Raw genomic sequence first — 227,260 nt, 5'->3', positions numbered from 1 at the left:
GTCCACCGGTGGTCGAACAGCCCGTGCTGATCGGCAAGGTCGTCGAGCGCGTCGAGGTGATCGGCCAGCGAGAAGGCGTCACGAGTGGAGTCCATCGATCGCCCGAATCCCAACAGGTCGGGGACGACGAGCTGATGGGTTTCGGCCAGCGTGTCGAACGTTGAGCCGAAAATGTCACCGGTCGACACCAGCCCATGGAGGAGCACCATGGCACTGCCTCCTCCGCCAGACCGTGCATAGAGCGAGTGAGTCGAACTGGGACCGAGGGTCGGCGGTGCCCACGCCCTCACCGATTTCGAACGCAGATGTGCTTGAAACCAACCGGCAACGAACGCCCCGACGACGAGGCTGCCCGGTCCGACCGGACGCTGACCAAAGGTTGCCATGGGTCGGATACTACATTGTGTCGTTCAACTCTCGTTGGGATCATTGGAAGCGCTTGGGTCAAACGAACCAAAAGGCCTATCCGACCTATCAAGCTACGACATTCTGTAGTAATTTGAATCGAGCGGGCCAGGTGGTGCTGATGTCAAGTCATCGGCAGGCCTTCTCGAACTGTGACTACGGAGGTCAGTAAATGAAGACTGTGATCCTGGCGGGTGGCGTTGGAAGTCGCCTCGCGGAAGAGACCGCATCGAGGCCGAAGCCGATGGTGGAGATTGGTGATCGGCCGATCATGTGGCACATCATGAAGCACTTCGCTCACTACGGGCATCAGGACTTCGTGCTTGCGCTCGGCTACATGGGTCACTCCATCAAGCGCTACTTCTCGGAGTACTCCCACTTGGAATCCGATCTCACCGTCGACTTGGGTCGTGGTGAGGTGACGCGTCACGAGCCGTCGCTCGAAGAGGCCTGGCGGATTGCGATGATCGATACCGGTCTCGACACCCAAACCGGTGGACGTCTCAAACGGCTTGCTTCTCACATCGACGGCACGTTCATGGTCACCTACGGCGACGGGGTGAGCAATGTGGATCTGGATGCCTTGCTCGCCTTCCATCGGCAGAGTGGCCGTCTGGCAACGCTCACCGCTGTTCGGCCACCTGCTCGGTTCGGCCGGATCGAATTCGATGGCGACGTCGTCACTGCATTCAACGAGAAGCCCCAGATGGGGGAGGGGTGGATCAACGGTGGCTTCTTCGTCTTGGAGCCCAAGGTCCTCGATTACATCGATGGCGATGACATCGACTTCTCCCGTGAGCCGCTCCAGCGCCTCGCGGCGGAGGGCCAACTGTCGGCCTACCGGCATGGCGACTTCTGGCAGTGCATGGACACGCTCCGCGACAAGATCTTCCTCGAATCGCTCTGGGATGCCGGCAACGCACCGTGGATCCGATGTGATCCGACCCAACACGTGGATCGCACCGGCGAATACGTCATGGAGCAGTGCGCATGAGCGCAACCGCCAACCCCATCGCTCCACCCACGACCTCGGGTGGGTCCGACCGATCGACGGCGTCGAGTTCGCTGTCGGCGTTCACCTGCCGTTTTTGCAGCAGATCGCTGCGCCACAAGGTCGTTGACCTTGGTTCGGCTCCGCTCTCCCAGAGCTTCCTGTCGCCAGATCAACTCGACTCGATGGAGCCGTTCTATCCGCTCAACGTCTGGGTCTGCGACAGCTGCTATCTCGTGCAACTCAACGAGTATGTGAGCGCCAACGAGATCTTCGAGGAATACGCGTACTATTCGTCGTTCTCCGACGCCTGGCTGCGTCATGCTGCCGACTACGTCGCCATGATCACCGATCGGCTTCAGCTCGATTCGTCATCATCGGTGGTCGAGCTGGCGAGCAATGATGGTTACTTGCTCAAGAACTTCGTCGATGCCGGCATCCCGTGCCTCGGTATCGAACCGGCTGCGAACGTGGCCGTTGCAGCGGTCGAGCTCGGGGTTCCGACCGACGTGTCGTTCTTCGGCTCGGCCAAGGCAGCGGAGCTGCGCGAGGGCGGGCTGAGCGCCGACCTGGTTCTCGGCAACAACGTGCTGGCTCAAATTCCCGATCTCAACGACTTCGTTTCGGGGATCACCACGATCCTGGCGCCGCAGGGCACCATCACGATCGAATTCCCCCACGTGCTTCAGCTCATCGAGCAGAACCAGTTCGACACGATCTATCACGAACACTTCTGCTACTTCTCGCTCAAATCAGCGGAAGCGATCTTCGCCGCTCACGGCCTCACGATCTTCGACGTCGAAGAGCTGTGGACCCACGGGGGATCACTGCGCATCTACGCCCGTCACACCACCGGCGACGACCGGCCAGTAACTGGCGCTGTCCACCAACTGCGTGCGAGGGAGCAAGCAGCGGGTCTCGATGACCTCACCACGTACACGAGGTTCGAGAAACAGGTACGCGAAACCAAGCGCCAACTCCTCGAGGTCCTCATCGAGGCCAAACGCGAAGGAAAACGAATTGCTGCCTACGGGGCTCCCGCGAAAGGCAACACACTCCTCAACTACTGCGGCATCCGTGAGGACTTCATCGACTTCGCAGTGGACCGCAACCCGTACAAGATCGGCAGGTTCCTTCCGGGAACCAGGATCCCAGTCCACCATCCGCAGCGACTCGATGACGAGCAACCCGATCTCGTGCTGATCCTGCCGTGGAACCTGACTGACGAAATCGTCGAGCAGCTGTCTCATATTCGGGCCTGGGGCGGGCAATTCATCGTCCCCATCCCAGCAGCACAGGTGATCTGAGCATCATGGACAACGAAACGAGGACCGCGTGATCATCGTCGACACAGCATTGCGGCAGCGAGAAGCGACCGGAGACCCGATCGGCGTTGCGCTCAGTGGCGCCGGCTTTGCGGCTCAGGGTCTCGTCATGCAACTCCTCGGGCCTGCGAGCGTCGGGATGCGGCTTCGCATCATCGCCAACCGCACCATCGAGACCATCCACACGCTGCTGGACAACCTCGACGTCAACGACTTCGTCGAGGTCCGGACCATCGACGAACTCGAAGCGGCAATCGCCTCCGAGACGCTGGCGATCACCGACGACGTCGGTCTCGCTGCACTCGCACCAGACGCCGAAGTCTTCGTCGAGGCAACCGGGACGGTCGAATACGGTGCGTCGGCCGTGCTGCTGGCGATTGCTTCGAGGAAACACGTTGTGCTCCTCAACGCTGAACTCGACGCCACGCTCGGCCCGATCCTCAAGGTGCTGGCGGACCGCGCCGGGGTTGTCCTGACCGACGTCGACGGGGACCAGCCAGGGGTCCTCATGAACCTCAAACGGCAGGTCGAGAGCTGGGGATTCCGCCCGCTCCTGCTCGGCAACATCAAGTCGTTGCTCGACCACCAGCGCAACCCCGACACACAGGTGGAGTTCGCCCGACGAGTGTGGCAGCGACCTCAGACGGTTGCCGGCTTTGCCGATGGATCGAAGATCGCGTTCGAAATGGCGACGCTGGCGAACGGAACGGGCATGGGTGTCTTGCAGCGCGGGATGCTTGGCCCAGAGGTGCGAGCTGAGGTGGGGGAGGCGCATCGGGCGTTCGACGCCGAGCAGCTCATCGCAGGCGAGGGCTATGTGGACTACGTGCTCGGGGCGGAACCGAGCTTCGGCGTCTTCATCATCGGCCACTCGGAGGAACTCTGGCGGCGGCGGTACATGGAGGTCTACAAGATGGGCCCCGGCCCGCTCTACACCTTCTACGCGCCTTATCACCTCGGCCCGCTCGAAACGCCTCTGACGATCGCCCGAGTTGCGCTGTTCGGTGACGCAACACTGACGCCGGTCGGTGATCCGGTGGTGGGTGTCATCGCCGTTGCCAAGCGTGACCTCGAAGTCGGTGATGTCTTGGACGGAATCGGTGGATTCTGTGCCTACGGCCTCGCCGACAACGTGGCCGACTCGATCGGCCTTCTCCCAATGGGCTTGAGTTCTGACTGTCGTGTGCTCCAACGGGTTCCCAAGGGCGAACCGATCAGCTTCTCCGCTGTCCGCCGGCCCCGCCAATCAGTGGCCTGGGACCTCTGGGACGAACAACGCCAGATGGCCGAGGATCGCACTATTGGGTCACTCGACCCCTTCAACTACGACACGATGTCGGATATCATCGATTGATGCGAGCGACGCTCGCAGTCGAATCGAGGGTTGTAAGTGGTTGGAAGACTTGGAGCGGCACTCGCCGCCGTCATGATATTCGTGTTGCTCGGATCGGTCGCTCCGGCTGGCGCACACACAGGGTTCGAATCATCAGACCCGGCCGACGGTGACGTTGTCGAAGGTCCCCTGTCGGAACTGGTCATCTCTTTCACCGGTGACTCCGAGGAGACCGGTGATGGTTTCCAAGTACTCGACGGCGACGGAAACGTCAGGATCCCTGCGAGTGTGTCAACTGACGACACCCGCACATTCATCCTCATGTTCGATCCACCACTCGCGGCCGGGCAGATTGGTGTCCGCTGGTCAGTGAAAGCTCCGGATCTCCATCCGATCGAAGGGTCCTACGCCTTCGAACTCCTGCCATCCGCCGCCCCGGCCGTAGCCGAGCAACCCCCAGTCGACGATGGAAGTGAGACCGAGGCGGCAGCGCCGTCAACGCAAGACAGCGCTGTCGGTGACCTCGCATCGGCTTCAGAGGAAGCGGCCACCGCCCCGAATGCAGAGCGCGGCCAAGAACCAGCAAGCGAAGCGGCACTGGCGGCACCGCAAGCAGCGGTGGAGCTCGACGAGTTCCTGATCAGCGACGCCGCGTCCGAATCGGGAGCTGATCGCCTCATGACCCTCGGGCGTTCACTCAGCATCGGCGGAACAATCATCGGCGTCGGAGCGCTCGTGTTCGCCGTCGCTGTTCTGCGGGGCGCGAGGCGAGACATCTGGTACGTGCTGCGCTGGGTTCGGCGCAGCGGATGGGTCGTCGCCATCGGCGGACTGCTGGCGTTCGGTGGCCGAGTTCTCGTCAACAGCGGCGATGGCTGGGCATCACTCCTCTCATGGTCCGAGCTCTGGCCGGTTCTCACGAGCGTCGCCGGTGCAGCGCTCGCACTTCGCCTCGTTGGTGGCACGTTGCTCGCAACAGGCGTGCGCTCGTTCTTCGTCGAAGCGCACCGTGTCAGCGATCCGGTCGTGGCGCTGAAGGAGTTCGCGGGTGTCGGCGCCACCAGCGGGTCGATGCCATCAGCGGAGAACCGAGCGAGCGGCCCGCCAGCTGCTGGCAGCCATTCGGACTTCGTCCGAGATGGCGATGAAGCGTGGGATGTATCGAAGGAATCGGCGGGAGCGTTCGTCGGGGCCGCGTTGGTCAGCTTGTCGTTTCTCTTCGACGGCCACACCGTCTCGCGGGGCAACCGTTTCTTCACAGGGATCACCGACATGGTCCACCTCCTTGCCGGGTCGATTTGGGCTGGTGGTGCCATCATGTTAATGGTCGTCCTCTGGCGACGTCATCGTGGCGGTCACCCTCACCGAGCGCTCCAGTTGGGCCTGCGGTTCTCCGTCATCGCGTCGGTGTCGCTTGTGGCCGTCGGTGTCAGCGGTGTTGCTCTCGCTGTCATCGTGTTGGATTCGGTCAGCGAGCTGTGGACCACACCGTGGGGGCAGCTGCTCGTAGCCAAGCTCGCCATCGTCGCCGTCGCCGCTGCCTGTGGCGGCTACAACCACAGAGTGGTGATTCCTGCGCTCGACGCCGATCATTCGGATCGAAACGGGGCCCGGCTGCGAGCGATCGTCACGGTCGAGGCCATTGCGCTGGCAGCAGTGATCGTGGTCACTGCGATACTCGTTGGCGCTGCCTCATGAGGGCGTCCGGTGGACAGGCATGCGGTACGGTCCGACGAGGCCATGATCCGATCAGCCCACCGCGACCTGAAGTTGCTCACGACGCGACCGCAATGAGCCGGGTAGATTTTGACCTATGAGAACGGAGAAAAGCTGATGGCACCGAAGCGAGCCATGGGTGCACTCGAAGATCTGGTGATGGAGTTCGTTTGGGGTAGCGCCGAGCCGGTCACGCCGGCCGACGTGCACCAGGCGGTCGCACCCGAACTGGCGTACACCACCGTGATGACCATCCTCACCCGACTCTGGCAGAAGGACCTCCTCGATCGAGAACGCCAGGGCCGTGCCTACTGCTACTCGGCTGTTCAATCTGAAGCAGCGCACCGCGCCGCCCAGATGCAAGACACCCTCGAGGTTTCCGGCGATCGCATGGCCGTCCTGAGTTCGTTCGTCGAGACACTCGGATCGGCCGACGCCAAGGCACTGAAAAAGCTCCTGAAATGAGTCTTGTCGCAACCCTCGTCATGCTGCTGCCCGCGCTCGTCGGTATCTCCCTCGGTGTCATCGCTGGGCACGCACCCTTGACGATGCGACCAGCCTTCGCTCTGCGCGCCCTCACGGCTGTTGCTGCCGTTGCCGCCTTCAGCGCATTGAGTGCCGTCGGGATGCTGTCGGCCGGTCTGCTCGCTCGCACGGCCTTCATCGAACAGCTCGTGGCCTGGTGCCCAGCAATCCCACTTCATGACCAGATCAGCTACGCCATCGGCCTTCCCGCCGTTGCTGCACTCGGTGCTATCGCGTATCGCGTGTACCGGGTGTTCAGCCTCCGCCGCTGGGCGGTGGCTGGCACAAAGGGGCGCCGCTTGCTGGTGCTCGAGACGCCCGAACCCATCGCGTATGCAGCACCTGGGCGCCCGGGCTGTGTGGTGGTCTCAAAAGGCATTCTCCAACTGCTGAGGCCGGAAGAGCGTCGGGTGCTCTTCGCTCATGAGCGGGCCCACCTCGACCAGCACCACGACCGGCACCTTGCCGTCGCAGCGATTGCTGTCGCCGCGGTTCCTCTGCTCGCTCCGTTGGCGACCCAGATCCGTCTCGCAACCGAACGCTGCGCCGACGAGGCTGCCGTCAAGGCGGTCGGCGGCGACCGGGAACTCGTTGCAACTGCCATCGCCCGAGCGGCAGTCTCGCTGTCGGAATACTCCGACAGCCAGGATGATGTCGACCAGTTGGCCTCGACTGCTCACTTCAAGGGGGGAGCATCCGTCCAGCGGGTTGCAGCTCTCATCGGAGCACCTGCCTCGCCAGCGTCTCTCCTCTTCGGAGCTGCGGTTGCGGTGGCCATTCTCGGCATCGTCAGTACCGCTGCCTCAGTGCAGGTACTTCATCTCGCAGAGTTCGTCGGCCACATCTGCAACTTCTGATGGCTGAGCTCGAGCGCTGACCGTTCAGTCGTCGGCGGGCGGTGCAGCGTAGAGGGTGGTGAAGGGGCCGTCGGCATCGGGTGCAAAGACCACGATGCCGCCCTCCAGCGCAACCCACACGAGGTTCTCGCCAACAAGCAATGCTTCGGGCTTGCCGCTGACCACGGCACGATTTGTCCAGGGGCCGGCGGGTGACGACGCGGTCAGAAGGGTGCCCTCCGGTCGGATGCCTACGATGCCTGCTCCGGTCCATTGAAGGAGCGCAACGGGCGGAGCATCTTCCACAAGACTCCAGTTCGCTCCGCCATCGATGCTCTCCTGCAACTCATCAGCGTAGGTGGTGCCAAGGAGGTGAAGGGGCGTTGTCGGGTTCACGACCAGGTCTCGTAGCTCGAGTTCCGCGAGCGTGTCCCAATCGATCCCGTTCGGGCTCGACATGATCGAACCCGAGGACTCCGCAGCGATGTAGCCGCCTTCGGTCAGTGGGACGATCGCGTGGAAGTCCGCCTCGCCAACCAAGTTCGATTGCTGCCAATCGACGCCGCCGTCGACGCTGCGGGCCAAGCCCATGTGAGGCGGTTTGCCATCGCGCTGCCAGTCAGGATCTCTGAGGTCCGGATGGCCGCTAGCAACCAAACTCCCATCCGCTGCAACGGCAAGAGCCATGAGGTCATGGCGACCATCGCCAACAAGCACGGCGGTGTCGCTCTCTTCGATGTTGAACAACCCGCTGTGCGTCGCGATGAGTAACCCATCCTCACCTTCGACGAGTTCATGAACGTGGCCGACGTCGTTGCTCGTTGCGATGTACCCGGTTTCGGACGAACATCCAGCAACGACTATGAGAAGGGCCAACGTCGTCAGGGTCCGGCCGGCGGCGGTTCGAGGAAAGCGCATATACTACAGAGCGTAGTCTCTGTGCGCTTGCTCGACACCACCGCCGGGTTCAGGTCATGGACTCAGTTGCTGAGTTCGAGGGCTTCCATCTCGGCGATCTCGGCCTCCTGGGCTGCGATCACGCCCTCGGCGAGAGCGCGGACCTGGGGATCCGAACCCTCGTCGATCAGTGACTTTGCCATCGTGATGGCTCCGTCGTGATGTTGGATCATCAATGAGACGAACAGGGCGTCGAAGTCGGGGCCGCTCGCGTCGGTCAGGGCGGACATGTCGTCATCGGACATCATGCCGTTCATTGCCATGCCGTCCATCTCGTCGTCCATCTCGGGCATGTCCCATGTCGCGAGCCATCCTTGCATTTGTTCGATCTCGGGATCTTGCCCCTGTTGGATGCGGCTGGCGAGGTCGAGGATCTGCGGGTTCTCGCTCCGGTCGAGCGCCAGTGTGGCCATTTCGACTGCTTGGGAGTGGTGAGGAATCATTTCCTGAGCGAATGCGACATCAGCATCATTGAAGGAAGCGTCAGTGGCGGCCTGCGCTGCTGCGGTCGTGGTTGGCGAGTCCGCTGCGCTGTCACTGGAGCCGCAGGCGGCGAGGATGAGACCAGCTGCGGCAATCGCGGCGGAAACGGGAATGGATTTGTGCACGAGGTCCTCCAAGGGCGACCAAGAGTTGTTGAAGATCGTGACACTACGACGTTCTGTCGTAGGAAAAGGTTCAGGGCGACCGATTTCTCAGACTTCTTCCCGTTGCCGTTTACGACGCACTGTCGTAAATTTCGGCGGTGCCGCAAGAGTCAGTGAAATTGCGCAACGAGAGGCGGCGACGGTTCGTTGCGCCGGCGTCAGCGGCGCGAGCGGTCAGGTCCCATCCGCAGCTGACTGCGGGAGGCGCATCGATCGTGCTGGCCGTCGGTCTTTGGCTGCTGACTGATCTGTCGAGCGAGCTGTGGCGAGACAAATCCTATGGTCGAAAGGCCGATTCACTGGTCTGGCGATCGAGTGTCGCAAGCGGGACAACTGGACTGCTGTTTCTTGCCCTCACCCTGGTGATCGGACCACTTCGGCGGTTGGCCGGACGCCGGCGGCAGCTTCACGTTCGTTGGCGGCGGGCGACCGGTGTTTGGGCCTCTCTGTGGGCCGGCGTCCACGTGGGTTTCGCCATCACGATACACAACCCGGGATGGAAGCTCTGGCAACAGTTCAGCTACGTCCGGTCCTCCGGCTTGTTATTGGTCATGTCGTTGGCGTCGTGGGCTGGCCTTGCGGCTCTACTCCTGCTGGTTCCGGTCGCGGCGACCTCGAACACCACATCGATGCGACGGCTGGGTGCTCGCCGTTGGAAGCGCACCCAGCGGCTGAGCTATGGGGCCGGCCTACTTGTTGTCGTCCACGTCGTCGGATTCCAGTTCCAGGAACAACGCGCGCTCGTGCACGTCGTAGCGACGACTTCGGTACTCGGCGCCGTCGTCATCACTCGGCTGGTTGATGTTGCCAACGCGGCCCTCGCTCGAACTGGACGAGTCGCCGCCGTCGGTCGCAACAACTGACGACAGCGGGCTTCCGTGGGTGGCTAGCCGTTTGTGAGGTTCTCGAGCCGTTCGCGGTATTCCTCGGTCGACACCTCACCGCGTGCGTAGCGTTCGGCGAGCACCTGCTGTGCTCGATCCACGGGTGTCGTCGGAGTTGGTGGTAGGGGAGCGGTCGAGCTCGTCGACCGGGCGAGCCAGACGATCAGGGCGATCGTTCCGATCATCATCAAGGTGCCCCAGACCCACATCCAGCCGGCACCCCATCCGCCCATGTGTTCGAATCCTCGGCTGTCGCCGAGGAGCATCACGGTGGTGTTCATCTTGAGTGTTCCTTTCTGACGTCTTGTGGTTGTTTGCTGAGTCGCCCGTTCGAGTCGATCAGGTATCGATGGATCGCCACGGCGGTTGGCTGGCGTCGGCTGTTGCGTGTTGGGTCGAGTCGAATTCGGTTTGCGTCGACGTCGTCTCCGACCTGCTGACCAAGAACACGATTGCCGCGAGCATTGCACCGCACAGCAACGCGCCGGCTGCAAAACCAGCGCCGATGCCGAGACCGACTCCCGGGCCGAAGCTCATTGTTGCCACAGCAACAGCGATGACTCCGATCATCCACACATGCTTGCGATGGGTCTCCAGATAGCTCATGGTGCTTCCCTTTGTTTGGTGGTTGCTTCACCAACCACGCTAGATACCCCTAGGGGGTATGGGTAGGGACCTTCGTCACCTAGTTTCGTTAGTGCGCCGAGAACCGTGCAGGGGCGCGGCCAAGCGAGAGTCGAGCATCTGGGCCTAGTCAGCAGCTGGGGTGACCGTCATGACGGTCATCATTCCGGCCTCGGCGTGTTCTTGGATGTGGCAGTGCAGTACCCAGTCGCCGACGTCGAGGGGGACCATGCCGATTTCGACCTCGTCGAGCATGTTCAAGAGCACGGTGTCCCGGAAGTACGGTTCGTCGACGGGTTCGCCATTTCGTGACAGGACTTTGAAGAACTGTCCGTGGAGGTGGATTGGGTGCATCGGATGGGTTTGGTTGGTGAGCTTGATCTTGGTGAACTCACCCTCGGTGACCTCGACGGGGGTGTGCTCGCCGAAGACCTCGCCGTTGATGGTCCACACCCATTCGCCGTCTCGATTGCTGGTCTCGAAGATGAGCTCCTGGTCGATCTCTGCTTCGGCTGCGGCCGCCCAATCGGGCACATTGTCATTGGTCGTCGGTGCGAAGGATGAATCTGCAGCAGTTTCGCCCTGCACGACGATCGTGGCCAGCGGCTGGGGTGTGCCGACGAACGTGTCGTTGACGACGTAGGTTCCGGGGGTGGCCGGCAGGGTGATGTCGACATCGGCGCGGTTGCCGGGAGCAAGGACGAGCCCAGCGGCGTCACCCACCTCGCCAACGGTCAAGCCATCTACGGCGACGAGGTTGGCTTCGAGTTTGCCGAAGTCGAGGGTGTAGGCTCGTCCGTTCGATGCGTTGATCAGCCGGAGGCGAATCCGTTCCCCGGGTTGGGCTTCGAGGGTCTCGCCGAGTGTGGCGTTGACGGTGATCACGTTGCCCCAGCGTCCGTTGTGGGTCCGGTCGGCTGCGGTGTCGAAGTCGGGGTCGAGTTGTGCGTCTTCGGTGAGGAGCCAGTCGTCGATGACCCACACCACGTCCTGTGCGTAGGTGTCGGGGTTGGCGGTGGGTGGCTCGTCGATGACGATGCTGCCGTAGAGGCCGCGTTCGAGTTGTTCGCTGCCGTTGGTGTGTGAGTGGTACCAGAAGGTTCCGGCGTCGGGTGGGGTGAACTCGTAGACGAAGGTGTCGCCCGGTTCGATGTGGGTTTGGTTGACGCCGGGGACGCCGTCCATGTCGTTGGGGACGCGGATTCCGTGCCAGTGGATGGTGGTCGATGCGGGTAGGTCGTTGCGGACGGTGATGCGGACGGTGTCGCCGAGGGCGGCCCGGAGCGCGGGTCCCGGGACGGTGCCGTTGTAGGCCCACACGTCGGTTGGCTGGTCGATGATTTCGATCGTTGCTGGGGCAGCGACCAGCTCGATGTCGATGACCTCTCCGCCGCCGACAGGCTCAGCCGGGTAGGCGCCGGCGAACTCGTCCTCGAGTTCCGACTTGAGTGACGCACCGCTTCCGGTGACTCGAACCACGAAGAAAGCGGCAACGGCCACGACCGAGGCCAGAGCGACGGCGAGGGCAATGCGCACCAACGTCTTCGACGGCGATCGCTCGTGTTGCTCGTGGGTGCTGGCGGTTGCTGAGGTCACTGTTCGAAGCCTTGCCGTTCCTGCTCGGAACGAACGAAGGCGATGACCGCCACGACCTCGTCATCGGAGAGGCCAGTGACCGGCGCCATGTCGCCGAAGGTCCAGTGATGCTGTTGCGCTCCGTTGGCAATGGCCGAGCGGAACGAGTCATCACCGTGATGGTTGGGTTCGTAGACGATGGAGAGGTGTGATGGTCCCTTGTCGGTGCCCTTCAGGTCGGCTCCGTGACACGCTGCGCACGAATTCGCATAGACCTCGGCGCCGAGCTCGTTGCCGGCGCCGCCTCCAGCGGTTTCGAACGTTGCAGCGTCAGACCCGCACGCACCGACAATCAGTGTCAGGCCGACAGCGAGACCGGCCGGGGCGAGAACTCGAAGAAGTCGATCGAAGGTTTGTCGAGGTGCCATTGTGTAGCTCCCACATGGGCCGGGGACAAGCGCTCGTAGCGCGGACGAACCGACATACTACGACAGGGGATCGTAGATGAAACACCAGGCGCCAACGGATCGATCAGCGATCCAAGGGCCCGTCGCTACTTGGGGTCGAGGCCGTGGCGCACGGCGTTGGCATCAGGCATCGTGTTCGGCATGCTCGCCATGGTCAGATGCTTGGGCTTCGAACCAGTCGTGGATGGCTTTGACCAGTTCGGGGTCATCGGTGGTGTAGATCAGTGTCGAACCGTCGTCGCCGGTCACGAGTTCGACATCGATCTCGGCATATCGAGCTTCGAGTACAGCGAGGCCCGGCATCGAGCGGCCGTGGATTGCCTCGGGGTCGGAGAAGTCGCCCGCCTGGAACTTGCCGGCCTCCTCGGCAAGGTGTTGAGCGATCATCTCGACATTGGCTGTGTCGTTGGGGTCGTCAGCGACGACCTCTTGCACACCCCCAGTGTCAGTGTCGGTGAAGATGTGCGTCGTGGCGTCGAGATCGAAGGGCATCACTTCGGCACCTGCCACCGCAACGGCTTCTTGCCGCTCGGCGAGATCGCTCGACGAGCCACACGACATTGTCAGGATCGTGCCGGACGTAACGACGAGGATTCGGCTAGCGAAGTTCATCAGCAGCTTCTCTCAGAAGGTGGAGGGATTCGAATACCTGGACGTGCTTGGCGGGGTCGATCTTGTCGAGGAGGCGCTCGAACCGTGCAAAGCGGGCAGCAAGAACCGTCGTTGCAATGTCGTGTCCCCGTTCGGTGAGGCGGACGAGTCGGACTCGCTTGTCGACCTCGTCCGGGTCAGCTTCCCTGGCTGCCCACTCCTTGCGTTCGAGCTGATCGACCAGGCGGCTGACTGAACTCGTCGTGAGGCCGAGACGGTCGGCCAATTCGCTTTGTTGGAGCGGTCCGGTGGTCGCAAGCTCGCAGACTGCGTGGGCGGTCGACACCGACATGGGTTGCCCACACGGGGTGCTGTCGGTTCGCAGGACACCGAAGGCGTGGATGAGTCCGACGAACTCCTGTGCGTGGCTAGTTCCATTCGGTGGCATGGCGGCAGCGTACGGAAAGCAGTTGTAAGTTACAACTACATCGGACGATGTTGAGGGCCAAATCGACACCAACGAGGGCGACAGTTGCTGCCGTGGCAGGCGCCGGTCCTCGATGGTTACTCAGCGACTGATGTTCAGGATGCGCCGAGCACCGTTTGCGACAACGGCAAAGATGATGCCACCGGCGAGGAGGTCGGGGACCTGAGAGTCGGTGGCGATCACACCGATCGCGGCGGCGATGACGAGGGCGTTTACCTTGATGTCGTTGGCGGTGAAGATCCAGCTTGCTTGAAGGTGTGCCTCCCCGGAACGTACGTGCTGGAGGACGATGAGCGTGACGATGTTGCCTGCGAGCGCGAGGATCGACATCACGACCATCGAGGTTGGATTGGGGAGCTCGCTGTCGGTGAGGGAGCGCCGGACGACTTCGATCAGTCCGATCGTTGCGAGCCCGAGCTGGAGGTATCCGCTGATTCGTGCCAGTTGCTTCTTCCGCGTCGCTGCGGTCCCGACTGCGGCGAGGCTGAGCGCGTACACGCTTGCGTCAGCACCCATGTCGAGAGCATCGGCGATCAGTCCCATCGACCGACTGATGAGCCCGATGGTGAGCTCGCCAACGAAGAAACCGGCATTGATCACGAGAGCGACAAGGAGTGCGTTGTGCTCGCGTCGGGTGTCTGTGGTTGGTCCAATCTCACTGGTGTCGTCGACGTAGCTGACGCCGAGGTCGAGTCGTTCGAGCGCGGCGGCAATGGTGTTGGTGTTGGTGTCGTGCTCGATGATCACATCACGTTGTTCGAGGTTGAACTCGATTCGGCGGAGACCGTCGACGTCGGAGAGTGCCATTCGGACAAGTTGTTCTTCTGCCGCGCAGTCCATCGCTGCGACGTGGAATCGGGTGATCGTCACGAGGGTGTCACGAGCTGGCCGGTCGGTAGTTCGGGCACAGGTCGATGTGGTGGCCGGTGACAGCGAGTAGTTGTTCGGCGGAGCGCAGCAGGTCGAGGACCTCGTCGTGGGCGATGCGGTAGTAGACCTCGCGGCCGGATCGGCGGTCGGCAACGAGCCCGCAGTCCTTGAGACATCGCAGATGGCCCGAGATGTTGCCCTGAGAGCCGTCGAGTGACTCCACGACGTCGCTCACTCGTCGCTCACCACTGGCGAGTAGGACCAAGATGGCCAATCGTGTTCGATCACCAAAGCCACAGAACAGCTTTGCTGCCAGGTGGATGACGTCGCTTCGATCGATCACCTCGTTCACAGTCCAATCATATCGGTGCTGGCAGATGTATCCGGCAGCACCGATGTGTTCGGCGGGCGGTGACCCCGGATGGCTCAGTGCCGTTGCCAAGTCAAACAGGTCACCGGCATCTCTGCTACTACTGTCTGTGCGATATCGTTGCTCGCTTCCTCCGTCGTTTCCCTCGGTGATGCCAACGAAACTGGACCGTTCTGTCTCCGCTCGCAACAACCATCGACTGGTGCCTGTCATGATCCAACGTTCGCCCGTCGCGTGAGATCCATCGTGCATCGAGGGGCCGGGTTTCTGCTGCCCGCATCGGCCGATCCACGGTCGTTGCAGGCCGCTGGGTGGCCGATGTGGTTGGCGTTCGCTGGATGGTTGATTGCCGTCTTGCTCGCGAGTCTTGCGTCGGGGATCGCTGTCACTGCGGGTGCAGGGAGTGATGGAATCGCAGCGCTGTTGATGGGTCAGCTTGGACTCTGGATCGGTTTCGTCGGTGCGGCGCTCGTCGCCGGTCGATTCTTCGGGTTTGGCGACATTGGTGCTGGCTTCGAGCTGGGCCTCGCGGCGGGGGACGTCGCAAAATCTGTTCTGATCGGCGTCGCCGTCCAGCTACTCGTCGTGCCGGGAATCTACTTCCCTCTGTTGGCCGCAGGCGTTGACCTCGACGTGTCGGGGCCGGCAGTCTCGCTCTTCGGTCAGGTCTCTGGTCCCGAAAAAGCCGCGATTGCTCTCGGCGTGGTGGCTATCGCTCCGATCGCCGAAGAGCTGCTGTTCCGTGGTGTTCTCCTACGAGGACTGGCAAGGCGTCTGGGCGACGGTGGCGCCGTCTTCGTGAGTGCGCTGCTGTTCGCCGGTACCCACTTTCAGTTGGTGCAGTTCCCGGGCCTGTTGGCCGTCGGTTTGACGTTGGCGTGGCTGGCCCGTCGTACCGGGGGACTCGCGTCACCGATCTGGGCGCACATCGCCTTCAATGCCACGACTGTGGCATTGCTCTGGTGATTGCCGAGGTGGAGGATCGGCGGGGCCAAGCTCGTAGACCCTCTTGCGACAGACTGTACGATAAAGGTCATGAACTCGCCGTGGTCCTGTGCCGACCAACTATCAAGTCGCAGTCTGGACCGATGACGGGCCTGGAACTGGTCGCATTGGGCGTGGGCTCCACAGCCGGGTTGGCGTTGGGCATTCGGTCGTGGCGGAGCGAGGCGAGAGAGCGCGCGGCTCGGGGAACTCCCGTGTGTGAATCGCCTCCAGAGTTGATTGAGCACGGAGAAGGGGCCCTCATCGTCGAGGCGTTCGAGCGTCTTGTCAGAGAGGGTGCCGTCGCTGCAGCGACGCTCGGTCGGGCACGGCTCCTCCAAGATGTCGCAAGCTCTGCCGATTCGGTATCGGAACGCTCGGCTGCCGGTCGTCAGCTCGTGGCCATGTTCGAGGATCTGGATGCACCGGAGGCCACTGCCGACGGCAACGTTCGTGCGACCTCCACGGCGTCCGAGGTGTTCGCCGACTCGGTCATGCCTGGCGCAGGGGACCCGACGCCACGGTCGGAGCAGCCGGGATGATCGTCGCAAGGCGGCCAAACGGTCCCTAGGTTTCAGTGGATGGCGGCAATCGCTGCGGTGAGATCCCCAACGGTATGTGTTGCGGTGTAGGCGCCCGCGAAGAGTAAACCTGCAACGAATACTGTGATGGCGGCGAGATCTCGAGGTGACGAGCCGGTTTCGAGGTCACCGAGGGACGCCTCGGGCTCTTTGTCCGGCATGGCGTTGCAGGAGCCCAGCCGTGCTCGGGCTTGGAGAATTGCCTGCCGATCAACTTGCGGGACGTGAGTGGCATCCGCGTCTGCCCACTGCTCGATCGAACGTCGGTGAGTGCGAACTACCGCCGGTACTCCTGGGACCCATCCCCAGATGCGTTCGTAGGCCACAAGGACCAAGAGGTGACGATGGTGGCCGAGGCGCAGATGTGCCCCCTCGTGAGCGAGCACAGCCCGGCGTTCGGGATCGGGCAGTCGAGTGACCGCTTCGGAGACGACGACGTGACGATCCCGTCCGGGCACAGCAAAAGCCAGCGGCTCGAGAGACGGCGCTACACGCACTTCGACGCCTGCACCATCGTCGTGAAGGACCGAAACCGCAGCCCACACCGGGAGCGATGCTCGGCGTCGAGCGGCCACGCTCTGGCGCGCAACACCGATAATCCAGCTCACACCGAGCCCGCAGATCAGTCCACTCGCCGTCCAAGCCAGCGGCCCGCCGGGCGACAGGTGCCTCAGACCCAGACGTGACACCTCTCCCTCGTCGTGCCACCACAGCAACAACGGACTGGCAGTCAGTAGCGTGCCGAACCCGAGCAGCCCCATGCCACCCACGGCGGTAAGGCAAGCTGTTCGAACCCGCGCCGTTGGCCCCATCGAGCTACGGGCAGCGAGGGCGGGCACCGTCAGCAAGGCGATAGCGACGGCGACGACGAACAAACTCATCGACGACGACCAAGGAGCCGTTGCAACGCAGAGGTTTGCTCGGCGGAGAGCTGTTCGACGAAGTGCCCAAGGGCGGCAGCGGGATCCGTGGCACCGGAAAATGCGTCGGACATGGCTTGAGCTACTTGTTGCTCGCGGGATCGAGTGGGCCGATACCGGTAGGCCTTGCCATCCTTCGAGCGAGTCACCAGGTTCTTCTTCCACAACCGACGAAGGATCGTGAGTACCGTCGAGTAGGAAACCACCGGCTCGATCTCGAGTCGATCGAGGACGTCACCGGGCTTGAGTGCATCGGGGCTGTCCCAGAGCACCTCGAGGATAGCGGCTTCCAGGCTGCCCATCGGCCGACGACTCATTGCTCCACCCATCCATTCACGTTCGGAGTCTACGCGAGAGGTTTGTGCCGACTCGACGAGCTGACCGCTCAACTGATTGCCGATCGGCTTGGGCTCAACCCGCTCGGCTCCTCGGCCACAAGAGAGAAGTAGTCTGCGACAGTGTGTAACGGTTCGGTGCTGATGGACAGGTCGTCTTGGGGGCGCCACCCATGCCGGTGGCGCGGTGCCGACTGGCTCACGCGAGCCGTCTCGGCACTTGTCGGGCTCGTTCTCCTGGCCCTCACCTCGGGTTGTGGATCGTCGTCACGCGCTCTCAACAGTGCATCACCCGAAGTGAAGGATCTAGTTGCCCAGATCGCCGCATCGGACGTTCCGGCTTCCTACCGCTTCACCTACACCGCCATCGGTCCACTGTTCATGGGGTGTTTGTCGGGTGTCGAAGACATTGACGGGGCGGTCGACGCCGAGCGCCGAGCCATGGTCGTCAGCTCACGCCAACGCGCTGGCAAGGTCTACTCCCTTGATGGCGAGCTGCTTATCGAACGTGAACTCCTTGGCTTGCCTGACCGCGGCCACCCGTATGTGAGGATTCCCGTCGACGCTACGACCGACGCCGAAACGCTGAACCGGATCGACGGGGCACTCGGCACCTCCTTGTCGGCAACGATCGCGGGAGAAGCCTGGCCCACCCATCCCAACGACCTCGTCGAGTCGACGCTTTCCATTGCGTCGTCGATCACCGCGATCGCACCCGATGGTCAATCCCTGCCGGGCATCCGCATCGTTCTCGACCCTGCCGGCTATCTCGAGCAATTCGAGGAGACCGCCACGCTCGAGCGAGACGTGCCGCCGATCATCGATGTCTATGTCGCAGCGGAAGGAACGGTCCAGCGACTGGTCGTGCGACGCCCTGATTCTGCCAACACGACGACACCCACCGACCACAGCGATGGTTACGCAATCGATTTTCGGTACGACGAGGGGGTCGAGGTCGTTGCGCCGGAAGCGGACGAGATCGTCGACATGGCGGCAACCGAGCTTCCATTGGAACCGACCGCAATGCCTTGCGTCGTGGAGCAGTGATCGTCGTCGTGCCGTCAGGAGCGGTGGGATGGTTGGCGTCGGTTCAGGTCAGGGACGTTGCCGGTCCGACTCAGGAGTCGGACCGGTAGTTCAACAGCAGGAGGGCATTGGCTACCACGACGAGTGTGCTGCCCTCGTGTGCGATGACTGCGACACTGATCCCGACTCCGAGAATGGTCATGGGGATCAGGACGGCGACGACGGCGAGACTGAAGAAGAGGTTCTGTTTGATCGTTCGGCTGGCCCGTCGGGCCAAGCCGACGGCGACGGGTAGGTGTTCGAGCCGGTCGGCCATCAGCGCGATGTCGGCGGTCTCGAGCGCCACGTCGCTCCCGGCTGCGCCCATTGCGATCCCGACGCTCGCTGCGGCGAGTGCTGGTGCGTCGTTGACGCCATCGCCGATCATGGCTACCCCGCCGTGGTTGGCGAGGTCTTGGACGGCATCGACTTTGTCGGCTGGCAACAGGCCGCCTCGAGCGTCGGTGATCCCCACTTCGCCGGCCACGGCTGAGGCGACACGCTGGTTGTCGCCGGACAACATGACAACGGTGTCGATCCCGAGGCTTCGGAGGACCTCGATCGCAGATTTGGCGTCGCTGCGAGGCGTGTCCATGACACCGAGGACACCAAGGAATTTCTCGCCGTGACTCACGATCATGGTGGTTCGGCCCCGACCTTGGAGCACGTCACTGGTGTTCTGGACAGCGGCAGGGATTTCGGTGAGTTCGAACAGCGCTGCGTTGCCGATCATGACTGTGGTCCCGTTGACTTCGCCGGTGACACCCTTGCCGTTCACCGCGGTCACGCCGGTTGCCTCGATGCGGACGGAGTCGCCGATTCGTTCGGCGACACCGACTGTGATGGCTCGAGCGATCGGATGGTCACTCGATTGTTCGACAGCGAACGTGACCCGAAGTAGGTCCGCCTCGTCGACGCCAACTGCAGGCACGATGTCGGTGAGGACGGGCTTGCCCTCGGTGAGGGTACCGGTCTTGTCGAAAGCGATCGTCGACACGCTGCCGAGTGCTTCGAGCGGGCCGCCACCCTTCACTAGGATCCCGGATCGGGCAGCCCGGGCGATCGCCGCGAGGACCGCGCTGGGGGTCGCGATGGCCAGGGCGCAGGGGCTGGCTGCGACCAGGACAGCCATCGCACGGGCGAACGAATCGGTGAACGCCTCACCCGCAAGCGGCGGCACGACGAGCAGGAAGGCGACGAGTGCGAGCACCGACGGTACGAAAATCCTGACGATCCGCTTGGTGAGCCGCTGAGTCGGGGAGATCTGGGTTTCCGCCTCGGCGACGAGCTGGACGACACGAGCCAGGGTGGAGTCGGCTGCGACCCGGAGCACCATCACGTCGATCGCATTGGGGCCGTTCAACGTGCCTGCGAACACCCGGTGTCGCGAGTCGATGGCGTCGATCCCTTGCAGCGCTGCCGATGGGTCCCCGATCGCTGATTTGTCAACAGGAACGCTCTCGCCGGTCACTGCGGACTCATCGATCGCGGTCTCGCCGGCCACGACGACACCGTCTGCGGGCAGCCGTTCGTTCGGACGTACCGCAACCACGTCGCCGACCACGAGGTCACCGACCGGAACCTCGACGGTGGGGTCTTCCTTGCGGCGCGCCGTTGCGGGAGCCAACTCACCGAGCGCCTCGATCGCGTTGCGAGCCCGATTCATTGCGTACCCCTCAAGGGCGTGGCCGAGTGAGAACAACACCAGCAGCAGTGCTGCGTCGGACCAGTGGCCGATGAACGCGGCCCCGATCGCGGCGATCAGCATCAGTTGGTCGATGTCGAACACCCTTGCGCGCACCGACATCCAGGCATCGCGAGCGACGAAGACACCAGTCAGGACGGCTGCTGCGATGTAGAGGCCGGTGACCGGCGAGTCGATGTCGGTGAACCAATCGAGGCCCCGTGCCACGAGATAGATGCCGAGCGACACCAACGCAGCGCCGAGTTCGATCCGGCTCGAACCATGCCCGTGGTCATGTCCATGGCCATCGCCGGGCTCGTGGTCGTGGTCACCGCCTGGCAGAGGGCGAGGGGTCGCGATGTCGAGACCGAGCATTGAGTTCAAGGTGGCTCGCAGAGTCGTCTCGTCGGTTGCGTCCTTGTCGTATTCGACTCGAACGAGCCCTTCGACGGTGACCGCTCCATCGACCACACCGGGGATCGAGCGCAAACGTTCGGTCATCGCCGCCGCCCGGCTGGTGTTGCCGACGCCGTCGGTCTTAACGATGAGGTGACCGTACCGGTCTTCGATCGAGGCGCCGGTGGCCCTGACCCGATCGGTGAGCCGCTTGATCGACACGGCACCCGACGCCAGATGCAGGCACACCTGGGCATGCGGGCCGTGATCGGGGGTGGCGGCGTCATCGCTGCGGATCACATGAACAGATTCAATCCCGTCCATACCGCCGAGTGCGGCGACGAGGTCGGCGACGCAGCGATCATCGGCGCCGTGAGCCCCGGGTAGTACGACATCGAGGTCGAGTTGCAAGGTGTTGCTCACTGTGTGCTGTCTCTTTCTGCTGCGCTCGCCGAGGCCGCAATCTGGCGACCGAAGATGGTTCGGGTTGGGTCGAGTTGGTGATGGTCGAATGCGATCGCGATGCCGTACTCGGCGAGGTCGGCAATGGTCGCTGGATCGAGGGCGAGATGCCGGTACAAACGATGGTGGCCAGGGGTGATGCCGCCCCCGGCGAGCAGACGTGCTGCAAGGCGGGTGACCACCGCAGTGCCGTAGGCCTGGCCGGTTCCTGTGGCCCAGACCCGGCGACGGGCTGTTCCGGCGGTGATCAACCATGGGCCCGTGCCAGTGGGTTCCGGAATCAGCGACGTGACCCGCTCGAGCGCTCTGCGCGCACGCCGGATGCGTGTGAGGACAGCCAAAGCGGCGGTGATGACCTCGTTGGTGAACCCGTAGTGGGTGGTCACCGGCACGCCAAGATCGGATCCGAGGGTGTACTGGTCGGGGAAGTCAACCCGGCCAAGCAGACAACGCCCGAACCCGGCGGGCAAGCGCGGACGCGTCAGCCCGCTGTAGTTCCGCACGCGTTCCCCGGTCGCGGGATCGGCGAACTCGGTGCCCACCTTGCCGAGGGTGAAGGCAGTTGATCCGGGGCCGTACTCGTCGCGGGTGTCGAGCACCCCCTGCACGAGAATCGACTCGGGATGCTCGGACCGATGAACGGTGTTGGCGAGAACGCTGGATAGCCCCGGCGCCAAGCCGACGCTCGACAACAGGCGACAGCCGCTGCTCGCAAACGCCTGGTCGAGTTCTTCGAGTGACGCGATGTGGCCACTCGATGCCGTCGTGTCGATGAGGTCTGCGCCGGCTGCGGCCGCAGCTTGTGCCACCTCGAGCCGACCGCTCCCGGTGCAGTCGATCACGAGCCCGGCATCATCAGGGAGACTCCAGCGGGGATCGTCGGTGTCCACGACGACTGGTTCCGCGCCCTCGATGCTTCGAGCCGCCGCCGCAGCCGTAGTGAGTCTGCGGCTCGACACCAACACTCTGTGCCCATCCTGGGCGAGCAGCCGGGCCACGTGGCCCCCGACGACGCCGGCTCCGCCGATCACGACGGTTGCGTGCTCAGCCACGCCCGAGCCCTGGGACCAATCGTCCGACCTGGGATGCGTACCCGGTGTAGGCATCGCCATGCAGCTCACGCAGGTGCGGCTCTTCAACGCAGCGGACCTGTAACTCGATGGCCACGACCAGCACAACAATCCCGATCGCCGAGATGCTGTTGGGCACCATCAACGCCAGGCCGACACCGGTGAGGATGACGCAGCTGAAGATCGGGTTGCGGACCACCCTGAACGCACCTTGCGTCACCAACTCCGTCGTCTCGGCCCGATCGACCCCGATCCGCCACTCGTCGCCCATCGAAAGCTGCGACGCGAACGTCAGCACGATCCCGACCACAGCGAACCCAACCCCGAAACCTCGAACCCAGACCGATTCGTACCACGGGTCCAACCCAGCCAACTCAGCCACCGGAGCAGCAGCGGCTGCGACCAGCGCAACCACCAGCAACCATCCGGCGAACCATTCGGCCGATCCGAGCGCTGAGCGCAATGACCCGGCCCGGATTCCGCTGTCACCCGTGCGCCGCTTCTGGACCAGGGTTCTGGCAACGAACACCACCGTGAACATCACGGCGAACAACATCAACGCGAATGCCGCCATCACGACCGTCCCATGTGGTCATGGTCCTCGACGCTCAGCTCGACCGTGGTCAAATCGGTCAACGCGTGCGCCAGCCCTTCCGATGCCAGCTCGTAGCGAACACGCCTTCCCTCACGCTCGCTGCGCACCAGACCGCACCCGCGAAGACAGGCCAAATGGTTCGACAGATTCGGCTGGCTCGTGTCGATCCGCTCCAACAAATCGTTGGGATACCACGGCCCTTCGACAAGAAGCAGCAGAACTTGTCGTCGAATCGGATCAGCCAACGCCGTCCCAAACCGTTCGAGGGTCGCAAGCGCGTGTTGAGACATCATCCGTCAATGATATTCACATTGGCTGATGTAATGCAAGCCTTCTCCAGCCTGACACGACGTTTCATGTGCGACTCACTGTCGTAGCATGCATGGATGAAGAGATCGGCAACAATCCCTGCTCTGGCACTGGTAGTCGCGGTCGCCGCCGGCTGCGGCGGTTCCTCGCAACCACAGGCCGGCATCGCCGGCAGTGACGCAATCGTGCAGCCCTCAAGCCAAGCGACCGACCTGACCGGCATCACCTTCGAGGTGTTTCGCGATCCCGGTTGAGGCTGCTGCACCGGGTGGGTCGTGTACCTACAAGAAAACGGAGCCGCCGCAACAGTCGTCGACGATCCAGGACGTCTCCAGACCGCCGCCGATCTCGGCGTGCCCCGAAACGCCATGTCGTGCCACACAGCGATCGTCAGCGGATACGCGATCGAAGGACACGTGCCGGTCGAAGCGATCCTCACGCTGCTGGCCGAACGCCCAGACGCAGCCGGGCTCGCACTCCCAGGAATGCCCGCCGACTCACCCGGCATGGGCGGCGACCAACAATCATGGCAAACCCAACCCGTCATGCTCATCGGAACCGACGGCACGCTGACGCCGTTCGTGTACTGACCCCATTCTGAGCCGACTGGCCCGAAACGCTTTCGATTGCAGCGCGCAGCGCCCTCGTGGATCTGCAGCAGATGCCTTTCGACTGTCTCAATCGACGGGTTCGAGCGAGGGATCAGTGACGGCGCCAGCCAGCGGTTCAGCGGCGTCCGGTGTTGACGAATCCCGCTCCGCATTCGCCCAAGTCACGAACATCCAGAGAATGAATGCCCACAGAATGGTGCCGCCACCGAGCTTCATGATGATGCCTGCGAGCTGAAGATCCTCGACCGCCGAGATGCCCCACAATCGCGGTGCGTCAGCATAGGAGTCGTAGAGGGCCCTATCGGTCCAGGTCAAAAAACCCGCCGGGACCGTGGGAATCACGGTGGCTCCGATGAGGTAGACCACCTTGAGCGGAGGACGAAGCGGACGGACCATGGGTTCTGATCCCAGCAACGGCAACCAGAACAAACATCCGCTCAGCACCCAGAGCGCGTGAAGCGTGAAATGGACGACCGAGTTCGAGGTGTACAACGCCACAACGGTCGGAAGGTGCGTCACGACCAGAACCACCTGAAACAGACCGAGAGCGGCAGGGCCCCGACCAAGGAATCCGAGAATCCCCCGGATCGGCTGCGTCAGCTCGACCTGGAGCCAGGTCGGAGTCCCTGCAACCAACAGCGGTGCCGAGATCAGCGTGATCATCAGGAACTGGACCATGTGAGCGCTGAAGAGATAGTCGTCGCCGAGCCGGTCCATCGGCCAATCGACGGCGATCCACAACACAACGACCCCGGACGCGAACCGGAATCGGCTCGCACGCCCAGGCATGGGAGGCGGGCCGGGGAGTTTGGGACGAAGCCTGGTCAGTGACCACCAATACCCCACTGCAATCGATAGTACGAGTAGCCACACATCGGGGCGGGCTTCCCACGCCCAAGGTGATTCGGTGCCTGCAGCGGCCAACATCATGACGCTCCTTGGGGTGGTGTCGCTCGCGGCCGCCGTCGAATCGCCGTGACGGCAACACAGCCTCCCCAGCCGGCAACCAGTCCGAATCCAGCGAGAAGCGGGACCCGACTTCCAGCCGACGCGCCGTCCGCTGGCACGGCAAAAGGCGGCTGGCTGGCTGTTGTCGTTGTTGTTGGTTCCCGGGCGCTGCTGTTCGATGTGAGGGCGAGGCTGGCGAACATGAAGCCAACGGCAACCACGAACACCACGATCGCCACCCGGTGGATTGGGACTGCGAGAACTCTATGTCGCACACTCTGTCGCACTTGACCAGTATGGCCCGGGCGAGGGCGGATGAACCACTCCCGCAGCAGCCCGCATGTCAAAGCCCTGACGCTCTCGTCCGTTGCCGAAGTTGGTGGAGCATGTCTGTTTGCCAACGAGTTGGTGAACACCGTTGTGTGGTCATGGTCGGCGCATGCATCGATGCGTCCGCGGATGCGTGGTGACGTTGTGGCCAAACACCAACTTCGTCGCTGGGTGGGGCGAGGCGGCCTCGCTGCGTTCTGTCGCTGGTGCTCGAAGCCGAGACGCATGACCGTGTTCGGTCCGATTCCGGCGCAGCACAGGAATACCGATGAGACGAGATTCGGCCCCTGCCAGCTGCGGGTCAGCAGCAAAGGGGCATGTGCACCACCTCGCCTCTCGACCCGAAGGCGATGCAGATGTCGGCGGCTGCGGTGCCAGACTGGCGAAATGACAACCTCGGCCCAGGCACGCGAACGCGGCATCCGCCAGAATGGTCAGTGGGTGTTCAGCCTCAACCAGCTTGCTGTGGCCGCCGTGATCGTCGTCATCGCCATCCTGCTGACTATCGCCGCATTGATGGCCGCTCCCGCCCAACAGGCGGCACCGCTCGGATCGGCGCCCAACGACACCACAGCGGCACAAGAACACGCCGAGACCTACACCAATAGCAATGCCAGCAAGCAGGCACTTGCCGGATTCAGTCTCTTCAGCCTCTGGCTCATCGCTGGTTCCGTGTCGATCGCTCGATCGCGAAGCACGCGCGAATTTCGCTTTGGATCCCCCGATCAGCCAGTAGCGAACAGCGTGCCGCCCGCGGGCGACACCTGACGCGGGTCGTTGCGACCCTTGTCTGTGTTTGCACCGACGAAGCAGTTCGCGGCATCACCGCCGTCGGTCGGCGAGCACGCTGGCTCTACCATCGCTACCCACAGTGGCGCGAAGCCGGCTTGCCCTTCGCGATCGGTTGAACGATGACCGCCGACAAGCGATGCCGGGAGTGATCATGGGCATAGAACAGCATTGGGACAACATCTATCGAACGAAGAACAGCGAGGATCTGGGTTGGTATGAACCGCGCCCGTCCACCCTCGCTCTCGTACAGCGATTCTCGTCTCCGTCCGATCCCGTGATCGACATTGGTGGAGGTGACAGCCGTATGGTCGACGAGCTCACAGAAGCTGGCTACAGCGACCTGACCGTCCTCGATGTGTCGGATTCGGCTCTGACGCGAGCTCGAAGCCGGCTTGGATCAGCGGGCCGGTCCGTGAGCTGGGTTCGTGCCGACGTCACCCGCTGGGAACCGGCCAGAACGTGGGCGTTGTGGCATGACCGGGCGGTCTTCCACTTCCTGGCAGAGGAGGAGGATCGCCGCGCCTACGTCGACATCGCGAGGTGGGCGGTTGCGCCAGGGGGCCACCTGGTCGTGGCGACCTTCGCACTCGACGGCCCCGACCAATGCGCGGGACTGCCGGTTGAACGCTACGACGCCGAAGGTCTCGCGTCAGCGTTCGGCGCGAGCTTCCGGTTCGTTGAGCACACAACCGAGCACCGCCAGGACGCGGGCGTCGGCGACAGTCGTCCCTACGTTGCGGTCGTGATGCAACGGCAGTGAGCAGTCCTCGAGGAACAATGGTTCGGCAGGACTGGCTGGCCTTACGACTCCAGTCGGTCCGCAGGATTTGGCCTTCGCCACAGTCGACGGGATCTTATGTGTCTGCGCTCCACGAAGGCTTCGAGTTCCGGCCGATATGGCCACATCTAGAGCATCGAGCCGAGACCGGAGGTGTCGGTGGGTATGCGGTGGTTCGACCGATAGTGCTTGGTTACCTCAAGGGGTCAGTTGCGTTCTCGGAGATGCGACAGAGTCCCGTGGAGTGGTGGGGTTCCGAGTGTGTTGCTCGGTGTGTCAGGCCTCGAGTTGGGCCCGTGATCGCTCAGTGTCGCGCACAGTGTTGAGGTCTGCCATCGACCCCTCGGTCATGTAGCGGCGAGCGACCGCCCATTCCGCGTGCTGATCAGCGAGCACGGCCCCGATGAGCCGGATCGCTGCGGCGTCGTTGGGGAAGATCCCGACCACGTTCGTGCGCCGTTTCACTTCCTTGTTCAGTCGTTCCAACGGATTGTTCGACCAGATCTTGCGCCAATGCGACGACGGGAACGCCCCGAACGCCAACACATCGGTCTTGGCGTCACGCATCGACAACGACGCTTTCGGGAACTTGGCCTCGAGCATGTCGGCGACCTCGTCCCAACGGGTGTTGATCTCCCCGGTGGTGCCGAGCGCGAAGATCGACCGGAACGCGGCCGCCACCATTTCTTGCTGCCCTTTCGGGACCTTGGACAACAGATTCCGGGCGTAGTGCACGCGACACCGCTGCCAGCTCGCCCCGCTGATCCCTTTGCGGATGGCGGCCTTCAGCCCTTCGTGGGCGTCGGAGATGACGAGGCGGACACCACCGAGACCACGTTTACGCATCGAGCGGAGGAACCGGAGCCAGAACGTTTCGTCCTCCGAATCACCGATATCGACACCCAGCACTTCGCGGTCACCAGCAGCGGTGATCCCGGTCGCGATGACCACCGCTCGGGACACGACCTGGCCGAGGGCGTCGTCACGGACGTTGATGTAGGTGGCGTCGAGATACACGTACGGAAACGAAGTGTGACCCAGGGTGCGTGTCCGGAACGCTTCGACTCGTTCGTCCAGACCGGCGCAGATCCGCGACACCTCTGATTTGGAGATGCCGGTGTCGATCCCCATCGCCACCACCAGATCATCGACCGCTCGGGTGGAGACGCCGTTGACATAGGCCTCCATCACCACCGCATACAGAGCCTGATCGATCCGTCGGCGGGGTTCGAGGATGCTGGGGAAGAACGAACCCTTGCGAAGTTTCGGGATCCCGAGTTCCAGATCGCCGGCCTTGGTCGACAAGGTCCGTGGCCGGGTCCCGTTGCGATGCGTGGTCCGGTCGATGCTGCGCTCGTAGGGGCCGGCGCCGATCTTTTCGGCCGCTTCGGCCTCGATCAACTGTTGCAGCGCCCATTGGGCGAGCTGGCGGACCAGATCGGTTCCTTCTCCGATCGAGATCGCGTCGAGCAGGCGGTCGATGTCAGACTGTTCAAGAGTCATCGGTGTGGTTCTCCATGGTGTGCACTTGGTCGTACACACCGAGCATCACGCCGGTGACTCACCCACAGGTGGACCCGCCCCGAAATCCCACCACGCCAAGGGACTCATACGGAGATCGGAGATGCCGCTCGTAGTCGCGAATTAGTCGCGAACGTGGCCGGATTGCCTCGGATGGGGCTGGACGGGCTCGGATTGGTGCAGCGCTGTGAGCTGGATGTTCTCGGAGTCAGCGGACGGGTTGTACCAGTCGGCATGGCTGGTGTTGGGCTTAACCCCTCGGGAGTGCAACCTTCGTACGGGTTCAAGTCCCGTCCCGGGCGCCGCTGAACTGGGAGTTACGTCGATTCTGGGTTGCCTTCCGGTATCCACACAACGGTTGTCGGTGGCGTCGATGGCTGGAGAACGAAGCCTCGGGCAGTCGCCCGTGCAGTCTCGACCGTGACGGTAGCTTCTGGTTGGAAGTCGTAGTTGTCGTGTCCGTCCGGGCTGGAAAAGGTGATCGGTCCTGCCGGGGTGAGATTGGGGTCGCCTTCGGCGTGCCATGGGTTGTTGTCGGTATCGAGGTGCAGTGCGACCGACAGGTCGTCTCGGCCAAGTCCGATGCTGAGGCTCGCCTGGTTGGTTTCGAGGCGTACGAGGACTGGTTCGTTTGCTGTGTGATGGATCGTGTCGAGGAGGTTCTCGATCAGTTCCGGTGTCGAGAGCGTTCGGACGGTTTGCTCGTGGTGGATGGCGATCTCGGAGAGTGGGTCGCCGTGGTGGGTGAGGGGTGGAGGTAGGTGGCTGTTTCGGAGTTGCCGAAGTGGTCGGCCCATCCCCAGGGTGTGGCACCGATATGGGTGTCGACGAGGTTGGGGTCTGCACCGTGGTCGATGAGCATGCGGGCTCGGTCGGTGTCGTTCGTTTCTGCGGCGCGGTGGAGCGCGGTCTTGGTACCGGATCGGTCATCGAGGTCGAAGCCGAGCTCGATCAGCAGGTCGAGCATGGATGCGTGTTCGGCGGTGACGTTCTTGCAGAGGCCGGGGTAGCTGGTGTGGAGGTGGGGGAGGAGGTCGGGGTGATCGGCGAGGAGTTGCCGTAGCTGATCGGTTCGGTTGGTTCTCGTCAGTCGAAGCGCGGCTTCGGGCGGCGTGAGCTCGGTGTCGATTCCGGCTTCGGCGAGGACGGCAAGTACCGAGTCGTGGCCTTCGGCGGCGGCGATTCTGGCGGGCGTGGATTGTGAGCGTCCGATGGGTCGGTCGAGTTCGAGACCGAGCGTGGCGAGGTAGCTGAGGATGGCCGGTCGGTTGCGTTTGGCTGCGGCTTCGAGTTCGTCGTAGAGGAGTTCGGCGGGGTCGCGTAGCTGGTCGCCGAGACGCCGGTACCAGGGGCCGTTTTGATGGGAGCCGAGCCCGTATTCGACGAGAAGTTCGAGGTGGGCAGGGTCGTCGTGGTTCTGACCGCCGATGTCGTTGTTGTAAAGCAGCTGGCCGTCATTCGGGTCGGCCCCGGCGTCGAGGAGGAGTCGGGCGAGCTCGAGACGTTCGGTGTGCCATGTCTGGTGGGTTTCGCCGCCTCCGAAGGCTCCGGTGAGGGCAGTGAAGGGCGGGGCGAGGCCACGCCAAAGGAACCCGGCGTTGGGGTCAGCTCCTCGGTCCAGCAGGACCTTGACGGTTTCGATGGCTGACCAGTCGGGATTGTCGGTGGAGACACGGGAGTAGACCGCGTACAGCAGCGGCGGCCAGTCGTTTGGGCCACATGGCGCATCGACGGCGTCGGGATTGCTGTCGAGTTCGGCGTCGAGGGCCCGGTGGTCGCCGACGGTGGCCAGCGCCTCGATCGAACCCGAGGCGAGCATCGGGTCGGCGTCGAGCATCCGGTGGGCTGCGGCGATCCGGTCAGCGGGGCTGGGTCCGTCTTCGGCGTAGTCGAGGCACGCATCTTCGACGAACGAGGCTGTTCGGGTCGGGCCGGAGTCTCGTTCGGCGTGCGGGGTGAAGCTGTGGGCGGAGACGACGGCAACGTGTTCCCGCAGTCGACTCCAAGAAGCGAACCGGTACATGCGGGCAACGATCAGTCGAGCGTCCGCGGTCTTGAAGCCTGGTCGCTGGCTGTCGTCGAGGTCGGCTGCGCCGAGGCGTGGGTGGAACTCGTCCACCATCGAGAGCCCGCCGGGGTCCCCCGTGCGGATGAGGTCTCGGACGAGTCTGGCCTGGCCCTTGAGTTCTTCGAGCGATGGATGCTCGGGCAATGAGGTGGTTGGCACGAGTGCGCCTCTTTTCGTGTCTTGCCCGGTGGGGTTGCCTTCGTCTGCGGATGCTCTTGCAGCCGCAACCTGTCAGGGCTGGTCACTTGGCGTGAATATGTGGCAGATCTCGCCGGCGGTGCAGTTTGCTGGGTCGAGGTGTCTGCTGCGTTCCAGGAGTTCGGAGAGATCGGATTCGAGCGTGGCGAGTTGCCGTCGTCGTTCTCGGACTTCAGCGAGTTTGGTTTCGAGGAGTGCGTCGACATGGCTGCATGGGACGGTGCCGTCGTCGCGCACGTGGATGACGCTGGCGATCTCGGCCAGGGTGAGTCCGGCGGCTTGTGCGGTGCGGATGAATCGGAGCCGGTTGAGCGTGGCGTCGTCGTAGACGCGGTAGCCGTTGTCGGCGCGTTCGGGGTCTGGCAGGAGGCCTTTGCGCTCGTAGAACCGGACGGTTCTGGTGGGGATGCCGAGGGCGTCTGCGAGTTGTCCGATCAACATGTTTCCGATTCTACCGCTTGACCTTCTTCTGTGGGAGAAGGTTTATGGTCGGGTTCATGGACGAGAACCCCGATGAGTAGTTGTTGCAGCAACGCCGACGCTGACGCCGAGCCGTGCCCGAAGTGTGGTCACGTCGGCCCGATCATCGGCGCCGCCCCGGTGCGTCCCCATTTGGCCGAGGCGGTCGATGGTGATTGGCAGCACTGCGCCAACGAACAGTGTCCGGTCATCTACCACTTGGGCGAAGGCATTGTTGACGCCGACTCGGTGGTCACCCAAGTCGGTTTGAAGGCCACGGACCAACCGACGCCGGTGTGTTTCTGCTTCGCCCACACCGCAGCCGCACTCGGTCGAGACCTCGCCGAGCATGACGGTGTCAGCGTGATCAAAGCCGAGATCAAGACAGCGGTCGCTGACAGCCTGTGCGCTTGCGAGCATCTGAATCCGAGCGGCGACTGCTGCCTCGCCGACGTGCATCGGACACTCACGAGCTTCGCCCAACCGTCCCCGGCACGACCACCACATCCAATTGCCACAACGAACCACCGACCCGCAGAGGAACCCCGCAGTGAGTAACGACAACACCGCCTATGACCTGATCGTCATCGGTGCCGGAATGGCCGGCAACGCAGCAGCGAACAAGTGCGCCTCGTCAGGCTGGCGCGTCGCGATCGTCGATGAACTTCCCTACGGCGGCACCTGCGCGCTGCGGGGGTTGTGACCCGAAGAAGATCCTGCGGCGCGGTGCGGAGATCATCGACAGTGCCCGCCTCCTGAGTGGCAAGGGGATCGATGCCGAGGGTTTGCACATCAACCGGGCCGATCTGATGCAACACAAACTCGGATTCACCGAGCCAGTCCCTGCGAACATGGAACGCGGCCTCGCCAGGAGCGGGGTCGACACACTGCACGGCACCGCCCGATTCACCCGGACGAACAGCCTCGACATCGACGGCGTCGGCTACATCGCCGATCACTTTCTCATCGCGACCGGCGCCCGCCCCCGACCACTCGATGTTCCAGGCGCCGAGAGCCTCGTCGATAGCACTGCATTCCTGGATCTCGTGGAGCTTCCCGAACGGATCCTGTTCGTCGGAGGCGGTTTCGTTTCCTTCGAGTTCGCCCACATCGCAGCCCGAGCCGGAGCCCGACCCACGATCATCGATCATGGTGCACGCCCGCTGAAGGGGTTCGACCCGGACCTTGTCGAGCTTCTGGTCGATCGCGGCATCCAAGCCGGCGTCGAGACGCACACCGGTACCTCGGTCGTGTCGGTCGAGGCCGACGGCGCCGTCTATCGAGTGACGATGGAGCGAGATGGTGAGCGAAGTGTCATCGAGACGGACCTCGTCGTGCACGGCGCCGGACGCGTCGCCGAACTGTCCCGGCTCGGCCTCGAGAACGCGAACGTCGAATACGGTCCGAGCGGTGTGAGGGTTGCCGGACACCTGCAGAGCACCACCAACCCGAGGGTGTACGCTGCGGGAGATTCTGCGGACACGCCAGGCATGCCGCTCACCCCGATTGCGGTGTTCGAGGGCAAGGTCGCGGCGTCGAACATGTTGAAGTCGGCGACCATCGTCCCGGACTATGCCGGTGTTCCGACAGCGGTGTTCACCATCCCCGAACTAGCCCGTGTCGGCATGCTCGAATCCGAAGCTGTCGCCGCCGGCATCGACCTCGACGTCCGGTACACCGACACCAGCGGCTGGTATTCGAACTACCGGATCGGGGAGACGGCAGCGGCAGTCAAGATTCTGGTCGACAGAGCGACAGACCTCATCGTCGGTGCACACATGCTTGGGCCCGAGTACGGCGAACTCATCAACTTCTGTGCGCTCGCCATCAAACTCGACCTCACCACCCGGCAACTCAAGTCCATGACTGCCGCCTACCCGACTGTCACCTCCGACCTCGGCTCCATGCTCTAGGACCATGCGTGGCACGGAGGGGTAGACTCCTAGTGTGGGTCGATGACCTCGACGCTCCGATCGATCCTGTTGTTCGCTCTCGCCGCGGTCGCCGAAATCGGTGGCGCCTGGTTGATCTGGCAAGGGGTTCGCGAACATCGGGGTGTGATCTGGGTCGGCGCAGGCATCGCGGCGCTCGCGGCTTACGGGTTCGTGGCGACCTTGCAGCCCGACGCCAACTTCGGTCGGATCTTGGCCGCCTACGGCGGAATCTTCGTGACTGGATCCTTGGCGTGGGGTCGCCTGGTCGATGGATTCAAGCCAGACCGCTTCGATCTCGCCGGAGCCGGGATCTGCCTCATCGGTGTCGCTGTGATCATGTACGCCCCACGCTGACAGGGACTCGTATCCTCAAACGTCGAGGCATGGTGGTAGGCGTGCGGCAAGCGGTGGAGATCCCGGGTCAGTGTTGCGACAAAGGTCCCCTGCCTGTCGAGCAAACGCAACGGTGCCTTGCACACGATGGATCGGTGTCGGCCGAGAGGGTTTGAACAGACTCAGGTGAAGCCCGAAAATAGTCGCGAATTAGTCGCGAACGTGGCCGGATTGCCTCGGATGGGGCTGGACGGCGTCGGATTGGTGCAGTGCTCTGAGCTGGATGTTCTCGGACTCAGCCGGATGGGTTCGGACTGGCCAGCATGGCTGGTGTTGGGCTTAAACCCCTCGATCCTTCAGGATGTACGGGTTCAAATCCCGTCCCGGGCACGCATCGATCCGACGAACGTGTGAGACGCGACTAGCGGCGACGGCCGGCTCGCTCCAACCGCTTGCCGTCGAGCGTGATCAGTGCTTCCCGCGCCCGGTCGGGGAGACGTGCGATGACGCCGGCGCCCTTGGCATCGGGTCCTACGAGATAGCGAGCCTTGGGTCGCGATGCTGTGAGCGCGTGCTCGACGGCTGACGCGACTCGGTCGGGATCGATCCCCTTCGACTTGCCCTCTTCGACGAAGCCGCGCTGGCTGTCGAGCAGAAAGCCGTAGCGGTCCTGCGTGTTCGTCGAGGCCAGGCGGGCCTCGAACTCGGCGATCGTCGCTTCCGCCTTGTCCCAGATCGATGTCTTGATCTCACCTGGCTCGATGACCGACGACGTCATCTTGGTGTTGCGGGCGAGTTCCGCTCGGAGCGCCCAATTGAAGGCGGACACGGCGTGCTTGGAGGCGGCGTACGGTCCGAGTCCGGGCATCGCGATCCGACCGGCCACCGACCCGATGTGAACGAAGCGGCCATCGGCCTTGCTGACGAGTGGGAACGCCTCTCGTGTCAGCGTCACCAGGCTGAAGAAGTTGACGTCGAACTGCCAACGCCACTCATCGTCGGTCAACAACTCCACTGCGCCGCCGACCCCCACGCCGGCATTGTTGACGAGCCCGTCGAGCTGCCCCACTTCGGCGTCGATCCGCGACAGCACACGGTCGATGTCCTCCTGTTTGGTGACGTCGAGGATGACGGGAATCACCTCACCCCCCGGGTGGGACAGCCGCTCGCCATCAGCGTCGTTGCGCACCCCGGTGTAGACGCGCCATCCCGCCTCGGCCTGACGGGCGACACAGGCGGCGCCGATGCCCGACGACGTTCCGGTGATCAGTACGGTCTTCGGCGCCATGATTCCCCCACGTGCACGCTTCGATCGAGGCCCACCGGAGAGTCAACCACATGGGCGGTGTCGGCGCCCCGTCGCCGTTGGCCTGGGCGGTCAGGAGCGCGATGGCGGAGCGGGCGGGGTTGCCAGCACGAAGAAGGTGAGGCCGGCCCCGGCCATCAGGGCCAGGATCGTGAAGCCCGTGCGGTAGCTGCCGGTGCTGTCGGCGAGGATCCCGGCCACCAACGGTCCACCGACGGTGCCGAACATCACGATGAGCGACGAGAAGCCCATGATCTGGCCGAACGACGTGGACCCGAAGTAGTCGGCTCGCAGTGCCTGCATCAATGGGCCTCGCACGCCCCAGGCCAGACCGTGGATGGGCACGAACAGCCAGATCATCCAGCGGTGGGTGGCGAAGGCGAGCAAGAGCAAGCCGACCATGTGGCCGAGCATGGCGATGGAGGCGAGGATGCGCTTGTTCATCCGGTCGCCCAGCACGCCGCCCAGGAGGTTCCCCACGATCTGCACCAGAGGGAGCGAACCGGCCACGAAACTGGCGCGCTGGAGGGAGTAGCCCTGCTCCGATGTGAGATAGAGGGAGAGGTGGGCGATCACGGCACCGACCACCAGCAACGCCGACGCGTGGCCGAGCGAGATCATCCAGAACGCTCGGGTTCGAAGGGCTTGCGATGCGGTGAAGTGCACGTCGGACACGCCTTCGGCCCGAAAGCTTCGTTGTGTCGCCTCGCTCGGTTGGACGCCGTCGACGAACTCGCCCCTCGACGCCGGCGTGCCGTCGAACGTCGACATCAACGCCATGCCGAGGACGAAGAAGATCAGTCCCGACCCCGCAGCCGTCCACCGCCAGCCCGCCCGTTCGAGGCTGAAGACCAGGAGGGGGACGAAGCCACCGCCGATGGCAAATCCCATGCCCGACAGCGACAGCGCACGGGCGCGCTTTCGTTCGAACCATTTGACGGTTGCGGTGGTCACGCTCAGGAATCCCGAGAGGCTCGCCCCGACGGCGGTCAGCAAGAGCGCGGCCAGGAACTGGACCTTGTTCTGGATCTGACTGAGAGCCAGGAGCCCGCTCGACATCATCACGACGCCGGCTCGCATCACGGCCACCGTGCCGTACCGTCCGAGGAGCCAGCCCTGGAGCGGTCCGAGAAGGCCGCTCTCCGCACGGTTCATCGCATAGCCCGCCGAGATGAAGGTCTTGCTCCATCCGAACTGGCGCTCAAGTACGACGGCGTACTGCCCGTATCCCTGGATGAAGAACACGGCCTGGAGCGCCTGCACGATGGCACCCGCGCCGACGACCCGCCAGCCATGAAACAGCCGACCGGTGGTCGCAGTCGATGGTGATGTGGTGACTGCTGCTCCCGAGTCCATGCGTCTGCCATCTTTCACCGAGTGAAGTGTCTCCGACAAGCGGGCTCGTGAACCTGCTACGAGATCTCGCTCATGGCCCGCCGTAGCCGTTCGACGCCTTCGACGATGTCCGGCAACGTCGCCGATGCGTTGCTCAGCCGGATGTGGTCGGTCCGCTGGTCGCTCGGGTGCCACTGGTTGCCGGCGACGACCGAGACGCCCCGACGGAGCGCAGCATCACGAACGGTCACAGCGTCGAGGCCGGACGGCAGACGGAGCCACACGTGCATCGGCCCGCCCCGGAGGATGGCGTCGGGGTGGGCCAGATCGGCGAGGGCTGCCCGCAGCGACGACTGCCTCGACGCCAACTCGGTTCGGAGCGCTCGCAGGTGTCGCGGCCAGCCCGTGCTGGTGACGACGTTCAACGCCGTCTCCTGCAGGACCGGCGACACGAAGAAGTCCTCAACCGCCCGCATCGCCTTCAGCCGTTCGGCGATCATGCCGGTGGACGCCACGCCGGCCAGGCGCATGGCGGGAGCGACCGACTTGGTGAGCGAGCGCACATGCACGACGTGACCGTTGGGGTCGTCGGCGGCGAGCGGCCGCTGGCGCGCCATGGGATCGTCGAGGTCGTACAACCAGTCGTCCTCGATGACGATCAGTCCCCGCTCCTCGGCCAGCGCCATCAGCGCCGGCCTGCGATCCGCGGCCAGGCTGGTGCCGGTGGGATTGTGGAACCGTGGCTGCAGGTACACGATGCGAGCCCCGGTCGCCTCGACGACGGCGGTGAGATCATCCAGCCGAACGCCGCCCGCATCGGTCGGGACCGCCGCCGGTGTCAGTCCGCTGGCACGACAGGCGGCGATGGCGCCGATGTACGTCGGCGTCTCCATGGCGACGATGTCGCCTGGCAAGGCGAGCGAGCGGAAGATCAACGACAGTGCCGTCTGGCCGCCCGAGGTGACGAGAACGTCGTGAACCCGTCGACGATCGAGTTCGCTCGCAAACCACGACCGAAGCGGCTCGATGCCTTCGCTCGGCGCACGGCCATAGGTGCCGGGGCGTCGAGCGGCATCACGCATCGCCTTGGCCAACAGCGCAATCGGCTGCAGTGCGGCGTCGGGGTAGCCGCTCGCCAGGTCGATGGTGTCGGGGGTCGGCGTCGATCGGAGCGGGCCCGGAAAGTCGACCTCGAGGCGGTGGGGTGCAAGGGCCGAGACTTGCCAGCCGCGGTCGCCGTCATCTTGCTGCGGTCGGGGCGGCGAGAGGATGAAGGTGCCGCTGCCAGAGATGGTTTCGATGCGCTCGGCGCGCACGAGTTCGCTCACTGCGGCGCGGACGGTGGCCGGGCTGACACCCAGGTCGGACATGAGCGTTCGTACCGACGGCAGCCGGTCGCCGGGCTTGCCTTGGTCGACGAGTGCCGTGAGGTGCGCAACCACACGATCAGAAGCGCTATCGTGAACCATGAGACAACAGAGTAGCGCTATCCACCGCAGTGGCGAATCGATCGGGATGGCCCTCGGCTTCGTCGGGGTGGCCATCTTCTCACTGAGTCTGCCCGCCACCCGCGAGGCGGTCGAAGCCTTCGGGGCGTGGACCGTCGGGTTCGGACGGGCGGTGCTTGCTGCCATCTGCGCTGTCGCCGTGCTCATCGCCACCCGCACGGCTCGGCCCGAGGCAAGCCAGCTCAAACGCCTCATGATCGTGGGAGCCGGCGTCGTGGTGGGCTTTCCGCTCTTCACCGGATTGGCGCTCGAGACGTCGACGGCGTCGAGAGGGGCGATCGTGATCGGCGTGTTGCCGTCGGCGACCGCGCTCGTGGCAACGCTGCGGCACGGCGAGCGTCCCAGCCGCTGGTTCTGGCTCGCGGCCGGCGGCGGCCTCCTCACCGTTGTGGTGTTCGCCGTGGCCACCGGAGCGAATGGACGACCGGAGCTCGCCGATGTCTTCTTCCTCCTCGCGGTGCTCGCTGCTGCCATCGGCTATGCCGAGGGAGCGGCCCTCACACACGAGCTCGGCGGGTGGCAGACCATCTCGTGGGCCCTCGTGATCGGCCTTCCCATCACCGTGCCGGTCGCGACCATCTCGCTCGTGCACCACGGCATCGACCATCCGCAGCTCTCCCACTGGGTGGCGCTCGGCTACGTCTCGCTGTTCAGCATGTACCTCGGCTTCTTCGCGTGGTACGCCGGGTTGCATCTTGGTGGCGTGGCTCGAGTCAGCCAGATCCAGCTGCTCCAGCCGACGCTGACGCTGTTGTGGTCGGCGTTGCTGCTGGGGGAGACGGTCACGAGCTCGAGCATCGCCACGGCTGCGCTCGTTCTCGGGTTCGTCGCCGCATCGAAGCGAGCCGGCGTACAACGGCGGCCATCACATTCGGCGCAAGCGCTACTCGATCACTGATGTCGGCGTCGTTCCTCAGCGGCCCGTCGGGCGAACAGTGAGAACTCCTCGGCTTCGGCTCGATGCTGCTCAGGGTCGATGACGAATCGATCGATGAAGTAGGCAGCCTCGGCCGCAACGCGCCGCAGCACCGAGGGAATCGCGACGAACTCATGGTCGTGGCCGTGGAACAGGTGGAGGTCGACCGAGGCCCCGGCCTCACGGAGTGCCTCGAACATCACCTCGCTGTGCCGATGGCTGACGATGTGGTCGTCGGTGCCGTGGAGGAGCAACGTGGGCGGGAAGTCGGGGCCGACGTGGCTGATCGGACTGGCTCGATGGGCAGCTGGTGCGTCGTACCCCTCGCCGAGCAACGTGTTGCCCGATGCGAGGTAGCGCTCGGTCGGCTCGCCGTGATGGAAGCCGGTCGGCGGGAAGAGCGCGATGACGGCGGCTACGTCGTCCGACGCTGCGTCGGGATCATTTGAATCGTCGCCGAATGCGTCACTGGGCGTGCCGGCAGCAAGCAGGCTCAGATGGGCGCCGGCGGACGCGCCCCACAACACGATGCGCTCGGGGTCGATCCCGAGTTGGTCGGCGTTGGTTCGTGCCCAGCGGATGAACCGCTTGACGTCGTGGATCTGGGCCGGCCACGGCGCTTCGCCGAGTAGCCGGTAGTCCGCCGCCAGGCCGACGAACCCAAGCTCGGCCATCGGTTGGGCGTAGACGTGCATGACCTCTCTCGAGAGCGCACGCCATCCACCGCCGTGGAAGAAGATGATGCCGCATCGGTTGCCCGTCGACGTGGGTCGGAAGACGTCGACGAGCAGCTCGCCCGTCGGGCTCGGAACGACACAGGTTTCCACGACGGACACGGCGAACTCAGCGCACTGGAGTGATGTGGAACGAGACGAATCGCCACTCGCCGCCGTAGCGGTGCACGACCTGCGTCACGAAGGTCTCCAACACTCGCACGCCACCGTCGTCGGTGGACAGATGGTTGATCAGCGGACCGTGGATGACAGCAGTGTCGCCGAACGGCTGGATCCGAAGCGGGCCACGTTCGTGTCGGCGTGCCAAGTCGCCGATCCACTCGATGTACTGATCACGGTTCATGGTGCGGCCGCGGCCGGTCACGTGGGTATAGCTGGCATCCAACAGACGTCCGAGTGCCTCGCCGTCGCCGGCTGCGATTGCGGCACAGCGGGCCTCCTCGAGCGAACGGATGGCTACCTCGTCAGCCGCACTGTCGGCGGGGACGTCCGGCGGGCGAATCGTCGTCATCTGGAAGGATCGGAAGACCCATCCGTGGCCGTTCCGCTCAGCAACTTGATGGCAGAAGCCGCGTAGCTCCCGGTGGGCACCCTCGGCGGTCGGCATCAGGTTCGTTGCCTCGCCGGTGATGATGGCCACGGTGCCGACGAGGCGGACCGTCAGCTCGCCTCGAGTGGTCGTGCGGGGTCGAGTAGCCACGGCCGCCAGGTGTCCGGCCCGGTCGTCGACCTTGCCGGTCGAGTGCACGTGGACGTAGTCGTCGCTCAGCATCGAGCGCAGCGAGTCGATGTCACCCGCCGCGATGGCGTCGCACCGTCGCACCTCGAGTGCCAGCACGTCGTCGATCGGTGTCGTGGTCACGATGACTCCTCCGTGGCCGGCGTGAGCCCGTGAACCTGTTCGTAGTGCTGGCGGAGCAGATCCTTGCCGTAGTCGTTGCCGTTGGGCGTGCGGACGACGGTGTGGATGTGACACTTCGCCGGTTTGGTGTTGGTGAGGAACACGCCCGAGTGATGGTCGAACTCGCACATGATCACCGGGCTCTGGATGCGGTAGTAGAACGGGTCGTCGTCGCCGTAGTGACCGATCCAGGAGAACCAGGTGTCGTCGATGTGCGCTTCGAGTTCACGTCGCCGAGCCTCGAGCACCGGCGCTGGAAGATACTCGACGAACGTCAGCGCCAACTCCACGAGTGCGGTGCGCTGTGCTCCGGTCAGCTCGGCGCCATTCACCCCCTCGAAGGGGATGATCCGATTGTCGTGGTAGGCGCCGCCGAGGTGTCGCTGATCGGCGAAGTGGAAGCGGCCGGGCGGCATCGACGGGTCGTACATCTGCTCGTAGATCTGGGCTCGGCGTCGTTGATCCTCGGGCAGCGAACGCATCAGCGCCAGGCCATCCAATTCTTCGGCGTTGAAGATCGTCAGGCCGGCATAAGGACCCTCGTCGATGATGTTCGGCTCGGCTCCCATGAAGCTCGGCGAGATGATCAGTTGATCGCCGATGACCACCGCGTTGAGGGCGAGGTGGTGGCCGTGGAGCTGCCAGCCCCACGGCTCGGTGAGCGACGGCTCGCCGAACAGCGAGAAGTTGTAGCTGTACTCGTTCATGACCCGGGTCCCGCCCACGAGGCTGCCGAGGAAGCCGTTCATGATCATGCAGGCTCGGGCTTTGTCGAACCCGGGGGCGGACAGTGTGGCGCGCACGACGTCGAGGACATCGTGACGAGCCGACGCGCCGAGTTCGTCGAGGCGCAGTCCGTGCCGGTTCACATAGAGCTCGGGGTTGGCCCACCGTCGCCATTCCGTCGCATCGATCGGGTGCATGACCCGAGCCAGGTCGTCGCTGCCGAGCCCATTGAGCAGGCGACGTGCGGACGCCACCATTGACCCGGTGGGCGCTCCGTTGCCGGCCGTCTCGAAGAGCGACGGCACGACGTTGCCGTCGGTCGTGATGCCGGTGAACGGCTGCGCCACTCGTGCGTCGATGTCGGCGAGCCAGGCTCGACCTCGCTCGGACTGGGTCAGACGGTCGCCGTGGGTGTAGGCGTCGCGTTCGCCGATCCCGGCAACCGATGGGTGATCGGGTGGAGGCAGGATGTCGCGGAAGCTGTTGTCGGCCGGGCTCGTACCCGTGCCCTGCTGGGTGCTGTGCCAGTGCTCGTTCACACCGGCTCCGGTGTGTGCATGGACTGAAGGGCCGGCATCACCTCGGAGATGAACAGCCCGAGCGACTGGCTGGCCTCGGAGTACGACAGATCGCCCCACTGGAACGACGGCGCAAAATAGTTGTGGTTCGGGCCGAGCTGGTCGAGGAGGTCGACCAGCGCCGTGCGGACCGTGTCGGGCGAGCCATAGACGACGCCACCGTCGGCCGCAGGAACCCCCTTGTAGCCGGGCGGTCCCGGTTTGCCGCCAATGCGCAAGGAGGTGGCGACGAAGTTCTCGTGATGCATCGCCCAGGCACGCTCGGCGATGACGCGTGCCGCGTCGTCGGTCGGGGCGATGAACACCCGACGGGTCGAGCCGGCGAGCGGTTCCTCACCTTGATAGGCGGGATCTCCTGCGGCCTGTCGCTGCGCCCACACCGCGGCGTAGTGGTCGAATGCCTCTCGTGGGCCGAACCCGATGACGTTCATGCCACGCTCCAACGCCGACTCGACGTTGCCGGCGTACCAGAAGCGCATCGGCTTCTGGATCGTGGTGTAGTTCGTCGGCTCGTCGTCGTAGTGGAAGTACGCGCCGTGGAAGTCGAGCCGGTCGGTGGCGAGCGCAGATTGCAGGATGGCGAGACACTCGTCGAACCGGTCTCGGGACTCCGATTGGTCGTGTCCGAACCACTCGTGCTCGACGTCTCGCACACCTTTGCCGACGCCGGGCATGAGGCGCCCGTGGCTCAGGTGGTCGAGCATGTACAGCTCCTGCAGCAACCGCACCGGGTGGTAGAGCGGCAGCACGAGGACGAGCGTGCCGAGCCGAATCTGCTCGGTCACGCGGGCCGCCGCCGTCAGGAACATGAGCGGTGACGGCGCCATGTCGAGCGGCGTGAGGTGATGTTCGGCGATGTGGTAGCCGTGGAACCCGGCGGCGTCGGCGATCTGCAGCAGCTGCAGGCGTTCGTCGTACTGCTGCGCGAGTGGAACGCCACGCAGCTGTTCGAAATGATCCCACCAACCGATCTTCATGATGCTTCCCCTTGTTTGGTCCCCGTTGTGAATGTCGACAGCAGTGAGCGACCACAGGCGCTGACGACGGCATTCGACACCTGTGCGTGTTGGCGTCCCGCCATGCAGTCGCGAAAGGCGCGCTGGAGCGGACCGTCTCGGAGGGCGATGCCGCCGCCCGACTTGTAGGCCATCTCGGCGACCTCGGTGCTGGCCCAAGCCATGTGGTACATCGCCAGTTGGAGCGAGCTCAGCTGGCGTGGTCCGATTGGACGATCCGGCGAGCGTTCCAGCTCGCCCTCGACCTCGCGCCAGCGCTCGAAGACCAGGGCCCGGGCCGCTCGGTACAGTGCCTCGCCCTGTCCGTAGCGTTCGAGAAACGCATCTCCGCCGAGTGGTGTGCCGGGTCGGTCGGCGGCCGTGACGGCGATCGCCGCCAGTTCATCGAGGATGCGACGCCCGATCCCGATGAAGAAGCCGGTGTGCGCGATGCACACGAGGCCGAACATGCCGACTTGGTAGAGCGAGCCGCCTCGCTGGATCGTGGGGTTGCGAATCGGGTGCTCATAGCCCGTCGGGATAAAGGCGCCATCGATCGTGTAGTCGACGCTTCCGCTGCCCCGCAGCCCGATCACGTCCCACTCGTCGTCGAGCGTGGCCGCCTCGATCGGGGCGACGAAGATGTGGTGGCCGAGGTCGTCTCGTACCGTTCCTTGCTCATCGATGATGAAGCCACCGTTGTGGAGGTGGGTGGCGTGGTGAATGCCGCTCCCGTATCCCCAGTGTCCGGCCAGTCGGAGGCCGCCGTCGACCGGCGTGGCCCGGCCACGCGGTGCGCCACCGCCGGCGATGATCGGCATGCGTGGGCCGAAGATCTCGTCGACGGCGTCGTCGGAGAGGAACGCCCCGGCGAGGGCGTTGGCGAACGAACAGGTCGTGAGCACCCAGCCTGCGGCGCCATCGGCACGCGAGACTTCGGCGAACGTGTCGAGTGCCTCGGTGGGTGACGCCTCGAACCCGCCCAGCGTCTCGGGAACGAGCACGCCGAACAGGTTCGCGTCGACGAGTGCGCCGAGGGCGGCGTCGGACAGGCGCCCCGTGCGATCGTGAGTTTCTGACTGCGACTCGAGCAAGGGGCCGAGTTCGACGGCGAGGTCCAGCGGCGATCGCCGAGCGGGCGGGAGGAGTCGATGGTCAGCCAAGGATCGACCTCGCCCGTTCCACACCGTCGCCGAGCATGTCGACGAGCATGGCCTCGCGCTCGACGAACCGAGACGAGGGCACCGGGAAGGCCAGCGCGACCGGGAGCCCGGTGCTGTTCAGCACGGCGGCGGCCACGGCACTGATCCCGATCGTGTGCTCGTCGCGGTCGTACGCGATACCGGTGGCCCGCACGGTGTCGAGGTCGCGGAGAAGGTCGTCGATCGTCGTGATCGTGTTCTCGGTGAAGCGCTCGAGTTCGTCGCGCACGATGCTGCGGACGTCGTCGTTGCCGAACTGGGCAAGGAGTGCCTTGCCACTGGCGCAACAGTGCAGAGGGAACGATCCGCCGATCTGAGAGACCGCCTGGAGTCGCCCGGCCGCGACGACCTGATCGATGAACAACGCACGATCCCCGGTCTGGATCGAAACATCGACGGTCTCGGACGCAGTCAGCGACATCTCGGTGACGAGCGGACGCAGGCGGTCGGCCAGCCAGGCCTGCGTCGTGACGCCGAGGCGGATCAGGGTCGGGCCTAGTCGGTACCGGCGTCCGTCGACCACCTGGACGACGAGGTCCTCGGCAACCAGGTTCTGGAGGAGGCGGTGGGCCGTCGACCTGGGCAGGCCGACATCGAGGGCGACATCGGCGGCCATGCGTCCCTCGGGATGGTCCTCGAGCGCCCGCAAGATGGAAGCAGCCCGGCCCAACTGACTCATCGTGTGCGGTCCGCTTCCGTTGGAGATCCCATCTGATGGGACAACTGGATCGGTGGGCTGCTCATTCGCGTCACGCTACGGAATCCACTGCCGAGCGGTCAACACCCGCACCTGCCCTCGCTGCCTCGACCTTGGAGCGTGACGAACGTCACGGCATGAGAAGTGGCAGGTCAGCAGCGGTCGTGGCCAACCGGCGAACACGAGAAATTTTCTCACTGACTCGTTGGCGTGGCAGTCGTTTGTCCGCCGTGCCCGGTCGTCGACCGGCGTTAGCCTGACGGCCAGCACACGACGGGAAGTGGACCATGCGCTCTCAGCCGGTGGGAATCAAGGACGTGGCGCAGGCCGCGGGTGTCTCGCTCGGCACCGTGTCGAATGTGTTGAACCGGCCGGAGCTGGTCTCCGACGCCATGCGAGCGAGAGTGCAGGTGGCGATCGACGAGCTCGGTTTCGTCAGGAACGGCTCGGCCAGCCGGCTTCGTTCCACTCGGAGCAAGACCATTGGTCTGGTCGTGTTGGACGTCGGCAACCCCTACTTCACCGAGATCGCCCGAGGTGCCGAGTCGGCGGCCGAAGAGCGTGGCTATGCCGTGATGCTCTGCAACTCCGACGAATCGGGTCGTCGCGAGGAGCGGCACCTGTCGTTTCTCGCCGAGCAGCGTGTCGGCGGCATCCTGCTCACACCGACGAGCCCTGCCGTGCCCGAGACCCACCTCGCGGCGCTGCGATCCCACGGCGTCGAGGTCGTGCTGGTCGACGAGGCGTCGCCTGCGCTCGACGTCTGTTCGGTGTCGGTCGACGATGTGCAGGGAGGCCATCTCGCGGGTCAGCACCTACTGGCCGGTGGTCGACGGCGACTGGTCTATCTGTCGGGCTCCCCGACGATCCGCCAATGCGCCGACCGGTTGACCGGACTGCGCGACGCGATCGCCGAGTTCGCCGCGACTTCCGATGATCCGGTCGAACTCGACCTCGTCGACGTCACCTCGATGACCGGCCGGGCCGGCTACGCCGCCACCGACACTGTCCTAGCACTCGAACCCGACGCCATCTTTGCGGCCAACGATCTCCTGGCCCTGGGAGTGTTGCGCGGCCTGCTGGAACGTGAGGTCAAGGTACCTGGCGACATTGCGCTGATCGGGTACGACGACATCGAGTTCGCCGGGCTGGCCGTCATCCCGATCTCGAGCGTACGCCAGCCTGCCTTCGAGATCGGCCAGAGCGCCGTCCAGTTGTTGCTCGAAGAGTGCGGGGACGGTGCCCACGCGCACCAGCAGGTGGTGTTTCGGCCTGAACTCGTGGTGCGACGATCCAGCGACGCCACGCGCTGAAGCGGTCGAGGTGCTGAATCGTTTCACGGTGGAGGGCGCCACCGTTAGGCTGGCGAGCACCGAACAACGAGGAGCCGGGAATGCCCCATCCGATCACCACCACCGCCAGCACGCTCGACCCGATTCGGCTGTTCGACGGCCCGGCGCCGGGCAGCGAGACGTGGACCCACGACGAGATGTCCTACTTCGCCTCGTTCTTCGAGACCGACGTGATCACCAACGTGGTGGTACCCACGCTCACCCCGGTGCTTCCTGCGAGCGGCAACGGTGCGGCGGTGATCGTGGCGCCCGGTGGCGGGTATCACGCCCTGTCGATCAATCGGGAAGGTTTCGAGGTCGCGCAGTGGCTGGCTGAGCGCGGTGTTGCCGCGTTCGTGCTGAAGTACCGATTGGTGCCGAGTGGCGACGATGCGGTCGCCGAGCTCATCGAGAAGATGACCAAGGGTCGAGCCGAGGCCGAGATGGCCGAGATCGCCAAGCTCGCACTGCTCGACGCCGAGGCCGCCGTCCGTCTCGTCCGTGACCGGGCCGAGTCCTTCGCCATCGATCCCACACGTGTCGGCTTCATCGGGTTCTCCGCCGGCGGCAACCTCACCCTCCGGGTTGCCTTCACCGACGATGCCGCCGCTCGTCCCGATTTCGTGGCCCCGATCTACGCCGCCGCCCACGATCTCGACGTCAGTACACCGCCGCAGGGGAGCGGCCCGATGTTCCTGGCAGCCGCCACCAACGATCAGCTCGGACTCGCCTCCCACTCGCTCGACATCTACCGCCACTGGCATGCCGCCGGGATGCCCGTCGAGCTCCACCTCTACGCCGAGGGCGGCCACGGGTTCGGCATGGGCACGCAGGGGTTGCCGTCGGACACCTGGATCGAGCGTTTCGGTGATTGGCTCGCCGCTTCCGGTCTGACGATGGCGGGCTGAGCCGATGCTGCAACCCCGCGTCATCGTCACGACCGATCCCGAGCTCGATGATCTCAACTCAATGCTGCGGTTGCTGCTCTACAGCAACGAGATCGACCTCGTCGGCCTCGTCTACTGCTCGAGCGAACACCACTACCGGGGCGACCCCGCAAGCGGTGTGACGCCGAAGCGCTGGCCGGCCGAGAGCGACACGCTGCCCATCGACCAGGCCATTGCCGCCTATGCCGAGGTCCACCACAATCTCGTTGCGCACGACCATCGCTATCCCAGTCCGGCTCACCTCGCGTCACTCGTCCGGATGGGAAATGTTGCGAACGTCGGCGACATGGAGCATCCGACCCCCGGATCCGACCTCATCGCCGAGGTGCTGCTCGACGACAATCCGCGGCCGGTCTTCGTGCAGGCGTGGGGTGGCATGAACACGATCGCTCGGGCGCTGCGGTCGATCGAGGACACCCACATCGATCGACCCGAGTGGCCCGACATCTACGAGCGGGTGACCAACAAGACGGTCATGACGGGCTTCGGGTTCCAGGACTCGACCTACGAGGACTACATCGAGGGCCACTGGCCCGAGATCGAGCACCGTCAGGTGGCGACGATGGTGTGGGGCTACTTCGCCTGGAACGTCGTGCCCGATGCCGATGCGTATCGACTGTCGGCGGCGTGGACCCGCGAGCATGTCTCGAACGTCGGGCCGATGGGTGCCGCCTACCGAGTCTGGGGCGATGGCGGGCAGATGGCTGCCGGGTTCGACGACGAGGACTACTTCGGGATCGCCGGTCGAACACGTGAGGAGCTCGAGGCCGAGGGCTATCGAGTCTGGTGTCCACTCCACGAACAGGGTTCGTGGATCTCCGAAGGCGACTCGTCGAACTTCGCACTCCACATCGACAACGGTCTGCGGAGTTGGGAACACGCCAACCACGGTGGCTGGGGCGGTCGCCAGGCGGCGGTCCCCGGGAGCGGAACCCGTTTCGACAGCTCGCTCGCGAAGGATCGGGCGCCCGACGGCTCGACGCCCGATGACTATCACGCCGCCCGCTGGTTCGGCGCGTTCCAGGACGACTTCGCCGCCCGATTGCAGTGGAGTGTCACGTCCGATGTGACGTCGGTGAATCACCATCCCCGGCTCGAGATCACCCAAGGCCTCGACCTCATCGCTGCTCCCGGAGCATCGATCGTGCTGACTGCTGTCACATCCGACCCCGACGGTGACGACGTGAACGTCACCTGGTGGTGGTATCCCGAGGCCGGTTCATGCCCAGGCCACGTCGAGATGGTGAGCGATGGCAACCGCTGCACCGTGACACTTCCCACTCACGCCGGCAAAGGGCAGACCATCCATGTGATCGCCGAGGCCACCGACACCGGTTCGCCGCCGTTGACCTGCTATCGGCGAGTGATCATCATGTCGGCTGATCACGAGGCACCGGCGCTCGCAGCACCGTCGCGTGAGCCGAGGGTGGAGGCACGTGCAACGAGTTCGGGTTGGAACATGACGTGGCGATGCTGGTGTGGTTCGTCGGAGCACTCCTCGATGAGCAACCGCGCCGAAGCGGCACCAACCAGACGTGCAGGCTGGCGAACCGAACTCAGCGGCGGAGTCACCACCGCGGCGAACTCGGCATCGTCGTAGCCAATCAACGCCACGTCGTCGGGAATCGATATGCCGCGCTCGTTCAGGTTGCGCAAGACAGCGAGCGCCATCGGGTCGTTGGCGCACGCGATCGCATCGACGCCTGCGGCAAGCAGTTCGTCGACGGCATCGCCGACCTCTTCCAAGTCGGTGCCCGGGACGCGAGCCTCGACGACACGTGCCGACGCGTGGCCGGCGACCGCTCGGGTGATGCCGGTGAGGCGGTCGTCGAACGGGCGGAAAGCGATACCAGCCTGAAGAAATCCGATCCGACGCCGACCCAACTCGAGGAGGTGGGTTCCGACGAGTTCCCCGCCATGGATGTCGTCGACGCCGGCGGCACAGTGCGAACGATCCTGGAAGGTCTCGTCGGCTCGAACGATGGCGATGCCCCGATCTCGCAGCGATTCGAGCCGTTGGGGTATCCCCTCGATCGACGAGCCCGTCACGAGGATGCCGGCGACACGTTGCTCGACCAGGAAGTCGAGGTTGCGGGCGAGACGTTCGGAGGAACGGTCGGCGTCGGAAAGCAACACCGAGTAGCCCGCCTCCTCGGCGGCATCCTGTGCGCCTCGGGCCAGCTCACACAGGAACGAGTTGCGTACGTCGATCATCAGTAGCCCGATGGCGTTGTTGCGAAGGCGGCGGAGCTGGCTGGCCGATCCATTGCGGACATACCCCACCTCGTTGATCGCAGCGAGGACTCGTTCGCGAGTTGCCTCGGCGACGCGTTGAGGGTGGTTCAAGACGTTCGACACCGTGCCCGGTGACACCTGGGCCCGTTCGGCGACAACCTTGATGTTCACTGGCTCGTCGCTGGCTGCGTGCGTCACAGTCTGCCTACGGTTCTTCGATGCCGACGGGGTCGCCGTCGACTCCGAACTCGACGACCGCGTGGTCGGCATCGGGATCGATGCCCTCCGCCGGGTCGATCGCAAGATCGGCATTGCCGGGGGCGAGCGCAAGATCGAGGCGATTCGTGCGGCAGCTGCGGGTGGTTGGATCGACGTATTGATCACGGATCTGCCGACAGCGACCGCGCTCGTGGTTGGATGATGGGCATGTCGCAGAACGGTTCGCAACGAGTGCAGGTCCTTGCCCCTGGGCGGGTCAACCTGATCGGAGACCACACCGACTACACCGGCGGCCTCGTGTTCCCGATGGCGATCGACCGCTGGACCGAGATCACCGGTGTCGTATCGGACCGGATCCGCCTTCGTTCCGATGTCGAGACCGAACCGGTCGATCTCGCTCCCGATGCAGGCGGCGAGATCGACTCGCTGCCGGCGTGGGGCCGTTTCGTCGCAGCGGTGGCTGCCGAGGTCGATGGCGCCGTCGGCATCGACGGTGAGGTGACCACGACGATTCCGGTGGGAGCCGGGTTGTCGTCATCGGCGGCGCTCGAGATCGCCGTCGCGCTGGCCGTCGGCTTCGACGGCACACCGCTCGAGCTGGCCCAGTTGGCCCAGCGCGCCGAGCATCGAGCGACCGGAGTGCCGAGCGGGATCATGGACCAGCTCTGCATCGCAGCGGCGACCAAAGGCCATGCCACGATGATCGACTGCCACACCTGCGACGTCACCCAGGTCCCGGTTCCCGACGAGGTCGCGATCGCCGTGCGATTCGTCGCCCACCGGACGCTGGAGGGCTCCGGCTACGCAGATCGGGTCCACGAGTGCGCGCGAGCCGAAGAGCTCGTCGGCCCGCTCCGCCTCGCCAGCCTCGACGGCGTCGCCACGATCGGAGATCCGACGATCGAGCGGCGGGCGCGACACGTGGTCACCGAGAACCAGCGGGTGCGCGACTTCGCCGTGGCCTTGGCGAACGGCGATTACGCCGTTGCCGGAGCGCTGATGGCCGCGAGTCACCGGAGCCTGCGCGACGACTATGCCGTCTCGACCACGGCGATGGATGCCGCCGTCGATGAGCTGCTCGCCAATCCCGACGTCTTCGGTGCTCGGATGACCGGTGGCGGATTCGGCGGTTGCGTGGTCGCGCTCTGCCGCCCTGAGGCGAAGATCGACGGCTGGCGGGTGGTGCCGGTGAACGGGGCCGAACGACGCCCGGCGGCGGGCTGAGTCATCGAAAGGGTGTTCGGGCCTCACTCGTGAGTGAGACACTGGTCCGATGGCTGCTGATCGAGAGCACGAGCTCGGAGAACAGTGGCAGACCTCGGTTCACCGGAGCGGCAGCACGGTGCTGCGTGCGGCGGGCCCGCAGAGTGCCACCGTCATTCGGCTGCTCGCACACCTCGACGCACACGGATTCGGTGCCGCGCCGCGGCCTGTCGGCGACGGCTTCGCAGCTGACGGACGGGAGAAGCTCGAATACGTCGAGGGGCGCAGTCCCCAGCCAGCACCGTGGACCAGAGAAGCGATCGGGCAGATCGGCCACACCCTTCGCCGACTCCACGACATCGCCGCCAGCTTCGATCCGGGGCCGGACCCGCGGTGGCGAGCCTCGTTCGCTCGCGACCTGCCCGGGGCGCGGCCAGTGCTGGGCCACGGCGACCTCGGTCCGTGGAACATCATCGCCCGAGAGGGAATGACGGTGGCGTTCATCGATTGGGACAACGCAGGCCCGGTCGACGCCTTGTGGGAACTGGCCCAAGCGGGTTGGCTCAATGCCCAACTCCACGACGACGACGTCGCGGAACGCAACAACCTCGGCAGCCCGGCCGAGCGGATCGCTCAGCTCGTCACCTTCCTCGACGGCTACGGACTGGAGCGTGCAGCGCGTCCGGCCCTCGTCGACATGATGATCGAGTTCGCCATACGCAGTGCGCGCGAGGAGGCCGTCGTCGGGCGGATCGGCCCCGACACGCCGAGCCCGGACCTCGAAGGATTCCCTGTGCTGTGGGCGATCACGTGGCGCACTCGGGCTGCGGCATGGATGCTCGATCACCGGTCGCAGCTGCTCGCAGCACTCGGTGCCTGATCACGCTTCTCGGGGAAGTGCCGCGCCCTCTTCACCTCACCTGGCGGAGCGATGAACTAAAACGAGAGCACTGCTCTTGACAATCGACGGAAGGAGGCGCATGCTCTCTTGCGAGATCACTGCTCTCGTAACGGAAACTCTCGCCACCTGGAGTCATGATGAACGCCAACTCGCACGCCGATCGCTATCTCGCCCCCGACCTCTTCACTCGCAAGGTGTTCAACCCGCTCGTTCGCTGGCTCACTCGCCGGGGCATCTCGGTGTGGGGTTCGCGTGAGCTTCGGGTCGTGGGCCGAACCTCGGGTGAGATTCGCTCGGTGCCGGTCAATCCGATCCAGATCGACGGCACCTGGTACCTGGTCGCCCCGCGCGGGACCACGCAGTGGGTCCGCAACCTTCGTGCCGCCGGCGCCGGCGAGCTCGTTGTCGGTCGGCGCACCCAGAAGTTCGAAGCGTCGGAGCTCGTCGACCCGAGCGAGAAGGCCCGGGTGCTCCGGCCCTATCTCACCAAGTGGAAGTTCGAGGTGGGTAGATTCTTCGAGGGTGTCGGGCCCGACGCGACCGATGCTGAGCTCGAGGCGATCGCCGACAACCACCCGATCTTCGTGCTCGACCTCCGTTGACCGGCGGTATCGCCAGCGCTCACGCTCCCTGGTCCTCGACGAAGTACTGGCCACATTGGGTCTGGACCATCTCCTGACCGGGCTCGAAGGCGACGTTGATCGGATCGCCGCCGTTGGTGATCACTTCGATCTGCGATCGGAACAGGCGTCGGAGCATGCGGATGCCTCGGTCGGAGCTGGCGAGGTGCTCCTCGGAGTGGAGCGTGATCTCGCCCTGGCTGCCCTGGGCCTCCCAGTCACCCGGATAGCGCTGGGCGCCCTCGAGTGTCGGCTCGGCTCGTCGCATGGACGCGACCCGCTCGAAGAACGTGCGGTCGGCGCCCCGCAGGATCGTGAAGATCTTGAAGTGGGTGTCGTCGACGGGAACCACGAAACCGAGTGAATCCGTGGGCCCCGGATCGCCGAACGGGTTCGACACGCCGCGAACGCCGGGAAGGATCGTCTCGGTGGTCGTGTGCAGGTGACGACCGTCGGGGATCGTCATCGTGCGCGAGGTGGCCACGCCGGTGTCGGTGACCTCGAAGGAGCTGGCCGCCAGTCGCTCCCACGGTTGGAAGTCGAGGTTGTCGAACTCGCCGTAGCGAGAGCCGAACTGTGAACCCGAGTGGAACACGTGGAGCCACAGGAAGTGTGCGGTGTCGAGAATGTTCTCGAAGTGCTGGAACCAGTTGAACGGCACCTCGCCGTCGAAGTAGCGGCCGCTGCCGATGTTGTGGTCGTCGGTGAAGAGTTGTTCGCCCTCGGCCAGGTTCTCGAACGGGCTGTAGCGCTGGAGGAGCGGCTTGCGTTCGGGTGGTCCCATGTAGGCCCACACCAACCCGTAGCGCTCCTCGGTCGGGTACCAGGGCTGGCGGAACTTGTCGCGGCTCGGGCCGTTGTTGGGTTCGCACGGCTGGTCGGTGCAGCGGCCTTCGGTGTCGAACGCCCAGCCGTGGTAGCAACAGCGGATGCCGTGTTCGTCGACCCGGCCGTAGAGGAGCGACGTTCCCCGGTGGGTGCAGCGGGGGTGCATCAGGCCGGTGCGCCCCTCGGTGTCACGGTAGAGGATCAGGTCCTCGCCGAGGATCCGTACCAGCTTCGGAAGGTCGGTGGCCTGTTCGGACAACGCGATCGGATGCCAGTAGCGCCGAAGGAGTTCGCCCATCGGGGTGCCAGGCCCGACCTCGGTGAGGTCGGCATCGTGGGTGCCGGGCTGCATGCCGTACGCCGTGCCGGTGTCGGGAGTGCCCTCGATGCGGACGCTGGTCTCGATCTGGCCGTCGTCGATGGTGGTCATCGGTTGCTCCTGCGTGTCATGGTCCCGAGCAGAGTATCTAACACGTTAGATAGGTTGGCAAGGGCTACCGTGAAGCCGTGCATGCCGATGTCGCAGCGTCAGGACTCCCACCACTTCCGGAGTCGCTCCCCATCTCGTTGGCGCGAGCTCGAGACGGTGTACTGCGATTGTTCGTCCCCGTCCTTCGTCCGCTCGATCTGACCGAGCAGCAGTGGCGAGTGTTGCGAGCACTGGTCGGCTCGCCGTCGTCGATGTCGGTCGGCGAGCTGGCAACATCGACCGCACTGCTCGGTCCGAGCATCGCCCGCATGCTGCCCGTGCTCGACGAGCGTGGTTTGATCAGTCGGACGATCGACCCTGCCGATGCCCGCCGGGTCGAGTGTTCGGCCACCGACCTCGGGCGAAAGACGGTGGCGAGTGTTGCCGACGAACTGCGCCGTCAGTACGAACGGATCGAGGAAACGCTCGGGGCGGATGGGCTGGCCACGCTGACCGAACTGCTCGGTCGGCTCGCCATGCTCGAGCCGTGAGACCTCAGCGCCGACCTCGGGCGTCGCTCAGGAGCTTGTCGATGAGTTCGTCGCCGCGCCGGCGGGCCTCGGCGGAGTAGATGCGGTGCGAGTTCATCCGGTTGGTGCGGGCCGAGGACAGGTAGTTGCGTTCGTACAGTTCGTTGCGGCCGCCGAGCGATGAGCCGGCGAAGTCCCATGCCGTGCGGAAGATGTTCGATCGGTCCTCGGCGGTGATGTCGTCGGCACCGGGCATGAACTCGCCGATGAGGGCGTTGATGCGGGCGTCGGCGATCTGCCCTTGGCTGGAGACCTGCAGCAGATTGTGACTTCCGATGATCTTGATGATGTCGTTGACTCGGGTGAACCATTCGGGCAGCAGCGCTCGGAGTGGATGCATCGCCCGCGCCTCGAGCGAGACCATGCCGCTCTCCCAGGTGGTGTAGCGGGCTTCGCCGGCGATCAGCGCGCTGCGTGTCATCTCGACGTAGCCCAGGATCTCGCCGAGGAATTCGAGGGTGCGTTCCGAGGCGTCGCCGATCGTGTCGGCCATCCGAGACGCCAACCCGTAGGCGAACTCGAGCTTGGTGAGGGCGCGCACGGTGGTCTGCTGCATGATGTTCGGCCACCACGAGCTCATGCCCATCACCGAGTTGTAGACCTCGACGTTGCCGTCGATCCACACGTTGGCCTTCGGCACCTCGACATCATCGAAGATGCAGAACGCATCCTGTTCGTCGAAGCGGCTGGAGAACGGGGCGTCGACCGGGTCGACATCGGGTCGCATCCCCGAATCGCGGCAGAGGAACACGAGACCGGGCGTGTCCATTGGCAGGGTGAACGAGAGCGCGTATTCCGATGGCGAGCCTGGGGGGAGCGGGCCGCCGGGGTAGACGGTCTGTTCGTCGGCGTAGGGGGCGAGCGTGGCCAGCAACCGCGCGCCGCGCACGATGATCGAGTCGGGCGTTTCGCCGACCTTGTGGAGCGGCACCGGGTTGTCGACGAAGTTCTTGTCGGTCGCCTTGTTGACGGTGGGGTGGACGATCGTGTGGGTGAGTGACAGGTCGTCGCGTCGCAGTCGGCGCTGGAAGTCGACCAGGCGCTGATAGCCCGCCTCGTTGGATCCGTCCTCGCCCGCCCAGCGAGTGCGATCCTCGGCGAAACCGGCGAAGGTGACGTTCATGTAGTCGGGGGTGCGCCCCATCACGCCCATGCTGAGTTCGGCGATGGCTCGCAGGCCGTCGCCGCGATGGCGGAGTTCCTCGACCGTGCGCGGTGCTCGATGGCTTACGTTGATCGGTTCACCGGACTCCGGGTCGTCGACGAGCAGGAGGTCGGGGCGCTCCATCTGGAGGTCGTAGTAGGCAGCGATTGCCTTGGCCCCGCCGGCGAACATCGGATGCTCGACGACGTCGTCCACCCGTTCGCCGCCGAGCCAGATCTCCCGGCTCGTTGCCCGCAGTCCCTTGAGGTAGGCCTCGCCGTCACGTGCTGCCATGGTGTTCCCCCGAATCGGTCAATGGTCCCGGGCGAAGCATGTCACCTCCAGAGGCGATACGCCAAGCACTTGCTTGGTCAGGCGAAACGTTGCACGCTGATGCGGTTCCATCGCCAGCAGACAGAAAGGTGCGGCATGACCGACACGGGAGTGGGGGACGTTTCGCGGCCATCGGTGAGCGAGGCCATCGAGCGTACGTTCAAACCGCTGCAGCAGTTCACCCGAGGGTGGATGATGGCCCCGGCGACCGCCGACTACGGCGTGGCGGTCGGCATGCGGAGCGGCAACGACTTCTGGATCGTGGGTCGAGCCGGCGTCATGGGTGACTGCACTGCGGAGACGGCGACAGCGGTCCTCGGCTTCAAGGAACCGAGCTCGGTCGCTGCGGCATGGGCGGCGATACCGGAACACCTGAGCCCGTCGATGGTCGCCGCCGAGTACGCAGGCCGGGTACTCGCCTGGGGCGACGCCGAGCTCGCCCGCTTCGACCCGGAGCGGATGGAACGGTTGCACCTGCTCGGGCGACGGATCATCGATGCCGCTCCGGCGAGCCTCGGCGCGATCTTCGAGGGATGGCGCCGGATGCCTCAGGGCGAGACCTACGGACAGCGGGTGGCGATGACCACGCAGACGCTGCGGGAGATGCGCGGTGCCGCCCATCTCGTGGCCATTCTCTCCGTCGGACTCACCCCGCTCGACGCGATTCTTGCCTCCACCAACGCCCCGCCTCGTACCGGGCCGGGGTACGCCGAGCAGATGGGGTTCGTGGGCCCGTTCCGTGATCCGGCTGAGGTGCGAGAGCAGCGGCTCGAGGCCGAGGTGATCACTGCGCGCATGCTCGAACCGTTCTACGGCGTCCTGTCCGACACCGAACTTGCCGACTTCGCCGAACTGGTCGAGACCACACGGAACGCCATCGACATGTAGCCGGGTCTCAGTCGCAGCGAGGGCAACTCGTCCGATCGCCGAGGCGGAGCACGAGGGTGCCGTCGGGCCGGAAGGCGCTGTGCACGAACGGTCGATGTTCGACCACTGCGCTGCGGTGCCATCGAGCAGCGCCACGAGTGCGGTGGTCGGGACGCCGATGCCCTCGACGAGGTCGGCGTCGAGTCGACGGGCCTCGGCGGCCAGTGCGAGCCAACGGCGGTCGACCACGAGGCACACGCGCCGCTGCTCGAATTCGACCTCGACGAGTGTCAGCGATCGAGTTGCCTCGATGGTCTGACCGGCGCTGAGGAGTCGCATCCGCAGTTCGGCGACCAGTGAACGGTCGCGGACTCGGTCGAGATGACGGGCGCAGTGCACGGTCGGCGTGCAGCTGGGCGACGGTCGTACCATTGGAGTCTGTCGCCGTCGTGGTCGGAGGTTGGGTGCCGAGGACGGCGGCGATCGCCTCGGCACCCGAGATGCTCATGATGACGTCAGGCGCCAACGCAGGGCATCCCCAAATTTGGTGAAATCGTTTGCACGAGGGGCATGCCCGGGCCTGGATACTGTCGTAGGCTCGACGCCGTATGGAACCGGCCGCTCCCGTCCGCATCGTGGTGATCGACGATCACGCAGTGCTCTTGGAGTCGCTTGCCAGCAGTCTCGGCGGTCGCGACGGGATCGAGGTCGTCGCCACGATGCACTCGCTGGCGGAGTTCCTCGAGTGCTCGGGCGACGCCGCCCCCTTCGATGTGGTGGTGGCCGACTGCGACCTCGGCGACGGGCTCGGCACCGACATCGTCCCGCAGGCCGCCGCCGCAGGTGCGGTGGTGCTCGTCCTCAGCGGATGGAGCCAGGCGCTGGTGGCCGCAACCGCTGCCCAAACCGGGTGCGCCGGCTTCGTGCACAAGGGCTCACCGTTGGCGGAGCTCGAGCGAGCGATTCGCACCGTGTTCGACGGCGGGACGGTCTTTGCGGCCGATGCGATCGCCGCGCTCACATCGGTCACCGACCAAGCTCGACCCGAACTCACCGAGCGCGAGTTCGACATCCTCCGGCTGCTCGCGGGTGGTCGTGCGGCGAAGGAGATCAGCGAGACACTGTTCACGTCGATTCATACGACGCGTTCGCACATACGGTCGATCCTGACCAAGCTCGAGGCGACCTCGCAGCTCGAGACAGTGGTCAAGGCGGTGCAACTTGGCCTGATCGAGATTCCCGAACGTCGGACCCTCAGCTGATCGGGACGAGCGCCGTGACGACGACGCCACCACTCGGGCCGGCTTCGATCTCCAGCGAACCGCCGAGGGCAGTGGCCCGCTGACGCATGAGTTCCACGCCGAGATGGCGGCGGTCTGATCCATCGACCGGCTGCAACCCGCGCCCGTCGTTCTCGATTCGCAAGATCGCTTCACGGTCACTGGTGGCAAGGTCGATCGTGACTCGACTCGCGTCCGCGTGGAGCGCGACGTTCGTCAACGCCTCTCTGCCGATGAGGTACAGCGTCGACGCCGTTTGGCCGGTGACGTGAGGCGAGGACTGGTCGTGTGAGGCCAGCGCAACATCGGGCGACGAGAGGAACTGGTGTCCGAATTGGACGAGCGTATCGACCAGGCCGCCGGCCTCGACATCGGGCGGAACGAGTTGGTCGGACACGGATCGTAGTTGTCCGATGGCCTCTGCGATCATCGATTCGGCGTCGTCCAGGTCGTTCGAGTCACGCCGTGAACGTTCCTCGCCGATCCGCAGCAGCGCAGCGGTCAGGAGTTGGACCGGTGCGTTGTGCAGTCGCTTGCCGAGTCGAGCCTGCTCGTCGGCGATCGCCGCCGTGAGCTGCTCACGTCGAGCGCAAAGCTGTCGCCGTCGCTCCTCCTCCTCGCTGATGTCGCGGAAGAGGTGCAAGGTTCGCCCGTCGACCATGGCGGCGGTCCGCTGTTCGAGCGTACGACCGTCAAGTGTGAGGTGGATCGTGGGTTCGACGGAACCGGCGTCGATTGTGTCGAGCGGATGGTTCGACCGAGGTGTGGCGCTGAGGAGGTTCACCGACGCATCGCTCATGGCCTGTGGGATCCAGGCATTCAGCAGCTGGCCGCTGCGATTCTTGATCAGCGTGGCGTCGGGCATGGCCGCCACCATCGCGCCGAGGTGCTGCTGGTCGTCCCAGGCCCGCACCGCCAGCGCGCCGCCGACGAGCGAGCACAGCCCGACCGCCAGGTTGAAACCCTGCACGTGGAGCACCGGGTGGTCGCCGGTGAGGAACGGGCCGTGGCCGTCGCCGGTGAGGATGGTGCCGGCGACGACCGTGAAGAGTGCACACGGTGCCGCAACTCGAGGGCCGAAGCGGATCGCCAGCCACAGGATCCCTGGCGCAATCACGTACACGGCCGAGTTCGACATGTTGAACGTGATCGCCACGGCAATCACGAGCAAGGCGACGCTGAGCACGCTCTCGCGAACGACCGATGCCTCTCGGGGAATGACGAGTGGCACGCGCGGTGCGAGGACCAGAGGAAGCACGACCAGCAGGCCGACCAGATCGCCCAGGGCCCACGAGACCCACGAGTCGAATCGATCACCGACGACGGGGGAGAGGGTTTCGGCGACCGCGATCGTGGCACCGACCGCCGATGTCACGACGGCCACACCGAGCACCTCGATCGAACGCCGGGTCCGTCGGATGGCGACATCGTGGCCGAGTACTCGGCGGAGCAGCGCGACAGCGAGCACGGTCTGCACGAAAACTGCCAATCCCGGTGTGACCAGCGAACGGGCGGTTTCGTCGAACAGCCACAAGCCCGATGCCACGTTGCCGACCACTGCGCCGCCGGCGACGACCGCCCAGCGCAGATCCTTCGTGGGTGCAACGACGGCCGTGGCAACACAGGCCGCGGTCGCCAGCCACAGTGGGATCGGACGCAGGTCGCCGCTCCAGCCGATGGCGGCCGCCGAGAGACCGACGTAGAGCGCAGCCGACAGCACCGCTGCAGCCACCAACTCTGCCGCCGCGCGTTGGTCGATCTTCCTCACGCGACGGAGCGTAGTCTCGGCGCCCAGCTTGTCGAGTGACGACGGCCGTGTTTGAGTACCTGTCACGTAGCACGTCGCCCAGGGGACCGGCCTCGGCTACGGAGGAAGGATCACGAGATGGGTGGAGTCATCGAGAGCGAGTACGTCATCGACGACCGCGACACGCCGAGATTCCGGGTGCGGCGATTGACCATGGTCGACCCGGACATCCTCGAACGAGAACGCCGGCTGATCTTCGATCGGTCGTGGCTGTTCGTAGGGCACGAGAGCGAGCTGTCCGAGCCCCACGAGTTCCGCACCCGCAAGGTGGGCGGGAGGCCGATCATCTTCACCCGGCACACCGACGGCAGCGTCAACGTGTTCCTCAACACCTGTCCGCACCGCGGCATGCAGATCGAGACCAGGCCGGAAGGAAAGGGGCGCTTCCTCAAGTGCTTCTACCACGGGTGGAGTTTCAACACCGAGGGCACCCTCGTGGCCCTGCCCGACGAGGACTCCTATGGCGAGACGTTCGACCGTCACAACCTGTGCCTCGCCCGACCGCCGAAGGTCGACTCTTACCGGGGCTTCGTTTTCCTGTCGTGGACCGACGAGATCGAGTCGCTCGATGCCTATCTCGGCGGCGCCACCGACATCCTCGACCTGTTCGCCGATCAGTCCGATGAGGGGATGCGGATCATCGGCGGCACCCACCTCTATGCCGCCAAAGCGAACTGGAAGCTACTCAGCGAGAACAGCTACGACGGCTATCACGCGCTGACCACACACCATCGCTACCTCGCCATGCTCAAGGAGTCGGGCAAGGACCTGTCGAAGGTGTTCGGCGCAGCCGGCGGGGGACCCTCGCTCGGCTGGGACCTCGGCAACGGGCACGCCGTCATCGGCGGGACGGATGGAACCGGCGGGCAGAACACCGGGCTCGGTCGAGACCTGGCAACCAAGGAGGCGCTCGACGCTCAGGTCGCTCGTCGGAACCACTTCGCCGACAAGTACGGCGAGGCGTGGGCCAACCGGATGTTCTCGGGCCGCAATCTCGTGCTGTTCCCGAACCTGGCGATCATCGATCTCATCATGGGCATCACGCTCCGCACCTACTACCCGGTGAGCCCCGACTACATGGAGATCACGGCGTGGAGCCTGCAACCCTCAGACGACGTGCCGGCGCTGCAGAACATGCGCCAGGAGAACTTCCTGACCTTCTGGGGACCCGCCGGTCTGGCGACCCCCGACGACATCGAGGCTCTGGAACGCTGTCAAAAAGGCTTCGCCGCCCACGAACACGCTCCCTGGAACGACATCTCCCGGGGGATGATCCGGAACAGTCCCACCGGGTTCGACGAGTTGCAGATGCGGGCGTTCTGGCGGGAGTGGGACAAGCGGATGACCGGCACCGAGCATCCACCCGAGGTGCCGATCATGGAACGGGCCGGTCGCGTCGACCTGCCGTATCACACCCGCATCCTGGGCAACCGGACCGATGGGGTCGAGGTATCGTCGTGATCTCCACCCACCTGCGAAGCGAGGTCGAGGAGTTCCTTTACCTCGACGCCGAGCTGCTCGACACGTGGCAGTTGCGGGACTGGTTCGCCAACTTCACGCCCGCCGCTCACTACCGCATCCCCACCACCGACCGGCCGGGTGGAGACGCCCGCACCGATCTGTTCTTCGTCAACGACGACTGGTTCCTGCTGTCGCAGCGGGTCGACGCCTTGATGGATGGAACGGCGTGGACCGAATCGCCCCAGTCGACCACGCACCGGATGATCTCGAACGTTCGGGCCGTCGAGAACGACGACGGCTCGATCGCCGTGAAGGCCAACGTGCTCGCCCATCGAGCCAGGGCCGACCGGCTCGACGCGTACCCCGCCCAACTGTCGCTGATCCTCCAGCGCGGCGGCGCCAATGGGTTCGAGATCTCCGATCGGCTCGCCGTGCTCGCCATGGAACAACTCCGCCCGCACGGGCGCCTCAGCATCCTCCTCTGAAAGGCACACGCACGTGGCAGCGATCCAACTCCTTGGCATGACCCACTACCCGCCGTTCGGATGGAACGACGCCAGCATGTCCGGTCTGATGCAGATGATCCTTTCCGATCCCGACATCCCTGCCGACGCCAAGGACCCGGCCAACTGGCCCGACGAGATGCAGGCCGAGTGGTCCGACGACAAGGGGCTCGCTGCTGCACCGCTGCATCGAGCGAAACTGATCGACGGTCTCGACCGGGTCCGTGCCGATCTCGAAGCGTTCGACCCTGACGTCATCCTCGTCTGGGGTGACGATCAGTACGAGAACTTCAAAGAAGACATCGTGCCGCCATTCTCGGTGCTGGCCTACGGCGACCGAACGGTGCATCCGTATGCGACCAAGGTTGGTCAGCGGTTCCCCACCTACTGGGAGGGCGACGAAACCGACTACGCCGTCGAGGTCAAGGGGCGACCCGATATCGCCAGAGAACTCATCGCCTCACTGATCACCGACGAGTTCGACGTCGCCTACGCCTATGAGCCGCTGCACGACGACCAGCTCCCGCACGCCTTCCTGAACACGATTCTCTTCCTCGACCACGATCGGCGCGGGTTCCCGTGGCCGATCATCGCCATGCCGATCAACTGCTACGGCAACAAGGTCATCGCCGCCGAGGGCGGGTGGAAGCCGTTCGGTGTCGAGCTCGTGCTCGACCCGCCGGCGCCATCGCCGAAACGGTTGATGCACATGGGCGCTGCCGTCGCCCGCTTCTTCCAGGCCAGTCCGTACCGGGTGTCGATCATCGCCTCGTCGTCGTGGTCGCACGCGTTTCTCACCGACCACACCTGGCGGCTGCGTCCAGATACTCCGGCCGACCGAGCGCTGTACGACGCGATGGTGGAAGGCGACTTCACCACCTGGGAGCAGACCACCACCGACGCGGTCGTGCATGCCGGCCAGCAGGAGGTGTTGAACTGGTTTGCCCTGCTCGGTGCTGCTCGAGAGCTGGACGCCACGTTGTCGTACAGCACCTTCGTCGAGACCCAGATCTTCAATTCCAACAAGGTCTTCGCCAGTTGGAACGTCGTCGACGGGACGGACGCCGAGTGAGCGCCGACCCCGGCGCCCTCCATGGCAAGGTCGCCATCGTCACCGGTACGAGTCCCAACATCGGCGGCGTCCTGGCCTCGGGTCTCGCTGCTGCCGGAGCAACGGTGGTGTGCAACGACATCGTCGCCGCCACCGCCGAGGCGCGAGCCGCCACCATCACGGCGGCGGCTGGCAAGGCGCTCGCCGCACCATTCGACGTCACCGACCCCGGGGCGGTGTCGGACGCCGTCGACGATGTGATCGACCGCTTCGGCCGGATCGACATCCTCGTCAACAACGCGGTTGCATTCGACCAAGCCGGCGTGCTCGACATGCCGATCGAGCGGTTCCGCCGCCAGGTCGACATCGTGCTGGGCGGATCGTTCCTCATGACCCAAGCCGTCACCCGATCGATGGTCGAGCGAGGTGTTCGGGGTTCGGTCATCAACATCTTGTCGACCGCGGCATGGCAGGGGCAGGCCGGCAACGTCGGCTACTGCACAGCGAAGTCAGGCATGATCAACTTCACCCGATCGGTCGCCATGGAGCTCGCGCCGCACGGCATACGGGTCAACAGTCTCACCCCGACCGCCACCATGCCCGATGATCCGGAACTCGCTCGCCGGTTCGATCGAGCCATCTCGGCTGCAGCCGATGCTGGGCTGGTCGACTTCGCCGGACTGAATCCGTGGGAGCGTCTGCCGACGCCGTCAGACTACGTGGGGCCGCTCGTCTTCCTCGCCTCGGACGCCGCCGCCATGATGACAGGCACCGATGTTCGGGTCGATGGGGGAGCGCTGGCGAAGTACTGGCCGCAGCTTCCTGCACGCGTCCCCGGCGGGTCGGCGGAAGGTGAGCGACGATGACGGGTCCCGTGGTCGTCGACTTCCATGCTCACCACTTCCCGGAAGGCCTTCCCGATCTTGCCGCAACGACGGGTGATCAGCGCTGGCCCAGCCTCGTCGTCGACGACTCGCCTCGGCTGATGCAGGGCGCCACGGTGTTCCGCCAGGTTCGCCCTCCTTGCTTCGACGTCACGAGTCGGGTGGCAGAGCTCGATGCCTCCGGCGTGGAACGACAGGTCATCTCGCCCGTCCCGGTCACCCTCGTCGACTGGGCGCCGCCGAAGGAAGCAGCTGCCTTCCTCGCAGCGCAGAACGACGGCCTGATCGATGCCAGCCGTCGGTCAGACGGTCGGCTGCTGGCACTCGGTGCTGTACCACTCCAGGACCCCGACCTCGCCATCGCCGAGATGGCCCGCATCATGTCGGCGGGCATGGTCGGCATCGAGATCACGGCGATGGTCGACGGCTGCGAACTCGACGACCCGAGGTTCGAGCCGTTCTGGGCTGCGGCGGCTCAGGAGCAGGTGCCGGTGTTCATCCATCCGGCGCACCAGCGCATCGCCACGCGGCGAAGCGGCATGCCGTATGAGTTCGGGATCGGGATGCTCACCGACACGGCGCTTGCTGCAGCGGCACTGGTGTATGGCGGGGTGCTCGATCGCCACGCCGATCTCCGCATCGCTCTGTCGCACGGTTGCGGCACCTTCGGATGGACCCACCCCCGACTGCGGCTCATGGCGGCGCGCAATGCGTCGGCTGCGGCTCACCTCGACGACCTCGTTCGCAGCCTGTGGGTCGACACCCTCGTGTTCGACACTGCGCTGCTACCGATCCTGGTCGACCGGTTCGGTGCCGACCACATCATGTTCGGGACCGACCATCCGTTCTTCCCTGGTGCCCTCGACGAGCAGCAAGCGATGCTCCGTGATACGAAGTCGGTCGCGTCCGGACTTCACGACGGTTGCCTCGGCGCCAATGCCCTCGACTTCCTCGGCCTGCGGCCCGAGGCCTGACACCAGAAGGAACCCATGCCCATCGCAACCGTCAATGGCATCGACATCTGCTACGAGACCTCGGGCGATCCCGACGCCGAACCGGTGCTTCTGGTCATGGGCTTCACCGCCCAGTTGATCACGTGGCCCGACGAGTTCGTGCAAGCGCTCGTCGACCGAGGCTTCTACGTCATCCGCCACGACAACCGCGACAGCGGGTTGTCGCACAAGACCCCGGCCGAACCGCCCGATGCCGCCGCCATCCTCGCCCGAACGATGGAAGGCGAGGACGTGACCCCCGATGTTCCCTACACGCTGTCGGCCATGTCCGATGACGCCGTCGGCTTGATCGAACACCTCGGCTACGAGTCGGCGCACGTCGTCGGGGTGTCGATGGGCGGCATGATCGTGCAGGTGATGGCCATCGAGCATCCCGAGCGCCTCCGTTCGGTGACCTCGATCATGTCGACCACCGGCGACCGCTCCGTCGGCAAGCCCACCCGCGAGGCGTTGACGGCGCTCCTCGCTCCGCCGGCCGACGGCCGAGAGGCGGTGATCGCCCAAACCGTCGAACGCAACCGGATCCTCGCCGGCCCGCTGTGGGATCGCGAGGAGTCCGAGATCCGGTGCGCCGCCACCTACGACCGCAGTTTCTATCCGGCTGGTGCGGCCTTCCAGCAGGCGGCGATCTATGCGACCGGCGATCGAACCGAGGGACTTCGTTCGGTCGAGGTGCCGTTTCTCGTGGTGCACGGACGAGAGGACTCGATCATCTCCTGGACCGGTGGGATCGCGACGGCTGAGGCGGTGGCGGGCGCCGACCTGTTGGTCCTCGCCGAGATGGGCCACGAGCTGTCGTCGAAGGTCATCCCACAGGTGGCCGACGCCATCCACGCCATCGCCCATCGGTGACCACCTCCTCACTCCGGCTTGGCTTGGTCGGGTCCGGCATCGCACGGTCCATGGCGCCGGCCTTCCACATCCGAGCGGGTCAGCTGTCCGGGATCGACATCACCTATGAACTGCTCGAGCACGACGCTGGCGAGGTCGACCAGATTCCGGCGCTGATCGAGCACTACCGCTCACAAGGGTTCGACGGGCTGAATGTGACCTTTTCCTTCAAGGAACGAGTCGCCGCCATCACTCGGGTCGATGATCCGAGTGTTCGAGTGATCGGCGCGGTGAACACGGTGCTCCTCGGTGGCGACCAACCCCAGCCGGTGGCTCACAACACCGACTTCAGCGGCTTCCAGCGGCGTTGGCACCACCGCTGGCCGTACCGGTCACCGGGAGTCGTGGCGCTCGTCGGCACGGGTGGTGTGGGACGAGCGCTTGCATTCGCGCTCGGTGAGCTCGGCGCCATCGAGCTCCGCCTCTTCGACCTCGACTCCGACAAGTCGCGACTGCTCGCAGCAGCGCTCGAGTCTCGGTTCGACCACCTGACAGTCGTCATGGCATCGACCGCCGAGGCAGCAGCGGACGGCGCCGACGGTGTCGTGAACGGGACACCGATCGGCATGTACTTCGCTCCCGGCGCACCCGTCGACCTCGACGTCATCGGCAGCCAGGCCTGGTTGTTCGATGCGGTGTATTCGCCGATCGGGACCCCTCTCCTCGTCCGCGCACGGGAGCGGGGCGTCGACGTGCTCAGCGGGTTCGAACTGTTCCTCGGGCAGGGCCTCGACGCGTACGCCCACTTCACCGGCGGCGAACTCGACCCATCGATCGCAACCCAGCTCGAGGCCGAGCTGTGGCAAGCGGTCGATACGGCCCCGGGCACGAAGCCGCAACGCTGACCCACTCTCGCAGGAGCCCCAACTGTTGACGCTGAAGCCCAAACCGGCGAACTGTCCGTACTGAAGCTCAGAAGCGGGCTCCAGTGTTGACAGTTCGCCGAGATGGGCTCGAGTGGGGACAGTTCAGAGCGATGAGTGGCCCGTGGGTGGTCGGCGGTGGGCCGGAAAGTGCTCGTGAGGGGTGGTGTGCCTAGACTCCTGCGAACTGCGACCGCAGCGGGTGATCCGCGGCGGCCCCGAGTGAAGGATTCCGCCTGAGCGTGAACGATGCAGCTTCTCGATCCATGACGTCTCGACGTTCCGAGCTGTTGTCGATCGCGATGCGCCTGTTCGCCGAGCAGGGCGTTGCCAACACCTCCGTGCGCCAGATAGCGGAAGAGGCGGGCATCCTCTCTGGCAGCCTCTACCACCACTTTGACTCGAAGGAGCAGATGGTGGCCGAGGCGGTCGGCACCGGGATGGCTCACCGGATGGCGATGTCGCGATCGGTGATCGACGAGTCGGCCAACTCGGCCGTCGCCCTCTACGAACTCATCACTCGCTTTGTTCATTGGGTTGGACAGGAACCCGATGCGGCGAAGATCCTGAGCGTCGACAAGGCCTACATCCGCGATACACCGGCATTGGCCGACACCGAGGCCGCTCGTCAGCGTGGTCGCCTCACGTGGATCGATCTGGTGGAGCGAGGGGTCGACGAAGGCGTCTTTCGCCAAGGGATCGATGCCGACATCGTCGTGCGTTCGATCTTCGACGGGATGTACGGATCGGTGCGATGGATGTACGGCGACGATGCCGCCCCCGACACCGTGGCCCATCAGCTCGCCGCCTTCTATGTTCGTGGCCTGCTCGCCGATGGCTACGAGTTCGACGGGGATCGACTCGAGCTGGTCGGGCCATCCTGAACGGAGTTCGCCAGCGTCACGAGCCGAAGGCCGGATGCACCGTCTCGTGCCAGCGCAGCATGAGGTCCACGCGGTCACGGGGCGTCTGATCGGCGACGTACCCCGGAGCCACCTTCAGGTGGGTGGCACCGAGCTCGCGGTAGGCGCCGGCCAACTCGAGCCACTGATCGGAGGAATCACCCGGGGATGCGGTGACGACGCATTCCATATCGATGTCCTCGAACCGCCGCCCTGCCGTCTCTGCCGATCGGCGCACGCTCTCGATCGCGGGCGCGAGGACATCGGGCGGATACTGCGGCATCCAACCATCGGCCAGCCGTCCGATTCGTTCGAGCACTCGCTCGGAGACACTGTTGACATAGGCACCGAGCCAGATCGGGATGGACTCGCGCAATGGCCGGGGGTTGATGCCGACACGATCGAGGGTGTGCCATCGTCCCTCGAAGGTGACCAACTCGTCTCGCCACAGAAGTCGGAGGACCTCGATCTGTTCTTCCAGTCGGCGACCACGAGTGCCGAATTCCTCGTTGAGCGCTTCGTATTCGATCCAGTTCCGACCGATGCCAAGGCCCAGGCGAACACGTCCGTTCGAGAGCAGATCGAGCTCGGCGACCTGTTTGGCGAGCAGCACGGTCTGGCGTTGCGGGGCGATGATGATGGAGGTCGCGAGTTCGATCCTCGAGGTGACCGCAGCGAGCATCGACAACAGCACGATCGGTTCGTGGACCGCGGTGGTGTAGGTGTTCATCTTCACGCCGTCGGAGCGGTCCGGATGGGCACCGACGACATGGTCGTTGGTCGAGATGCTGTCGAACCCGGCCGCTTCGAGTGCCCGCGCGGCCTCGCTGATCGTGGCGAAGTCCCGCCCCATCGACACCCCACCGAACATCGCCCCGAGCTGCATGGGCGGAGCGTAGCGTCCAGGTCGAACCAGAGCGCGAGCCACACGACTGTGTCAGTCTTGCCCACGCACGAGGTAGGTCGAATACCGGAGGATGTCATGGTCGAGTACGCAGTGAAGACCCCACCACAGCATGGGGCGTGGCAGGACTTCCTCGACGTCTGGCGGGCGACCGACGAGTGCGATGCCTTCGCCCAGGCGTGGAACTTCGATCACTTCTATCCGCTCGTCGGCGACACCCACGGCACCTGCCTCGAAGGTTGGACCATGCTCGCGGCGCTGGCGCAGGCAACCTCCCGTATCCGGATCGGGACCATGGTGAACGGGATGCACTACCGCCACCCGGCGGTCACGGCGAACATGGCGGCAACCGTCGACATCATCTCGAATGGGCGCTTCGACCTCGGGCTCGGCGCCGGGTGGAACATCGAGGAATCGAGCGCCTATGGCATCGAGCTCGGCTCGATCAAGGAACGACTCGACCGCTTCGAAGAGGGTGTCGAGGTCATCACCAGCCTGCTCTCCCAGCGAGTCACCAATTTCGACGGTGCGTACTTCCAACTGGCCGATGCCTACTGCGAGCCGAAGCCGGTGCAAGTCGGTGGGGTCCCGCTGTTGATCGGCGGGAGCGGGCGAAAGCGCACCCTGAAGATCGTTGCTCGACACGCCCAGAAGTGGGATGCCTCGTTCGGATCAGTCGACGAGTGGCACGACAAGAACGACTCGCTGATCGGCCACTGCGAGGCGCTCGGCCGCGACCACCGAGAGATCAAGCGATCCGCCCACCTTGCGTGGAACGCCGACGACGATCCCGGCCAGTTGGCGGAGCGAGCCCGCGAGCTGGCCGAGGCCGGTGTCGATCAGGTCATCTTCTCGATGCGTGGCCCGTATCGAGCCAGCGACGTCGATCGTCTCGGGGCCGTGCTCGGTGCCTGAGGCGCATCAGTCAGCAGCCACGGTGTACTCGAACCGCGCGTCGGCCTCCGGCGAGACCGGGCGACAGCTGAAGGTCGCGGTCACCTGCAGGGTGTGACGCCCCGGTAGGTGCTCATTGGTGAACAGCTCCAAGCTGACCTGCCGCTCCTCGTGCGGTGTCAGTTCGCCTTCAATGCGGAGCTGGCCGGGTTCACACCGAAGGATCACCGCTCCGCCGTTGTCGACTCGATCATGGTGGGTGAGGACGATGTCACCGAGCACGACGCTGTCGTCGCGGTTGGCCACCAGATACGTCGCCCGGACCCGATCATTCGGATCGAGTCGGTGTTCGTTGGGGTCGAGTTCGAAGGAATGGAAGCTCAGCGCCGGTGCCATGGCCAACTCCTCTGAGTGTCTGCGAACTCGATCGTGACCGGCCCACAACACAGCCGACAGAGTCCGATGTCCCTCCTGCCGCCTTGGTGATCGCACCGAGGATTGCGGAGCGCCGATACGGGGTAGAGCCACCGCATGCTGACCTTCGTGATCGTTCTCGTCCTGCTCGCCGCCCTCGGAATCCTGGGGGCCGTGGTGAAGGGTTTGCTCTGGCTGACCTTCATCGCCAGCCTGGTCTTCGTCGTTGCCCTCGCCTACGGCTGGTCGAAGTTCCGGACGGTCGCGACGAGTTGACGCTGCGTTGACGCCGATGCGGCGCTTCGGAGTTTGACGTCTTCCGCTGGTGCTGGGGATCATGTGGCCGCCACACCACGCAGACGCGGAGGACGCTCATGACCACCACCGATCTCTCACTCGAGGAAGCCGGCCACGCGTTTCTCGACAGTTGGTCCTACACCGACCCGGAACGGTGGCACCGAGCAGCGGCGAAGATCCGCGCGGAAGATCCGGTGCACTGGGTCGAGCATCCGAACGTCCACCCGTTCTGGATCGTGTCCAAGCACGCCGACGTCATGGAAGTCGAGCGTCATCACGAGCAGTTCCTCAACGAGCCGCGTGGCATCCTCGGTTCGAAGAAGGCCGACGATCAGCGAGCGGCGTCGGGCGATCATCGCATCAAGTCGCTGGTCGTCATGGACGGACCCGAGCACAAGGCCCACCGAGACCTCGCGGCGAGTTGGTTCCGTCCCGGCAACCTCCGTCGCATGCAGGGCCGGCTCGATGATCTGACGGCGCAGGCGATCCAGAAGATGGAAGACGCCGGTGGCGAGATGGACTTCGCCACCGACCTTGCCGTCCAGTATCCGCTGCAGGTGATCCTCGCCATGATGGGTCTGCCCGAGAGCGACTACCCACGGATGCTCAAGCTCACCCAGGAGTTGTTCGGGGCCGAGGATCCCGAGCTGGCTCGTGATGCCGACGACTCGCTCGCCGGCCTCGACGAGACCATCGCCGACTTCTTCAACTACTTCAACGGGATCACCGCCGACCGTCAGGCCAACCCCACCGAGGATTTCTGTTCCGTGGTCGCCAACGCCGAGATCGACGGCGAGCCGATCGGCGTGATGGCGCAGCTCGGGCTCTACATCATCGCTGCCACCGCAGGACACGACACCACATCCCATGCCATGGCCGGTGGTTTGCAAGCCCTGGCCGAACATCCCGACCAGCTGGCCCGGCTCCAGGCCAACCCCGACCTGATGCCGACAGCCGTCGACGAGATCGTGCGGTGGACCTCACCGGTGAAGCACTTCATGCGCACCGCAACGGTCGACTACGAACTCGGTGGCAAGACCATCAAGGCTGGTGACGACGTGTTCCTGTCGTACTGGTCGGCCAACCGCGACGAAGACCTCTTCGAGGATCCCTTCACCTTCGACGTGGGTCGCCGGCCCAACAACCAGCTGGGTTTCGGCTTCGGTGTGCATTTCTGTCTCGGTGCGATCCTGGCGAAGATGGAACTCACCTCGCTGTTCACCGAGCTGGTGCCGCGCTTGTCCTCACTCGAACTGGGTGAGGGAGCCACGCTCAGCCGGTCAGCGTTCGTCAGCGGCTACAAGCACCTGCCGATTCGCTACCAACTCACGAACGGCTGAGACCGGGCAGCCACGCCGCGATCGCTTGGCCGATCTCGTCGGGGCTGTCCTCCTGGATGAAGTGGATGCCGGCCACGGTGACCTCGGTCTGGTTCGGCCAGCTTCGGCAGAATTCCCGCTGGGCGCCAATGAGGATCGTGCCCGGATCGGCGTTGACGAACAGCTTGGGAAGGTCGGAGGTCGACAGCCAGTCGGCGTAGGCCTGCACGATCTCAACGACCTCGGCCGGCTCGCCGTCGATCGGGATCTGCCGCGGCCAGGTCAGCGTGGGGCGCCGGTCTTCGCCCGGATGTGCGAACGGTCGCCGGTACTCGGCCATCTCGTCGTCGCCGAGCTTGCGGATGATCGAGGCCGGCAGGATCGCCTCGACGAAGAGATTCTTGGTCAGCACCATCTCTTCACCGGCCTCGGATCGCATCCCCTGGAAGATGCCGCGCGCCGCCTCGGGCCACTCGTCCCACGTCACCGGCCGCACGATGGCTTCCATGTAGGCGATCCCGGCCACACGATCCCGATGACGGTTGGCCCAGTCGAACCCGAGGGCTGAGCCCCAGTCGTGGATCACGAAGGTGATGCGATCACCGAGATCGAGCTGGTCGAGGAGCCCGTCGAGATACCGACGATGCTCGACGAACGAGTAGGAGCCCGGCCCCGAGTCGTCGAGCTTGTCGGAGTCGCCCTGACCGATGAGGTCGGGAACGATGCAACGGGCCATGCCCGACACGTGGGGCACGATGTCGCGCCACAGGTAGGACGAGGTGGGGTTGCCGTGGAGGAAGACCACCGGATCGCCCTGGCCGACCTCGTGGTAGGCCATCTGCTTGCCGTCGACGGTGCGGAATTGCTTGCTGAGTGGTGCGGTGCTCATGGAGCGAGTCTGGTTCGTCGTGGCATCGGACGCCACCGGATCCGGCACGAGCTGGGTGAGCGACCACTCTGCGACCGCACTGGCGCCTGGAGTACCATCTCGCCGCCACGTCATACCCGATCGGTATGGCTCGTTTCGAGCATCGTCATGGAACTCCGACACCTTCGCTACTTCATCTCCGTCGCCGAGGAACGCAACATCGGTCGCGCCGCTGAGCGCCTCCACATGACCCAGCCGCCGCTCACTCGCCAGATCAGCCAGCTCGAACGTGAACTCGACACCCAGCTGTTCAACCGGACGGCAAAGGGGGTCGAGCTCACCAACGCCGGTCGGGTGTTCCTCGAAGACGCGCGACGTGTGGTCGAGATGGCCGACCAGGCCGGTGACCGGGCCCAACGAGCCGGTCGCGGCTTGGCCGGGCGGATCGACATCGCCGTGTTCGGCACCGGCGTGTTCGGCGTGATCCCCGTCCTGCTGCGCTCGGTTCGCGACAAGAACCCCGACGTGAAGATCTGGCTTCACGACATGAACAAGCAGGACCAGCTCGAGGCACTGGCCGATCGTCGGATCAGCCTGGCGTTCAATCGGTTCATCCCTCCGACCGAAGGTGTCGCCTCGGAGCCGCTGGTGACCGAGCGGTTGCACGTCGCCCTGCCCGAGGATCACCCGCTCGCCGAGCGAGCCGAGATCCGGCCGAGCGATCTCGAGGGTCAACCAATGGTGCTGTTCCCGACCGGCATCCGACCGAGCTTCATCGATGTGGTCGAGGAGATCTGTCGCAACGCCGGCTTCTCACCGACGGTCGCCGCCGAGGTCGGCAGCGTCGTGCATGGCATGGCGCTGGTCGCCACCGGTGCCGGCGTCTGCTTCGTCACCGGCTCTGCCACCAACCTCCACCTACCCGGCGTGGTCTACCGGCCGCTCGTCGAGGCGTCCCGATCCGAGATCGAGCTGTGCTGCATCTACCGCAGCGACGATCCATCACCGTTGCTCGCCCGTCTCGTCGACTCACTGCGAGAAGCGGCGACCGAGCATTTCCCAGAATCGGCGTTGGGGTGACGCGACTGCCGGCGGCTCACGGGAGCCGAGGCGCCGGACGCAGCAGCAACGGTTCGAGCGGGAACACCCGGCAGGCGAGTGCATAACCATCGGCTGCCTCCTCGGCGGTGACGTGGCGCTTGCTCATCTTCTTCGTGTCGTAGTGACCTTCGAGAATCTGGACGCGACACGCGCCGCAACCACCGCCTCGGCAGCCGACCGCAACCGGCTGTCCGGTGACCCGCGCCAGCGCATCGAGGACCGGTGCGCCGAAGCCGGCCGGGAAGGCGACCGTGTGGCCGTCGTCGATCACCACCGTGCAGGTGAGCGTGGCCGGCGCGTCGGTCACCGGCTGGCGACCTCTCGTGCTGCGATCTCGTCGCGTCGGAGGATCGCTGCCGGGATCCCTCCGATGCCCCATCGTTCGGCGGCGACGGGTTGCGCCTCGACCCGGACTCGTCCGGCGTCGGCGCCGAGCACCCTGGCGATCACCTCGGTGAGTCGGGTGATCGCGGTCTCCACCTGACTCAGCGGCCGGTTCTCCATCATGACGAGCCGAGCCAGCGGGATCTCCAGCTGGGACCGATCGCCTCGAGCCAGCACCTCGTCGGCTGGTTCGCCGCCGATCGCATACAGCTCGGGGTCGATCTCGGTGATCCACACCTGCACCCGCTCGATCGGCGACTCGAGCACCTCGGCGTAGACCCGAGACACCTCTCGCAGGAGTTGCTTGAGGACCGGTCGGGGATGCCCGGCGAGCACGTTGATGTTGGCGACAGGCACGGCGAGTCTCCTTCGACTACGGGTGGCTGGTGGTGGATGACGAGCGCCGGTAGCGCAAGCGAGCAGCTCGCCGGCGTCAGGCCGAGGCTGCAGCGAGGGTGGAGGCGGCGTCGGCGAACAGCCCCTGTTCCTTCGCGATGGTGAGTGCGACGTCTTCGATCATGTCTTCCTGACCGGCGATCATCTTGAGTCGGCCCATCTCGACGAGCAGGGAACGGGCATCGAGGCCGTAGCGCTCGGCGGCTCGCCGGGCGAACAGCAGGAAGGTCGAATAGCAGCCGGCGTAGCCGATCGTCAGGGACTCCCGATCGACCCGGACCGGGCGTTCCATCATCGGCACCACGATGTCGTCGGCGACGTCCATGATCTTGAACAGATCGATGCCCGTGACGATGCCCATCCGCTCGGCGACGGCGACGAACACCTCGAGCGGTGTGTTGCCGGCACCAGCGCCCATGCCGGCAACCGAGGCATCGATGCGTGACGCACCAGCAGCGACGGCGGCCACCGAGTTGGCGACGCCCATGGCGAGATTGTGGTGACCGTGGAAACCGATCTCGGTCTCCGGCGCAAGCTCGCTGCGGAGGATCGCGATGCGGTCGGTCACGTCGTCAGGCAGGAGGTAGCCGGCCGAGTCGGTGATGTAGATGGTCTGCGCCCCGGCGGCTTCCATGATCTTCGCCTCGGCCAGCAAGCCGTCGGGTGAGTTGAGGTGCGCCATCATCAAGAAACCGGTGGTGTCCATCCCGAGTTCACGGGCGAACGCGATGTGCTGCGGGGAGACGTCGGCCTCGGTGCAGTGCGTGGCGACGTGCACGCTGCGGGCGCCGGCGTCGTAGGCCGCTTGCAGCTCGTTCATGGTGCCCAACCCCGGGACCAGCAGTACCGACACGTTGGCGTTCACCAGCGCATCGGCGACGGCGCCGATGTATTCCTCGTTCGTGTGGAGCCCGAAGCCGTAGTTGCGGGACGACCCGCCCAGGCCGTCGCCGTGGGTGACCTGCATCAGGCGGACCCCGGCGTCGTCCATGGCCTTCGCCAGCGTGACCATCTCGTCGAGGGTGATCTGGTGACGTTTGGCGTGCATGCCGTCGCGCAGGCACATGTCGTGCACGAGCACCTCGCGCCCATCGAGGGGGCTCAGCGGTGCGGTCGTTGTCGAGTCGCTCATGATGTTGCTCCCATCAGCATGGATTCGGCCACCATGTCGCCGGTGCGAGCGGCGGCGGCGGTCATGATGTCGAGATTGCCGGCGAAGGGCGGCAGGAAGTCACCGAGGCCGGCGACCTCGAGGAAGATCGAGACGAAGTTGCCGTCGTAGACCGGGCCGTTCACGAGTCGGTAGCCGGGCACGTACTTCTGCACCTCGGTGATCATCGCCAGCACCGAGGCATCGATCTCGTCGCGTTTGGGTTCGCCCTCGACCTGGCAATGGACCGTGTCACGCATGATGACCGGCGGTTCGGCCGGGTTCACGATGGCGACGGCCTTGCCCTTCTTGGCCCCGCCGATCAGCTCGATGGCCCGGGATGAGGTATAGACGAACTCGTCGAGGTTCTTCCGGGTGCCGGGCCCGACGGAGCGGCTCGCCAGGCTGGCGATGATCTCGGCGTAGTCGACGGGCTGGATCCGCGAGATGGCGTGGACCATCGGGATGGTCGCCTGCCCGGCGCACGAGATCATGTTCATGTTCTGCGCTTCGAGGGCGAGCTGCTCCTCGAGGTTGACCGGCGGACAGCAGAGCGGGCCGATCGCGGCCGGTGTGAGGTCGATGACCCGCACACCGTGAGCAGCGAGAAGCTCGTTGTGATGCGGGTGCACGTAGGCGCTGGTGGCATCGAAGGCGATCCGGATCTGGTCGTCCTCGATGTGGGGGAGGAGCGCCTCGATGCCATCAGCCGTGGTCTTGAGGCCAAGCTCCTGGGCCCGGGCGAGACCTTCGGACTCGGGGTCGATCCCCACCATCCACACCGGTTCGAGGTGTTCGGTTCGACGCAACTTGTAGATCAAATCGGTACCGATGTTCCCGGATCCGATGAGTGCGCACGCGATCTTGCTCACGACACTGCTCCTTGTGCTTGCTTTCGATTGGTTGTGTGGTGACGACGAGGTCAGGCGAAGCTGACGTCGACCACTCCGAGTTGTTGGAACCGGGCCGACACGTGATCACCCGGTTGCACGGCGAAGGCCTCGGTGATGCCGCCGCTGAGCACGACCATGCCGGCGGTCAACCGAGCGCCGAGCGAACCGACGACGGTGGCGACCATGGCCACGGCGGCCGCCGGGTCGCCCATCACGGCAGCGCTCGAACCGGTGGTCATCGTCTCGCCGTTCTTGACCATGGCGAGCCCGAGGTTCGTGCGGTCGATCACGTCGATCCGCTGGGCGTTGGTGCCGACGACGAAGCGAGACGACGAGCTGTTGTCGGCGATCACGCTCTGGAGGTCGAACTTGAAGGCCTCGTAGCGCGAGTCGATGATCTCGATCGCCGGCAGGAGGTAGGCGGTGGCCGCAACGACGTCGTCGATCGTGCATCCTGACGTCGGGAGATCGGACTTCAGCACAAAGGCCACCTCGCCCTCGACCCTCGGGTGCACGAGCTGGGTCGTGTCGACTGCGGTCGCCTCGGGCACGGCCATCTGCTCGGTGAGGAAGCCGACGGTGGGCTTGTCCACCCCCATCTGGATCATCTTCGCCTTCGAAGTGAGACCGGCCTTCCACCCGACCAGCCGATGACCGTCGGCCAGGTAGGTCGCTCGCACGGCGTTCTGCACGAGGTAGCCGTCGTCGACGGTCATGGCCGGATGCTCATTGGTCAGCTTGGCGATCGGCGTCGCCGTGGTCTGGGCCCCGTAGACCACCGCGCCGAGGGCGGCGACGTCCGAATCGGCCAGCGTGGTGGACGTCATTGTCTCGCTCCAGTGGCGGTGCTGTCGATGAACCGAACCGTGCAGGAACCGAGGCCTGACACCGTGGTCTTGAGCTCGGTACCGGCAACCGCCGGGATGAGGATGGACTGCGAGCCCGAGAGGATCACCTCGCCCTTGCGGAACGGGAGCCCGAGGGCGCCAAGCGTGTTGGCGAGCCAGGCGACCGCGTTGGCCGGCCCGGACTGCACTGCCGCGGCGGCGCCGGTGGTGACGATCTCGCCGTCAACTTCGACGATCATGCCGGCGAGCGCCATGTCGACGTCGAGCGGGTGCGCCTTGGCACCGCTGATCACGAACTGTCCGGCCGAGGCGTTGTCAGCGACGGTGTCGATGATGCCGATGTCCCAGTTCGCAATGCGGGAGTCGACGATCTCGACACACGGCGCCACGTACTCGGTGGCGTTGAGCACATCGATGGCGGTGATACCCGGACCAACGAGGTCGGCCGACAGCACGAACGCCAACTCGGCCTCGGCACGAGGAGCGATCAGCTCGGCAAGGTCGATGACGCCGGTGGACGAGCGGTCCATGCCCGAGGTCAGTTGCCCGAAGTCGGGCTGGTCGACGCCGAGTGAGTCCTGCATCGCCTTCGAGGTCACGCCGATCTTCTTGCCGACGATCTGTTCGCCGGCGTCGAGGCGACGCTGGACGAAGCCGAGCTGCACCCGGTAGGCGTCGGGAAGTTCGAGCGCACTGCGTGTCCGCAGCGGCTCCAGCGTCGAACGGTTCGACCATGCCTCGAACAGCTCGGCCGACAGCGTGTCGATCTCGGCGTCGCTGACGGTAGGAGTGGTGGTCGAGGTCATAGTTGGACGCACACGTTCTTCAGCTCCGTGTAGAACTCGAGCGAGTGGACGCCGCCCTCACGGCCGATGCCGGACTGCTTGGATCCGCCGAAGGCGGTGCGTAGGTCACGGAGGAACCAGCTGTTGACCCAGGCAATGCCGACGTCGATCTCGGCGGCCACCCGGTGGGCCCGAGACAGATTGGTGGTCCAGATCGTGGTGGCGAGCCCGTACGGCGTGTCGTTGACGGCGTCGATGACGAGTCGCTCGTCGTCGAACGGGGTCAGGTGGCAGCACGGTCCGAAGATCTCTTCGCTGAGTATCGCCGAGTCGGCGGGCGCATCGGTCCAGATCGTCGGTTCGATCCACGAGCCACCGGCGAGGTCGTCAGGCATCTCGGGTACGCCGCCGCCGGTCACGATGGTGGCGCCGTCGGCGGCAGCCTTCGCGTAGTACCCGAGGACCTTCTGCTGGTGTTCCGCGCTGATCAGCGGGCCGTAGGTGGTGCCGTGGTCGCTGGGTCGCCCATAGGTGACACTGCGGGCACGTTCGGCGAGCGCATCACGGAACCGCTCGAAGAGCGGCCGTTCGACGAAGACTCGCTCCGTGCCCAGGCACACCTGGCCGGTGTTGAGGAACGCCGACCGGAAGACCCCATCGACGGCGGCATCGAAGTCGGCATCGGCGAACACGACGGCCGAATTCTTGCCGCCGAGTTCGAACGACACGTCACGCACACCCTCGGCTGCGGCCTTCATGATGTCCGTACCGGTCGTGGTCTCACCGGTGAAGGTGATCGCATCGACCTCGGGATGGGTGGTGAGGAACTCCCCGGCCGAACCCGGGCCGAAGCCGTTGACGACGTTGTAGACCCCGGGTGGGATGCCGACGTCGGCCATGACCTCGGCCAGCAGCGCCGCGGTGCGCGGCGTCTCTTCCGATGGCTTGACCACGACGGCGTTCCCGGCAGCAAGCGCCGGCGCCACCTTCCAGGTCATCAGCAGGAACGGAGCGTTCCACGGGCAGATCACGCCGATGACACCCTTGGGGCGGCGCAGCGCGTAATTGAGGGCCCGGCCGCCGTGATGCTCGAGTTCGAAGGTCTCGGTCGGGACGCTGCGCACCATTTCGGCGAACTGCTCGAAGTTGGCGGCGCCGCGAGGCACGAACGCCTTCTCCATGACGTGGCGAGGTTGCCCGGTGTCGGCCATCTCGGCTTCGACGAAGTCATCGAATCGACGACGGATCTCGTTGGCGACGGCCATGAGGAGATCGGAGCGTTCGGTCACGCTGAGGTCGCGCCACGGACCGCGCAGGGCAGCCCGTGCTGCCTGCACGGCCTCGTCGACTTCGACCGAACCTGCTTCGTGCACCTGGGCGGTGACCGAGCCATCGACCGGTGAGGTGAGCGGGAAGGTCGTCCCGTCCCCGCTCGTCACCGGTTTGTTGGCGATGTAGTTCGGGATGATGTCCATGGCTGATCAGGTGACGATCGACAGGAACGTGTCGTGCAGGACCCGCTTCGACATGTCGAGGCCGCCGCCGGCGCCGAGTCCTTCCCAGGTCCAGGCCATCGGCTCCCAGTCCGGGTAGGGCGCGGTGCCGCCCTGGAAGGTCTCGAACCGGTTGCCCGCGGGGTCCCAGGCATAGATGGTGCCGCCACGGGTGATGCCGTGCTGGGTGGGGCCGATGTCGACGGGCACGTCGTTGACGGCCATGATCTGGGCGGCCCGCAGCACCTTCTCCCACGAGTCGAGCAGGAACGACACGTGATGGAAGCGGTCGGGTTCGGGATGGACGACGAACGCGATGTCGTGGGCCTTGTTGGAGCACGACAGCCAGAGTGCGCCCTTCTCGTCGCTGTCGGGCAACGTGACGTACTCGGTCAGATGGAAGCCGAGCACGTTGGTGAACAGATCGAGGACGCCGAGCACGTCGGGTCCGTAGAGCAGGGCGTGGTCGAAGCGGACCGGTGCGATGCCGCGATCGGAATCGGGGCACCACGACTTGGGGTTGTTGGTGCCGAGCGGGTTGCCGACCAGGGTCTTGGTGGCATACAGCTCGAACTGGTGACCGGTCGGGATGACGAAGCGAACCCGCTCGCCGGTCTCGAGCATCTCGCCGGCCGGGAGGCGGGTGGTCTCGATGCCGTAGTCCTGCACGGCCCGCTCGAGCTGATCGAGCGTGGCTTCGTTGAGCACCTTGAAGCCGATGAAGTCCATGCCGGCCTCGTCGGCCTCGCGCAGGATCACGGACGAGTGATCACGCTCGTCCCACGTCTTGAGATACACGCGGCCCTGGTCGTCGCGACCGGTCTCCTCGAGCCCGAGGACGTCTCGATAGTGGTGGACACCGGCCTCCAGATCGAGCATGCGAAGTTGGATGTGACCGGGACGAATGACGCCTGTCAATGCCATCGAGGACTCCTTTGTGTGACGACTCGGGCGCTGCGGCCTCGTTGCCGTTGCCCTGTTCGCCAGCATGACCACGGTCACAATGGAGATCCAATACTTGTTGTGCGGTGTCTCGATACCCAAGTGGTATGCGGGAGGTGACGTTGGACCCTGGTCGTCTGCCGACGCCGCTTGTCGAGCGTTCAGGGGGTCGGCGGCGGGAGGAGCGCTGCAATCAAGGTGTCGGCCAGCCAGGTCCGAAACCGGTCAGGTGCCCACCCGCTGTCGACGACGAGGTGGCGGTGGATCTCCGGGCTGTTGAGGGTCCAGAGCACGTCGATCGCCTCGGCGACGCTCAGACCCGGATGCAGCGGTGTGATCGAAGCAAGTGCGTCGATGATGTTCGTGGCTCCTACACGTCGCCGATGTTCCGTGGTGGCGGCCAATGGTGCGAGCTCGGGGTCGGCGGCTGCCGCTGAACGGATCACGGTGAAGACCGATCCGGCACGTTGGTGAATGGCGGTGACCGCGGCGGCATAGGCGCGCAGGCGCTCGTGAGGATCGGGGTGGTGGAAGACGTCGTGCATCCAATCACGATCGTTCACCGCCACCGGTGCGTCGTCACCTGCGATCGATACGTCGAGGACCTCTTCCAGAATCGCCTTTTTCGAGCCGAGCGTTGCGTAGATCGTCTGGACGGCGACGCCCGCCTCGTCAGCAATCTGTTGAAGTGTCGTAGCGCCGTACCCGGCGTCGACGAACAATCGAGCGGCGGCGTCGAGGATCGATCGACGGGTCGCTCGCGCCCGGGCCTGGCGGCGACTCGAGTCGTAGCTCCGCCTCGCCTTCTCGTCGGTCCCGGATGGCCTCTTGACACCAGACATCGATCGGTAGAATATCACTCTATCGAATAGAGATGAACTCTATTGAATAGCAGAGGGATGTGAGCCATGCTGGCAATGAGGGCACACGAGGCGGATCGCGACCGGTGGTTCGCAGGAACACTCCTGCGGGTCATCGCCGGACGAGCGGACACAGAGGGCAACTTCTCGGTCCTGGAGCAGCGGGCCCGTCGCGGCTTCTCTCCACCGCTCCATGTTCACCATCGCGAAGACACCGCCCTGCTCGTCCTCGAGGGCGAGTTGACGGTCGCGGTTGGCGACGTGGAGCAGGGCGTCTCGGCCGGCGGTTTCGTGTGGCTCCCGCGCAACGTGCCTCACAGCTTCCGGGTGGAGAGTGAGGAGGTCCACCTGCTCGAGTTCGCGACACCGGGAGGCGTCGAGGGCTTCCACATCGATGCAAGTGACGTGGCCGGCGAGCCGCTGCTGCCTCCGGCGACCGAGCCGGACATTGCGCGCATGGTGGGATCGGTCGCGAACTACGGCATCGATCTCGTCGGTCCGCCGATGGGCTGACGATCGCTCGGTCAGCCGATCTCGAAGACAGGCGCCGATTGGCGGAACGGACCATGCTCGTGGTCGGTGACCACCCGGATGCTGCCGTTCGCCTCGACTTGGGGGTGGTCGTGCAGGTCGGCTCGGGCCTCGACCTTCGACGCAGGAACGTCGTGCTGCCAGAGAGCAGTCAGCAGATCGTCGAGCGACGGTGCCTCGACGATGGCGTCACGAACCATTCGCAGCAGGTCGAGGCGTTGTGCGGCGCGAGCCTGCGGTGTGGCGTACAACGGATCATCGAAGAGGGGGCCCAGCCCGACGGCTCGCATGGCGCCACTGAGTTCGGAGTCGGTGACCACGCTGTAGGCGAGATGGCCATCGGCCACCGGGGTGAGGCGGTAGGCCGCAGAGAAATCCGGGGCCGGGACCACGCCGTCGTCATCGACGTAGGTGTGGTTGTACATGCCGTCGGGCCAGTTGAAATGGATGGCGCAGTCGAACATGTTCAGCTCGATGTGGCGGCCCTCGCTGGTGCCGGTGGCCAGCTGTTGCTGGGCCCGTTCGAGCAGCGCCGCGAAGGCGGCCTGCGCGGTGTACAGCGAGGTGACCTTGTCGGCGAGGATCCCCTGGAACAGGAAGGGGCCGCCGCTCAGCGGGTCGACCTGGGTGTCACAGATCCCGGCGGCAGCTTGGATGATCGGGTCGTAGACCCGGATGCCCGACATCGGACCGTTGGGCCCGAAGCCGGAGATCGACAGACAGATCAGCTGCGGATTGCGGGCGTGAAGGGTGTCCCAACCCAGTCCCATTCGATCCATCGCTCCGGGGCGGAAGTTCTGCACCAACATGTCGGCATCGTCGATGAGCCCCAGGAGTTCGGCCAGACCATCCTGGGTCTTCACGTCGATGGTCCGCACCTCCTTGCCGTGATTGCAGGTCGTGTACATCGCCGTGACGCCGTGCCGACTGGTCCCGACGAACCGAGAGGCATCGCTGATACCGGGTGCCTCGACCTTGATGACCCGTGCCCCCTGTTCGAGCAGCATCCGTACTGCGAACGGGCCGGAGACGACGGTGGACAGATCGACGATGGTGATGCCTTCGAGGAGTGATCCCATCGGGGGAGTCTCCCGCGTGATTCGCTCGATGGCGAATGCGATCATCCCGACGCTGCGCCACTATCGTCACCGAGTGATCACCACCTCCGAGACGCCACCAACCGTGCATGACTCGAGCGTCCGACGGGCGGTCGCCGCCACCTATCTGTCGTTCGGTGGCGCCGGTTTCCTCATCGCCTCGTGGGCGGCACGCATCCCTCAGATTCGCGACCGGCTCGGGCTCGAGCCGTCGGAGCTCGGACTGGTGCTGTTGTCGCTGGCCGTCGGATCGCTCGTGTCGTTGGCCTATGCCGGCCCGTTGATCACGGCGGTCGGCCCGGCGAAGACGGTGAAGCTGATGGCGATGTTGGTTACCCCGGCACTCGTGACCGTTGGCGTCGGGTATCGAGTGGGTGTGGTGCCGGTGACCATCGGCCTGTTCATGATCGGGCTGTCGGCTGGTGCTTGGGACGTCGGCATCAACGTCCATGGTGCGGCGGTGGAGACACGCGTCGGCTCGTCACTCATGCCTCGGTTCCATGCCGGCTTCAGTCTCGGCACCGTGGCGGGTGCGTTGCTCGGCACGCTCGCCGTCGCCGCCAAGGTATCGGTCACCGTGCATCTCTGCCTGGTGGCCATCGCCGTGAGTGCCGCGGTCATCGTTGCCACCACACAGTTCCTGCACGATGTCGAGCCCGATGCTTCCGAGGACACCAACGGCAGCACCGTCGCTGCACCCTTCGGCGCACGTGACGCGTGGAGTGAGCCACGAACCCTGCTGATCGGCGTGATCGCCCTTGCGTTCGCCTTCGCCGAAGGTGTGGCGAACGACTGGATCGCCGTCTCCCTGGTCGACGGTCACGACGCCCCCGAGGCCATCGGCACGCTTGCCCTTGCCGTGTTCCTCGCGGCGATGACGCTTGCACGCTGGTTCGGACCCGGCATGATCGATCGGTACGGTCGCGTCCGGCTGCTGCGGGCCACGGCCGGTTGCGGCATTGTCGGCGCCGGGATCTTCATCGTCGCACCGGTACCTGCGGTCGCATTCGCCGGTGTCGTGCTGTGGGGATTCGGTGCGTCGCTCGGCTTCCCGATCGCCATGAGCGCCGGCGCCGATGAGCCGCGAGTGGCGGCGCGGCGAGTGAGCGTGGTCTCGTCGATCGGCTACTGCGCCTTCCTGGCTGGTCCACCGCTGATCGGCTTCGTGGGTGACCACCTCGGTGTGGTGCAGGCCCTGACCTTCGTTCCGGCGATGCTCGTGGTGGCGACCCTGGTGGCCGGGGCCGCAGCGCCGCTCACGTCGGCGAAACAGGCCACCGACACCGACGGAGGCAGCGGTCGTACGGAGCCGATGAATTCAGCGCACCGAGGGGTCGTGGAAGCCGAGTCCGTTGTGCATGGTGTGACCGGTCAGGGCCCGCAGCTCCGGTGACAGCGTGGCGAGCACGTCGGGCGGAATGCTGAGGTACTGGTTCTCCTCTTGGCGGAGCCACGCCACCGAGTAGGTGACCACCACGCCGTAGCGCCACTGGTCGCTCACGTTTGCTCCCGCGCCGTGCAGGGTGCCACCGAGCCAGACGAGCACCGAGCCAGCCGGCATCTCGGCGGCCACGATCTCGTCGGGTTGGGCCACACGATCGGCGGTCCAGCGGTGGCTGCCGGGCACCATCAGCGTGCCGCCGTTGTCGGCGGTGAAGTCGCTGATCGCCCACATCGTGGCCAGCACGAGGTTGGGGCGAGGCAACTCGAAGAAGGGGTAGAGGTCTTCCTCGCGGTGCAGTACCTGGGCCCGGGCGCCCGGCCCAATGTTGAGAGCGGCGGTCACCTGGATCTGATGGTGCGCACAGTTCGCCCCGAGGTGCGCCTCGCAGAGGTCGTGGATCAGCGGATCCTGGATCAATGTGCGAACGCCCTCGGATCGGGTGACGAGCGCGATCACCCGACGGGTCTTGCCGGCGTAGAAGTCCTCGGGGTTGGTGTCGGCTGTCGACGCCCTCGCCATGTGGTCCTGGAGATCGTCGATGACCTGTTGCCGGGTGGCGTCGTCGGCCAGTCCTTCGATGACCACGCACCCATGTTCGGCCAGGACGTCGGCCACATCGGCGGAGGCATCACGCGCCGATCGAACGGGGATCTCGGCGGTCATGAGTTCTCGGCTCCCACGATGGCGGCGAGCTCCGCTGCGATGTCGGTGGGGGAGCGATGCGACGTGAGGATCTGGGTGAAGCACCGGTACCCCGCCTCGCGTTCGTCGAGGAGGTCGATGATGCGCTGACGGGGATCGTCGACGGCGAGCAGCGGCCGCTCGATGCGAGCGGCGTCGGCGGTCACTCGTTCGAGGATCTCGTCGGGGCTGGCAACGAGGCAGAACACCGCAGCATTGTTGCTCAGCGCGTGCACGTTCGCCGGATCGAGCATCAGCCGACCGCCGGTGGCGACGACCAGATGGTCGCGTTCGCCCAGCTCGGCAGCCACCTCGCGCTCGATGGCTCGGAACGCCGACTCACCCTGCTCGGCGAAGATCACGGCGATCGGACCGTGCCGCTCCTCGATGATGGTGTCGGTGTCGACGAACTCGAACCCCAGCTGGGCTGCGAGCAGTCGCCCAACCGTGGACTTGCCCGTTCCCATGAACCCGGTCAGGACGACGTTGCGATACCTGTGCACAGCACCAGGCTAAACGCGAAGTGCTTGTCAGTTTGCAGGGAGACGCACCATGACGTCGGCGCCATGAGGGACGACGTCGGCGATCGTGATCTCACCACCCCAGCTGTTGACGATCCGACGGACCATCGCCAGCCCCACACCCGAGAGCGGGTCAGCTAGCTGGTCGAGTGTCGAGTACATCTCGAACACGCTCTGCCTGCGGTCGAGCGTGAACCCGGGACCGTCGTCGATGACGTGCAGCACCGGGCCGTGGTCATCGTTCTCGAGCTTGATCTTGATGGCGGGGCTGTGATCGGGGTGGTGCTTGACAGCATTACTCAACAGGTTGCCGACCACCGTCTCGAGCTCGGCTGGTCGACCAGTCACGACGCCGACCGACGGATCGATCACGACTTGAACGTCGTCCGCGAGGAGGGCGGCGGACACGTCGTCGATCAGTTGCCGGAGATCGACCGAGACCATGGGCTCATTTGAGTCTCCAGCCCGCAGATACTCGAAGACACCGACGATTCGGGCGTTGAGCCGCACGATCCGCTCGTCGATCCGGGTCAAGTGATGTTCGAGTTCGGGTGACAGTTCGGCCTCGCCGACATCTTCACGAATGAAGTCGACAAGGCTCGAGATCTGGTTGAGCGGTGCCTTCAGATCGTGCGCGGCGATGCGAGTGAAGGACTCCATGTCGGAGGTGTGCCGAGCTGCTTCGAGCAGTCGCGTGTTCGAGGCACGGCGCCGGCTGTAGTCGAGGAGGGCGATCGACGTCGCCGTCGACACCACCAACAGCCAGAACATCTGTTGCTCCTGTCGAAGGTGTGCACGCCGTTCGACGATCGATGCAGAGATAAGGGCCTGCAGCGCATCGATCGTGGCGAGCGCGGCTGCGTCGTCGACGCGAACCTCGGCGTCGATCGCCTCGATGTCCCAGCCCTGTTGGTGGAGTTCGGTCACGCGGTCGATGTTCGTCTGATACTCCCGGATGGTGGCGAAGGCATCGTCCATCTCGATCGTTTCGCCGTTGAGGTGGTGATCGAGACGGTTGAGCACGGCAATGGCCTCATTGGCCTGCCGGGTGGCGTCATCCCGGTACCGCGGTTCACCTGGGCGCAGCACCCAATTCTTGAAATTGTGGATCAACCCGCCGTAGCCCATCAGATCGTCGAGCTCGGCGAGATCCTGCTGTTGCTGCAGGACGGCCGCCTCACTGGAGCGTTCGTCGATGAGGATGCCGTAGGCGACAAGCGGGCTGGCGATGAGCAGCCCGATCATCGTGTAGCCCTTGAGACGATGCGCTCCCGGGAACGATCGATGGCGGGCGGCCATGAAACGCATGGCACAGCGTCGGACGCGTCGTCGTCATGAGGGCAGTTGGCGATTGACCCGTTTCGGGCAACTACTGGGCTCGGAGACGGCGTCGGAAGCGACGCATACCGGCCAGCCAGCGATCCACGTCGGTCGCCTTGCGAGCGACGTAGGTCGCGACCTCGGGGTGGGGGAGGACGAGGAACTCGCCGGTGCGCATGGCCTCGATGCAGGCGTCGGCGACGTCGTCGGGTTCGAGGATGCCGTCGCCGGCGGCCTGGCGGCCACCCTCCTTCGCGGCGCGTGGACCGAGAATGTTGGTCCTGACCGCCTGCGGGCAGAGCACCGACACACCGATGCCGTCGTCGCCGTAGTTGATGGCCAGCCATTCGGCCAGGGCCACGGCCGCATGCTTCGACACTGCGTAGGGCCCGGAGTCGATCTGGGTCAGGAGCCCGGCGGCCGAGGCCGTGTTGAGCAGGTAGCCACCGCCGCGCTCGACCATCCCAGGGATGACGGCACGGGCCGCCGCGAGATGCGACCAGGTGTGGACCGCCATCATCTGCTGCCACTCGTCGGTTGGGAGGTCGAGCCCGCCGCGTCGGCCGTAGCCGGCGTTCGACACGAAGATGTCGATGCCTCCATGCTCGGCGATCGTGTCGCGCACCAACCCTTCGATGGCGGCCTCGTCGGCAACGTCGATCGCCGCCGATGCGGCGGTGGTCGAGGTGCGTTCCGAGACCATCGCCGCCGTCTCGGCCGCCGCATCGCCGTGGAGATCGGCACACACCACGGTCGCTGCGCCGTTCTCGGCGAACCGGAGGGCGAGCGATCGGCCGATGCCCGAGCCGGCGCCGGTCACCACCGCCACCTTGCCGTCCACCTCGATCGTGTTCCGTCCCGGTTCGGTCTGCTCTGCCATGGCGGTCCCCTTCGCTCGTGCTCTGCCGTCTCGGTGTCGGACATGCTGGCACTCGGGACGATTCTCAGCGAACTCCCGGCCAACGCTCGGCGAGGATCGCGAGCGCGCGGCGGATCGTGATGGCATCCCGAGAAACGGAGATGACCATGTCACTCGAACACACTTCCTCCGCCACTTCCGGTCGTGACCGGGTGAGCCGCCTTCGCTCGAAGCGGCCGCATCCGGCCCAGCGTGCCCGTCGCATCGCTGCCGTCGCCAGCGGTCTGTCGATGCTGGGCATCACGGCGGTCATGGCCACCAATCAGCAGGCCTCGACCGACGAAACGGCCTCCGTCTCGGTGGCGTCGACCGACACCACCAGCGCCAGCACGACGTCGAGCTCGTCGACGTCGACCAATGCTGCGACGCCGGCCACGGTCTCCTCGACGGCGAATGCGTCCAGCCATGGGAGCTGACCACGTCGCCCGACTGATCGGTCGGGCCATGGGCACCGATGTCGACATCACGGTCGTCGGGCCCAACGGTCTGGCCGAGGACCTGGCCAACGAGGCCTTGGGCCGCCTGGGCAACCTCGAGGCGTTGTGGTCTCGCTTCCGATCGGACAGCGAGATCTCACGCCTCAACCGCGCCAACGGCGAGTTCGTCATCGTCGGTGACGAAACCCGTCGCCTGCTGCGCACGGCGATCGACGCGTGGGAGCTGAGCGGCGGCTTCGTCGACGCGACGAAGTTGGAGGCCTTGCTCGCCGCCGGCTACGACCGCTCGTTCGAGCTGTTGGCTGCGGACCGTTCGTCTGCTGAGCGCGCCCGGCCGATCGATGATCGCCGCTCCCCACAGCCTCCGTTGCGTCGCCACGGGCCGACCGACATCGAGATCACAGCGACCGCCGCTCGGTTGCCCATGGGCATCGGCTTCGATCCCGGTGGAATCGGAAAAGGGCTGGCCGCCGATCTGGTCAGCGCCGCCATCATGCGACGCGGCGCCGACGGCGTCTGTATCGACGTCGGTGGCGACCTCCGAGTCCGGGGTACGGCACCTGACAGCACACCGACGCCATCGGGGGGTTGGACGATCTCGATCGATCATCCCGTCCGCGACGAACCACTCGCCCTCGTCGGCATCGGCGACGGGGCCGTCGCCAGTTCGACGACGCTGTGCCGTGCCTGGCAGATCGACGGTGAGCGGCGCCACCATCTCATCGACCCACGGACCGAGCAACCCGCAGCGTCTGGCGTCGCCTTCGCCGCCGCCATCGCCGCCGACGGCTGGCGGGCCGAGACCATGGCCAAGACGTTGCTCTTGCGAGGCGGGCCCCACTGGTTCGATCCCATCGACGGATCCGGGATCGAAGCACTCATCGTGACCGACGACGGTTCGGTCCACACCTCGACCGGCTTCGGTCGGTTCTGCACCCCTGAAGGAGTCCTGTCATGAACGACCAACTGTGGTGGTATGTCGCCCGCTCGGGCGGCATCGTCGCCTGGGCGTTGCTTGCCGCCAGCACGCTGTGGGGCCTTGCCCTGAGTACCCGGATCCTCGGCGGGCGGCCCCGAGCCAATTGGCTGCTCGATGTCCACCGGTTCCTCGGAGGCCTCGCCGTGATCTTCACCGGCATCCACGTGGGTGCACTGGTACTCGACACCTATGTCAGTTTCGGGCTGACCGAGATCCTCGTGCCGTTCACCGGCACGTACCGGCCGGCGGCTGTTGCCTGGGGGATCATCGCCACCTACCTCCTCCTCGCCGTCGAGGCGACCTCGCTGCTTCGCCAGCGCATCAGTCGGCGGGTCTGGCGATGGACCCACTCGCTCAGCTTCGCCCTATTCGGGCTCTCGACGGTCCACAGCCTCACGGCGGGAACGCACAGTGCGAACCCGATCCTGCGGGTCGCGATGCTCGCGACCTCCGCTGCCGTCGTCGGTCTCACGGCAGCAACCATCGATCAGCACCTGCGCCGCCGATCGACCAACACACCACAACGAACCGTGCCCGTCATCGCAAAGGAGCGACGTCATGCCCATTGATCCCCGTTCATCATCCGACATCCCGGCCGCACCGCCCATGGCGCCGCCGGCCCCGCCCACGCGACCGACCGCGCCCCCATCGAGCTCCGGCGCTGCTGAAGCACCGACGGCATCGGCTCCGTCGCAGGGTCGCCCGGCGGCACACCGTGCCCGCTGGATCGCGGGCGTCGGTGCCGTGGTCGCCACCGGGGCAATCGTCGGCGCCATGATGGCAGGCGACGACGGATCGACGGCAACGGTCGGGAGCGTCCAGACGAGCAGCAACGCCGATCGCCAGCTCACCGACGCCCTCGTCGATGACAGTGGATCGGTCGTCGATTCCGCACCGGCGCTCGGCGGTCGGCATCACGACCAACGCGGTGGGCAGGCCGGCGTCGGCGGATCGGCGGCCGTGCCAGCCGCCCCGTCGGGCGTTCCCAATGCCTCGAGCCGCGGCAGCTGACCTCAGCGGTCGGCCTGCGCCAGGATGTCCTCGGCGGCGGCAAGCGCCTGATCGATCGGGATCACGAATCCGATGTTCGAGGCCTGTACGCCGCTGCCACTGGCCGCCACCGCCGTATTGATGCCGATGACCCGGCCGTTGGTATCGACCAGTGGTCCGCCCGAGTTGCCGGAGCTGATCGCAGCATCGGTCTGGAGGAGGCCGGCCATCGTGCCCGACGAGGTGTCGATGGAGCGATCGATCGCCGACACGATGCCTCGGGTGACCGTCAAGCCGCCCTCGAGGGCCAGGGCGTTGCCGACCGCGATCACGTCGTCACCGACGGCGGCGCTCGTGGTGGCGAGTGTGGCCGGCCGGATGCCGGTTGGGTCGTCGAGCAACAGCACGGCGACGTCGGCGGCGGTGTCCGATCCGACGACCGTGGCCGACCGCACGTCGTCGCCGATCGTCACGCTGATCTCGGACGCCCCTTCGATCACGTGTGCGTTGGTCAGCACGTGGCCCTCGGCATCGAGGATGACCCCGGTGCCGGCGCCAGTGCCGGTGACGGCCCATCTGCCCCGACCCGACGAGACGACGGTCTCGATCGACACGACTGACGGTTCGACGGCCGCAACGACGGCCGCTGTGTTCATCGTTGCAGACGACGGCATGAGCGACGCCGTTGCGATCGTCGAAGCGACCGGAGCGGTCGCTGTTCGCTGGTCGGCTGCGAGGAGGCCGCCGGCAAAGCCGGCGACGCCGCCGAGCGTGAGGACGCCGGCAAGCGCCAAGCCGCGGACGGGCCACGCCGAGCCGGAGCGTGTGCGGTGCGATGCTGCGACCGTCGACGTCGGTGGTGGCGATGAGGTGGCGGGGCGGAGTGGGGGAGCAGGGGGAAGAAAGGGTTCCATCGTGTCATCGTCGCCGCCCGACCTCGGGGTTCTCGGAGACCTTCCTGAGGACTCCCTGAGGATCTCGGTCGAGCTTCCCTGCTGATTCCCTGCTCGATCCAAGAGAGCTCACAGGTCGATGCCGTTGGCTGGTGGATGTCGAACACCACCCCAACCCAAGGAGACCTCGACATGAAGAAGCAACTTCCCATCGCCCTCGCCGCCTTCGTCGCCGGTGGCATCACGCTCGGCGCCGCCGGATTCGCGTCGGCCCAGTCGGACGACACGTCGACCACCACGTCGGTCGAGAGCGACACCACCGACGACGCAACGACCAGCGACACCACTGACACCGCCACCGACGAAACCGTCGAGCAGCGTGGACCGCGCGGCCACGGCCGAGGCGACGGCATGCGCGGTGGAGATGGCGACGGTGGCTGTGACAAGGCCGGCGACGGTGCGGGCGACGGCGACGGTGCCAGCAGCGGCGCCTCGGACAGCACCGATAGCGACGACACCACGAGTGACGCCACCACCGACGCCACGGTGGTTCCCGACACCACGACCACCACGGTCGACGGCAGCTCGCTCTAGCGCCGTCGCTCCACGATCTCCCTGATCGCGGCGGGGTCCGGTTCACCGCTGTCCGGACCCCGCCGTTCCCCCTGAACGCTCCCCTCCGCTCACGTACGAAAGCAGACATCCATGACGCTCGACACTCCCGAACTCGCCGTCACCCGGGCTTCGGCACCCCGACCCCCCGCCTCTCGGCTCGAAGAAGCCATGTTCGAGGCAAAACGCATCCTCGTCGGCCAGGATCACATGGTCGAACAGCTCTTCGTCTGCTGGCTCGCCCGCGGTCACTGCCTGCTCGAGGGCGCACCGGGCCTGGCCAAGACGCTGGCGGCCGAGACGGTCGCCACGATCATGGGTGGCGACTTCGCCCGCATCCAGTTCACGCCCGACCTGGTGCCTTCCGATCTGGTCGGCACCCGCATGTACCGCCAGAGCCAGGAGCGGTTCGACATCGAACTCGGTCCGATCTTCGCCAACGTCGTGCTGGCCGATGAGATCAATCGAGCGCCGGCCAAGGTCCAGTCGGCGTTGCTCGAGGTGATGGCGGAGCGTCACGTGTCGATCGGCGGGGTCACCCACGATGTTCCCGATCCCTTCATCGTGCTGGCCACACAGAACCCGATCGAATCCGAAGGCGTGTACCCGTTACCTGAAGCGCAGCGGGACCGGTTCCTGATGAAGGTGCTCGTCGACTACCCCGATGCTCGAGAAGAGGCGGAGATCGTTCGACGGATGAGCGTCGACCGGCCCCGGGCGAGGCGGGTCTTCGGCCCGGAAGAGCTGCGCGGCCTGCAGCACGCCGTTGATCATGTCTTCGTCCACGACGCGATCGTTGACTACGCCGTCCGGCTCGTGATGGCCAGCCGCCGACCGGCCGAACATGGCTTCGATGATCTGGTCCCGCTGATTGCCAATGGCGCCAGCCCTCGGGCGACCCTCGGCCTGATCGCGGCCGGGCGGGCGATGGCCATCATGCGGGGACGAAGCTACGTCCTCCCGCAAGACGTCTATGACGTGAGCCGCGATGTCCTCCGACACCGATTGCTCCTCACCTTCGACGCTGTCGCCGATGGGATCGACGTCGAGCAGGTGGTCGTCCGCATCGTGACCAACGTGGTGGCGCCGCGGGTGACGCCAGGGCAGGACGGCCCGGTGGTGCACGATGCAACGACACCGTCCACCGAGTTGACCGAGTGGGCGTCATGACGACGGCACTCACCTCGGCCGTTCCCAGCGCCGAGCGGTCGGTTCGGCAACTGGAGCTCATGGTCACGCGTCGCCTCGACGGGCTCCTGCACGGCGAGTATCGCGGACTGTTGCCCGGACCAGGGTCCGAGCTGAACGACGGACGACCCTATGAACTGGGCGACGACGTTCGCCGCATCGACTGGAGTCTGTCGGCTCGGTGTGGGCACACCCATGTTCGCGACACGATCGCCGACCGTGAACTCGAGACGTGGGCCGTCATCGACGGTTCGGCGAGCATGGACTTCGGGACCGACGAGTGGGAGAAGCGGTCACTCGCCATCGCCACCGTCGCAGCCTTCGGATTCCTCTCGTCGATGGGCGGGTCGCGATTCGGTGCCGTCATCGCAGAACCCTCTGGGGTCACCGTGCATCCGGCCGCCTCTGGCCGCGACCAATTGCGTCGGCTGCTCCTCACGCTCGAGCGGCGCCCGTTGGCCGGCACCGGGACGACCGACCTCGGCCCAGCGATCGAGCGGATCCGCCGCATCGGGCGTCGCCCCGGCGCGGTGGTGCTGATCTCCGACCTCCTGGGTCCTGACGACTGGCAACGCCCGATGCGGGCGCTGGGTGCGAACGCCAAGACGATCGTCGCCGAGATCAAGGATCGCAGAGAGGACGAGCTGCCACCGGTGGGTCTCCTGACCCTCGTCGACCCCGAGACCGGTCGCTTGCGCGAAGTGCAGACCTCGAACCGTCACGTTCGCGCCCGGTACGCCGTGGCCGCGCAGCAACGCCGCTCAGACATGAAGCGCAACGTCCGTTCGGCCGGCGCCGACCATTTGGTGTTGTCCACCAACCGCGACTGGCTCGGCGACATCGTCCGCTACCACCTCGACCGAAAGCGCATCCGATGACCTTCCTTGCTCCCGCTCGACTCCTCCTCGTCGTTCCCCTGCTGTTGCTCGTGGTGCTCTACACCGTGATGCAGCGACGGCGAAGGCGCTACGCCGTCCGATTCACGAACCTCGATCTTCTCGACGCCGTCGCTCCGCAGCGGCCAGGCTGGCGGCGCCACGTCGCAGCCGGGCTCGCCGGTCTTGCCGCGCTGGCCATGGTCGTCGGTCTCGCTCGACCGGTCGCTGAGATGACCGTGCGTTCCGAGACGGCCGTTGTGATGTTGGCCATCGACACCTCGATCTCGATGGAGGCGACCGACGTCGACCCCAGCCGGCTCGAGGCGGCGAAGACCGAGGCAATCGCGTTCGTCGATGAACTCCCCGACGACTACGAGGTCGGTCTCGTCGCCTTCGACGGCACTGCTCGCGTGCTGTCGGCGGCCACGACCGATCACGATCAGGTGATGACCGCCATCGCCGGCCTGACGACCAGTCGGGGCACCGCCGGCGGTGACGCCATCGGGGCGGCGCTATCGGCCATCGAGGTGGCGCTTGCCGATGACTCGACGATTGTCGATGCCTCCCTGAGCGCCGCTGCCGCAAGCGCAGCGACGAACGACGACACGACGACCGAACCAGGTTTCGAGACGACTGCCACCATCGTCATGTTGTCCGACGGCACCACGACCGTCGGCATGCCGATCGAACAGGCAGCCGAGGCGGCGGCTGCGGCCGGCGTTCCCGTGTCCACCATCACCTACGGTTCGGCCGAAGGGAGCGTGACCGTCGAGAACCAGACGATCGCCGTTCCTCCGGATACCGAAACGATGGCCATGGTCGCCGAGACGACGGGCGGCACGGCCTTCGTCGCCGCCAGCGCCGACGAACTCCGCGCCGTCTATGACGACATCGAAGCGAAGGTGGGCACCACGACCGAGGAACGCGAGCTCACGCTCGGGTTCGTCTCCGCCGGCCTGGGAGCGCTGATGGCGGCCGCGGCCGCCGCCTTCGTCTGGACTGCTCGTTTCCTTTGAGGTTCCGGCATCCACTGTGGCTTCGGCCGACCGGTGCTCAGATCGTCCAGGTGTCCTGGACGATCGCGAGCAACACCGGTCGGCCGCTCGGCGTTTCGGCCTCGGCGTCGAAGACGAACCGGACGCTGCTCCAGTCGAAGTCGCCGTAGAGCGAGGTGCCGTCGAAGTGGTACTCGACGACGCTCGAGCCAGGGAACCAGTGGTCGATGTTGTCGATCGAGTTGCCAAAGCCGAGGCGGACGTCGTAGCCGATGGCGTCGGTGCTGGTGAGACCGGTGTCGCCGGCAACGGCTCGGAGCCGTTGCCGAATCGTCTCGACGATCGGGGCGCCGTCGCCGTCGGTGTAGCCCCACAGCAACGTCGCGGAATCGGTGGCCGATCCCGCCACCTGCGCAAGCGACAACACCGGCGTCGTCTCGGTGATCGAGGCGTGGACGGAGACGGTCAGACCTCGGTCGGGGTCGACGTGCTCGGACAGGGTGGCGACGTCGCCGGACCCGAGGAGTTCGCGAACCCGATCGGCTGCTCCTGCGATCGAGGCATCGACCGAGCCGATCGTGATGGGCGGGGTGGTTCCGACCGGACGAAGGAACGCCAGATTGACCCAGCCGGCGCCCTGTCCGAAACGCACCACACCCCAACGCTGATCCCTCACGAATTCGGTGACATCGAATCGGTGCACGTCACGAGCCGTCGGCCCGAACTCACCGATGATCGGGTTGCTCACGCCGGGGCCCGTTCGCACGTTGAGGACGTCGTCGGCGGCAACGCCCCACACACCGAAGAGGTCGTCATAGGCGACCCACGCCGGGTCGATGGCGAGCGGTGGCGCTGGGAGTGGGGTCGATGTCGTGACGGAACTGGTGATGGTCGTCGTGGACGTCGAGGTCGTCGCCGCGGTTGTGGGTGGTGGGGTTCCGGTCGTTCGGGTGGTCGCCGAGACGATGGTCGTCGTCGGTGGCGTGGTGTCCTCCACCCCGTCGCTTCCACACGAGGCGGCGGCAACGGTGCCAGCGACGAGCAACGCCGCAAGGTGCACACTCACCCGGATGACGATGGCGTGCGACATACCGGCCCCCATCCACGAGATCAGCTCTGGTCAGTTCGAGCATCGCTCCTCGCGGCCGCGAGCGAACAGGGCCGAAGGGCGCTCGTTCGACTCATGGTGGGTGGGGATCGTCCGAGGCTGAAACGAACGGCCTCACGTTCCTCGACACCGCTGGAGAAGGTGCGCACCATGCCCGATGCCTACACCCTCTCGTTTGACTCGGACCGCAACCGGATCGACTTCGCGATGGCCGGACACTGGACCGCTGACGATGCAGCGAGCTGGGCGGAAGCGTTCGTCGACGTGGTCGACCAGGCCGAACCCGGGTTCGTCGTGGTTGGCGACATGCTCGGCTCGGTGCTGCAGACCCCGGAGGTCCAGGCCACCCACGAGCAGCTGATGGCCTACTCGGTCGAGCAAGGAATGCGCCGCGGCGTCCTCGTCGTCGGGACGACCACGCTGAAGTTGCAGTTGGAGCGCCTCGCTTCCAACGCCCACTCGGATGAGCGCATCCTCTTCGTCGGGAGCCACAGCCAAGCCGAGCAGGCGATCAAGCAGGTCACGAGTCGCTGACGCATCGGTCAGCTGGCGGCGGTGATCTTGCGCTCGGATGTCGAGGCGCGGGACTGGTCGAGTGCTCGAGGTTCGAAGACGACCCGCCGCTGCACCTGATACGCCACGGTGAACAGCGTCGCCTCGGTGATGACCTTGGCGATCGCGAGTCCAAGTCCCAGCGAGGTGAGGACTCGGAGCACCACGTAGTTGGCGGAGAGGAGCGCGAGGACGAGTGAGCCGTATCGCGCCGCAGCCGGCCGCCACGGGCCATCGTCGCGGCCGAAGACGAGGTTGCGGTTGCAGACGAAGTTGAACGAGGCGCTGATCGTTCGGGCGGCGACGACGGACAACAGGAGGCGATGGGTCAGGGCCATGGTCGCGAAGAGGACACCGAAGTCGACGGCGAACGCGGCGAGCGACGACACGCTGTACTTCACGATCGGCCAGTAGACCCGCGCAGAATCAACGAGCGGCCGGAAGTGTGACGACGCGTTCTGGTCGAGGTAGATCGTCTCGATCGGGACTTCGACGATCTCCACACCGTCTCGCTTCGCCCGCAGCAGCATGTGGAGCTCATATTCGAAGCGGTCACCGTCGATGGACTGCAGCCAATCGTGGAGTTCGGGGCGGAACGCCCGAAGCCCGGTCTGGGTATCCCCGATGGGCGATCGCGTGGCGACGGCGAACACGAGGCGTGTGGCGACGTTGCCGAATCGGCTGCGAAGCGGCACGGCCCCCGTGAAGGCCCGGGAGCCGAGCACGAGCGGTGCAGTGCCGGTGGCGAGGGCATCGGCAACCTTGGCGATGTCGTTGACCGTGTGCTGGCCATCGCAGTCGGCGCTGACGATGGGTTCGTCCGGAAACGCCTCGGCAATCCTCGCCAGACCGAACTTGAGAGCAACGCCTTTGCCACGGTTGACCGATGCGCCGGCGCCCGGGTAGCGGAGCACCGTGGCGCCCAGGCGGACAGCGTGGTCGAAGATCGGTGCATGCGATGCTCCCGAGCCGTCGTCGACGATGACCAGATGCTGGGCGATCCGTGCCCGGTTGATCGACTCGATCAGTTCGATGAGACGTTCGCCCGGTTCATAGGCGGGAATGAGGATGACCATCGTCGTGCGTCCTGTCAGCCGATGTAGATGATGTCGCTGGTACCGCGTTCGCGGTTCTTGCCGAGCGGGTTGTTGACCAGCTCGCCGTCGAAGTAAATGGTCGAAGAGCCGCCGCCGTCGAGGTTGTAGGCGGTGGTGGCACCGAGCTCGACGAAGATGTCGGCGAACTCGGTCATCGTCACGCCCCGGCTGTAGCCCGTGCTGCGGCCGTCGACCACGACGAACACGAAGTGGTTGTCGTCGATCACGCCGATGCCCGTGCGAGGCTGGACCCCCTGGATCGAGTGGTTGCCGAAGTTCGTGTCGACCTCGACGTCCTCGATCCCGTCGAGCACCGCGCCGTCGTCGACGATCGCCGGGCCGAACGACCAGGTGTTCCAGGCGCCGGCGGCGAGGAGTTCGTCGGCGCTGGTCGCGGTCTCGTCGTAGACCGCCATCGTGCCGTCGACGTACATGACGAGGCCGGTCCGGATGCCGTCGTCGCGGTAGGCGACCCCGTTGCGGATGACGATGCCCGAGTCGCGGAACCCGTAATAGTCCCCGTTGATCGCGAAGACGGCGTCGTAGGACTCGGCAATGTCGGAAGTGTTGGCAACGATGTTCGTCCCGAACGAGTTGTCGGCGAAGCCGGCCCGCACCTTCGTTGCGTCGTCGACGACGACGTCGGCGACGTAGTAGGTCACCGTGTCACTCCCCGAGCCTGTGACCACGGTCGAGATCTCGATGCTCGTGCCACCCGCCTGGTAGCTGGTCGCGGTGATCGTGGCCTCGCCTGCCTCGACCGGGTCAGATGAGCCGCTCGTGTCGGCGGGCGTCGAGGACGCGGCCGCATCGGTCGTCGCATCGAGCACCGACGATTCGTAGGCCGCGACGTCGGCGATCTCGACATGGTCGATCACGAAGCGGTCGAGGGCCCACCACGCGGTGCCGAGGGCAGCAACGACGGCGATGCCAACGGCGGCGAGGACCGAACGGAGCACGGTCCTGCGTCGACGGGAACGAGGGTGGGTCGGTCCAGTGGGCGTCGGGGAGGTGGATCGCTCGATCGGTGGCATCGGGTTCGCAAGCGTCATGAGAGTGCCTCTCGGATGGTGGCGGCTTCGGCGGCGACGGTGTCGGCGTCGATCAGTTCGGGGACGGTCTCGAGCACGCCGGTCCAGCGATCGAGGATCTCCTCGGCGCGACCGCTGTCGAAGAGGTCGCTCTGGAGTTGGTCGAGCGCAGCGTCGGTGAGCGCCGCGAACTCGTCGACGGCGAGGAAGCGTTCGACAAGCGGATTCGAGCCGCCCATGCTGCCGGGGCCAGCGGCTCCTCCCGGTGGCATCCCACCGGGTCGCGCCGCGTTCGGGTCGCCGTCGCGGCCCGCCGGGCCTCCGCCGCCCGGCCCACCCTGCGTCACACCGAAGGCGAGGTTCAGGTCCCACGGAACCACGGTGAACCTCTCGGTCTCGGCGTCGTAGAAGAGGTAGGAGTTGTTGCCGGGACCGTCGATGTCGTCGAAGTTGTCGACGAGCTCCATCATGGCGAGATAGCGGGCGAACGCCTCGACGTCGAGGTGGTCGCCAAGCTCGTCGGCGAACGTCTCTTCGTCGCTGTTGTTCACGAAGTCGAGGAACTCGATCAGCGGCGTGAGGTCGGTGGTGTCCTTCCCAGCCTCTTGATCGAACACCTCGTCATAGGCCTCCGAGTCGGTGCCGCGGTAGGAGTAGTCGCCAGTGCTCTCGGCCTTGTAGAGCGCACCGTCGTCGGCGAACTGCTCGGACATCCAGGTGTCGTCGGGATGCTCGATGACCAGCCGAAGGGTGGGCTCGCTGTCGTTGACGCTGAGCGAGGTGGCGACGGCCGACTGGCTGGCCAGCCCCGCCTCGGCGAGGAGCTCGAGGGCGACGGCTTCGTTGAGGGCAGTCTCGGTGTTGTTGGAGCGCACCACGAGTTCGGTGTAGCCCTCGTGCTGCTGGCCCTCGACATACTCGTCCAGCCGGATCAGCCACGGCAGCTCCTCGGGCGCCGCATCGGCGGTGATGTCGCGTAGCGACGAGTTTCCCTTGAGTCGAAGCCCCACGTTCTCGTAGGTGAATCCATCGATCGTGACGGTGGCGCTGATCCATTCCTTCTCACCGTCGGCGAGATACCGCTCGACGGCCGATCGGATGGCGTCGTCATCGGCGCTGATGTCGATGACGTGGACCACATCGGCGTCGAAGAGCGATCCTGACAGGTCGGCGACGACCGATGCCGCAGTGGTCGGTTCGACGCTCGCCGAGTCGGCGGCGAGGGCCTCCTCGGTCGATGACACTGGGGTGGTGCATCCGGCGATCGCCACGATGGCGGCGAGGGTGAGGTGGATTGGGGACGATCGAAAGCGCATGTGCGCCAGGGAACGCCACCAACCTCTGCCGGTGCCGAGACCTCGCCGTGAACTTCCTGAGAACTGGTTGGTCGATCAGGCGGCTGGTGGCGACGCGACGTGATCCGGTGTCGGGTAGGCGAGGCGGAAGGGGAACGGTGGGGAGAATGGCCGCCACGTCGCCGGGTTCTGGGCCACTCGGTCGCTGATCAGCCACAGCACGGCGGGGTCGATACCGAGCGTGAGGTGCGTACCACGCACTTCGATGTTCTCATGGCGGGGATGGGTGGGGTCGACCAGCGACATCGTCCACGGCACCACGCGGTCGCCGCGGGTGAAGACCGAGGTGACGGGCACGGCGAGCCGGCGAGGCGTTCGATCGGCAGACCGAAGTGGGCTGCCCAGTGAGGTCACGCTGTGAACGAGGTGCGGCGTTGCCGCCGCCAACCAGTGGGCGTAGAGACCGCCGAGACTCCAGCCGACGAGCGCCACGGGTCGACCGTCGCGGTCATGCAGCTCCTCCAACCGTTCGGCGAGCGCAGCGGTGGTCGACGGGCTCGGGCCTTCGTTGCGGCCGAGCCTCCATCGGTGCGGCGTATGGCCGGCCAGCGCCAGGGACGACCGAATGACCTGCGTGGCGTGGTCCGACGTCGAGTAGCCGGGAAGGACGAGGACTCGGGTCGACATGCCGACAACGCTAGGCGACGACGATGGCGCCCGAGAGGTCGACCTGATCCACGAGGTCGGCGATCGGGATGTGCGCCAGAATGCACCGATGCGCAGCATCTCCAAGACCGTCGTCTCCCAAGACATTGCTGCGGCGATCGTGGCCGACGCCTTTGGGCCGAACGTCGCCCTCGTCGAGTTCAACGAGGCCACCGAGGGATGGTTCAACGCGGCCTACCGGCTCGGTCTCGACGACGGACGCCAGGCGGTGCTCAAGGTGGCGCCACCTCCGGAGGTGACGGTCATGCGCTACGAGCATGACCTCATGGCCACCGAAGTTGCTGCGCTGCAGCTGGCCGGTGAACGAACGGCCATCCCCGTTCCCGCCGTGCTTTGGTCGGACACCTCGTGTCGACGCGTCCCGAGCTCGCTGTTCGTGATGGAGCGTTGCTTCGGCGTGCTCCTCAGCGAGCTGCGCCCCACACTCGACGCCGAGCAGCAGGAGCACATCGACGCACAGCTCGCCGTGCACCTCCGGCAGCTCCACGACATTACGCACACCGGCTTCGGACTCGGGGCCCCGTCGGCGCCGTCATTCGATTCGTGGGGCGACTGCTTCGCCCACCTGATCGACGACCTGCTGGCCGATCGAGAAGCGAAGGACGTCGATCTGGGGATCGCCGACGACCGGGTCCGGTCATTGATCGCCGAGCGTCGCGCCGCGCTCGACGAGGTCACGGTGCGTCGATTCGTGCACTGGGATCTCTGGGACTCCAACGTGTTCATCGATCCCGAGACACTCGCGGTGAGCGGGGTGATCGACTTCGAGCGTGCATTGTGGGCCGATCCGCTGATGGAGGCCCAGTTCTACACGAAGGCGTCCGATGCCTCGTTCATCGCTGCATACGGCTCGGCGATGGTCACCATCGATGCCGAGCGAGAGCGACGCCTGCTCTACGACCTCTACCTGTTCCTCATCATGGTGATCGAAGGGGCCTATCGGCACTACGGCGACGACACGGTCGAGACCATCGGTCGCGACCGCCTCCGTCACACCCTCGTTCGCTTGGGCGAGCTCTGAACGGCTCAGAAGCTTCCTTCGACCTTGCGGTCGATGCCCTGCAACACGATCAGATCCTCGTGCAGTTCCATCCAGATGTCGTGGAACGACTCGCACATCACGCCGGTGAACCGCTTGGTCTCACCGTTGGCAACGAGGTCGGCGGCGACGCCGAGCCGCTGGTTGTAGCGGGCGAAGCGGGGGAGTGCTGCGGCGATGCTCTCGACTACGGGAGTGGCCCGTTGGGCGAGGTTCGACAGACGATCGACACACGTCTGGTCGTACTCGGCATCGGCATGGTCGTTGGGTTGGTCGCCTCGCATCTGCCACTCGGTGCACAGCTGCTTGAACTCGTCGTTGAGCGTGAGGAACTCGTGGTAGGGCTCGGCGAGACCGCTCTGGAGATCTGGGGTGGCGTAGTCGGCGAGGAGCTGTTCCTGTCGTTCCCGGCCACCGGGCATCAGGCTGAACATGTCGCGGGCTTCGAGGTAGCGGACATGCCCGGCCTCGATCAGCTGGTCGAGCAGGTCGGCGGGATGGCTGCCGATGCTTTCCTTGAATCCGTTGCTGGTGACGAAGCCACGGACACGCATGGTGTGCAGGACCAAGGCCTCGTCGACCTCGACCGAGATGTCGAGGGCATCGTCATCGGACGACAGATCGATGGTCGAGCCGTCGGTCTCGCTGCTCGCCTCGTCCGACGCTGTGGCGTCGTAGCTGAACTCGATGTCGTTGATGTGTACTCGGCCGCACGCCAAGAGGGCCTGAGCCACGCCGAGTCGTGCCATCGGCACACGGAACGGCGAGCAGCTGACCGAGTCGACCCCGAGACGCACGAGGAAATCGGCCGATGCCGGGTGGCCGGCATGCTCGCCGCAGACACCGAGCTTGATCGTCGACTTGGCCGAACGAGCGGCCTCGCATCCGATGCGGACGAGCTCGCCGACGCCGTCCTGGTCGAGTTCGGCGAACGGGTTGGCATCGAGGATGCCGAGTGACTGGTAGGCAGGCAGGAGCCGAGCCTCGACGTCGTCTCGGCTGAAGGCATAGGTCATCTGCGTCAGGTCGTTGGTGCCGAACGAGAAGAAGTCGGCATGCTCGGCCAGCGCCTTGGCGGTGAGAGCGGCGCGGGGCGTTTCGATCATGGCGCCCACCGTGACCGCTTCGGAGCTGAGGTCGCCGAACCCGAGCTCGTCGAGGACCTCGCAGACCCACTTGCGGGTGATCCGCAGCTCCTCGGCATCGACCACGAGGGGGATCATGATCTCGACCCGTGGCTGCTTGCCCTGCGCGAGCAATTTCGCAGCGGCCTGGCAGAGGGCTCGCACCTGCATCTGGTACAGGCCGCTGCGCACGAGCCCGAGACGGACCCCTCGGGTGCCGATCATCGGGTTGGTCTCATGGAGGCGACGGACGGCGGTGAGTTCGACCCGTTGGGCGTCGGTCAGGGTGCCATTCGCCTCGCGGGCCGTGAGGTCGAGGAGATCGGGCAGGAACTCGTGGAGCGGTGGGTCGAGCAGGCGCACGGTGACCGGGAGGGCATCCATGGCGTCGAGCAGCCGCTCGAAGTCGTGGACCTGCGCCGCCTCGAGTTCGTCGAGTGCCGCCTGCTCGGTGGCGGGATCGTTGCTGAGGATGTAGCGCCGCATGATGGGGAGCCGGTCGTGGGCGAGGAACATGTGCTCGGTCCGGCAGAGGCCGATGCCCTGGGCGCCGAGCTCGCGACCGTGGCTGGCGTCGCCCTCGGTGTCGGCATTGGCCCGCACCTGCACGCTGCCGCGGGCGACGGTGTCGGCCCAGGCCAACAGCGTGTCGAGTTCGGGTGGCGGCACCGACCCGAAGGTCTCGAGTCGCCCGGCGTAGATCTCGCCGGTGCTGCCGTCGATCGTGATCTCGTCGCCGGCCCGTAGGACCGTGTCGTTGATCGTGACCGTGTCGCCGTCGATGTGGACGTCGGCAGCACCGACGACGGCGGGAATGCCCCAGCCACGTGCGACGACCGCGGCGTGGCTGACGAGCCCGCCTCGGACGGTGAGGATGCCGCGGGAGGCCTGCATGCCGAGGACGTCGTCGGGAGTGGTCTCGCTGCGAACGAGGATGACGTCGCGGCCCTGGTCGCCTGCCGCCATGGCGGCGTCGGCGCTGAGGACGATGGCACCGCTCGCCGCGCCGGGTGACGCCGGGAGGCCCGTGCCGAGGGCGATGGCATCGGCGTGACCGGTCAGTCGCACGTGGAAGAACTCGGCGAGCGCCGCCGGCTCGATGCAGTTCAACGCAGCGGCGACGGCGAGTCCGTTCTTCGCTGCCGTGGCCTCGTGAACGGCGGTGGCAATTGTTTTCCCGATTTCACCAGTCATTCACAAGAAACTAGTGGATGACTCCACTAACGATCGAGTGCGATCTCGAATCACTGTGGTGAAATCTCGACCATGACGTGATGTATCGCTGCGAGCTACCTGTCCGCCGGCCGGGACGCGGGGTCGAAGGGCGCCTGCATCGACACCCCACCCACCGTGGCGATGCGTCGTTCGGCTCGTTGAGGGGGGAGGGCACCCTCGAGCGTCGAGTCGAGAGCGATCGACGAGGTGGTCTTCGCTCGCGGTCAGACGACGAAGATCCGCACCATGCAGGGCGAGATCCAGCGCTGGGGGGCGGCCGACCGACGTTTGCCTACGACGATGAGTCGATGACGAGGCGGCCGGCGAGTGCGTGCAGCGCCTGGCGGAGCTTGGCGCCTGACTCGTTGCTGAGCGGGCTATCGGCCCGGTGCATGGTGTGGACCGAGATCAACACGTCGATCAGCGTGCGAACCGTGAGCGACTCGACACTTCGCCGTGCCGCCGAGACTCGACCCCGTGACGTGGACTCGCCCAGGTAGCCGAACGCTCGCTGGACGTGCTTGTCCTCGAAGTCCTGGCGAAGTTTGGTGATCTGTCGTGTGGCGCCGGGCAGCTGGAGATGGAGCAGCGCGGCCTCATCGGGGTGTTCATCGATCCACTCCCAGACGGCGTCGATGACGGGGGTGATGTCGGGCCCGCTGCCGTCGCCGACGGATCGTCGTGCCTGGTCGGCCACGTTGCTGATCGACTCGAACACTCTCGTGATGCACGCGCCATAGAGCTCCTCCTTGCCGGAGAAGTGGTAGTAGATCGCCGTCGCGACCACGTCGGCCTCCTGGGCGACATCGCTGATCGCGGCGTCGACGTAGCCCTTCTGCGCAAACAGACGGATCGCCGCGTCGATGATGTTGTTTCGTCGCGAGGGCCGATGGGCCGGCTGGGTGCTGGTGGCGTCATCGGGTGAGTCGGTCATGCGGAGGTGGCTGCCGGCGCATCTTCGTCACCAGCGCATCGTTGGCCTACCCTAGCCCTCATCGCCAGCTCAACCAGCAAACGACGCCCTGCGCACCGACCCTCTCGGCGCAACAACGTCATCGACGCCGCGATGGGGCTGTTCGCCACCATGCCGGTTGACGACGTCACGGTGCTCGACATCGCCAGCGCCGTCGAGATGACCCCCGCTGCGGTCTATTACCACTTCGCGTCAAAGGAGCAGATCCTCATCGAAGGCATGGAGCGGTTCCGTGACCAACTGCTCGAACAGGTGCGAGCCAACCTGCCGGCCCACGGTGATGTCGACGGTCTCCGCGCGCTGGTCGAGCACCTGCTCGCCTGGACCGCCGAACGCAAGACGCCGGCGACGGTGTACTTCGTCACCTCGATCGGATTGAACTTGATGGTCGAGGCGGTGCGGCGTGAGACGCGTCTCGACCTGGTCGATGAGCTGCTGGGTGCCGTGCGCACGGTGCGAGGCAAGACGGCTCGGGCCGAGGCAGGCGTGATCGCTGTTGCCCTCGTCTCGTTGATCGAGACCTCGCTGGCCTCCATGCTCAACGAGGACGCCTCCTATCGCGGCCTCGGCGTGAAGAAGTTCAGCGCCGAGGTGGGCGCCATCGCCGACCGCATCGTCGGCCTCCCCTCCCTCTGACCGGGTGGGTCGGATGGGACGGGTCGTGTCGAGGTGGATGAGGGCCTTGCCGATGGCGCCGCCCCCGAGCATGGCGAGGATCCACCGACCGCGTGATCGAGGCCATCGGTGACGGTGTGGAGCTGCTCGACCTCAGCCGAACGGAGCCAGCCGGCGACGATCTGTTGAACTCCGCTCGCATGTCCTCGTGCTCACGTACGATGTTGCCCTTGACGGTGGCTCGGCGGAGCACGGGCTCGATCATGTGGCTGATGTCCTGACCCCGACCGTCCTCGGAGTGCTGGCTGATCATGGCGTACAGCGCGATGTGTTCGCCGATCGACATGTTGTGGGGCGCCGCCTCCAGGTGTGGACCGCCCACGTTGTCGAAGCAAAGGTCGCAACCATCGTCGTTGTCAAGTAACTCGTCTTCTCCCGTCGCGTCTTCTCAGCTCGTCATCCCGAACATCCCCAGGAGGTCGGGGTGTCCGGTCGCGGTGGTCACGCCGCCGTCGACCACGAGATTGGCACCGACCATGAAGGACGCATCGTCGGACGCAACGAACGCGATGGCGGCGGCGATCTCCTCGGGTCGGCCGAACCGTCCGATGGGAATGGCCGAGGTGAACGCGGCTGCCCGATCTGGGTGCCCCGCAGTCGAGACGGTCATCGGTGTGTCGACCGCTCCGGGTGACACGGCGTTGACCCGCACGCCGTGCTCGATGAGCTCCAGCGCAAGGCTCCGACTGAGGTTGATAACCCCGGCCTTCGCTGCGCCGTACGCCGTCATCCCTCGATCGCCGCCGACGCCGTCGAGCGAGGCGACGTTGACGATCGACACCGACGACACCGCCTGGTCCGCCACCGTTCGGCGCAGCAGCCCGAGCGCAGCCTGACAGGCGTGGAACACGGCGGTCAGGTTCACCGAGAGTACCGATTCCCAGTGGGCGGCCGACATGGTGGCGAAGGGTCGTACCGACACCGCACCTGCTGCGTTGACCAGCACGTCGAGTCGGCCATGGCGTTGGGCGATCTCGGCGATGACCCGATCGAGCTCGGACCGGTTCGTGGCGTCGGCCGCAACGAAGTGGACTCGAGGGCCAAGCTCGGTCGCGACGGCTTCGCCCCGATCGGCGTCACGGCCGACGATGACGACGTCGGCACCCTCGTCAGCGAGCCGTCGGGCGGTTGCCCTCCCGATACCGGACGTGCCGCCAACCACCATGGCGGCTCGTCCGTCGAAGCGATTCATGTGTGGGCGAGGCCGATCGCCGCATCGATCTGGTCGTGGAAGTACACCAGCGGCGGCTCGATTCGGCCGTACACGACCTGCTCGAGCGCACCGGACTCGAAGCTGCGTTGGATCTGCTCCATCAAGGCGAAGTCTTCCGAGCCGGTGACTTGCAGCAACAGCTCGAGATTCTTCACGAAATAGTTCCGCGCCTTCTCGGTTGCCGGTTCGACCGGTGCATACACCGAGGTGGTGGTGCGGGTCCGGTTGACCGACAGCGGTTCGACGATCCACACCTCGACATGGTCGAGCTGATGCACCACCAGCCCGTTGGGGACGAGGAAGTACTGGATGGTGCCGTAGGGGAGGATCGACCATTCGTCCTCGGGCTTGTCGAACTCCTCACGAACGTTGGCTCGCAGCCCCACCGACAACAGGTTCCGGCCGAACCCTTCGAAGATCACACAGTCGGAGTTGAACGCCGGCGCGATCGAGTTCTTGTGCAAGGTGCGGATGTGGTAGCTCTCCGAGAAGGTGTCGAAGAAGAGCTTCCAGTTCATGTCCCACTCGTTCGAGCGACTCTCGACGTGGACATAGCGGTCGAGCCCGAAGGATCCGAGGTCGTCCTGCGCCCCGCCCAGCACCTCGTCGACATCGATCGGGTCGTCGCCCTCGGGGCGAACGAAGATCAGGCCGTGACGCTCGGCGACCGGACGGCGCAGGAGGTCGCAGTTGATGGTGACGTCGTCGAACGCGCCCGCCGATCCGGGTCGAGCTCGTAGCGCTCCGCCGAGCTCGAAGGTCCACGAGTGGTAGGGGCAGGTGAGGGCGGCGCGACCGCCTCCGGTCGACGAGGGATCGACGAGCGGAGCCCCACGATGGCGACAGGCGTTCACGAACGCCGCCAGCGAGCCGTCGTGCTGGCGCACCACGACCAGCGGAATGCCGTCCATGCGCAGCGCCCGATAGGAACCCGGCTCGGCGAGATCGGCGCTGAGCCCGAAGAAGATCGGACCCTTGCGGAACAGCCTCCGCTGTTCGAGGGCGAACCGCTCGGGATCGGCGTAGGACGCGGTCGAGTTGGTACGGCTCGCATCGGTGTGGAGCCCTTGGAAGCGGTCGCCGCTCTCCTGGACTCGGCGTAGCAGTTCGACCTGGCGCTCGTGTCGCATTGGTCAGTTCCCCTTCTCGGTGGTGCTGGCCGGAAGCGGGGTGGTCTCGAAGTCCTCGAGGCCCCGGGTCCGGGTCATCGTCCAATAGTCGACCAACCGGAACGGCATTGGCGAACGCACCTGCCCGTTCGTGTTGCGGTAGTAGGTCTCGGTTCCCGGGTGTGTCCAGACCAGCTCGGCGTGGAGTTGGTCGATCTGTTCGGTGTACTCGTCGCGTCGCGCCGGTAAGCAGTCGATCGCGGCGAGACCCTCCTGGGCCATATCTCGCAGGCGGGCAACGATGTAGTCGGCCTGGGTCTCGGCGAGCCACATCCCGCTGCCGCCGTGGCCCATGTTGGTGTTCGGCCCGTACATGACGAACAGATTGGGGAAGTCGGGCACGGTCATGCCGAGCAGCGCTCGAGGGTTCTCGTCGGCCCAGTCGTCGGCCAGTCGTCGACCTTCGGCCCCGATGAAGTCGATCCTGGCGGCAAGGTTCGTGACGTCGAACCCGGTGGCGAACACGACGACGTCGGCGTCGTGGACGGTGCCGTCGGCGCTTCGTACACCCGAAGCGGTGAAGTCGGCGATCGGCTCGGTGACCAACTCGACGTGGGGGAGTCGCAGGGTCTTGAACCAGCCGTTGTCGATCAGGATCCGCTTGGCAAAGGGGGGATAGGACGGGATGCACTTGGCGATCAGATCGTCGCGCCCGTCGAGTTCGTCACGGATGAAGGTCTCGATCTCGACCCGATGCCGCTCATTGGTCTTGTTGAGCGACCGGTCGGCGTGCTCCCAGTCGGGATCGCGGCGCAGGAACCGGAGAAGCCCGTCGCCGTAGCGCCACATCTGCGAGAAGCGGTACCACCGGTCGTACATCGGCACGTTGCGGAACAGCCACGCTGCCTCGGGCTCGACGCTCAGGTGGTACTCGGGCACCGGCCGGGCCCACTGAGGCGTGCGCTGGAAGATGGTGAGGGCTGCCACCGAATCGGCGATGGTCGGCACCAACTGCATCGCCGATGCCCCGGTGCCGATGACCGCCACCCGCTTGCCCGTCAGATCCAGGTCTTCGGGCCAGTGCGCCGTGTGGACGATCTCACCCTCGAACTCGTCGGTGCCGGCGAAGGTCGGGCTCACTGGCTGGTTGAAGTGGCCGGTGGCGGTCACGACGACATCGGCGTCCTCGACCCTGGTGCCGGTCGGCGACTCGATGGTGACCGACCACTGGTTCCGCTCGGCGTCCCACTCGGCGGCGGTCACGCTCGCCCCGAACTCGATGCGGTCGCGGAGTGATCGGTTGGCGGCGAACGTCTGCAGGTACTCGCGCAGCTCATCACCGGCGGAGAAGTAGTGGGTCCAGTCCGGATTGGAGGCGAACGAGAAGCTGTAGAAGTGGTTGGGCGTGTCGACCCCGCAGCCCGGATAGCGATTGTCGAACCACGTGCCACCCAGATCGGGGTTCTTCTCGACGATGTGCCAATCGAAGCCGGCCTCGTCGAGCCGGTGAGCGAGACACAGGCCCGAGACCCCGGACCCGACGATGATCACCCGGCGGCGGGCGCCGGCCGTCGATTCGGCTTCGTCGGACGTGGCTGGGCTGGCGTCGAACCCGAAGTCATGGCGAACCATCGGTTCGTACTCCGGCGGCACCTGCTCCCCGAGGAAGAACGACAGCATCTCGCCGAAACGCTCGGGGCCGGGATCGAGGATGACGGGAGTGGCCTGCTCGGCGAGCAGCCACTCGCGTACCTCGGAGCGGATCATGGCGGCGGTCTCGTCGTCGTAGCCGGCCGACGGATCCGCGATCAGCCGGACGTCGCGGCGGGGGCGCAGGTCGTCGGCCAACCACCGCTCGTCGCCGGTCAGGTGGAACAGGCAGGCCACCAGCACGCGAAGGTCGGCGGCATGGAGTGCCGCGTCGAGCGACTCGATGTCGAGTGACTCGGTTGCGGTCGAATCGGGCGTGGTGCTGGTCGTCGAGGTCATCGGACGATAGATTCTAGTAGTCACTAGAAAATGTCAAGGCCCTCCCTCGGAAGACACGCATGGCGAAGAAGTCCGAACTGACTCGACAACGCATCCTCGACGCGGCGGCCGGCGCCCTCGCCAGCCGCGGCTACGGCGCCACCAGCCTGAAGACCATCGCCGATGCGGTCGACATGCAGGACGCCTCGCTCTACTACCACTTCCCGTCGAAAGACGATCTGGTGCTGGAGGTGCTCCGCATCGGCACGGCACTCGCCCATGACGCGGTGGTTGCGGCGTTGGCCACGCTCGGCGACGACACCGACCCCATCGAGGCGCTGCGAGTGGCAATCGTGGCGCACACGGTTGCCGTGCTCGGTGGCGACGATTATCCCCGGGCGAACGTCCGAGCTTACGGTCAACTCCCGCCCGACCTCGCCGCACTCCACATCGCCCAACACCGGGCCTACGGCGAGGTGTGGCGTCGATTGCTCGACCGCGCTGCAGCCGCGGGACGGATCCGAACCGACCTCGATCGGGCAGCCGTGCGGCTCCTCATCGTCGGCGCCCTCAACTGGTCGCTCGAGTGGTTTGACCCCGAAGGCCCACTCTCACCCGCCGACCTCGGCGACCAGATGGCATCGATGGTGTTGGGTGGTCTCCTCACTTCGAGGGATGACGGCGATCGGGCGGCAGCGCCCGCCACCACGAACTAGAACAACGGACACCATGGACGACCATCTCGCACTCGATCCCGCCGCGCCGGTCTCGGCGCTCGATCCCACTGCCACCACGCTTGCCGCGCTCGTGCAGTGGTCGACCGCGGCCTTCGCCGACTCGCCGGCGCTGCGCGACGGCGACACCGAACTCAGCTACCGAGAACTCGGCGAGCTGAGCCATCGAGCAGCAGCGGCGATGGTTGCACTCGGCCTCGACCAGGTCGACGCCATCGCCATTTGGGCGCCGAACTGCTGGCAGTGGGTGGTGGTCGCACTCGGCGCCGCTCGTGCCGGAATCCGTCTCGTGCCGGTCAACACCCGGTTCAAAGGGGTCGAGGCCGCGTACGTGCTCGACACGGCATCCGCCCGCATGGTGTTCATCGTCGACGGCTTTCTCGGCACCGGGTACCGGGCGTCGCTCGATGGTCACGACCTTCCGTCGCTTCGAGCGGCCGCCGGTGACCCGATCATCGATCTGTCCACGTCGGCGTTCGACGACTTCCTTGCGCTTGGTGACTCGGTCGAACACCGTGAGATCGTCGACCACCGCTCGGCCGCCGTCACCCCCGACGACGTCGCAGCGGTCATGTTCACGTCGGGCACCACCGGCCATCCGAAGGGTGTCATGGTGCGCGGCGGGGCGATGATCCGGGCGTTCCACGGCTGGGCAGCCGCCATGCACGCTCGCCAGGGCGATCCCTACCTCATCGTCAACCCGTACTTCCACGCCTTCGGCTTCAACGGCGGCATCGTGGTGTGCCTCCTGTTCGGTGCGGTGAACATTCCGTTCCCGGTCTACGACCCGGTCGAGGTGATGAAGCTCATCGAGCGGGAGCGGGTCGCCATCTGGCCCGGACCACCGGCGCTCTATCAGGGGTTGCTGAACCACCCCGACCTGGACCGCTACGACCTGTCGTCGCTGCGGGCCTGCGTCACCGGTGCCGCCTCGATCCCGGTCGAGATGGTCGTCGCCATGCGGGAGCGTCTGGGTTTCGAGACCATCGTGACCGCCTACGGGATGACCGAGACGTCGGGGCTCGTCACCCACACGCTCGCCGACGATCCCGACGAGGTGGTGTCACACACGTCGGGCCGAGTCATCGATGGGGTCGAGATCCGGGTCGTCGACGAGTTGGGTGCCGACGTTCCCACCGGAGAACCCGGTGAGCTGTGGGTGCGGGGCTATCAGGTCACTCCCGGCTACCTCGTCGGCGACGGCAAGGTCGAGCCCGCCGCTGATGGCGAGGGTTGGCTGCACACCGGCGACGTCGTCGTCATGAACGCCGACGGCTACATCGACATCACCGATCGCATGAAGGACATGTTCATCATCGGGGGCTTCAATGCTTACCCCGCAGAGATCGAGCGGGTCATGGTCGAGCACCCCGGGATCGGCATGGCCGCCGTGATCGGTGTGCCCGACCAACGCCTCGGCGAGGTCGGTGCTGCGTTCGTCGTGCCGAGCCCTGACGGCTGCCCGGGCGAAGAGGAGCTGATCGCCTGGTGTCGCGAGCACATGGCGAACTACAAGGTGCCTCGCCACATCTGGTTCGTCGACACGCTTCCGCTCACGGCGTCGAACAAGGTGCGCAAGCCCGAACTCCGTGCCAGCGCCACGGACCGGCTCGACATCCTCGCGGAGTCGTAGCGCTAGCTCGAGGGCTGCACCCGCACGCACTCGTAGTGCGCCAAGCCGACCCGACCACCCTCGCGGACGAGCGTGAAGTTCTCGGCCCAGTCGTGCTGGAACTCGAACGATCGGCCATCGGCATCGACGATGGTGGTGGGGTGGCTCACGTCCCACACCTCGCCCTCGAAGTGCTCGTCGCCTCGATAGACGCCCTGTCCCAGGCCGTCATCGAATCCGCCGAAGTAGCCGCCGCCCTGGCAGTACACCCACCCGAGGTCCTCGAACTCGTAGTTGCGGACGTTGGCCTCGACGTCGGTGAGTCGGAAGCTGCCGCTGCGGACCCGGCGGTCGCCCTCGTGGAAGTCCAGCTCGGTCACGACATCGGTGACCGGCACGATCCGGTCGCCCCGCAGAATCGCGCCCCGGCCCGATGCGGCACGCCCGCTCGGATCCTGGAAGAAGAACCCGCCGTGGTCCGGGAGATGGAAGAGCACCCACTGGCGCAGCCCCGGCACACGGTGGCTCGGCGCCGGTGCGCCGTAGGGACGGGGCCCGCCGCGTCCGGGCTGGAAGCCCCAGGAGTGATTGCGGAAGAACGACGACGTGGTTCGCTCCAGCACGATGCGCTCGCCTGCGACCTCGACCCAGCCCTCGCATTCGCCGGTGATCTCGTAGGTGGCCCGCTCGCTGAGCAGACGGCCGTCGACCCGGCGAACCTCGATCGGCCCCATGTACGGGGTGTTGGCGGTATGGCACGTGATGTCGAGCTTGATGCCGACCTCGTTGTCGTCGAGCACGAGTCGCACCGCCTCGAGTGGCTCGATGATGTCGAGCGACAGCGGGCCCGCACCGAGGTGCTCCATCGCGGGGCGTAGTCGGCGCGACACCCGCACGTTGTATTGACGGCCCCGATGCCGGAGGCAGACGAACCCATCGAGCACGTCGTTGTTGGCGTAGAGCCGGACGTTCGAGGTGAACGCCACCGTGCCTGCCTGATCGGCGACGCAGAGGTAGTGGCCGTCGTTCCAGCTCGGATCGAGCCCGTCGACCGCAGCGAACGTGTTCGTGACCTGATGGAACGGATACTCGTCGAGGCCCAGCAGCATGTGGGGGAGGGTAGCTGCGCCGCCGTTGGCGCAGGGCTTGGTTGCCCGCACCAACACACCTCGTTTGGTCAGCCAGAGTGGGAGGGGCACGTTGACCGCACGTTCGGCTGGAATGGAGTGGTGGCGGCAGTACGCCTCGACGTCCTCGCGTCGTTCCAAGGGGAAGAACGGGCCATCCCAGTGCTCCGCCATGGCATCGCCGAAGGTCCTGCCGACGATCGCCACTGCGTCTTCGGCATCGAAGGAGGTGGGCGGGTAGCCCTCCGGCATGAGTTCGGGGTCGTTGTCGCGAGCGCTGGTGCAGGCGTAGTACGTGCCGCCACTGCGGAGGACCCTGACGGCTTCGGCGACGGCCTGCTCGGGGTCGTCGACGTGGTAGAGGCACCACAGGTGCGTCACCTCGGCGAACACGCCGTCGCGGAAGGGGAGGGCCCGCATGTCGGCACGCACCAAAGGGCGGTGCGGGTTGCCGGCGATCTGGGTCGGTGACGACTCGACGCCGAACCACGCCACGTCGTCGCCGAGGAGGTCGGCCAGCCGTCCGTCGCCGCACCCCACGTCGAGCACCGGTCCTCGGAGTTCGGGAGCGATCGAGTGGTGGACGTCGCTCGGTGCTTCCCACGACGCCCAGCGCCCGGGATCGGCGTCGTAGTCGGGCGGCAAGCTGCTCACGGTCGCGACCCTATTGGCTCGTGGCGCGACGTCGCTCGGCGATCCCGCCGTCACCCGTACACTCCGGCGATGCGCTTCGAGAATCGAGTCCTGTTCGTCACCGGCGGAGCCTCCGGCATCGGTCGAGCCACCGCCGAGCGGTTCGTCGCCGAAGGGGGTCGAGCCGCCATCGTTGACCTCGACCTCGCCAAAGCCCAGGAGGTGGCGTCCACCCTGCCCGGCTGCATCGGCCTTGCGGCGAACGTCGCCGACGAAGCAAAGGTTGCCGCCGTCGTCGCTGCCGCCCAGGAACAGCTTGGCGGGATCGACGCGGTTCTTGCGGCCGCCGGTCACGCCGAGTTCGGGCCGGTCGCCGAGTGGGACGCCGCTCGCTTCAACCGGATGCTGGAGGTGCATGTCGGCGGCACGTTCCATGTCTGCAAGTACGCGCTCCCGGTGATGAAGGCCGGCGGTCGCGGTTCGATCGTCACCATTGCCTCGACCGCCGCCTTCACCGCCAACGGCAACAACGTCCCGTATGGTGCGGCCAAGGCGGGGATCTCGGGCTTGACTCGCCAGCTCTCGCTGGAAGCGCTGCCCGAGGTCCGGATCAACTGCGTTGCCCCCGGTCGGACCATCACCGGCATGACCACGCCCCTGATGATCGAGCGTGGCAACGACCTCGAGAACGGCGAGCGCATCTTTGGCGCCAAGGTGCCGATGCAGCGGATGGGCACCGCCGACGAACTCGCCGCCGCCATCTGCTTCTTCCTCAGCGACGACGCCTCTTTCGTCACGGGCCAGACGTTGCTCGTCGACGGCGGCGAAACCATCACCTAACGTCGGCTGCGACCCGCCGCACCGACGCCATCTCTCGGCTCCCCAGCCCACCCTCAGCCAACTCTCGGCCCAGGAGCCCACTTCTGGGCTGGAGAGCCGAGAGTTCGGATCCAGCGGGCTCGTCAGCCGAGAGTTCGGGTCTTGGACGGCCAGTGAAGTGGGTTTGCCCACGCCGAGTGGGCTGGTCGACTCGTATCGGATCGCTCACTCATGGCGCGTTGCGTGCATCCGATGCTTCGTCGAATGGCGTCGCTGGGCGTCGACTCGAGATCGTCGGAGGTGGGACATGGGAGGGAAGCGCATCAGTTCGCTCGTGGTCCCCGGCGCGTTCGCGCTCTTCGCCGTGTCGATGGTCTTCGCCATCCACTCCACGATCGAAGCGGTCGAGGAAGACCGAGCGGCGACGGCGGCCATGGAACTTCGGATGGCCGCTACCGCGGTCGACCACGCCGATGAGGTGCACCGGCTCGGCGGCTCGTATTCGAACGACGAACTCATGATGTCGGTCCAGATGCTGGGACATCACCGAGCTGAGGCGCTGCACGCCCTCGAGCCGGCCGAGCTGGCAGAGGCCGACCTCCTCCTCGACGAGATCGCGAATCATGGAACATCGCTGCTCGGCGAAGGTCATGTCGACGAAACCGACCACGACCACAACCGTCTGCAGGAACTGTTGGCGACGGCAACCGAGCGATCATCCGATGACGCCATCGCTGCCGAACGTGGCGCGGCCCTGGCCCTGGGACTGACCTCGCTGGTCATGGTCCTCGTGGTGTGGGTCGTCACGCGGTCGCGGTCAAGGGCACTCCACGCTCGCGAGGTGGCCATTGCTCAGCATCGGGCGGGCCAGCGCTTCGAGGTCCTGCTCAACGATTCGCCCGACATCCTCGTCGTGATCGACAGCAACGACCGAGTCAGCTACCGCTCACAATCGAGTGCGGTCTTGCTGGGCCCGACCTGCGAGATGCTCGATGACCTCGTCGAGCTGGCGCCTCGGCGGATGCAAAGCGCGCTGCGCGACCACCTGCACCACGCCGAGGTGGACCGAGCGTCAGAAGTGTTCCAGCTGCGGTGCGGCGGTTCGACCGAACAGGCAGACACGGGTGGCTGGTTCGACATCCGCATCTCCGACCTCGCCGATGACCCGCTGGTGGCAGGCCGCCTCGTCACGATCCGCGAGGTGACGAGCGAGGTCGAGCTGCGGGCCGAACTCGAGCACCAGGCAACCACCGACCTCTTGACGGGACTGCCGAACCGCCGGGCCCTCGCTCCGGAATTGGACAAGGCCACCGCCATGGTCGATCAGGGCGGCTCGACGATGGCCGTGATGAACCTCGACATCGACGGCTTCAAGATGATCAACGACACGCTCGGGCATCTGGCCGGCGACGAGCTGCTGGTGCAGGTCGCTGCTCGTCTCCGCAACGTCACCCGCGAGGGCGAGACGATCTTGCGACTCGGCGGCGACGAGTTCATCCTGATCGTCCCCAGCATCTCGGGAAGTGCGGCCGCCGAGGTGACGGCGACTCGACTGTTGAACGTCTTGCGTGAACCCTTCCTGCTGGGGGAGCGGGTCGAGCACGTTCGAACGAGCATTGGCATCGCAACCACCGACGATGCCGACCAAGTGACGCACCTGATGAGTCGGGCCGACATCGCGCTGTACGAGGCAAAGAAGCAGGGCGGCGATCAGGTGATCATGTTCGAAGAAGGCCTCGAGTCGACGACGATGCGACGCGATCAGCTCGCTCGGGCGCTGCGGGATGCCGTGTACGACGACGAGTTCCGTCTGGTCTACCAACCGATCGTGTCGACCGAGACCGGTGCCATCTCGTCGCTGGAGGCGTTGTTGCGCTGGTCCAGCCCACCGCTGGGCGAGGTGTTTCCCGACGAGTTCATCCCGATCGCCGAGGTGACCGGGGAGATCTGCGCACTGGGCATGTGGGTGTTCGATGCCGTCTGCGCTCAGCTGGCCGAGTGGGTCGACGCCGGCATGGACCCGACGATTGCGCTGTCGGTCAACGTGTCGCCTCGTCAGCTGGTCGAGGAGCAGGTCGCGTCGAACATGCTCGACATTGCACGCCACCACCACGTCGACCCGACGAGGATCGTCATCGAGATCACCGAGTCGGCGGCGCTCGACTACAGCGGGAACGTGCAGCGCAGGATCGAGCAACTGCGAGCTGTCGGCTTCCGGATCTCGATCGACGACTTCGGAGCCGGCTACTCGAACCTCGGGCGTCTGCTCTCGGTGCCGTTCGACATCATCAAGATCGATCGTTCACTGCTGCTCATGCTGTCGGCCATGCGGGCCCAGGCGGGCGGAGATCCGACCGGCCCGTGCGCGATCCTCGAGTCGATCGTGACGATCGCCGGCATTCTTGGCGTGCCGGTGGTGTGTGAGGGTGTCGAGACCGAGGATCAGCTCACCTCGCTTCGGGCGTCGGGCATCAGCCACGTCCAGGGGTATCTCACCGGCCGGCCCTCGGCACCCGCGGTCGTTGCGCCGATGCTGCAGCTCCAGGCCGATTGAACGGTGGCCGTGCCCGCCAGGACGCGGCTTCAACACTCGTCTGTATCCAGTGAGTACCGGACGGCGAGAGTGCCGCTCCGGCCGGACACGATGGTGCCATCGGAACGGTCACGACCGACTTCAGCGGTGAGGTGGCGCTTGGCACGGGTGCGAGCGGCGGGATGAGACGAGCCATCGCGCTGGCGTTTGCCGAAGCGGGCGCCAAGGTCGTGATGGGTGACCAACTCGTTCCGCCCCCACCACGATCAACCCGCGTGCCCGGCGTCGAAGGACGCGGTGATCGGGCTCACCCACAGCGCTGCCTACGACTGCACCGGGACGGGCATCAGCGTGAACCTCATGGTCATGAACCCCAAAGCCGGGAACCTCATCCGCATCCCCAACGCCATCGACCAGCTCGCCACCTCACCTCGTCACCCGCTCCGACGGATCATCAGTTCGCGGCATCGTCCACACCGCCGAAGTGTTCGCCGACGTCGTCCGAGACGGCCTCAACCTCACCTTGGAGTGAGTACTGGATCGCCCGGTGTCAGGCTGCTCACAGCCCACGCTCACCGACTCGAGCTCCGGGTCCGCGGCAAGGTTCCCGCTGACACTGATGATTCCCGCCGTGATGGCCGTCCTTTCAACATGCGACGGAAACCATTCCCGCCACTCCACCAACGGTCCGGACAAAGCTGATACTCAACAGCTAGCACACGACCAACGAGCCTGTTCGAACGGCCAACGGACCGTCGACAGAGCATTCAGCCCAAGTGCAGACCGGCGTTCGCCGTCGAAAGGTCCGAGGCAACCTGGGCGGCACGATCCGGATGGGCATGGAGGAGGGCGACCCGGTGGGCGGCCGCGACCGTGGCGTGACGCTCGAGAAGATTGCGGGCCAGCTGATCCCAGCGAACGGCGGTCTCGCTGCGGAGGACTGAACCACTCGTGGCAGGCACGGGCAAGGTGATTGTGAGCGGCGAACAACGGCGATGGGCAGGTCGCTTTGCTCTCCGTCGCACGACATGCGGCACCTACCGTTGCCGGATGGACGAACTCGGAGACTTCACACATGACGCGCTGATCCGGGAACTGTGGACGGTGGACACCGACGTCGTCGACGGCACACCCATCACCCAGATCGCCTTCATCGGCGGCCCCTCCGACACTGCGTTCCGGATCCTCGGCGCCGTCGGCCAAGCATTCACTGATCACCTCCTCGACGGCGACCACGACCTCCTCACCTTCGACGCCAACCACGTCTCGGTCGACGCAGCAACCGCCGTCCTCGACCGCGCCTTCGCCGAAGCCACATCGCAGACCTGACCAACCACGGGCTGCTGCGGTACCGGCCTGCCAGTGGGATGTCGGTTGGGTCGCGGCAGAGTGGAATCGATGATCGAACGCGCTGGGCTGGCCGCCCTTCGGAACCTCGACTGCACGATGCTGCTGTGCAACGAGATCGAACCGATGCGGTCGTTCTACGTGGACCTCCTCGGTCTCGACGTGCAACGAGAGATCGCCGGCCGCTACCTCGAGCTGCGAATCGGCGCTACCACGCTGGCGTTCCGGCTCCGGACCCGGCCCTACGACGGCGCGGCCCCGGTCAACACTGCCGGATCGGTCCAACTCGCGTTCCGAGTCCCGCCACCTGATGTCGAGGTCGCAGCAGCCCAGCTGATCGAGCACGGCGTCGAACTCCTCGAACCCGTACGCGACCTCCCCGACTTCGGTCACCGGGTCCTGTTCTTCGCCGACCCAGATCACAACGTGATCGAGATCTACGGCGAATCTGAAGACCATCCCCGCGCTGCAGCGCCCAGGCTCGCAGCCCATGGCGGGCGGCAGGTCAGGTCAAGTGAAGGGCACGGTTGGCGGCGGTGAGGTCGTTGGCGACCTGGGCGGCCCGGTCCGGGTGGCCTTGGGCGTGCAGGAGGGCGATCCAGTGGGCGGCCGCCACCGTGATCCTCGCACCAATGATCGTCTCGACACTCGATTCGCCCGAGAGTGTCACAGGCGACCGTGACCTTGGGCCCTTCGGTGATTTGGTCAGGGCTGTCACGCTGTACCGGGCAGCGAGCGTGGCCGCCGAACCGGATCCAGCGTTCGAATACCAGGGTGCACACACAATTGCGCCCACGACAACGGCGGACCTGAACGAGCTCGCAGATCTCGCGTCGTGTCGACCTTCGACCTAGCAGGGCTGCCCCAACCGGCGACCTGATCCGGACGGTCAGCCACTCGATCTGCCGTTCCCGACCGAAAGCGCCGCCAGTCTTCCTGCGGCTACCTCGTCCTCATCGACGGCGAGACCGCACACGCGGCATGACCGACACTCAACCCGTCCGTCACCACGGGGAACTCCACACTCGGGACTGCCGTTGGCGCAACACCAAAACGCGCGAGCGTCCGAATTCCTCGACACTCAACGCCGAGAACGTGCGCGCGTCGGAGCCGAGAAGGTCACTGTTTGGGGCCGCACCGACGCGCATGCTCGATCCAGCGACGCAGTGAACTTGTGAATGAATACAGAAACGTCGAGTCACACTTCACACCTTCTCGTGGTAGCCCAGGCCGAAACGCCGGACAGATGGGGGATCGCGGGCCATGTCTTGCGCCTTGAAGCGCTGACGTGAGGTCCTGCAGCGCCACGCGGGCGGAGTGTGGCAGCTGCCACCTTCGGCGAGGTCTCGGCGAGCTCTCAGGCGGTTCTCAGGAATCGTCCGTAGCTTGACCCCCATGACCTCCCGCGTTACTTCCCCCCAACAGCAGTCGCGCTATCTCGAAGCGCTGAAGCGCACGTCGGCCGCCCGTTCGGTCGTCGGCCGTTCTGCGGCCGCCGGTGCCATGCTCGTCCTGCCGCTTGCTGCGTGCTCGAACAACGACGAGGCCACCTTTGCCTCGGCCGAGACGACCGCCACCACGGCGTCGGCCGAAGCGAGTGAGACCACCGCAGCTGGCGCTGCTGACACCACGATCACCACCATCGACGGCACCACGACAACGCTCGCCCGTGCCGCCGAGACGACTGCGGCTGCCGAAGCGACGACGACCGGCGCGGTGTTCCCCAGCGGTGCGGAACTGCTCGTCGACTTCACCTATGAAGCATCGGGGTCGGGTCGCATCCTGAATCCGTACATCGCCGTGTGGATCGAGGACGCCGACGGCAACCTCGTCAAGACGATCAGCCTCTGGTACGAGCAGTCGGGCAAGGGCGCCAAGTACCTGAACCACCTCCAGGGATGGGCTGCCGCCACCGGCCAGACGGTCGACGAGTCGACCTCCGGTGCCACCCGAGTCGCAGGCAGCTACACCGTCGCCTGGGACGGCACCGACGACAGCGGCAACCTGGTTGCTCAAGGGGACTACGTGCTCAACATCGAGGCGTCCCGCGAACACGGCCCCTACGAATTGATCAGCGAGACCATCTCGGTGACCGACGCCGGATTCTCCGTCGAGCTGACCCCCAACGGTGAACTGACCGCTGCCTCCGCCACACTCTCGGTGTGAACGAGATGACTCCGCCGGACACCGACGCCCCGCTCGCCACGATCATCGACGAGTCCGTGCCGACGAGGCCGCCAAGCACCACCGACCGTCGAGCGGCGCTGGCAGAGCTTCGTCAACAACGGCCGTCCCGCAAGAACACGACCCATCGGATCGCGCGCTGGCTGCATGTGTACACGAGCATGATCGCCCTGCTGATCGTGCTGTTCTTCGCCGTCACCGGGATCACACTGAATCATCCGACGTGGGTCTTCGGTGACGAGGCGAGCGAGACGCTCGAGTCGGGCACGCTGCCGTTTGCGACCACGACCGACGACGGCAACGTCGATTGGCTGTCGATCGCCGAGTACGTGCGGACCACCTACGACGTGAAGGGCAGCGTCGACAACTTCTCGACCACGGGCAGCGGCGATACCGCAAGCGGTGTCATCGTGTTCCTCAACCCCGGGTACTCGGCCGACCTCAACTTCGACCTGGCATCGGGTGACTACGACCTGCGGATCACTCAGCAGGGCATCGTCGCGGTCATGAACGACCTCCACAAGGGCCGCGATGCCGGAAGTGGATGGAAGTGGGTGATCGACGTGTCGGCCGGGTTCCTCGTGCTGATCTCGTTGACCGGCTTGGTCATGCAGTTCTTCCTGCGCAAGCGGCGCCGCTCCGCTCTCACGATCGCCGTGCTCGGTGGAGCGGTCTCGATCGCACTGATGCTGGTCACCCTGGCCTGAGTCCGCCGCTGCGAGTGCCGGGCCGCCGATTCTCGGCAAACGCTCAGCCAACCCTCGGGGAGCCACGAGGTCGACTGGCGACGATGACAGCACTTCACCCGTTCCCTCCTTCCGACAGGACGACGCAATGACCAACAACCTCGACCCCATCGAAACGCTCCTCGATCACGACGATCACGACGACTTCGGTGGGCTGCACCGAGATCTCCCGCACGTGCTGGGCCGGCGTCGGGCGCTGCAGTGGATCGGCGGGCTCAGCCTGGCCGGCGTCCTCACCGCCTGCGGCAGCGAGGCAAGCTCGAGCGGTTCGGCCACCACGTCGGCCACCACCGCCTCGACAGCCGCAGCCGACAGCGCGACGACGGCGACGACCGCTGCCACGGACTCGGCCGTCGAGGCCAGCGCGGGGGCCGAGATCCCCGACGAGACCGCCGGCCCGTATCCGGCTGATGGCTCGAACGGCCCCAACGCTCTGGGCGAAGCCGGCATCGAGCGTGCCGACATCACCACGAGCTTCGGTTCGCTGTCGGGTGCGGTCGATGGTGTCCCGGCGACGATCTCGTTCACCGTGGTCGACGCCGCCACCGGCGACCCGATGGTCGGTGCCGCGGTGTACGCCTGGCACTGCACGCCGGGCGGCCAGTACTCGATCTACGAGGTCACCGATCAGAACTACCTGCGGGGTGTCCAGGTCACCGACGCCGCCGGCCGTGTCAGCTTCACGTCGGTGTTCCCCGGCTGCTATGCCGGGCGGTGGCCCCATGTGCACTTCGAGGTGTACGAGAGCCTCGACACCGCAACGGCAGGGAGCCAGGCGATCAAGACCTCGCAGCTCGCGCTCCCGCAGGCCGACTGTGAGGCGGTCTATGCCGACAGCCGGTACGGCAACAGCACGCAGAATCTCGCTCGCCTCTCGCTGTCGACCGACAACGTGTTCAGCGACGGCTGGGAGGACCAGCTGGCGACCATCGCCACGTCGGGCGGCGCCTACACCGCGTCGCTGCTCGTTCGAGTCTGACCGTCGGCGCGGCACGATTCGGTACCTCTCCCGCCGGATCGTGACCGCCGCCCACCTCCGGGCGGACCATCGGGCGGCCGAGTCCTGGGGGTGCCGTCAGGACACCTCGAGGGCCGGCCATCCATGCGAATGCCATCGCTGTCCGGTGGAGTCGACGATCATCGCCTCGACCGAGTCGAGCGCCTCGATGAACTCGATGGCCCGGTCGGGCGGGAGGACCCCGGCGGCCGTCGCAACGACATCGGCGCTCTCAGCGTCGGGGCCGACCACACTGATCGATGCGATGGCGTCGACCGGATGCCCGGTGTGCGGGTCGAGGACGTGCCCGTACCAGTGGCCGTCGACTCGGAACCCACGGCGGGCCAGTCCGCTCGTCGCCAGTGCCGCGTTGTCGAGAGTGACCGTCGTGAGCGGCGGTTCGTTGTCGTAGGGGCGATGCGGGTTCTCGATCCCGACCCGCAGCGAGCCTGCGCCGCGGTGGGCCAGATCGCCGCCCGCATTGACCGACACCCACCATCGTTCGGCACCTGCCAGCTGCTCGGCGACCCGCTGAATCGCCCGATCGACGATGTAACCCTTGGCGATCGCGTTCAGGTTCATGGCGGAGCAGTCACCGACGACCGTGGGCTCGCCGTCGAGCATCGAGAACCGCGGCATCCGGATGGATGCGGCGATCGCCAGGAGTTCATCGTCGGCCGGTGGTCGACCATCGGCCTCGGCCCGCTTCCAGCGGTCGCTGAGCAGCCCGGCGAGCGGGTTGAAGCCGCCGCCGGACCGCTCCTGCCAGTCGAGCGTGGTGTGCAGGAGTTCGACCAACTCGGGTGCCGTTGCGGGTGTGTTGCCGGATCGCCAACGGCAGAAGACGCTCGCCGGGTCGTAGGCGCTGAAGACCTGCTGGAGTCGCTCGATCTCGGCGATGGCGGTCGAATGACAGGCATCGGCAACGGCGTCGACGTCGTCGACACCCTCGATCGCCACGCGGAGTTCGATGACGGTGCCGAGCAGCCCGCTCTCTCGGTAGATCGCCGGCCGGGCGTCGATCGGCTCGTTCGAAGTCGCGTCGCTCACCGACCCGCAGTCTAGAACCCCGACACCCGCCCGTTCTGTGCGTCAAACCCACCGCCAATCCCGTTCTGTGCGTCATTCGCGTCGTCTGCGGGAAGTTTGGCGCACAGAACGGGTGGAGGCGGTGACAATGACGCACAGAACGGGGGTGTTGAGGGCGCCTCGGGGTGGGTGCATTCTGGGGGGATGCGCGGCTGGTTCTCAGCGAACTCCCAGGGAACGCTGATTCACTAGGCCTCATGCGAGGACCACGGGGAGGCCGTCATGGCTGGTGAACATCTGCTGATCGTCGACGACGAGGACAACCTGCGTTCGATGCTGAGTGCGGCGCTCCGCCATCACGGGTTCGAGATCTCCACTGCGTCGAACGGTCGGGAAGCACTGGCCAGCGTCGGTGAGCTCGCGCCCGACCTCGTCGTACTCGACGTGATGATGCCCGAGCTGGATGGCTTCGAGGTGTGCCGACGGATGCGAGCTGAGAACAACAACACCCCTGTCCTCTTCCTCACCGCCAAGGATGGCACCGAGGACAAGGTCCGTGGGTTGACGCTTGGGGGAGATGACTACCTGCAAAAGCCGTTCAGCCTCGAAGAGCTCGTGGCCCGGGCAACCGCGGTGTTGCGACGGTCCGGCTCGATCAAGGACGACACCACGGTGTTGACGCTGGGCGATCTGTCGCTCGACGACGACGCCCACATCGTGCTCAAGGCGGGGGAGAGCGTGCACCTCTCACCGACCGAGTACAAGCTGCTCCGCTACTTGTTGGTCAATCAGGGTCGTGTGCTGTCGAAGGCGCAGATCCTCGACCATGTCTGGGAGTACGACTTCGATGGCGACGGGGGCATCGACGAGACCTACGTCGGCTACCTGCGACGCAAGGTCGACACGACCGAGCCCAAGCTGATCCAGACGATCCGAGGCGTGGGTTACACGATGCGGATCGAGCCATGAGCGGCGCGCCCCGATGAGACACCTCGACCTCCGCACCAGACTGCTGGCCGGGATCGGCCTGGTGGCCCTGCTGCAGGTCGTCGTTGGAGCGATCGTGGTGTCCGCCACCCGGAGCCAACTGATCGATCAGATCGATGCCCGGCTCGCCGTCGCGCAGGCACCCGACCGCAACGACGTCGGCGGGGGCTTCGACCGCAGCCTCGATCATCACGACACTCCCGACGCCGGTGGGAATCAGCCGCGTCCCTACGAACGTCTCGGCGATACCTACACCGGCGAACTCCTCACCGATGGCACGTTGTGGACGTTCTTCGCTCCCAACAGCACCGGCGTCGAGCTCCCGGCACCGTCGGTCGACCCCGATGTCGCTGCCGATGCAACCAAGGCGCCGGTGACCGTCTCGGCCGTCGAGGGCTCGACCAGCTATCGGGTGTCGGCCACACTGGCCCGATCCGGCGACTATTTCATCACGGCGATCCCGCTCGATGGCGTCGACGCCACGGTCGCCAGGGTCACCGCCGTCGTCGCCGCAACGGTGGCGGCCGTCGTCCTCGTCCTCGTGCTGGTGGCGCTCTGGGTCTTGCGGCTCGGCATCGCTCCGATCAAGCGGATGACCGCCACGGCCGGCGCTATTGCCGCCGGTGATCTGTCCGAACGCGTGGCCGACACCGACGAGCGCACCGAGGCTGGTCAGCTCGGCGCGGCGCTGAACACGATGCTCGGTCGTATCGAGGAGTCCTTCGACGAGCGCGTGCGAGCCGAGGAACGGCTTCGTCAGTTCATTGCCGATGCCTCACACGAGCTGCGGACGCCCGTGGCCACGATCCGGGGGTACGCCGAGCTCTACCGGAGTGGCGGGCTCGGCGAGCGTGATGATCTCGACGACGCCATGCGTCGCACCGAACAGGAGAGCCTCCGCATGAGCAGGCTGATCGGCGACATGCTCAATCTGGCACGGCTCGACCAGCACCCGACGCTGAACGCTCGGCCCGTCGATGTTGCGGCCCTTGTCGCCGACGCCGGTCGAGACGCTCAGGCAACGCAACCAGATCGCACGATCGATGTCGACGTGTCGGACACACCGCTGATGGTGCGAGGGGACGAGGACCTACTGCGGCAGGTGTTGGCCAACCTGGTCGGCAATGCGCTGGTGCATACCGACCACAGTGATCCGGTCCACCTGTCGGCCCGCCGGGTGGATGGGATCGTGCGCGTGCAGGTGCGCGACGAAGGTCCCGGCATGACGCCTGAGGTGGCGTCGCGCATCACCGAGCGGTTCTACCGGGCCGATGTGTCGCGGAGTCGGAACCGTGGCGGGAGCGGGCTGGGACTGGCCATAGCCGATGCCGCAGTGATCGCCCACGACGGTCGGCTGCGCGTCGAGAGTGCGCCCGGGGTCGGGACGACCTTCACCATCGAGCTGCCAGCGGGCTGAGCGGGCCCCTCAGGCCGCCATGGTTGCGGCGAGCGACTGGTCGACGATCGTGTCGATGTCGTTGGCGGAGGTGCCGAGCACTCGCAGGACGAGTCGCACCACGTCGGGCGCGTCGGCGGCGCTGGTCTCGCCCAACAACCGGGAGCGGATCGACTGGAGCGAGGTCCCGAGGACGGCGTTGGTGGCCGACTCGCCCGGCGTGATGTCGAAGCGCCCGGCCGCAACGCCCTCGGCGATCGCCTGATTGATCACGCCACGGATGCGGCCACGGAACCCCGGCAGTGTCGCCGCCAGACTGCCGAAGGCAGCTGCGGCCGCCGGCGCATCCTCGGCCATGTGCAGCAGTTGGATGACGCCGATGGCGACGCGGCGGGCGGGGTCGTGCTCGATCTCGTTGAGAGTGTCGCTGCTGATCTCCACGCCTCGGCCGAGGTCGTTTGCGATCGCCTCGATGATGTCGTCGATGGTGGGGAAGTGGTTGTAGAAGGTGCCGATCGCCACGCCCGCCTCCTTTGCGACCTGAGCGGCCGTCATGTGGCCGGGCCCGCGCTCGGCCAGCACGGCCATGCCGGCGTTGAGGAGGCGGCGGCGGGTCTGACGGCGTTTGCGGGGGTAGCCGACGGTGTCGAGGTCGATGCTCACGTCCACTGTTGTACTGCCGACAAAAATAAATGTCCAATCCAATATTGACTTCAGAGTGCAAAAATGTTTGAGTCATCCAATATTCGAGGGATCGACCATGAGGGGCATCGAGCATGAGTGACACCGCAACGGCAGGATCGAACGGCACGACGGCGCAGTCCGACAGCACCGCGCAGTCCGACAGCGCAGCGCAGTCCGACAGCACCGCGCAGTCCGACAACGCAGCGCAGACCGACAGCGAACTGATCAGCGCAACGATCGATGCGGTCACCAGCACCATTCCGGCCGGTCTCGGTGCCGATCAGGCGGCGGCTGCCGCCGGTCGGTTCGTCGAGACGGCGGTGAAGCAGCCGCAGGTGCTCGCCAAGCGAATGGCCAAGCTCGGCGTCGAGCAGGCCCGCATCCTGGCGGGGCGTTCGAACGTCGCCCCTGACGCCAAGGACCGTCGCTTTGCCGACGAGGCCTGGTCGTCGAACCCGGTCTACAAGCGTCTCGGCCAGTCCTACCTGGCGCTCGACGAGGCAATCCACGGCCTGGTCGCCGATCTCGAGATGGATCCGAAGTCCCGCCTGCGCAGCGAGTTCCTGGCCAACTTCGCAACCGACGCGCTCGCGCCGACCAACACCCTGCTCGGCAACCCGGCGGCGCTGAAGGAAGCGCGCCGCACCAAGGGTCGCAGCCTGGCCGACGGTGCCCGGCACGCGATGCACGATCTGAAGGCGAATGGCGGGATGCCGTCGATGGTCGACAGCCGCCCGTTCACACCGGGCGACTCGGTGGCGGCCACGCCGGGGGCGGTGGTCTTCCGCAACGAGGTCCTGGAATTGATCCAGTACACACCGACGACGGCCAAGGTCTACGAACGCCCGATGCTCGTGGTGCCGCCCCAGATCAACAAGTACTACGTGCTCGACCTGGCGCCCGGCCGCAGCCTGTTCGAGCATCTCGTCGGCAAAGGCCACCAGGTGTTTGCGATCAGCTGGCGCAACCCCGGTCCCGAGCACCGTGACTGGAACCTCGACACCTACGCCGCCGCCATCCTGGAGGCAATCGACGCCACCCTCGAGATCACCGGCGTCGACGACCTCAACATGCTCGGGGTCTGCGCCGGCGGGATCACCATGACCGGCCTGCTCGGGCATCTCGCCGCCGTCGGGGACGACCGGGTGCACTCGGCGAGCTACCTCGTGACGATCCTCGACTGGTCCGTTCCATCCACCGTGGGCACCATGATCTCCCAGCCGGTGATCGAAGCAGCGACCCGCCGCAGCCAGCGCCAGGGAATCCTCAAGGGAGAGGACCTCAGCCGCATCTTTGCCTGGCTCCGGCCGAACGACCTCGTCTGGAACTACGTCGTCAACAACTACCTCATGGGCAAGAATCCGCCCGCGTTCGACGTCCTGGCGTGGAACGGCGACACCACCAACCTCCCGGCCGGGCTCCACGCCGACTTCATGACCATGGCCAGCGACAACGCGATGACCGTGCCTGGTGCCGTCGAGGTGCTCGACACCTTGATCGACCTGGGGGCAATCGACTGCCCGAACTTCGTGGTGGGAGCGGTGACCGATCACATCACGCCGTGGGAGGCGTGCTACGAGACGGTGAACCTGCTCGGCGGCGACTCCGAGTTCGTCCTGAGTTCACAGGGACACATCCAGGCGCTGGTCAATCCGGCGGGCAATCCCAAGGGGAAGTACGAGGTCAACCCTGGATCGGCCGAGTCGGCCGAAGCGTGGCGGGCCGCCGCCACCGAGCACCAGGGCAGTTGGTGGGACCACTGGGCCAAGTGGCTGGCGCCGCACGGTGGCCGCAAGATCAATGCTCCCACCGAGGCCGGCAGCGAACAGCACGAGCCGTTGATGCCGGCCCCCGGCGCCTACGTGCTCCGCTGAGCGCGAGCGGCCGAGATGACCACGTCGTGGTCGTGCACCTGCGAGCACCGGCACGCCGAAGCGCTCGGGTGGAGTTGCCCGTTGCTTCTCACCGTCCGAGTGATTGACTGACGCCCGTGCTCGCTGCTGACGCCGCCATTCGTACGAAGTCGACCACCGTGTCGGTCGGACTCCAGCGCCTTCGGGTCACCGTCGAGCAACGTGGCGCCGGCCGCCCGCTGCTGCTCATCAACGGCATCGGCGCCACCGGCGACCTCTTCGACCCCCTCCGGCAGCACCTGCGAGATCGAGAGACGATCGCGTTCGACGCGCCTGGCGTCGGCGGAAGTCCCGGACCGCTCATGCCGTTCTCGATGCGCAGTGTTGCCGCCACAGTGGCGGGGTTGGTCGACGAACTCGGTCATGATCGGGTCGACGTCCTTGGCCTGAGCTGGGGCGGCGCGCTCGCTCAGGAACTCGCTCGGCGTCACCCGGAGGTCGTCCACCGGCTGATCCTGGTAGCCACCATGCCGGGCGTCACGAGCATCCCGGGGCGGCCGGCGGCCGTCGCCACGCTGATGTCGCCGGCCCGCTACTACTCACCGGAGTATCTCAAGCGGATCGCACCCACCCTGTACGGCGGAGCCATCCGCCAGCGCCCCGACCTGCTCGACGAGCATGCCAAGCAGCGGGCGGCTCGGCCTCCAAGTCAGCTCGGCTACCTCTACCAGCTCAGTGCGATCCAACGCTGGACGAGCTTGCCGTGGCTTCACAAGCTGCCCCAGCGGACGCTGGTCCTCGCAGGCGACGACGACCCGATCGTTCGCCTCACCAACGCTCGCCTGCTTGCGCATCGAATTCCCGATGCTCGCCTGCACGTGGTCGAGGGCGGTGGGCACCTGTTCCTCTTCACCCGGAGCGCCGAGATGGCCGACGTCATCGTCGACTTCCTCGACACCGGAGCGTCGAAGGCCCGTCGCCAACTCCGATCTCGAAGCTGAACCGGCGCAAGTTTCTCGCAGCGTTCACACCGGCGGAGCGAGCGAGACACGAGCGACTCCTACCGTCGCGTGCGTGGTCGTTCCCCTGCTCCTCCCTCGAACTGGACGCCGCTACCGGGCCGACCGTCGTCGACGCTCGAGCCCGAGCGCCGCGCTCCGGCTGCAAGCTCACGTCATCGAACTCGACGGTCGGCCGGTGGCGTACGCAACCGGCGGGCGTGGGCTACCCGTGCTCTTCCTCCACGGCTGGGGTCTCGACCATCGGGCGTACCATCGTCCGCTCCAGCAGCTGATGCTCAAGGGGTGTCGGGTGATTGCCCCGTCGTTGCCGGGGTTCGGCGGGACGGCGAGCCTGGCATCGGCCGACCTCTCGCTCGACGGCCACGCCAACTGGGTTGCCCGCTTTCTCACCGAGCTCGGCGAGCGCGAACCGTTCGTCGTTCTCGGGCACAGCTTTGGGGGCGGTGTCGCGACTCGTCTCGCCGCTGAGCATCCCATGTGGGCGTCGAGCCTCGTCCTGGTGAATTCGGTCGGCGATCCGACTGCCTTCGGGTTCCGGCTCGGCCCCCGTACTGCTCGACCGGTCGGCGGCCGGGGCCTCCCGGCAGCGCTCGCGCTGGTGTGGCCGTCGGAGGAGGGCGCCCAGGTGCGCCGCTACTCGGCCTATGCGGTGGAGAATCTGCTTCGTGATCCGGTCGCGGTGACTCGCACCGCCTGGCTGGCGCAGCGGGCCGATGTTCGTGCTGACCTCGAGCGCCTGGCGGCGACCGAGCTCGGTGTGACCGTGCTGTGGAGCGATCGTGACACCGTGATCCCGTACTCGGCCTTCGACACGTTCTGCCAGACCTTCGGGGCGAACGGCCATGTCGCGACCGGCGGCCACTCTTGGCTCCTCACCGAGCCCGACTCGTTCGCGCAGGTGTTGTCGAACCTGCTCGCTGTCGAGAGCGAGCGCCACCGGTCGGCATCGAGCGGCGCGACCACGGCCGAGTTGCAGACGTTGCTCGATGCCACCACCATCCCCGCTCGGACGAGGTCGAAGCTGCTCGACGGTCTGTCGCAACACTGGCTCCTCAGCGCGCCCGCCGATGTGCTGGCCGGCGATCTTTCGCTCTGCCACCCTCGGCTGGGCGACGACGAGGTGCGGGTGGTGGTCCGGCCGGTCGACGACGGCGCAGCGCACCGGCTCACGGTGCTGGCGGCGGATCGCCGCGGTCTGCTGGCCGACACCGCCGCCGTGCTGGCGGCCGAGGGACTGTCGGTGATCGACGCATCGGTCCAGACCTGGGCCGATCGGAGGCTGGCCATGCACTCGCTCACGGTCATGATCGACGACTCGCACTCGTCGTCGGATGCCATCGACCTGACGGCCGGTGGTGTCGACGACGAGCGGTGGGAACGAGTCGGATCCCGACTACGAGAGCCAAGCGCTGCGGCGTCTGATTCGTCGTCGTTCGTCGCCAAGGGAAAGGCGGAGGTGATCGTCACTGGCGAGGCCGACGGAGCAACCATCGTGAGTATCACCGCTCCTGACCGTCCGGGACTGCTCGGAGCGATCTGTCGCTGGTTCGCCGACCACGATGTCTCGGTGGATGCCGCCAGCGTGACGACGGTCGATTGGTCGGCGCACGACGTGTTCGTCGTGTCGGGCGATTTCGATGCCGACGAGCTGCGTCGAGCGCTCAGCGCCACCCGCCGCCGACACTGAACGAGGTTCAGCCGGGCGAGCGTCAGCCTTCATCGGCGCGACATCTCACCGAAACGTTCGGCATCTACCTTGGCGGCATCACATCGGTTCGACATCGGGAGAACAAGATGGACGTCCTGGTCAAGTGCACGGCAGCCGACGAGAACCGAGATCAGCACGAAGCGGGACGGAACCGGTCGAACCAGGTCTTCGATCGGGTCGGATCGCACTACTGGGCCGTCCGTCGAGCCACGGCCCCGATCCGGCACTGGTGGCTCGATACCACGTTGGTCGACGTCGGCAACGTGCCAGACGATGGCCCGGTGATCCTCGCAGCCAACCATCTGTCGTTCCTCGACTCGCCGCTGCTGATGTTCGGGCTCGATCGCCAGGTGACGATGCTCGGCAAGGCGGAGTACCTCCAGGGATGGGCGACCCGCCGGCTGTTCCCCTCGGCCGGGATGATCCCCGTCGATCGGTCCGGGCGCGGGCTCGTCGAGAGCCTGCGCCGGGCCGAGCGAGTCCTGACCACCGACGGCGTGGTCGGCATCTTTCCCGAGGGCACCCGAAGCCGAACCGGCGACCTGTACCGGGGTCGATCCGGCGTTGCACACCTGGCATTGAAGACCGGAGCTCCGATCGTGCCGGTCGGGATCATCGGTTCCGACGCTGTGCAGTCGCCCGACTCGAGACTTCCTCGATTCCGGGGAAGAGTGGAGCTGCGCTTCGGGTCGCCGATCGACATGGGCCCCTGGGTCGATCGGCCGAAGAATGCCGACACGAAGACCGAGATCACCGGCGCCGTCATGCGTTCGATCGCTGCGCTGTCGGGGCAGTACTACCGAGACGAGTTCGCTCCGATCCCCACCACGGATCCCGCCGCTCCGCTGCCCGATTCGATGCTGCACCCGGCGTTCGGTTGAGCGGGAGGGCGCAGGCGAACGCTCGCCACGGACGGCTGGGTCTCAGGTTCGGCTGGCACTGAGCAGCGCCTCGACGACATCGCGCATCGAAACGATCCCGAGCCGCTCGTCGTCTCGCACGACCAGGTGTCGGACGCCCGACACCATCATCAGCTCGGCGGCGTCGTCGACCGATCGGTCGGCGTCGATCTCGATGACCGGCATCGAGGCGAGGGCTGCCGCTGTCAGGTCGGTCGTGTCGAGCGCAACGGCTTGGACGATGTCACGTTCGGTCACGATGCCGAGTCGGCCATCGGGCATACGGACCGGGAGCGCGCTGCAGCCCAAACTGGTGAGCCGCTCGGCGACGAGAGCGAACGAGTCCGACGGCGATCCTTCGTGGACGGCGAAGGCCGCGAGCGAGCGCACGGGATCCGTGAGGCCCTCGGGGAGGAAGTACGAGAATCCGACCACGATCGTCTCCTTCATGAGCGCGACATCAACGGTCGCAGCGAACGACTCCATTCAACGGCTGGGCTCGTGGGCAGGCCAGGGACCTCGGTCCCTCATCGGTCCGAGCCCGGGCCTAGCCTTCACCTATTCGTCGTCCACGCCCGAGGAGCTCACTCGTGACCTCGACCGCATCGTCGGCCCTTCGACTGCTCCGCACCCTGTTGCCCGGACTCCTGCTCGTCACTGCCGCGTCGGGTTGCGGTGAGGATGCGACCCCACCCGACATCGCACGCGATGCCGGCATGTACGAGGTGGCGCTGGAGGAGCTCATCGCGACCTCCGGCGTCGAACTGGTCGAGGGATGGGCCGATCCCGTGGTCTTTGTCGAGGTGTTGGTCGAGGACGGGATCGACCTCGAGACCCAGGTGGCGGTGGTCGAGGACTTCGCCGAGGTCTACCGGATCCGCTTCGTCGACGAACTCGCCGAGGCGATCGAACTCGACGTCGCCGGGTTGCCGGCGCGTGAGGGCACGCTTCTGGTCGCCCTCGGCCCGATCGAGCCGGACGGCGAAGGCTATGTGCTGCACGCCGAGTACTACATCGCTGCCGACGATGCCGCCGCCTTCGAGTTCCACTTCGAGGACCATCGGCCGGCCGGATCGGACCAACCGGTCATGCGGCTGACCGACGAGCCCGTCGCCGTGGCGACCGAGCTGGTCGTCGAGCCGCTGTGAGTCGCCTTCGTCGCGGGCTCCATCCGCGCTCTCCCGCCGCTGCGCTGTTCCCGATGCAGGCCTTCCACAGCTTCGGCGAGTCACTGTTCGCCCTGTCGCTGGTCGGCTCGCTGTTCTTCAACGTCTCGATCGACGCCGCCCGGCCCCGCATTCTCCTCTACCTCGCCGTCACCATGGCTCCCTTCGCCGTGCTCGGACCGCTGATCGGTCCGATGATCGATCGGGTCCGTGGCGGCCATCGCATGGTCCTCGCCACGTCGCTGGCTCTGCGTGGCCTGGTCGCGCTCCTCCTCTCCACCCAGCTCAAGACACTGCTGTTCTATCCCGAGGCCTTCGCTCTTCTCGTCGGGGCGAAGGTCTACGCCGTTGGCCGCAACTCGATCGTGCCCTCGCTGCTCGGGCCCGACGGTGAGCTCATGACGTTCAACGCACAGGTGGCACGGATCGGCACGTTGGCCGGCATGCTCGGCGGTGCGTTCGGCGTCGTGGTGTTGCGCGTCGGTGGTGCGTCGATGGCCGTTCGCGGCGCTGCGCTCGCCTTCGCGCTCGGTGCGTTCGCCGCTCTCCGCATGCCGTCGCCGGAGCGCGTCGAGGCTGTTCCGGTCGAAGAGGAGACGCTCGAGATGCATCGAGCCGGTGTCATGGCGGCCGCCGGTGCGATGACCGTCGTCCGACTTGCGACCGGCTTCATCGTGTTCCACGTCGGGTTCGTATTGAAGTCGACCGGCAAGCCGACCTGGGTGATGGGACTCGTCGGCGCGGCCATCGGCCTGGGCGGGTTCCTCGGAACGTTCACGGCTCCTCGGTTGCGGCGGCGCCACCACGAGCAGGAGATGCTGACCGGCGCGATCCTCGGACTCGGCGCTGTCGCCACCCTCGCGGCCGTGTGGTTCGTCAGTGCGACCGCAGCGCTGCTCGGGCTGGCGCTCGGTCTGGCCGGCAGCGTCGGGCGGCGAGCGTTCGATGGCATCGTGCAGACCGACGCCCCGCACGCTCGTCGCGGTCGGGCCTTCGCCGGGCTCGAGACTCGGCTCGAGCTGGGATGGGTCGTCGGCGCGTTCGCTGCGGTGGTGGCACGCGCCCCGGGCCGCATCGGGCTCGCCGGGCTCGTGGCCGTGCTCGCCGTCGCTGCGGTGTGGCGACTGACCCAGGTGCCGTCGCGAAGCAACTCGTTCAGCGCGCCGTGACCGAGAGGTGTTTGATGCCGTGGATGAAGCTCGACCGCAGGTGTGACGGGGGAGCGGTGATCTCGAGTCCGTCGACCCTCGTGATGAGTTGCTGCAGCATCATCTTGGTTTCGAGACGGGCGAGGTGGGCACCGAGGTAGAAGTGCGTCGAGAAGCCGAAGCTGAGATGCGGGTTCGGTGAGCGGGTGATGTCGAACTCGTCGGCGGTGGGACCGAAGACCGCTCGATCGCGATTCGCCGACGGGTAGAACATCGCTACGACCTGTCCGGGTTCGACGTGCTGGCCGTTGACATCGACCGGCTTCGTGCAGGTGCGACTCATGTAGACGACCGGAGTCGCCCACCGTGTGATCTCGTCGACCGCCGTGTCCCACAGCGGATCGTCGAACGGCGCGGCGGCAAGTTGCTGCCAGACCTCCGGACGTTCGGCGAGCGCGATGACACCGTGCGAGATGTTGTTCCTCGTCGTTTCGTTGCCGGCGACGAAGAGCAGGAGGACGAAGGTGAAGAACTCCTCGGGCGTCATCTCGCCCGCCGCGGTCGACTGGGTCAGTGTGGTGAGAAGGTCGTCTCGCGGCTCGACCGCCCGGTCGCGAGCGAGACCTTCGACGTACACGGCCATCTCGGTCGCGGCGGCGACACGGCCTTCGAGGCCGCTCGAGTACTCGGCGTCCTCGGTGCCGATGATCGCATTGGACCACTCGAAGATCTTGGCGTGGTCGCTCGACGGTGCGCCGAGCAGTTCGCAGATAGCAGCAAGTGGGAGCTCCGATGACACATCGGTGACGAAATCGAACGAGCCCTTGGCCAGGGCCCGGTCGAGGATGGCATCGGCCAGGTCTCGGTAGTGCTCGGTGTAGCGACGCACGGTTCGCGGCGTGAATCCCTTGTTGGCCCTGGCTCGCAGATACAGGTGGTCGGGATCATCGAGCACCAGCAGGTTCCGCTGGTCGCTGCGTCCACGAACACGGCGAACGTTGTGGCCATCCGTGATGGTGAAGTGCTCGCTGTCCTTGGCGACGGCGATCACATCGTCGTAGCGAGCGGCGATGAACGCCTCGTCTTCGAGGTCGGGATCGGGGATTGCCTGTAGGACCATCCCCGGCTGTGCTCGACACCAGGCCAGTTGTTCGTGGGGAATGCCCCGGGTGTAGACGTCGCTGGAGAAGACGTCGATCTCGCCGGTGGCGAAGCTCGTGATGGTCATCGGTGCATCTTGACAAAGATCGTGGCGCTCTGGCGAGCGGCTCGTCGTGACCGGCAGAGTCAGCGGCCGCTGCGCAGTGACGTCCGACCCTGTCCCCGCCGGCGGACAACCCCGACACTGATGGCATGGAGCACGTCACCTCACCGGCAGTGATGGCCGGCGCGATCGTGGTCGGCGTCGATCTGTCCGACGCGTCGGCCGAGGCAGTCGCCGAGGCCGGGCGTCTCGCCCGATCCACTGCCGTCCCCCTCATCATCGCCGTCAACGTGAACGTGCCCGAGCGCGCCGCCATCGAACAGGTGGCCGAAGCCGAGCAGCGAACGTTCGACGAGGCCGGCCACGAAGTCCTTCGGCGCATCGGTGCGGCGCATGCCGCCGAGGTCGAGGTCGTTCCGGTGCTGACCCACCGTGACTCGCCGGCGGATGGTCTGCTCGACGTCGTTGCCGACAGCGAGGCGTCGATGCTGGTCGTCGCTTCGCACGGCCGCAGCGGTGTGCAGCGCTGGTTGCTCGGCAGCGTCGCCGAGAAGCTGGCTCGGGCGTCCACGGTGCCCGTCCTCATCGTGCCCGTCGGCGAACGCAAGGACAGGCGACCCGAGCCCGGGTGAGTGCCACCACCGGATCGTACGACATCGCCGATCATCGAAGGAGCTGTCGACCGTGACACCCCACCACGAGACCTCAGCCGACGGCCAACGGCTCGAACGCGTTGCGCCCGAGGTGGTCGAGACCCACATCTCGACGGTCTGCTTCGTCGGCGATCGGGCCTACAAGTTGCTGAAGCCGCTCACGACCAGCTTCCTCGACTTCTCCACCACCGAGAAGCGCATCGCTGCCGTCACACAGGAGATCGAGCTCAATCGCCGGCTGGCGCCCGAGGTCTACCTCGGGCACGCCGACGTGGTCGAAGCCGGCCAGGTCGTCGATCGAATGATCGTGATGCGTCGCCTCCCCGCAGACCGCCGACTCACGGCGATGCTCGGTCACCCCGAGGTGGGAGAATGCGTGCGCTCGATCGCTCGCACGGTGGCGGCGTTCCATGCTGCGCAGGAGCCGCTGCTCGATGCCGAGGCGATCGCCGGCCGCACCGGTCTGCTCAAGAACTGGACCGACAACTTCGATGACATCGAGCCACTGGTTGGCGACGTGTTGCAGCGAGCGGAGGTCGAACGAGCTCGCCATCTGGTGCGTCAGTTCCTCGATCACCGTGAGCCGCTGCTTCGTCAGCGGATGGCGGACGGTCTCGTCCGTGATGGTCACGGTGACCTGACGGCGTCGGACATCTTCTGTCTCGACGAGGGTCCGCAGATCCTCGACTGCCTGGCCTTCGATCCCAAGCTGCGAATCGCCGATGTGCTGCTCGACGTGGCCTTCCTCGTCATGGACCTCGACCGCCTCGCCGGCTCACGGCTGTCGAGCGCCTTCCTGCGGTGGTACTGCGAGTTCTCGAACGAGCACCATCCGGCGGCACTCGCTCATCACTACGTCGCCTACCGGGCACACGTGCGGGCGAAAGTCGAGGGACTCCGCTATCGCCAGGGCGACGCCTCGGCGGCCGCTGCGGTCCGTGCCTACCACCACCTGTGTGTGTCACATCTCGAGCGAGCCCAACTGACCGTCACGTTGGTGGGTGGCACGCCGGGAACCGGGAAGTCGACGCTGGCGCGCGGGTTGTCCGGCGCCTTCGGCTCGATGCTGTTGACCACCGACGAGCTCCGCAAGGACCTGGCCGGTCGGCCCCACCTCGATCACGAGGTGGCCAAAGCCGACGAGGGGATCTACACCCCGAGCATGAGCGACCTCACGTATCAGACGCTGCTGCAGCGGGCCGGCGCGCTGCTCGACCGAGCCGAGTCGGTCGTGCTCGACGCCTCGTGGAATCGAGAGGAACACCGGGCGGCCGCCCGAGCGCTCGCCGAAGCCAAGGGAGCGGACGTCATCGAGATCGAGTGTGTGCTCGATGCGAACACTGCGAAGCAGCGGGTTGCCGCCCGACTCGACGAGGGTACCGATCCCTCCGATGCTCGGCCCGAGCTCATCGACGAGCTCCGCACCCGGCACGCGCCATGGTCTGAAGCCATCGCCGTCGACACCCATCCACATCCCGACGACGTCCTCGACGCCACCATCGCCCGCCTCGGATGCCTCTGACCCACCCTCCGATGCCACACCCGAACTGTGCGTCAAACCCACCGCCAATCCCGTTCTGTGCGTCAAACTTCCCGGCTGCGGGAACTCTGACGCACAGAACGGGGATCGCGAGGAGTTTGACGCACAGAACGCCTGCGCTCCATGGCTCACGCCCGTCACCACCCATGCGTGCGAGTGAGGCGGGGGAGAAGGGGACCTTCGTCCGTTCCCGAGAAGCACCGCCGAGCGTAGGTTCAACACCAGAACAACAAACGAGGAGGTTCGCCTCATGACCGGAGGACGAACGAATCTGGTGATACTCGGGGCGGGCACTGGCGGCACTCTTGCCGCCAACAAGCTGCGTCGGCACTACTCGACGAGCGAGCTCCACATCGACATCATCGACCAGAACAACGACCACATCTACCAACCCGGACTGCTCTTCGTACCCTTCGGCCTGGCCGAACCCGAGGAGATCGTCCGCAAACGAGATCGCCAACTCCACCGCGACATCACGTACCACGCGGCGACGATCCAAACCGTCGACATCGAAGAACAGACGGTTCTGCTCGACAATGGCGAGTTGTTGCCGTACGACCTGTTGTTGGTCGCCACGGGCACCTCGCTCCTGCCCGACGAAACCGAAGGACTGCTCGGGTCGGGGTGGATGAAGGACGTCTTCACCTTCTACGACATGGAGGGAGCAACGGCACTCGCCGAGCGGCTCGAGACCTTCACGTCGGGCCGGCTCGTGATCAACGTGTTCGACATGCCGATCAAGTGCCCGGTGGCGCCGCTCGAGTTCGCGTTCCTCGCCGACTGGTACTTCACCGAGCGAGGCGTACGTGACGACATCACGATCACGTACGTCACGCCGCTCGACGGTGCCTTCACCAAACCGGTGGCGGCGTCGGCATTGGGCAACCTCTTGGCCGACAAGGGCATCGAGGTGGTGACCGAGTTCAACACCGGTGAGGTCGACGAGGACCGGAAGGTCATCATCGGCTACGACGGCCGTGAGGTCCCCTACGACCTTGCCGTCGTCATCCCGCTCCACGGCGGTGCGCCCTACGTCGAGGAGTCCGAAGGATTGGGCGACGAACTCGGCTTCATCCCGACCGACAACGCGACGCTGCAGTCGCTGGTGAAGCCCAACATCTTCGTGATCGGCGATGCCGCCGACGTCCCGACGTCGAAGGCCGGCTCGGTCACCCACTTCGAGGGTGACGTGCTCCTCGAGAACATGGAGGCCTTCATCGATGGGGAGGAGTTGCCGGCCCGCTTCGACGGGCACGCGAACTGCTTCATCGAAACGGGGTTCTCCAAGGCCCTGCTCATCGACTTCAACTACGAGACCGAACCGCTGCCGGGGCACTATCCCGGACCCCTTGGACTGCCGCTGTTGAAGGAGTCCCGCCTCAACCACATGGGCAAGCTCATGTTCCAGTCCTTCTACTGGCACAGCTTGCTCCCCGGCCGAGACATGCCCGGCATCGGTTCCGACATGCCGACCATCGGCAAACATGCCGTCGCCAACTAGCGCAACCCACGATTTCACGAGAAAGGCAGATGCACCATGGCAACCAAGACGCTCGCCGGCGCCACCATCGAGGTCGACAAGGAGGGCTTCTTCGTCGATCCCAACCAGTGGACCGAACCCATGGCCGTCGAGATGGCGGCAGAAGCAGACCTCGGTGAGCTGACCGACAAGCACTGGCAGGTCATCAACTTCATGCGCAAGGAGTATTTCGAGAAAGGCACCGGACCGACGGTCCGCAAGCTGGGCAAGACCTCCGGCGTGTCGGTCAAGGAGCTCTATGAGCTCTTCCCGAAGGGCCCGGCCAAGATTGCCGCCCGCTGCGCCGGAATCCCCAAGCCGAAGGGATGCATCTGATGTCCGACGATACCGAACCAGCACCGATCGAGAAAGTCTCGATCATCATCTCCAAGGGTTCGCTCGAAGGGATCTATCCGGGTCTGATCATGGCCAACGGGGCTCGAGCCGAGGGCATCGAGGCCAACGTCTTCTTCACCTTCTTCGGCATGGACGCCGTGCACAAGAAGCACCAGTCCCACATCAAGGTGGCCACCGTCGGCAACCCGGGTCTCCACATCCCCACGTGGGCCGGCGGCCTGCCCGGCGTGTCGGGGCTGATGACCAAGTACATGGAGCACCAGATCGAGGAGCTCGACATTCCCGATATCCCCGAGTTCGTGCAGATGATCGCCGACACCGGCGCTGGGTTGTACGCCTGTCTTGCCTCGGTCGATCTGTTCAAGCTCGAGCGGGAGGACCTGATCGATGAACTCGACGACATCATCACCGTCGGTGAGTTCTACGAGAAGGCAGCGGGCGGCCAGATCATCTTCACCTGATCGTCCACCGGTGACGCCGACTGGGATGGCTCACACGATGAGCGCCGGATACAGCGCCAGGTAGAGCATCACGAGGGCCAGCCCCGTCGGCCAACGGGGCTGGCCCTCGCGTAGGAGCAGCGACGTGACGACGGCGATGACCGCTGCAGTGAGCAGGCTGCCGCGGGCCAACCCGGCGCTCAGCACGGTGGGGAAGAGTAGCGGTCCGACCGCAGGCGACAGGGTGGCATCGACGAACGACGAGCCGAGTAGGTCGCCCAGCGCCAGCGCACCCTCACCCCGGCGTAGGGCACGGGCATCGACGACGAGTTCGGGCAGCGACGTGCCGGCGGCAAGCACGAAGAAGCTCAGCAGGTATTCGGGAACCCCGAAGGCGCTGGCGGCCCGAGTGAAGCATTCGACGGCGAGCGCAGCTCCCGCCCCGACGATCAGCAAGAACATCACCGTGCGTCGAAGCTCGCGCCGGAGCACGTCGCCCGGTGGGCGCGGAGTGTCGCCCTCGGATCGGATTCGGCGCTCGTCGGGTGTCGGCCGTTGGATGATGAACGTGCCGACGAGCCAGGTCGCGATCAGGAGCAGCGCGTCGACTCGACTCAGGAACTCGTCGTCGATCACCATGGCCCCGATGAGCAGGGCCAGGACCGTGAGCGACCCGGTGGTCACCACGAACCGGCGCTCGGTCTCGAGGCGGCCCGACATCGCCAGCACACCGAGGACGAGCGTGGACTGCGTCACCACCGAGCCGATCGAGTCCCCGATGTTGAGGTCGCCGTGACCCGTCGCGGAGGAGACGATGCTGTTCGCGATCTCGGGAAGGTCGGTGCCGATGGCCACAACGGTCATCCCGAGAACGAAGGGCGACAACCCGAGCAGCCGGCCGACCTCGGATGCCGCGTCGAGCGCGTGGCGGCTGGCAATGATCGCGACCGTCAACCCGGTCACGACGCCGACGATCCACAGCACTGTCATCGAAACACCGGCATGCGCCCGGGCTTCAACCGTCGGACGGGACGACGACGACCGGCGCGATCGGGTGGCGGATGAGCGCGTCGGTGGTGGACCCGAGCAGCAGATGCGCCACTCCTCGGTGCCCTCTGGTGCCGAGAACGAGGAGTTGCGCCGTCGTGGCGAGTTCCTCGAGCACCTCGCGCGGTTCGCCGTAGAGGACCCGAGTGGTGACCTCGTGTGCCTCGGGACCGATCGCACGACGGGTCTCGTCGACCGTCGTGCGCAGCAGCCGCTCCGCCGCCTGTGCGGTTTCCGTCTTCGGCGGCAGGTCAGGGCGCAGCGTCACGTCAATCGGATCGAGGTAGCTCATCACGGCGACCAACAGCGTGTTTGCGGGTGTGTTGGTGAGCGCCCATCGCAGAGCGGCGGTGGCATTGGGCGAACCGTCGATGCCGACGACGACGGGGCCTTGCCGAGGCGTCATCGGGAGATCGCGTGGCACGACCACGACGGGGACTCGGGCATGGGTGACCAAATGCATGCCTGTCGATCCGAGCAGGGTGCCGCGGAGCGCATCGCGGCCGCGAGTGCCGACGGCGATGAGGTTGGCCCGCGCCCCGATGGTGACGAGGGTCGGGCCGGCGGCGGCCTCGCACACGATGGGATCCGCCGTGGGCTCGATACCGAGCGAGTCGAGTTCGTGCCGGGCTTGGCGTTCGGCCCGGAGTTGAAATTGCTCGCTGGGCGGAGGTGCCGGGGCGCCGGGGAAGGGGTTGGGGACCAGCCACCATGGGAACCGCCAGGCGACGACCGGTTGAATCGGTCCGAAGTGATCGGTGTGAGCAGCGGCCCAGCGCATGGCTGCCCGGGAACCATCGGATCCGTCGATCCCGACCACGATGCCGTAGCGCTCGCTTCGCTCCGCTCGATCTTCGACCATGCCTCCGATCGTCGCCTGGCCCTGCGAACAGAGCCAGGGGACAAGGTCACGTGAATGTCTGGTCGATCCAGCGGCGCAGCGCGTCTTCGGGCAGCGCACCGATCTGGCGCCCGACTTCGACGCCGCGATCGAACAGCAGCAGTGTCGGGATGCTCTGTGCCCGCAGTCTCGCCGAGATCGCCGGCGCTTCATCGACGTTGAGCTTCACCACCCGGAGTTTGCCGGAGCGCTCCGCGGCGAGGCGCTCGAGCATCGGCGCCACCATCTTGCACGGCCCGCACCACGGGGCCCACAGGTCGACCAGCACCGGCAGTGTGGAACGCTCGATGGCCTCGTCGAAGTCGTTGGCGGTGGCATTGACGATCCAGGGGAGGTCTTGCTTGCACTTCGCGCAGCGCGGCCGCCCGATCGCCACGACGGGCACCCGGTTCCGGGCCCCGCAACTGCGGCAGGTGGTGCTGTTCGAGGTCATGGTCGATCCCTTCTGTTCCCGTCGGGCTGCAAGACCCGGGCGACGGCCTCGATGAGCGCTTCCGACGTCACCGGTTTCGTGAGGACGTGGTCGTCGCCGAACGGCAGCGTTGCTGGGCTCTCGACCGAGTAGCCGCTCATGAAGAGCAACGGGATCTGAGGCCACCGCTCCCGGATGATCGAGGCCAGCTCCGGCCCACTCATCCCCGGCATGACGGCGTCGGTGATCACCAACGCGATGTCGTCGTACCGCTCGAGGGTCTCGAGGGCCTCATCGGCGTCGAGCGCACTGTGCACACGGAACTGCTGATCCTCGAGCAGTTCGGTCGTCAGTTCGAGCAGTTCGGCCTCGTCCTCGACCACCAGGAGCGAGGTGCTCGGCCGGAGTGGTGTCGGGAGCATGGGCGGTACCTGCTCGGCCGAGGTGGTCACGGGGACGATCGGGAGGACGATGGTGATGGTGGCGCCGTTCCCTGGCGTCGAGGTTGCGGTGATCGTGCCGTTCGCCTCGGTGATGGTGGCGTAGGTGGTGGCCATCCCGAGTCCCGTGCCGACGCCGGGCATCTTGGTCGTGAAGAACGGTTCGAAGATGGACGCCAGAGTGTTGTCGTCCATGCCGACGCCGGTATCGGTGACGCGTAGCACCGCCGAGGGTGTCGGGTCATCGCCAGCGTCGAGCACCATGGTGAGCGTGCCGCCGGCCGGCATGGCGTCTCGTGCGTTGGCCGCGAGGTTCAGCAGCGCTGCCTCGAGCCGGCCCTCGTCGACCGGCACGACTACTGGATACGGCGGCACCGTGACATCGAGACGCACGTCCTCACCAAGCAGGTACGGCAGCGACGCAGCGGTGCGATGCAATAGATCAGCGAGGTCGGTGACCTTGCCTGACGTTGCCGATGGGCGGTTCAGCAGCATGAGGCTGCGCACCAGCGAGGTGGCTCGGCGGACGGCGCGTTGGATCGCTTCGATCCTGGCGAGCTGATCGTCGGTCAGCGGTTGCACTTGCGACGAGCGTTCGAGCGCCTCGGTATGGCCCTGCACGATGGCCAGCACATTGTTGAAGTCGTGGGCGATGCCGCCGGCGAACGCCCCGAGCGACTGCATCTTCGCCGAGTGCACCAGCTGCTGCTCGAGCGAACGTTGTTCCGTGACATCGAGCGCGATGCCCAACATGCGCGCCGGTCGGCCGGCATCGGTCCACTCGGTGGCCACGCCTCGGTAGCGGTTCCACCGCCAGGTGCCGTCACGGTGGCGGACCCGGAGCGTATGCTCGACCAGTCGCTGACCTGCGGCCTCCGATTCCTCCAACAACCGCTGCAACTCGGGCCAGTCGTCAGGGTGCACCCACGCCTGCCACGGTCCATCGGTGAGATCGACCGTGCCCGGTTCGTAGCCGAGGAGCCGGTACCAGCTGTCGCTGAGCAGGAGCGTGCCGTCGAGCATGTTCCATTCACCCACGGCAGCCTTCGTCGCGTCGAGGACGAGCTCCAGCTGACGCTCGCGTCCCTGACTCTGGTCGAGCGCGACCCGGAGCGCTGTCTCAGACCGAGCCAGTTCGTCGGTACGGTCGGCGACCATGCGTTCCAATGCGTCGGCTGCTTCGGCCTGTGCTCGCTCGAGCTCGATGCGGTCGCTGATATCGAGGATGTGGGCCAGCGTGACGATGCTGTCGTCCTTCACCCGGAGGGCGCGAGCGTTGAGCTCGGCCCATCGGTAGGTGCCATCGGCATGCAGATATCGCTTGCGTCGCCGCACGGTGTCGACGGCTCCAGCTCGGATCGCTGCGGCCGATTCGAGGTCGGCGGCCCGATCGTCGGGGTGGGTCAGATCGTTGAAGTTGACGCCCAACAGATCGTCGGGCGTTGTGCCGAGGAATCGGGCGAGGGCCCGATTCGCCACATGGATCGTACGATTCCCCTCGTCATCGAGCAACGCCAGGGCCATGCCGACAGGCGCGTCATCGAACGCCGCCTCGGACAGGTCGAGGAAGTCGTCCCAGTCGACCTTCATCGACGAGCCGGCAGCGTCGCCGGTGGTCACGGCACGAACCGATAGCCGGCGCCTCGCATCGTATGGATCCAACGCGGGTCGGACGGGTTCGGCTCGATCTTGCGGCGAAGCCGGTGGATGTGTTCGGCGACCGTGGATGGGCTCTGCCACTCGGGATCGGAGCTCCACACCCGGCGGAGCAACTGGGCTCGGGAAAACACCTGGCGAGGCGATTCGGCGAGGAAGGCCAACAGGTCGAACTCCTTGGCGGTCAGGTCGATGTACTCGTCGTCGACTCGTACGTCGCGTGCCGCAAGGTCGATCACGAGGCGGTCGAAGTCGAGCCGGGTCGGGGGTGCGTGCTCGGGCATCGCCTCGGCTCGCCGCAACACGGTCTTGACCCGAGCCGCAAGCTCGCGAGACGAGAAGGGCTTGACGACGTAGTCGTCAGCGCCCATCTCGAGTCCGACCACACGGTCGGCTTCGGAGTCCCACCCCGACAAGATGATCACCGGGAGCGAGCCCATCTGGCGAACGGTGCGGAGCAGATCGAGGCCGCTCATGTCGGGCAGACCGAGATCGAGCACGACGAGGTCTGGCGGCCGGGAGCGGATGATGTCGAGGGCGCGATGTCCGTTCGAGGTGCCGATCACTTCGAAGTGGTGGTCGGTCAGCTCCGCTCCGACGATGGATCGGAGTTCGTCGTCGTCGTCGACGACCAGGACTTGTGCCCGTGGCGAGTCATCGGCGCTTCGTGCGTCGTCGAGCATCGGTCCGGGGGACGGTGGTGCGTTGGGGGCCATGTCGCCTCCTCACAGAAGTGGAAGCACATCGGAGACCAAATCCTCCGACAGCTCAGTTGTACCTTGCCGACGACCTGCGTGGACAGGGTCTTTGGTCGGGGTCGGGTTGGGGTCGGCGTCAGGTCCGGCATCGGAGGTGACCTGTTGCTCTGTCGCCGAGGACGCACCATGGGCTGAGATCGACGCATGGAGCATCGAGCACACGACCGCAGGCGCATCGAGGAGGTCATGACGATCGAACCGGTCGTGATCGGACCCGACGACCCCATCGGTCGGGCCCGCGACCTCATGCTCACCCTCGGGATCCACGCCTTGCCGGTCGTGGCCAGCGGCAGCGTCGCCGGCCTGGTCACGAGCACGGATCTCGTTGACGACTGGCCGGACGAGGATCCGGTGTCGAGCGTGATGACCTCGGTGCCGTACACCATCGACGCCGAGAGCGAGGTCGGTGAGGCCGCTCGCTACATGCTCGAGCAGCGAGTCCACCACCTCCTCGTCGTTCGAGGGGCGGCGACGGTCGGCATCCTCAGCAGCCTCGATCTGCTGGCGGCGCTACTAGCCGACGACGAGTAGGTCTCAGGCAGGGCGGAGAGGCGAGACGTTGCACTGCGATTCGCCTCCTTCGTCGGCGAAACAACCAGGCTGGGCTTCTGGGTCGGTGCACGTCAAGGGCTCCTTCGTCGCCCTCTCCGCGCACCTCCTTAAGCCGCCGGTTCGCTCCGGCGTGGCGGCACCAGGATCAGCGGCAACGCGGCGCGGTGCAGTGTGCGCATGGCCTGGCCGCCGAACCGGAGACCGCTGAATCCGCCCGTGCCGCGAGTGCCGATGACGACCACCGACGCCTTCTTCTCGTGTGCCAGATCGAGCACCGCAGCGGCCGGATCGGTGTTGACGACCGACACGGCGGTGGTCGTGATCCCACAATCCTTCAGCGGTTCCGACCACTGATCGAGACGCTGGCGTTCGGCCTCATCGAGCCGAGCCAAGGCCGAGACTCGGTCGTGACCCTGGTGCGGTAGGCGGGCGTGGACGGCGACGACCTCGACGCCCAAGCCCTCGGCGACCTGGGCGGCCAGTTCGGCAGCACCCGCGGACTCTCGCGATCCGTCGAGCCCGAGCACCACCGGACCCGGCTCATCGTTCAACACTGCGTCGAGGGGGATCACGGCGAGCGGTGTGTTCGTGTGGTGTGCGACGTACTCGACCACGCTGCCGACGTGGAAGAAGCCTGGTTCGCTGCCTCGGCCCGCCCGGCCGAGGACCAGCAGGCCGTACTCGCGGGTTGCCGCCGTGGTGGAAAGCACCTGGCGGGGGTCGCCGTCGGCGATGTACACCGGCAGCGACTGGTCGACGCCGTGCTCGCGAAGTGAGCGTCGATAGTCATCCAGCAGGTCGTCGTGCAGCGCGACCGTCATTTCGGCCGGCGGCTGGGTGAAGGCACTCAGGACCGCCAGCGGTGCGTGCGTCCGTTCCGACAGCACCTCGGCCCAGCGCAGGGCGGCCTGCGATCCGTTGGAGCCATCGAAGCCGACGGCGATCGTCGAGAACACAGCCATGGAACGTCACCTCACTCGTCGATGTCGACTCGGCACCTTGTCGGTCGAGTCGTTCGAGCAGCATCAGTCTCGGTCCCGGTCGAGGCCAGGACCAGGGTCCAGCGGCCCTCGACGAGTTTGATCGGATGTTGACGATCGAGGTATCGACCGTGGATCTCGACGCGGGACGCTCGTCACATGACACCAAGGACTGCGAGTGCACGAGAGGCCTCGGGCGAAGCACCGACCATCGGTGTGTTCGTCCTCGACGACCACGACGTCGTCGTTCGCGGTCTCGTCGACCTGATCGACGCCGAGCCCGACATGGTGGTCGTCGGCACGGCGGCCACCGAACGCGAAGCGATCCGACGGATCGACCGTCTCCAGCCCGATGTCGCCGTGCTCGATGTGCGGCTCGCCGAAGGATGTGGCCTCAACGTCTGCCGACACGTCAGCAAGCGTCATCCCGGGGTCGCATCGGTGATGCTCACCTCGATCGATGACCAACGGGTACTGGTTGAAGCCGCGGTGGCCGGTGCGGTGGGGTTCTGCCACAAGAGCCTCAGTGCCGCCGACATCATCGACACCGTTCGGGCAGTGGCGGGCGGCGCCCGATTGCTCGATCCGTCCGAGGTGGACGAAGCAGCGAAGGCCGTCGTCAGCGAGGAGGGCCCGGCGGTCTCGGCGCTCAGCGACCAGGAGCGTCAGATCGTCGAACTCATCGGCAAGGGCTGGTCGAACCGACAGATCGGCATCGAGATGATCCTCGCCGAGAAGACCGTGAAGAACTACGTCTCGCGCTTGCTCGGCAAGCTCGGGATGGCGCGACGGGCCGAGGTGGCGGCGTTGGCCGGTCGCATGGCCGAACGAGAAGCAGGGTGGGAGTCGTTGACCGCGTGATCGGTGCACCCCGAAGCACGCACGGATCGGAGCAAGGAGAAGGAGCTGATCATGGGATATATCGTCGTTGGTTTGGATGGCTCGCTGACCTCGCGGGCGGCGTTCGCCGAAGCGGTCCGTGAAGCCGAGTGGCGCAACGCCAGCATCGTCGCCGTGCATGCGGTCCCCCTGCCCGCCGTGATGGGCACGGAGTTCGGTGCCGTGATCGAGCTCGACGCCCTACGGGATGCGGGCGAGGAGTTCCTCACCACGGAAATGGCAGAACTCGAGTCCCGCTATGAGGGTGGGTTTCCCGTGCCGGTCACGGCCACCTCCAGCCTCGGGCACTCCGGCGCCGAGATCATCAAGGCCGCCGAGGGCGGCGATGACGGTCCGGCGGAGATGGTCGTCCTCGGGTCGCGCGGGCTCGGGGGCTTCAAGGGGCTGCTTCTCGGCTCGGTGACGACCTATGCCGTGCACCACCTCACCTGCCCGCTCCTCATCGTGCCTGCATCGTGAACGGTCGCAGCCGCTGACCGTCACCACGAGGTCCCCTGGTCATTCGAGGGCATGACCAGGGGGCCTCCTCTTTCTGTCCCGAGCACCAGTTCACTCTTCGTCGTGCACGACCATGAAGCTGCGGGCGCTGTGACTGGCGATCCGGGTCGACACGCTGCCTCGCAGGAACCTCGTCGAGCGGCTCATGCCCCGGCTGCCCACGATGATCAGCTGCGCATCGACCTGATCGGCGATGTCGAGGATCGCCGACGCCGGATGGTCGTCAACGAGGTGTGGCTGACAGTCGACCTTGCGGTCGGCGAGGAACGTGGCAGCCCGCAGCAGATCGGCCTCGGGTGCTGCGGTCGGGTTGTAGTTGATGCGAAATTCCTCGGGCATCTGCGCCAGAAGGCCGGCGGTGTCGCCCGCCGAAGGCAGGCGGAACGCAGTGACGACGTGGACCACGCCGGTGTCGGCGACGAGCTGGGCTGCGGTGTCGAGGGCGCGCAATGCCGTCGGCGAACCGTCGAACCCGACGACGATGGTGTCGAGCTTCATGATCTTCTCCGTTCTCGAGGTGGAAGCAGTTCTCAACTCGGAGACGTCCCGTCACAGGCGTGCGAGCGCGCTCCGTAGCCTTCCGGCGATGTCATCCGCGATGGTTTCGATGACGACCACGTCATCCATCTCGGCGTCGGGCGCCGAGCGCAGCACCGCCGCCACGACGGCAGCAGGGTCCATGGCCCGCACGATCGTCTCGTCGTTCTCGCGGGAGACGATGACGTTGCACGGCAGGAGCACTCCCAGCGCCGGGTAGGTGCCGATCAACTGCTGCGCGCTCGGCGGGTGGCACGCGCCGAGGATGAGATAGGGCTCGTGCTCCCCGCCCAGCTTCTTCGTGAGCGTGGCCGCCATGTCGATCTCGGTGAGCACGCCAAAGCCCTCTTCGGCCAGAGCGTCGCGGCACGCCGCCACGGTCTGGTCGAAGTCCGCGGACGACACCACCTCGATCGCCATGCGCCCGGCGGCGTCGTGCTCGTGGTTCGTAGTCATCACCATCTCCTCTGCGTCCCCCGGCTCGCCGGCGGGTCCGGTTTCGATCTGCCCTCTGCTCGATTGTCCGACGCTCCGAGAAAGGAGGGGAGGGGCCAAGGTCCCTGGGCGGGGGGAGCGATCGCCGCTTGGATGGATGGCACCACAACTCCGGGGGTGCCCGATGAATGCCACGACGTCCGCTCAACCACCTCGGCTGTTCGACCGCAACGAGGTCGCTCAGCTGCTCGTGCCCGTGATGGCCGATCAACGATCTGATCGGGGAGTCGGTGTGGCACTGCAGTTGGCCGAGGACTGGGACCTGCCGGTCACATTGCTCCACATCGGCGCCCTCGATGGCGATGCCGACGCCCCGCCGTCCGCCGTGGCCGACATGGCGATCGACCTTCGACGCCACCATCCTGCCGTCACGATCGAGACCGAGGCCTTCGACCACGAGGACGTGGCCATCGCCATTGCCGAAGCGGCTGGCAGTGACACATTGGTCGTCCTCGCCACCGACCACGCCAGCCAATGGCTTGGCGACGATTCGGTCGCCGAACGTCTGGTCCAGCGACGATCGGCGCCGCTCCTCCTGATCGGTCCTCGTGCCCGGGGCTACCACGCCTCCGGCGAGGTGATCGTCGCGCTCGACGGAACTCGCCTGGCCGAGGACGGTGTTGCGGTCGGTCTGGCGTTGGCGGCCGCCGCCGAGACGGCCGTTCGAGTCGTGACCGTGATCCCGACGGCCACCCTCGAACACATCGAACATCTCAAGGAACGAGGTCAACGAGTGTCGGAAAGCTCGTATCTGCGCGAGCTGGCCGATGGCCTGGTCGATCAGCCGGCGCCGGTGGCATGGGAGATCGTGCATGGCGAGGAAGCGATCGACGAGCTGGTCGACCTTGCGGCTCGGCGCCACGCCGCGATGCTCGTCGCCACCACCCATGCTGGCACCGGTGCGGTCCGTCAACGCTTCGGGAGTACCAGCATGGGGCTGGTCGAGCGGGCCACCGTCCCCGTGATGATCGTGCACCCCGTCGGGCATCAGTCGTCGATGGGTTGAGACACCTGCTGCTCGTCGGTCGCCGGCGCGATCCCGGAGAGCGAGGCCGTTGCCTCCTCGATCAGCTCGGTCACCGGTCGACGTGTGAGCTCATGCGTCGCCGGGTCACGGTGGTAGCCGTCGACCAGGCGAAGGCTGGGATGAACGACGGGCGTCTCGAGCACGAGCGCTGCGGTCGACGGCTTCGCCGGATCGAGGACCCGCACCACCACGTCGGCGCCCTCGACCAGCGGGCACGGCGTACCGCGCACGACCGGGCAGCCGTGCGCAGTGGCATCGGGGCCACGGCAGACCATCACGTCGAAACCGGCGGCGATGGCGTCGAGCGATCCGGGCCAGCGTGACCGCTCCGACTCGACGAGGAGGCGCGGCTTGCGCTCGGTTCGCTCCGTTTCTTTCTGAGCCGGCCATGACGGGACTCGCCCGGTCGTGCTCATCGACACCCGAGTGGTCGACCAGTCGTCGGAGCTCATGGTGGCCACCCCCCGCGCGTTTGCCATGGCTGCCATCCGTCGGTTGTCCGAGAGCACCAACGCCTGGATGTTCGGAACGCCCCTGGCTGCAGCGTGGCGGAGCAGCGCATCGAGTAGCCACGGGCCAAGCCAACCCCTCGCCGCCGGATCGACGGCGATGCCGAGCTCTCCGTCGCCGTCGCAGAGTTTGGCGTAGCCGGCTTCGGCGATGATCTGCTCGCCGTCCCCGTCCCCGTCGCCGTCGCCGTCGCCGTGGCGAACGGCGATGAGGCCGAACCCGCCCTTCGACTCGATGTCGGCCCAGTTCTCGAACCACGGCGACACGGGCGCCGTGGTCGTGAAGAACCGCCGGTAGATGTCTTCGGGGCGGAGGCGGGCGTAGAGCGCCGCCAGCCCCGGAGCGTCGGCCGGTCGTGTGTGTCGAAGTTCGATCCAGCGGCCAGGCGAGAGGTCGACGCGGTCGCCGCACAGCTCGCAACGTCGTTCGTCGGTGATGGTCATCAGGTCCTCCGCCTTCACACGATGGCCGACGATGCCGGCATGCGGGAGGGCCGGATGTCCTTTTCAGTGTCGAGTTGCCAATGGCAGCGTGACGCGTAGGGCGATGAGCAGCCCGATCAGGGCAACGATGGCGCCGGCCACGGCATCGAGCAAGTAGTGGTTCGCCGTCATCAGCACCGCCGCCGTCATCAGCACAGGGCTCGCCGACGCGATCACCCGATGGCGCCACGTCGTACCGACCCGCCACAGGGCGATGCCCACGAGCAGATTCCATCCGACGTGCAGACTGGGGATCGCGGCGTACTTGTTGACCAGGCTGGGCGGCTGCAGCAGCCGGTACGACGTCGACATCTCGGTGACGGTGTCGACGAATCCGGCGCCGATCAGTCGTGGCGGGGCGACAGGATAGGAGACGAAGATCAGGAGACCGATGGCGCCCGAGATGAACATGGCGTTGCGCAGCAGCAGGTAGTGATAGCGATGCCGTTCGTGGAGCCACACGAGCGTGGCGACGATCACCGGCCAGTGCCCCCAGATGTAGACCCAGTTCGCCAGGGTCGTCAGCGTCCGGTGGCTGGCCAGATGGTCTTGCGACGCTGGTTCGAGCGCGATACCGAGCCGCTGCTCGAGCGCCATGATGTCGCGGCCGTGTTGGATGGCCGTCGCCGCCGAGCCCTCGGTGATGCCGCGGACCGCAAAGTAGAACAAGACGGCGAGACCCACGAGGAGGGACTGTTTGGCCAACTCGATCCAGCCGTTGACCTCGGGAAGTTCGGGCTCAGCGCCATCGCGATCGTCGTCGATTACCACCGGTTCGTCGGTGATCGTGAGCTCGTCGGACCTGGGTTCCTCGGCCACCGGCTCATCGACCGATGCCTCGGTGACGGCCGCGTCGAAGCTCTTGTCGGACGGACGGGTCGTTGGTGCACGCATGTCGAACGCACCTCCACAGCGAAGCTCTGCCCTTCGATCATGACCCACGTCGGGGCGGACAGGCCGTCGGTGACGTGGGGTTGAGCGAGCGTTGATCGACAACAGGGTCCCAAGTGTTGATGGGACTGTCAGAGTGGAGGCATCGATGGAACGAAGGGATCGGTGTGCGGTCGTCTACGTTGCGCACTCGTCTGCCGGAGCGGGGCGTGAGCCTGCTCGGACATGGGGTGGTCGGCTACTCGCTGTACCTCCGCTCGTTCGCCGATACGAACGGGAACGGCGAGGGCGATCTCCGGGGCGTGATCGACCACCTCGACCATCTCCGTGGGCTGGGTGTCGGACTGGTGTGGATCGCTCCGTTCTACCCATCGCCGATGGTCGATGGCGGTTATGACGTGATCGACCACTGCGGCGTGGATGCACGCTTCGGCACCCTCGATGACGTCGACGAACTGCTCGACAGCGCGCACTCGCTCGGGATGGCGGTCGTCGTGGACCTGATCGCCAATCACACGAGCAACCAGCACCCGTGGTTCATTGCTGCCCGAGCGAGCCGGTCGAACCCGTGGCACGATCACTACGTCTGGGCCGACCCGTCGGACGATGGCGGCCCACCGAACAACTGGGTGAGCTACTTCGGGGGACCGGCATGGACCTACGAGCCGAGCGTTGGCCAGTACTACCTGCACCTCTTCCACGCCGAGCAGCCGGACCTCAACTGGCGGCATGCCGAAGTGCGTCGGGAGTACGAGCGGATCCTGCGGTTCTGGCTCGATCGCGGCGTCGACGGATTCCGGGTCGACGTGGCCCAGGGATTGGTCAAGGACGAACACCTCCGGTCGAATCCGCAGACACGCTCGCTCGACCCCGGCGACGACCGCATCCGCCAGTGGCAGGCCTTCGAGCACGACCGCGACATCCTGCAGCCCGAGACACGCGACATCTTCCGACGATGGAAGCAGATCTGCGACGAGTACGGCGCCATCCTCATCGGCGAGGTGTCGGTCGACGATCCCGAGCGGTTCGCTCGCTTGCTCGGCGACGGCGGCCTCGACCTCGGCCTCTGGCTCGAGCCGATGCACGTGCCGTGGTCGGCCCATGAGCTTCGTCGTGTCCTCGGGGCACCGGTCCAGCTGACGACGAACCACAACAGCATCGGATGGCAGGTATCGAGTCTCGACGAGCCCCGGGCAGTGTCGCGATTCGGCGGCGGGGAGCGAGGGCGACGCCGGGCACTGGCGCTGTCGACGCTCATGGCCTTTCTGCCCGGCGTTCCGTTCATCTACCAGGGCGACGAACTGGGGCTCGAGCAGGGCCGGATCGACCCCGGCGACCGGGTGGATCGGGTGGGGGGCGAACCAAGCGCCGGACGCGACGGCTGCCGCACTCCGATGCCGTGGAACACTGGGCCGATGGCGGGCTTCACCGGGGGATCACAGATGTGGCTCCCGTTCAGCGCCGACGCTCCGTCGCGATCGGTCGCTTCTCAAACCGGTCAAACCGCAAGCAGCTTGGAGCGGCACCGTTCGCTTCTCGCCGCTCGTCGGCACCATTGCCCCGACCCCAACACCGCGGTGGAATGGCTCGATGACCTGATGCCTTCGCTGCTCGGATTCCGACGTGGCGAGTTGACCGTGATCGTCAACATGGCCGACGAACCGACGACCATCGCGCTCTCGGGGAAGATCGTGTTCGATTCGCAAGGATCGGCCGGCCCCGACGTACTCACCACCTCCGACACCGACGTCAACCTGGTTCACCTTTCCGAGGCGCAGGCGGTCGTGGTTCGATCCTGGCGCTCCTCCCACTCCGGCCCCGCCGGATACGAATGAAAAGAGCAATCTCCGTGCAGCAACCGCTGATCATTCCCGGACCCGGCGCGGTCCTGCGTCACTCGTGGCCGAACGTGCTCGTCGGGAAGGTGGTCCCGCTGGTCCTCTTCCTGAGCTTCCTGCGCCTGATCGGCACGACGGGAGCCCTGATCGCCGCGCTCGGGTGGTCGGTGGCCGTTGTCATCCATCGCCGTCGTGCTGGGCGTGAGGTCCCGGGGCTCGTCCTGCTCAGCACCATCGGCCTGGCGGCGAAGACCGTCCTCGCCTTGGCCACCGGCAGTCTGGTCGTCTACTTCCTTCAGCCGACCATCACCACCGCCATGGTGGGCGTGGCCTTTCTCGCCTCCGTGTTGATGGGGAAGCCACTGGCCGAGCGCCTCGCCGGCGACTTCTGCCCGTTCGATCCCGAGACGGCGGAGCACCCGCTGCTACGGCTCTTCTTCGCCCGCCTCTCCCTGCTGTGGGCGGCTACCAGCCTGGCCAACGCCGCGGTCACACTGTGGTTGTTGTTCACCCAGTCGGTGACAACGTTCGTGATCATCAAGTCGTTCATGGGGCCGACCTTCACCGCCGCGACACTCGGGATCGCAGCGGTCTGGTTCCGGTTCAGAACCCGGCAGGACGGTGTGCAGCTGCACTTCGCCAAGACGATGGATCTCGGCTCGGCCAACGTCCTCGTTCCCGAGTTGGCGACGGCGAAGTGACATGGAGGTCGTCGCCCACCGTGCCGGGAACGATCCCGTCGCGCTCCGAGCGGCCGAGGGGATTGCCGACCTCATCGAACTCGACGTCCACCGGGACCGAGGCCATCGGGTGGAAGTCCGGCACGCAAAGCGACTGTGGCCAACGCGGCGACTCTGGGAGCGCTGGTATCTGCTGCCCCGCGACGCGGTGTCACCGCAGCTCGACGAAGTCCTCTCCGCTGCCCGGTCCGACACGGGACTGTGGTTCGACCTCAAGGGCGTGTCCACGAACCTCACTAGTCGTTTGCTCGAACTCGCCGAGTCGGGACAACGCCCCATCGTGGTGTCGTCGAAGTCGTGGTGGCTCCTCGGTCGGTTGACCGGCACCCCGAACCTGCGCACGTTCCGCTCGGTTGGGAATCGCTTCGAGCTACTGCTGCTGTTCTGGCTGCCAACACGCGTGCAGACTGATGGCATCGTGGTGCACCGCCGACTCCTGTCACCGCGGATCCTCGAGCGCCTGCAACATCGGGGTCCGGTCTTCACATGGAACGTCACCGACCACGCCATGCTCGCCGACCTGTCGGAGCGAGGGATCGCCGGTGTGATCCTCGATGATCTCGACCTGGCACGCCCGTGACCATCGGGTCTGCCGGCGCGGCCCCTTGGGCCCGAGAGGCGGAGGACGTTGTCGCCGACCTGGCCAGTGACGCCAGCGCCGGGCTCACGTCGGACGAAGCCGAGCGACGTCTCCAGACGGTCGGGGCGAATGCGCTGAGGACTGTCGAGCCCCCGTCGTGGCTTCGCCGGATGATCGCCCAGTTCGACGATCCGCTGGTGCTCCTCCTGCTCGCTGCCGTGGTGATCTCACTCGTCGCCTGGATCCTCGAGGGGGCGAGCGGCACGCCGTACGAGGCCGGCGTCATCGGTGTCATCGTGGTGGTGAATGCCGTGCTCGGGCTCTGGCAGGAGGCGAAGGCCGAGGCAGCGGTGGCGGCGCTGGCGAAGATGACCGCGCCACTGGCAAGAGTGGTGCGAGACGGCAGCACCGTCGAGATCCCGACCAACGCGGTGGTGCCCGGCGACGTGTTGCTTCTCGGCGAAGGTGACACGGTGTGCGCCGACGCCCGACTGCTCCAGGCCGAGACGCTCATGGTGGCCGAGGCGGCGTTGACCGGTGAGAGTCAGCCCGTGATCAAGGACCTTTCGGTGGTCGACGGTCCCACCGTCGTCGGCGATCGGACCAACATGGTGTTCTCGGGAACCGCCATCTCGGTCGGCCGCGGCCGAGCGATGGTCACGGGCACGGGCATGTCCACCGAGATCGGCCGCATCGCCGGTCTGCTCGAACAGGCCGACGACGACCCGACACCACTACAACTCGAGATTGCCCGAGTCGGTCGCTTCCTCGGTGCCGTCGTCGTTGCCATTGCCCTGGTCGTGATCGTGGCCATTCTCGTGACCTCCGACATCGACTCGGGGGCGGCGCTGGTGGACGTCCTCCTCGTCGGTGTGTCGCTGGCGGTCGCAGCGGTGCCCGAGGGCCTCCCTGCCATCCTCGCCGTGGTGCTGGCGCTCGGTGTGCAGCGGATGGCAGCGAACAACGCCATCGTCAAGCGGCTGTCGTCGGTCGAGACGCTCGGCTCGGCGTCGGTCATCTGCTCCGACAAGACCGGCACGCTCACCACGAATCAGATGACGATCGAGCGGGTGTGCACGGCGTCAGGCTGTGTCGAGGTGACCGGTGTCGGCTACCGACCCGAAGGCCAGGTGCGTTGGCACGGCGAACCACTGGCGCCGGGGCCACTGTGGGACGAGGTGCAGCTCGTCGTCGGTCGCGGCAGTCTCGCCAACGATGCAGCAACCAACGAGGTCGAGGGGGAGTGGACGATCAGCGGGGACCCGACCGAGGCGGCGTTCCTCGTCGCCGAGGCCAAGCTCGGGCTGACATCGGAGCGTCTGCGACGGTTCCGGCGAGTCCACGAGGTGCCCTTCTCGTCCGAGCGCAAGCTGATGACCACCGTCGATCTCGATCGTGACGATGAGCGTCGACCTCTGGTCGTCACCAAGGGTGCGCCCGACGTCTTGCTCGACCGATGCTCGCACGAATGGTGCGCCGGGCGCGTGGTGGCGATGAGCGACGAACGCCGACGCCAGATCGCCGAGACGGTCGATGCCATGGCCGACGACGCGCTGCGCACGCTGGCCGTGGCGTATCGGCATCTCGACCATGCCGACGACCTCGGCGGGATGCCCCTCGAGGATGAGCTCGTCTACCTCGGCGCGGCCGGTATCATCGACCCGCCTCGCCCGGAGGCGGCGGCTGCGGTCGCCGCCGCTCACGACGCAGGGATCCGTGTGGTCATGATCACCGGCGACCACCCGCGAACGGCGGCGCGCATCGCGGAGCAGTTGGGCATCGTCGAGGCGCAAGCCTCGGTGGTGACCGGGACGCAGATCGATGCGATGTCCGATGACGATCTCGCTGCCGCTGTGGTGACCACATCGGTGTATGCCCGGGTGGCGCCGGAGCACAAGCTACGAATCGTTCGGGCGCTGCAGTGCGACGGCAGCGTGGTGGCCATGACCGGTGACGGCGTCAACGATGCGCCGGCGCTGAAGTCGGCCGATATCGGTGTCGCGATGGGGCAGGCGGGAACGGAGGTCTCCAAGGAAGCCGCCGACATGATTCTCGTCGATGACAACTTTGCCACGATCCTCGCCGCTGTGGCCGAAGGGCGAGCGATCTTCGAGAGCATCCGCAAGTTCCTGCGTTATCTGCTGTCGTCCAACATGGGTGAGGTCGCAGCGATGTTCTTCGGTGTCGTGCTCGCTAGCCGTCTCGGACTTGACGACACCGGTGAGGTGATCGCCGCCCCGCTGCTCGCCGTGCACATCCTCTGGATCAACCTGTTGACCGACACGGCGCCCGCGCTGGCGCTCGGTGTCGATGCCCCGATCGGTGAGGTGATGGATCGGCCGCCCCGGCAGCTCACCGACCGGGTGATCGACCTCGAGATGCAGCTCGGCATCCTGTTCACCGGGCTGGTGATGGGCGCCGCCACCCTGGTGGCGCTCGATGCCACGCTGGCTGGCGGGTGGATCGAGGGCGACGGCGACATCGTCGCAGCTCGGACCGTCGCCTTTACGACCCTCGTGTTCGCCCAGCTGTTCAATTGCTTCAGCAGCCGATCGGCGCGCCACAGCGCCTTTGCCGATCTGTTCGGCAACCGGTTGCTGTGGCTCGCCGTTGCTGCTTCGGTGCTCCTCCAGTGGCTGGTGGTGCACACCTCGGCCCTCAACGCTGCGTTCAGCACCACGCCCTTGTCACCTCGACAGTGGCTGATGTGTGTGGCGCTGGGTTCCAGCGTTCTGGTGGTCGACGAGACGAAGAAGCTCGCCGTGCGCCACTGGGCTCAGCGGTCGCCCGGCTCGAGGTAGTGCTGGCGGACGAGCAACTCCTCGACCTCGGCCGTGGTGTCGCTGCTGCGGCGACGGCTCACCGACCGGTCGGGAAGTTCGGGCTCCTCGTCATCGAGATAGTGCACGATCTGCTCGTCTTCGTCGCCGATCAGGCGCCGGGACTTCTTGCGCTGCACGTGGAGCGCACGTTCCTCGGGCCCGGGCCCGTTGTCGTCGTAGGAATCGACCTCGTCGTCGCCGGGAAGGAACTCCCACGGCGTCTCGGAGCTGCCGGCTGCAACGCTGCGATCGGTCATGTGTCCAGTGTGAGACGCTCCGCGCGAGTGCACCAGGGACATCGGTCCCTGGTGCACTCCCTTCCGCCGCGTCGACGACGAGATCGGTCAAGCCTTGCTGCGCAGCTGGCTCGTCGCCTGGTTGACGGTGGTGGCTACGGCGTCGATGAAATGGCGCCCCGCGTCGCGAACGTCTCGCTGCACGGCCTCGTCGGTCGCCGCGTTGGTCAACATGTCGACGGCGTCATCGATGGCCTCGGCCAGTCGGTCGAGCGCTCCGGTGACCTCGTCGTCATCATCGGCGAACTCTTGCTCGGCGTGCAGCTTGAGCTTCAGCCCGAGCGACGACAGCCGATCGCCGACCTTTCCCCATGCCATCCTCACATCTGTCTGTGTCATCGCGAGACCTCCTGCGTCCGATCTCCACCGTGCTCGGCGGAGATGGACCGGAGATTCCGTGTCGGTCAACGATCGCTCAACTCACCGTCGATGCGCGTTCCACTGACGTCGGTATCTGGCCGATCCCGGTCGGGGGTCAGAGTCGGCTGACGAGGGGAACGAGCACGAAGTTGATGCCGAGGATCACGAGCAGCGTGGAGAAATCGACGCCGGAGGTCGGAGGGAGGAGGCGTCGGATCGGGGCAAGGACCGGCTCGGTGATGCGGTAGAGCAGGTCGACTGCGGGATAGATCGGTGAGTTGGGGCGGATCGGGAACCAGCTGACGATGGCACGTGCGACGAACACGAGCGACACGATCTGGAGGATGAGGACCAGTGTCGAGGCCATCAGCGGATGGTGCTCGATGGCACAAGCGATGCGGTGGCGGTGATGGTCGATCCATTCATGACGACGATCATGGCATGCCTGGTGGCCGCCGGGGTGTAGCCGTCGGGGGTGAGCAGGACTTCCGTCGCGGTTGTCGGGCGGTGCGGCAGGCCGAGGTCCCGGATCAGTCGAACTCGACGCCCTCGTAGTCGTTCGCCGCGACCTCTTCCAGGAGGCTGCAGAACTTGGGGTATCCGCCGTTGTAGACCATGTGGCGGAACGTGCCTTCCTCGTGGCCCTCGACGTTCGAGTTGTAGCCCGTGAACCAGCTCTTGGCGTTGCGCATCAGCATCATCTTGTACATGTCGCTGACGTGTTCAGTCCACGCCTGCTCGGCTTCGGCGGTGGCCTCGGCTCGGGTGTGGTCGTGCTCCCACAGGTACTGGAGGAAGTCGGTCGCCCAATCGACGCCGGTCTCGATGCCACGTGGAAAGTTGGTGGAGGCCGAGCCGCTCTGCGGTCCGGCGATCATCACCAGGTTCGGGAATCCGTGGATCATCGTGCCGTAGAAGGTGGACGGGCCGTCGCGCCACTTGTCGGCGAGGAGTTGCCCGTCGGTGCCCTCGATGCGGATCTTGTCGAAGGCACCGGTGATCGCATCGAATCCGGTGGCATAGACGATGACGTCGAACTCATAGTCGCGTTCGGTGGTGCGCAAGCCGGTGGGCGTGATGCGCTCGAGTGGAGTCTCTCGAAGGTCGACCAGATGCACGTTGTCGCGGTTGTAGGCCTCGAAGTAGTTGGTCTCCATGGGGACCCGCTGCACGCCGAACCCGTGATCTCGGGGAATCAGTTTCTCGGCGACCTCGGGATCGTCGACCCGCTGCCGGATCCGATCGGCGATGTACTCGGAGAACTCGGCGTTGGCCTCTTCGTCGACGAAGATCTCGGCGAAGTTGTTGAGCCAGATGCCGAAGCCCGAACCGTCGTAGAGCTCGTCCCAGCGAGCGATGCGTTCCTCGCGAGTGAACTTGTAGAACCCTCGCCGGTCGGGTGAGTGGATGAAGCCGCCGGGCGATTGGGCACATTCGGCGAAGATCTCGTCGTAGCGTTCGCGGATGTCAGCCATCTCTTCGTCGGAGATCAGACTGTTGTTCAGCGGCGCACTCCAGTTGGGGCGGCGTTGGAAGACCGTGAGATCACCGACCTTGTCGGCGATCTCGCCGATGACCTGGATGCCGGTGGCCCCGGTGCCGATGACGGCCACGCGCTTGTCGGTGAGGTCGATGGGCTCCTCGGGCCAATGGAACGTGTGGAAGGACTGCCCCTCGAAGGAGTCCATCCCCTCGAGCTTCGGGGGTGTCGGAACCGAGAGCAGCCCGATGGCGGTCACGACGAATCGGCAGGTGAGGGTGGAGCCATCGTGGAGTTCGAGGTGCCAGAGCCGTTCGCCCTCGTCGAAGCGCATGGCGAGCACCTTGGTGTCGAAGCGCATGTACTGGCGGAGGTCGAACTTGTCGGCGACGAAGTTGAGGTAGCGAAGGTTCTCGGGCTGGCTGGAGAAGCGCTCCTTCCAGTGCCATTCGTCGAGGAGTTCCTTCGAGAAGGAGAACCCGTAGCTGTAGCTCTCCGAGTCGAACCGTGCCCCGGGGTACCGGTTTCGATACCAGGTGCCGCCGAGGTCGCTCTCGCCCTCGAGCACGATGGCATCGACACCGAGGTCGGTCAGCCGCTTGATCTGGTAGATGCCGCCCACGCCGGCGCCGATGACGATGACTTCGTGGTCGGGACGGCGCGTCGTGATGGTGGCGGCGGAGGTCTGTTCCTGTTGCTCACTCACGTCGAGCATCCTCACACTGCGGCCGAAGCTCCGCAATTTGGCGCGGAGCTGATTGTTCTCCCGTTGATGTCAGCTGCCAAGATGCCGCATGGGATCGAAGAACAAGAAGAACAAGAAGAAGCACGCATCGAGCAACGGCGGTGGCGAGACCGCAACAACATGCGAGGGGGCAGGTTCGTCGTCGACGCCGAGTTTCTTGGGATTGCTGAATGCCATCGCCGTGGCCGAGACCGAAGCCGAGTGCTACCTCACCGGCTGGGCGGCAACGACCGACGACCCCGATCTGGCCGAGACGCTGCGATTCGTCGCCATGCGTGAGGGCGAGCACGGCAAGGCGTTCGCCAAGCGCATGCTCGAGCTGGGCTACGAGGTCCGCTGGCCCGACTCGGGTCGGGTCGACGCCCGGATGGCCATGGCCTGCTCCTCGATGACCGACCGGGAGAAGTTCTCGGCCTTCGGTATCGGCAACAAGCCGGGTGGGCCGGATGTGTTCGACGCCATGTTCGAGGACAAGAACCTGGATCCGGTCACCGGTGGCCTCCTGGGCCGCTACATCGCCGAGGAACGCGACTCGGGTCGTCGGCTGTACGCCGCCCGCAAGGCACTGCGGAGCTGAATTGGTGCTGCGAAGCTGATCGGCCTGCGGAGCAGATGGGGCACTGCGGAGCTGAATTGGTGCTGCGGAGCTGATCGGCTCAGCCCGAGCGTCGTCGGGCGCGGTGGTCGGCGGTGTGGGTTCGGCTGGCGCAGCGGCTGTCGGAACAGAAGCGGCGGGAGTGATTGCGGGTCTGGTCGAAATAGAGGTTCTCGCAGTCGGCCGCGCCGCAGCGGCCGAAGCGGAGCGTGCCGTGGTCGCAGATCTCCTGGGCCAGGGCCATCACGACGTCGGTGATGACCTGGTCGTCGAAGGTGGCGTTGGCGGGCGTCCAGTGGATGTGGGGACCGATGCCGTCGTGGCTCTGGACGGCCGGGGCGACGGCGAGCTCGGTGAGTTGTTCGTTGATGCGGCGAGTGGCCTGGGCGTCGTCGGCGTCGGCGAGGTGATCGAACAGCGGAAGAAGTTCACCCAGCCGATCCACCAGCCGTGACATCGACGCTTCCGACGCGGTCGGTGCCCGGGTGAAGCCGGCTTCGCTCAGCATGGCCCGAGCGTCGAGGTCGCCGGCCGCCAGCGCGTTCGCCATCTCGAACGAGACATCGATCGTGATGGCGATCTCGGATTGGATCGTTGAACCTACGTACACGGACCAATGGTACCAACCAGGTTGCCGTGCGGACCAAAGATCCGATAGAACCTTACGTCTAGGAGCAAGGTGTCGATAGCTCCTTACGTACTGGGTTGAATCGTCGACGGCGGGCCATCGCTCGTCCGTCGTCGGATCGTCGTTCGAGGAGGATGGCATGGCAGGTGAGACGGGTGTGGTGTTGGCGATGGCCGTGTTGGTCGCGAACGTGCTGGGGGCGGGGATGATCGTGCCGCAGGTGCTCCACCTCCGCCGGCATCACTCGACGGCCGGCGTGTCGCCGTCGTGGGTCGGGGTCGGCATCGCAATGAATCTGTGGTGGGTGAGCTACGGCGTCTCGCAACAGCTGTGGGGCATGCTGCCGGTTTCGGTGGTCGGCGTCGCGCTCTACGGCGTGATCGCCTCGGAACTGCGACGATGCGACGGGTCGGGCAGCCTTCGGCTGGTCGTTCGGGGTGGCCTGTTGATTGCGTCGGTGCCGCTGCTCTTCCTGATCGTCGGCGGCTGGGCATCGGCGGGCGTGGCGATCGGCTCCATCTACGCCATCCAGTTCGCTCCCGCCGTGGTCGCCGCGCTGCGGGCCGACGATGTCTCCGGGATCGCCCGAGCAACGTGGACGATGGCGCTGGGGGAGGCAGCCATCTGGTTCGTCTATGGCTGGTCACAACGCGATCTGGCGCTCGGCATCGGCGGCGGTGGTGGAGCGCTGATGTCGGCAGTGATCCTGCTCCGGCTCGCTCACCTGGGACGACGCAACACGGCCCCCGCCGAATCGCCGGTCGACGTCGAGTGGGCGACGACGCCGACGGCGCCGGTTCAGTAGCCGGGCTGGGGGCGGCCCTCGAGTTCGTTGACGGCGTGCTGTCGAGCGTGCAGGGCGTCGAGCTGGGCCTGCAAACGGTCGTCGAGGTCGCGATCGCCCGGCGCCACCGCTGCGCTGTTGATCGCTGCGTCGAGGAGACCGAGCACTCGGTCTCGTAGCTGGTCGATCTCATTGGCGATGACCGGTGAGCGCAATCCGCCGCGTTGGACCGACACTTCGTCGGCGGTGACGAGCGCGTCGAGCCGCGACACACGCTCGGCGATGGCTCGTCGGTCCTCGTTGCTCGACCAGCCTCGTGCCTTCAACTCGTCGGCGGCTTCGGTGATCTGGACGAGCGTGGCCCGGAGTAGGTCATCGTGAGATCGAGCGCCAGCGGCCGAGCCCGCTTCGGTGATCGGGTGGCTGCGAGTCCACCAGAGATGGCAAGCGAGCGGGCCCAGTGCGAAGACGGCGGTGAACGCAATGAACGCCGCGGTCTCGCCGGCCGACTCGGTCGCCGGGCGATCGGCGACGGCAGCAATACCTCCCGCCAGCCAGACCAGTGCCCACAGCACCCATACGATGCGGAACGCGTTGCGGATCCGCTTTCGTCGGTCGATGCGCCGGGCCGAATCGTCGGGCACCTGCGCTCGGATCGAGCGATGGGGCGGTGTGGGCACCATCGGCGGCTGTGGTGCTCCGGGTGCAGGTGGACGCCCGGGAGGCGATGGATGTGGTCCCTCGGTCACGGCCGAGAGCATAGTTTGCGCCGGGATGGTCAGCCCGCAGTGCCGGCTCGGCGTGCGAGGACGGCGATCAGGAAGTCGGAGTCGGTCGTGAACGGGCGAAGGTCCCACGTTCCCACGTCGAGGAGCCGGACCAGGCCGACTGATTCGGCGTCGGCAAAAAAGTCGTCGAAGGCGTAGTCGCGACCGGCCCCGAACCCCACCACCAGTCGTCCGTCGTCGGCGAGCAGGTCGCAGAGGTTGGCCAGCACCGCTCGACGGGTACTCGGGGCGAGGAAGGTGACGACGTTGCCGGCGCTCACGATCAGATCGAACGGGTCCGACACCCCGTGAGCCGCCAGGTCGAGGTCGGCCAGGTCGGCCACGATCCAGGTCGAGTCCGGGTGCTCGCTGCGTGCATGGTCGATCAGGACGGGATCGAGATCGACGCCGACGACCTCATGGCCCAGTTCGGCGAGGCGAGCGCCGACGCGCCCGGGCCCGCAGCCGGCGTCGAGAATGCGGCTGCCACGGGCTGCCATGGCATCGAGCATGCGGGCCTCACCGTGGAGATCCTTGCCCTCTGCTGCCATGGTCTGGAACCGCTCGATGTACCAGGTGGAGTGACCGGGGTTCTTGGTGGTGAGGGCGAGCCAGGCGTTCTGATCGGACATCGGGTCAGCGTAGTGACCGGTCGACCGCACCGCGAACAGCAGCCGACCGGCACGGCATGGGGCAAATGGCTCAAGTTCTCGGCCGGCGTGGTCGATGGTCGTCAGGCACGTGATCAGGTCCGCGGTCACGTCGTGTAGACGGAGAGCCACATGTTCACGACGCTGAGTCCACCCACCCGAACCGTCGGCGAAGAAGGCCTCCGTTGGGCGGAACGCATCGAGCGAGCGTTGCGTGGCGAGGGCGTTCGCACGGTTTTCCAGCCGATCGTGGATCTGCGAGCGAAGGCGGTCGTTGGGTACGAAGCCCTGACCCGGTTCGCCGACGGCTCCGGTCGCTACCTCGGGCCGGAGGAGTGGTTTGCCGCGGCCCACGAGTTCGGTGCGGGCGCCGATCTGGAGGCAACGTGTTTGTCGCTCGCGCTGTCCCATCGGTCGTCGCTCCCGGAGAACTGCTTCCTCAGTCTGAACGTCGACCCGGATGCCCTGCGCTCGCCGCGGGTCCGCCACCTGTTGCACGACGAAGGCGACCTCGACGGCGTCGTGCTCGAGATCACCGAGCACCGACCGTGGTCGTGGCCGATGATGGCGTCGGTCGTGGCCGAGCTGCGCTCAGCCGGCGCGCGGTTCGCAATCGACAATGCCGGCACCGGACAGACCGGGCTTCGTCAGCTTCTCGACGTCCGTCCGGACGTGCTGAAGCTCGACCGCGGGCTCGTCGAGAGCATCGACAGCGACGAGGCCAAGGAAGCGCTGGTCGAGATGATCGAGTTGTTCTCCCGTCGCATCGGCGCATGTGTGCTTGCCGAGGGGGTCGAGACCTTCGAGGAGGCGGCGTGTCTGATCTCCCTCGGGGTCCCGCTTGCCCAGGGCTATCTGTTCGGTCGCCCGGCCGATCCGTGGCTGGACATGCCGACGGCGACGAAGCTACAGCTCGGGTCGTTCTGAGGGTTCCGTGGTTCTCGGCGTTGGGAGGTTGACAGCGTCGCCAGGGCGAACCAGATTCGCCCGATGGAGACAGCCTTGGTCGATGGCGAGCCGCGAGTCATCGTGGACTCGCGTGCCGACGGCACCCTGCTGCTGACGAATCCCCGCAGGCTCGGGCCGCTTGAACGCAGCCTCGTGCACGTGTTGCTCGACCGAGCGGAGGCGACGCCCGACGCCGTGCTGCTGGCCCAGAAGCGGCCGGACGGTTCGTGGGAGGAGCTTCGCTACGGTGAGGCCGTCGAGCGGACTCGCTCGACTGCGCAGTGGCTGCTCGATCGAGGAGCCGATGTCGATCATCCGCTGGCGCTGCTGTCGCCGGCGTCGATCCAGCATTTCGTCATGGTGTGGGGCGCGCAGATGGCACGTGTTCCCACGGTGCCGGTGAGCTTGTCGTACTCGACGGTCGCCGGGGCATTCCCCAAGTTGGCGGCCGTCCTGGATCTGGTGGCACCGAGCTTCGTTTTCGCCGAAGACCTGTCGGTGCATGCGTCGGCGCTCGAATCCATCGGCTTCGCCGACGACGGCGTCACCTACATCGGTGCGCCAGGGAATGGCGGAGCGGTTGCTGCGTCGACGCCAATGGTGTCGTTCGAAGCGGTGTCCGCCACGGTGGCGACCGCCGACGTCGAGGCGTCGATCGACGCCATCGACCACGACACGATCACGCGCTACATGTTCACCTCCGGCTCCACTGGTATGCCGAAGGGCGTCATCCACGACCACGGGATGGCATGCGGCCAGCTCGCGAGCAATGCGGCGAGTCGTGGTTTCGGGTTCGGAGATCGGGCCCCCAGGGTGCTCGATTGGATGCCGTGGAGTCATGTCGGTGCCGGGGTGATGCGGCTCAACGGCGTGATCGCCAGGGGCGGCTCGGTCTACCTCGACACCGGCCGTCCGGTGCCCGGCCAGTTCGAGGCCACCATCGAGAACATGCGCCAGGTGCGGCCGACCACCTACAGCGGAGCACCGCTGGGGTGGGCAGTGCTGACCGACGCCCTCGAGCGCGATCCCGGGCTCGCCGAGCTGTTCTTCGCCAACGTCGACACCATGCAGTTCGGTTCGGCGGCCATGCCGGCGCCGCTGGCCGAGCGACTCGAAGTGCTCCATCGTCGGCACACCGGCGAGCGGCTCGTGATGGGAACCAGCCTGCTGTCGACCGAGGTGAGCATCGGGCTGCTGCGGGATTGGCCGTGCGACGACCTCGACGTGCTCGGTCTCCCGGCCCCGGGGGCCGAGGTGAAGCTGCTGCCAGTGGGCGGTGGCCGGTACGAGATCCGGATTCGGTCGCGCGGCGTCACGCGTGGGTATTTGAAGGCGCCGGAGAAGACCGCTGAGGCGTTCGACGACGAAGGCTTCTTCTGCATGGGCGACGCCGTCCGGTTCTGTGACCCGGACGACCCGCAACGCGGTCTGGTCTTCGCCGGTCGAGTGGCCGAGGACTTCAAGCTGCAGAGCGGAACGTGGGTCAGCGCCGGGGCGCTGCGTTCGCAGGCCGTTGCGGCGACGTCGCCGCTGGTGCGCGACGCCGTGGTCTGCGGGCTGAACCAGGACCATGTCGGGCTCATGGTGTGGCTCAACGCCGAGCAGTGCGTGGCGGTTGCAAGCGACGACCCGATCGAGTCGTCATCAGCGGTGCGCGCCGCCATTGCCGCCGGTCTCGCTCGGCACAATGCTGCGCATCCGAGTTCGTCCACCCGAATCGACCGGTTCCTGATCCTCGACGAGCCCCCGGACCCGGGCGCCTACGAGATCACCGACAAGGGCTATGTCAACCAGGCGGCGGTCCAACAGCGGAGGGCCGACTTGGTACAGCGGCTCTTCGGCGACGACGATCCCATTGTCACCGTGGTCGGCTCCTGACGGCCGAACGTGGCTCGGCCGGCTGCGTCATGCGTTGATCACTCGGAGGATGGCCTCGCCGTACTTGTCGAGCTTGGTCGGCCCGATGCCCTTCACTCGACCGAGGGCTCGAAGCGTCGTCGGTGCTGCCGCCGCGATGGCGACGGCCGTCTTGTTGTCGAAGACCACGTAGGCGGGCTTGCCGTCGCGCAGTTCGTGACGCAGTTCGACCAGCCGGTCATACCGTGCCTGACCTTGCTCATCGAGTTCGGCCTGGGGGTCGCCGGCCTTGGCCGACGATCGTGTCGTGGTGGGCGGTGGGGTGGCGTGGAGCCGCACCGGCGCGCTCTGCGACGGTTCGTTGGAGAGTTCGGCGATGAAGGGACTGGGGTGCGGCCCGGTCACGATCGTGGCTTCGCTGCTGGCCCGGGTGATGCCGACATGGAACAGCCGACGTTCCTCCTCGACGTCGTCGGCGAGTCGATGGGGGTACTGCTCGTCGTCGGCGAGGTGCACCACGACATGGGGCCATTCCTGCCCCTTCACCCGATGCACCGTGGCGAGCACGACGCCGTCGTTTGATCCCCGAACGGCAAGTTGCGAGCGCAGCCACGAGCCGAACGTGGCCGGGTCGTCGTGCAGGCGAGCCAGTTGACCGATCGCCGTGAGGTCGTCGCTCTGCGCTGCACGATTCATGCCCCGTCGGTGCACGTCGAGTGTGGTCACGGCCCCAGCCAGCCCGATGTCGTCGATCAATGACGTGACCAGTCGGCTCGTCGTCGCACCGGAGCGGGCAAGCCGCTGCAGCGCTGCAATGTCGCCGGTGAATCCTCGGAGCCGGTCGGCGTCCTTGTCGTTGTTGAGCCGGTCCGCCAACCGTTCGAGATCGTCGAGGCTCGCCTGTTCGGCGATCCAGTCGTTGATGCGGGGGTGGAAGGATCGCGATGGTCGGCGCAACGCCTCGCGCACGTCGTCGGTGGCGAACCGTTGGCGGCCGCCGGCACCGGTCGTCGCCAGCGCGATCCAGGCGAGCACGGTGCGGATCGCCGTTCGTTCGGCGAACTCGGGCCCGACGCCGCCGTTCACCGGAATGCCGGCAACGCCGAGGGCCACTTGTACCGGGGCGAGCACGGCGTTGACTCGCGTCAGCACGGCGATGTCGGAGGGTGTCGCGCCGTCGGTGAGCGCCGCTCGAACCGACGCAACCGTGGTGGCAACGGGGTCGGCCGACGACTCGGCTCGCCAACCCGACGGATCTACCGAACTCGCTCGGATGGTCTTGTGGACACGGCGAGTGTTGTGTCGCAGGAGTCGATCGACGGCGTCGACGATGCCGGCCGGACATCGGTAGTTGACCTCGAGGGGGTGCGACTCGGCCCCCGGGAACAACACGTCGAAGTCGATGAGCCATGCCGGATCGGCGCCGTTGTAGCCGTAGATCGTCTGGTCGTCGTCGCCGACGCCGAACACGGCACCGCCGGGCGAGGCGAGGAGCCGGATGAGCAGCACATGGGCGGGCGTGAGGTCTTGGAACTCGTCGACGAGCATGACTCGGCAGGCCCGCTGGGCCGTGGCCCGGGCGTCGGGCTGGGTGAGCAGCACCTCGAGCGCCCGGTAGATCTGGTCGTCGAAGTCGACTGCCCCGGCTCGGGCGAGCTCGGCCCGATACGACGGCCACATCTCGGCCAGCCCGTCGACGTCACCGTCGTAGCGGGCCTCGACGTCGCTCGGATCGACAAGGCCGAGGCGAATGACGCTGAGTGCCTCGATCCACGGAGCGACCGGGTCGGCATTGCGGCGGCGCGGAAACGAGACGAGCTTGCCGATGATCCGGCGGACCTCGATCTCGCCGATGGTGTTCCATCGCTTGGGTTGGGGAGCGAACGGAGGGGTGCCGTTCACGATCGCCAGGCCAATGGCGTTGAGTGTCCGGATGCCGAGCATCGGAAGGTCGTCGGTGCGTTCGGCGATCTCCTCCTGCGCCCGCTTGTTGAAGGCAACGAGGCTCACGGCACTGGGTGGAACGTTCCAGTTGATGAGCAGATGCCGTGCGCGCTCGGTGAGGACCCGGGTCTTGCCCGACCCGGCAGGCGCGATGATGCGTGCCGTGCCACCTGCGTGGGTGACCGCAGCGAGCTGGTCGGGAGCGAGATCGGCCGTTGCGACGTTGGGGCCGGGGACGGCGGGCGCTCGGTGTTCGATCGAGACGAAGGGGACGACGGCAACACCGTCGATGGGGTCGGTATGGCGGAACGGTCCTCCATCGATCCACACCCGAAGGCCGGAGGCGAGTTCGACGTCGGCGGTCCCGTCGCCGACCGGGATGGCGCCCGCAGCGATGGCGGTGTCGAGCCCGATCCACCGAGGCTGATCAGGCTTCCGGAGGTCGACGCTGTTCGACCACACGTGGTGCCACAACTCGTCGAGCTCGAACGCGAAGGAGGGATGTAGTTCGTGAGGTGGGCGTCGCTCGATCGATGCCGGCGGTTGCTCGAGATCGACGGCGAGTTCGATGGCGACGCGCCGCCGAGCGAACGCCGCATCTCGCAGTCGCTGCAGCGTGTCGGTCGGGCGGGCGAGTGTCGTCGCGTCGATGACCACCCGCTCCGCGGTGTTCCAGGGTGGCGGTGGTGTGACGCCGGAGGTGACGACGGCGTTGCGTCCGAGCTCGTCGGGGCCGGGGTGGGCCGGCGCAGCGCCTCGGCGGGCCTCGATCGGCGCGACGCGGGGCGGGAGCGGTCGGGGTGCCGGTCGGCGCTCGTCGTCGTCGAGCGGGGGAGGGAGGTGTTGGTCTTCCACCCTGTCTGGCCACGGCTCGGGCATCGGTTCGGCGGACGACGCGGGGCCGGTGGCCGCGTAGCTCGCCGTCGTCTGCATTGTCGGCTCGTCGTGTTGCTGCCAGCACTGGCGGACTTGGGCCGCCGTCTCGTGCTCGCCCCCGCAGTACACGCACGCAATCGCCATGGAACGAACCTACTGCGGACGACTGCCGATCTCACCCGCGCTGCGCCGTCGTGAGCGTCCGGCTGGATCGTGGGCGAATGGGTGGCGCAGAAAGCTCCGGCCGTAGCCCAGCCGTGGCGCTACCGTCTCGGGATGACTGGGAACAGCGACGCAACAGATCGGTCCCCGCACGCTGCGGTTGCCCGAGATCACCTGCACGGATTGACCACGGTGGGAGCGCCGGCGCTGTCGCCCGACGGCGGCCGCCTCGCGTCGGTGGTGCGAACGGTCGATCTCGACGCCAACCAGTCCTCGTCCCGGGTGTGGCTCGACGGTGCGCCGCTCACGGCGGGACCGAAAGATGCCGGCCCGGTGTGGTCGCCCGACGGGCGCTGGTTGGCCTTCACGAGCCAGCGGAGCGAGACGAAAGGGGAGGCGACGCTCCACGTGCTGCCGGTCGACGGGCCGGGCGAGGTCCGCCAGCTCTGTGCGATGCCCGACGGGCTCGGGGACGTCGCGTGGTCACCCGATGGTCAATGGCTCGCGTTCACCAGTCGCACTCGCGACTCGCGCTACGAGGCGAAGGACGAGTCGTGGCAGTCGCCCCGCAAGGTCGAGCGGTTCTTCTCGCGGTTGAACGGCGAGGATTGGGTTTTCGACCGGCCCCAGCACCTGTACGTCGTTCGCGCCGACGGCACCGGCTCGCCTCGGAACCTCACACCTGGACCGTTCCAGCACACGGGGATCTCTTGGTTGGCCGATTCGTCCGGTGTCGTCACCAGCGCGCAGCGCCACGACACCTGGGATCGTGATCTGGCCGAGGACCTCTATCTCGTTCCGCTCGACGGAGAGGTGGTGGCGCTCACGCAGCAGACCGGGTTGTACGGCGGCCCGTCGGTCTCGCCCGACGGTTCGCTGGTCGCCTTCTACGGAGTCGACGACTCACTTCTGTTCCCACAGAACTTCCGCATCGGTGTGGTGCAGACCGACGGCTCGGATCGTCGCTGGATCAGCGAAGGGCTCGATCGGACCTTCGTCTGCACGGCAGGCGCGGTCGCCCCGGTCTGGCTCGACGACGCCACGCTGCTGGCGACGGCCGAGGACCGCGGGGAGACCCACCTCTACCGACTGACCGTCGATGGTGCCACGCCCGAGCCGATCACCTCCGGTCCGATCACGGTGGGCGCGTTCTCCGCTCAGGGGGGCGCGTTGGCAGCGGCGATCAGTCGTGTCGACCAGACCCCCGAGCTCTGGCTCGCCGAGGGCGACGCCGAGCTGAAGCGGGTGACGTCGTTCAGCCGGTCGTGGCGGCAGTGGGAGAAGTTCACGGCCCCGTGTGCCGACGGAAGTGGCGAGATCGACGCGTGGATCATGCGTCCCGAGGGCTTCGAGGAGTCCGGTTCCTATCCGGTACTGCTCAACGTGCACGGCGGCCCGTTCACCCAGTACGGGGAGCTGTTCTTCGACGAGGCCCAGATGCAGGCGTCGGCCGGCTTCGTCGTGATCATGTCGAATCCCCGGGGCGGCAGCGGTCGTGACACGGCCTGGGGGCAGGCCATCAACGGTCGCAAGCAGAAGGCCGCACCCGGGAGCGGGTGGGGCTCGGTCGATGTCGACGACGTGTTGTCGGTGCTCGACGCGGCGCTCGACCGGTACTCGTTCTGCGACGGCGAACGGGTCGGCATGCTCGGCGGAAGCTACGGCGGCTACATGGCCACCATGCTCGCCGCTCGCCACGGCGACCGGTTCTCAGCGATCTGCTCCGAACGAGCGGTCAACAACTTGCTCAGCGAGGAGTGGGCGAGCGACATCGCCACGGCGTTTCGCACCGAACACGGTGTGGATCCGGTCGAGGACCCCGAGGAGTATCTGCGGATGTCGCCCAGCACCATGGCACGCGACATCCACGTGCCGATGCTGCTGATTCACTCCGAGAACGACCTGCGGTGCCCGATCAACCAGGCCGAGGAGCTGTGGGTCACCCTCCGCCTGCTCGGGCGTGACGTCACCTTCTATCGTTTCCCCGGCGAGGACCACGAGCTGTCGCGCAGCGGGTCGCCGGTGCATCGTCAGATGCGTGCCGAGATCATTCTCGACTTCTTCGCCGAGCACCTTCGTCCCGCCAGCCCGAACTCCACCGACTCCGCCTGATCTGGGTGCGGCGCCCGGCCGCTCGCCTCAGCGGGCGAACGTGGCTCGATAGCGAGTTGGTGTGGTGTGGGTCTCCCGCTCGAAGTGTTTGCGCAGGTTGGCCGCACTCCCGAAGCCGGCACTGATCGCCACGGCGTCGACGCCGAGGTCTGTGGTCTCGAGCAACTCCTGGGCCCGCAGTACCCGTTGCCGTGTGAGCCACCGATGCGGCGACAGTCCGGTGTCGTTGGTGAACCGGCGGGCGAAGGTGCGTTCGTTCATGCAGGCGTGAGCAGCGAGGTCGGCCACGGCGAGCGGCTGGTGGAGTCGCTCGACCGCCCAGTCGATGGTGGCGGCGAGTGAGGTGGCGCTCTCGGGTGCCACCGGTGCCGAGATGTACTGGGCCTGGCCGCCGTCACGGTGGGGTGGGACGACGAGGCGGCGCGCCACCTGGTTGGCGGCGGTCGGACCGTGGTCTCGTCGGATGAGATGGAGTCCGAGGTCGAGTCCTGCTGCGCTCCCGGCCGAGGTGAGGAGCTGACCGTTGTCGATGTAGAGGACGTCGGGCTGCACGTCGATGGCCGGGTAGTCCTGCTGCAGTCGCTCGGTGTAGCGCCAATGGGTGGTGGCTGATCGTCCATCGAGCAGTCCGGTGGCGGCCAGCACGAAGACGCCCGAGCAGATCGACATGAGTCGGGCGCCACGGTCGTGGGCGACTCGCAGCGCATCGAGCAACGGCTCGGGCGGCCGCTCGGCGGGGTTGCGCCAGCCCGGGAGCACGACGGTGCCTGCGGTCTCGATCCGTCGGAGATCGGTGGGAGCGGAGATCGTGACGCCGCCCAGGGTGCGGAGCGGACCGGGGTCGACCGACACCACCTCGAAGTCGTACCAGTCGACGTCGAGCTCGGGTCGGGCGAGGCCGAACAGCTCGGTGGCGACGCCGAACTCGAACGCACACAACCCGTCGTACGCGACTGCGACCACTGACCGATTCGTCACCATGGCAGGATCGTAACGAACAACGTCATATCTGCCACTCGATCGGGTGGTCGGTTTCGAGGATCGTGGAGGCGTCGCAACGAGCGACAACCCCGAACAGAAGGACACGCCCCCGATGACCACCTCCACCCCGAGCCACGTGACCGCCATTCCCGCTGCGAGTAGAGCGGACGCCGCCCGGCACTTCGAGTTGCTGCTCTCGCTCGAGACCGACTGCTGGGACGTGCACGAGTCGATGCAGGGCGGGGCACCGGATTTCGTCCTGCTCCACGTGAACGGCACGCAGGCCGGGTTCGACGACGCCCACATCCCGGGCGCCACGTACTTCCCGCACGCCACGATCAACGAGGACACCTTGGCGCCGTATCCCGCCGACACGATCTTCGTGGTCTATTGCGCCGGCCCGCACTGCAATGCCGCCGACCGTGCCGCCGCCCGGCTCGCCCGTTTCGATCGTCCGGTCAAGAAGATGATCGGGGGTAAGGTCGGCTGGCTCGACGAAGGCTTCGAACTCGTCAGCTCCCGCTGAGCTGGGCGGTGTAGAGCTGCTCGTAGCCGGAGGGATCGGCGTCGATGAACGGTGGCGGTGCGTCGGTCTCGACCAGTTCGCAGAGCTGGTCGAGGCACACGTGGTAGCCAGCGAGCACGAGTTCGGCGCCCGGGCTCTTGCTGCCGAGCCGGACAACGAGGGTCAGGATGGTGCCGCCGTCGTTCGGCGCGAGGTCGTAGGAGATCAGCTCGTCGTCCCACTCCCAGGCGAAGCGGGTGAACGGTTCCCAGGTGATGATGCGGCCGGTGAGGGTTGGCTCGTCGATCTGGTACTTCTGGGCGACATCGTCCCAGAACGGCACGACGAGCTCGGCGCCCGGTGCTCGGTCGCCGATGATGTCGCACGGCATCCAGTGCCGGAGCTGGTCGCTCTCGGTCAATGCTCGCCACACCCGTTCTGGTCCGTGCGACAGGTGTCGTTCGAACTGGAGGTAGGTGCCGGACTCGTCTCGGCGGACGGTGCCGAGCGGGTGTCGTGGGTCGGTCATGGTTGATCCTTCGTGTGTCGTGTCGTGTCGGTTGGGTCGAGGTTGTGTTGGTCGAGGTTGTGTGCGCCGCGGTCGTCAGCCTGGGAATCGAGGTGGCGCTCGAGGGCGTCCAGTCGGTTCGACCAGAGCTGGCGGAACGGTTCGAGCCAGGCGTCGATCTCCAGCAAGGCCGCAGGCTGGAGTCGGTAGAGCCGTCGATTGGCATCGGCCCGCACGGTGACGAGCCCCGCTTCGCGCAAGACCTTGAGGTGCTGCGACACCGTGGGCTGGGACAACCCGATCGTGTCGACGATCGCTCCGGCCGGTTGTTCGCCGTCTCGCAGGAGGTCGAGGATCTCCCGTCGATTGGGCTCGGCCACCGCGGCGAATATCTGCATTCGCCAATATTGCTGTCTGCCGATATTCAAGTCAAGCTTGATCCGGCCACGCGACAAAGCTCAGGGCCACCCAGCAAACCCAGAAAAGCTCAGGGGCTCCCAGCAAGCAGCTGCTGGGAACCCCTGAGCTATTCCGGAACTGGCGGTAGCCCCTTCGCTTTGGACCGAGGTCGATGACGGTGCGACGGGCGCGGTGGTCAGCCCATCGACCGGCAGGTGGACCGGGAGGCGGTCAAGAGGCGGTGGTGATCTCGGGCGAGTCGTAGTTGAGGGCGAGCTCGGTGACCGGGTTGCCGGCGATGCGGGTGTGCCACATGCGTCGGGGTTCGGTCAGGTCGAAGGGCACCGCGCAGTGCATGAGGCGACGGTTGTCCCACACGACGACATCGCCCGGTGACCAGTGGTGGTAGTGCATCCACTGCGGCTGCACCGCACGCTCGTTGATCGAGTCGACGAACTGCTCGGACTCGGCCGGGTCCATTCCCACCACGTTGTGGGCATGGCGGCCGACGCAGAGATTCGGCAGGCCGGTGTCGGGATGGATCTTCACCATCGGGCGGAGCGGGACCGTCCCACCGTGGTAGCCGTAGAACGAGTAGCCGCCCTCGTTGTTCGGCGATGGCAGGTAGCCGGCGCGGCCCTGGCTGTACTCGAGCGAGTGATGCGCCTGGAGGTCGACGAGTTGGCCCTTGGTCGCCTCGTCGAGCGCGTCGTAGGCGGCGCGCATGTCGGCGAATCCGGTGGAGGAGCCCGACGGCGGGACGATCTCGGCACTGAACACCGCGCCCATCGCCTGCACCGGCATGTAGGTGCTGTCGTGGTGCCAGCCCTCGTTGCCTCGCAGCGACTTGACCAGATCGTCGGCCGGATCGGCGTGGATTCTGTCGTCCTTGTCGAGGTTCGAGATGGCGGCGGCGCCGAACTCGAGCGGACCGAAGCGACGGGCGAAGTCGTCCTGCTCGGCTTTGCTCAGGGTCTGATCGTGGAAGACGAGCAGGCCGTACTCGACCCACGCTTCACGCAGCGCAGGCCAGATGGCGTCGGTGACGTGCGCCAGTTGGATGTCGTGGATGTAGGCGCCGAACGACGCGTCGATCGGCTCGATGTGCAATGTCGTTTCCCCCATGGTCCGGACACTAGTGGAGCGGCTGCCGGCCGACGAAGGCAGGTCGGGCCCGGGTCGGGGCCATGCGTCATGATGGGTCGATGCAACTCGACGATCTCGCCAGGCACATCGACGACGGGACGATCGACACCGTCGTGGTGGCGTTCACCGATCACTACGGCCGGCTGCTGGGCAAGCGGCTCGATGCTCGCTTCTTCGCCGAGCACATCGCCGAGGGCGCACACGCGTGCGACTATCTGCTCACCGTCGACATGGAGATGGAGCCGGTGCCGGGCTACGCATCGGCGACGTGGGAGAAGGGCTACGGCGACTTCCACCTCGTGCCCGACCTCACCACGCTTCGCCTCGCCGCTTGGGCTGATCGCACGGCAATGGTGCTGTGCGATGTGCACGACGACGTGGCTCATCACCACGTGTCCGTGGCGCCCCGGTCGATCTTGCGGGCGCAAGTCGAGCGAGCGGCGAGGGCCGGCTTCGAAACGGCCTGCGCGTCGGAGCTCGAGTTCTTCCTGTTTCGCTCGAGCTATCGCGAGGCGCAGATGCGTGGGTATCGCGAGCTCGAAGCAGCCGGTTGGTACGTCGAAGATTACCACCTCCTGCAAAGCGCTCGGGTGGAAGACGTGATGGGCCCGGCGCGGCGAGTGCTGTCGGCCTCGGGCATTCCGATCGAGAGCACCAAAGGCGAGGCAGCCGTCGGTCAGCACGAACTGAACGTTCGCTACGGCGACGCGCTGACGATGGCCGACCACCACAGTGTGATGAAGCACGGGCTCAAGGTGCTGGCCGATTCCCTCGGCGTGAGCGTCTCGTTCATGGCCAAGCCCGACGCCTCCCAGCCGGGGAGCAGCTGCCATCTCCACCTCAGCCTCTGGGCCGACGGTCGCAACGCGTTCGCGGATCCTTCCCGGCCGGATGGCCGCGGTGATGCGTTCCGCTGGTTCCTGGGTGGCTGGATGCAGCACACGCCGGCGTTGATGGTCTGTTACGCCCCGACGATCAACTCCTACAAGCGATTCCAGTCGGCGTCGTGGGCGCCGACGCGCGTCGCCTGGTCGACCGACAATCGCACGGTCGGGTTCCGGGTCGTCGGTGACGGCCGGGCCGGTGACGGTTCGTCGCTTCGTATCGAATGTCGGATTCCGGGCGCCGACGTGAATCCGTATCTGGCGTTCGCCGCTGCACTCGCCAGCGGACTCGACGGCATCGAGCAGCAGATCGAACCGCCGCCGGAGTTCAGCGGCGACGCCTACGTCGACGACGGCCTTCCCTCGCTCCCGGCCACGCTGCACGAGGCTGCCGAGCGCTTCGGGTCGAGCGACGACGCCCGTCGGCTGCTCGGCGACGATGTGGTCGACCACTATCACCACTTCGCCCGCTCCGAGATCGCCGCCTTCGACCGCAGCGTCACCGACTGGGAGATGCGCCGCTACTTCGAGCGCATCTGAGGGCCGCTCTCGCCCACCGTTCTGTGCGTCAAACTCACCGCCCCCACCGTTCTGTGCGTCATTCTTCCCGCCTGCGGGAACTTCCACGCACAGTTCGGGATTGGCGGTGGGATTGACGCACAGAAGTGGGGAGGAGGGGTACGGTCGCGGGCATGCCGGGAATGCATACGTGGGACGAGAGCACGGATCTGTTCGCCCATTCGGTGATCGGCTACGCGATCGAACGACTGCGCGAACCGAAGGACACTCGCTGGGGAGCGATGCCGGCCGAACAGCTGGCCGAGGCCCTGGCCGGGTGTGTGTCGCCGTCGGGTGTCGGCGCTCATCGGGCGTTGGCGATCTTCCGCGACCAGCTGCTGCCGGCGTGTCGTCCGATGGACGACCCGATGAATCTGGCGTATGTCCCCACGGCGCCGACGAATGCGGCGGCCGTGTTCGATCTGGTCGTCAGCGCATCGTCGATCTTCGGTGGCGTGTGGGAGGCCGGGGCGGGTGCGATCGCGGCCGAGAACCAGGCGCTCGGTTGGCTGGCCGACCTGGCCGGCTATCCGGCAACGGCGGGCGGTACGTTCGTGAGTGGTGGATCGGCGGCGAATCTGTCGGCGCTCGTCACGGCTCGTTCGGCCTACCGGGAGCGCACCGGTTCGACCGGGCGGCTCTCGATCGCCGTCACGTGCGAAGCCCACGCATCGGTCCGGGCCACGGCGAACGTGATGGACGCCGGCCTGGTCGACGTGCAGATCGACGAGCGCGACCGGATGACCGGAGCGGCGCTACGAGCTGCCCTCGCCGCGGCTGACGAGGCCGGAGTCGAAGTGTTCGCCGTCGCAGCAACCGGTGGCACGACGAACGCCGGCGCGGTCGACGAACTCGACGCAATCGCCGATGTCTGCGAGGAGCGGGGTCTGTGGCTCCACGTCGATGGCGCCTACGGGCTTGCCGCTCTGTGCGCGCCGTCGGCACGCGCCACGTTCGCCGGGATCGAGCGATCGGACAGTTTCGGACTCGATCCCCACAAGTGGCTGTTCGCTCCCTACGACTGCGCTGCTCTGGTCTACCGCCAACCCGAGTTGGCCACTCGCGCCCACGCCCAACACGGTGACTACCTCGAAGAGGTCGACCGTTCGGAATGGAACCCGTCCGACTACGCCTACCACCTGTCTCGCCGGGCCCGGGGCCTGCCGCTGTGGTTCTCGCTGGCCACCTACGGCACCGACGCCTACGCCGATGCGATGGAGGCCACGCTCACGACTGCCCGGGCGTTTGCCGACGAGGTCGGAGCTCGACCCGGTCTCGAGCTGTTGCTCGAACCCGACCTCTCGGTCGTGCTCTTCCGCCGTGCCGACTTGTCGGCGAACGACACCAAGGCGTGGTGCGAGACGCACGCCCGTGCTGGTGACTACCTGATCGTCCCGACTCGCTTCAGGGGTGAGCAGTGCCTGCGGGTATGCATCGTCAATCCACGAACGACCATGGACAGCCTTCGGGTCATTCTCGACGATCTCGAGTCGGTGCCGGCGACCGACCTCTGACGATCAAGCCCGGTGGTGGTGTGGTGGAGCCAGTGCATCGAGCTTTCGCAGCAGCTCCAGGAGCGCGACCTGGTCCGTCGAGCTGAGCCCTCGAACCAACGCTGCGCCGGCGTTGCGGCGGCGTGACCGTAGCTCTCGCATCAATGACCGACCCTCCTCGCTGAGCTCGACCGTCACTGCACGACGATCGTTGGGGTCATCGCAACGTTCGACCAGGCCCCGTTCGGCGAGTTCGTCGACCACCGACGTGGCCGATCGACGGGCGACTCGCAGACGGTCGGCCAGTTCGCTCATCCGGATCGGTGTCTCCGCCCGTCCGATGATGCGCAGCGCTCTGGCCAGCGCAGGTGTGATCCCCAGCGGCTCGAACTGGGCACGGGCCGTATGGCGCATGCGCCTGCTCAAGTGTTCGAGGTGCTCAGCAATTTCCGCGCTCACGGGAATAGATTCGGCCATGTAGTGAGTTTAACTCATTATGAGGTAGACACATCGATTGCCTTCCGAACCCCTTTGCTCGACCCCAACGGAGACAACATGCCACGACCCGGACGCTCCCTTTCACAAGACCGCTCCGTGATGAACCATCGGCTCGCGCCCGGCACCTACGCCCGTGTCGTGCGATTCGCCCAGCCCTATCGGCGCATGATCGCGGGCTTCCTTGCACTCGTCGTCGCCTCGTCGTTGTTGGGCGCAGCGACACCACTGGTCCTCAAGGCGATCATTGACGACGGCATCACGCCGGGAAGGACCGACCTCGTCGTGTGGCTGAGCCTTCTCGTCGGTGCGCTCGCCGTTGCCACGGCCGTCATCGAGATCGTGCAGCGTTGGCTGTCGGCCCGGATCGGCGAGGGGCTGATCGCCGATCTCCGCTCGCAGGTGTTCGATCACGTCCAACGCATGCCGATCGGGTTCTTCAGCCGAGCCGAGACCGGAGCGCTCGTCACCCGGCTGAACTCCGACGTGCAGGGCGCACAGCAGGCATTCACCTCGACTCTGTCGAACGTCGTGGGCAACGTCATCGGCGTTGCCGCCACGATCACGGCCATGCTCGTGCTGTCGTGGCAGATCACGTTGCTCGCTCTGGGCCTACTCCCGTTGTTCGTGCTCCCCGCTCGGTGGACCGGCGACCGACTGTCGAAGATCACAAGGGAGCGATATCGGCTCAACGGCGAGATGGGTCAGATGATGACCGAACGGTTCAACGTGTCGGGCGCCATGGTGGTCAAGCTCTTCGGTCGTCCCGATGACGAGTCGGCAGCGTTCGCCAAGCGGACCAATCGAGTCCGAGACATCGGCGTCACCGCTGCCATGTATCAGCGGATCGTCATGACCTCACTCGGGCTCCTTGCCTCGCTCGCCGTCGCCATGGTGTACGGCGTCGGCGGCGTCATGGCGGCCGCCGGGTCGCTCGGCATCGGCACGCTGGTCGCTCTCACCGCCTACCTCAACCGGCTCTACGGCCCGCTCACCGCCCTGTCGAATGTGCAGGTCGACGTCATGACCACGATGGTGAGCTTCGAGCGAGTGTTCGAGGTGCTCGACCTGGAACCGATGATCGTCGACGCCGAGGAGCCGGTGTTGGTTCCGGGCGGCAACGTGGCCGTCGAGTTCGACTCGGTCGAGTTCCGGTATCCCAATGCGGCCGAGGTGTCGCTCGCGTCGCTCGAGGGCGTCGCTCGCCTCGATCATCGTGACAGCGAGCAGGTGCTCCACGGCATCTCGCTCCGGGTCGAGCCCGGGCAGACCCTGGCACTGGTCGGTCCATCGGGCGCCGGCAAGTCCACGATCGCCGGACTGGTCTCGCGTCTCTACGACCCGACCGGTGGCAGTGTGCGCATCGGTGGCATCGACCTACGCGACTCGACGCTCGCCAGCGTCGGGGCCGCCGTCGGTGTCGTGTCGCAGGACGTGCACCTGTTCCACGAAACGTTGGCGTCGAACCTGCGCTACGCGAAGCCTTCGGCGACCGACGACGACCTCGAGGCGGCGCTCCGTGCCGCACAGATCTGGGACGTCGTCGATCGCCTTCCTGACGGTGTCGACACGGTGGTCGGCGATCGGGGTCACCGACTCTCCGGCGGCGAGAAGCAGCGCATCGCTATCGCCCGCCTGCTGTTGAAGGATCCGTCGGTGGTCATCCTCGACGAGGCGACCGCTCACCTGGACGCCAACTCGGAGACACTCGTCCATGCCGCGCTCGATCAAGCCCTGGAAGGTCGCACGTCGATCGTGATCGCCCACCGCTTGGCCACCGTTCGCAAGGCGGATCAGATTGCCGTGGTCGACGGCGGTCGCATCGTCGAACTCGGCACCCACGACGAACTGGTCGCCGCCGAAGGTCTGTACGCCGAGCTGTGTCGGACCCAGTTCGTCGCTGAACCGTTGGCGGCTGCCTGACGGACCGACGTCAGCCGGCAAAGCCGTCGAGCGCGCCCGTGAGCCCCGACGGCGAATGGGGACCGATGGCGATCTGCTCGAGCACGCCGATGCCGGTCTTCGTCCCATCGCTGGTGGTCACGATCTGCTGCACGTGGACGTTCTCAGGTCGGAGCGGGTCGATCTCGGTCGGTTCGTAGACCTCGTAGCCCAGCTCGAGTTCGCCCTTCCACATGCCCTGGCGCCACGTGGGGTGGCCGTAGCCAAGGCCCTTCATGTAGAAGACCAGCTGCGGCTCCATGGCGATCGTGCGCTTGCTGCCATCCAGCCGGATCAGGTCGATCTCGGCGTACTTGGCCAGTCGCGTGCCCGGGTGATAGTCGACCCGATGGACGGCGGTGAGCATGCGAGTGTCGGTGTCCTCGAGCGACGCCGGGATGTCGGCCTCGCTGGCGAACAACGGGGCTTCGATGCCTTCGCGAATCAGCGGTTCGCCCTTGGCCCCGTCGAAGAAGATGGCGTGCGACACGTGGTCGTCCCAGATCAGCGGGGCCCATAGGAAGAAGAACGAGCGGGGCCGAGCCGGGGCGCCGGCCGTGTCGGGTTCGCCAACCGGACGGATGCCCCACGAGCGGTCCTTGGTGCCGTGCCACTCGTCGACCGTGAACTCACCGTCGGGGTGTTGGACCGTTCCGGTCCAGCGGCCGAACTGGTCGAACCGGGTGGCATCCATGAACCGTCGAGCGCCCTGCCACAGGGTCTGGCGCCCTTCCTGGATGCCGGAGGTCCGGGCCGAGAAGGTGAGGTCGCAGGCCACGCCGGTGTCGTTGTCCTCCAGCACCACTCGGGTTCGCCGCAACGGCTCGACCACCTCGATGCGAAACGGGCCCACTCGCATGTCGGTCCGCTCCAGCGGCGCATTGCGGGAGGCGAAGAACGCGTGCTGGCGGCCTCCCTTGGACACGCAGCTGAACGCGCAGTCCATGACGCCACGGTGGGGATAGATCGCCATCCCGATCCCGAAGTACGACGACGCATCGGCGCTGTAGCCGTTGAACCAGGTGCGGTCGTAGGCGTTGCGATCGGTGGTTGCCAGTTGGGCGACCGGTTCCGGGGTCTGGTGGATCGGGTAGTCGTCGAGCGCGTTCAACATGGCCGTGATCCTGTCACTTCGCGGCCGCCAGTTCGAACCGACGCGGTCAGCCGAGCAGTGCCTCGGCCAGCGCGCGATACGACGCCACCGGCACCTCGGTCGTCTCGACCAGGACCTGGATGCAGACGTGGTCGGCACCGGCGTCGAGGTGTTCACGGATGCGGGGGACGACGTCGTCGACACTGCCCCACGGCACGATCGCATCGACGAGCCGGTCACTCACGTCGGCGATGTCGGCTTCGGTGAACCCCAGCCGTTGCAGATTGTTGGTGTAGTTCGGCAGCTGCAGATAGCGGGCCATGTTCTTGCGGGCGATGCGCCGGGCCACCTCGGCGTCAGTCTCGATGACCACCATCTGCTCCGGGGCGAGGAACTTGTTGGGGCCCATCACGTTGCGCGCGATCACGGTGTGGTCGGGCGTCGTGAAGTACGGGTGGGCACCGTCGGCCTTCTCGGCCGCCAACGCCAGCATTTTCGGGCCGAGAGCCGCCAGGACGCGTGGCGGTCGACCCTCGCGGGCGAGGCCGGCGAACGGCGTGGCGTCCATAGCGTCGAGATGCGCCGCCATGTCTTTCAGCGGTGTCGAGTAGTCGAGCTTGCGGACGCCCTCGACCAGCGGCGCGTGGCTGACGCCGAGCCCGAGGAGGAACCGACCAGGGAAGGCCTCGTCGAGCGTACGGGCGGCCGCCATCGTGGTGATCGGGTGGCGGGCGTAGGTCTGGGCGATGCCGGTTGCGACCGCCATGCGGTCACACGCCGACAGCCACATCGCCGCCGACACGAAGGGCTCTCTTCCGGTCGACTCCGGTCGCCACAGGCAACCCCATCCCATTTCGTCGAGCTCGGCGACGATTTCGAGCACTCGACTCGTTGGGTGCAGGTCGACGAGCCCGCTCCAGATCCCGAAGGTGCCGATGTCGATCGGACTGGTGAGTTCAGCGGGCATCGAGTGTCATCCCTTCGTTGGTGGCGGCCGCGGTTGGCGGTTCGTCGCACAGCACCGACACCCGTTCGCCGTATCGGGAATGCGGGTAGTAGTCCCACACTGCGTGGTGCTGGGTGCGACGGTTGTCCCAGAGCGTCAGCGTGTTGGGCCGCCATTCGACACGGGCATGGAGACGGGGAGTGGTGGCGATGAAGTCGTAGAGCGATTCGAGCAACGCCTTGCTCTCCCAGCGGTGCATCCCGACGATGTGCGAAGTGAACGCGCTGTTCACGTAGAGCAGCTTCTGTCCGGTGACGGGGTGGCGGGCGATGACCGGATGTTCGTTGCGGGGATACCCACCCTCTGGTGGAGTCGACTTGTACGACCCGACGTAGGGGATGGCACCGTCGTGGATCGCAGTGAGGCCCTCGAGGAAGTTGCGCATCGTGGGTGACAGCAGTTCGTAGGCCAACGCCATGTCGGCGTACAGCGTGTCGCCGCCACCGCACTCGGGTGTCTCGGTGATGTAGAGGGCCGAGACGAACGGTGGGTTGGCATCGCAGGTCACGTCGGCGTGCCAGCCGTCACCTGCGGTGTAGGGCGAATCGGCGGTGGTCTTCACGATCAACAGCTCGGGGTCTTGGTTGCGTGCGAAGTTCATCGGGTGCACGTGGAGCTTGCCGAAGTGTCGCCCGACCGCCTTGTGCTGTTCGCGATCGATGACCTGGTCTCGGAACACCAACACGCCCCAGTCGGCAAGCGCCTGCTCGACGTCGGCAAGCGTTGTGGGATCGAGCGGTACCGACAGATCGACGCCGATGATCTCCGCTCCGAGGTGGGGCGTGAGTGTCGTGACGGCAAAGGTGTCGTAGGCAGTCCTGGGTGAGGCGACGGCGCCCGGGCGAGGCGAGCGGGTCGAGGCCGGCGTGGTGGTGGTGTCGGTCATGGCCATGACGCGGACGCTAGTACGCCGCATCGAAGCGGGCGATCCCGTCGTGGCGGTGTGTCCGGCTGGACCCGAAATGCACTCCGCAGCGGTCGGGCGGTAGTGTCGCGGGCGTCACATCGACCTCTGCGAGGAGCACACGTGCGAGGACTCATCGGCTACGGGACCTACCTCCCTCACCATCGGCTGCAGCGCAGCGCCATCACGGCGGCGCTCGGGAGTGGCGGCGGTCGCGGCACCCGCACGGTCGCCGGCTTCGACGAAGACGCAACCTCGATGTCGGTCGAGGCGGCCCGCGCCCTGATGCGCACGGTCGACGTCACCCCCGACACCCTCACCTTCGTCTCCACCACGCCGCCCTACCTCGACAAGACCAACGCCAACGTGATCCACGCGGCGTTGCGCCTGCCGTCGGCCTCGATGGCTGGCGACGCCGGGGGATCCCCCCGGTCACTGTCGCTCGCCCTGCGGTCAGCGCTCGAAGGCCGCCGCCCGGCGCTCGTCGTGTCGTCCGACGTCCGCACCGGTCGTCCCTCTTCGGCCGATGAGGCCAATGGAGGAGACGCCGCCGTCGCCCTCATGATCGGCAGCGACGACGACGGTCCCGTGATCGCCGAGTGGCTCGGCGGTGCCTCGTCGACCGCCGAGTTCCTCGAGCGCTGGCGCCTGCCGGGCTGGGACCACTCACGAGTGTGGGAGGACCGCTTCGGCGAGCATGTCTACCTGCCGCTCGTCACCGAGGCTGCCGACGCCGCCTTCAAGGAGTGCCAGCTCGAACCCGACGACATCAACCTCGTCGTGGTCGCCGGGCTCCATGCCCGGGCCGCCCGTGGTGCGGCCAAGGCCGCCGGCGTCGGTGCGTCCGCCATGGTCGATGACCTGTCGGCCACCGTCGGCAACACCGGAACACCCCAGCCCATGCTGCTGCTCGCTTCTGCGCTCGACACCGCAACACCGGGCACCACCGTAATGGTGATCAACCTGGCCGACGGCTGCGACGTCAACTTCTTCCGCGCCACCGACGCCATCGCGAACTACACGCCCAGCCTCACCGTCGCCCTGCAGATCGAGTCGGGCGACGACTCACTCGACTACGCCAAGTTCCTCACGTGGCGAGGCTTCCTCGATCGCGAACCACCACGCCGACCCGATCCCGTCGGACCAGCGGCGCCACCTTCGTTCCGTTCGGAGAACTGGAAGTACGCCTTTGTCGGGTCGAAGGATCGCACCTCCGGCGCCATCCACCTTCCGCCCCAGCGGGTGTCGGTCAAGGGTGGAGCGGTCGACGACATGGAACTCGTCCCGATGGCCGACGTGCTCGGCACCGTCGCCACCTTCACCATCGACCGCCTGGCCTACTCGCTGTCGCCGCCCACCATCGCCGTGGTCGTCGACTTCGATGGAGGCGGTCGCTTCAACTGCGCACTCGCCGATGCCTCCGAGGTCAAGATCGGCGACCGGGTGCAGATGACCTTCCGTCGGATGACCACCGCCGACGACATCCACAACTACTTCTGGAAGGCCAAGCCCGTCCAGGGCTAGCCCGCCGCAAACGACACGCAGAACACACCACACGAGAACGCTGACAAAGGGGAATCACATGGGATCACGAGGCATCAAGGATCAGGTCGCCATCGTCGGGATGGGGTGCACGCCATTCGGTGAGCACTGGGACTCGGGGGTCGACGACATGCTCGTCGACGCGGCACAGGCGGCGTACTCCTCAGCCGGCATCAAGCAGGACGACGTCGATGCCTTCTGGTTCGGCACGATGGGCTCGGGCATCTCGGGCCTCACCCTCAGCCGGGCACTGAAGATCGACTACAAGCCGGTCACCCGGGTCGAGAACATGTGCGCCACCGGCTCCGAGGCGTTTCGAAACGCCGCCTACGCCGTGGCCTCCGGCGCCTACGACCTCGTCATGGCGATCGGTGTGGAGAAGCTCAAGGACAACGGCATGTCCGGTCTCGTCATGCCGCCGATCCCCGACGACGGCACGAGCGCGGAGCTGACCGCCCCGGCCATGTTCAGCCTCCTGGCACCGGCCTACTCCCGCAAGTACGGGGTCGACGAGGACGAGATGAAGGACGTCCTCACTCGGATCGCGTGGAAGAACCACTACAACGGCGCCCGCAACGAGCGAGCCCAGTTCCGCAAGGAAGTGGGCAAGGACACCATCTGCAACGCGCCGCTGATCGCCGGCCAGCTCGGCATCTTCGACTGCTCGGGCGTGTCCGATGGTTCGGCGGCTGCGATCTTGTGCCGAGCCGAGGACGCCCACAAGTACACCGACAACCCGCTGTACGTGAAGGCGTTGGCCTTCACCGCAGGCCCTGCGGCCGGGCCGATTGATCCCGACTACGACTACACCACCTTCAACGAGGTGGCGGCCTGTGCGACCGACGCCTACGCCCAGGCCGGGATCACCAACCCGCGGGCCGAACTGGCCATGGCCGAGGTGCACGACTGCTTCACCCCGACCGAGCTGGTCCTCATGGAAGACCTCGGGTTCGCCGAGCGTGGCATGGGTTGGAAGGAAGTCATGGCCGGCACCTACGACTTGCAGGGTGAGCTGCCGGTCAACCCCGACGGTGGTCTCAAGAGCTTCGGCCACCCGATCGGCGCCTCCGGTCTGCGCATGCTCTTCGAGTGCTGGCTCCAGCTTCGCCAAGAAGCACCGCCCGAGCGCCAGATCTCGAGCGTCACCGAAGCGGGCAAGAAGCTGGCCATGACCCACAACCTCGGCGGCGCCCCCGGCGAGTGTGTGAGCTTCGTCTCGATCGTCGGCAGCGAATTGGGCTGACCCCCCCGGGGGGTCCACTCCGTCCGTGCGCAACTCTGGCGCTGGGAGCCTCGTTTTGATGCTCCCAGTGCCAACGTTGCTGCGTTTTGGCGCAGTTCGGCGGTGGTGACCGCAGGCGCTGGCCGTTGTCTGCTGGAATGCCAGCATGCAGCGCCTGGCGATCACCTTGGTGGCAGTCGCGGTCACGCTGGCCGCTTGCTCCGACCCGTCCTCCGATGCCGACAACGAGGCGACCGCGACCACGGCCGCGACAGTGGCACCCGACGCGGCCGGCATCGACGACGATCTCGGTGACGAGGCGACCAGTCTCGAGATCGCCGCCGAACCACGAACGTTCGGTCCGGCTCCCGAGGCACCGGACGGGCCGCTGGACCCTGCGCTGGTCGACGCGGCACGGGTGGTGATCGCACAGCGTGAGATCGAGCAGCGGTTCGACGCCAATACCGACGAGGCGCTCGCCACGATCGGTGCCTCCGGCGATCCGCGTATGGCGTGGTGGCTGACCGACCTGCTGAGGGTGACGGCCAGCCGAGAGACCGCCACCGCCATTGCCGGTGCGTTCGAGGCACTGACCGGCGTGACGATCGAGCCGTTCACCGGCTGGCCCGATGCGGTTGACCACCTGATTGCTTGGGATGTTCCCGCACCGCCGGAGTACCTCGAGCTCAAGCGCCCCCTGTATCTCTCGATCGACCAGCGATGGCAGCCACTCATGCCGGACGACAGCGCGATCGATTGGCGCCTGGTGTCGTGGGGTGGCGTGCTGGTCGACGATCGCCCGTACGGCGAAACCGACTCCCCGTGCGATTGCATCCCCGCAGCCGATGACCCGGCCGTCACCGACGCAGCCACCGGCGACGAATGGCTCGAGGACGACACGGTCGTCTTCGGGATCGAGATCGACGGCAAAGCTCGCGCCTACCCCCGCTCGATCATGGAGGTGCGCGAGATGGTGAACGACACCCTCGGTGGCCGTGACTTCGCCATGCCCTACTGCACCCTCTGTGGCTCGTCTCAGGTCTTTTTCACAGACGGCGCCGACGGGTTCGAACGGCCGGTGATGCGAACCTCGGGCCTGCTGTCACGGTCGAACAAGGTGATGTACGACGTCCGCACGAACTCGGTGTTCGACACGTTCCTCGGTGCGGCGGTGAGTGGGCCGCTGTGGGAAGCGGGAGTGGTGCTGCCGCAGCACAGCGTCATCGTGACCACGTGGGCAGAGTGGAAGGCGGATCACCCCGACACCACGGTGCTCGCCATCGAGGAGGCGCTCGGCCGTCCCGACAGCGATCTGCGGAACACCCGAGACGCCGACGGGCCGATCTTCCCGATCGGAGAAGTCGACGACCGCATGCCGGTGCAGGCGAGTGTGCTCGGTGTCGTCGCCCCTGACGGCACGCCGATCGCGTTCGACGCAGCGCAGGCGCGGAAGGCACTCGAACAGGGCGACACCGTGTCGACGCTCGGCATCAGCCTCGTGCTCGACGGCGGCGGTTTGCGGGCCGTCGATGTCGATGGCAACGACGTCCCGAGCCACGAGGCGTTCTGGTTCGCCTGGTCACAGTTCCATCCTCAGACCGATCTCTGGCCCGAGTCCTGACTGCCGTCCCGCCTGAACTGTCCACACTGAAGCCCAATCCAGCGAACTGTCGACACTGGAGCTCAGTTCCGGGCTTCAGTGCGGACAGTTCGGCGAGATGGGCTTCATCGTCGACGGTTGGTGTCAGGTCCGCCAGATCACCTGCAGCGCAGGGCGCTCGAACGCCGACTGGTTGGTGGTGCCCGAGTGCAGGAGATGGCCCGAGAAGACGAATGCTGTTCCCGCTGCGCCGGTGAGCGTGATCTCGTCGGTATGGGTGTCGAGTGAGCCGGCTCGGCGCTGCAGGTCGGGGCGCCGGTGGCTACCAGGGATCAGCCGGGTCGCACCGTTGTCGGTGGTGAACGCGGTCAGCGCGACGATCGCCGTGGCGATCGTGTTCGACGCCGGCTGCATCCGAGGCAGGTCGTCGGCGTGGAGCTGCTGACTGCCGAATGACGGCTGCGGGCTCCGGTAGGCCACTTCGACGCGCCGGAAGGTCGGCCCGAGGATCGCAGCGACCACGTCGACCAGCGCCGGCCGCTCGACCAGCGAGGCCACGAACTCGCTCCGGCGATCGAGGTCAGCGAGGTGTTGCGTGCCGCCGTGCGGTCGGTCTCTGGCATCACGTTCGTGCGCCGGCAACGCCAGGAGTCGCCGACAGATTGCCAGGGTCTCGGCGATGTCGTCGCTCGAGAGCAGCTCGGACACCACCGCCCACCCCGCCTCGTTGTCGTAGCGGTCAGGGTGCATCAGCCCACCTTCGCACAGTGAGACATCCCAGCGTGTTGCTCGACCGAACTGTCGACACTGGAGCTCATCCCAGCGAACTGTCGACACTGGAGCTCAGATCCGGGCTTCAGCGTGGACAGTTGGGCGAGGTGGGCTTCAGCGTCGACGGTTGGGTGCCGGGTTGAGTTGGGTTGCGTCGGGTCTGGTCGTGTCGGGTGGTGTCGGGACGGTGGTGTCAGGTCGTGGCGAAGCGGTGGCTCACGAGGCGGCGGTGGAGGCGATGGATGAAGCCGGTGCCGGCGAGGAACATGAGCGGGCACGCGCCGTCGATGACCTCGAGCCCACGCTCCCGGCCGATGGCGACGGCCTCTTCGGTGACCGAGCCGGTCCCCGCACCCTTGTGCAGCCACACCTGCTCGATGCCACGGTCGGCGCACTCGGCGACGAGCCGGGCGGACTCGGCGGGCGGGAGCATGATGATCGCCCGGTCGATGTCGGGGAGGTCGGCGACGGAGCGGAATGCCGGCACGCCCTCGACATGGTCGGCGTGGGGGTTCACCGGGACGACCTCATAGCCCGTCTTCTGGAGCTCTCGGAAGACCACGTTGGCGAACTTCTTCGGATCACGTGACACCCCGATCAGCGCCATGCGGTCAGTGTCCAAGAAGCGGTCGATCGCGACTCGTGTCGGCATTGGTTCCTCCTTCGGTTGCTCCGGGTCGAGGGCGACGAGCAGCTCGCTCGCGAGGCTCGAACACCACAACGGCGGTTTGGTTCGGGCGGCGAGCGGCGAAGTCGTCGAGCCCCTTGTCGGTTTCGCGCCAGCGAGCCCAGAGCCGTTCGCGTTCGGCACCACGGGCAGCGCGACCAGTGAGCAGGCGTTCCCCGCCGACGATCTCGACGCGAGCGTCGGGGTTGGCCTGGAGGTTCAACCACCACGCCGGCTCCTCCGGTGCCCACCCGTTCATGGCGAGGGCGACGAGGTTCGGTCCGTCCTCGAAGTAGCCGACCATGACGGTGCGCTCCTCGCCGGAACGACGGCCGATGGTGGTGAGTCGAGCTGCGCCCCAGCCGCCGGGCTTGGGTCGCCAGAGACCGAGTCGGCCGCCGGTCAGGCGGACCACCGCCCGATGGACCTTCCAGAACGTCGTCACGAACCACCGCGGCGGAAGCCGTGCGGGTTTGTTCGAGCCGGGCATGGGTACTCCTTCCACCCTGTCCTGTGGTTCGACCGTACTGCGACGGCGCGATCGGCACCGGAGTCCAACGACCCTTCGTGCGCCGGCTCCCTGCCCCCGACCGACGCTGGCTCGGCTGCTAACGTCGCAACAAGGAGAGTCGCCATGACTGATCTGCAGAAGCGTTCCTACCGCATCCAAGACCGGTACGAGCACGACTCGGGTCGCGTGATCCTCACCGGTGTGCAGGCGCTCGCCCGGCTGCCGATCGAGCAGCTTCGCGCCGATCGCCGCGACGGCCGCAACACCGCAGCGTTGTTCACCGGGTACCAGGGTTCACCGCTCGGAGGGATGGGCGAGGAGGCGGCCCGGGCCGCGAAGCTCGCCCCCGATCTGCCGATCGTGGTCCGGCCCGGCGGCAACGAGGAACTGGCGGCCACGGCGGTGATGGGCTCACAGCTTGCGTCCTCGCAACCCGATGCCCGCTACGACGGCGTCGTCGGTATCTGGTACGGCAAGGCCCCCGGCGTCGATCGAGCGATGGATGCGCTCCGTCACGGGGTCTACGCCGGAACGTCTCGCTGGGGCGGCGCCGTGGCGCTGGTGGGTGACGACCCCAACGCCAAGAGCTCGACCATTCCGTCGTCGTCGGCGGGCGTCGTGGCCGACATGCACATGCCGCTGCTCTATCCCGGCGACCCGGCGGAAGTCCTCGATCTCGGGCGCCACGCGATTGCGTTGTCGAGATTCAGCGGTCTGTGGAGCGCCATCAAGATCGTGGCCGACGTGGCCGACGGCATGACGTCGGTCGATCTCGCCCCCGACCGAGTCCAGCCGATCGCTCCCGACGGGTTCGACGAGGCCACCCGCCGTCGACCGAGTGGCCGGTTGCTCACGCCGTACACCGTCGAACTCGAGCAGGAGATCTACGACGTCCGGTACCCGCTGGCCGTGAGCTATGCCTCCAAGAACGGCCTCAATCAGACCACCGTCGACCCGAGCGATGCGTGGATCGGCATCGCAGCATCGGGCATCACGTACCGCGAGGTGCGTGAGGCGCTGACTCGGCTCGGGCTGGTGAGTGACCACGACATCGCCGCTGCCGGCATCCGCCTGCTGCGCATGCAGATGCCCATTCCATTCGACCCCGAGACGATCCGCACGTTCGCCCGCGGGGTCGACACGCTCGTGGTGGTCGAGGAGAAGCAGCCGTTCGTCGAGGCACTGATCATGCAGAGCCTCTACACCTCGTCGCATCGCCCGATGGTGCTGGGCAAGCACGACGCCCACGGCCAGCCCCTGTTTCGCACCTACGGTCACCTCGATGCCGACCTCATCATCGACCCGTTGCGCCGAGTCTTGGCCGAGCGGATCGGTGATCGGCTGGTGCCGGAGAAACCGGAGCGTCAGCGGATCCCGGTCAACGTCGGCTCGACCCGTTCGCCGTACTACTGCTCCGGGTGCCCGCACAATCGCAGCACCCAGGTGCCCGACGGATCGCTCGTCGGCGCCGGCATCGGGTGCCACACGATGGCGCTGTTCATGGATCCCGAGCGAGTCGGCGACATCGCCGGCATCACCTGCATGGGCAACGAGGGCACCCAGTGGATCGGCATGGCCGACTTCGTCGAGCGCGATCATCTGATCCAGAACCTCGGCGACGGCACGTACTTCCACAGCGGCCAACTCGCGATCCAGGCGGCACGAGCCGCCGGCGTGAACATCACCTACAAGCTGCTCTACAACGGCACGGTCGCGATGACCGGCGGCCAGGATCCCCAGGGCCAGCTGTCGGTGAGTCGGGTGGTGAGGATGCTCCAGGCCAGTGGGGTGTCTCGTGTCCTGGTCACCACCGACGAGCCCGACAAGTACGAGCGGGGCGAGCTGCCTCGTGGCGTCGAGGTCTGGGATCGGTCGCGGCTGCTCGAAGCCCAGGAGATGTTGGCCACCGTCCCCGGGGTCACCGTGTTGATCCACGACCAGCGTTGCGCCGCCGAACTGCGGCGTGACCGTAAGCGGGGCAAGGTGGTCGCACCGACCCAGCGGGTGGTCATCAACCCCCGGATCTGCGAGGGTTGCGGCGATTGCGGCCAGGTGAGCAACTGCCTGTCGGTCCAGCCGATCGACACGCCATTCGGGCGCAAGACCACCATCGACCAGTCGACGTGCAATCTCGACTTCTCGTGCCTCGAGGGCGATTGCCCCTCGTTCATGACCGTGGAACTCGACGAGTCGCCAACGACCGGTGTGATCGACGGGTTCACACCGCCGACGGTTCCCGAGCCCGTGCTGGCTGTGCCCAGCGATCACTTCGCCATGCGGATCACCGGGATCGGTGGCACCGGGATCGTCACCGTCGCGCAGATCATCGGCACGGCAGGCATGCTCGATGGCTACACGGTCACCGGCCTCGATCAGATCGGCCTGTCGCAGAAGGCCGGACCGGTGGTGAGCGACGTTCGCCTGTCTCGCATCGGTGCCGATGCCACGAATCGTCTCGGTCGTGAGCAGGCCGACCTGCTGCTCGCTTGCGACCAGCTGGTGGCGGCCACCGACCGAGCGCTCGACGTGTGTGAGGCTGGGCACACCATCGTGGTCGGATCGACGGCTTCGACACCGACCGGGGAGATGATCCTGCACCCCGACCTTCACCTGGCGTCGGCCGAACGGCTGGCCGAGGTGATCGCCACCGAGACCGATGCGACGAAGCATGTCTGGGCCGATGCCGAGCAGATCACCACGGCGCTGTTCGGCGATGCCGTGACGGCCAACAGTTTTGTCGTCGGGATGGCCGTGCAGGCCGGCGCCATCCCCGTGTCGACCGAGTCGCTGGAGCAAGCCATCGAACTCAACGGGGTGGCGGTCGAGAAGAACCTCGCTGCGTTCCGCTGGGGCCGGGCCCACGCTGCCGACCCGGAGTCGACGGCGCACCTTCGCTCGACCGACGCCGAGGGCCGACCCGCACTCCCTGCATCGCTTGCTCGTCGGGTGGAAACGCTCGACGCCACGACCGGACTGGGTGATCTGCTCGCACGGCTCACGGATGACCTCATTGGATTCCAGGACGTCGAGACGGCGTCCGCGTATCTCGACGTGGTCGAGCGGGTGGCGAACAGCGATGGCAGTCTTGGGTCGACCTATGAGTTGACACGGACGGTGGCGGTCAACCTGCACAAGCTCACGGCGTACAAGGACGAGTACGAGGTGGCCCGTCTGATGCTGCTCGATGAGGGTCTGGCCGAGGCCCGTCGGCTGGCCGGTGCCTCCGGCTCGATCAGCTACCGGCTGCATCCGCCGATGCTGCGAGCGTTGGGGATGAAAGAGAAGCTATCGATCCCCGTCAAGGGGGCGCCGGCCCTCGCCGTGCTGGCGAAGGGCAAGCGACTGCGGGGCACCAAGCTCGACCCGTTCCGGTTCCCCGAGGTTCGCCGGATCGAACGAGAGCTGCCGGGTGAGTACCGCACGACGATCGACGAGCTGGTGGCCGGGGTCGACGAGACCACCTACGACCTGGCCACCGAGATCGCCGGCCTGCCCGATCACGTTCGGGGCTACGAGGAACTCAAGGTCCGTCGAGCGGCCACCTATCGCTCACGAACGGCGGCGCTCATGCGTCGCTTCCGAGAACTGACCACCCGACCGACCAGCACGACCTGAACAGCCAGACCGAAAGGACACCCGATGCTCAGCGGACTCATCACGATCGTGTTGGTCGTCATCGTCGTGTTGGCGGCCGTCGTCGGCTACCTGGCGTTCTTGCGCTCCGCAACCGGTCGGTGGCCGCGTCGGACAGGTGTGATCGAGCAGTGGCGTCTGACCGGGAGCTGGGAAGATGTCTTGACCCGGAGGCTTGACGCCGCAACGGCGACGATCGACCACTCGGTCGGCGATGCACTTGGCCGGCCCGACCTACGTTGGCGCCTCGCCGAAGCATCGGACCTGATCGATCATCAACTCCTGGCGTGTGCGCGGCTGCCGCTCAGCTCTCGACCGGCCGTCCGCCGAGAGATCGAAGCACTGGTTCGCGAGTACGAGGGGGTCTGTGCCCGCCTGTTGCTCGATGCTGCGCAGGCATCGTCGGCCGTGGTGCGTGATCGGCTCCGAGACATCGAGGAGTCGGTCGAGGCGTTGCGTCGCGCACGCAATGAGGTCGCCGAACTCGAACGCGGGCGATGAGCGGCGGCTACGAGCCCACATAGTTGGCGGGCCGCTTCTCGAGGAACGCGGCAACGCCCTCTTTGTGGTCGTCGGTCTTGAACAGCCGGCCGAGCGTGGAACTGACCCAGACCCCGAGGTCGTCCCAATCGGGGTCGAGCGCCAGACGGAGGCCTGCCTTCAGCTCGGCGACGGCCAGCGGCGGGTTGGCGGCGATGGCGTTGGCCAGCGTCATGGCGGTCGGCATCAGCTCCTCGTGGGGCACCACTCGTGACACCATTCGGAGCTCCTTGGCTTCGTTGGCATCGAAGACTCGACCCGTGAAGAGGAGCTCGGCGGCGGCTTCTCGGCCGACGAGCTGGGCAAGGCGTCCGATCCCGGCAACGTCGCAGCACAGGCCGCGGAGCACGAACAGCTCGCCGAACTTGGCTCGCTCCGAGGCGACACGGATGTCGGCCATGAGCGCGAGTTCCATGCCCCATCCGACCGCAGCCCCGTTGACGGCGGCGATGATCGGGATGTTGGTGCCGAGCAGGGCGCCTGCGGCGGGGGTGAGTCGAGGTTCGTTGCTCAGGCGCTCGGCCGTTCCCTCGCCGGCCTTCACCATGATCTGCTTGACGTCGTCGCCCGAGCAGAACGCCGGATCGGTGGCGGTGATCACGATGCAGCGGGCCGTGCTGGTCTCGACCGCACGCTGCAATTCGGCGTAAGTGGTCCAGGTGAGTGCGTTGCGAGCTTCGGGCCGGTTGATGGTGACGACGTCGACGTGGTCGTGCGATTCGACGATCACCTCGGTGTAGGTCTGGTTGGTGTCACTCATGTCATGGCCCCCGTTGCTCGGTCGATGGTGCGAAGCTACGGAGACCGGACGCCGGGTGTCAAAGCAGCGTGGCCGGACCGATCATCACAGAGCGATGGTGACCTGAGCTTGATCGCACAAACCGTTGAGATCGCAGACCTCGTAGGTGATCGTCGTCCCCAGGAAGATCAGGCTCGGGGTCTTGTACCTGATCGTGCCGTTCGAGATCGACGCCGTGCCACTGCTCGGCCCGCTCACGATGCGAAGGGTTGCGGGGTCGAGCGCCGACGAGCCGGGTGCGTCGTTGACGAGCACCGGAATGTACTGGAGCAGACCGAGCAGTGTGACGTGGACGTCGTTCACGGCGTTGGGACCAGTGGGCGCCGTGGTCGTGGTGGTGGGAGCGGTCGTGGTGGTGGTCGGTGCAGTCGTGGTGGTCGGTGCTGTGGTGGTGGACGTGGCCGGTGGGGTGGTGGTCGTGGTGACGAGCGGCGGCAGGGTGGCGCCCGGCACCGTCACTGTCGGGAGCGTGATCCCGGGAATCGTGACCGGCGGAAGCGAGGGGAGGAGCGAGGTGCTCGTCGTGCGGTCGGGCGACGAGGTCGACGTCGAGCCCGGCGTCGACTCGTCGGTCGTGGCATCCGGCGACGCCGAGGGCGGCGTGGTCGTCGACGGGTTGGTGGACACGATCTCGCTGGCATCGCCGATCTCGGTGTCGTCAACTGGGGCGCTCGTCGAAGTCGCCGTCTCGCCGGCGGGGTCGTCAGCGCCAGCGGCGCCAGGACCCGGTGCAGGGTCGGGAGCGATGAACGCCAGCTGGTCGGGAGCACTCGTGGCGGCGGCGTCAGTGAGACCAACGAGCGAACCGATGCTGGCGATGCCGATCATGGCGGCGGCCGGAGCGACGGCGATGGCCTGGGTCACGCGTTCGAGCCGCAACAGCTCGATGAGCCAGGCGAGTGCCGACTGGGGTTTGCGTTCCTTGAGCGAGACCTCGAGCAGCGCCCGAACCACCTCGGGATCGAACTGCGTACCGGAGCACCGAACGAGTTCGGTGCGGGCGGCCTCGGCCGACATCGCCGACTTGTAGGACCGCTTCGAGGTGATGACGTCATAGGCGTCGGCGGCGGCCACGATGCGGCCGGCCAGCGAGATCTCGGTGCCTGCCAGCCCACGGGGATAGCCCTTGCCGTCCCACCGCTCGTGGTGCTGTGAGGTGGCCCCCCGCCACTCACCCAGCCAGTCGGCCAGGGGTTCGACGAACGCTTCGCCCGCGGCCGGATGTCCCCGCAGGATCTGCCACTCCTCGTCGCTCGGCTTGCCGTCGCTGTTGAGGATGTACGACGGCACCGTAAGCTTGCCGATGTCGTGGAGGAGCGCAGCCCAGGCGAGACGCTGACGCGACTCGTCGTCGATGCCCATCTGCTTGGCGATGAGCTCGCTGTAGGCACGCACCCGTTCGGTATGGCCTCGGGTGAGGCGCTCGTGCCGCCCGAGGAGGGTCACGAGTTCGATCGCCTGGCGCGCCGCAGCGGCCTCGTCCGCCGCCAGTCCTCGCTGCGATGCCTCGGCGAGGTGGGCTTCGAGCTTGCGGATCGTGCCGGCCTTGAGCGCCACCGAGAACCGGGAGGGTGCCTGGTCGGGGAACGTGAGTGACAGCCCGAGCAGGCTGGCGAGTGGGAGGAAGCGAGAGACCAGTCGATCGATCAGCAGCGAAGTCGCAGAGGCGACCGTGATGGCCTGGACCGCCCAGACGACGATGCCGAGTGGATGATCGGGCCGGTAGAGGCCGTCGGAGACCACGCGCACGGCCGACCATGCGCCGACGATCGGGAGGGCGAAGATGGTGATTCGCACGAGGCGCGCCATGCGGGGCGACGCGGCCCAGTGACGCTCGCGCCCTTCTGCTGCTCCGGTGGTCGGCGAACCCATGAGGGGGTGTCGACGCGAATCTGGGGTCGGTTGAGCGAAGAGGTCGTTCGACTCACGAACTTCTTGCTGGGAGCGTCAGCGGATCCTCGCCAGGATGTCGGTGAAGACCTCGGCATCGGCGGGGGAGTTGACCGGGATCGAGAACTCGATGCGGTCGACCCGGTCGGCATAGCGCTCGTTGAGCTGCTCGGCGATGGTGTCGTAGGTGCCGATCGTGGCGACGGTGTGGAGCATCTCGTCGGTGACGAGATTCGGCAGGTGGTCCCAGTCCTTGGCTCGCGACAACACCGACGCCTGGCGGGCGATGTCGCCCCAGTCGTGCACCTCGAACGCTCGCCGATACGAGGGTGTCGACAGGTAGAAGGCGACGCGGGCGCGCACGGTTTCGGCCACCCGCTCGAGGCGGGCCTCATCGGGCGCGGTGCCGATCAGTGGCTTCATGCAGACGTCGACCTCGGTGACGTCTCGGTTCGAGCGCGCCGCTCCCTTGGCCAGAGCGGGAAGCACGGCGTCGTCGATGTAGCGGGGCGTACACACCGGGTGGAGGCGCACGCCGTCGGCGACTTCGCCGGCCACGGCGCACATGTTGGGCCCGATGGCGGCCAGGTGCACAGGGATGTGTGGGTGCTCGATGGGGCCGGGATCGAAGAGCGGCACCATCAGATCGAGCCGATAGTGATCACTCTCGAACTGCAGTGGCACCCGCTCCTGCCATGAGGTCCAAACGGCTCGCATGGCGTTGATGTAGTCGCGGGCCCATGGCGCCGGTGGTGACCACTGGAGGCCGTAGCGGCGTTCGACGTGGGCTCGGACCTGGGTACCCAACCCCAGCAGGAACCGGCCATTGCTGACCTTCTGGAGGGACCACGCCGACATGGCCGTGACGGTCGGGCTCCGGGGGAAGGCCATGGCTACGGATGTGCCCAGTTGGATGCGATCGGTCGTGGTGGAGCCGAGGGCGAGCAGCTGGAACGGGTCGTCTTTGGTTTCCTCGACCAGGATCGCATCGAGCCCGACCGATTCGGCGGTCGTTGCGAGTGTGGCGAAGTCTCGGATGTCGAGTGGGGTCTCGGGTTCGCGTAGCCCTGGATCGAGCTTGCCGAGCGGTAGGAGTGATTCGACCTTCATGGAGGGGTCCTGGGGTTCGTGGATGTTGTGAACGGCTCTATCTCGCGCTGGCGCCGCCGTCGATGGTGAGCGTGGTGCCGCTCACATGGCTGGCCCGGGGCGAGACGAGGAACGTGACCACGTCGGCAACCTGCTCGACCGTGCCCGGTACGGGATCGGCGGGGATGAACTCCTCCCACCGTTCGTCACTGCCGTACTTCGCGTTGGCCTGCTGTCGGAGGAGATCGGTCATGCGGTCGGTGATGATGAGCCCGGGATTGACCGCCAGCACCCGCACCCCCGTGCGCATGGACCGGGAGCCGATCGCTCGGCTCATCGCCGCCAGCGCCGAGTTGCCGCCCGCACCGGCGATGTAGCCGGGATTGGGGCGGTCGGCGGCGGCGCCGATCACGTTGAGCAAGACCCCGGCGTCGGCGGTCCCCGAGTCGGCGCGTGACGTCTCGAGGTGAGGAATGAGGAGGCGCATGAGGTTGATGTAGCCGAAGACTTTGAGGTCCCACGCGTCTCGCCAGCGCTCGTCGTCGATGTCGGTGATCGTGCCGCCAGGGATGGCGCCGGCGTTGTTGACCACGATGTCGAGTGGTCGCAGCTTGACCCGATCGGCGAGCCGCTCCTGCTCGGAGGTGAGCGAGAGGTCGGCGGCCACGACCTCGACGTCGACGCCATGGCGGCCGGCGAGGTCGGCAGCGATCGCGTCGAGGGTCGGGCCGGACCGGGCGGCCAGCACGAGGTCGACGCCCTCCGTCGCCAGGGCTTCGGCGATGCCGAGGCCGATGCCCTTCGACGCGCCCGTCACCAATGCTCGCTTGCCTCGCAGTCCCAGGTCCATGCCGGCACACTACGAGGCCGCCGGCGCTGCGACCAGCGAACGCCAATGTGCCCGCTTCGCTGGGCCGATGTAGCGTCGGCAACCGTGAACGAACCGATGCGTGCCGATGCTGTCCCTGTCCGACCTGCTGCCACCGTGATGCTGGTCCGAGACGGCGACCAGGGGCTCGAGGTGTTCATGCTGCAACGCTCGCTGTCGGCCGCCTTTGCCCGGGGTCAGTACGTGTTCCCCGGCGGAAAGGTCGACGACGCCGACCACGGTGAGGCGCTCGAGGCCATCAGCGATGGTCTCGATGACGCCAGTGCGTCGGCCCAGATGGGAATGGCGAAGGGTGGGTTGGCCTGGCTCGTCGCCGCCATCCGGGAGTGTTTCGAGGAGGCGGGTGTGTTGCTCGCCCGCCCGACAGACGGCAGCGAGGTGATCCGTTTCGACACCCCCGAGTTGGAGGAGCGGTTCGGCCGCACTCGTCACGAGATCCACGATGGCAACTACTCACTCGAGCAGCTGTGCGCCGACGAGGGCTTGGTGCTGTTGACCGACCGTATGCATCTCGTTGACCACTGGGTGACCCCGATGGGCGAGCGGCGCCGCTTCGACACCCGTTTCTTCGTCGCCGTTGCCCCACAGTTGCAGGAACCGCTGCACGACGACGCCGAGACCATCGCCAGCCTGTGGGTCCGGCCGGTCGACGCCATCGAGCAGTGGAAGAACGGCGAACTCCAGATGTTCCCACCGACCGTGGCGTCGCTGCGTTTCCTCGAACCCCATGCCACCACGGCCGACGCCATGGCCGCAGCCGAAGCAGTGGGTGTGCCCACCCCGATCATTCCGAAGATCGTGCTCGATGGCAACGGTGGTGTTGCCGGGGTGAAGCTCAACGGCGACGAGGGCTACGACGAGCTGCCGCTGCCGGAGTTCGTCCTCGGCAATCCACGCTGAGATCTGCCACCGCACGCGACGAGGCCGCCCCCGATGAGGAAGGGGGCGGCCTCGAACGTGGTTCCCGCTGAATGGCAGGAGCACGGTCAGCTGACGAGCAACCTCAGCTGGTCTGGGTGGTGGCCATGAACTCGGCCGACTCGCCGAAGTAGACGAGCATGGTCACACGGTCGACCCGTCCGGCAGCGAGCTCACCGAGCCAGTAGTCCTTGCCGGCCTGGTCGGCAGGGCGTTCGAACACTGCGGTGTAGACGAAGTCGACCCAGTCGGCATCAGCCGAAGCATCGAAGGCACCCCCGAAGCGAGCCTTGAACTCGGTCGACGAGGCAACCGACCACGCCAGATCCTCCAGGCTTGCGCCGTTGGCGATCTCGGTGGCGAAGTAGTTGTAGCCCGTGGCGTCCGGCTCACGGTCGAGCAGGGTGACGTACTGACGCACGATCGATCCCTGCGTACCCGAAGCGTTGGCGTAGGCGTCGCTCAGCCCGATCTTGGACAGGTTCAGCTGGCCGCAGGCGGCGGGAACGGTGACCTCGAAGGGGAGCTCGTCGGTGAGCGACGAGCGCTTCTCGCCGTCGTAGGCACCCGATCCGTCGATGTCGATGCCATGGATCACGAAGTGCAGGTTGCCGAAGTCACGGGCCTGTTCCGGTGTGATCGTGAACGTCTCGAGGTAGCTGTAGTTGCCATCGGCGTCGGCCGTCGGGAACGGGCCGGTAAGGCCGGCACCGGCACTGAAGTCGGGTCCGGTCGACAGCGTGTTCTGGATGGTGCCGTAGAACGGGACACCTTCGGCCACGCTCACGAAGCCGTCATTGTCGGTGTCGGCACTCGCCGGTGGGCAGACGTTGCTCACGCCCAGCTTTCCGTGCACGTGCTGCGGATGCGGCAGGTCGGCGGATGCGCCGGAGACGTTCATCGCCACGGTGACCTCGTTGCCAACTCGGAGCGCCGCAACCGAGGCGGTGGTGTCCGAGCCGTTCAGCGAGCCGAGGGTCCCGGTGTAGGACTGCGACATGGTTGCCGGCTCCTGGGCGACGAGCTCGCCACAGGCGGCCGGAACGGTCACCTCGAAGGGCAGCTCGTCGGTCAACGACGACTTCTTGTCACCGTCGTAGGCGTTCGAGCCGTCGATGTCGTTGCCGTGGATCACCACGTGGAAGTTGTCGAAGGCGGCCGCGGTCGCATCCGGGAGCGTGAACGTCTCGGTGTAGGTGTAGTTGCCGTCGGCGTCGGCGGTCGGGAACGGGCCGGTCAATGCGGCGTTGGCCGTGAAGTCCGGGCCGGTCGACAGCGACGCCTGGATGCCGCCATAGCGTGGGATGCCCTCGACGACGCTCACGAAGCCGTCGTTGTCGGCATCGTCGGCCATGGTCGGGCAGCTTCCACCGGCTTCGATCGAACCGTGGATGTGCTGGGGGTGCGGCAGGTTGGCAGCTGCGCCGGAGACCTGCATGGTCAGGGTCACGGTGGCACCGTTGCGGAGGGCGACGACCTCGGCGGTCGTGCCGGAGTCGTTCAGCTCGGTCAGGGTGGCGGTGTAGATCTCCGAGCTGCCGGGGGCATGTGCCGCGTCGGCGATCGACGGAGCGAGAAGGGAGGCCATCGTGGCGACCGTCGCTCCGGTGGCGACCATGGCACCGCGGCGCCGTGTGGATCTCGGTGTACGGCGTTCAGCCGGTGGTGCGTTCATGAGGGTTCCTCTCAGCGGGGTACAGGTGGTGAACGGCCCAAGGCCGATCACCACGGGTTCGGAACCGTGCTCCGGGCGGATTGGTCGGTGACGGAATTCTTTTCCCGGTGTCGCCTTTGGCCTGGTCCGGTGATCTGTCAGAATCCGGCCAACGGCGATTGCCGAAGAGGGGAGCAACGTTGAAGGTCGAACTGCGCAACACCGTCGAGTCGGGGTTACCTCCAGGCGATCAGCACCCGTATCGCAGCGGCCCGTGGCGGCCCCAGGTGAATGAGTACGACGCCTGGGATCTCGACGTGGTCGGCAACATTCCTGACGATCTGGCCGGTGTCTACCTCCGCAACACCGAGACCGCGCTGATGGAGCCGATCAAGCGCTATCACCCCTTCGACGGCGATTCGTTGATGCATTCGATCAGCTTCGAGGGTGGTGAGGCCCGCTACGCCAGCCGGTTCGTTCGCACCGACGGGTTCCTCGCCGAGCAGGAGGCCGGTCGCAGCCTGTGGGCCGGGATCACCGAGCACCCGTCGAACGCCATCGCCGACCACGGCTGGGGCGCTCGCACGATGATGAAGGACAACGCCAGCACCGACGTGATCGTGCACGGCGGCGTCGCGCTCGCCAGCTTCTACCAGTGCGGCGAGCTCTATCGGCTCGATCCGCGGACCCTCGACGACCTCGGCAAGACCACCTGGAATGGCTGGTTCCCGCCCGAGGGTGTGTCGGCCCATCCGAAGCTCGACGAACACACCGGCGAGTTGCTCTTCTTCAACTACTCGGTCGAGAAGCCCTACATGCACTACGGCGTGGTGAACCGGGCCGGTGAGCTGGTCACCTACGTCGACATCCCACTCCCCGGGCCTCGACTTCCGCACGACATGGCATTCACCGAGAACTGGTCGATCCTCAATGACCTCCCCCTGTTCTGGGACCCGCAGGCACTTGCCGATGGCTACTACTCGAACACCTTCGACCGCGATCGTCCCAGTCGATTCGCTCTGATCCCGCGTCACGGCACCACCGACGACATCCGCTGGTTCGAAGCGGATCCCACCTTCGTCCTGCACTGGACCAATGCCTACGAGGACGGCGACGAGGTCGTGCTCGACGGCTTCTTCCAGCACAACCCGACCGCTCGCGGCGTCGCTCGCTTCCCGGGCGAACTCAAGGGGTTCGAGACCCTCGACATGAACGTGCTCGATGCTCGCGCCCATCGCTGGCGCTTCAATCTGGCGACCGGGGAGTGTCGCGAGGAGTCCATGAGCGACACCTGCTGCGAGTTCCCGATGGTCAACGGTCGACACGCCGGACGCCGCCACCGCTACTCCTACAACGCCACCTGCGCCCGTGGGTTGTTTGCGTTCGATGGGCTGATCAAGCATGACCTCGACACCGGCGACGAGGTGCGGGTGCCGATGGAGCCCGGTGTGTTCGTCAGCGAGACCGTGATGGCGCCACGACTCGGGTCGACCGCCGAGGACGACGGCTACCTGATCACGTTCACGGTCGACATGAACCGCGACCTGTCGGAGTGTCTCGTGCTCGACGCCGCCGACCCGGCGAGCGAACCGGTCGCACGGATCCGGCTGCCGGAACGGATCAGCAGCGGCACCCACTCGACGTGGGCGCCGCTGTCCGATCTGTAGCCCGGCACGGCGTGCCGGGCGGGTGGCTCAGACCCCGGAACGTACCGGTAGGTAGGAGGTGATGGCCTCGGCCATCTGCTGGCGGATCGGGGCAGCCGACAGCATCACGTCGACCATGGGGATCGAGATGTGGGTGTGGCCTCGCGCCGCAATGTGGTGGACGTCGACCCCGGCGTCGGCCATCGCCTTCGCGTAGGCGGCCCCCTCGTCGCGCAGAGGATCGAACTCGGCCGTGATGACCGTGGCGGGCGGCAGCCCGGCGAGGCTCGAAGCTCGTAGCGGCGAGGCCCGTGGGTCGTTGCGATCGGCCGGGTCGATGTAGTGATCCCAGAACCACTCCATGAGCGGCTTGGTGAGTCCGTAGCCCTCGGCGTTCTCGACATACGACCCGGTGGTGAGCACGTTGTCGGTGACCGGAGTGAGGAGCACCTGGCCACTGATGGCCGGGCCACCGTTGTCGCGAGCGTGCTGGGCGACCACGGTCGCAAGGTTGGCTCCGGCGCTCCACCCGGCAACGACGACCGGGCCGGGGAGTCCGCCGAGCGCCTCGGCGTTCTCGCTCACCCACGCCAACGCTGCGATGGCGTCGTCGGGAGCCGCCGGGAAGCGGTGCTCGGGTGCGTGGCGGTAGTTGGCCGAGATGATGAGCGCACCCGATCGATCACACAGGTCGCGGCACATCGGATCGTCGGACTGCTCGCTGCCGAGCACCCACCCGCCACCGTGGAAGTAGAGCACGACCGGGTGCGGTCCCGGCGTGGCCGGGCGATACAGGCGGTAGGCCAGATCGCCATCGGCACCGGGGTAGGTGCCGTCGACGATCTCGCCGACTTCGGGCCCGGGCGGGCGCTGGGCGGCGGTTGCCTCACCGAAGGCGCGGGCCTCGTCGGGTGACATCGACTCGTACGGCGGCAGGTCCATGGTCGCCATCATCTCGAGCAGCATGGCGACGTCGGGTTGGAGGCGGCGGATGACGCCGTCGGTGCGGGACTGCTTGCCCGACCCCGTGAATTCGAAGCCCATGTAGCCGTTGTCGACCACGTCGTTGCAGATCTGGCGGTAGGTGTCGACACCGCCGATGTAGGGGAGGAACATGCGAGGCTTGCCGGGCACGTTCGCCCCCATGTACCACGAGTTGGCTTGGGGGAAGAGCGTGATGTTCGCACAGTCGTTGACGTGGAGCCCCCAGCCCTCTTCGGCCTGTTCCGTGGGCTCGATCGTGTCGTAGCCGTCGGCGCGCATCTTGACGATGGTGTCGGTGACCCAGTCGACGTGCTGTTCGATCGACACCACCATGTTCGACAGCACCGAGGGACTGCCGGGGCCGGTGATCATGTAGAAGTTGGGGAAGCCGACCGCAGTGAGGCCGAGGTAGGTCTTGGGACCGGCCGACCACTTATCGGCGAGCTTGAGGCCGTCGCGACCCTCGATGTCGACCGCCACGATGGCACCGGTCATGGCGTCGAAGCCCGTCGCGAACACGATGGCGTCGAACTCGTAGGTGGCGTTGTCGGTCTCGATGCCGGTGGCCGTGATGGTCGAGATCGGGTGCTTTCGCAGGTCGACCAGCTCCACGTTGTCACGGTTGAAGGTCTCGTAGTAGTTCGTGTCGAGACAGAGACGCTTGGTGGCGAACGGGTAGTCCTTCGGGCACAGCGCCTCGGCGACTTCGGGGTCGTTGACGGTCGCTCGGATCTTGTTGCGCACGAACTCGGCGATGGCCTCGTTGGAGGTCGGGTTGGTGAGAAGGTCGTTGAAGATCCCGGAGATTCCGAGTTCGCCAGCCTCCCAAGCCGCCTCGAACGAGGCGTTGCGCTCTTCCTCGCTGACCATCATGGCCCCGATCTCGACCGGCTCTTGGGTCCAGCCGCCGCGGCTCCACTTCTGGGCTTCGCGGTAGGCATCGCGGTCGGCCTCGAGCGCCGCCTTCTTTTCCGGCTTGACCGGCCCGTTGTGGGCTGGGATCGAGAAGTTCGGGGTGCGTTGGAAGATGGTGAGCTGGTCGGCCTGGGCAGCGATGATCGGGATCGACTGGATGCCCGACGAGCCGGTACCGATCACGCCGACCCGCTTGCCGGTGAAGTCGACACCCTCGTGCGGCCAGCGGTTCGTGAAGTAGACCTCGCCGGCGAAGTCCTTGGCGCCCTCGATGTCGGGCTCCTTCGGCAGCGACAGACAGCCGGTGGCCATCACGTAGTGCTTGCAGCTGACCTCGGTGCCTTTGCTCGTGGCGAGGATCCAGCGCTTGGTGTCGTCGTCCCAGCGGGCACTCTCGACCCGGGTCTCGAACTCGATGTCACGGCGCAGGTCGTGCTTGTCGGCCACGAATTGGAGATAGCGCAGGATCTCGGGCTGGGTGGCGTAGCGCTCCGACCAGGTCCACTCGGTCTCGAGCTCGGGGTCGAAGCTGTAGGAGTAGTCGATGCTCTGGATGTCGCAGCGGGCCCCCGGGTACCGGTTCCAGTACCAGGTGCCACCCACGTCGTCGGCGGTCTCGAGACAGCGCGCCGAGAATCCTTCCTTGCGCAGGCGATACAGCAGATAGAGGCCGGCCATGCCGGCGCCGACCACGACCACATCGGGATCGCGTACGTCGATCGTTGCTTCTTCCCCAGACACTCGAGTCCCCCTCGATGTTCAACGGTTTGTGTGTCGAAGCATTCTCACACGACCGACCGCCTCCCTCCCAAACGAGCCCGAACCTTCGGGCCTGCGTCCAAAACCTGACAACCTCCGGGTTTGCGTCGGCTCCGCCGTACGCAGGCCCGGAGGTTTGGCTGGATTGGACGGTGCCCCGGCAGAACCGTCAGCGTGGGAGGACGGCTCGGCGACGTCGACGAGTGGGGGCGCGGCCTGGGTCAGAGGGTGGCGAGGAGGTCGGCGAAGGACTCGGCGACGTGGCGGCGGAACTCGGCGGGGTCCTCGATGGCCGTGGGGTCGATGAACAGGCCGATGTCGAAGTTGTTCTCCGACGACATCGCCGTGGCGTTGCACGGGGTGCCGGCCAGCGGTCCCATCGTGACCGTGCCCATGACCCGGGATCCGACCACGTACACCGGGAACGGGGCGCTGCGCAGGTTGGAGGTGGCGAGGTCGAGCTTCGAGGCTTGGGCCCGCGCCGCCCGGGTGATGACCGAGGTGGGGAGCAGGTTCACCACACCGGAGAGGATGGTGACGCCACCGCCCTTGGTGGCGTCGTCCTTGGCTCGGGCGATGTGCTGCTTGACATCGTCGAGGCGGTCGGTGATGGACATCTCGTGGCCCGACACTCGGACCGGCACGGGCACGAACGAGTTGCCGCCGGCGCTGGAGCCTTTGCGGGTGCTGAGCACGAACGAGGTGTTGATCGACTCGAGCGGGGTGTCGTGGGTGCCGTGGTAGCGCACGACCGCCTCGACCATGCCGGTGAGGAAGGCATCGTTGATGGTGGCGTCGTGTCGTTTGGCGGCGGCCTTCAACTGATCCAGCGGGACGCGTACGTGCTCGAGGTGACGGTGGCGGGAGCGCTCCTTCCACAGCGGGGAGCCGCTGGTGGCCTCGCCGCCGGTGTTGACGAGCTGCCCGACACTGCTGCGAGCGGTGGCGGCCAGCTCATCGAGACGTTCGTTGGCCCGGGTGGGGTCGGCCGGCCACATGGCCACTTCGGCGGCGAAACGCCGGGTGAGCCCGAGCTGCCGGCGGACGAGGTGGGTGGTGGAGCGGGTGACGGTGGTGCGCAGATCGGTGGCGAGATCCCCACCGGCTTCCTTCTCTTCGTAGGCCGCGACGTCGTCGGCGATGATCTGCTCGAGGTCGACCTCGGGCGGGAGCGGGTCGTCGGGGCTCAGGCTCTGGTAGAGCTCGGAAAGCCGGATCTGCCCGATGCCGTCGGCCACGGCGTGATGGGTGAGCATCCACAGGGCGCCGCCGCCCGATTCGAGGCCGTCGATGGCGACGAAGCGCCACAGGGGGCGGGTGCGGTCGAGCGGTTCCTGGTAGAGCCGAGTGGCCAGGTCGAACAGTTCTCGTTCGGAGCCACCGTCGGGCAGGGTGATGTGCCGCAGATGGTGGTCGAGGTCGAACTCGGCGTCGGGTGCCCAGGCGGGTGTGGAGATTCGGCCGAACCCGGGGACCACGCGCTGACGAAAGCGGGGGATGTGGGCAACGGCGTTGCGCATCACCTGGCGGAACGCCGCCATGTCGAGTGGTTTGTCGAGCAGTACCAGCGCTGCGCCGCTCGGGTTCAGCCACGGATCCTTCTCGACGTTCCACATGAGCGCTTCGTGCTCGGTCATGCGGTCGGACGACTCGATGGTGCGGGGCTTGTCGTGCTTCGCCGGGGTGATGGTCACGGTCTCAACCCTTCTTCTGGGTGTCGAAGCCGGGTCGACGATCGACCTCGGCCTCGGGGTCTCCGGTGTAGCCAGGGGGGAAGGTGCGCAGCAACTCCTCGTGGGTGGGGGTGCGGCGCTCGCGGGCCTCGTCGGGTAGGAGGTCGACCAGCGCCTTCATGATCCGCTTGGTGTCGGCGTCGGCACTCTTGTACTTCAGCGGAACGGCCGCGCCGACCGTGGCGGTGACCACGGGGCGGGTGCGGGGCGTGAGGTTCGGCAGGCGGGAGCTGCGTGGCCACACCTTCTCGGTGCCCCAGAGGCCGACGGGGATGACCGGCGCCTGGGTCATGGCGGCCAGGCGGGCGGCGCCCCAGCGGCCCTTGAGCTCGGGCTCGAAGAACGCCGGCCCCCGCGGGATGGTGCCTTCGGGCGCCATCATGAGGAGCTCGCCACCGGCCAGGGCCGCGGCGGCGGCCTGGAGCGGCTCGTCGGAGCCCGTGCCGCGGTCGACACGCACGCCTCCCATGCCTCGCATGATCTTGCCGACGATCGGAACGTCGAACACTTCCTTCTTGCCGAGGCTGCGCACCGGGCGGCCGGCCTTGGCCGACACGTAGCCCATCACCGTGGGATCGAAGTACGACCGGTGGTTGAAGACCACGATGGCCGGGCCCTCGGCGGGGATGTGCTCGATGCCGGTGATGCGAACGTCGGCCAGCGTGGAGAACTCGGGACGCATGAAGGGGCGGGCCCAGTCCTGGAGCTCCCGGCCGGCGATCTTGAACACGCCCTCGTTCTTGTCGAGGTGGCGGATCTGCCACCCCTTGAGCAGGGCGAGCGACGACAGCCGGAGGTCGGGATTGACCGCGACGCCGGTGCCGACGGCATCGAGCAGGGGAGCGTCGAAGTAGCTGTCGGAGTAGGCGGTGCTGCGGTCGAGATCGACGCCGTTCGCGGCGGCCCAGTCGGCGACTGCTGTTGCCTTGGCCTTGCCCCAGACGAAGGTGCCGTTGTGTTCGCCGGTGAAGTGGGTGCCATCGTCGACCCATTCGGTGGCGATCACGTGATCGAAGCCGAGCCGCTCGGCGAAGGGGCGCACGAAGGGAGCGGGTGAGGTGGTGGCGAGGACGAGGAGATCGCCCTTGGCCCGATGCTGCTCGAAGACGACCTTGGCGAACGGCTGCAGCATCGATTCGAGTTCGGCGGCGGCGCTGGTCATGGCATCGGTGATGGCGTCGACCGGCCACCCCTTCGATGTGCGGACACCGAGCTTGGCCGGCTGCATCAGAATCCAGCTCTCACCGAAGGTCTCGTAGAACTTGAGGAACGCATCGGCGAGGGGCAGGTGCGGGAGATCGCCGAGGCCGGCGCCGGCGAGATGTCGCTGGAACACCGGGGCCGACGAGGTGTTGATCAGGGTCCGGTCGAGGTCGAAGATGGCAGCAGATCGGCTCATGGAGCAATGATATGTCAGCGACTGACATTCGTCAATGGCTGACAAATGGCGGCGACTGACCTAAGCTGTCGATCGTGACGACCGTGACTGCCGAACCGAGCACCAGATCCGTCGAGCCCGACCCGACCGACGACGGTCGTCGAGACCGCAAGAAGCGGCTCACGAGGGACGGGCTGATCGAGGCCGCCGCCGAGCTGTTCGCCACCACCGGCTTCGATGAGACCACAACAAACGACATCGCCGAGGCGGCCGATGTGTCGCAACGCACGCTGTTCCGTCACTTCCCGACCAAGGAGGCGCTGCTCTACGGCGACATGGACGAGCTGAAGCTCGAACTGCGCCGAGCCTTCGCCGAGCGACCGGCCGACGAAGCGATCCTCGACGTCGTGCGCCACGCCATGCTCACCGTGGCGGCCGACTTCGACACCAATCGGGAGCGGCGCCTGCTGCAGGTGCGGCTGGCCGCAGCGACGCCGTCGGTGTCCGCCCACAGCCGGGCGGTCGTGCAGGCCCAGTGGGAGCGCGAGATCATTGCCGCCGTTGCTGCTCGCCTCGGCGTCGATCCCGTCGCCGATCCTCGTCCCGAGATCATCGCCGGCGCCGCAATGTCGGCCATCCGAGTGGCGACCCGCCAGTGGACCGCCGGCGGCGGCACCGACGACTTCACCGATCTGGCCGACGGCGCACTGTCGGCGATCGCCGATCTGTAGGCGGGGTCGGCGATCGCCGATCTGTACGCAGGGTCGCCGATCGCCGACTTGGAGACGTGGCGGCCGGCCCGGCTGATGAGTGGCTAGGTATGGCGGGCGCATCTGGGCTAGAAACTAGGGCCAGCAATCGTTCACACATCTCGGAGTGAGTATCACCATGCGCGAAGCCGTCATCGTTTCCTATGCCCGCACGGGGTTGGCCAAGTCCGCCCGTGGCGGCTTCAACATGACCCCCACCATGACCATGGCTGCCCATGCAGTCGAGCACGCCGTGAAGAAGGCCGGGATCGAGCCCGAAGCCGTCGAGGACTTCTACCTCGGCAACGGCGCCCACGGCGCCGGCAACCTCGCTCGTCTGGCCGGTCTCCTCGGCGGCCTGCCGGTCACCACCGCCGGTGGCACCGTGCAGCGCCACTGCTCGTCGGGCCTCAACTCGATCGCCGCCGCCGCCAACTACATCAAGTCCGACGGTGCCAACGTGGTGGTCGCTGGTGGTGTTGAGTCGATCTCGATGCCCAACCCTGGCTTCGGTGGTTCGCCCAACATGGATCCGGCCCTCACCGACCAGTACCCTGCCATCTACATGGCGATGATCGAGACCGCCGACATCGTCGCCGAGCGCTATGGCGTGTCACGTGAGTACCAGGACGAGTACTCCCTCGAGTCGCAGCGCCGCACCGCCGCCGCTCAGGAGGCCGGTCTGTTCGACGACGAGATCGTGCCGATGAACACCAAGATGAAGGTGGTGAACAAGGAGACCGGCGAAGAGTCGATCATCGACTACGTGGTCGACCGCGACGAGTGCAACCGTCCGAGCACCACCCTCGAAGGCCTGGCCAAGCTCCAGCCGGTGCGGGGCGAAGGCAACTACATCACCGCCGGCAACGCCAGCCAGCTTTCCGACGGCGCCGCCGCCGTGGTCATGATGGAAGCGGCCGAAGCCGAGCGTCGTGGGCTCGAGCCCATGGGTGCGTTCAAGGGCTTCGCCGTTGCCGGCTGCGAGCCCGACGAGATGGGGATCGGTCCGATCTATGCCGTGCCCCGCCTGCTCGAGCGTCACGGGCTCACGGTCGACGACATCGACCTGTGGGAGCTCAACGAGGCCTTCGCCAGCCAGTGCCTGTACTCGCGTGACAAGCTCGGCATCGACCCCGAGAAGTACAACGTCAACGGCGGCTCGATCTCGATCGGTCACCCGTTCGGCATGACCGGCACCCGCTGCGCCGGCCACCTCCTGCAAGAGGGTCAGCGCCGGGGCGCCAAGTGGGGCGTCGTCACCATGTGCATCGGCGGCGGTCAGGGTGCCGCCGGCCTCTTCGAGATCTACTGAGCTCGTTCGATCTTCGTCACGACGGCCCCGCCTCTTCCGAAGAGGTGGGGCCGTTGGCGATTTCCGTGGCGGTCGGTGGCTGCGGTGGAGATGATCGGCCTCAGCGGTCGGACACGGACGTCAGCGGTCCGATGCCGTCCGGCGGGCGAGGATCTCGTCGCCGGTGAGGAGCCCGGCGGGGTCGGTCTCGACTCGTCGATCGCCGGCGTCGTGCTCGACCCCGATGCCGTAGGCCCGCAGTGCGCCAAGGAGCGACTCGACCCGGGCACAGTCGTCGATGTCGATCGTGCCGGTCAGCACGAGGCACAATTGGCCGGGATCGATGCCGCTGGTCTCGATGGCATCGGCCACCGTGGCGAGAAACGCCGTGGCGACGAGGTGTTGGGCCGAGACCGAGATCGACGCCTGCACCCGCAGCTCGTCTTCGGTCCACGCTGCGAGTTGGAGGCATGCCTGCCACAGCACCCAGTCACCCATCGGAATGACCATGCCGGTGGCCTCGGCGATGGGCCAGAAGGTTCGAGGCGGTACGACGCCGAGTTGGCGGTGTTGCCAGCTGAGGTGGGCGTCGACGCCGGCGAGTTCGCCACTCCGCCGGTCGTACAGCGGTCGATACCGCAGCTCGAAGGATTCGTCGGTCACAGCGTCGAAGAGGTCCCGCTCGAGTGAACGAACTGCCAGGCCGTCGTTCGTCGTCGTAGGGGTTTGCTCGAACGTGTTCTGCCGCACACGAAAGTATCGGACGGCACCACCGTCGTTATGACGGTGACCGCAGTCCGGATCGGGACGTTCTGCGCTCTCGGAACGCGGACGCTTGGGGTGGCCTGTGGAAACGCTGCTTGCTCGAGGGCCAGTGCCGTCTTCGCCGGGTCAGGGCAGCTGCTGGGAAGCGATGGTGGCGTAGCGGCGGCGGATCGATGATCGGGCGTCGTCAGCCTCCACCGCTCGGTGCGGGAGTTCGGTGCCGGCGCCGAGACCCCAGGCTGCCGCTACCGCGATGGCGTCGGCCTGGCCGAGCACCGATGCGGCCTGCACGCAGGCGCCGGCGGCGACGGCCTCGTCGGCGTCGGGGACCACGACGGGCTGGTCGGCCAGCTGGGCGACGATCTCGCGATAGGCCGCCGATCGGGCGCCGCCGCCGATGAGGAACAGTCGACCGTCGAGCTCGACGCCGGCAGTACTGAGCGCTTCGACGCCGTTGAGGAGGCCGCACACCACGCCCTCGTGAGCGGCGCGGGCGAGCGCCGCTCGGCTGGTACCGGTGCGCAGACCGTGGAGCCGACCGGTGGCATCTGGCAGGTTGGGGGTCCGTTCGCCGTCGAAGTAGGGGACCAGGACGACCCCGTCGGAACCGGCAGGGGCGACGAGCGCCAGGTCGGCGAGATCGGGCGCGCTCAGGCCGAGCATGGCCGCCATCCAATCGGTGACCTTGGTGGCGTTCAGGGTGGCGACGAGTGGGAGGTAGCGGCCGGTGGCGTCGGCGAACCCGGCGACGGCGCCGGTCTCGTCGGTCGTCGGCACCGGGCTGACCGCGTAGGCCGTACCCGAGGTGCCGATCGACATGGCGACGTCGCCGACGGCGAGGCCGATGCCGAGGGCCCCGGCCATGTTGTCGCCGGTGCCCGGGGCGACGATGGCCGACGGAGGGAGCCCGAGATCGTTGTCGCCGACCTCGCCCGCAATCTCGAGCGGTTGCAGCACCGACGGAAATCGCTCGATCAATCCGGCGTCGAGTCCGGCCGCTTCGAGGAGGTCGGGGCGGTAGGTGCCGGTGATCGGTGACCACCAGCCGGTGCCCGAGGCATCGCCTCGGTCGGTGACGACCCGGCCGGTGAGCCGATAGGTCAAGTAGTCGTGGGGGAGCATGGCATGTGCAATGCGGTCGAGGAGTTCGGGTTCGTGCTCGGCCACCCACGCCAGCTTGGTGATGGTGATGCTGGCGACGGGAACCGACCCGCACGCCCTCGCCCAGTTGGCGGCCCCGGCCGACGACACCATCGCTGTCGCCTGCGGGGCTGATTCGGTGTCGTTCCACAGCTTGGCCGGTCGGAGCGGTTCGCCGGCACTGTCGAGGAGCACGAGGCCGTGCTGCTGACCAGCCACGCTGATCGCGCTGACCTCGGCGAGATGGTCGGCCAGGGGAGCGAGGGCCTCGGTGAGGGCCGACCACCAGGCGCGAGGATCCTGCTCGCTGCGTGGTGGTGAGGTGGCGGGATGGCGGCCGCGCCCGGTCGCGATGAGCTCACCCGTGTCGATGCGGCGCAGCTCGGCCTTGTTGGATTGGGTGGACGAGTCGATTCCGAGGACGAGCGTCATGACGGCGTACTCCGCAAGGTCGAGATGGCGGTTTCAGGCAAACCCACCCGTTCTGTGCGTCAGAGTTCCCGCAGTCGGGAGGTTTGACGCACAGAGCGGGGTGTAGTGGGAAGTGTGGCGCACAGAAAGAGGAAGGAGGAGCGGGGCCGGCGGACCGTCAGGTCGAGCGGGTCACGAGATGGTGAAGGGATTCAATGTCGGCCGGGCGACACAGCTCGCTGCCGGCGGTGAGGACAGCTGCCGTGCCCGCCGCGATGCCGAGATGGACGGCGTCGTCGACCGAACCGCCCCTCGCCAGCTCGACGGCCATGCCGGCCACCATGGAGTCACCGGCACCGACGGCACTGGCGACCCGGACCGACGGGGCCCGGAAGCGGACGAACCGGCCGTCCTGGTCGAGCACCATCGCGCCGCCGGCGCCGATCGAGACGACGATCGCACCACATCGGGCGCTCGCCATCAGCTCCACGAGGCCGCCCTGGATCTCGTATTCGGTGAACAGCTCGCGACCGACGGCGCCACACAGCTCCCGAGCGCTCGGCTTTACCACCCGACTCGGCGCCATGATCGCCTCCAGCAATGCCGGGCCCGAGGTGTCGACCACGACGTCGACGCCGAGAGCTGCAACCGCCTCGATCAGCTCGGTGATGTAGCCGTCGGGGACCCCGCCGGGCATCGAGCCGGAGATCACGAAACACTTGGCATCGGCGCAGGCGGCGAGGACCTCGTCGCGACAGCGTTGCAGGGTGTCAGCGTCGAGGGGCTCGCCTGGCACCACGAAGCGGAACTGGTTGCCCGTGCTGAGTTCGTTGACGGTGAAGCTCTCTCGCGTCTCTCCCTCGCAGCCGATATCGGCATGCATGACGCCCTCGAGATCGAGCTCTCGGGCGAGACGGGTGCCGTTGGCCCCGCCGAGCGGGAGGATCGCCAGGGCGGTGGCTCCGAGTCGGTCGGCCACTCGGGCGACGTTCACGCCGCCGCCACCCGCCTCGGTGGATGCCGGTCCGCAGCGAAGCTTGTGGGTGTGTGACACGACATCGACCGAGGTGGTGATGTCGAGCGCCGGGTTGAGCGTGAGCGTGACGATCGCAGCCATCCCCCGATCATGGCCGCTGCCGTGGCCCGATGTGAGGAGTCAAAGGTCAGATCAGCACGCTGTGCCCGAATCCGGGCGCTTCTGTGGCGAGTTGATGCCGCTGAGAGGTGTCAACTCTCCAAAGTTGCTGGGGGTGGGAGGGGTGGGGGCGGGATGAGGGTGGTCACCATGCGGGTGATGAGGTCGGCGCCGACGGGTTCGTTGAGCATCAGGCGCCCCAGGAACAACGGGCCGACCAGCGTGCGCACGAGGACGTCGAGGTCGGTGTCGGCGGCGAGTTGGTGGTCGTCGATCGCCTGTTGCAGCACCGAGCGGAGGGCTGCTCGTTTCTCGTTGGCGAAGCGGAGTTGGATCTCGCGCACCTCGGGGAACCGTTCGGCGGCATGGATGATGGCCGGGAGGACACCTCGCCAGGGGTCGGTGTGGAGCATGGTGTCGAGCTGGCCGAGGTAGCGGATCAGATGGGAGCGGACGTCGTCGCCGGTGGTGCTGTCGACCGGGCCCGCCGTGATCGAGATGGATCGGATGGCGGAGTCGACGAGTTCGGCCCGTGAGCTCCAGTGCCGGTAGATGGTGGACTTGCCGACACCGGCCCGAGCCGCAACCGCTTCGATTGACATGCCGTCGAAACCGCGCTCGGCAAACTCGGCGAGCGCGGCGTCGCAGATGATCCGACGGGAGTGCTCGATCCGAGGGTCGACCGGCACGTCGGCGCCGGCCGGGGTCGCACCGGCGTTCACGACTCGGTGCGGCTGATGACCACGGCCGTCGCGATGGCGGCAACGACGGCGACCACGCTGACGACAAGCGCGACGGTCGAGAACGCATCGGTGAAGGCAACGGCGGCGCTGCTGCGCACGGTTTGGCCGAGCGCTTCGGGAAGTTGCCTCGAGGCATAGAGGGCGCCACCCATCGACTCGTCGGCCGCCGCCAGCGCCGGGCCCGGGAGGCCGAGACCGGAGAGGTCGATCCCGCCGCGGTACGCCGAGTTGAGGATCGAGCCGAGCACGGCAATGCCGAAGGCGCCGCCGACTTCACGGGTCGTGTCGTTGACGGCTGAGCCGACGCCCGCCTTCGACTGGGGGACCGACGACATCAGGCGCCCGGTCGACACCGCCGCGGTCGATCCCATGCCGGCACCGAGCAGGACGAAGGAGATGACGAGCCGCCAGTAGGGGGTGGTCGGCGTCACCAGCGACAGCAGCCCGAAGCCGACGGCGATGCATGCAAAGCCGGTCGCGATCACCTTGGCGGCGCCGATCTTCTGGGCCAACGCGGCGCTGCGCGGTGACACGATGATGAGTGCGATGCCGAGCGGCATGGTCGAGAAGCCCGCTCGCAGCGGTGAGTAGCCCTTCACGAACTGCAGGTACTGGGTCGCAAGGAAGAAGAACCCGAACATCATGAAGAACGCTGCGGTGATGACGGCGCTCGAGATGCTGAAGCTGGGCACCTTGAAGAACTCCATCGGCAACATCGGATGTTCCGCCCGCAACTCCCACGCGATGAAGCCGACCATCGCCAGGCCGCCGATGGCGAAGGCAGCGAGGACACCGCCGGCGGTCCAGCCGTGTTGACCTTCGATGATGCCGTAGAGGATGCCCGCCATGGCGATGAGCGACAGCACCGCGCCGAGCGGGTCGAGCGGGGTGTCGTCGTCGTCCTTCGAGGTGGGCGACAACACGGCGACGGCAGCCAGCGTGGCGACGACGATCGGGACGTTGACGAGGATGGTCGAGCCCCACCAGAACCCGGCGTGCAGCAGCAGCCCGCTCACGACCGGACCCAGCGCACCGCCGGCACCGGCGAACGCGGCCCAGAAGGCGATGGCCTTGGTGCGTTCGTCGGGTGGGAAAACAGTGGTGATCAACGAGAGCGTGGCGGGCATCACGAACGCAGCACCGATGCCGGAGATGGCGCGCCCGGCGATGATCTGGGCGGGTGCGTCAGCGAGGCCGGCCACCGCAGAGCCGATCGCGAAAACCACGAGACCGGCCATCAGTGCCTTCTTGCGCCCGTACTTGTCGCCCAGGGCGCCGGCAGCCAGCAAGAGCCCGGCGAAGATGATGGCGTAGGCATCGACGATCCATTGGAGGTCGGTCGCCGAGGCCGCCAACTCTTCCTGGATCGTCGGGAGGGCGACGTTCAGCCCTGACACCGACATCACCACCATCACCAGCGAGAGGCACATCACGCCCAGCAACTTCCAGCGCCGTTCGTAGACGTGCGGCTGTTCCCACAGGGGAACGTTGGCGTCGGTGGTCTGCATGGTTCGCCTCACTCGGCTCGGTGGTTCACACTGCAAGGGCGAGACGCAAGCGTTTCGCTGGATCATGACGAAACGCAAGCGTTTCGCTGGATCATGACGAAACGCAAGCGTTTCGCTGTGAAACGGCACCGTATCGCACCCGCCGCAAGCACGTGAGGGATTGCGGATGATCAGAAGCCGAAGATCTCGTTGACCCGTTCCATGCCCGGATCGGCGCCGAGGTCGTCGTTGCGGATCACCATGGCGAGCTTGGTGCGTCGACGCAGGAAGTCGTCGGGGTGGACGATCATCTCGCGCTCGGCCATCAGCATCAGTTCGCCGACGAGCACATCGCTGTTGGCCAACGCCGGCTCGGCGAGCGACGGATCGCGATCGATGAGCGCCAGAAGGTCGAAGGTCGCCATGCCGTGACGCCGCCACAGCACCTCGGCGAGGGTGTCGGCCACCTCGATGTCGGGAGCCCGATCGAGGCCACGTTTCGCCGCCGCTTCGTAGAAGCGTGTCCGTTCGGACTCGCTCGGCTCGCCGAACCATCCGGGGGCGGGGGTGCCGCCGATGACGCCGATCTCGGCCAGCGCCTCGGCCACTTCGTCGCCGACGTTGAGGCAGTCGGTCAGCTTGCCGCCGAAGATGCTCACGACCTTCTTTGCGGCGTCGACCTCGACCTCGTGCTTGCGGGAGAGCGAGGTCCAGTCGGTGTCGGTGCGGTCGTCGCCGGTCCGGGTCACGACCAAGGGACGGACCCCACAGCGCTCGGAGATGATGTCGCTGCGAGTGAGTGGGGTGTCGAGATCGAGGCGAGCGTTGATCTGCTCGAGGAGGAAGTCACGGTCGGCGTCGAGGACGCCCTCGCGTGGGTTGTCGGTGCGGGTGTCGGTGGTGCCGACCACCGACCGGTTCGCCATGGGAATGACGTAGAACAGGCGGCCGGTGTCGTCGAAGAACGCAAGGATGCGGTCGCTGTCGGTCAGTTTGGGCACGATGAGGTGGATGCCCTTGGAGTAGACGATGCGGTGCTCGGTGCGGAGGTCGAGCTGCTCGTTGAGGCCGTCGATGAAGGGGCCGGCAGCATTGACGATGGCCGTGGCGGTCGCCCGTAGCGGCGAGCCCGATTCGGTGTCGGTGAGGGACACGGTCCAACGGTCGTCGTGGCGATCGGCCCGATCGACCGAGACGTAGTTGACGGCGGTCGCCCCGAGATCGAGGGCCGAGCGGACGAAGCCCCACACGAAGCGGGCATCGTTGTCGGGGAGGTAGGCGTCGGCGTAGCGGATACCACCCTTGGCCGTGCTGGTGTCGACCAACGGCTCGGTGGACTCGATGTCGGACGCCCGGTACACCCGGGGCGCCTTGGTGGCGAAGCGCCCGATGCCCCAGTAGCCGACTGCGCCGAGTGCCGCGAGCGCGAGCGGGAACGGGGCCGTCTGGTCGAGCGTGGCGAGGAAGTCGATCTCCTTGATCTGGGTCGGGTAGCTCCGCAGCATGTGATTTCGAGAGGTGCAGAGATCCCAGACCAGCTTCAGCTCGTAGTTCTCGAGGTACTTGAAGCCGCCCCAGACGAGGTTCGACGACTGCTGGCTGGTGAAGCTGGCGAAGTCGCCGCGCTCGACCAGGGCGACCCTGAGGTCGCGGGCGGCCAGGGCCGCTGCGGTCACCGCACCGTTGATGCCGCCCCCGATCACCAGCACGTCGAAGTGCCCGCCGTCGAGTTCGGCCAGCTTCTGTGCTCGCAACTCCATCGGCCAAACGGTAGCCATCGCCAGGCAAAACGCACGGATCCGGACCAGGTGTCCGAACGCGACAGCACCCGGCCGCTGGGGCCGGGTGCTGTCGACGAGTCGCTCGTTGGGAGAAGCGTCAGCCGTCGCTGTTGGTCGAGCTGGCCGAGGCCTCGGCCTCGTCCGCTGCGTCGGCTTCGGCCTGGGCGTCGGCCAGGTCCTCGGCGGTCACGCCGCCGGGGTTGGTGCCGTCCTCGGCCACGCTGTGATTCGGGTTCAGCCGCCAGTTGCTGGGGCGAACCGGCTCGTCGTTGGGGTCGAACCCGGGTGTCTCGTTGACGATGATGGCGGTCACCATGCCGAACATGCCGGTCGAACGCTCGACGTGGGTGAGGATGTGGCAGTGCCAGACCCAGACTCCGGCGTCGTCGGCCCGGAACATCACCGTGTAGCGCTCACCGGGAGCGATGTTGAGGGTGTCGGTCCAGTAGGGCTGCTCGAGCGGGATGCCGTCCTTTGCGTACACCAGCTGCGGGAACTGGTGGAGGTGCATCGGGTGGATCTGCAGACCCTCGTTGTAATAGGTGACGCTCGCCCATTCGCCCTGGTTCAGCACCAGCGGCTCGGTGGCAGGGAAGCTCTTGCCGTTGAGGCTGAGGCCGATCGTGCCGGCGTCGTTGAGGATCATCGGCATGTCGACGGCGAACTCGCCGTCTTCGGGCAGATCGACACCGCTGACACTCATGCCCCACGGTGCGGGGTTCTCGCCGACGACGAAGGCGCCGAACATGCCGTTGACCACCTGGGTCTGAGCGTGGTTGTGGGCGTGGTACATGCCGATGGCGTCATCGTCGACGACGAACTCGTAGACGAACGTGCCGCCGTGGGGCTCGATCAGATCCTGGGTGTAGGGGGCGACGCCGTCCATGTCGTTCGGGGTGTGGACGCCGTGCCAGTGGATGTCGGTGCCCATTGGCAGGTTGTTGGTGAAACGGACCCGGAACTTGTCACCACGGTCGAGATCGAACTTCGGTCCGGGCACCATGCCGTTGTAGGCCCAGGCATCCACGTAGAGACCCGGCTCCTTCTCCCACTGCACGATCGAGGCTTCGAGGTCGAACACCTTCGTGCCATCGGCGAGCACCTCGGTCGGCTCGAGGATCTGGTTGCCCTTGCCCTCGGTCTCGGCCGGGTAGGCCAGCATGGACTCCATCATCGCGGTGTCCATTGCGGCGTACTCTTCGTCGGTCATGTTCGAATGGTCGGTGCCACCGCCCGAGCTTGCGGCGGCGACGGTCTCGCCGCTCCCGCTGACCGTGAGCACGGCGACCATGCCGGAATCGGCGTGGCCGGCGATGTCGCAGTAGACCTCGTAGGTGCCAGGGTTGAGCTCGCCCAAGGCCAGCTCCACCACGCCGCCGGCGCCGACGTTCGGCGACAGCAGCCCGAGCTCGCGGACGCCGACGTTGTGATCCATCGAGCCGTCGTTCTTGATGACCAGGGTGACCTCGCCTTCGGGGGCGACCAGGTTGCCGTTGATGGTGAATTCGGCCAGCGTGACATCGATGCGGGTGGACGGCGTGGCGCTTGCGCCTCCACCGTCGCCGGCGAGGATGCCGATGGCGGCGATGCCGAGCATGAACGCCATCACGATGGCAAGACCACCGAGTGTCAGGATGAGGAACCAACTGCCGCCGAGGCGTTCCTGTTGGGGGCCGGCCGCATACGGCGCGGTCTGGTCGGGGGATGCCATGTGTGATCTCCGGTGGGGGCGAGGGCGTGGCGGCACGTGCCGTCCGACGCCGGGACTCCGACAGTTGTCGTTGATTCAGCGTTGAACGAGAAGGGACCAAGGTCCTCAAATGTCCGGGATCGGTGCCATTTCGCGTCAAAAGTCCCGCTCAGCCGTTGTCGTGGCGGCCGGCTGATGCCTGCTCAGTAGATGCGGGGAACGAACGTCTGGTCGCGCAGCGGCGGCCGGATGTAGGGGACTTCCTCACGCTGGGGGATCTCGACCGGTTCGGGCACCACGTCCTCGTAGGGAATCTGCGACAAGATGTGACTGATGCAGTTCAGGCGAGCCGACCGCTTGTCGTCGGACGGCACCACGTACCACGGCGCCTGCTTGATGTCGGTGTGCTGGAACGTGGTGTCCTTCGCCATCGAGTAGCGGGTGTACAACCGGTGCTCCTCGAGATCCATCTCGGACAGCTTCCAGCGCTTGATCGGCTCCTCGTTGCGGGCCTTGAACCGGCGCTCCTGCTCCTCGTAACTGACCGAGAACCAGTACTTGAGGATGATGATCCCGGACCGAACGAGCATGCGTTCGAACTCGGGACAGGTGCGCAGGAACTCCTGATGCTTCTCCTCGGTGACGAAGCCCATGACCCATTCGACGTTGGAACGGTTGTACCAACTGCGGTCGAACAGCACGATCTCGCCGCCCGAGGGCAGTAGCGGGACGTAGCGCTGGAAGTACCACTGGGTCTGCTCACGGTCGGTGGGCTTCGGCAGGGCTTCGGTGCGGACGATGCGAGGGCTCGTGCGCTCGTTGATGCGCTTGATCACGCCACCCTTGCCCGCCGATCCCCGGCCCTCGAAGATGATGAGCACTCGCAGGCTGTTGTGGTGCACCCAGTACTGGAGCTTGACCAGCTCCTCCTGGAGTTCTTCGAGCCGAGCTTCATAGACGTCCTTCTTGAGTCGGCCGCCGGCGTAGTCTTCGGGCTTGGGCAGGGTCGGGGTGAAATGCGGCGACGACACGGAGGCGGCGTCGGCTCGTTGGCCCCAGACGTCTTGTTGCCATTGGCCCTCGAACTCGTCCTCGGGCCGGCTGGACTTCGCGTCGTGGTGACCTTTGGCCATGGGCGGAACCTCGGTTCATGTGGGTGAATTTCGAGTATGTCGTACCTCACGATCGGGTGTCGACCTGCCGATGGGGCTGTACTGCGGGTGTACTGGCACCACCAACGACACATCGACCCGTGACCCGAGGGCAACCCCACATGACACCGTTCGAGAATGACCTGACGGCCGATGAGGTCGACCTGCGGCGCTACCGCAAGCTCGTCAAGCGCGACAACCAGGAGAACGAGCTGAAGCCGTTCCAGGTCGAGCTGCTGCGCTTGCAGGAGCATCTCGAACGTCACGACAAGCGGATGATCGTGCTGTTCGAGGGCCGCGATGCTGCGGGGAAGGGTGGAACGATCCGCCGTGTCACCCGGTACATGAACGAAAAGCACTACCGGGTCGTCGCCATGGGCAAGCCCACCGAGGAACAGAAGACCCAGTGGTACCTCCAGAAGTACGTCGCCGAGTTCCCCCGGGGCGGCGAGATGGTGCTGTTCGACCGCAGTTGGTACAACCGGGCCATGGTCGAGCCGGTCTTCGGCTTCTGTACCGAACGTGAGTACAACGACTTCATGCGCGGCGTCGTCGGGTTCGAGAAGGACCTGGTGCGCCAGGGCACGATCCTGGTGAAGTTGTACTTCTCGGTGACCAAGGCCGAACAGCAGCGCCGTTTCGATCGTCGGCGCGACGATCCGCTGCGCCAGTGGAAGCTGTCCGAGATCGACGTCCAAGCGCAGGAACACTGGGACGACTTCACCGAGAAGAAGTACGAGATGCTGTCTCGCACGCACACGGCGCAGACGCCATGGACGGTGATCCGCTCCGAGGTCAAACACCTGGCCCGACTCAACGCCATGCGGGTGATCCTCGACTCGGTCGACTACGAGGGACGCAACCGCGACCTCGACTTCGTGCCCGACCCCGCGGTGGTCGTGTCGGGGGCGCACGAGGTCGAACTGATGGAGGCCGACCGCATCCGGGGTGGGTTCTTCACCTCGTAGCCGGTTCGGGTGCGTCGAGTCTGCGACCGTTGTGGATGGCTTGCGTTGCTCGGCTACACCGTGATGTCGAAGACGTCGCTCAGCTGCTGGACCGCAGCGCCGTCGAGGACCTCGCAGCTCACGTCGATCGGCCAGTCGAGCCCGCGGATCGCGTTGTAGCTCTCGGCCGCTCGCACGATGCGGTCGGCGAGATGCAGGCCGGCTCCGTGCGGAGCCCCCTCCATGAGGATCGAGTAGCTCGAGCCGCTCACCCGTCCGATCAGGTCGGTCGAGCGCGTGAGGGTGCGAAGGATCGTGCCGAGGGTGATGTCGATCTGGTCGCTGACATCGCCGTAGACCGAGCAGACGTCGGCGGCGTTGGTGACCACGACGTGCACGATCTCGATGTTGTCGCCCCGCTCGATCGACTCGGACACCGCAGCCGAGGACAGCAGGAGGAAGGCGCCGTAGCCAACGATGGAGGCATGTGCGTCGTCGTCAGCCGTTCCGCCCCGCGCCATGGCACAGCATCGGTGGCGGGGCCGATGCCATGAGTGCTGCATCGGTGGCGGGGCCGATGCCATGAGTGCTGCATCGGTGGCGGGGCCGATGCCATGAGTGCTCAGTCGGCGAGCGATGCGAGCACAGCCTCGGCGCAGCGTCGGCCGGAGTAGAGCGCTCCCTGGATCGAGGCGGTGTCGCGGTGGTCGCCGCACACGAAACGGTGCTCTCCCAGCGAGACCCGTTGTTTCGGGTCGAACGGGGGGAGCTGCTCGGGCTGCCCGTGGGCGATCGCATCGGTCCGTAGGTGCTCCCATTGGTCGACCTGTGGGCCGAACCATGACCGCATCTGGGCCCGCACCGCCGGCTCGATCGCCGGGTCGAGGTTGCCGGGACAGGCGGCGACGATGAGGGCCCGACCGGCCGGGGCGTACTCGGGTGCGACGTTCGACATCACCGCGACGTTCAGCGCCGGACCCTGGCCAGTGCCATCGAGCATGATCAGCCGGTGGTCGACCGGAGGCGTCGGGGCCGCGAACCACACACCGGTGACGGGCTTCGAGGCGACGGTGGGGAGCCCGAGCAGCCGGCTCGCCGCTGGTCCGTCGGTGGCGACGATCACGCGAGCGGCCTCGACGGACGATCCGTCGCCAAGGCGGACGATCGTTCCGTCGATGCCCTGGACCGGTGTGCCGAGCCGGATGGTGCCGGCGGGCAGGCGCGCCGCGAGCTGATCCGGTATTGCGCCCATGCCCGCGGCCGGCACCGCCGACTCGCCGGTCGACAGGCTCTGGAAGACCACATCGAACATCCGGCGGCTCGTTGCGAGTTCGGGGTCGAGCTGGATGCCGCCGACAAGTGGGCGGAAGAACCGGTCGATCATGGTGTCGCTGAAGCCGTCGGCCCGGAGCGCGTCGATCGTGGATCGGTCCGGCCCCCGCAGGAGATCGGGCGCGGTCGTGGTGGTGATGCGGCGACGCAGGATGCCGAGCCGGATCTTGTCGATGACGCCGCCGATCGGCGACGTGACGGTCGAGGCGAGCATCATCGGCCGGCGGAACGGGTCGCCGACTTCGGAAAATCGATCGCCGATGCGGACGGCGGCGCCGGGGTCGAACGGGCGGAGGTCGAGTGCGTCGACGTCGAGCTGGCGCCCGAGTTCGGGGTAGGCGGTGAGCGCGACCTGGAAGCCGCGGTCGAGGCGGAACCCATCGACGGTGTCGGTGCGGACCCGACCGCCGACGCCGTCGGACGCTTCGAGCACGACCGGGGTGTGGCCGGCCTCGTGGAGGGTTCGGGCGGCGCTGAGGCCGGCGAGACCGGCGCCGACGATGACGATGGGTGCAGGCGTGGTGGTCATGGCGGGCACGGTAGGACGAGTGTCGGCCGGATGCCGCACCGGGCGCGGCCGACGAGGCGACTGGTGTTGCTGGAGGTCAGCCGCTGCCGGCCGGGCCGATGAGCGCAGCCGCTCGCCGGCCCGATTCGTAGGCGGCGTGCACCGTGCCGTAGTAGTGCGGGACCGTGTGTTCGCCCGCACCGATCAGCCCGGGGGCGAGGCGGCCGCCCATCGCCGACATGTCGTGGGTGGTTGCCCCGAGTCGAGGGTAGGAGTACGAACCGTGGCTGAAGCGGTCGTGGAGCCAGTCGGTGCTGTGCGCGGCGGCAGGCGCGGGGACGTCGCTGCCGTACAGCGAGTGGAGGGTGTTGAGCGCAGCGCCGATGCGTTCGTCGGGATCGGCGGAGTCCATCGAGGTCGCGTTGCGTGGGTTGTGGAGCATGGCGATCGTCGGGTGGCCGGCGTGGCGTGAGACATCGAGCCAGACCGGGTGGCGGCGATCCTCACTCATGTAGATGACGCGCTTGACCTCGGATGGCCACCACGCCTCGTCGAACGACAGCACCACCTTCTCGAGCGCCGCCATGCCGAGTTGGGCGGCGTGGCGCTGGAGCCCGGTGGTCGGTCGGATGAGGATCGATCCCTGCTGAATGACCCCGAGCGGCACCGTGAGGATGACCTCGTCGGCGTTGAGCTGCTCCCCCGCAGCCGTCGTGACCATGGGTCGGGGCCCACGTTCGGCGTCGATGGATTCGACGATTGCGCCCGTTCGGATGTCGAGGCCCTCGGCGAGGTGGTCGACGAATCGCCGGTAGCCACCGACCACCACCCCGTTGCCTCCGGAATGGAGCTGGTACCAGGCAATGCCCGAGAGCGAGATGTCGTCGGGATGCCCGCCGACGTTGAGTCCGCCTTCGAGCCAGCGGATGCCGAACTCGACGATCTCGGCGGAGCGACCTCGGAGTTCGCGATCTTCGACGTACCACGCCGCTCCGGCAGTCAGCGACGCGTCATGGCCGAGTGCGGCGATCACCTGGTCAGGGTCGAAGTCGTAGCGACTGGCGACCGCCGTGGCGACCTCCCAAGGCGCAGCCCAGCCCGAGCCTTCGATGTGGAGATGCATGGCCGCACCCCACATGCCGTCGTTGACCCACGGGAGGCCTGCTGCCTCGACGGCGGCGGTCAGCTCGTTGAGGTGCGGACCGTGGATCCAGGCAGCCCCGAGGTCGACACTCGACGACCCGATGTCTGCGGTATGGGTCCGCCCACCGATGCGGTCGCGCCCCTCGAGCACCACCACGTCGTGGCCGCCATCGGCGAGTGCACGAGCTGCGGTCAGTCCGGCGACGCCGGCGCCGATGACGATGATCTCCATGGGCGGAGGGTAGGCCCGGCCGCTGACCGCCGCGCCGGGGCGGTAGGCGGTTTGGCGTCACGCCCGCCGGGTTCGGTGTGGTCGATGGTCGCCGAGCACGACGACGAGTTCGGCGGCGATCGCATCGATCTGCGCCTCGTCGAGCGACGAGATCGTGACCCGGACCGCTGGCGGCGACGAGCGGCGATAGGCCGAGCCGACACGGAGGGCGAACCCGGCATCGCGCATCGCATCGGCAACGGTTTGCTCGTCGTCGACCGGTATCCAGACCTGAAGTCCGGACGCTCCAGCGGCCTCGATCCCGTTGGCCGCGAGCGCGTCGATCAGTTGGCGACGCCTCGCCTGGTAGCTGGTGGCCGCTCGCTCGACCAGGTCGGCCGTGTCGTCGTCGAGTAGTAGACGGGCGACCACGCCTTGGAGGAGGTGGCTGATCCAGCCCGGCCCGGCCGCAAGGCGAGACTCGACGCTGGCGACCGTGTCGGGATCGCCGGCGAGCACGGCGAGGCGGAGGTCGGGGCCGAGTGACTTGGCCACACTCCGCACGAACGCCCAGCGAGCCCGATCTCGGCGGGGGAGCGGCGCAAGGTCGACGCCGGCGATCGGCCCGGCGTGGTCGTCTTCGATGACGAGCAGGTCGGGGTGGCGATCGAGGACGTCGCTCAGCTCGGCGGCTCGTTCGGCGGTGATGGCCGCGCCGGTCGGGTTCTGGGCTCGCGGCGTGATGATGACCGCACGGGCGCCCTGGGCGATTACCTGCGCGAGCGCGTCGGCGGTGACCCCGTCACCATCGATCGCCATCGGAACGGCGACCAACCCGAGCGCAGCGACGACATCGAACACCGGAACATGACCGGGATCCTCGACACCGACGAGATCGCCCGGGCGGAGGTGCTCGGCCAGCACCCGTTCGACGGCGTCCATCGCCCCGGACACCACCGTGATCGATTCGCTCGGCACCTGATCGGCGTCGAGCCAGTGCCGGGCCGCCTCGGCGAGTTCGGGGACGATCATCGCCGAGCCGTAGTCGCCGCGTCGACCGGCGAGTGTCGCCTGCATGGCTGGGGCGAGATCGGGGAGCAGCGCCGGGTCGGGGTTCCCGGACAGGGCGTCGACGACTCCCGGAGGCAACGGCACCTGGACGGTCCGCCGTCGACTCGGAGCCGCTGCGACCTGGGTTCCCTGACGGCCCCGGCCGATGACCAGTGACCGCTCCCGCAGTCGGCGGTAGGCCGCAGCGACGGTGTTGGGCGCCAGACCAAGCTCACTCGCCGCGTCTCGGACGGACGGGAGGCGGTCGCCCGGGACGAGCGCGCCGCTCGTGATCTGCGCCTCGAGATGGCCGGCGACGTCGGTGGCCGACGTCAGCGGTCGAGACCCGTCGGTGCCGAAAACGGTGGCGGCATCGTTGGACATCGCGCTAATGTAGCAGATTGTGTCCGAGAATGCACCAGAACAATTGACCGCGTCGAGCGAAGGCGCTCCTGATCCACGAGTCGTCGTGCGGCGCGGGGTCGATCGGGCCCGCTATGACCGCGAGCAGATCGATGCCATCCTCGACGCCGGTCACGTGGCGCACGTCGGTACGGTGCGCAACGGCGCACCCGTCGTCATCCCGATGTTCTACGTGCGTGACGGCGACGCGCTGCTCCTGCATGGCGCGCCGGCTTCCGGTGTGATCCGTCGCGGTGATGCCGCCCGCAACGACGGGGTCGAGGTGTGTGTCACCGTCACGCTGCTCGACGGTCTCGTGCTGGCCCGCTCGGCCTTCCACCACTCGGTGAACTATCGCTCGGTGATGGTGATCGGCCAGGCGATCGAGGTCACCGATCCGGAGGAGAAGGCGGCCGCGCTCCACCGCTTCGTCGAGGGGCTCGTGCCCGGCCGACAGGCTGACTTGCGCCCCAACACCAGCAAGGAGATCGCCGGCACCTCCGTGCTGCGGCTCTCGCTCGACCACGCCTCGGCCAAGGTCCGCACGGGCGACCCGATCGATGACGACGAGGACTATGCCCTCCCGATCTGGGCGGGCGTCGTGCCGATGCGTACGGTCTTCGATCCGCCGATCGGCGACGCTCGAGTGCTCGACGGCGTCGACGTGCCAGCTAGCGTCATGGCCTTGACGACCGACTGATTCTTGGCAACTTTGGAGAGTTGATGCCGCTGAGCGGTGTCAACTCGCCAACGTTGCGCCGAGATTGGGCGAGATCAGCCGATGTTGCCGTCGGTGCGGAGCGTGGCGATCGCGTCGTCGCTCAGACCGAGCTCGCGCAGCAGTTCGTCGGTGTGTTCGCCGACCTTCGGTGCCGGGCCGCGGGGAGCGATGGTGGCGTCGGCGATGTGGATGGGCGTCGCCACGGTACGAAACGTGCCGCCCTCGGGGTGGTCGATCTCGGGGAACATGCCGACGGCGGCCGCCTGTGGGTCGGCAGCGAGCTCGGTCAACGACGATGCCGGGCCCCAGATGAGGCCGGCGTCGTCGAGAATCTGCCCCCACTCCGGCATCGACTTGGTCGCGAACTTGGCATCGATGATGTCGATCAGGTCCGGCATGTTCTGGTAGCGGGTGCGGATCGAGTCGAACCGCTCGTCATCGAGCAGCTCCTCGAGTCCGACCGTGCGGCAGAATGGTTCCCACCATCGAGCCTCGACCATGTTGAGGATGATCCAGCGACCGTCGGCGCACTTGAAGCGGTTGCCGAGTGGGGCGATCAGGTTGCGGCGGTCCCGCTTGGTCGGCACCCGACCGTCGACCAGCACAGCGGCGAGGTTGCTCATCATGGT

223 protein-coding genes, 1 tRNA gene and 1 pseudogene (2 of these 225 cut by a window edge) are annotated in these 227,260 nt (G+C 66.4%); 107 read left to right on the top strand and 118 right to left on the bottom strand.

The genetic code is table 11. The features are described 5' to 3' along the window. A protein-coding gene (locus tag R2733_01745) for an alpha/beta fold hydrolase (GenBank protein ID MEZ5375204.1) crosses the window boundary here: on the bottom strand, nt 1-209 show its 5' end (the start). Its footprint begins 553 nt before the window's first position; only the first 209 of its 762 coding nucleotides appear in the window; its start codon is at nt 207-209; its stop codon lies beyond the left edge, outside the window. Nucleotides 210-577: 368 nt separating this feature from the next. Between R2733_01745 and rfbF the strand changes: the two genes are divergently transcribed. The 6 genes from rfbF to R2733_01715 all read left to right on the top strand — a co-directional run bounded on the left by rfbF (nt 578) and on the right by R2733_01715 (nt 7,152). Then, complete coding sequence (gene rfbF, locus R2733_01740) at nt 578-1,399, top strand: glucose-1-phosphate cytidylyltransferase (GenBank protein ID MEZ5375203.1); 822 nt, start codon at nt 578-580, stop codon at nt 1,397-1,399. After that, on the top strand, nt 1,396-2,703 hold the full coding sequence (locus R2733_01735) for a class I SAM-dependent methyltransferase (protein MEZ5375202.1): 1,308 nt from the start codon (nt 1,396-1,398) through the stop codon (nt 2,701-2,703). Before rfbF ends, R2733_01735 begins: the two co-directional genes overlap by 4 nt. A gap of 28 nt (nt 2,704-2,731) precedes the next feature. Next, nucleotides 2,732-4,075 carry a hypothetical protein gene (locus R2733_01730; protein MEZ5375201.1) on the top strand — a complete coding sequence of 448 codons (1,344 nt, stop codon included), beginning with the start codon at nt 2,732-2,734 and terminating at the stop codon, nt 4,073-4,075. 72 nt (nt 4,076-4,147) lie between these two features. Continuing rightward, nucleotides 4,148-5,752 carry a CopD family protein gene (locus R2733_01725; protein MEZ5375200.1) on the top strand — a complete coding sequence of 535 codons (1,605 nt, stop codon included), beginning with the start codon at nt 4,148-4,150 and terminating at the stop codon, nt 5,750-5,752. Between the two features lie 135 nt (nt 5,753-5,887). Then, a complete protein-coding gene (locus tag R2733_01720) occupies nt 5,888-6,235 on the top strand; it encodes a BlaI/MecI/CopY family transcriptional regulator (GenBank protein MEZ5375199.1) in 348 nt (115 codons plus the stop codon). Continuing rightward, nucleotides 6,232-7,152, top strand: a complete 921-nt coding sequence (locus tag R2733_01715; protein MEZ5375198.1) for a M56 family metallopeptidase — start codon at nt 6,232-6,234, stop codon at nt 7,150-7,152. Before R2733_01720 ends, R2733_01715 begins: the two co-directional genes overlap by 4 nt. 24 nt (nt 7,153-7,176) lie before the next feature. Here R2733_01715 and R2733_01710 read toward each other — a convergent pair whose 3' ends face one another. Beyond that, nucleotides 7,177-7,878 (bottom strand): hypothetical protein, encoded by a 702-nt coding sequence (locus R2733_01710; GenBank protein ID MEZ5375197.1) that lies wholly within the window; start codon nt 7,876-7,878, stop codon nt 7,177-7,179. A 233-nt stretch (nt 7,879-8,111) separates the two neighbouring features. After that, a complete protein-coding gene (locus tag R2733_01705) occupies nt 8,112-8,696 on the bottom strand; it encodes a DUF305 domain-containing protein (GenBank protein ID MEZ5375196.1) in 585 nt (194 codons plus the stop codon). 137 nt (nt 8,697-8,833) lie between these two features. Here R2733_01705 and R2733_01700 point away from each other — a divergent pair, with 137 nt between their 5' ends. Continuing rightward, nucleotides 8,834-9,598, top strand: coding sequence for a ferric reductase-like transmembrane domain-containing protein (locus R2733_01700; GenBank protein MEZ5375195.1), 765 nt, complete (start codon nt 8,834-8,836; stop codon nt 9,596-9,598). Between the two features lie 23 nt (nt 9,599-9,621). Here R2733_01700 and R2733_01695 read toward each other — a convergent pair whose 3' ends face one another. From R2733_01695 to R2733_01660, 8 genes are all read right to left on the bottom strand, one after another. Next, on the bottom strand, nt 9,622-9,900 hold the full coding sequence (locus R2733_01695; GenBank protein MEZ5375194.1) for a hypothetical protein: 279 nt from the start codon (nt 9,898-9,900) through the stop codon (nt 9,622-9,624). Between the two features lie 58 nt (nt 9,901-9,958). Then, a complete protein-coding gene (locus R2733_01690; protein ID MEZ5375193.1) occupies nt 9,959-10,225 on the bottom strand; it encodes a hypothetical protein in 267 nt (88 codons plus the stop codon). Between the two features lie 144 nt (nt 10,226-10,369). Continuing rightward, nucleotides 10,370-11,839, bottom strand: a complete 1,470-nt coding sequence (locus R2733_01685) for a multicopper oxidase family protein (protein MEZ5375192.1) — start codon at nt 11,837-11,839, stop codon at nt 10,370-10,372. After that, nucleotides 11,836-12,246 carry a cytochrome c gene (locus tag R2733_01680; protein MEZ5375191.1) on the bottom strand — a complete coding sequence of 137 codons (411 nt, stop codon included), beginning with the start codon at nt 12,244-12,246 and terminating at the stop codon, nt 11,836-11,838. The genes R2733_01685 and R2733_01680 overlap by 4 nt, the downstream gene beginning before the upstream one ends. A 162-nt stretch (nt 12,247-12,408) precedes the next feature. Continuing rightward, on the bottom strand, nt 12,409-12,897 hold the full coding sequence (locus R2733_01675; GenBank protein MEZ5375190.1) for a hypothetical protein: 489 nt from the start codon (nt 12,895-12,897) through the stop codon (nt 12,409-12,411). Further along, entirely contained in the window at nt 12,884-13,324 is a 441-nt protein-coding gene (locus R2733_01670) for a MarR family transcriptional regulator (protein MEZ5375189.1), read from the bottom strand. Before R2733_01670 ends, R2733_01675 begins: the two co-directional genes overlap by 14 nt. A 120-nt stretch (nt 13,325-13,444) precedes the next feature. Next, nucleotides 13,445-14,233 carry a cation transporter gene (locus tag R2733_01665; protein MEZ5375188.1) on the bottom strand — a complete coding sequence of 263 codons (789 nt, stop codon included), beginning with the start codon at nt 14,231-14,233 and terminating at the stop codon, nt 13,445-13,447. 7 nt (nt 14,234-14,240) lie between these two features. After that, a complete protein-coding gene (locus R2733_01660; protein ID MEZ5375187.1) occupies nt 14,241-14,585 on the bottom strand; it encodes a metalloregulator ArsR/SmtB family transcription factor in 345 nt (114 codons plus the stop codon). Between the two features lie 360 nt (nt 14,586-14,945). Here R2733_01660 and R2733_01655 point away from each other — a divergent pair, with 360 nt between their 5' ends. The 3 genes from R2733_01655 (at nt 14,946) to R2733_01645 (ending at nt 16,854) form a co-directional block, all read left to right on the top strand. Then, complete coding sequence (locus tag R2733_01655; GenBank protein MEZ5375186.1) at nt 14,946-15,569, top strand: type II CAAX endopeptidase family protein; 624 nt, start codon at nt 14,946-14,948, stop codon at nt 15,567-15,569. A 254-nt stretch (nt 15,570-15,823) separates the two neighbouring features. After that, the gene (locus tag R2733_01650) at nt 15,824-16,129 is read left to right on the top strand and encodes a hypothetical protein (GenBank protein MEZ5375185.1); all 306 of its coding nucleotides are present in this window, start codon (nt 15,824-15,826) and stop codon (nt 16,127-16,129) included. 377 nt (nt 16,130-16,506) lie between these two features. After that, a complete protein-coding gene (locus R2733_01645) occupies nt 16,507-16,854 on the top strand; it encodes a hypothetical protein (GenBank protein ID MEZ5375184.1) in 348 nt (115 codons plus the stop codon). A 191-nt stretch (nt 16,855-17,045) separates the two neighbouring features. Here R2733_01645 and R2733_01640 read toward each other — a convergent pair whose 3' ends face one another. Continuing rightward, on the bottom strand, nt 17,046-17,405 hold the full coding sequence (locus R2733_01640) for a BlaI/MecI/CopY family transcriptional regulator (GenBank protein MEZ5375183.1): 360 nt from the start codon (nt 17,403-17,405) through the stop codon (nt 17,046-17,048). Nucleotides 17,406-17,720: 315 nt separating this feature from the next. Between R2733_01640 and R2733_01635 the strand changes: the two genes are divergently transcribed. Next, on the top strand, nt 17,721-18,470 hold the full coding sequence (locus tag R2733_01635) for a hypothetical protein (GenBank protein MEZ5375182.1): 750 nt from the start codon (nt 17,721-17,723) through the stop codon (nt 18,468-18,470). A 70-nt stretch (nt 18,471-18,540) separates the two neighbouring features. Here the strand turns inward: R2733_01635 and R2733_01630 are convergent, their stop codons facing one another. From R2733_01630 to R2733_01615, 4 genes are read right to left on the bottom strand one after another with little or no spacing between them, the layout of a single operon-like run. Continuing rightward, nucleotides 18,541-20,991 carry a heavy metal translocating P-type ATPase gene (locus tag R2733_01630; GenBank protein MEZ5375181.1) on the bottom strand — a complete coding sequence of 817 codons (2,451 nt, stop codon included), beginning with the start codon at nt 20,989-20,991 and terminating at the stop codon, nt 18,541-18,543. Beyond that, nucleotides 20,988-22,082 carry a saccharopine dehydrogenase NADP-binding domain-containing protein gene (locus tag R2733_01625; GenBank protein ID MEZ5375180.1) on the bottom strand — a complete coding sequence of 365 codons (1,095 nt, stop codon included), beginning with the start codon at nt 22,080-22,082 and terminating at the stop codon, nt 20,988-20,990. Before R2733_01625 ends, R2733_01630 begins: the two co-directional genes overlap by 4 nt. Continuing rightward, nucleotides 22,075-22,674 (bottom strand): isoprenylcysteine carboxylmethyltransferase family protein, encoded by a 600-nt coding sequence (locus R2733_01620; protein MEZ5375179.1) that lies wholly within the window; start codon nt 22,672-22,674, stop codon nt 22,075-22,077. The genes R2733_01625 and R2733_01620 overlap by 8 nt, the downstream gene beginning before the upstream one ends. Beyond that, a complete protein-coding gene (locus R2733_01615) occupies nt 22,674-22,988 on the bottom strand; it encodes a metalloregulator ArsR/SmtB family transcription factor (GenBank protein ID MEZ5375178.1) in 315 nt (104 codons plus the stop codon). The genes R2733_01620 and R2733_01615 overlap by 1 nt, the downstream gene beginning before the upstream one ends. A 93-nt stretch (nt 22,989-23,081) precedes the next feature. Here R2733_01615 and R2733_01610 point away from each other — a divergent pair, with 93 nt between their 5' ends. After that, nucleotides 23,082-23,258 (top strand): hypothetical protein, encoded by a 177-nt coding sequence (locus tag R2733_01610; protein ID MEZ5375177.1) that lies wholly within the window; start codon nt 23,082-23,084, stop codon nt 23,256-23,258. Nucleotides 23,259-23,279: 21 nt separating this feature from the next. After that, complete coding sequence (locus tag R2733_01605; protein MEZ5375176.1) at nt 23,280-23,594, top strand: DUF411 domain-containing protein; 315 nt, start codon at nt 23,280-23,282, stop codon at nt 23,592-23,594. Between the two features lie 87 nt (nt 23,595-23,681). Here the strand turns inward: R2733_01605 and R2733_01600 are convergent, their stop codons facing one another. Next, nucleotides 23,682-24,542, bottom strand: coding sequence for a cytochrome c oxidase assembly protein (locus tag R2733_01600; GenBank protein ID MEZ5375175.1), 861 nt, complete (start codon nt 24,540-24,542; stop codon nt 23,682-23,684). Between the two features lie 738 nt (nt 24,543-25,280). Here R2733_01600 and R2733_01595 point away from each other — a divergent pair. Then, complete coding sequence (locus R2733_01595) at nt 25,281-25,661, top strand: hypothetical protein (GenBank protein ID MEZ5375174.1); 381 nt, start codon at nt 25,281-25,283, stop codon at nt 25,659-25,661. Between the two features lie 160 nt (nt 25,662-25,821). After that, a complete protein-coding gene (locus R2733_01590) occupies nt 25,822-26,445 on the top strand; it encodes a methyltransferase domain-containing protein (protein ID MEZ5375173.1) in 624 nt (207 codons plus the stop codon). Nucleotides 26,446-26,739: 294 nt separating this feature from the next. On the opposite strand, the gene R2733_01585 is transcribed toward R2733_01590, so the two are convergent. The 3 genes from R2733_01585 to R2733_01575 all read right to left on the bottom strand — a co-directional run bounded on the left by R2733_01585 (nt 26,740) and on the right by R2733_01575 (nt 30,691). Beyond that, complete coding sequence (locus R2733_01585) at nt 26,740-27,966, bottom strand: IS256 family transposase (GenBank protein ID MEZ5375172.1); 1,227 nt, start codon at nt 27,964-27,966, stop codon at nt 26,740-26,742. Between the two features lie 685 nt (nt 27,967-28,651). Continuing rightward, complete coding sequence (locus R2733_01580) at nt 28,652-30,211, bottom strand: ankyrin repeat domain-containing protein (GenBank protein MEZ5375171.1); 1,560 nt, start codon at nt 30,209-30,211, stop codon at nt 28,652-28,654. 72 nt (nt 30,212-30,283) lie between these two features. After that, entirely contained in the window at nt 30,284-30,691 is a 408-nt protein-coding gene (locus tag R2733_01575) for a heavy metal-responsive transcriptional regulator (protein ID MEZ5375170.1), read from the bottom strand. A gap of 72 nt (nt 30,692-30,763) precedes the next feature. Between R2733_01575 and R2733_01570 the strand changes: the two genes are divergently transcribed. The 5 genes from R2733_01570 (at nt 30,764) to R2733_01550 (ending at nt 33,366) form a co-directional block, all read left to right on the top strand. Next, on the top strand, nt 30,764-31,267 hold the full coding sequence (locus R2733_01570; protein MEZ5375169.1) for a hypothetical protein: 504 nt from the start codon (nt 30,764-30,766) through the stop codon (nt 31,265-31,267). Beyond that, nucleotides 31,260-31,412, top strand: a complete 153-nt coding sequence (locus R2733_01565; GenBank protein ID MEZ5375168.1) for an FAD-binding protein — start codon at nt 31,260-31,262, stop codon at nt 31,410-31,412. Before R2733_01570 ends, R2733_01565 begins: the two co-directional genes overlap by 8 nt. After that, nucleotides 31,369-32,622 (top strand): NAD(P)/FAD-dependent oxidoreductase, encoded by a 1,254-nt coding sequence (locus R2733_01560; protein MEZ5375167.1) that lies wholly within the window; start codon nt 31,369-31,371, stop codon nt 32,620-32,622. The genes R2733_01565 and R2733_01560 overlap by 44 nt, the downstream gene beginning before the upstream one ends. Nucleotides 32,623-32,664: 42 nt before the next feature. Then, nucleotides 32,665-32,997, top strand: coding sequence for a YnfA family protein (locus R2733_01555; GenBank protein MEZ5375166.1), 333 nt, complete (start codon nt 32,665-32,667; stop codon nt 32,995-32,997). A 296-nt stretch (nt 32,998-33,293) separates the two neighbouring features. Further along, nucleotides 33,294-33,366: transfer RNA gene (locus R2733_01550), tRNA-Leu, on the top strand. A 31-nt stretch (nt 33,367-33,397) separates the two neighbouring features. Here R2733_01550 and R2733_01545 read toward each other — a convergent pair. The 3 genes from R2733_01545 to R2733_01535 form a co-directional block, all read right to left on the bottom strand. After that, nucleotides 33,398-34,264 carry an SDR family NAD(P)-dependent oxidoreductase gene (locus tag R2733_01545; GenBank protein ID MEZ5375165.1) on the bottom strand — a complete coding sequence of 289 codons (867 nt, stop codon included), beginning with the start codon at nt 34,262-34,264 and terminating at the stop codon, nt 33,398-33,400. A 90-nt stretch (nt 34,265-34,354) separates the two neighbouring features. Next, a complete protein-coding gene (locus R2733_01540) occupies nt 34,355-35,638 on the bottom strand; it encodes an MFS transporter (GenBank protein MEZ5375164.1) in 1,284 nt (427 codons plus the stop codon). A gap of 56 nt (nt 35,639-35,694) precedes the next feature. After that, nucleotides 35,695-37,086: a PLP-dependent aminotransferase family protein gene (locus R2733_01535; GenBank protein ID MEZ5375163.1), complete on the bottom strand. Its 1,392-nt coding sequence runs from the start codon at nt 37,084-37,086 to the stop codon at nt 35,695-35,697. On the opposite strand from R2733_01535, the gene R2733_01530 reads away from it, so the two are divergent. After that, nucleotides 37,085-38,023, top strand: coding sequence for a DMT family transporter (locus R2733_01530; GenBank protein ID MEZ5375162.1), 939 nt, complete (start codon nt 37,085-37,087; stop codon nt 38,021-38,023). The genes R2733_01535 and R2733_01530 overlap by 2 nt on opposite strands. On the opposite strand, the gene R2733_01525 is transcribed toward R2733_01530, so the two are convergent. Genes R2733_01525 through R2733_01500 form a run of 6 tightly spaced genes read right to left on the bottom strand, consistent with a single transcriptional unit; the run spans nt 38,017 to nt 43,856 of the window. Then, nucleotides 38,017-38,877 carry an alpha/beta hydrolase gene (locus R2733_01525; GenBank protein ID MEZ5375161.1) on the bottom strand — a complete coding sequence of 287 codons (861 nt, stop codon included), beginning with the start codon at nt 38,875-38,877 and terminating at the stop codon, nt 38,017-38,019. The genes R2733_01530 and R2733_01525 overlap by 7 nt on opposite strands. Nucleotides 38,878-38,884: 7 nt before the next feature. Continuing rightward, nucleotides 38,885-39,637, bottom strand: a complete 753-nt coding sequence (locus tag R2733_01520; GenBank protein MEZ5375160.1) for a nuclear transport factor 2 family protein — start codon at nt 39,635-39,637, stop codon at nt 38,885-38,887. Beyond that, complete coding sequence (locus tag R2733_01515) at nt 39,634-40,941, bottom strand: DUF3500 domain-containing protein (protein ID MEZ5375159.1); 1,308 nt, start codon at nt 40,939-40,941, stop codon at nt 39,634-39,636. The genes R2733_01520 and R2733_01515 overlap by 4 nt, the downstream gene beginning before the upstream one ends. Further along, nucleotides 40,938-41,957: an LLM class flavin-dependent oxidoreductase gene (locus tag R2733_01510; GenBank protein ID MEZ5375158.1), complete on the bottom strand. Its 1,020-nt coding sequence runs from the start codon at nt 41,955-41,957 to the stop codon at nt 40,938-40,940. The genes R2733_01515 and R2733_01510 overlap by 4 nt, the downstream gene beginning before the upstream one ends. Beyond that, a complete protein-coding gene (locus R2733_01505; GenBank protein ID MEZ5375157.1) occupies nt 41,954-43,138 on the bottom strand; it encodes a hypothetical protein in 1,185 nt (394 codons plus the stop codon). The genes R2733_01510 and R2733_01505 overlap by 4 nt, the downstream gene beginning before the upstream one ends. Then, the gene (locus R2733_01500; GenBank protein ID MEZ5375156.1) at nt 43,131-43,856 is read right to left on the bottom strand and encodes an IclR family transcriptional regulator; all 726 of its coding nucleotides are present in this window, start codon (nt 43,854-43,856) and stop codon (nt 43,131-43,133) included. The genes R2733_01505 and R2733_01500 overlap by 8 nt, the downstream gene beginning before the upstream one ends. A 320-nt stretch (nt 43,857-44,176) precedes the next feature. On the opposite strand from R2733_01500, the gene R2733_01495 reads away from it, so the two are divergent. The 3 genes and pseudogenes from R2733_01495 to R2733_01485 all read left to right on the top strand — a co-directional run bounded on the left by R2733_01495 (nt 44,177) and on the right by R2733_01485 (nt 47,047). After that, nucleotides 44,177-45,187, top strand: coding sequence for a LacI family DNA-binding transcriptional regulator (locus tag R2733_01495; GenBank protein ID MEZ5375155.1), 1,011 nt, complete (start codon nt 44,177-44,179; stop codon nt 45,185-45,187). 80 nt (nt 45,188-45,267) lie between these two features. Then, nucleotides 45,268-46,113 carry an alpha/beta hydrolase gene (locus tag R2733_01490; protein ID MEZ5375154.1) on the top strand — a complete coding sequence of 282 codons (846 nt, stop codon included), beginning with the start codon at nt 45,268-45,270 and terminating at the stop codon, nt 46,111-46,113. Between the two features lie 4 nt (nt 46,114-46,117). Continuing rightward, nucleotides 46,118-47,047: pseudogene (locus R2733_01485) on the top strand (DUF1593 domain-containing protein). 488 nt (nt 47,048-47,535) lie between these two features. Here the strand turns inward: R2733_01485 and R2733_01480 are convergent. Beyond that, nucleotides 47,536-48,558, bottom strand: a complete 1,023-nt coding sequence (locus R2733_01480; protein ID MEZ5375153.1) for a LacI family DNA-binding transcriptional regulator — start codon at nt 48,556-48,558, stop codon at nt 47,536-47,538. On the opposite strand from R2733_01480, the gene R2733_01475 reads away from it, so the two are divergent. The 4 genes from R2733_01475 to R2733_01460 all read left to right on the top strand — a co-directional run bounded on the left by R2733_01475 (nt 48,551) and on the right by R2733_01460 (nt 51,312). Next, a complete protein-coding gene (locus tag R2733_01475) occupies nt 48,551-48,808 on the top strand; it encodes a sugar-binding domain-containing protein (GenBank protein ID MEZ5375152.1) in 258 nt (85 codons plus the stop codon). The two genes, R2733_01480 and R2733_01475, sit on opposite strands and share 8 nt — an antisense overlap. Nucleotides 48,809-48,813: 5 nt before the next feature. Continuing rightward, entirely contained in the window at nt 48,814-49,830 is a 1,017-nt protein-coding gene (locus R2733_01470) for a galactokinase family protein (protein MEZ5375151.1), read from the top strand. 49 nt (nt 49,831-49,879) lie between these two features. Next, nucleotides 49,880-50,689: a phosphotransferase gene (locus R2733_01465; protein ID MEZ5375150.1), complete on the top strand. Its 810-nt coding sequence runs from the start codon at nt 49,880-49,882 to the stop codon at nt 50,687-50,689. Nucleotides 50,690-50,844: 155 nt separating this feature from the next. Continuing rightward, nucleotides 50,845-51,312 carry a nitroreductase/quinone reductase family protein gene (locus R2733_01460; protein MEZ5375149.1) on the top strand — a complete coding sequence of 156 codons (468 nt, stop codon included), beginning with the start codon at nt 50,845-50,847 and terminating at the stop codon, nt 51,310-51,312. A 19-nt stretch (nt 51,313-51,331) separates the two neighbouring features. Here R2733_01460 and R2733_01455 read toward each other — a convergent pair whose 3' ends face one another. After that, nucleotides 51,332-52,588 (bottom strand): Rieske 2Fe-2S domain-containing protein, encoded by a 1,257-nt coding sequence (locus tag R2733_01455; GenBank protein MEZ5375148.1) that lies wholly within the window; start codon nt 52,586-52,588, stop codon nt 51,332-51,334. Nucleotides 52,589-52,665: 77 nt separating this feature from the next. Here R2733_01455 and R2733_01450 point away from each other — a divergent pair, with 77 nt between their 5' ends. Next, complete coding sequence (locus R2733_01450) at nt 52,666-53,118, top strand: MarR family transcriptional regulator (GenBank protein MEZ5375147.1); 453 nt, start codon at nt 52,666-52,668, stop codon at nt 53,116-53,118. Nucleotides 53,119-53,122: 4 nt separating this feature from the next. Here R2733_01450 and R2733_01445 read toward each other — a convergent pair whose 3' ends face one another. Next, on the bottom strand, nt 53,123-54,595 hold the full coding sequence (locus R2733_01445; GenBank protein ID MEZ5375146.1) for a 4-hydroxyphenylacetate 3-hydroxylase N-terminal domain-containing protein: 1,473 nt from the start codon (nt 54,593-54,595) through the stop codon (nt 53,123-53,125). 135 nt (nt 54,596-54,730) lie between these two features. Between R2733_01445 and R2733_01440 the strand changes: the two genes are divergently transcribed. Both R2733_01440 and R2733_01435 read left to right on the top strand, forming a co-directional pair. Further along, the gene (locus tag R2733_01440) at nt 54,731-55,522 is read left to right on the top strand and encodes a hypothetical protein (GenBank protein MEZ5375145.1); all 792 of its coding nucleotides are present in this window, start codon (nt 54,731-54,733) and stop codon (nt 55,520-55,522) included. Between the two features lie 587 nt (nt 55,523-56,109). Then, entirely contained in the window at nt 56,110-56,763 is a 654-nt protein-coding gene (locus R2733_01435) for a response regulator transcription factor (protein MEZ5375144.1), read from the top strand. On the opposite strand, the gene R2733_01430 is transcribed toward R2733_01435, so the two are convergent. Next, entirely contained in the window at nt 56,756-58,549 is a 1,794-nt protein-coding gene (locus tag R2733_01430) for an MASE1 domain-containing protein (GenBank protein ID MEZ5375143.1), read from the bottom strand. The two genes, R2733_01435 and R2733_01430, sit on opposite strands and share 8 nt — an antisense overlap. Before the next feature lie 117 nt (nt 58,550-58,666). On the opposite strand from R2733_01430, the gene R2733_01425 reads away from it, so the two are divergent. The 8 genes from R2733_01425 (at nt 58,667) to R2733_01390 (ending at nt 66,138) form a co-directional block, all read left to right on the top strand. Then, the gene (locus R2733_01425) at nt 58,667-60,049 is read left to right on the top strand and encodes an aromatic ring-hydroxylating dioxygenase subunit alpha (protein ID MEZ5375142.1); all 1,383 of its coding nucleotides are present in this window, start codon (nt 58,667-58,669) and stop codon (nt 60,047-60,049) included. Beyond that, a complete protein-coding gene (locus R2733_01420; protein MEZ5375141.1) occupies nt 60,046-60,534 on the top strand; it encodes an aromatic-ring-hydroxylating dioxygenase subunit beta in 489 nt (162 codons plus the stop codon). The genes R2733_01425 and R2733_01420 overlap by 4 nt, the downstream gene beginning before the upstream one ends. A 13-nt stretch (nt 60,535-60,547) precedes the next feature. Continuing rightward, on the top strand, nt 60,548-61,624 hold the full coding sequence (locus R2733_01415; protein MEZ5375140.1) for a hypothetical protein: 1,077 nt from the start codon (nt 60,548-60,550) through the stop codon (nt 61,622-61,624). After that, complete coding sequence (locus tag R2733_01410) at nt 61,621-62,469, top strand: SDR family oxidoreductase (protein MEZ5375139.1); 849 nt, start codon at nt 61,621-61,623, stop codon at nt 62,467-62,469. The genes R2733_01415 and R2733_01410 overlap by 4 nt, the downstream gene beginning before the upstream one ends. Then, nucleotides 62,466-63,461, top strand: coding sequence for an amidohydrolase family protein (locus R2733_01405; GenBank protein ID MEZ5375138.1), 996 nt, complete (start codon nt 62,466-62,468; stop codon nt 63,459-63,461). Before R2733_01410 ends, R2733_01405 begins: the two co-directional genes overlap by 4 nt. Before the next feature lie 15 nt (nt 63,462-63,476). After that, nucleotides 63,477-64,352 carry an alpha/beta hydrolase gene (locus R2733_01400; protein ID MEZ5375137.1) on the top strand — a complete coding sequence of 292 codons (876 nt, stop codon included), beginning with the start codon at nt 63,477-63,479 and terminating at the stop codon, nt 64,350-64,352. Beyond that, nucleotides 64,349-65,236 (top strand): hypothetical protein, encoded by an 888-nt coding sequence (locus R2733_01395; GenBank protein MEZ5375136.1) that lies wholly within the window; start codon nt 64,349-64,351, stop codon nt 65,234-65,236. The genes R2733_01400 and R2733_01395 overlap by 4 nt, the downstream gene beginning before the upstream one ends. 284 nt (nt 65,237-65,520) lie before the next feature. Further along, nucleotides 65,521-66,138, top strand: a complete 618-nt coding sequence (locus tag R2733_01390) for a TetR/AcrR family transcriptional regulator (GenBank protein MEZ5375135.1) — start codon at nt 65,521-65,523, stop codon at nt 66,136-66,138. Nucleotides 66,139-66,154: 16 nt separating this feature from the next. Here R2733_01390 and R2733_01385 read toward each other — a convergent pair whose 3' ends face one another. After that, nucleotides 66,155-67,042 carry an LLM class F420-dependent oxidoreductase gene (locus R2733_01385; protein ID MEZ5375134.1) on the bottom strand — a complete coding sequence of 296 codons (888 nt, stop codon included), beginning with the start codon at nt 67,040-67,042 and terminating at the stop codon, nt 66,155-66,157. A 96-nt stretch (nt 67,043-67,138) separates the two neighbouring features. Between R2733_01385 and R2733_01380 the strand changes: the two genes are divergently transcribed. Next, on the top strand, nt 67,139-67,975 hold the full coding sequence (locus R2733_01380) for a TIGR03560 family F420-dependent LLM class oxidoreductase (protein ID MEZ5375133.1): 837 nt from the start codon (nt 67,139-67,141) through the stop codon (nt 67,973-67,975). Between the two features lie 6 nt (nt 67,976-67,981). On the opposite strand, the gene R2733_01375 is transcribed toward R2733_01380, so the two are convergent. After that, nucleotides 67,982-68,350, bottom strand: coding sequence for a hypothetical protein (locus R2733_01375; GenBank protein MEZ5375132.1), 369 nt, complete (start codon nt 68,348-68,350; stop codon nt 67,982-67,984). A 135-nt stretch (nt 68,351-68,485) separates the two neighbouring features. Here R2733_01375 and R2733_01370 point away from each other — a divergent pair, with 135 nt between their 5' ends. Next, on the top strand, nt 68,486-68,644 hold the full coding sequence (locus R2733_01370) for a hypothetical protein (protein MEZ5375131.1): 159 nt from the start codon (nt 68,486-68,488) through the stop codon (nt 68,642-68,644). Between the two features lie 98 nt (nt 68,645-68,742). Beyond that, nucleotides 68,743-70,005 (top strand): cytochrome P450, encoded by a 1,263-nt coding sequence (locus R2733_01365; protein ID MEZ5375130.1) that lies wholly within the window; start codon nt 68,743-68,745, stop codon nt 70,003-70,005. Here R2733_01365 and R2733_01360 read toward each other — a convergent pair. Next, entirely contained in the window at nt 69,992-70,873 is an 882-nt protein-coding gene (locus R2733_01360; GenBank protein MEZ5375129.1) for a haloalkane dehalogenase, read from the bottom strand. The two genes, R2733_01365 and R2733_01360, sit on opposite strands and share 14 nt — an antisense overlap. Nucleotides 70,874-71,020: 147 nt before the next feature. On the opposite strand from R2733_01360, the gene R2733_01355 reads away from it, so the two are divergent. Next, nucleotides 71,021-71,932 carry a LysR family transcriptional regulator gene (locus R2733_01355; protein MEZ5375128.1) on the top strand — a complete coding sequence of 304 codons (912 nt, stop codon included), beginning with the start codon at nt 71,021-71,023 and terminating at the stop codon, nt 71,930-71,932. A gap of 16 nt (nt 71,933-71,948) precedes the next feature. Here R2733_01355 and R2733_01350 read toward each other — a convergent pair whose 3' ends face one another. The 9 genes from R2733_01350 to R2733_01310 form a co-directional block, all read right to left on the bottom strand. Beyond that, complete coding sequence (locus R2733_01350; protein MEZ5375127.1) at nt 71,949-72,260, bottom strand: 2Fe-2S iron-sulfur cluster-binding protein; 312 nt, start codon at nt 72,258-72,260, stop codon at nt 71,949-71,951. Further along, on the bottom strand, nt 72,257-72,694 hold the full coding sequence (locus R2733_01345; GenBank protein MEZ5375126.1) for a tautomerase family protein: 438 nt from the start codon (nt 72,692-72,694) through the stop codon (nt 72,257-72,259). The genes R2733_01350 and R2733_01345 overlap by 4 nt, the downstream gene beginning before the upstream one ends. A gap of 76 nt (nt 72,695-72,770) precedes the next feature. After that, nucleotides 72,771-73,865, bottom strand: coding sequence for a 4-hydroxy-2-oxovalerate aldolase (gene dmpG, locus R2733_01340; GenBank protein MEZ5375125.1), 1,095 nt, complete (start codon nt 73,863-73,865; stop codon nt 72,771-72,773). After that, nucleotides 73,862-74,755, bottom strand: coding sequence for an acetaldehyde dehydrogenase (acetylating) (locus R2733_01335; protein ID MEZ5375124.1), 894 nt, complete (start codon nt 74,753-74,755; stop codon nt 73,862-73,864). The genes dmpG and R2733_01335 overlap by 4 nt, the downstream gene beginning before the upstream one ends. 50 nt (nt 74,756-74,805) lie before the next feature. Further along, a complete protein-coding gene (locus tag R2733_01330; GenBank protein ID MEZ5375123.1) occupies nt 74,806-75,603 on the bottom strand; it encodes a fumarylacetoacetate hydrolase family protein in 798 nt (265 codons plus the stop codon). After that, nucleotides 75,600-76,430, bottom strand: a complete 831-nt coding sequence (locus tag R2733_01325) for a 2-oxopent-4-enoate hydratase (GenBank protein MEZ5375122.1) — start codon at nt 76,428-76,430, stop codon at nt 75,600-75,602. Before R2733_01325 ends, R2733_01330 begins: the two co-directional genes overlap by 4 nt. Further along, complete coding sequence (locus R2733_01320; GenBank protein ID MEZ5375121.1) at nt 76,427-77,884, bottom strand: 2-hydroxymuconic semialdehyde dehydrogenase; 1,458 nt, start codon at nt 77,882-77,884, stop codon at nt 76,427-76,429. The genes R2733_01325 and R2733_01320 overlap by 4 nt, the downstream gene beginning before the upstream one ends. 6 nt (nt 77,885-77,890) lie before the next feature. Next, the gene (locus R2733_01315; GenBank protein MEZ5375120.1) at nt 77,891-78,826 is read right to left on the bottom strand and encodes a catechol 2,3-dioxygenase; all 936 of its coding nucleotides are present in this window, start codon (nt 78,824-78,826) and stop codon (nt 77,891-77,893) included. Nucleotides 78,827-79,005: 179 nt separating this feature from the next. Then, on the bottom strand, nt 79,006-79,686 hold the full coding sequence (locus R2733_01310) for a helix-turn-helix domain-containing protein (GenBank protein ID MEZ5375119.1): 681 nt from the start codon (nt 79,684-79,686) through the stop codon (nt 79,006-79,008). A gap of 66 nt (nt 79,687-79,752) precedes the next feature. On the opposite strand from R2733_01310, the gene R2733_01305 reads away from it, so the two are divergent. After that, nucleotides 79,753-80,217 (top strand): cupin domain-containing protein, encoded by a 465-nt coding sequence (locus tag R2733_01305; GenBank protein MEZ5375118.1) that lies wholly within the window; start codon nt 79,753-79,755, stop codon nt 80,215-80,217. Between the two features lie 11 nt (nt 80,218-80,228). Here the strand turns inward: R2733_01305 and R2733_01300 are convergent, their stop codons facing one another. After that, nucleotides 80,229-81,314 (bottom strand): CoA transferase, encoded by a 1,086-nt coding sequence (locus R2733_01300; GenBank protein MEZ5375117.1) that lies wholly within the window; start codon nt 81,312-81,314, stop codon nt 80,229-80,231. Nucleotides 81,315-81,387: 73 nt separating this feature from the next. Between R2733_01300 and R2733_01295 the strand changes: the two genes are divergently transcribed. Next, a complete protein-coding gene (locus R2733_01295) occupies nt 81,388-82,725 on the top strand; it encodes an MFS transporter (protein ID MEZ5375116.1) in 1,338 nt (445 codons plus the stop codon). Here R2733_01295 and R2733_01290 read toward each other — a convergent pair. From R2733_01290 to R2733_01275, 4 genes are all read right to left on the bottom strand, one after another. Next, the gene (locus tag R2733_01290; protein MEZ5375115.1) at nt 82,651-83,439 is read right to left on the bottom strand and encodes a phytanoyl-CoA dioxygenase family protein; all 789 of its coding nucleotides are present in this window, start codon (nt 83,437-83,439) and stop codon (nt 82,651-82,653) included. The two genes, R2733_01295 and R2733_01290, sit on opposite strands and share 75 nt — an antisense overlap. Beyond that, a complete protein-coding gene (locus R2733_01285; GenBank protein ID MEZ5375114.1) occupies nt 83,436-83,960 on the bottom strand; it encodes a shikimate kinase in 525 nt (174 codons plus the stop codon). Before R2733_01285 ends, R2733_01290 begins: the two co-directional genes overlap by 4 nt. A 27-nt stretch (nt 83,961-83,987) precedes the next feature. Beyond that, nucleotides 83,988-85,286 (bottom strand): HAMP domain-containing sensor histidine kinase, encoded by a 1,299-nt coding sequence (locus R2733_01280; GenBank protein MEZ5375113.1) that lies wholly within the window; start codon nt 85,284-85,286, stop codon nt 83,988-83,990. Between the two features lie 61 nt (nt 85,287-85,347). After that, nucleotides 85,348-86,178, bottom strand: a complete 831-nt coding sequence (locus tag R2733_01275) for an SDR family oxidoreductase (GenBank protein MEZ5375112.1) — start codon at nt 86,176-86,178, stop codon at nt 85,348-85,350. Nucleotides 86,179-86,318: 140 nt separating this feature from the next. On the opposite strand from R2733_01275, the gene R2733_01270 reads away from it, so the two are divergent. Genes R2733_01270 through R2733_01255 form a run of 4 tightly spaced genes read left to right on the top strand, consistent with a single transcriptional unit; the run spans nt 86,319 to nt 88,644 of the window. Next, nucleotides 86,319-86,633, top strand: a complete 315-nt coding sequence (locus R2733_01270; GenBank protein MEZ5375111.1) for a hypothetical protein — start codon at nt 86,319-86,321, stop codon at nt 86,631-86,633. Further along, the gene (locus R2733_01265; protein ID MEZ5375110.1) at nt 86,623-87,612 is read left to right on the top strand and encodes an FAD:protein FMN transferase; all 990 of its coding nucleotides are present in this window, start codon (nt 86,623-86,625) and stop codon (nt 87,610-87,612) included. The genes R2733_01270 and R2733_01265 overlap by 11 nt, the downstream gene beginning before the upstream one ends. Further along, nucleotides 87,609-88,202 carry a ferric reductase-like transmembrane domain-containing protein gene (locus R2733_01260; GenBank protein MEZ5375109.1) on the top strand — a complete coding sequence of 198 codons (594 nt, stop codon included), beginning with the start codon at nt 87,609-87,611 and terminating at the stop codon, nt 88,200-88,202. The genes R2733_01265 and R2733_01260 overlap by 4 nt, the downstream gene beginning before the upstream one ends. After that, entirely contained in the window at nt 88,192-88,644 is a 453-nt protein-coding gene (locus tag R2733_01255; GenBank protein ID MEZ5375108.1) for a hypothetical protein, read from the top strand. The genes R2733_01260 and R2733_01255 overlap by 11 nt, the downstream gene beginning before the upstream one ends. Before the next feature lie 2 nt (nt 88,645-88,646). Here R2733_01255 and R2733_01250 read toward each other — a convergent pair whose 3' ends face one another. Then, nucleotides 88,647-89,537 carry a trypsin-like peptidase domain-containing protein gene (locus R2733_01250; protein ID MEZ5375107.1) on the bottom strand — a complete coding sequence of 297 codons (891 nt, stop codon included), beginning with the start codon at nt 89,535-89,537 and terminating at the stop codon, nt 88,647-88,649. A 171-nt stretch (nt 89,538-89,708) separates the two neighbouring features. Between R2733_01250 and R2733_01245 the strand changes: the two genes are divergently transcribed. The 4 genes from R2733_01245 to R2733_01230 all read left to right on the top strand — a co-directional run bounded on the left by R2733_01245 (nt 89,709) and on the right by R2733_01230 (nt 93,210). Beyond that, entirely contained in the window at nt 89,709-90,110 is a 402-nt protein-coding gene (locus R2733_01245; GenBank protein ID MEZ5375106.1) for a hypothetical protein, read from the top strand. 111 nt (nt 90,111-90,221) lie between these two features. After that, entirely contained in the window at nt 90,222-91,298 is a 1,077-nt protein-coding gene (locus R2733_01240) for an AAA family ATPase (protein ID MEZ5375105.1), read from the top strand. Beyond that, nucleotides 91,295-92,194: a DUF58 domain-containing protein gene (locus R2733_01235; protein ID MEZ5375104.1), complete on the top strand. Its 900-nt coding sequence runs from the start codon at nt 91,295-91,297 to the stop codon at nt 92,192-92,194. Before R2733_01240 ends, R2733_01235 begins: the two co-directional genes overlap by 4 nt. Beyond that, a complete protein-coding gene (locus tag R2733_01230; GenBank protein ID MEZ5375103.1) occupies nt 92,191-93,210 on the top strand; it encodes a VWA domain-containing protein in 1,020 nt (339 codons plus the stop codon). The genes R2733_01235 and R2733_01230 overlap by 4 nt, the downstream gene beginning before the upstream one ends. A 37-nt stretch (nt 93,211-93,247) precedes the next feature. Here R2733_01230 and R2733_01225 read toward each other — a convergent pair whose 3' ends face one another. Continuing rightward, on the bottom strand, nt 93,248-94,279 hold the full coding sequence (locus R2733_01225; GenBank protein ID MEZ5375102.1) for a hypothetical protein: 1,032 nt from the start codon (nt 94,277-94,279) through the stop codon (nt 93,248-93,250). Nucleotides 94,280-94,447: 168 nt separating this feature from the next. Between R2733_01225 and R2733_01220 the strand changes: the two genes are divergently transcribed. Then, on the top strand, nt 94,448-94,831 hold the full coding sequence (locus tag R2733_01220) for a hypothetical protein (GenBank protein ID MEZ5375101.1): 384 nt from the start codon (nt 94,448-94,450) through the stop codon (nt 94,829-94,831). A gap of 8 nt (nt 94,832-94,839) precedes the next feature. Here R2733_01220 and R2733_01215 read toward each other — a convergent pair whose 3' ends face one another. The 4 genes from R2733_01215 to R2733_01200 form a co-directional block, all read right to left on the bottom strand. Beyond that, nucleotides 94,840-95,925, bottom strand: a complete 1,086-nt coding sequence (locus tag R2733_01215) for a bifunctional glycosyltransferase family 2/GtrA family protein (protein ID MEZ5375100.1) — start codon at nt 95,923-95,925, stop codon at nt 94,840-94,842. Nucleotides 95,926-95,939: 14 nt separating this feature from the next. Then, nucleotides 95,940-96,998: a phosphodiester glycosidase family protein gene (locus tag R2733_01210; GenBank protein MEZ5375099.1), complete on the bottom strand. Its 1,059-nt coding sequence runs from the start codon at nt 96,996-96,998 to the stop codon at nt 95,940-95,942. Continuing rightward, complete coding sequence (locus R2733_01205) at nt 96,995-98,293, bottom strand: CotH kinase family protein (GenBank protein ID MEZ5375098.1); 1,299 nt, start codon at nt 98,291-98,293, stop codon at nt 96,995-96,997. The genes R2733_01210 and R2733_01205 overlap by 4 nt, the downstream gene beginning before the upstream one ends. Nucleotides 98,294-98,368: 75 nt before the next feature. Then, nucleotides 98,369-98,959 (bottom strand): alpha/beta hydrolase, encoded by a 591-nt coding sequence (locus R2733_01200; GenBank protein ID MEZ5375097.1) that lies wholly within the window; start codon nt 98,957-98,959, stop codon nt 98,369-98,371. On the opposite strand from R2733_01200, the gene R2733_01195 reads away from it, so the two are divergent. Then, nucleotides 98,958-100,019 carry an aminoglycoside phosphotransferase family protein gene (locus R2733_01195; protein MEZ5375096.1) on the top strand — a complete coding sequence of 354 codons (1,062 nt, stop codon included), beginning with the start codon at nt 98,958-98,960 and terminating at the stop codon, nt 100,017-100,019. The genes R2733_01200 and R2733_01195 overlap by 2 nt on opposite strands. A 5-nt stretch (nt 100,020-100,024) precedes the next feature. Here the strand turns inward: R2733_01195 and R2733_01190 are convergent, their stop codons facing one another. Then, the gene (locus R2733_01190) at nt 100,025-102,355 is read right to left on the bottom strand and encodes a putative PEP-binding protein (protein MEZ5375095.1); all 2,331 of its coding nucleotides are present in this window, start codon (nt 102,353-102,355) and stop codon (nt 100,025-100,027) included. Between the two features lie 313 nt (nt 102,356-102,668). Further along, a complete protein-coding gene (locus R2733_01185) occupies nt 102,669-103,310 on the bottom strand; it encodes a TetR/AcrR family transcriptional regulator (GenBank protein ID MEZ5375094.1) in 642 nt (213 codons plus the stop codon). Nucleotides 103,311-103,442: 132 nt separating this feature from the next. Here R2733_01185 and R2733_01180 point away from each other — a divergent pair, with 132 nt between their 5' ends. Next, a complete protein-coding gene (locus tag R2733_01180; GenBank protein MEZ5375093.1) occupies nt 103,443-103,985 on the top strand; it encodes a TetR family transcriptional regulator in 543 nt (180 codons plus the stop codon). Nucleotides 103,986-104,172: 187 nt separating this feature from the next. Further along, entirely contained in the window at nt 104,173-104,388 is a 216-nt protein-coding gene (locus R2733_01175; protein MEZ5375092.1) for a hypothetical protein, read from the top strand. A gap of 24 nt (nt 104,389-104,412) precedes the next feature. Here R2733_01175 and R2733_01170 read toward each other — a convergent pair whose 3' ends face one another. Genes R2733_01170 through R2733_01160 form a run of 3 tightly spaced genes read right to left on the bottom strand, consistent with a single transcriptional unit; the run spans nt 104,413 to nt 108,335 of the window. Further along, nucleotides 104,413-105,216, bottom strand: coding sequence for an SDR family NAD(P)-dependent oxidoreductase (locus R2733_01170; GenBank protein ID MEZ5375091.1), 804 nt, complete (start codon nt 105,214-105,216; stop codon nt 104,413-104,415). Then, complete coding sequence (locus tag R2733_01165; GenBank protein ID MEZ5375090.1) at nt 105,213-106,367, bottom strand: aromatic ring-hydroxylating dioxygenase subunit alpha; 1,155 nt, start codon at nt 106,365-106,367, stop codon at nt 105,213-105,215. The genes R2733_01170 and R2733_01165 overlap by 4 nt, the downstream gene beginning before the upstream one ends. A 3-nt stretch (nt 106,368-106,370) precedes the next feature. Beyond that, nucleotides 106,371-108,335 carry an NAD(P)/FAD-dependent oxidoreductase gene (locus tag R2733_01160; protein MEZ5375089.1) on the bottom strand — a complete coding sequence of 655 codons (1,965 nt, stop codon included), beginning with the start codon at nt 108,333-108,335 and terminating at the stop codon, nt 106,371-106,373. A 59-nt stretch (nt 108,336-108,394) separates the two neighbouring features. On the opposite strand from R2733_01160, the gene R2733_01155 reads away from it, so the two are divergent. Then, nucleotides 108,395-109,030: a TetR/AcrR family transcriptional regulator gene (locus tag R2733_01155; GenBank protein MEZ5375088.1), complete on the top strand. Its 636-nt coding sequence runs from the start codon at nt 108,395-108,397 to the stop codon at nt 109,028-109,030. A gap of 13 nt (nt 109,031-109,043) precedes the next feature. After that, nucleotides 109,044-110,681, top strand: a complete 1,638-nt coding sequence (locus tag R2733_01150) for an AMP-binding protein (protein MEZ5375087.1) — start codon at nt 109,044-109,046, stop codon at nt 110,679-110,681. Nucleotides 110,682-110,683: 2 nt separating this feature from the next. Here the strand turns inward: R2733_01150 and R2733_01145 are convergent, their stop codons facing one another. Further along, nucleotides 110,684-112,441: a class I SAM-dependent methyltransferase gene (locus tag R2733_01145; protein MEZ5375086.1), complete on the bottom strand. Its 1,758-nt coding sequence runs from the start codon at nt 112,439-112,441 to the stop codon at nt 110,684-110,686. Nucleotides 112,442-112,510: 69 nt separating this feature from the next. Between R2733_01145 and R2733_01140 the strand changes: the two genes are divergently transcribed. Both R2733_01140 and R2733_01135 read left to right on the top strand, forming a co-directional pair. Further along, nucleotides 112,511-113,260, top strand: a complete 750-nt coding sequence (locus R2733_01140; GenBank protein MEZ5375085.1) for an SDR family NAD(P)-dependent oxidoreductase — start codon at nt 112,511-112,513, stop codon at nt 113,258-113,260. 286 nt (nt 113,261-113,546) lie between these two features. Beyond that, nucleotides 113,547-115,793 carry an EAL domain-containing protein gene (locus R2733_01135; GenBank protein ID MEZ5375084.1) on the top strand — a complete coding sequence of 749 codons (2,247 nt, stop codon included), beginning with the start codon at nt 113,547-113,549 and terminating at the stop codon, nt 115,791-115,793. Between the two features lie 746 nt (nt 115,794-116,539). On the opposite strand, the gene R2733_01130 is transcribed toward R2733_01135, so the two are convergent. Continuing rightward, nucleotides 116,540-116,734, bottom strand: a complete 195-nt coding sequence (locus tag R2733_01130; protein ID MEZ5375083.1) for a hypothetical protein — start codon at nt 116,732-116,734, stop codon at nt 116,540-116,542. A gap of 88 nt (nt 116,735-116,822) precedes the next feature. Between R2733_01130 and R2733_01125 the strand changes: the two genes are divergently transcribed. Next, the gene (locus R2733_01125; GenBank protein MEZ5375082.1) at nt 116,823-117,101 is read left to right on the top strand and encodes a hypothetical protein; all 279 of its coding nucleotides are present in this window, start codon (nt 116,823-116,825) and stop codon (nt 117,099-117,101) included. A gap of 69 nt (nt 117,102-117,170) precedes the next feature. Further along, nucleotides 117,171-117,659, top strand: coding sequence for a VOC family protein (locus tag R2733_01120; protein ID MEZ5375081.1), 489 nt, complete (start codon nt 117,171-117,173; stop codon nt 117,657-117,659). Here R2733_01120 and R2733_01115 read toward each other — a convergent pair. Beyond that, nucleotides 117,625-117,789, bottom strand: coding sequence for a hypothetical protein (locus R2733_01115; protein MEZ5375080.1), 165 nt, complete (start codon nt 117,787-117,789; stop codon nt 117,625-117,627). The genes R2733_01120 and R2733_01115 overlap by 35 nt on opposite strands. A 725-nt stretch (nt 117,790-118,514) precedes the next feature. On the opposite strand from R2733_01115, the gene R2733_01110 reads away from it, so the two are divergent. From R2733_01110 to R2733_01100, 3 genes are all read left to right on the top strand, one after another. Beyond that, the gene (locus R2733_01110) at nt 118,515-119,285 is read left to right on the top strand and encodes a DUF2271 domain-containing protein (protein MEZ5375079.1); all 771 of its coding nucleotides are present in this window, start codon (nt 118,515-118,517) and stop codon (nt 119,283-119,285) included. 5 nt (nt 119,286-119,290) lie between these two features. Continuing rightward, nucleotides 119,291-120,010: a PepSY-associated TM helix domain-containing protein gene (locus tag R2733_01105; GenBank protein MEZ5375078.1), complete on the top strand. Its 720-nt coding sequence runs from the start codon at nt 119,291-119,293 to the stop codon at nt 120,008-120,010. Nucleotides 120,011-120,137: 127 nt separating this feature from the next. Beyond that, entirely contained in the window at nt 120,138-121,028 is an 891-nt protein-coding gene (locus tag R2733_01100) for a hypothetical protein (protein ID MEZ5375077.1), read from the top strand. 96 nt (nt 121,029-121,124) lie between these two features. Here the strand turns inward: R2733_01100 and R2733_01095 are convergent, their stop codons facing one another. Continuing rightward, nucleotides 121,125-122,096: an FAD:protein FMN transferase gene (locus R2733_01095; GenBank protein MEZ5375076.1), complete on the bottom strand. Its 972-nt coding sequence runs from the start codon at nt 122,094-122,096 to the stop codon at nt 121,125-121,127. Between the two features lie 261 nt (nt 122,097-122,357). Between R2733_01095 and R2733_01090 the strand changes: the two genes are divergently transcribed. Together R2733_01090 and R2733_01085 are read left to right on the top strand one after the other, a co-directional pair. Then, nucleotides 122,358-123,044: a response regulator transcription factor gene (locus R2733_01090; protein MEZ5375075.1), complete on the top strand. Its 687-nt coding sequence runs from the start codon at nt 122,358-122,360 to the stop codon at nt 123,042-123,044. A gap of 13 nt (nt 123,045-123,057) precedes the next feature. Then, the gene (locus R2733_01085; protein ID MEZ5375074.1) at nt 123,058-124,479 is read left to right on the top strand and encodes an ATP-binding protein; all 1,422 of its coding nucleotides are present in this window, start codon (nt 123,058-123,060) and stop codon (nt 124,477-124,479) included. Nucleotides 124,480-124,488: 9 nt separating this feature from the next. Here the strand turns inward: R2733_01085 and R2733_01080 are convergent, their stop codons facing one another. After that, a complete protein-coding gene (locus tag R2733_01080; protein ID MEZ5375073.1) occupies nt 124,489-125,121 on the bottom strand; it encodes a helix-turn-helix domain-containing protein in 633 nt (210 codons plus the stop codon). 113 nt (nt 125,122-125,234) lie between these two features. Here R2733_01080 and R2733_01075 point away from each other — a divergent pair, with 113 nt between their 5' ends. From R2733_01075 to R2733_01060, 4 genes are all read left to right on the top strand, one after another. Then, nucleotides 125,235-127,016 carry an alpha/beta fold hydrolase gene (locus R2733_01075; protein ID MEZ5375072.1) on the top strand — a complete coding sequence of 594 codons (1,782 nt, stop codon included), beginning with the start codon at nt 125,235-125,237 and terminating at the stop codon, nt 127,014-127,016. Nucleotides 127,017-127,132: 116 nt separating this feature from the next. Next, nucleotides 127,133-127,996, top strand: a complete 864-nt coding sequence (locus tag R2733_01070) for an alpha/beta fold hydrolase (protein MEZ5375071.1) — start codon at nt 127,133-127,135, stop codon at nt 127,994-127,996. 73 nt (nt 127,997-128,069) lie between these two features. Beyond that, nucleotides 128,070-129,704 carry an alpha/beta fold hydrolase gene (locus R2733_01065; GenBank protein ID MEZ5375070.1) on the top strand — a complete coding sequence of 545 codons (1,635 nt, stop codon included), beginning with the start codon at nt 128,070-128,072 and terminating at the stop codon, nt 129,702-129,704. Between the two features lie 107 nt (nt 129,705-129,811). Continuing rightward, a complete protein-coding gene (locus R2733_01060) occupies nt 129,812-130,606 on the top strand; it encodes a lysophospholipid acyltransferase family protein (protein MEZ5375069.1) in 795 nt (264 codons plus the stop codon). A 42-nt stretch (nt 130,607-130,648) separates the two neighbouring features. On the opposite strand, the gene R2733_01055 is transcribed toward R2733_01060, so the two are convergent. Further along, nucleotides 130,649-131,074, bottom strand: a complete 426-nt coding sequence (locus tag R2733_01055) for a CBS domain-containing protein (protein ID MEZ5375068.1) — start codon at nt 131,072-131,074, stop codon at nt 130,649-130,651. A gap of 140 nt (nt 131,075-131,214) precedes the next feature. On the opposite strand from R2733_01055, the gene R2733_01050 reads away from it, so the two are divergent. Beyond that, complete coding sequence (locus tag R2733_01050; protein ID MEZ5375067.1) at nt 131,215-131,772, top strand: hypothetical protein; 558 nt, start codon at nt 131,215-131,217, stop codon at nt 131,770-131,772. A gap of 53 nt (nt 131,773-131,825) precedes the next feature. After that, nucleotides 131,826-132,959, top strand: coding sequence for a hypothetical protein (locus R2733_01045; GenBank protein MEZ5375066.1), 1,134 nt, complete (start codon nt 131,826-131,828; stop codon nt 132,957-132,959). Here the strand turns inward: R2733_01045 and R2733_01040 are convergent. After that, nucleotides 132,946-134,166: a cytochrome P450 gene (locus tag R2733_01040; GenBank protein ID MEZ5375065.1), complete on the bottom strand. Its 1,221-nt coding sequence runs from the start codon at nt 134,164-134,166 to the stop codon at nt 132,946-132,948. The two genes, R2733_01045 and R2733_01040, sit on opposite strands and share 14 nt — an antisense overlap. A 125-nt stretch (nt 134,167-134,291) precedes the next feature. Here R2733_01040 and R2733_01035 point away from each other — a divergent pair, with 125 nt between their 5' ends. From R2733_01035 to R2733_01015, 5 genes are all read left to right on the top strand, one after another. Continuing rightward, nucleotides 134,292-134,774: a universal stress protein gene (locus R2733_01035; protein ID MEZ5375064.1), complete on the top strand. Its 483-nt coding sequence runs from the start codon at nt 134,292-134,294 to the stop codon at nt 134,772-134,774. 52 nt (nt 134,775-134,826) lie between these two features. Beyond that, nucleotides 134,827-136,317 (top strand): AAA family ATPase, encoded by a 1,491-nt coding sequence (locus R2733_01030; protein ID MEZ5375063.1) that lies wholly within the window; start codon nt 134,827-134,829, stop codon nt 136,315-136,317. A 268-nt stretch (nt 136,318-136,585) separates the two neighbouring features. Next, the gene (locus tag R2733_01025; GenBank protein ID MEZ5375062.1) at nt 136,586-137,836 is read left to right on the top strand and encodes an FAD/NAD(P)-binding oxidoreductase; all 1,251 of its coding nucleotides are present in this window, start codon (nt 136,586-136,588) and stop codon (nt 137,834-137,836) included. Between the two features lie 36 nt (nt 137,837-137,872). Next, entirely contained in the window at nt 137,873-138,190 is a 318-nt protein-coding gene (locus tag R2733_01020; protein ID MEZ5375061.1) for a TusE/DsrC/DsvC family sulfur relay protein, read from the top strand. Next, a complete protein-coding gene (locus R2733_01015) occupies nt 138,190-138,672 on the top strand; it encodes a DsrE/DsrF/DrsH-like family protein (protein MEZ5375060.1) in 483 nt (160 codons plus the stop codon). The genes R2733_01020 and R2733_01015 overlap by 1 nt, the downstream gene beginning before the upstream one ends. Nucleotides 138,673-138,702: 30 nt before the next feature. Here the strand turns inward: R2733_01015 and R2733_01010 are convergent, their stop codons facing one another. From R2733_01010 to R2733_00990, 5 genes are read right to left on the bottom strand one after another with little or no spacing between them, the layout of a single operon-like run. Then, a complete protein-coding gene (locus R2733_01010; GenBank protein MEZ5375059.1) occupies nt 138,703-139,641 on the bottom strand; it encodes a hypothetical protein in 939 nt (312 codons plus the stop codon). Nucleotides 139,642-139,666: 25 nt separating this feature from the next. Next, nucleotides 139,667-140,560: a universal stress protein gene (locus R2733_01005; protein ID MEZ5375058.1), complete on the bottom strand. Its 894-nt coding sequence runs from the start codon at nt 140,558-140,560 to the stop codon at nt 139,667-139,669. 46 nt (nt 140,561-140,606) lie between these two features. Next, nucleotides 140,607-140,975, bottom strand: a complete 369-nt coding sequence (gene trxA, locus R2733_01000) for a thioredoxin (protein ID MEZ5375057.1) — start codon at nt 140,973-140,975, stop codon at nt 140,607-140,609. A 53-nt stretch (nt 140,976-141,028) separates the two neighbouring features. Next, a complete protein-coding gene (locus R2733_00995) occupies nt 141,029-143,071 on the bottom strand; it encodes a PAS domain S-box protein (protein MEZ5375056.1) in 2,043 nt (680 codons plus the stop codon). Beyond that, nucleotides 143,068-143,823, bottom strand: a complete 756-nt coding sequence (locus R2733_00990) for a response regulator transcription factor (GenBank protein MEZ5375055.1) — start codon at nt 143,821-143,823, stop codon at nt 143,068-143,070. The genes R2733_00995 and R2733_00990 overlap by 4 nt, the downstream gene beginning before the upstream one ends. 228 nt (nt 143,824-144,051) lie before the next feature. Between R2733_00990 and R2733_00985 the strand changes: the two genes are divergently transcribed. Beyond that, a complete protein-coding gene (locus tag R2733_00985) occupies nt 144,052-144,396 on the top strand; it encodes a CBS domain-containing protein (GenBank protein ID MEZ5375054.1) in 345 nt (114 codons plus the stop codon). A 128-nt stretch (nt 144,397-144,524) separates the two neighbouring features. Here R2733_00985 and R2733_00980 read toward each other — a convergent pair whose 3' ends face one another. Then, nucleotides 144,525-145,379 carry a universal stress protein gene (locus R2733_00980; GenBank protein MEZ5375053.1) on the bottom strand — a complete coding sequence of 285 codons (855 nt, stop codon included), beginning with the start codon at nt 145,377-145,379 and terminating at the stop codon, nt 144,525-144,527. Nucleotides 145,380-145,556: 177 nt separating this feature from the next. Here R2733_00980 and R2733_00975 point away from each other — a divergent pair, with 177 nt between their 5' ends. Then, the gene (locus tag R2733_00975; protein ID MEZ5375052.1) at nt 145,557-146,258 is read left to right on the top strand and encodes a response regulator transcription factor; all 702 of its coding nucleotides are present in this window, start codon (nt 145,557-145,559) and stop codon (nt 146,256-146,258) included. Between the two features lie 51 nt (nt 146,259-146,309). After that, nucleotides 146,310-146,756, top strand: coding sequence for a universal stress protein (locus tag R2733_00970; GenBank protein MEZ5375051.1), 447 nt, complete (start codon nt 146,310-146,312; stop codon nt 146,754-146,756). A 90-nt stretch (nt 146,757-146,846) separates the two neighbouring features. Here the strand turns inward: R2733_00970 and R2733_00965 are convergent, their stop codons facing one another. Both R2733_00965 and R2733_00960 read right to left on the bottom strand, forming a co-directional pair. Then, on the bottom strand, nt 146,847-147,293 hold the full coding sequence (locus R2733_00965) for a universal stress protein (protein MEZ5375050.1): 447 nt from the start codon (nt 147,291-147,293) through the stop codon (nt 146,847-146,849). Nucleotides 147,294-147,344: 51 nt separating this feature from the next. After that, nucleotides 147,345-147,788, bottom strand: a complete 444-nt coding sequence (locus R2733_00960) for a DUF302 domain-containing protein (protein ID MEZ5375049.1) — start codon at nt 147,786-147,788, stop codon at nt 147,345-147,347. 163 nt (nt 147,789-147,951) lie between these two features. On the opposite strand from R2733_00960, the gene R2733_00955 reads away from it, so the two are divergent. Then, nucleotides 147,952-148,833: a universal stress protein gene (locus tag R2733_00955; GenBank protein MEZ5375048.1), complete on the top strand. Its 882-nt coding sequence runs from the start codon at nt 147,952-147,954 to the stop codon at nt 148,831-148,833. Here R2733_00955 and R2733_00950 read toward each other — a convergent pair. Both R2733_00950 and R2733_00945 read right to left on the bottom strand, forming a co-directional pair. Further along, the gene (locus R2733_00950; protein ID MEZ5375047.1) at nt 148,815-149,807 is read right to left on the bottom strand and encodes a hypothetical protein; all 993 of its coding nucleotides are present in this window, start codon (nt 149,805-149,807) and stop codon (nt 148,815-148,817) included. The two genes, R2733_00955 and R2733_00950, sit on opposite strands and share 19 nt — an antisense overlap. Nucleotides 149,808-149,870: 63 nt before the next feature. After that, nucleotides 149,871-150,740, bottom strand: a complete 870-nt coding sequence (locus R2733_00945; GenBank protein ID MEZ5375046.1) for a phosphatase PAP2 family protein — start codon at nt 150,738-150,740, stop codon at nt 149,871-149,873. 206 nt (nt 150,741-150,946) lie between these two features. Here R2733_00945 and R2733_00940 point away from each other — a divergent pair, with 206 nt between their 5' ends. The 4 genes from R2733_00940 to R2733_00925 are packed head-to-tail and all read left to right on the top strand — an operon-like array spanning nt 150,947 to nt 156,696. Continuing rightward, a complete protein-coding gene (locus R2733_00940) occupies nt 150,947-152,572 on the top strand; it encodes an alpha-amylase family glycosyl hydrolase (GenBank protein MEZ5375045.1) in 1,626 nt (541 codons plus the stop codon). A 14-nt stretch (nt 152,573-152,586) separates the two neighbouring features. Beyond that, the gene (locus R2733_00935; protein MEZ5375044.1) at nt 152,587-153,276 is read left to right on the top strand and encodes a VC0807 family protein; all 690 of its coding nucleotides are present in this window, start codon (nt 152,587-152,589) and stop codon (nt 153,274-153,276) included. A gap of 1 nt (nt 153,277) precedes the next feature. Further along, entirely contained in the window at nt 153,278-153,895 is a 618-nt protein-coding gene (locus R2733_00930; protein MEZ5375043.1) for a hypothetical protein, read from the top strand. Next, nucleotides 153,892-156,696: a cation-translocating P-type ATPase gene (locus tag R2733_00925; GenBank protein MEZ5375042.1), complete on the top strand. Its 2,805-nt coding sequence runs from the start codon at nt 153,892-153,894 to the stop codon at nt 156,694-156,696. The genes R2733_00930 and R2733_00925 overlap by 4 nt, the downstream gene beginning before the upstream one ends. On the opposite strand, the gene R2733_00920 is transcribed toward R2733_00925, so the two are convergent. The 4 genes from R2733_00920 to R2733_00905 all read right to left on the bottom strand — a co-directional run bounded on the left by R2733_00920 (nt 156,672) and on the right by R2733_00905 (nt 159,559). Next, nucleotides 156,672-156,974: a hypothetical protein gene (locus tag R2733_00920; protein MEZ5375041.1), complete on the bottom strand. Its 303-nt coding sequence runs from the start codon at nt 156,972-156,974 to the stop codon at nt 156,672-156,674. The two genes, R2733_00925 and R2733_00920, sit on opposite strands and share 25 nt — an antisense overlap. 87 nt (nt 156,975-157,061) lie before the next feature. Then, the gene (locus tag R2733_00915; protein MEZ5375040.1) at nt 157,062-157,352 is read right to left on the bottom strand and encodes a hypothetical protein; all 291 of its coding nucleotides are present in this window, start codon (nt 157,350-157,352) and stop codon (nt 157,062-157,064) included. Nucleotides 157,353-157,488: 136 nt separating this feature from the next. After that, on the bottom strand, nt 157,489-157,740 hold the full coding sequence (locus R2733_00910; GenBank protein MEZ5375039.1) for a YggT family protein: 252 nt from the start codon (nt 157,738-157,740) through the stop codon (nt 157,489-157,491). Between the two features lie 163 nt (nt 157,741-157,903). Next, complete coding sequence (locus R2733_00905) at nt 157,904-159,559, bottom strand: NAD(P)/FAD-dependent oxidoreductase (GenBank protein ID MEZ5375038.1); 1,656 nt, start codon at nt 159,557-159,559, stop codon at nt 157,904-157,906. A gap of 88 nt (nt 159,560-159,647) precedes the next feature. Here R2733_00905 and R2733_00900 point away from each other — a divergent pair, with 88 nt between their 5' ends. Further along, on the top strand, nt 159,648-160,175 hold the full coding sequence (locus tag R2733_00900; protein ID MEZ5375037.1) for a hypothetical protein: 528 nt from the start codon (nt 159,648-159,650) through the stop codon (nt 160,173-160,175). Nucleotides 160,176-160,254: 79 nt separating this feature from the next. On the opposite strand, the gene R2733_00895 is transcribed toward R2733_00900, so the two are convergent. Next, nucleotides 160,255-160,803 carry a CGNR zinc finger domain-containing protein gene (locus tag R2733_00895; GenBank protein MEZ5375036.1) on the bottom strand — a complete coding sequence of 183 codons (549 nt, stop codon included), beginning with the start codon at nt 160,801-160,803 and terminating at the stop codon, nt 160,255-160,257. Nucleotides 160,804-160,960: 157 nt separating this feature from the next. Between R2733_00895 and R2733_00890 the strand changes: the two genes are divergently transcribed. Further along, the gene (locus tag R2733_00890; GenBank protein ID MEZ5375035.1) at nt 160,961-161,626 is read left to right on the top strand and encodes a hypothetical protein; all 666 of its coding nucleotides are present in this window, start codon (nt 160,961-160,963) and stop codon (nt 161,624-161,626) included. Here R2733_00890 and R2733_00885 read toward each other — a convergent pair. Together R2733_00885 and R2733_00880 are read right to left on the bottom strand one after the other, a co-directional pair. Then, entirely contained in the window at nt 161,620-162,354 is a 735-nt protein-coding gene (locus tag R2733_00885; GenBank protein MEZ5375034.1) for a hypothetical protein, read from the bottom strand. The genes R2733_00890 and R2733_00885 overlap by 7 nt on opposite strands. A gap of 29 nt (nt 162,355-162,383) precedes the next feature. Next, on the bottom strand, nt 162,384-163,004 hold the full coding sequence (locus R2733_00880) for a class I SAM-dependent methyltransferase (GenBank protein ID MEZ5375033.1): 621 nt from the start codon (nt 163,002-163,004) through the stop codon (nt 162,384-162,386). A gap of 150 nt (nt 163,005-163,154) precedes the next feature. Between R2733_00880 and R2733_00875 the strand changes: the two genes are divergently transcribed. Together R2733_00875 and R2733_00870 are read left to right on the top strand one after the other, a co-directional pair. Next, on the top strand, nt 163,155-163,949 hold the full coding sequence (locus R2733_00875; GenBank protein MEZ5375032.1) for an EAL domain-containing protein: 795 nt from the start codon (nt 163,155-163,157) through the stop codon (nt 163,947-163,949). A gap of 63 nt (nt 163,950-164,012) precedes the next feature. Then, complete coding sequence (locus tag R2733_00870; protein ID MEZ5375031.1) at nt 164,013-165,848, top strand: AMP-binding protein; 1,836 nt, start codon at nt 164,013-164,015, stop codon at nt 165,846-165,848. A 27-nt stretch (nt 165,849-165,875) separates the two neighbouring features. Here the strand turns inward: R2733_00870 and R2733_00865 are convergent, their stop codons facing one another. Further along, on the bottom strand, nt 165,876-168,791 hold the full coding sequence (locus tag R2733_00865; GenBank protein MEZ5375030.1) for an ATP-dependent DNA helicase UvrD2: 2,916 nt from the start codon (nt 168,789-168,791) through the stop codon (nt 165,876-165,878). Nucleotides 168,792-168,923: 132 nt separating this feature from the next. Between R2733_00865 and R2733_00860 the strand changes: the two genes are divergently transcribed. Further along, nucleotides 168,924-170,921, top strand: coding sequence for a S9 family peptidase (locus R2733_00860; GenBank protein MEZ5375029.1), 1,998 nt, complete (start codon nt 168,924-168,926; stop codon nt 170,919-170,921). Nucleotides 170,922-170,948: 27 nt separating this feature from the next. Here the strand turns inward: R2733_00860 and ftrA are convergent, their stop codons facing one another. Then, entirely contained in the window at nt 170,949-171,902 is a 954-nt protein-coding gene (gene ftrA, locus R2733_00855; protein ID MEZ5375028.1) for a transcriptional regulator FtrA, read from the bottom strand. Nucleotides 171,903-172,014: 112 nt separating this feature from the next. On the opposite strand from ftrA, the gene R2733_00850 reads away from it, so the two are divergent. Beyond that, nucleotides 172,015-172,428, top strand: a complete 414-nt coding sequence (locus R2733_00850) for a hypothetical protein (protein MEZ5375027.1) — start codon at nt 172,015-172,017, stop codon at nt 172,426-172,428. Here R2733_00850 and R2733_00845 read toward each other — a convergent pair. From R2733_00845 to R2733_00835, 3 genes are all read right to left on the bottom strand, one after another. Next, nucleotides 172,415-172,936 (bottom strand): SRPBCC family protein, encoded by a 522-nt coding sequence (locus tag R2733_00845; GenBank protein MEZ5375026.1) that lies wholly within the window; start codon nt 172,934-172,936, stop codon nt 172,415-172,417. The genes R2733_00850 and R2733_00845 overlap by 14 nt on opposite strands. Beyond that, nucleotides 172,933-173,313, bottom strand: a complete 381-nt coding sequence (locus tag R2733_00840; protein ID MEZ5375025.1) for a metalloregulator ArsR/SmtB family transcription factor — start codon at nt 173,311-173,313, stop codon at nt 172,933-172,935. The genes R2733_00845 and R2733_00840 overlap by 4 nt, the downstream gene beginning before the upstream one ends. Nucleotides 173,314-173,545: 232 nt before the next feature. After that, complete coding sequence (locus tag R2733_00835) at nt 173,546-174,439, bottom strand: TauD/TfdA family dioxygenase (protein MEZ5375024.1); 894 nt, start codon at nt 174,437-174,439, stop codon at nt 173,546-173,548. 80 nt (nt 174,440-174,519) lie between these two features. Between R2733_00835 and R2733_00830 the strand changes: the two genes are divergently transcribed. Together R2733_00830 and R2733_00825 are read left to right on the top strand one after the other, a co-directional pair. Further along, entirely contained in the window at nt 174,520-175,884 is a 1,365-nt protein-coding gene (locus R2733_00830; GenBank protein MEZ5375023.1) for a glutamine synthetase family protein, read from the top strand. Nucleotides 175,885-176,036: 152 nt separating this feature from the next. Beyond that, complete coding sequence (locus tag R2733_00825) at nt 176,037-177,416, top strand: pyridoxal-dependent decarboxylase (GenBank protein ID MEZ5375022.1); 1,380 nt, start codon at nt 176,037-176,039, stop codon at nt 177,414-177,416. 3 nt (nt 177,417-177,419) lie between these two features. On the opposite strand, the gene R2733_00820 is transcribed toward R2733_00825, so the two are convergent. Continuing rightward, complete coding sequence (locus R2733_00820) at nt 177,420-177,872, bottom strand: MarR family transcriptional regulator (GenBank protein ID MEZ5375021.1); 453 nt, start codon at nt 177,870-177,872, stop codon at nt 177,420-177,422. Nucleotides 177,873-177,992: 120 nt separating this feature from the next. Here R2733_00820 and R2733_00815 point away from each other — a divergent pair, with 120 nt between their 5' ends. Continuing rightward, entirely contained in the window at nt 177,993-179,813 is a 1,821-nt protein-coding gene (locus R2733_00815; protein ID MEZ5375020.1) for an ABC transporter ATP-binding protein, read from the top strand. Between the two features lie 10 nt (nt 179,814-179,823). On the opposite strand, the gene R2733_00810 is transcribed toward R2733_00815, so the two are convergent. Genes R2733_00810 through R2733_00800 form a run of 3 tightly spaced genes read right to left on the bottom strand, consistent with a single transcriptional unit; the run spans nt 179,824 to nt 182,822 of the window. Further along, the gene (locus R2733_00810; protein MEZ5375019.1) at nt 179,824-180,945 is read right to left on the bottom strand and encodes a hypothetical protein; all 1,122 of its coding nucleotides are present in this window, start codon (nt 180,943-180,945) and stop codon (nt 179,824-179,826) included. A 46-nt stretch (nt 180,946-180,991) separates the two neighbouring features. Next, nucleotides 180,992-181,891, bottom strand: coding sequence for an LLM class F420-dependent oxidoreductase (locus R2733_00805; protein ID MEZ5375018.1), 900 nt, complete (start codon nt 181,889-181,891; stop codon nt 180,992-180,994). Next, the gene (locus R2733_00800; GenBank protein ID MEZ5375017.1) at nt 181,881-182,822 is read right to left on the bottom strand and encodes a TauD/TfdA family dioxygenase; all 942 of its coding nucleotides are present in this window, start codon (nt 182,820-182,822) and stop codon (nt 181,881-181,883) included. Before R2733_00800 ends, R2733_00805 begins: the two co-directional genes overlap by 11 nt. Before the next feature lie 135 nt (nt 182,823-182,957). Here R2733_00800 and R2733_00795 point away from each other — a divergent pair, with 135 nt between their 5' ends. The 3 genes from R2733_00795 to R2733_00785 all read left to right on the top strand — a co-directional run bounded on the left by R2733_00795 (nt 182,958) and on the right by R2733_00785 (nt 187,219). Next, nucleotides 182,958-184,358, top strand: a complete 1,401-nt coding sequence (locus tag R2733_00795) for an OB-fold domain-containing protein (protein ID MEZ5375016.1) — start codon at nt 182,958-182,960, stop codon at nt 184,356-184,358. A 58-nt stretch (nt 184,359-184,416) separates the two neighbouring features. Further along, complete coding sequence (locus tag R2733_00790) at nt 184,417-185,619, top strand: acetyl-CoA acetyltransferase (protein MEZ5375015.1); 1,203 nt, start codon at nt 184,417-184,419, stop codon at nt 185,617-185,619. A 145-nt stretch (nt 185,620-185,764) separates the two neighbouring features. Further along, nucleotides 185,765-187,219, top strand: coding sequence for a DUF3179 domain-containing (seleno)protein (locus R2733_00785; GenBank protein ID MEZ5375014.1), 1,455 nt, complete (start codon nt 185,765-185,767; stop codon nt 187,217-187,219). A gap of 123 nt (nt 187,220-187,342) precedes the next feature. Here R2733_00785 and R2733_00780 read toward each other — a convergent pair whose 3' ends face one another. From R2733_00780 to R2733_00770, 3 genes are all read right to left on the bottom strand, one after another. Beyond that, nucleotides 187,343-187,948, bottom strand: a complete 606-nt coding sequence (locus R2733_00780) for a phytanoyl-CoA dioxygenase family protein (protein MEZ5375013.1) — start codon at nt 187,946-187,948, stop codon at nt 187,343-187,345. 214 nt (nt 187,949-188,162) lie between these two features. After that, nucleotides 188,163-188,621, bottom strand: a complete 459-nt coding sequence (locus R2733_00775) for a CoA-binding protein (protein ID MEZ5375012.1) — start codon at nt 188,619-188,621, stop codon at nt 188,163-188,165. After that, nucleotides 188,581-189,126: a nitroreductase/quinone reductase family protein gene (locus tag R2733_00770; protein ID MEZ5375011.1), complete on the bottom strand. Its 546-nt coding sequence runs from the start codon at nt 189,124-189,126 to the stop codon at nt 188,581-188,583. The genes R2733_00775 and R2733_00770 overlap by 41 nt, the downstream gene beginning before the upstream one ends. Before the next feature lie 144 nt (nt 189,127-189,270). Between R2733_00770 and R2733_00765 the strand changes: the two genes are divergently transcribed. After that, on the top strand, nt 189,271-192,762 hold the full coding sequence (locus R2733_00765; protein ID MEZ5375010.1) for an indolepyruvate ferredoxin oxidoreductase family protein: 3,492 nt from the start codon (nt 189,271-189,273) through the stop codon (nt 192,760-192,762). Between the two features lie 24 nt (nt 192,763-192,786). Continuing rightward, on the top strand, nt 192,787-193,281 hold the full coding sequence (locus tag R2733_00760; GenBank protein MEZ5375009.1) for a hypothetical protein: 495 nt from the start codon (nt 192,787-192,789) through the stop codon (nt 193,279-193,281). A gap of 7 nt (nt 193,282-193,288) precedes the next feature. Here R2733_00760 and R2733_00755 read toward each other — a convergent pair whose 3' ends face one another. From R2733_00755 to R2733_00740, 4 genes are all read right to left on the bottom strand, one after another. After that, on the bottom strand, nt 193,289-194,080 hold the full coding sequence (locus R2733_00755; protein MEZ5375008.1) for an enoyl-CoA hydratase-related protein: 792 nt from the start codon (nt 194,078-194,080) through the stop codon (nt 193,289-193,291). Between the two features lie 84 nt (nt 194,081-194,164). Continuing rightward, nucleotides 194,165-195,991 carry an HD-GYP domain-containing protein gene (locus tag R2733_00750; protein MEZ5375007.1) on the bottom strand — a complete coding sequence of 609 codons (1,827 nt, stop codon included), beginning with the start codon at nt 195,989-195,991 and terminating at the stop codon, nt 194,165-194,167. 75 nt (nt 195,992-196,066) lie between these two features. Beyond that, entirely contained in the window at nt 196,067-197,119 is a 1,053-nt protein-coding gene (locus tag R2733_00745) for a TIGR03617 family F420-dependent LLM class oxidoreductase (GenBank protein ID MEZ5375006.1), read from the bottom strand. A gap of 37 nt (nt 197,120-197,156) precedes the next feature. Further along, entirely contained in the window at nt 197,157-197,948 is a 792-nt protein-coding gene (locus tag R2733_00740; GenBank protein MEZ5375005.1) for a short-chain dehydrogenase/reductase, read from the bottom strand. Nucleotides 197,949-198,032: 84 nt separating this feature from the next. On the opposite strand from R2733_00740, the gene R2733_00735 reads away from it, so the two are divergent. Next, nucleotides 198,033-198,887, top strand: a complete 855-nt coding sequence (locus R2733_00735) for an NUDIX domain-containing protein (protein MEZ5375004.1) — start codon at nt 198,033-198,035, stop codon at nt 198,885-198,887. Between the two features lie 103 nt (nt 198,888-198,990). Here the strand turns inward: R2733_00735 and R2733_00730 are convergent, their stop codons facing one another. Continuing rightward, nucleotides 198,991-200,580: a DUF4214 domain-containing protein gene (locus R2733_00730; GenBank protein ID MEZ5375003.1), complete on the bottom strand. Its 1,590-nt coding sequence runs from the start codon at nt 200,578-200,580 to the stop codon at nt 198,991-198,993. 179 nt (nt 200,581-200,759) lie between these two features. On the opposite strand from R2733_00730, the gene R2733_00725 reads away from it, so the two are divergent. Continuing rightward, on the top strand, nt 200,760-202,226 hold the full coding sequence (locus R2733_00725; protein ID MEZ5375002.1) for a carotenoid oxygenase family protein: 1,467 nt from the start codon (nt 200,760-200,762) through the stop codon (nt 202,224-202,226). Between the two features lie 27 nt (nt 202,227-202,253). Here the strand turns inward: R2733_00725 and R2733_00720 are convergent, their stop codons facing one another. From R2733_00720 to R2733_00710, 3 genes are all read right to left on the bottom strand, one after another. Further along, nucleotides 202,254-204,845 (bottom strand): alpha/beta hydrolase fold domain-containing protein, encoded by a 2,592-nt coding sequence (locus R2733_00720; GenBank protein ID MEZ5375001.1) that lies wholly within the window; start codon nt 204,843-204,845, stop codon nt 202,254-202,256. 239 nt (nt 204,846-205,084) lie between these two features. After that, nucleotides 205,085-206,557: a wax ester/triacylglycerol synthase family O-acyltransferase gene (locus R2733_00715; protein MEZ5375000.1), complete on the bottom strand. Its 1,473-nt coding sequence runs from the start codon at nt 206,555-206,557 to the stop codon at nt 205,085-205,087. Between the two features lie 4 nt (nt 206,558-206,561). Next, nucleotides 206,562-207,995 carry an HAD-IB family hydrolase gene (locus R2733_00710; protein ID MEZ5374999.1) on the bottom strand — a complete coding sequence of 478 codons (1,434 nt, stop codon included), beginning with the start codon at nt 207,993-207,995 and terminating at the stop codon, nt 206,562-206,564. Nucleotides 207,996-208,069: 74 nt separating this feature from the next. On the opposite strand from R2733_00710, the gene R2733_00705 reads away from it, so the two are divergent. Together R2733_00705 and R2733_00700 are read left to right on the top strand one after the other, a co-directional pair. Further along, nucleotides 208,070-208,705: a TetR/AcrR family transcriptional regulator gene (locus R2733_00705; GenBank protein MEZ5374998.1), complete on the top strand. Its 636-nt coding sequence runs from the start codon at nt 208,070-208,072 to the stop codon at nt 208,703-208,705. A gap of 145 nt (nt 208,706-208,850) precedes the next feature. Continuing rightward, complete coding sequence (locus R2733_00700; GenBank protein ID MEZ5374997.1) at nt 208,851-210,035, top strand: acetyl-CoA C-acyltransferase; 1,185 nt, start codon at nt 208,851-208,853, stop codon at nt 210,033-210,035. A 120-nt stretch (nt 210,036-210,155) separates the two neighbouring features. On the opposite strand, the gene R2733_00695 is transcribed toward R2733_00700, so the two are convergent. The 8 genes from R2733_00695 to ppk2 (R2733_00660) all read right to left on the bottom strand — a co-directional run bounded on the left by R2733_00695 (nt 210,156) and on the right by ppk2 (R2733_00660) (nt 220,299). Beyond that, on the bottom strand, nt 210,156-210,764 hold the full coding sequence (locus R2733_00695; GenBank protein MEZ5374996.1) for an EAL domain-containing protein: 609 nt from the start codon (nt 210,762-210,764) through the stop codon (nt 210,156-210,158). Between the two features lie 141 nt (nt 210,765-210,905). Further along, on the bottom strand, nt 210,906-212,351 hold the full coding sequence (gene xylB, locus R2733_00690) for a xylulokinase (GenBank protein ID MEZ5374995.1): 1,446 nt from the start codon (nt 212,349-212,351) through the stop codon (nt 210,906-210,908). Nucleotides 212,352-212,508: 157 nt separating this feature from the next. After that, nucleotides 212,509-213,447, bottom strand: coding sequence for a hexose kinase (locus R2733_00685; protein MEZ5374994.1), 939 nt, complete (start codon nt 213,445-213,447; stop codon nt 212,509-212,511). Between the two features lie 110 nt (nt 213,448-213,557). Continuing rightward, nucleotides 213,558-214,187, bottom strand: coding sequence for a TetR/AcrR family transcriptional regulator (locus R2733_00680; protein ID MEZ5374993.1), 630 nt, complete (start codon nt 214,185-214,187; stop codon nt 213,558-213,560). Beyond that, nucleotides 214,184-215,716 carry an MFS transporter gene (locus R2733_00675; protein MEZ5374992.1) on the bottom strand — a complete coding sequence of 511 codons (1,533 nt, stop codon included), beginning with the start codon at nt 215,714-215,716 and terminating at the stop codon, nt 214,184-214,186. The genes R2733_00680 and R2733_00675 overlap by 4 nt, the downstream gene beginning before the upstream one ends. A 170-nt stretch (nt 215,717-215,886) precedes the next feature. Further along, nucleotides 215,887-217,455, bottom strand: a complete 1,569-nt coding sequence (locus R2733_00670) for an FAD-dependent oxidoreductase (GenBank protein ID MEZ5374991.1) — start codon at nt 217,453-217,455, stop codon at nt 215,887-215,889. 118 nt (nt 217,456-217,573) lie between these two features. Beyond that, on the bottom strand, nt 217,574-219,187 hold the full coding sequence (locus tag R2733_00665) for a multicopper oxidase domain-containing protein (protein MEZ5374990.1): 1,614 nt from the start codon (nt 219,185-219,187) through the stop codon (nt 217,574-217,576). 182 nt (nt 219,188-219,369) lie between these two features. Further along, nucleotides 219,370-220,299, bottom strand: coding sequence for a polyphosphate kinase 2 (gene ppk2, locus R2733_00660; GenBank protein MEZ5374989.1), 930 nt, complete (start codon nt 220,297-220,299; stop codon nt 219,370-219,372). 140 nt (nt 220,300-220,439) lie between these two features. Here ppk2 (R2733_00660) and ppk2 (R2733_00655) point away from each other — a divergent pair, with 140 nt between their 5' ends. Continuing rightward, nucleotides 220,440-221,285 carry a polyphosphate kinase 2 gene (ppk2, locus tag R2733_00655; protein ID MEZ5374988.1) on the top strand — a complete coding sequence of 282 codons (846 nt, stop codon included), beginning with the start codon at nt 220,440-220,442 and terminating at the stop codon, nt 221,283-221,285. Between the two features lie 53 nt (nt 221,286-221,338). Here the strand turns inward: ppk2 (R2733_00655) and R2733_00650 are convergent, their stop codons facing one another. The 4 genes from R2733_00650 to R2733_00635 all read right to left on the bottom strand — a co-directional run bounded on the left by R2733_00650 (nt 221,339) and on the right by R2733_00635 (nt 225,892). Next, complete coding sequence (locus tag R2733_00650) at nt 221,339-221,785, bottom strand: hypothetical protein (protein MEZ5374987.1); 447 nt, start codon at nt 221,783-221,785, stop codon at nt 221,339-221,341. A gap of 101 nt (nt 221,786-221,886) precedes the next feature. After that, nucleotides 221,887-223,125, bottom strand: coding sequence for an NAD(P)/FAD-dependent oxidoreductase (locus R2733_00645; GenBank protein MEZ5374986.1), 1,239 nt, complete (start codon nt 223,123-223,125; stop codon nt 221,887-221,889). A gap of 76 nt (nt 223,126-223,201) precedes the next feature. Then, the gene (locus R2733_00640) at nt 223,202-224,479 is read right to left on the bottom strand and encodes an NAD(P)/FAD-dependent oxidoreductase (protein ID MEZ5374985.1); all 1,278 of its coding nucleotides are present in this window, start codon (nt 224,477-224,479) and stop codon (nt 223,202-223,204) included. Between the two features lie 57 nt (nt 224,480-224,536). Further along, complete coding sequence (locus tag R2733_00635; protein MEZ5374984.1) at nt 224,537-225,892, bottom strand: aminotransferase class I/II-fold pyridoxal phosphate-dependent enzyme; 1,356 nt, start codon at nt 225,890-225,892, stop codon at nt 224,537-224,539. Between the two features lie 85 nt (nt 225,893-225,977). Between R2733_00635 and R2733_00630 the strand changes: the two genes are divergently transcribed. Beyond that, nucleotides 225,978-226,610, top strand: coding sequence for a pyridoxamine 5'-phosphate oxidase family protein (locus R2733_00630; GenBank protein ID MEZ5374983.1), 633 nt, complete (start codon nt 225,978-225,980; stop codon nt 226,608-226,610). A gap of 74 nt (nt 226,611-226,684) precedes the next feature. Here the strand turns inward: R2733_00630 and R2733_00625 are convergent, their stop codons facing one another. Then, nucleotides 226,685-227,260, bottom strand: the 3' portion of a protein-coding gene (locus tag R2733_00625; protein MEZ5374982.1) for a CoA transferase. It continues 666 nt past the right edge of the window; only the last 576 of its 1,242 coding nucleotides appear in the window; its start codon lies off the right edge, out of view; the stop codon is at nt 226,685-226,687.

It is taken from the genome of Acidimicrobiales bacterium (assembly GCA_041394265.1).
In the GTDB taxonomy this organism is placed as follows: Bacteria; Actinomycetota; Acidimicrobiia; order Acidimicrobiales; family SZUA-35; genus JBBQUN01.
The sequence above is the reverse complement of the archived record's forward strand: the minus strand, read 5'-3'. Positions and strand labels throughout refer to the sequence as shown.

What these genes read in the sequence shown, in the direction of transcription:
- rfbF (MEZ5375203.1), top strand. Translation starts at nt 578, where the DNA reads ATGAAGACTGTGATCCTGGCGGGTGGCGTTGGAAGTCGCCTCGCGGAA.
- R2733_01735 (MEZ5375202.1), top strand. Translation starts at nt 1,396, where the DNA reads ATGAGCGCAACCGCCAACCCCATCGCTCCACCCACGACCTCGGGTGGG.
- R2733_01725 (MEZ5375200.1), top strand. Translation starts at nt 4,148, where the DNA reads ATGATATTCGTGTTGCTCGGATCGGTCGCTCCGGCTGGCGCACACACA.
- R2733_01720 (MEZ5375199.1), top strand. Translation starts at nt 5,888, where the DNA reads ATGGCACCGAAGCGAGCCATGGGTGCACTCGAAGATCTGGTGATGGAG.
- R2733_01715 (MEZ5375198.1), top strand. Translation starts at nt 6,232, where the DNA reads ATGAGTCTTGTCGCAACCCTCGTCATGCTGCTGCCCGCGCTCGTCGGT.
- R2733_01695 (MEZ5375194.1), bottom strand. Translation starts at nt 9,900, where the DNA reads ATGAACACCACCGTGATGCTCCTCGGCGACAGCCGAGGATTCGAACAC.
- R2733_01690 (MEZ5375193.1), bottom strand. Translation starts at nt 10,225, where the DNA reads ATGAGCTATCTGGAGACCCATCGCAAGCATGTGTGGATGATCGGAGTC.
- R2733_01680 (MEZ5375191.1), bottom strand. Translation starts at nt 12,246, where the DNA reads ATGGCACCTCGACAAACCTTCGATCGACTTCTTCGAGTTCTCGCCCCG.
- R2733_01675 (MEZ5375190.1), bottom strand. Translation starts at nt 12,897, where the DNA reads ATGAACTTCGCTAGCCGAATCCTCGTCGTTACGTCCGGCACGATCCTG.
- R2733_01670 (MEZ5375189.1), bottom strand. Translation starts at nt 13,324, where the DNA reads ATGCCACCGAATGGAACTAGCCACGCACAGGAGTTCGTCGGACTCATC.
- R2733_01640 (MEZ5375183.1), bottom strand. Translation starts at nt 17,405, where the DNA reads ATGAGTCGTCGGCCGATGGGCAGCCTGGAAGCCGCTATCCTCGAGGTG.
- R2733_01620 (MEZ5375179.1), bottom strand. Translation starts at nt 22,674, where the DNA reads ATGGCGGCATTCGCGTTGATGTTGTTCGCCGTGATGTTCACGGTGGTG.
- R2733_01615 (MEZ5375178.1), bottom strand. Translation starts at nt 22,988, where the DNA reads ATGATGTCTCAACACGCGCTTGCGACCCTCGAACGGTTTGGGACGGCG.
- R2733_01610 (MEZ5375177.1), top strand. Translation starts at nt 23,082, where the DNA reads ATGAAGAGATCGGCAACAATCCCTGCTCTGGCACTGGTAGTCGCGGTC.
- R2733_01600 (MEZ5375175.1), bottom strand. Translation starts at nt 24,542, where the DNA reads ATGTTGGCCGCTGCAGGCACCGAATCACCTTGGGCGTGGGAAGCCCGC.
- R2733_01595 (MEZ5375174.1), top strand. Translation starts at nt 25,281, where the DNA reads ATGACAACCTCGGCCCAGGCACGCGAACGCGGCATCCGCCAGAATGGT.
- R2733_01590 (MEZ5375173.1), top strand. Translation starts at nt 25,822, where the DNA reads ATGCCGGGAGTGATCATGGGCATAGAACAGCATTGGGACAACATCTAT.
- R2733_01585 (MEZ5375172.1), bottom strand. Translation starts at nt 27,966, where the DNA reads ATGACTCTTGAACAGTCTGACATCGACCGCCTGCTCGACGCGATCTCG.
- R2733_01575 (MEZ5375170.1), bottom strand. Translation starts at nt 30,691, where the DNA reads ATGTTGATCGGACAACTCGCAGACGCCCTCGGCATCCCCACCAGAACC.
- R2733_01570 (MEZ5375169.1), top strand. Translation starts at nt 30,764, where the DNA reads ATGAGTAGTTGTTGCAGCAACGCCGACGCTGACGCCGAGCCGTGCCCG.
- R2733_01560 (MEZ5375167.1), top strand. Translation starts at nt 31,369, where the DNA reads ATGAACTTCCCTACGGCGGCACCTGCGCGCTGCGGGGGTTGTGACCCG.
- R2733_01555 (MEZ5375166.1), top strand. Translation starts at nt 32,665, where the DNA reads ATGACCTCGACGCTCCGATCGATCCTGTTGTTCGCTCTCGCCGCGGTC.
- R2733_01545 (MEZ5375165.1), bottom strand. Translation starts at nt 34,264, where the DNA reads ATGGCGCCGAAGACCGTACTGATCACCGGAACGTCGTCGGGCATCGGC.
- R2733_01540 (MEZ5375164.1), bottom strand. Translation starts at nt 35,638, where the DNA reads ATGGACTCGGGAGCAGCAGTCACCACATCACCATCGACTGCGACCACC.
- R2733_01530 (MEZ5375162.1), top strand. Translation starts at nt 37,085, where the DNA reads ATGAGACAACAGAGTAGCGCTATCCACCGCAGTGGCGAATCGATCGGG.
- R2733_01535 (MEZ5375163.1), bottom strand. Translation starts at nt 37,086, where the DNA reads ATGGTTCACGATAGCGCTTCTGATCGTGTGGTTGCGCACCTCACGGCA.
- R2733_01510 (MEZ5375158.1), bottom strand. Translation starts at nt 41,957, where the DNA reads ATGAAGATCGGTTGGTGGGATCATTTCGAACAGCTGCGTGGCGTTCCA.
- R2733_01500 (MEZ5375156.1), bottom strand. Translation starts at nt 43,856, where the DNA reads ATGAGTCAGTTGGGCCGGGCTGCTTCCATCTTGCGGGCGCTCGAGGAC.
- R2733_01490 (MEZ5375154.1), top strand. Translation starts at nt 45,268, where the DNA reads ATGCCCCATCCGATCACCACCACCGCCAGCACGCTCGACCCGATTCGG.
- R2733_01475 (MEZ5375152.1), top strand. Translation starts at nt 48,551, where the DNA reads ATGTTCACTGGCTCGTCGCTGGCTGCGTGCGTCACAGTCTGCCTACGG.
- R2733_01470 (MEZ5375151.1), top strand. Translation starts at nt 48,814, where the DNA reads ATGTCGCAGAACGGTTCGCAACGAGTGCAGGTCCTTGCCCCTGGGCGG.
- R2733_01465 (MEZ5375150.1), top strand. Translation starts at nt 49,880, where the DNA reads ATGGCTGCTGATCGAGAGCACGAGCTCGGAGAACAGTGGCAGACCTCG.
- R2733_01460 (MEZ5375149.1), top strand. Translation starts at nt 50,845, where the DNA reads ATGATGAACGCCAACTCGCACGCCGATCGCTATCTCGCCCCCGACCTC.
- R2733_01455 (MEZ5375148.1), bottom strand. Translation starts at nt 52,588, where the DNA reads ATGACCACCATCGACGACGGCCAGATCGAGACCAGCGTCCGCATCGAG.
- R2733_01445 (MEZ5375146.1), bottom strand. Translation starts at nt 54,595, where the DNA reads ATGGCAGCACGTGACGGCGAGGCCTACCTCAAGGGACTGCGGGCAACG.
- R2733_01440 (MEZ5375145.1), top strand. Translation starts at nt 54,731, where the DNA reads ATGACCGACACGGGAGTGGGGGACGTTTCGCGGCCATCGGTGAGCGAG.
- R2733_01435 (MEZ5375144.1), top strand. Translation starts at nt 56,110, where the DNA reads ATGGAACCGGCCGCTCCCGTCCGCATCGTGGTGATCGACGATCACGCA.
- R2733_01425 (MEZ5375142.1), top strand. Translation starts at nt 58,667, where the DNA reads ATGGGTGGAGTCATCGAGAGCGAGTACGTCATCGACGACCGCGACACG.
- R2733_01405 (MEZ5375138.1), top strand. Translation starts at nt 62,466, where the DNA reads ATGACGGGTCCCGTGGTCGTCGACTTCCATGCTCACCACTTCCCGGAA.
- R2733_01400 (MEZ5375137.1), top strand. Translation starts at nt 63,477, where the DNA reads ATGCCCATCGCAACCGTCAATGGCATCGACATCTGCTACGAGACCTCG.
- R2733_01390 (MEZ5375135.1), top strand. Translation starts at nt 65,521, where the DNA reads ATGACGTCTCGACGTTCCGAGCTGTTGTCGATCGCGATGCGCCTGTTC.
- R2733_01385 (MEZ5375134.1), bottom strand. Translation starts at nt 67,042, where the DNA reads ATGCAGCTCGGGGCGATGTTCGGTGGGGTGTCGATGGGGCGGGACTTC.
- R2733_01380 (MEZ5375133.1), top strand. Translation starts at nt 67,139, where the DNA reads ATGGTCGAGTACGCAGTGAAGACCCCACCACAGCATGGGGCGTGGCAG.
- R2733_01375 (MEZ5375132.1), bottom strand. Translation starts at nt 68,350, where the DNA reads ATGGCACCGGCGCTGAGCTTCCATTCCTTCGAACTCGACCCCAACGAA.
- R2733_01370 (MEZ5375131.1), top strand. Translation starts at nt 68,486, where the DNA reads ATGCTGACCTTCGTGATCGTTCTCGTCCTGCTCGCCGCCCTCGGAATC.
- R2733_01365 (MEZ5375130.1), top strand. Translation starts at nt 68,743, where the DNA reads ATGACCACCACCGATCTCTCACTCGAGGAAGCCGGCCACGCGTTTCTC.
- R2733_01360 (MEZ5375129.1), bottom strand. Translation starts at nt 70,873, where the DNA reads ATGAGCACCGCACCACTCAGCAAGCAATTCCGCACCGTCGACGGCAAG.
- R2733_01355 (MEZ5375128.1), top strand. Translation starts at nt 71,021, where the DNA reads ATGGAACTCCGACACCTTCGCTACTTCATCTCCGTCGCCGAGGAACGC.
- dmpG (MEZ5375125.1), bottom strand. Translation starts at nt 73,865, where the DNA reads ATGAGCGACTCGACAACGACCGCACCGCTGAGCCCCCTCGATGGGCGC.
- R2733_01330 (MEZ5375123.1), bottom strand. Translation starts at nt 75,603, where the DNA reads ATGACGTCCACCACGCTGGCCGATTCGGACGTCGCCGCCCTCGGCGCG.
- R2733_01325 (MEZ5375122.1), bottom strand. Translation starts at nt 76,430, where the DNA reads ATGACCTCGACCACCACTCCTACCGTCAGCGACGCCGAGATCGACACG.
- R2733_01320 (MEZ5375121.1), bottom strand. Translation starts at nt 77,884, where the DNA reads ATGGACATCATCCCGAACTACATCGCCAACAAACCGGTGACGAGCGGG.
- R2733_01315 (MEZ5375120.1), bottom strand. Translation starts at nt 78,826, where the DNA reads ATGGCATTGACAGGCGTCATTCGTCCCGGTCACATCCAACTTCGCATG.
- R2733_01310 (MEZ5375119.1), bottom strand. Translation starts at nt 79,686, where the DNA reads ATGTCTGGTGTCAAGAGGCCATCCGGGACCGACGAGAAGGCGAGGCGG.
- R2733_01305 (MEZ5375118.1), top strand. Translation starts at nt 79,753, where the DNA reads ATGCTGGCAATGAGGGCACACGAGGCGGATCGCGACCGGTGGTTCGCA.
- R2733_01300 (MEZ5375117.1), bottom strand. Translation starts at nt 81,314, where the DNA reads ATGGGATCACTCCTCGAAGGCATCACCATCGTCGATCTGTCCACCGTC.
- R2733_01290 (MEZ5375115.1), bottom strand. Translation starts at nt 83,439, where the DNA reads ATGACCGCCGAGATCCCCGTTCGATCGGCGCGTGATGCCTCCGCCGAT.
- R2733_01280 (MEZ5375113.1), bottom strand. Translation starts at nt 85,286, where the DNA reads ATGCGTTTCATGGCCGCCCGCCATCGATCGTTCCCGGGAGCGCATCGT.
- R2733_01275 (MEZ5375112.1), bottom strand. Translation starts at nt 86,178, where the DNA reads ATGGCAGAGCAGACCGAACCGGGACGGAACACGATCGAGGTGGACGGC.
- R2733_01270 (MEZ5375111.1), top strand. Translation starts at nt 86,319, where the DNA reads ATGACCATGTCACTCGAACACACTTCCTCCGCCACTTCCGGTCGTGAC.
- R2733_01265 (MEZ5375110.1), top strand. Translation starts at nt 86,623, where the DNA reads ATGGGAGCTGACCACGTCGCCCGACTGATCGGTCGGGCCATGGGCACC.
- R2733_01260 (MEZ5375109.1), top strand. Translation starts at nt 87,609, where the DNA reads ATGAACGACCAACTGTGGTGGTATGTCGCCCGCTCGGGCGGCATCGTC.
- R2733_01255 (MEZ5375108.1), top strand. Translation starts at nt 88,192, where the DNA reads ATGCCCATTGATCCCCGTTCATCATCCGACATCCCGGCCGCACCGCCC.
- R2733_01250 (MEZ5375107.1), bottom strand. Translation starts at nt 89,537, where the DNA reads ATGGAACCCTTTCTTCCCCCTGCTCCCCCACTCCGCCCCGCCACCTCA.
- R2733_01245 (MEZ5375106.1), top strand. Translation starts at nt 89,709, where the DNA reads ATGAAGAAGCAACTTCCCATCGCCCTCGCCGCCTTCGTCGCCGGTGGC.
- R2733_01240 (MEZ5375105.1), top strand. Translation starts at nt 90,222, where the DNA reads ATGACGCTCGACACTCCCGAACTCGCCGTCACCCGGGCTTCGGCACCC.
- R2733_01235 (MEZ5375104.1), top strand. Translation starts at nt 91,295, where the DNA reads ATGACGACGGCACTCACCTCGGCCGTTCCCAGCGCCGAGCGGTCGGTT.
- R2733_01230 (MEZ5375103.1), top strand. Translation starts at nt 92,191, where the DNA reads ATGACCTTCCTTGCTCCCGCTCGACTCCTCCTCGTCGTTCCCCTGCTG.
- R2733_01225 (MEZ5375102.1), bottom strand. Translation starts at nt 94,279, where the DNA reads ATGTCGCACGCCATCGTCATCCGGGTGAGTGTGCACCTTGCGGCGTTG.
- R2733_01220 (MEZ5375101.1), top strand. Translation starts at nt 94,448, where the DNA reads ATGCCCGATGCCTACACCCTCTCGTTTGACTCGGACCGCAACCGGATC.
- R2733_01215 (MEZ5375100.1), bottom strand. Translation starts at nt 95,925, where the DNA reads ATGGTCATCCTCATTCCCGCCTATGAACCGGGCGAACGTCTCATCGAA.
- R2733_01210 (MEZ5375099.1), bottom strand. Translation starts at nt 96,998, where the DNA reads ATGACGCTTGCGAACCCGATGCCACCGATCGAGCGATCCACCTCCCCG.
- R2733_01205 (MEZ5375098.1), bottom strand. Translation starts at nt 98,293, where the DNA reads ATGCGCTTTCGATCGTCCCCAATCCACCTCACCCTCGCCGCCATCGTG.
- R2733_01195 (MEZ5375096.1), top strand. Translation starts at nt 98,958, where the DNA reads ATGCCGACAACGCTAGGCGACGACGATGGCGCCCGAGAGGTCGACCTG.
- R2733_01200 (MEZ5375097.1), bottom strand. Translation starts at nt 98,959, where the DNA reads ATGTCGACCCGAGTCCTCGTCCTTCCCGGCTACTCGACGTCGGACCAC.
- R2733_01190 (MEZ5375095.1), bottom strand. Translation starts at nt 102,355, where the DNA reads ATGACTGGTGAAATCGGGAAAACAATTGCCACCGCCGTTCACGAGGCC.
- R2733_01185 (MEZ5375094.1), bottom strand. Translation starts at nt 103,310, where the DNA reads ATGACCGACTCACCCGATGACGCCACCAGCACCCAGCCGGCCCATCGG.
- R2733_01180 (MEZ5375093.1), top strand. Translation starts at nt 103,443, where the DNA reads ATGGGGCTGTTCGCCACCATGCCGGTTGACGACGTCACGGTGCTCGAC.
- R2733_01170 (MEZ5375091.1), bottom strand. Translation starts at nt 105,216, where the DNA reads ATGAATCGCTTCGACGGACGAGCCGCCATGGTGGTTGGCGGCACGTCC.
- R2733_01165 (MEZ5375090.1), bottom strand. Translation starts at nt 106,367, where the DNA reads ATGCGACACGAGCGCCAGGTCGAACTGCTACGCCGAGTCCAGGAGAGC.
- R2733_01160 (MEZ5375089.1), bottom strand. Translation starts at nt 108,335, where the DNA reads ATGACCTCGACGACCAGCACCACGCCCGATTCGACCGCAACCGAGTCA.
- R2733_01155 (MEZ5375088.1), top strand. Translation starts at nt 108,395, where the DNA reads ATGGCGAAGAAGTCCGAACTGACTCGACAACGCATCCTCGACGCGGCG.
- R2733_01150 (MEZ5375087.1), top strand. Translation starts at nt 109,044, where the DNA reads ATGGACGACCATCTCGCACTCGATCCCGCCGCGCCGGTCTCGGCGCTC.
- R2733_01140 (MEZ5375085.1), top strand. Translation starts at nt 112,511, where the DNA reads ATGCGCTTCGAGAATCGAGTCCTGTTCGTCACCGGCGGAGCCTCCGGC.
- R2733_01135 (MEZ5375084.1), top strand. Translation starts at nt 113,547, where the DNA reads ATGGGAGGGAAGCGCATCAGTTCGCTCGTGGTCCCCGGCGCGTTCGCG.
- R2733_01125 (MEZ5375082.1), top strand. Translation starts at nt 116,823, where the DNA reads ATGGACGAACTCGGAGACTTCACACATGACGCGCTGATCCGGGAACTG.
- R2733_01120 (MEZ5375081.1), top strand. Translation starts at nt 117,171, where the DNA reads ATGATCGAACGCGCTGGGCTGGCCGCCCTTCGGAACCTCGACTGCACG.
- R2733_01110 (MEZ5375079.1), top strand. Translation starts at nt 118,515, where the DNA reads ATGACCTCCCGCGTTACTTCCCCCCAACAGCAGTCGCGCTATCTCGAA.
- R2733_01105 (MEZ5375078.1), top strand. Translation starts at nt 119,291, where the DNA reads ATGACTCCGCCGGACACCGACGCCCCGCTCGCCACGATCATCGACGAG.
- R2733_01100 (MEZ5375077.1), top strand. Translation starts at nt 120,138, where the DNA reads ATGACCAACAACCTCGACCCCATCGAAACGCTCCTCGATCACGACGAT.
- R2733_01090 (MEZ5375075.1), top strand. Translation starts at nt 122,358, where the DNA reads ATGGCTGGTGAACATCTGCTGATCGTCGACGACGAGGACAACCTGCGT.
- R2733_01085 (MEZ5375074.1), top strand. Translation starts at nt 123,058, where the DNA reads ATGAGACACCTCGACCTCCGCACCAGACTGCTGGCCGGGATCGGCCTG.
- R2733_01075 (MEZ5375072.1), top strand. Translation starts at nt 125,235, where the DNA reads ATGAGTGACACCGCAACGGCAGGATCGAACGGCACGACGGCGCAGTCC.
- R2733_01060 (MEZ5375069.1), top strand. Translation starts at nt 129,812, where the DNA reads ATGGACGTCCTGGTCAAGTGCACGGCAGCCGACGAGAACCGAGATCAG.
- R2733_01055 (MEZ5375068.1), bottom strand. Translation starts at nt 131,074, where the DNA reads ATGAAGGAGACGATCGTGGTCGGATTCTCGTACTTCCTCCCCGAGGGC.
- R2733_01045 (MEZ5375066.1), top strand. Translation starts at nt 131,826, where the DNA reads ATGCAGGCCTTCCACAGCTTCGGCGAGTCACTGTTCGCCCTGTCGCTG.
- R2733_01040 (MEZ5375065.1), bottom strand. Translation starts at nt 134,166, where the DNA reads ATGACCATCACGAGCTTCGCCACCGGCGAGATCGACGTCTTCTCCAGC.
- R2733_01035 (MEZ5375064.1), top strand. Translation starts at nt 134,292, where the DNA reads ATGGAGCACGTCACCTCACCGGCAGTGATGGCCGGCGCGATCGTGGTC.
- R2733_01025 (MEZ5375062.1), top strand. Translation starts at nt 136,586, where the DNA reads ATGACCGGAGGACGAACGAATCTGGTGATACTCGGGGCGGGCACTGGC.
- R2733_01020 (MEZ5375061.1), top strand. Translation starts at nt 137,873, where the DNA reads ATGGCAACCAAGACGCTCGCCGGCGCCACCATCGAGGTCGACAAGGAG.
- R2733_01015 (MEZ5375060.1), top strand. Translation starts at nt 138,190, where the DNA reads ATGTCCGACGATACCGAACCAGCACCGATCGAGAAAGTCTCGATCATC.
- R2733_01010 (MEZ5375059.1), bottom strand. Translation starts at nt 139,641, where the DNA reads ATGACAGTGCTGTGGATCGTCGGCGTCGTGACCGGGTTGACGGTCGCG.
- R2733_01005 (MEZ5375058.1), bottom strand. Translation starts at nt 140,560, where the DNA reads ATGGTCGAAGATCGAGCGGAGCGAAGCGAGCGCTACGGCATCGTGGTC.
- R2733_00990 (MEZ5375055.1), bottom strand. Translation starts at nt 143,823, where the DNA reads ATGGCCCCCAACGCACCACCGTCCCCCGGACCGATGCTCGACGACGCA.
- R2733_00985 (MEZ5375054.1), top strand. Translation starts at nt 144,052, where the DNA reads ATGACGATCGAACCGGTCGTGATCGGACCCGACGACCCCATCGGTCGG.
- R2733_00980 (MEZ5375053.1), bottom strand. Translation starts at nt 145,379, where the DNA reads ATGGCTGTGTTCTCGACGATCGCCGTCGGCTTCGATGGCTCCAACGGA.
- R2733_00975 (MEZ5375052.1), top strand. Translation starts at nt 145,557, where the DNA reads ATGACACCAAGGACTGCGAGTGCACGAGAGGCCTCGGGCGAAGCACCG.
- R2733_00970 (MEZ5375051.1), top strand. Translation starts at nt 146,310, where the DNA reads ATGGGATATATCGTCGTTGGTTTGGATGGCTCGCTGACCTCGCGGGCG.
- R2733_00965 (MEZ5375050.1), bottom strand. Translation starts at nt 147,293, where the DNA reads ATGAAGCTCGACACCATCGTCGTCGGGTTCGACGGTTCGCCGACGGCA.
- R2733_00960 (MEZ5375049.1), bottom strand. Translation starts at nt 147,788, where the DNA reads ATGACTACGAACCACGAGCACGACGCCGCCGGGCGCATGGCGATCGAG.
- R2733_00955 (MEZ5375048.1), top strand. Translation starts at nt 147,952, where the DNA reads ATGAATGCCACGACGTCCGCTCAACCACCTCGGCTGTTCGACCGCAAC.
- R2733_00950 (MEZ5375047.1), bottom strand. Translation starts at nt 149,807, where the DNA reads ATGACCATCACCGACGAACGACGTTGCGAGCTGTGCGGCGACCGCGTC.
- R2733_00945 (MEZ5375046.1), bottom strand. Translation starts at nt 150,740, where the DNA reads ATGCGTGCACCAACGACCCGTCCGTCCGACAAGAGCTTCGACGCGGCC.
- R2733_00930 (MEZ5375043.1), top strand. Translation starts at nt 153,278, where the DNA reads ATGGAGGTCGTCGCCCACCGTGCCGGGAACGATCCCGTCGCGCTCCGA.
- R2733_00920 (MEZ5375041.1), bottom strand. Translation starts at nt 156,974, where the DNA reads ATGACCGATCGCAGCGTTGCAGCCGGCAGCTCCGAGACGCCGTGGGAG.
- R2733_00915 (MEZ5375040.1), bottom strand. Translation starts at nt 157,352, where the DNA reads ATGACACAGACAGATGTGAGGATGGCATGGGGAAAGGTCGGCGATCGG.
- R2733_00910 (MEZ5375039.1), bottom strand. Translation starts at nt 157,740, where the DNA reads ATGGCCTCGACACTGGTCCTCATCCTCCAGATCGTGTCGCTCGTGTTC.
- R2733_00900 (MEZ5375037.1), top strand. Translation starts at nt 159,648, where the DNA reads ATGGGATCGAAGAACAAGAAGAACAAGAAGAAGCACGCATCGAGCAAC.
- R2733_00890 (MEZ5375035.1), top strand. Translation starts at nt 160,961, where the DNA reads ATGGCAGGTGAGACGGGTGTGGTGTTGGCGATGGCCGTGTTGGTCGCG.
- R2733_00880 (MEZ5375033.1), bottom strand. Translation starts at nt 163,004, where the DNA reads ATGTCCGATCAGAACGCCTGGCTCGCCCTCACCACCAAGAACCCCGGT.
- R2733_00875 (MEZ5375032.1), top strand. Translation starts at nt 163,155, where the DNA reads ATGTTCACGACGCTGAGTCCACCCACCCGAACCGTCGGCGAAGAAGGC.
- R2733_00870 (MEZ5375031.1), top strand. Translation starts at nt 164,013, where the DNA reads ATGGAGACAGCCTTGGTCGATGGCGAGCCGCGAGTCATCGTGGACTCG.
- R2733_00865 (MEZ5375030.1), bottom strand. Translation starts at nt 168,791, where the DNA reads ATGGCGATTGCGTGCGTGTACTGCGGGGGCGAGCACGAGACGGCGGCC.
- R2733_00860 (MEZ5375029.1), top strand. Translation starts at nt 168,924, where the DNA reads ATGACTGGGAACAGCGACGCAACAGATCGGTCCCCGCACGCTGCGGTT.
- ftrA (MEZ5375028.1), bottom strand. Translation starts at nt 171,902, where the DNA reads ATGGTGACGAATCGGTCAGTGGTCGCAGTCGCGTACGACGGGTTGTGT.
- R2733_00850 (MEZ5375027.1), top strand. Translation starts at nt 172,015, where the DNA reads ATGACCACCTCCACCCCGAGCCACGTGACCGCCATTCCCGCTGCGAGT.
- R2733_00845 (MEZ5375026.1), bottom strand. Translation starts at nt 172,936, where the DNA reads ATGACCGACCCACGACACCCGCTCGGCACCGTCCGCCGAGACGAGTCC.
- R2733_00840 (MEZ5375025.1), bottom strand. Translation starts at nt 173,313, where the DNA reads ATGCAGATATTCGCCGCGGTGGCCGAGCCCAATCGACGGGAGATCCTC.
- R2733_00835 (MEZ5375024.1), bottom strand. Translation starts at nt 174,439, where the DNA reads ATGGGGGAAACGACATTGCACATCGAGCCGATCGACGCGTCGTTCGGC.
- R2733_00830 (MEZ5375023.1), top strand. Translation starts at nt 174,520, where the DNA reads ATGCAACTCGACGATCTCGCCAGGCACATCGACGACGGGACGATCGAC.
- R2733_00825 (MEZ5375022.1), top strand. Translation starts at nt 176,037, where the DNA reads ATGCCGGGAATGCATACGTGGGACGAGAGCACGGATCTGTTCGCCCAT.
- R2733_00820 (MEZ5375021.1), bottom strand. Translation starts at nt 177,872, where the DNA reads ATGGCCGAATCTATTCCCGTGAGCGCGGAAATTGCTGAGCACCTCGAA.
- R2733_00815 (MEZ5375020.1), top strand. Translation starts at nt 177,993, where the DNA reads ATGAACCATCGGCTCGCGCCCGGCACCTACGCCCGTGTCGTGCGATTC.
- R2733_00810 (MEZ5375019.1), bottom strand. Translation starts at nt 180,945, where the DNA reads ATGTTGAACGCGCTCGACGACTACCCGATCCACCAGACCCCGGAACCG.
- R2733_00805 (MEZ5375018.1), bottom strand. Translation starts at nt 181,891, where the DNA reads ATGCCCGCTGAACTCACCAGTCCGATCGACATCGGCACCTTCGGGATC.
- R2733_00800 (MEZ5375017.1), bottom strand. Translation starts at nt 182,822, where the DNA reads ATGGCCATGACCGACACCACCACCACGCCGGCCTCGACCCGCTCGCCT.
- R2733_00790 (MEZ5375015.1), top strand. Translation starts at nt 184,417, where the DNA reads ATGGGATCACGAGGCATCAAGGATCAGGTCGCCATCGTCGGGATGGGG.
- R2733_00785 (MEZ5375014.1), top strand. Translation starts at nt 185,765, where the DNA reads ATGCAGCGCCTGGCGATCACCTTGGTGGCAGTCGCGGTCACGCTGGCC.
- R2733_00780 (MEZ5375013.1), bottom strand. Translation starts at nt 187,948, where the DNA reads ATGCACCCTGACCGCTACGACAACGAGGCGGGGTGGGCGGTGGTGTCC.
- R2733_00775 (MEZ5375012.1), bottom strand. Translation starts at nt 188,621, where the DNA reads ATGCCGACACGAGTCGCGATCGACCGCTTCTTGGACACTGACCGCATG.
- R2733_00770 (MEZ5375011.1), bottom strand. Translation starts at nt 189,126, where the DNA reads ATGCCCGGCTCGAACAAACCCGCACGGCTTCCGCCGCGGTGGTTCGTG.
- R2733_00765 (MEZ5375010.1), top strand. Translation starts at nt 189,271, where the DNA reads ATGACTGATCTGCAGAAGCGTTCCTACCGCATCCAAGACCGGTACGAG.
- R2733_00760 (MEZ5375009.1), top strand. Translation starts at nt 192,787, where the DNA reads ATGCTCAGCGGACTCATCACGATCGTGTTGGTCGTCATCGTCGTGTTG.
- R2733_00755 (MEZ5375008.1), bottom strand. Translation starts at nt 194,080, where the DNA reads ATGAGTGACACCAACCAGACCTACACCGAGGTGATCGTCGAATCGCAC.
- R2733_00750 (MEZ5375007.1), bottom strand. Translation starts at nt 195,991, where the DNA reads ATGGGTTCGCCGACCACCGGAGCAGCAGAAGGGCGCGAGCGTCACTGG.
- R2733_00745 (MEZ5375006.1), bottom strand. Translation starts at nt 197,119, where the DNA reads ATGAAGGTCGAATCACTCCTACCGCTCGGCAAGCTCGATCCAGGGCTA.
- R2733_00740 (MEZ5375005.1), bottom strand. Translation starts at nt 197,948, where the DNA reads ATGGACCTGGGACTGCGAGGCAAGCGAGCATTGGTGACGGGCGCGTCG.
- R2733_00730 (MEZ5375003.1), bottom strand. Translation starts at nt 200,580, where the DNA reads ATGAACGCACCACCGGCTGAACGCCGTACACCGAGATCCACACGGCGC.
- R2733_00710 (MEZ5374999.1), bottom strand. Translation starts at nt 207,995, where the DNA reads ATGAGCCGATCTGCTGCCATCTTCGACCTCGACCGGACCCTGATCAAC.
- xylB (MEZ5374995.1), bottom strand. Translation starts at nt 212,351, where the DNA reads ATGACGCTCGTCCTCGGAATCGACTCGTCCACCCAATCCAACAAGGCC.
- R2733_00685 (MEZ5374994.1), bottom strand. Translation starts at nt 213,447, where the DNA reads ATGGCTGCGATCGTCACGCTCACGCTCAACCCGGCGCTCGACATCACC.
- R2733_00675 (MEZ5374992.1), bottom strand. Translation starts at nt 215,716, where the DNA reads ATGCAGACCACCGACGCCAACGTTCCCCTGTGGGAACAGCCGCACGTC.
- R2733_00670 (MEZ5374991.1), bottom strand. Translation starts at nt 217,455, where the DNA reads ATGGAGTTGCGAGCACAGAAGCTGGCCGAACTCGACGGCGGGCACTTC.
- R2733_00665 (MEZ5374990.1), bottom strand. Translation starts at nt 219,187, where the DNA reads ATGGCATCCCCCGACCAGACCGCGCCGTATGCGGCCGGCCCCCAACAG.
- ppk2 (MEZ5374989.1), bottom strand. Translation starts at nt 220,299, where the DNA reads ATGGCCAAAGGTCACCACGACGCGAAGTCCAGCCGGCCCGAGGACGAG.
- ppk2 (MEZ5374988.1), top strand. Translation starts at nt 220,440, where the DNA reads ATGACACCGTTCGAGAATGACCTGACGGCCGATGAGGTCGACCTGCGG.
- R2733_00650 (MEZ5374987.1), bottom strand. Translation starts at nt 221,785, where the DNA reads ATGGCGCGGGGCGGAACGGCTGACGACGACGCACATGCCTCCATCGTT.
- R2733_00645 (MEZ5374986.1), bottom strand. Translation starts at nt 223,125, where the DNA reads ATGACCACCACGCCTGCACCCATCGTCATCGTCGGCGCCGGTCTCGCC.
- R2733_00640 (MEZ5374985.1), bottom strand. Translation starts at nt 224,479, where the DNA reads ATGGAGATCATCGTCATCGGCGCCGGCGTCGCCGGACTGACCGCAGCT.
- R2733_00635 (MEZ5374984.1), bottom strand. Translation starts at nt 225,892, where the DNA reads ATGTCCAACGATGCCGCCACCGTTTTCGGCACCGACGGGTCTCGACCG.